This is a genomic window from Duganella sacchari, from assembly GCF_900143065.1.
GTDB classification, from domain to species: Bacteria; Pseudomonadota; Gammaproteobacteria; order Burkholderiales; family Burkholderiaceae_D; genus Rugamonas; species Rugamonas sacchari.
In genome coordinates this window covers 229,020-459,705 of record NZ_FRCX01000002.1, presented here as the reverse complement: position 1 = coordinate 459,705, position 230,686 = coordinate 229,020, and the positions used below count along the sequence as shown (strand labels likewise).

Annotated in this window: 170 protein-coding genes and 5 pseudogenes (2 of these 175 only partly in view); 106 read left to right on the top strand and 69 right to left on the bottom strand. The window is 62.7% G+C overall.

All coding sequences use genetic code 11. The features are described from left to right. From BUA36_RS05835 to BUA36_RS05825, 3 genes are all read left to right on the top strand, one after another. Positions 1-1,533: the 3' portion of a methyl-accepting chemotaxis protein gene (locus BUA36_RS05835; RefSeq protein WP_072782218.1), read on the top strand. It extends 78 nt beyond the left edge of the window; the window shows 1,533 of its 1,611 coding nt (coding positions 79-1,611); the start codon falls outside the window, past its left edge; the stop codon is at positions 1,531-1,533. Positions 1,534-1,627: 94 nt separating this feature from the next. Then, entirely contained in the window at positions 1,628-1,942 is a 315-nt protein-coding gene (locus BUA36_RS05830; RefSeq protein WP_371851419.1) for an ArsR/SmtB family transcription factor, read from the top strand. Next, on the top strand, positions 1,932-2,432 hold the full coding sequence (locus tag BUA36_RS05825; RefSeq protein WP_072782214.1) for an SRPBCC family protein: 501 nt from the start codon (positions 1,932-1,934) through the stop codon (positions 2,430-2,432). The genes BUA36_RS05830 and BUA36_RS05825 overlap by 11 nt, the downstream gene beginning before the upstream one ends. 375 nt (positions 2,433-2,807) lie before the next feature. Here BUA36_RS05825 and BUA36_RS05820 read toward each other — a convergent pair whose 3' ends face one another. Further along, on the bottom strand, positions 2,808-4,367 hold the full coding sequence (locus BUA36_RS05820) for a DUF3300 domain-containing protein (protein WP_072782212.1): 1,560 nt from the start codon (positions 4,365-4,367) through the stop codon (positions 2,808-2,810). 190 nt (positions 4,368-4,557) lie between these two features. Here BUA36_RS05820 and BUA36_RS30655 point away from each other — a divergent pair, with 190 nt between their 5' ends. Next, complete coding sequence (locus BUA36_RS30655) at positions 4,558-4,719, top strand: hypothetical protein (protein WP_167544258.1); 162 nt, start codon at positions 4,558-4,560, stop codon at positions 4,717-4,719. Here the strand turns inward: BUA36_RS30655 and BUA36_RS05815 are convergent. The 4 genes from BUA36_RS05815 to BUA36_RS05800 all read right to left on the bottom strand — a co-directional run bounded on the left by BUA36_RS05815 (position 4,698) and on the right by BUA36_RS05800 (position 13,068). After that, entirely contained in the window at positions 4,698-6,809 is a 2,112-nt protein-coding gene (locus tag BUA36_RS05815) for a TonB-dependent receptor plug domain-containing protein (RefSeq protein WP_229255628.1), read from the bottom strand. The two genes, BUA36_RS30655 and BUA36_RS05815, sit on opposite strands and share 22 nt — an antisense overlap. Positions 6,810-6,856: 47 nt before the next feature. After that, positions 6,857-10,945 (bottom strand): EAL domain-containing protein, encoded by a 4,089-nt coding sequence (locus BUA36_RS05810; protein WP_072782210.1) that lies wholly within the window; start codon positions 10,943-10,945, stop codon positions 6,857-6,859. Then, positions 10,942-12,051: an ABC transporter substrate-binding protein gene (locus BUA36_RS05805; RefSeq protein WP_072782207.1), complete on the bottom strand. Its 1,110-nt coding sequence runs from the start codon at positions 12,049-12,051 to the stop codon at positions 10,942-10,944. The genes BUA36_RS05810 and BUA36_RS05805 overlap by 4 nt, the downstream gene beginning before the upstream one ends. Positions 12,052-12,153: 102 nt before the next feature. Then, entirely contained in the window at positions 12,154-13,068 is a 915-nt protein-coding gene (locus BUA36_RS05800; RefSeq protein ID WP_072782205.1) for an ABC transporter substrate-binding protein, read from the bottom strand. Between the two features lie 109 nt (positions 13,069-13,177). Here BUA36_RS05800 and BUA36_RS05795 point away from each other — a divergent pair, with 109 nt between their 5' ends. Continuing rightward, the gene (locus BUA36_RS05795; protein ID WP_072782203.1) at positions 13,178-14,560 is read left to right on the top strand and encodes an MATE family efflux transporter; all 1,383 of its coding nucleotides are present in this window, start codon (positions 13,178-13,180) and stop codon (positions 14,558-14,560) included. Here the strand turns inward: BUA36_RS05795 and BUA36_RS05790 are convergent. Then, the gene (locus BUA36_RS05790; RefSeq protein ID WP_072782201.1) at positions 14,541-15,443 is read right to left on the bottom strand and encodes a LysR family transcriptional regulator; all 903 of its coding nucleotides are present in this window, start codon (positions 15,441-15,443) and stop codon (positions 14,541-14,543) included. The two genes, BUA36_RS05795 and BUA36_RS05790, sit on opposite strands and share 20 nt — an antisense overlap. Positions 15,444-15,546: 103 nt before the next feature. Here BUA36_RS05790 and BUA36_RS05785 point away from each other — a divergent pair, with 103 nt between their 5' ends. Then, positions 15,547-16,290 carry an SDR family oxidoreductase gene (locus tag BUA36_RS05785; RefSeq protein WP_072782199.1) on the top strand — a complete coding sequence of 248 codons (744 nt, stop codon included), beginning with the start codon at positions 15,547-15,549 and terminating at the stop codon, positions 16,288-16,290. A gap of 3 nt (positions 16,291-16,293) precedes the next feature. On the opposite strand, the gene BUA36_RS05780 is transcribed toward BUA36_RS05785, so the two are convergent. The 4 genes from BUA36_RS05780 to BUA36_RS05765 all read right to left on the bottom strand — a co-directional run bounded on the left by BUA36_RS05780 (position 16,294) and on the right by BUA36_RS05765 (position 24,945). Beyond that, complete coding sequence (locus BUA36_RS05780; RefSeq protein ID WP_072782197.1) at positions 16,294-16,704, bottom strand: type 2 periplasmic-binding domain-containing protein; 411 nt, start codon at positions 16,702-16,704, stop codon at positions 16,294-16,296. Positions 16,705-16,714: 10 nt separating this feature from the next. After that, positions 16,715-17,917: a hypothetical protein gene (locus BUA36_RS05775; protein ID WP_072782195.1), complete on the bottom strand. Its 1,203-nt coding sequence runs from the start codon at positions 17,915-17,917 to the stop codon at positions 16,715-16,717. A 141-nt stretch (positions 17,918-18,058) separates the two neighbouring features. Then, the gene (locus tag BUA36_RS05770) at positions 18,059-21,133 is read right to left on the bottom strand and encodes a ligand-binding sensor domain-containing diguanylate cyclase (RefSeq protein WP_167544257.1); all 3,075 of its coding nucleotides are present in this window, start codon (positions 21,131-21,133) and stop codon (positions 18,059-18,061) included. A gap of 269 nt (positions 21,134-21,402) precedes the next feature. Then, entirely contained in the window at positions 21,403-24,945 is a 3,543-nt protein-coding gene (locus tag BUA36_RS05765) for a CHASE domain-containing protein (protein WP_072782191.1), read from the bottom strand. 122 nt (positions 24,946-25,067) lie between these two features. Between BUA36_RS05765 and BUA36_RS05760 the strand changes: the two genes are divergently transcribed. The 5 genes from BUA36_RS05760 (at position 25,068) to BUA36_RS05740 (ending at position 30,722) form a co-directional block, all read left to right on the top strand. Continuing rightward, a complete protein-coding gene (locus tag BUA36_RS05760; RefSeq protein ID WP_229255618.1) occupies positions 25,068-26,780 on the top strand; it encodes a PAS domain-containing hybrid sensor histidine kinase/response regulator in 1,713 nt (570 codons plus the stop codon). 81 nt (positions 26,781-26,861) lie between these two features. After that, the gene (locus BUA36_RS05755; RefSeq protein ID WP_072782186.1) at positions 26,862-27,269 is read left to right on the top strand and encodes a DUF2141 domain-containing protein; all 408 of its coding nucleotides are present in this window, start codon (positions 26,862-26,864) and stop codon (positions 27,267-27,269) included. Positions 27,270-27,278: 9 nt separating this feature from the next. Then, a complete protein-coding gene (locus BUA36_RS05750) occupies positions 27,279-28,754 on the top strand; it encodes a carotenoid oxygenase family protein (protein WP_229255617.1) in 1,476 nt (491 codons plus the stop codon). 13 nt (positions 28,755-28,767) lie between these two features. Further along, the gene (locus tag BUA36_RS05745; protein ID WP_229255616.1) at positions 28,768-29,937 is read left to right on the top strand and encodes a sensor histidine kinase; all 1,170 of its coding nucleotides are present in this window, start codon (positions 28,768-28,770) and stop codon (positions 29,935-29,937) included. A 20-nt stretch (positions 29,938-29,957) separates the two neighbouring features. Then, complete coding sequence (locus tag BUA36_RS05740; protein WP_229215506.1) at positions 29,958-30,722, top strand: LytR/AlgR family response regulator transcription factor; 765 nt, start codon at positions 29,958-29,960, stop codon at positions 30,720-30,722. Between the two features lie 6 nt (positions 30,723-30,728). Here the strand turns inward: BUA36_RS05740 and purT are convergent, their stop codons facing one another. Beyond that, on the bottom strand, positions 30,729-31,940 hold the full coding sequence (purT, locus tag BUA36_RS05735) for a formate-dependent phosphoribosylglycinamide formyltransferase (protein ID WP_072782179.1): 1,212 nt from the start codon (positions 31,938-31,940) through the stop codon (positions 30,729-30,731). 15 nt (positions 31,941-31,955) lie between these two features. Next, positions 31,956-32,714: a DUF481 domain-containing protein gene (locus BUA36_RS05730; RefSeq protein WP_371851418.1), complete on the bottom strand. Its 759-nt coding sequence runs from the start codon at positions 32,712-32,714 to the stop codon at positions 31,956-31,958. A gap of 160 nt (positions 32,715-32,874) precedes the next feature. Between BUA36_RS05730 and BUA36_RS05725 the strand changes: the two genes are divergently transcribed. Then, on the top strand, positions 32,875-33,216 hold the full coding sequence (locus BUA36_RS05725) for a DUF4124 domain-containing protein (RefSeq protein WP_167544256.1): 342 nt from the start codon (positions 32,875-32,877) through the stop codon (positions 33,214-33,216). Here the strand turns inward: BUA36_RS05725 and BUA36_RS05720 are convergent. Then, complete coding sequence (locus BUA36_RS05720; protein ID WP_072782175.1) at positions 33,203-34,111, bottom strand: LysR family transcriptional regulator; 909 nt, start codon at positions 34,109-34,111, stop codon at positions 33,203-33,205. The genes BUA36_RS05725 and BUA36_RS05720 overlap by 14 nt on opposite strands. Before the next feature lie 96 nt (positions 34,112-34,207). Here BUA36_RS05720 and BUA36_RS05715 point away from each other — a divergent pair, with 96 nt between their 5' ends. Continuing rightward, positions 34,208-35,152 carry an NAD(P)H-binding protein gene (locus BUA36_RS05715; RefSeq protein WP_072782174.1) on the top strand — a complete coding sequence of 315 codons (945 nt, stop codon included), beginning with the start codon at positions 34,208-34,210 and terminating at the stop codon, positions 35,150-35,152. Here the strand turns inward: BUA36_RS05715 and BUA36_RS05710 are convergent. The 8 genes from BUA36_RS05710 to BUA36_RS05675 form a co-directional block, all read right to left on the bottom strand. Continuing rightward, positions 35,149-35,433, bottom strand: a complete 285-nt coding sequence (locus BUA36_RS05710) for a DUF3325 domain-containing protein (protein ID WP_072782173.1) — start codon at positions 35,431-35,433, stop codon at positions 35,149-35,151. The genes BUA36_RS05715 and BUA36_RS05710 overlap by 4 nt on opposite strands. Further along, complete coding sequence (locus BUA36_RS05705) at positions 35,430-37,019, bottom strand: PepSY-associated TM helix domain-containing protein (RefSeq protein ID WP_072782172.1); 1,590 nt, start codon at positions 37,017-37,019, stop codon at positions 35,430-35,432. The genes BUA36_RS05710 and BUA36_RS05705 overlap by 4 nt, the downstream gene beginning before the upstream one ends. Next, positions 37,016-37,264 carry a DUF3649 domain-containing protein gene (locus BUA36_RS05700; protein WP_072782171.1) on the bottom strand — a complete coding sequence of 83 codons (249 nt, stop codon included), beginning with the start codon at positions 37,262-37,264 and terminating at the stop codon, positions 37,016-37,018. The genes BUA36_RS05705 and BUA36_RS05700 overlap by 4 nt, the downstream gene beginning before the upstream one ends. Positions 37,265-37,280: 16 nt before the next feature. Continuing rightward, positions 37,281-39,725 (bottom strand): TonB-dependent siderophore receptor, encoded by a 2,445-nt coding sequence (locus BUA36_RS05695; RefSeq protein ID WP_072782170.1) that lies wholly within the window; start codon positions 39,723-39,725, stop codon positions 37,281-37,283. Between the two features lie 93 nt (positions 39,726-39,818). Continuing rightward, complete coding sequence (locus tag BUA36_RS05690) at positions 39,819-40,769, bottom strand: FecR domain-containing protein (RefSeq protein WP_208861856.1); 951 nt, start codon at positions 40,767-40,769, stop codon at positions 39,819-39,821. Continuing rightward, positions 40,766-41,275, bottom strand: a complete 510-nt coding sequence (locus tag BUA36_RS05685; protein WP_072782168.1) for a sigma-70 family RNA polymerase sigma factor — start codon at positions 41,273-41,275, stop codon at positions 40,766-40,768. The genes BUA36_RS05690 and BUA36_RS05685 overlap by 4 nt, the downstream gene beginning before the upstream one ends. A 62-nt stretch (positions 41,276-41,337) precedes the next feature. Then, the gene (locus tag BUA36_RS31520) at positions 41,338-42,138 is read right to left on the bottom strand and encodes a beta/gamma crystallin-related protein (protein ID WP_072782167.1); all 801 of its coding nucleotides are present in this window, start codon (positions 42,136-42,138) and stop codon (positions 41,338-41,340) included. Positions 42,139-42,211: 73 nt separating this feature from the next. Beyond that, positions 42,212-42,670, bottom strand: a complete 459-nt coding sequence (locus BUA36_RS05675) for an Lrp/AsnC family transcriptional regulator (RefSeq protein ID WP_072782165.1) — start codon at positions 42,668-42,670, stop codon at positions 42,212-42,214. 127 nt (positions 42,671-42,797) lie between these two features. Between BUA36_RS05675 and BUA36_RS05670 the strand changes: the two genes are divergently transcribed. Then, entirely contained in the window at positions 42,798-43,079 is a 282-nt protein-coding gene (locus tag BUA36_RS05670; protein WP_072782163.1) for a hypothetical protein, read from the top strand. On the opposite strand, the gene BUA36_RS05665 is transcribed toward BUA36_RS05670, so the two are convergent. Next, on the bottom strand, positions 43,064-44,362 hold the full coding sequence (locus tag BUA36_RS05665; protein WP_072782160.1) for an NCS2 family permease: 1,299 nt from the start codon (positions 44,360-44,362) through the stop codon (positions 43,064-43,066). The genes BUA36_RS05670 and BUA36_RS05665 overlap by 16 nt on opposite strands. A 126-nt stretch (positions 44,363-44,488) precedes the next feature. On the opposite strand from BUA36_RS05665, the gene BUA36_RS05660 reads away from it, so the two are divergent. From BUA36_RS05660 to BUA36_RS05650, 3 genes are read left to right on the top strand one after another with little or no spacing between them, the layout of a single operon-like run. Further along, positions 44,489-44,842 carry an STAS domain-containing protein gene (locus BUA36_RS05660; protein WP_072782158.1) on the top strand — a complete coding sequence of 118 codons (354 nt, stop codon included), beginning with the start codon at positions 44,489-44,491 and terminating at the stop codon, positions 44,840-44,842. Continuing rightward, a complete protein-coding gene (locus tag BUA36_RS05655; RefSeq protein WP_072782155.1) occupies positions 44,839-45,804 on the top strand; it encodes an MBL fold metallo-hydrolase in 966 nt (321 codons plus the stop codon). Before BUA36_RS05660 ends, BUA36_RS05655 begins: the two co-directional genes overlap by 4 nt. Before the next feature lie 6 nt (positions 45,805-45,810). Then, the gene (locus BUA36_RS05650) at positions 45,811-47,949 is read left to right on the top strand and encodes a SpoIIE family protein phosphatase (protein WP_072782153.1); all 2,139 of its coding nucleotides are present in this window, start codon (positions 45,811-45,813) and stop codon (positions 47,947-47,949) included. On the opposite strand, the gene BUA36_RS05645 is transcribed toward BUA36_RS05650, so the two are convergent. Next, the gene (locus BUA36_RS05645) at positions 47,946-48,539 is read right to left on the bottom strand and encodes an OmpA family protein (protein ID WP_072782150.1); all 594 of its coding nucleotides are present in this window, start codon (positions 48,537-48,539) and stop codon (positions 47,946-47,948) included. The genes BUA36_RS05650 and BUA36_RS05645 overlap by 4 nt on opposite strands. A 3-nt stretch (positions 48,540-48,542) precedes the next feature. Beyond that, positions 48,543-48,983, bottom strand: coding sequence for a FecR family protein (locus tag BUA36_RS05640; RefSeq protein ID WP_229255614.1), 441 nt, complete (start codon positions 48,981-48,983; stop codon positions 48,543-48,545). 40 nt (positions 48,984-49,023) lie between these two features. Between BUA36_RS05640 and BUA36_RS05635 the strand changes: the two genes are divergently transcribed. Continuing rightward, the gene (locus BUA36_RS05635; RefSeq protein WP_072782147.1) at positions 49,024-49,443 is read left to right on the top strand and encodes an ATP-binding protein; all 420 of its coding nucleotides are present in this window, start codon (positions 49,024-49,026) and stop codon (positions 49,441-49,443) included. 33 nt (positions 49,444-49,476) lie between these two features. Further along, positions 49,477-50,115 (top strand): FABP family protein, encoded by a 639-nt coding sequence (locus BUA36_RS05630; protein ID WP_072782145.1) that lies wholly within the window; start codon positions 49,477-49,479, stop codon positions 50,113-50,115. On the opposite strand, the gene BUA36_RS05625 is transcribed toward BUA36_RS05630, so the two are convergent. Further along, on the bottom strand, positions 50,112-52,805 hold the full coding sequence (locus tag BUA36_RS05625) for a diguanylate cyclase domain-containing protein (protein WP_072782143.1): 2,694 nt from the start codon (positions 52,803-52,805) through the stop codon (positions 50,112-50,114). The genes BUA36_RS05630 and BUA36_RS05625 overlap by 4 nt on opposite strands. A gap of 269 nt (positions 52,806-53,074) precedes the next feature. On the opposite strand from BUA36_RS05625, the gene BUA36_RS05620 reads away from it, so the two are divergent. Beyond that, positions 53,075-53,314: a hypothetical protein gene (locus BUA36_RS05620; RefSeq protein ID WP_139260357.1), complete on the top strand. Its 240-nt coding sequence runs from the start codon at positions 53,075-53,077 to the stop codon at positions 53,312-53,314. After that, the gene (locus BUA36_RS05615) at positions 53,315-54,514 is read left to right on the top strand and encodes a glycosyltransferase (RefSeq protein WP_072782138.1); all 1,200 of its coding nucleotides are present in this window, start codon (positions 53,315-53,317) and stop codon (positions 54,512-54,514) included. It begins immediately after the preceding gene. Here BUA36_RS05615 and BUA36_RS31515 read toward each other — a convergent pair. After that, entirely contained in the window at positions 54,435-56,084 is a 1,650-nt protein-coding gene (locus BUA36_RS31515; RefSeq protein ID WP_072782136.1) for a methyl-accepting chemotaxis protein, read from the bottom strand. The two genes, BUA36_RS05615 and BUA36_RS31515, sit on opposite strands and share 80 nt — an antisense overlap. Before the next feature lie 199 nt (positions 56,085-56,283). Here BUA36_RS31515 and BUA36_RS30650 point away from each other — a divergent pair, with 199 nt between their 5' ends. After that, a complete protein-coding gene (locus BUA36_RS30650) occupies positions 56,284-56,448 on the top strand; it encodes a hypothetical protein (protein ID WP_167544255.1) in 165 nt (54 codons plus the stop codon). A gap of 146 nt (positions 56,449-56,594) precedes the next feature. Here the strand turns inward: BUA36_RS30650 and BUA36_RS05605 are convergent, their stop codons facing one another. Next, positions 56,595-57,215 (bottom strand): LysE family translocator, encoded by a 621-nt coding sequence (locus tag BUA36_RS05605; protein WP_072782133.1) that lies wholly within the window; start codon positions 57,213-57,215, stop codon positions 56,595-56,597. 86 nt (positions 57,216-57,301) lie between these two features. Here BUA36_RS05605 and BUA36_RS05600 point away from each other — a divergent pair, with 86 nt between their 5' ends. The 4 genes from BUA36_RS05600 to BUA36_RS05585 all read left to right on the top strand — a co-directional run bounded on the left by BUA36_RS05600 (position 57,302) and on the right by BUA36_RS05585 (position 61,117). Beyond that, entirely contained in the window at positions 57,302-58,264 is a 963-nt protein-coding gene (locus BUA36_RS05600) for a helix-turn-helix transcriptional regulator (RefSeq protein WP_072782131.1), read from the top strand. A gap of 31 nt (positions 58,265-58,295) precedes the next feature. After that, on the top strand, positions 58,296-59,072 hold the full coding sequence (locus tag BUA36_RS05595) for a DNA/RNA non-specific endonuclease (protein WP_072782128.1): 777 nt from the start codon (positions 58,296-58,298) through the stop codon (positions 59,070-59,072). Continuing rightward, positions 59,069-59,317, top strand: coding sequence for a hypothetical protein (locus tag BUA36_RS05590; RefSeq protein WP_072782126.1), 249 nt, complete (start codon positions 59,069-59,071; stop codon positions 59,315-59,317). The genes BUA36_RS05595 and BUA36_RS05590 overlap by 4 nt, the downstream gene beginning before the upstream one ends. Positions 59,318-59,404: 87 nt before the next feature. Next, positions 59,405-61,117, top strand: coding sequence for a DUF4214 domain-containing protein (locus BUA36_RS05585; protein ID WP_072782124.1), 1,713 nt, complete (start codon positions 59,405-59,407; stop codon positions 61,115-61,117). On the opposite strand, the gene BUA36_RS05580 is transcribed toward BUA36_RS05585, so the two are convergent. Next, on the bottom strand, positions 61,118-62,113 hold the full coding sequence (locus BUA36_RS05580) for a sensor domain-containing diguanylate cyclase (protein ID WP_229215455.1): 996 nt from the start codon (positions 62,111-62,113) through the stop codon (positions 61,118-61,120). 17 nt (positions 62,114-62,130) lie between these two features. Next, on the bottom strand, positions 62,131-62,895 hold the full coding sequence (locus tag BUA36_RS05575; RefSeq protein WP_072782122.1) for a sensor histidine kinase: 765 nt from the start codon (positions 62,893-62,895) through the stop codon (positions 62,131-62,133). A gap of 160 nt (positions 62,896-63,055) precedes the next feature. Here BUA36_RS05575 and queE point away from each other — a divergent pair, with 160 nt between their 5' ends. The 5 genes from queE to BUA36_RS05550 all read left to right on the top strand — a co-directional run bounded on the left by queE (position 63,056) and on the right by BUA36_RS05550 (position 66,554). Further along, complete coding sequence (queE, locus tag BUA36_RS05570; RefSeq protein WP_072782120.1) at positions 63,056-63,691, top strand: 7-carboxy-7-deazaguanine synthase; 636 nt, start codon at positions 63,056-63,058, stop codon at positions 63,689-63,691. Further along, the gene (gene queD / locus BUA36_RS05565; RefSeq protein WP_072782118.1) at positions 63,692-64,141 is read left to right on the top strand and encodes a 6-carboxytetrahydropterin synthase QueD; all 450 of its coding nucleotides are present in this window, start codon (positions 63,692-63,694) and stop codon (positions 64,139-64,141) included. Then, positions 64,131-64,616, top strand: coding sequence for a tRNA adenosine(34) deaminase TadA (gene tadA / locus BUA36_RS05560; RefSeq protein ID WP_072782116.1), 486 nt, complete (start codon positions 64,131-64,133; stop codon positions 64,614-64,616). The genes queD and tadA overlap by 11 nt, the downstream gene beginning before the upstream one ends. Before the next feature lie 65 nt (positions 64,617-64,681). After that, entirely contained in the window at positions 64,682-65,623 is a 942-nt protein-coding gene (locus BUA36_RS05555) for an alpha/beta fold hydrolase (protein WP_072782583.1), read from the top strand. A gap of 10 nt (positions 65,624-65,633) precedes the next feature. Continuing rightward, positions 65,634-66,554, top strand: a complete 921-nt coding sequence (locus BUA36_RS05550) for an LD-carboxypeptidase (protein WP_072782114.1) — start codon at positions 65,634-65,636, stop codon at positions 66,552-66,554. Here the strand turns inward: BUA36_RS05550 and BUA36_RS05545 are convergent, their stop codons facing one another. Further along, complete coding sequence (locus BUA36_RS05545) at positions 66,555-67,040, bottom strand: hypothetical protein (RefSeq protein WP_072782112.1); 486 nt, start codon at positions 67,038-67,040, stop codon at positions 66,555-66,557. A gap of 522 nt (positions 67,041-67,562) precedes the next feature. Further along, entirely contained in the window at positions 67,563-68,114 is a 552-nt protein-coding gene (locus BUA36_RS29900; RefSeq protein ID WP_229255613.1) for a PEP-CTERM sorting domain-containing protein, read from the bottom strand. Between the two features lie 208 nt (positions 68,115-68,322). Here BUA36_RS29900 and BUA36_RS05535 point away from each other — a divergent pair, with 208 nt between their 5' ends. The 4 genes from BUA36_RS05535 to BUA36_RS31125 all read left to right on the top strand — a co-directional run bounded on the left by BUA36_RS05535 (position 68,323) and on the right by BUA36_RS31125 (position 72,836). Then, positions 68,323-69,924, top strand: coding sequence for an ABC-F family ATPase (locus BUA36_RS05535; RefSeq protein WP_072782109.1), 1,602 nt, complete (start codon positions 68,323-68,325; stop codon positions 69,922-69,924). A 6-nt stretch (positions 69,925-69,930) separates the two neighbouring features. Then, the gene (gene nadA / locus BUA36_RS05530; RefSeq protein ID WP_072782107.1) at positions 69,931-71,085 is read left to right on the top strand and encodes a quinolinate synthase NadA; all 1,155 of its coding nucleotides are present in this window, start codon (positions 69,931-69,933) and stop codon (positions 71,083-71,085) included. Further along, on the top strand, positions 71,082-71,948 hold the full coding sequence (gene nadC / locus BUA36_RS05525; protein ID WP_072782105.1) for a carboxylating nicotinate-nucleotide diphosphorylase: 867 nt from the start codon (positions 71,082-71,084) through the stop codon (positions 71,946-71,948). Before nadA ends, nadC begins: the two co-directional genes overlap by 4 nt. Positions 71,949-72,053: 105 nt before the next feature. Continuing rightward, positions 72,054-72,836, top strand: coding sequence for a PEP-CTERM sorting domain-containing protein (locus tag BUA36_RS31125; protein ID WP_229255612.1), 783 nt, complete (start codon positions 72,054-72,056; stop codon positions 72,834-72,836). On the opposite strand, the gene BUA36_RS05515 is transcribed toward BUA36_RS31125, so the two are convergent. Continuing rightward, positions 72,833-73,369, bottom strand: coding sequence for a GNAT family N-acetyltransferase (locus BUA36_RS05515; protein ID WP_072782103.1), 537 nt, complete (start codon positions 73,367-73,369; stop codon positions 72,833-72,835). The two genes, BUA36_RS31125 and BUA36_RS05515, sit on opposite strands and share 4 nt — an antisense overlap. Beyond that, on the bottom strand, positions 73,369-74,982 hold the full coding sequence (gene nadB / locus BUA36_RS05510) for an L-aspartate oxidase (RefSeq protein WP_072782100.1): 1,614 nt from the start codon (positions 74,980-74,982) through the stop codon (positions 73,369-73,371). The genes BUA36_RS05515 and nadB overlap by 1 nt, the downstream gene beginning before the upstream one ends. Before the next feature lie 194 nt (positions 74,983-75,176). Here nadB and BUA36_RS31120 point away from each other — a divergent pair, with 194 nt between their 5' ends. Then, positions 75,177-77,093, top strand: a complete 1,917-nt coding sequence (locus tag BUA36_RS31120; protein WP_072782582.1) for a TIGR03013 family XrtA/PEP-CTERM system glycosyltransferase — start codon at positions 75,177-75,179, stop codon at positions 77,091-77,093. Then, positions 77,093-78,160: an SDR family oxidoreductase gene (locus BUA36_RS05500; RefSeq protein ID WP_072782098.1), complete on the top strand. Its 1,068-nt coding sequence runs from the start codon at positions 77,093-77,095 to the stop codon at positions 78,158-78,160. The genes BUA36_RS31120 and BUA36_RS05500 overlap by 1 nt, the downstream gene beginning before the upstream one ends. Here the strand turns inward: BUA36_RS05500 and BUA36_RS05495 are convergent. The 10 genes from BUA36_RS05495 to BUA36_RS05450 all read right to left on the bottom strand — a co-directional run bounded on the left by BUA36_RS05495 (position 78,154) and on the right by BUA36_RS05450 (position 87,057). Then, entirely contained in the window at positions 78,154-79,056 is a 903-nt protein-coding gene (locus tag BUA36_RS05495; protein ID WP_072782096.1) for a LysR family transcriptional regulator, read from the bottom strand. The genes BUA36_RS05500 and BUA36_RS05495 overlap by 7 nt on opposite strands. A 9-nt stretch (positions 79,057-79,065) precedes the next feature. After that, complete coding sequence (locus tag BUA36_RS05490) at positions 79,066-79,488, bottom strand: hypothetical protein (RefSeq protein WP_072782093.1); 423 nt, start codon at positions 79,486-79,488, stop codon at positions 79,066-79,068. Positions 79,489-79,857: 369 nt separating this feature from the next. Further along, positions 79,858-80,280, bottom strand: coding sequence for an Hpt domain-containing protein (locus BUA36_RS05485; protein ID WP_229255611.1), 423 nt, complete (start codon positions 80,278-80,280; stop codon positions 79,858-79,860). 34 nt (positions 80,281-80,314) lie between these two features. Beyond that, a complete protein-coding gene (locus BUA36_RS05480) occupies positions 80,315-81,187 on the bottom strand; it encodes a proteasome-type protease (RefSeq protein WP_072782088.1) in 873 nt (290 codons plus the stop codon). Positions 81,188-81,227: 40 nt separating this feature from the next. Then, positions 81,228-82,031, bottom strand: a complete 804-nt coding sequence (locus BUA36_RS05475) for a transglutaminase family protein (RefSeq protein WP_072782086.1) — start codon at positions 82,029-82,031, stop codon at positions 81,228-81,230. Positions 82,032-82,046: 15 nt separating this feature from the next. Beyond that, entirely contained in the window at positions 82,047-82,994 is a 948-nt protein-coding gene (locus BUA36_RS05470) for an alpha-E domain-containing protein (protein ID WP_072782083.1), read from the bottom strand. Positions 82,995-83,005: 11 nt separating this feature from the next. Then, complete coding sequence (locus BUA36_RS05465) at positions 83,006-84,436, bottom strand: circularly permuted type 2 ATP-grasp protein (protein WP_072782580.1); 1,431 nt, start codon at positions 84,434-84,436, stop codon at positions 83,006-83,008. A 76-nt stretch (positions 84,437-84,512) separates the two neighbouring features. Continuing rightward, the gene (locus tag BUA36_RS05460) at positions 84,513-85,238 is read right to left on the bottom strand and encodes a substrate-binding periplasmic protein (protein ID WP_072782081.1); all 726 of its coding nucleotides are present in this window, start codon (positions 85,236-85,238) and stop codon (positions 84,513-84,515) included. Between the two features lie 65 nt (positions 85,239-85,303). Then, the gene (locus BUA36_RS05455; RefSeq protein ID WP_072782079.1) at positions 85,304-86,371 is read right to left on the bottom strand and encodes an ABC transporter substrate-binding protein; all 1,068 of its coding nucleotides are present in this window, start codon (positions 86,369-86,371) and stop codon (positions 85,304-85,306) included. 110 nt (positions 86,372-86,481) lie between these two features. Beyond that, a complete protein-coding gene (locus BUA36_RS05450) occupies positions 86,482-87,057 on the bottom strand; it encodes a PRC-barrel domain-containing protein (RefSeq protein WP_072782077.1) in 576 nt (191 codons plus the stop codon). 186 nt (positions 87,058-87,243) lie between these two features. On the opposite strand from BUA36_RS05450, the gene BUA36_RS05445 reads away from it, so the two are divergent. Beyond that, complete coding sequence (locus BUA36_RS05445) at positions 87,244-88,080, top strand: ferritin-like domain-containing protein (protein ID WP_072782075.1); 837 nt, start codon at positions 87,244-87,246, stop codon at positions 88,078-88,080. Here the strand turns inward: BUA36_RS05445 and BUA36_RS05440 are convergent. The 7 genes from BUA36_RS05440 to BUA36_RS05410 all read right to left on the bottom strand — a co-directional run bounded on the left by BUA36_RS05440 (position 88,038) and on the right by BUA36_RS05410 (position 95,040). Then, complete coding sequence (locus BUA36_RS05440; RefSeq protein ID WP_072782073.1) at positions 88,038-89,561, bottom strand: PepSY-associated TM helix domain-containing protein; 1,524 nt, start codon at positions 89,559-89,561, stop codon at positions 88,038-88,040. The two genes, BUA36_RS05445 and BUA36_RS05440, sit on opposite strands and share 43 nt — an antisense overlap. Before the next feature lie 8 nt (positions 89,562-89,569). Next, positions 89,570-89,845: a hypothetical protein gene (locus tag BUA36_RS05435; protein WP_072782071.1), complete on the bottom strand. Its 276-nt coding sequence runs from the start codon at positions 89,843-89,845 to the stop codon at positions 89,570-89,572. Further along, positions 89,842-90,117 carry a hypothetical protein gene (locus tag BUA36_RS05430; protein ID WP_072782069.1) on the bottom strand — a complete coding sequence of 92 codons (276 nt, stop codon included), beginning with the start codon at positions 90,115-90,117 and terminating at the stop codon, positions 89,842-89,844. Before BUA36_RS05430 ends, BUA36_RS05435 begins: the two co-directional genes overlap by 4 nt. A 2-nt stretch (positions 90,118-90,119) precedes the next feature. Continuing rightward, the gene (locus BUA36_RS05425) at positions 90,120-91,025 is read right to left on the bottom strand and encodes an alpha/beta hydrolase (RefSeq protein WP_072782067.1); all 906 of its coding nucleotides are present in this window, start codon (positions 91,023-91,025) and stop codon (positions 90,120-90,122) included. Beyond that, a complete protein-coding gene (locus tag BUA36_RS05420) occupies positions 91,025-93,439 on the bottom strand; it encodes a TonB-dependent receptor (RefSeq protein ID WP_072782065.1) in 2,415 nt (804 codons plus the stop codon). The genes BUA36_RS05425 and BUA36_RS05420 overlap by 1 nt, the downstream gene beginning before the upstream one ends. A gap of 90 nt (positions 93,440-93,529) precedes the next feature. After that, a complete protein-coding gene (locus BUA36_RS05415; RefSeq protein ID WP_072782063.1) occupies positions 93,530-94,522 on the bottom strand; it encodes a FecR family protein in 993 nt (330 codons plus the stop codon). Further along, a complete protein-coding gene (locus BUA36_RS05410) occupies positions 94,513-95,040 on the bottom strand; it encodes a sigma-70 family RNA polymerase sigma factor (RefSeq protein ID WP_072782061.1) in 528 nt (175 codons plus the stop codon). Before BUA36_RS05410 ends, BUA36_RS05415 begins: the two co-directional genes overlap by 10 nt. A 140-nt stretch (positions 95,041-95,180) precedes the next feature. On the opposite strand from BUA36_RS05410, the gene BUA36_RS05405 reads away from it, so the two are divergent. Further along, positions 95,181-96,836, top strand: coding sequence for a hypothetical protein (locus tag BUA36_RS05405; protein WP_072782059.1), 1,656 nt, complete (start codon positions 95,181-95,183; stop codon positions 96,834-96,836). Here the strand turns inward: BUA36_RS05405 and BUA36_RS05400 are convergent. Continuing rightward, a complete protein-coding gene (locus BUA36_RS05400) occupies positions 96,823-99,195 on the bottom strand; it encodes an acyl-CoA dehydrogenase (protein WP_072782057.1) in 2,373 nt (790 codons plus the stop codon). The genes BUA36_RS05405 and BUA36_RS05400 overlap by 14 nt on opposite strands. A gap of 219 nt (positions 99,196-99,414) precedes the next feature. Here BUA36_RS05400 and BUA36_RS05395 point away from each other — a divergent pair, with 219 nt between their 5' ends. The 18 genes from BUA36_RS05395 to BUA36_RS05310 all read left to right on the top strand — a co-directional run bounded on the left by BUA36_RS05395 (position 99,415) and on the right by BUA36_RS05310 (position 132,246). Beyond that, on the top strand, positions 99,415-100,140 hold the full coding sequence (locus BUA36_RS05395; RefSeq protein WP_072782055.1) for an autoinducer binding domain-containing protein: 726 nt from the start codon (positions 99,415-99,417) through the stop codon (positions 100,138-100,140). A 96-nt stretch (positions 100,141-100,236) separates the two neighbouring features. Continuing rightward, complete coding sequence (locus tag BUA36_RS05390; protein WP_084560003.1) at positions 100,237-100,866, top strand: acyl-homoserine-lactone synthase; 630 nt, start codon at positions 100,237-100,239, stop codon at positions 100,864-100,866. A gap of 58 nt (positions 100,867-100,924) precedes the next feature. Beyond that, positions 100,925-101,707: a class I fructose-bisphosphate aldolase gene (locus tag BUA36_RS05385; RefSeq protein ID WP_072782050.1), complete on the top strand. Its 783-nt coding sequence runs from the start codon at positions 100,925-100,927 to the stop codon at positions 101,705-101,707. Between the two features lie 10 nt (positions 101,708-101,717). Beyond that, positions 101,718-103,355: a class I adenylate-forming enzyme family protein gene (locus tag BUA36_RS05380; protein WP_167544254.1), complete on the top strand. Its 1,638-nt coding sequence runs from the start codon at positions 101,718-101,720 to the stop codon at positions 103,353-103,355. A 38-nt stretch (positions 103,356-103,393) separates the two neighbouring features. After that, on the top strand, positions 103,394-103,858 hold the full coding sequence (locus BUA36_RS05375) for an OsmC family protein (RefSeq protein WP_072782046.1): 465 nt from the start codon (positions 103,394-103,396) through the stop codon (positions 103,856-103,858). An 8-nt stretch (positions 103,859-103,866) separates the two neighbouring features. Continuing rightward, entirely contained in the window at positions 103,867-108,039 is a 4,173-nt protein-coding gene (locus BUA36_RS05370) for a beta-ketoacyl synthase N-terminal-like domain-containing protein (protein WP_072782044.1), read from the top strand. Then, positions 108,029-116,824, top strand: coding sequence for a non-ribosomal peptide synthetase (locus tag BUA36_RS05365; protein ID WP_072782042.1), 8,796 nt, complete (start codon positions 108,029-108,031; stop codon positions 116,822-116,824). The genes BUA36_RS05370 and BUA36_RS05365 overlap by 11 nt, the downstream gene beginning before the upstream one ends. Before the next feature lie 60 nt (positions 116,825-116,884). Beyond that, on the top strand, positions 116,885-123,106 hold the full coding sequence (locus tag BUA36_RS05360) for an alpha/beta fold hydrolase (RefSeq protein WP_072782040.1): 6,222 nt from the start codon (positions 116,885-116,887) through the stop codon (positions 123,104-123,106). Next, complete coding sequence (locus tag BUA36_RS05355) at positions 123,099-124,739, top strand: 4-hydroxyphenylacetate 3-hydroxylase N-terminal domain-containing protein (protein ID WP_072782039.1); 1,641 nt, start codon at positions 123,099-123,101, stop codon at positions 124,737-124,739. Before BUA36_RS05360 ends, BUA36_RS05355 begins: the two co-directional genes overlap by 8 nt. Continuing rightward, positions 124,729-126,066 carry an MATE family efflux transporter gene (locus BUA36_RS05350; protein WP_072782038.1) on the top strand — a complete coding sequence of 446 codons (1,338 nt, stop codon included), beginning with the start codon at positions 124,729-124,731 and terminating at the stop codon, positions 126,064-126,066. Before BUA36_RS05355 ends, BUA36_RS05350 begins: the two co-directional genes overlap by 11 nt. Before the next feature lie 56 nt (positions 126,067-126,122). Further along, positions 126,123-126,566 carry a GyrI-like domain-containing protein gene (locus tag BUA36_RS05345; protein ID WP_072782037.1) on the top strand — a complete coding sequence of 148 codons (444 nt, stop codon included), beginning with the start codon at positions 126,123-126,125 and terminating at the stop codon, positions 126,564-126,566. Positions 126,567-126,607: 41 nt separating this feature from the next. After that, positions 126,608-127,255, top strand: coding sequence for a DUF6434 domain-containing protein (locus BUA36_RS05340; RefSeq protein ID WP_072782036.1), 648 nt, complete (start codon positions 126,608-126,610; stop codon positions 127,253-127,255). Between the two features lie 110 nt (positions 127,256-127,365). Continuing rightward, positions 127,366-128,106, top strand: a complete 741-nt coding sequence (locus BUA36_RS05335) for a 4'-phosphopantetheinyl transferase family protein (protein ID WP_084560002.1) — start codon at positions 127,366-127,368, stop codon at positions 128,104-128,106. A gap of 1 nt (position 128,107) precedes the next feature. After that, entirely contained in the window at positions 128,108-128,917 is an 810-nt protein-coding gene (locus BUA36_RS05330; protein ID WP_072782034.1) for a thioesterase II family protein, read from the top strand. After that, positions 128,914-129,756 (top strand): ACP S-malonyltransferase, encoded by an 843-nt coding sequence (gene fabD / locus BUA36_RS05325; protein ID WP_072782033.1) that lies wholly within the window; start codon positions 128,914-128,916, stop codon positions 129,754-129,756. The genes BUA36_RS05330 and fabD overlap by 4 nt, the downstream gene beginning before the upstream one ends. Positions 129,757-129,809: 53 nt before the next feature. Continuing rightward, on the top strand, positions 129,810-130,469 hold the full coding sequence (locus tag BUA36_RS05320) for an iron-containing redox enzyme family protein (RefSeq protein WP_072782031.1): 660 nt from the start codon (positions 129,810-129,812) through the stop codon (positions 130,467-130,469). Further along, a complete protein-coding gene (locus BUA36_RS05315) occupies positions 130,466-130,909 on the top strand; it encodes a cupin domain-containing protein (RefSeq protein WP_072782029.1) in 444 nt (147 codons plus the stop codon). Before BUA36_RS05320 ends, BUA36_RS05315 begins: the two co-directional genes overlap by 4 nt. Before the next feature lie 20 nt (positions 130,910-130,929). Then, positions 130,930-132,246 carry a 3-dehydroquinate synthase II domain-containing protein gene (locus BUA36_RS05310; protein ID WP_167544253.1) on the top strand — a complete coding sequence of 439 codons (1,317 nt, stop codon included), beginning with the start codon at positions 130,930-130,932 and terminating at the stop codon, positions 132,244-132,246. Between the two features lie 84 nt (positions 132,247-132,330). On the opposite strand, the gene BUA36_RS05305 is transcribed toward BUA36_RS05310, so the two are convergent. Further along, positions 132,331-132,639 carry a hypothetical protein gene (locus tag BUA36_RS05305; protein WP_072782024.1) on the bottom strand — a complete coding sequence of 103 codons (309 nt, stop codon included), beginning with the start codon at positions 132,637-132,639 and terminating at the stop codon, positions 132,331-132,333. Between the two features lie 205 nt (positions 132,640-132,844). On the opposite strand from BUA36_RS05305, the gene BUA36_RS05300 reads away from it, so the two are divergent. Continuing rightward, positions 132,845-133,666, top strand: coding sequence for a PLP-dependent cysteine synthase family protein (locus BUA36_RS05300; protein WP_229255610.1), 822 nt, complete (start codon positions 132,845-132,847; stop codon positions 133,664-133,666). 5 nt (positions 133,667-133,671) lie between these two features. On the opposite strand, the gene BUA36_RS05295 is transcribed toward BUA36_RS05300, so the two are convergent. After that, positions 133,672-133,917, bottom strand: coding sequence for a hypothetical protein (locus tag BUA36_RS05295; protein WP_072782021.1), 246 nt, complete (start codon positions 133,915-133,917; stop codon positions 133,672-133,674). Positions 133,918-134,161: 244 nt separating this feature from the next. Here BUA36_RS05295 and BUA36_RS05290 point away from each other — a divergent pair, with 244 nt between their 5' ends. Then, on the top strand, positions 134,162-135,559 hold the full coding sequence (locus BUA36_RS05290) for a hypothetical protein (protein ID WP_072782019.1): 1,398 nt from the start codon (positions 134,162-134,164) through the stop codon (positions 135,557-135,559). Positions 135,560-135,563: 4 nt separating this feature from the next. On the opposite strand, the gene BUA36_RS05285 is transcribed toward BUA36_RS05290, so the two are convergent. Genes BUA36_RS05285 through BUA36_RS05265 form a run of 5 tightly spaced genes read right to left on the bottom strand, consistent with a single transcriptional unit; the run spans position 135,564 to position 141,309 of the window. Next, a complete protein-coding gene (locus BUA36_RS05285) occupies positions 135,564-136,592 on the bottom strand; it encodes an ABC transporter substrate-binding protein (protein WP_072782017.1) in 1,029 nt (342 codons plus the stop codon). Next, the gene (locus tag BUA36_RS05280) at positions 136,589-138,430 is read right to left on the bottom strand and encodes an SLC13 family permease (protein ID WP_072782015.1); all 1,842 of its coding nucleotides are present in this window, start codon (positions 138,428-138,430) and stop codon (positions 136,589-136,591) included. Before BUA36_RS05280 ends, BUA36_RS05285 begins: the two co-directional genes overlap by 4 nt. Beyond that, entirely contained in the window at positions 138,427-139,719 is a 1,293-nt protein-coding gene (locus tag BUA36_RS05275) for a TAXI family TRAP transporter solute-binding subunit (RefSeq protein WP_072782012.1), read from the bottom strand. The genes BUA36_RS05280 and BUA36_RS05275 overlap by 4 nt, the downstream gene beginning before the upstream one ends. 17 nt (positions 139,720-139,736) lie before the next feature. Beyond that, the gene (locus BUA36_RS05270) at positions 139,737-140,549 is read right to left on the bottom strand and encodes a substrate-binding domain-containing protein (RefSeq protein ID WP_139260356.1); all 813 of its coding nucleotides are present in this window, start codon (positions 140,547-140,549) and stop codon (positions 139,737-139,739) included. Continuing rightward, entirely contained in the window at positions 140,542-141,309 is a 768-nt protein-coding gene (locus BUA36_RS05265) for a substrate-binding domain-containing protein (protein WP_072782007.1), read from the bottom strand. The genes BUA36_RS05270 and BUA36_RS05265 overlap by 8 nt, the downstream gene beginning before the upstream one ends. Positions 141,310-141,991: 682 nt before the next feature. On the opposite strand from BUA36_RS05265, the gene BUA36_RS05260 reads away from it, so the two are divergent. From BUA36_RS05260 to BUA36_RS05215, 12 genes and pseudogenes are all read left to right on the top strand, one after another. Next, positions 141,992-143,365, top strand: a complete 1,374-nt coding sequence (locus tag BUA36_RS05260) for an MFS transporter (RefSeq protein ID WP_084560000.1) — start codon at positions 141,992-141,994, stop codon at positions 143,363-143,365. Between the two features lie 64 nt (positions 143,366-143,429). Next, positions 143,430-159,434, top strand: a complete 16,005-nt coding sequence (locus BUA36_RS05255) for a non-ribosomal peptide synthetase (RefSeq protein ID WP_072781998.1) — start codon at positions 143,430-143,432, stop codon at positions 159,432-159,434. After that, a complete protein-coding gene (locus BUA36_RS05250) occupies positions 159,431-162,046 on the top strand; it encodes a condensation domain-containing protein (RefSeq protein ID WP_072781996.1) in 2,616 nt (871 codons plus the stop codon). The genes BUA36_RS05255 and BUA36_RS05250 overlap by 4 nt, the downstream gene beginning before the upstream one ends. Next, a pseudogene (locus BUA36_RS31680) lies at positions 162,043-166,818 on the top strand (amino acid adenylation domain-containing protein); the annotation flags it as partial. The gene BUA36_RS05250 and the pseudogene BUA36_RS31680, both read left to right, overlap by 4 nt. 15 nt (positions 166,819-166,833) lie before the next feature. Next, a pseudogene (locus BUA36_RS31675) lies at positions 166,834-168,351 on the top strand (non-ribosomal peptide synthetase); the annotation flags it as partial. 96 nt (positions 168,352-168,447) lie between these two features. Further along, positions 168,448-170,286: a thioesterase domain-containing protein gene (locus BUA36_RS31670; RefSeq protein ID WP_443093065.1), complete on the top strand. Its 1,839-nt coding sequence runs from the start codon at positions 168,448-168,450 to the stop codon at positions 170,284-170,286. Positions 170,287-170,302: 16 nt separating this feature from the next. Next, positions 170,303-171,253, top strand: a complete 951-nt coding sequence (locus BUA36_RS05240; RefSeq protein ID WP_072782576.1) for a TauD/TfdA family dioxygenase — start codon at positions 170,303-170,305, stop codon at positions 171,251-171,253. 28 nt (positions 171,254-171,281) lie between these two features. Then, the gene (locus BUA36_RS05235; protein WP_072781991.1) at positions 171,282-172,199 is read left to right on the top strand and encodes a TauD/TfdA family dioxygenase; all 918 of its coding nucleotides are present in this window, start codon (positions 171,282-171,284) and stop codon (positions 172,197-172,199) included. Positions 172,200-172,256: 57 nt separating this feature from the next. After that, on the top strand, positions 172,257-173,408 hold the full coding sequence (locus tag BUA36_RS05230) for a hypothetical protein (protein ID WP_139260355.1): 1,152 nt from the start codon (positions 172,257-172,259) through the stop codon (positions 173,406-173,408). Between the two features lie 2 nt (positions 173,409-173,410). Continuing rightward, positions 173,411-174,811: an alpha/beta hydrolase family protein gene (locus BUA36_RS05225; protein WP_139260354.1), complete on the top strand. Its 1,401-nt coding sequence runs from the start codon at positions 173,411-173,413 to the stop codon at positions 174,809-174,811. 5 nt (positions 174,812-174,816) lie between these two features. Further along, positions 174,817-175,809, top strand: a complete 993-nt coding sequence (locus BUA36_RS05220) for an isopenicillin N synthase family dioxygenase (RefSeq protein ID WP_139260353.1) — start codon at positions 174,817-174,819, stop codon at positions 175,807-175,809. 14 nt (positions 175,810-175,823) lie between these two features. Further along, a complete protein-coding gene (locus BUA36_RS05215) occupies positions 175,824-176,564 on the top strand; it encodes an SDR family NAD(P)-dependent oxidoreductase (protein ID WP_072781981.1) in 741 nt (246 codons plus the stop codon). Between the two features lie 31 nt (positions 176,565-176,595). Here BUA36_RS05215 and BUA36_RS05210 read toward each other — a convergent pair whose 3' ends face one another. The 4 genes from BUA36_RS05210 to BUA36_RS05195 all read right to left on the bottom strand — a co-directional run bounded on the left by BUA36_RS05210 (position 176,596) and on the right by BUA36_RS05195 (position 184,690). Then, the gene (locus BUA36_RS05210; protein WP_072781979.1) at positions 176,596-179,490 is read right to left on the bottom strand and encodes a patatin-like phospholipase family protein; all 2,895 of its coding nucleotides are present in this window, start codon (positions 179,488-179,490) and stop codon (positions 176,596-176,598) included. Positions 179,491-179,654: 164 nt separating this feature from the next. After that, positions 179,655-180,230 (bottom strand): cohesin domain-containing protein, encoded by a 576-nt coding sequence (locus BUA36_RS05205; RefSeq protein ID WP_229255609.1) that lies wholly within the window; start codon positions 180,228-180,230, stop codon positions 179,655-179,657. Between the two features lie 79 nt (positions 180,231-180,309). Next, positions 180,310-183,222: a M12 family metallo-peptidase gene (locus BUA36_RS05200; protein ID WP_072781974.1), complete on the bottom strand. Its 2,913-nt coding sequence runs from the start codon at positions 183,220-183,222 to the stop codon at positions 180,310-180,312. A gap of 283 nt (positions 183,223-183,505) precedes the next feature. Beyond that, entirely contained in the window at positions 183,506-184,690 is a 1,185-nt protein-coding gene (locus BUA36_RS05195; protein ID WP_072781972.1) for an FAD-dependent oxidoreductase, read from the bottom strand. Between the two features lie 98 nt (positions 184,691-184,788). Here BUA36_RS05195 and BUA36_RS05190 point away from each other — a divergent pair, with 98 nt between their 5' ends. From BUA36_RS05190 to BUA36_RS05175, 3 genes are all read left to right on the top strand, one after another. Then, a complete protein-coding gene (locus BUA36_RS05190; protein WP_072781970.1) occupies positions 184,789-185,574 on the top strand; it encodes an AraC family transcriptional regulator in 786 nt (261 codons plus the stop codon). Positions 185,575-185,745: 171 nt separating this feature from the next. Then, positions 185,746-186,054, top strand: coding sequence for a sensor histidine kinase (locus tag BUA36_RS05185; protein ID WP_072781968.1), 309 nt, complete (start codon positions 185,746-185,748; stop codon positions 186,052-186,054). 158 nt (positions 186,055-186,212) lie between these two features. Further along, a protein-coding gene (locus BUA36_RS05175) for an IS3 family transposase (protein ID WP_139260352.1) occupies positions 186,213-187,300 on the top strand; the annotation gives its coding sequence in 2 pieces (ribosomal slippage) (positions 186,213-186,474 and positions 186,474-187,300; 1,089 coding nt in all). A gap of 87 nt (positions 187,301-187,387) precedes the next feature. On the opposite strand, the gene BUA36_RS05170 is transcribed toward BUA36_RS05175, so the two are convergent. After that, positions 187,388-188,956 (bottom strand): hypothetical protein, encoded by a 1,569-nt coding sequence (locus BUA36_RS05170; protein ID WP_072781960.1) that lies wholly within the window; start codon positions 188,954-188,956, stop codon positions 187,388-187,390. 788 nt (positions 188,957-189,744) lie between these two features. On the opposite strand from BUA36_RS05170, the pseudogene BUA36_RS31115 reads away from it, so the two are divergent. Further along, positions 189,745-190,071: pseudogene (locus tag BUA36_RS31115) on the top strand (IS21 family transposase); the annotation flags it as partial. A 404-nt stretch (positions 190,072-190,475) separates the two neighbouring features. Here BUA36_RS31115 and BUA36_RS31110 read toward each other — a convergent pair. Then, positions 190,476-190,682 (bottom strand): annotated as a pseudogene (locus tag BUA36_RS31110) (IS66 family transposase); the annotation flags it as partial. A gap of 157 nt (positions 190,683-190,839) precedes the next feature. Between BUA36_RS31110 and BUA36_RS05160 the strand changes: the two are divergent. The 6 genes and pseudogenes from BUA36_RS05160 to BUA36_RS30905 all read left to right on the top strand — a co-directional run bounded on the left by BUA36_RS05160 (position 190,840) and on the right by BUA36_RS30905 (position 200,075). Then, a complete protein-coding gene (locus BUA36_RS05160) occupies positions 190,840-192,309 on the top strand; it encodes an aminotransferase-like domain-containing protein (protein WP_072781954.1) in 1,470 nt (489 codons plus the stop codon). Positions 192,310-192,372: 63 nt separating this feature from the next. Next, positions 192,373-194,793, top strand: a complete 2,421-nt coding sequence (locus tag BUA36_RS05155) for a PAS domain-containing hybrid sensor histidine kinase/response regulator (RefSeq protein WP_072781952.1) — start codon at positions 192,373-192,375, stop codon at positions 194,791-194,793. Positions 194,794-194,807: 14 nt separating this feature from the next. Continuing rightward, positions 194,808-196,004, top strand: coding sequence for a response regulator (locus tag BUA36_RS05150; protein ID WP_072781950.1), 1,197 nt, complete (start codon positions 194,808-194,810; stop codon positions 196,002-196,004). 46 nt (positions 196,005-196,050) lie between these two features. After that, positions 196,051-197,186, top strand: a pseudogene (locus BUA36_RS05145) (EAL domain-containing response regulator). Between the two features lie 450 nt (positions 197,187-197,636). Continuing rightward, a complete protein-coding gene (locus BUA36_RS05140) occupies positions 197,637-198,863 on the top strand; it encodes a cyclic di-GMP phosphodiesterase (protein ID WP_072781948.1) in 1,227 nt (408 codons plus the stop codon). Positions 198,864-199,583: 720 nt separating this feature from the next. Further along, positions 199,584-200,075 (top strand): hypothetical protein, encoded by a 492-nt coding sequence (locus BUA36_RS30905; protein WP_208861854.1) that lies wholly within the window; start codon positions 199,584-199,586, stop codon positions 200,073-200,075. On the opposite strand, the gene BUA36_RS05130 is transcribed toward BUA36_RS30905, so the two are convergent. The 3 genes from BUA36_RS05130 to BUA36_RS05120 are packed head-to-tail and all read right to left on the bottom strand — an operon-like array spanning position 200,029 to position 202,397. Then, positions 200,029-201,294, bottom strand: a complete 1,266-nt coding sequence (locus BUA36_RS05130) for an MFS transporter (protein ID WP_072781945.1) — start codon at positions 201,292-201,294, stop codon at positions 200,029-200,031. The two genes, BUA36_RS30905 and BUA36_RS05130, sit on opposite strands and share 47 nt — an antisense overlap. Then, positions 201,291-202,034 carry an MBL fold metallo-hydrolase gene (locus tag BUA36_RS05125; protein ID WP_020704750.1) on the bottom strand — a complete coding sequence of 248 codons (744 nt, stop codon included), beginning with the start codon at positions 202,032-202,034 and terminating at the stop codon, positions 201,291-201,293. The genes BUA36_RS05130 and BUA36_RS05125 overlap by 4 nt, the downstream gene beginning before the upstream one ends. A 9-nt stretch (positions 202,035-202,043) precedes the next feature. Next, positions 202,044-202,397: a DsrE/DsrF/TusD sulfur relay family protein gene (locus tag BUA36_RS05120; RefSeq protein WP_072781943.1), complete on the bottom strand. Its 354-nt coding sequence runs from the start codon at positions 202,395-202,397 to the stop codon at positions 202,044-202,046. A 115-nt stretch (positions 202,398-202,512) separates the two neighbouring features. Here BUA36_RS05120 and BUA36_RS05115 point away from each other — a divergent pair, with 115 nt between their 5' ends. Further along, on the top strand, positions 202,513-203,172 hold the full coding sequence (locus BUA36_RS05115; protein ID WP_229255608.1) for an ArsR/SmtB family transcription factor: 660 nt from the start codon (positions 202,513-202,515) through the stop codon (positions 203,170-203,172). Positions 203,173-203,219: 47 nt separating this feature from the next. Here BUA36_RS05115 and BUA36_RS05110 read toward each other — a convergent pair whose 3' ends face one another. Further along, a complete protein-coding gene (locus BUA36_RS05110) occupies positions 203,220-204,188 on the bottom strand; it encodes a DNA-binding protein (RefSeq protein WP_020704753.1) in 969 nt (322 codons plus the stop codon). 139 nt (positions 204,189-204,327) lie between these two features. Here BUA36_RS05110 and BUA36_RS05105 point away from each other — a divergent pair, with 139 nt between their 5' ends. From BUA36_RS05105 to BUA36_RS05030, 16 genes are all read left to right on the top strand, one after another. Then, positions 204,328-205,395, top strand: a complete 1,068-nt coding sequence (locus tag BUA36_RS05105; RefSeq protein ID WP_229255607.1) for a tyrosine-type recombinase/integrase — start codon at positions 204,328-204,330, stop codon at positions 205,393-205,395. A 67-nt stretch (positions 205,396-205,462) separates the two neighbouring features. Further along, complete coding sequence (locus BUA36_RS05100; RefSeq protein ID WP_072781941.1) at positions 205,463-206,137, top strand: heavy metal response regulator transcription factor; 675 nt, start codon at positions 205,463-205,465, stop codon at positions 206,135-206,137. Beyond that, positions 206,115-207,539 (top strand): heavy metal sensor histidine kinase, encoded by a 1,425-nt coding sequence (locus tag BUA36_RS05095; RefSeq protein ID WP_229255606.1) that lies wholly within the window; start codon positions 206,115-206,117, stop codon positions 207,537-207,539. Before BUA36_RS05100 ends, BUA36_RS05095 begins: the two co-directional genes overlap by 23 nt. Positions 207,540-207,689: 150 nt before the next feature. Further along, positions 207,690-209,099, top strand: a complete 1,410-nt coding sequence (locus BUA36_RS05090) for a TolC family protein (protein ID WP_036623098.1) — start codon at positions 207,690-207,692, stop codon at positions 209,097-209,099. Further along, a complete protein-coding gene (locus BUA36_RS05085; protein WP_072781939.1) occupies positions 209,096-210,136 on the top strand; it encodes an efflux RND transporter periplasmic adaptor subunit in 1,041 nt (346 codons plus the stop codon). Before BUA36_RS05090 ends, BUA36_RS05085 begins: the two co-directional genes overlap by 4 nt. Continuing rightward, positions 210,133-213,249, top strand: coding sequence for an efflux RND transporter permease subunit (locus tag BUA36_RS05080; RefSeq protein WP_072781937.1), 3,117 nt, complete (start codon positions 210,133-210,135; stop codon positions 213,247-213,249). The genes BUA36_RS05085 and BUA36_RS05080 overlap by 4 nt, the downstream gene beginning before the upstream one ends. Before the next feature lie 96 nt (positions 213,250-213,345). Then, a complete protein-coding gene (locus tag BUA36_RS05075; RefSeq protein ID WP_072781935.1) occupies positions 213,346-214,566 on the top strand; it encodes an MFS transporter in 1,221 nt (406 codons plus the stop codon). 41 nt (positions 214,567-214,607) lie between these two features. After that, positions 214,608-214,916, top strand: coding sequence for a DUF190 domain-containing protein (locus BUA36_RS05070; RefSeq protein ID WP_267875101.1), 309 nt, complete (start codon positions 214,608-214,610; stop codon positions 214,914-214,916). A gap of 355 nt (positions 214,917-215,271) precedes the next feature. Next, the gene (locus BUA36_RS05065) at positions 215,272-215,607 is read left to right on the top strand and encodes a PepSY domain-containing protein (RefSeq protein ID WP_020704762.1); all 336 of its coding nucleotides are present in this window, start codon (positions 215,272-215,274) and stop codon (positions 215,605-215,607) included. A gap of 57 nt (positions 215,608-215,664) precedes the next feature. Next, a complete protein-coding gene (locus tag BUA36_RS05060; protein ID WP_072782566.1) occupies positions 215,665-216,261 on the top strand; it encodes an undecaprenyl-diphosphatase in 597 nt (198 codons plus the stop codon). Between the two features lie 69 nt (positions 216,262-216,330). Then, positions 216,331-217,113: a COG4705 family protein gene (locus BUA36_RS05055; RefSeq protein WP_020704764.1), complete on the top strand. Its 783-nt coding sequence runs from the start codon at positions 216,331-216,333 to the stop codon at positions 217,111-217,113. 28 nt (positions 217,114-217,141) lie between these two features. After that, positions 217,142-217,594 (top strand): hypothetical protein, encoded by a 453-nt coding sequence (locus BUA36_RS05050; RefSeq protein ID WP_020704765.1) that lies wholly within the window; start codon positions 217,142-217,144, stop codon positions 217,592-217,594. A 15-nt stretch (positions 217,595-217,609) separates the two neighbouring features. After that, positions 217,610-218,368: a COG4705 family protein gene (locus tag BUA36_RS05045; RefSeq protein ID WP_020704766.1), complete on the top strand. Its 759-nt coding sequence runs from the start codon at positions 217,610-217,612 to the stop codon at positions 218,366-218,368. A gap of 22 nt (positions 218,369-218,390) precedes the next feature. After that, complete coding sequence (locus tag BUA36_RS05040; RefSeq protein ID WP_072781930.1) at positions 218,391-219,056, top strand: response regulator transcription factor; 666 nt, start codon at positions 218,391-218,393, stop codon at positions 219,054-219,056. Next, the gene (locus BUA36_RS05035) at positions 219,032-220,384 is read left to right on the top strand and encodes a sensor histidine kinase (RefSeq protein ID WP_072781928.1); all 1,353 of its coding nucleotides are present in this window, start codon (positions 219,032-219,034) and stop codon (positions 220,382-220,384) included. The genes BUA36_RS05040 and BUA36_RS05035 overlap by 25 nt, the downstream gene beginning before the upstream one ends. A 28-nt stretch (positions 220,385-220,412) precedes the next feature. Further along, on the top strand, positions 220,413-220,847 hold the full coding sequence (locus tag BUA36_RS05030) for an EamA family transporter (protein ID WP_020704769.1): 435 nt from the start codon (positions 220,413-220,415) through the stop codon (positions 220,845-220,847). Positions 220,848-221,091: 244 nt separating this feature from the next. Here BUA36_RS05030 and BUA36_RS05025 read toward each other — a convergent pair whose 3' ends face one another. Further along, the gene (locus tag BUA36_RS05025) at positions 221,092-221,361 is read right to left on the bottom strand and encodes a metal-sensing transcriptional repressor (protein ID WP_026334957.1); all 270 of its coding nucleotides are present in this window, start codon (positions 221,359-221,361) and stop codon (positions 221,092-221,094) included. 69 nt (positions 221,362-221,430) lie between these two features. Here BUA36_RS05025 and BUA36_RS30160 point away from each other — a divergent pair, with 69 nt between their 5' ends. From BUA36_RS30160 to BUA36_RS04985, 8 genes are all read left to right on the top strand, one after another. Then, a complete protein-coding gene (locus BUA36_RS30160; protein WP_139260350.1) occupies positions 221,431-221,835 on the top strand; it encodes a hypothetical protein in 405 nt (134 codons plus the stop codon). An 89-nt stretch (positions 221,836-221,924) separates the two neighbouring features. Next, positions 221,925-223,259, top strand: coding sequence for a TolC family protein (locus tag BUA36_RS05015; protein ID WP_139260349.1), 1,335 nt, complete (start codon positions 221,925-221,927; stop codon positions 223,257-223,259). Next, a complete protein-coding gene (locus tag BUA36_RS05010) occupies positions 223,256-224,425 on the top strand; it encodes an efflux RND transporter periplasmic adaptor subunit (protein ID WP_020704773.1) in 1,170 nt (389 codons plus the stop codon). Before BUA36_RS05015 ends, BUA36_RS05010 begins: the two co-directional genes overlap by 4 nt. After that, positions 224,425-227,658, top strand: coding sequence for a CusA/CzcA family heavy metal efflux RND transporter (locus BUA36_RS05005; protein ID WP_072781925.1), 3,234 nt, complete (start codon positions 224,425-224,427; stop codon positions 227,656-227,658). Before BUA36_RS05010 ends, BUA36_RS05005 begins: the two co-directional genes overlap by 1 nt. A 77-nt stretch (positions 227,659-227,735) precedes the next feature. Further along, complete coding sequence (locus BUA36_RS05000; RefSeq protein ID WP_072781923.1) at positions 227,736-228,818, top strand: DMT family transporter; 1,083 nt, start codon at positions 227,736-227,738, stop codon at positions 228,816-228,818. Positions 228,819-229,049: 231 nt separating this feature from the next. Further along, the gene (locus BUA36_RS04995) at positions 229,050-229,325 is read left to right on the top strand and encodes a metal/formaldehyde-sensitive transcriptional repressor (RefSeq protein WP_072782563.1); all 276 of its coding nucleotides are present in this window, start codon (positions 229,050-229,052) and stop codon (positions 229,323-229,325) included. Positions 229,326-229,333: 8 nt separating this feature from the next. Beyond that, positions 229,334-230,608 carry a CDF family Co(II)/Ni(II) efflux transporter DmeF gene (gene dmeF / locus BUA36_RS04990; protein ID WP_072781921.1) on the top strand — a complete coding sequence of 425 codons (1,275 nt, stop codon included), beginning with the start codon at positions 229,334-229,336 and terminating at the stop codon, positions 230,606-230,608. A gap of 3 nt (positions 230,609-230,611) precedes the next feature. Then, positions 230,612-230,686, top strand: the 5' portion of a protein-coding gene (locus tag BUA36_RS04985) for a DUF1289 domain-containing protein (protein WP_072781919.1). The gene runs 105 nt beyond the window's last position; the window shows 75 of its 180 coding nt (coding positions 1-75); it begins with the start codon at positions 230,612-230,614; the stop codon falls past the right edge of the window.

The following is a 230,686-nucleotide window of genomic DNA, read 5'->3' as shown; positions in this document are numbered from 1 at the left end:
TCGGGCGTGTCGCTGTGGCGGCTGCAGTCGGCCAACGATACGGCGTCCAACCTGGTGCATGAGAAGCTGGCGCGGCAGCAGCTGACGTCCGAGTTGCTGGGCGTGACTGAGCTGAACGGCTTGAGGGCGATGTCGATAGGCCGCAGCGACAGCCTGGAAGTGTCGGACATCTTCCAGGCCCAGCTGACCGCCGGCGAAAAAGTCGCGGCCGAGATGGAACGCAAGCTGGCGGCCATGCCGGCTGCGGGCCAGGAAGTCGAACTGCTGCGCGCGGTGGCGGCCAGGAAGGCGGCTTTCCTGGCCATGCGCGGCGAGATGTTCAAGTTCAAGGACAGTGGCCGGGTGCAGGAAGTGGGCGAGGTGCTGGATAACCAGTGGCCCGGCGTCTTCAAGGCCTACACCGGTGCGCTGGATAAACTGCTGGCGTATCAGACGCAGCAGGCCAAGGCGCTGGCGGAACAGTCGGCCAGCCAGTTCGCGGGCAGCCGTGCCTTGCTGATCGGCCTGGGCGGAGCGACGCTGGTACTGGGCGCGGTGCTGGCCTGGCAGCTGACCCGCAGCATTGTGCGTCCGCTGACCAGAGCGGTGGAACTGGCGGAGCAGGTGGCCGGCGGTGAACTGCATGTGGCGATTGCCCATGGCCGCAGCGACGAGATCGGCCAGCTGTTCGACGCGCTGAGCCACATGACGGGCCGCCTGGCCGACACGGTGGGCCGCGTGCGCGATGGCGCGGTGGCGATCAACTCGGCTTCGCGTGAAATCGCCACGGGCAATATGGACTTGTCGCGCCGTACCGAGCACCAGGCTGGCGCGCTGGAAGAGACGGCGTCGGCGATGGAGGAATTGACTGCCGCCGTGCGCCAGAACAGCGGCAACGCGCGCCAGGCGAATCAGCTGGCGGTGTCGGCGTCCGAGGTGGCGGGCAAGGGTGGCGCCGTGGTATCGCAAGTGGTGCGGACCATGGCCAGCATCAATGATTACGCGCACAAAATCGTGGACATCACCAGCGTCATCGACGGCATCGCGTTCCAGACCAATATTCTGGCTTTGAACGCGGCGGTGGAAGCTGCACGCGCCGGCGAGCAAGGCCGTGGCTTTGCCGTGGTGGCGGGCGAAGTGCGTTCGCTGGCGCAGCGTTCTGCGGATGCGGCGAAGGAAATCAAAAAGCTCATCAACGATTCGGCGGAGCGGGTTGCCAGCGGCAGTGAGCTGGCTGAGACGGCCGGCGCGACGATGGTCGAGATCGTTGCCAGCGTGCAGAAGGTAACGACGATTATTGGCGCCATCAGCGCTGCCAGCGAAGAGCAGGAACACGGCATCGAGCAAGTGAATGCGGCCATCAGCGACATGGATGACGTCACCCAGCAGAACGCGGCGCTGGTGGAGGAAGCCGCCGCTGCGGCCGGCGCCATGCAGGCGCAGGCGCGCGAACTGGCGCAACTGGTCGGATCCTTCAAAATCGACGCAGCGCGGATTCAGCAGCTGCCGGTGCGGGTGGCCTTGCCACCAGCGGAGTTGCGCAAGGCGGCGTGAGCAGGTCGGGGCTTGGCCATAAATAGTTCGCCAAATGGGAAACTATTGTGCTATAGTTCGCCACATGGGAAACTATTCTGCATCGTTAGACGACATGTTCCACGCACTGGCTGACCCGACTCGACGGTCGGTGATTGCGCGGCTGGGCTTGGGGTCCGCTTCCATCAAGGAGCTGGCGGAGCCATTCGGCCTGGGACTGCCGTCTTTCCTGAAGCACATCAAGGTTCTTGAAAGCTGCGGTCTGATTGCATCCGAAAAGACAGGTCGGGTACGAACCTGCAAACTTAACCGCGAGAACCTGGCAGCAGCAGAACAGTGGTTCGAACAGCAGCGCGTGACCTGGCAAAGCCGATATGACAACCTCGATAACCTACTCATTACCCTGAAAGGCGAACAAGATGAAAGCTGATTTGCAATTTGACTTCGTGGTCGATAAAGAAAAGAGCACCATCACCGTCCAGCGCGAGTTTGCCGCCGGGCGGCAGCTGGTGTGGGATTGCTATACGAAGAGCGAGCTGCTGGACCGTTGGTTTGCGCCGAAACCGCTGACCACGAAAACCAAGTCCATGGAGTTCCGCGAAGGCGGTCATTGGCATTACGCGATGGTTGAACCGAATGGCCAGGAATACTGGGGACGTCTGGATTATCAGACCATACAGCCGATTGACCGTTACACGGCGCTGGATGGATTTTCCGATGCCAGCGGAGCGCTGAATCCTGATCTGCCGCGGTCGACCTGGAGTGTCACGTTCTCGGACAAGGCAGACCATACCGTGGTCGAGACAGTGGTTGCCTATGCCTCGCCCGAAGCGATCCAGCAAGTCATTGACATGGGAATGAAGGACGGCATGACGTCAACCCTGGAGCGCCTGGACGAGTTGCTGCTGGCGTTGAATTAAACCGGCGGTGCGGTGGCATGCTTCGCCACCGCTGATATTAGCGTAAGCGTTGCAAGTGGCGGAACATGGTGGCGGCATTGAAGTCGTTCCCGCGCTCGGAGAGAACGGACACGGATACAGCGTGTACACCACTTTGGCAATGGCTTCAGCATTGCTGGCCTGGGCCTGCGATAGCCGCGCAATCACGGCGGCCTTGATGATGGGCAGCGTGACAGCGGCGCCTGCTGGGCGGAGGCGCTGCCGCAAACACAAAGCAATAGCAGAACAAAGGGGTTGATCAGGCGTTGCATCGTGATTGTGAAAAAGAAAATTCTTACTCTATCACTGTTGCCCCGCCGGTAAAGCAGATGCTTTGCTATATTGCCAATCTGCAATTTAACCGTGATGTTCGTGAGGGTGTTTGTTGTCTTCGTGCTTTTCTGGCGCGGGCTTGGCTGGCGCTGGCGGCGCGGAATGCGGCCGCTCGTTGTGCATGGCGAGCATGTCCGGACGCGCTGGATGCGGCTGAGAATGTTCAGGCGGCTTCGCGTCATGGCTCGCAGCGGGAGGATGCGGCTGGTTCGCCTCTACGTGCTGGGCCATTTGTGGCATGTTGTGCTGGGCGGCATTGCTGTGTTGCTGCGGCTCGGCGGCATGTTCGTGGACTGGGTTGACAGCAGGTGGCGGGCTTTTCGGCACCGGCATTTGCTGGGCGACGTGTTGCTGCGGCTGCTGTGGCTGCAGGTGCAGATCATGGCGGGGCAACGGCGGCGCGGCTTGCGCGCTATGCGACGGCGGTGCGGTCCGAACGGCAGGTGGCGCTGCCGGCTGGACCTGCTGAGGTGCGGCCGCCATGCGGACGGGCGGCGGCGGTGCTACTGCTGTCGCATGCGGGCCTGGTTCCATATCGCGATGATTGAAGTGCGGCATGCTCATCGGCCCGGCTGGGCGTGGCGGCGCCTGGTTGATGACGTTGTTGGTAATGCGGTAGTTATTGACGTGATTCACCACGGTGACGGACTTTGATATATACGTGGCGTTGTTGTACACCACGGCTGGGCGATGCCAGCCGCCATCTTGGTCATAATGGCCAGGATGCGGCGCACCCCAGTTGACGCCCCACGCATGCCAGCCGTTGTCGTGATGATGGTCGATGGCGGCGCCGACCAGCACGCCGACACCAAATGAAAGCAGCCCGGTCGTCACCAGGTTTTCACTGCTATAAGCCGGCTGCTGCCGCACCCAGCCCGGATAAACCGCCACCGGTTCGCCATACACGACCGTGGGATTGTATTGCGGCACGTAGACCACATCCGGCTGCGCCGGTTCAATCACGATGGTCTGCGGTGGTGGCGGTATCACTGCCGGACCGGCATAGGCCAACGGCTCCGCCGCAGATGGCGCGTAGTCCGGCGGCGGCGCCTGGCGCACGGTGGTCGATACCCGCAGCTGCGGCGAGTTCTTCAGGTTGCCCGCCTGCTGGGCGCGCAGCCGCATCGCCTGTATGGCGTTCATCACATCATTGGGATCGTTCACATAGGCTTCGCCCAGCGACCTGGTCCATTGGGGATTGCCAGCCATCTGGTTCAGTACGCCAGGGAAGGCGGTCAGCGACTTCACGCTGACGTCCCACGGCTGCGCGGCTTCTGCATTTTGCAGCGCGTCACCTTTCAGGGCCGGATTCTGCGCCAGCCACTGGTTGGCGGCGGTAATTTGTTCGGGGTAGGTGGCGCCCGCCAGCACCTGGGCTACCAGCTTGTCGGGGAACAGCGCAATCGGCGCCACCATCTGCGACAGTTGCTCGGCGGTGGGCGGCGTGTAGGGGGCAGCGGCTGGCGCTGCCGCGATATTCTGTTGCGGCGTGTCCGCAGGCTTGTTGCATCCGGCAATCGTCAGCAGGCTCAGTATCAGGGTCGAGGAAATTGCTGTTCTTAAATTTTGTGGTTGAACGGGCATGATGAGCTTCCTTCTTCGCTAAGTTTGGAAGCAGATTAACAACTCGCCGCTGATAAAGCTGTTACCTGTTGTAACGTGCGCGGGGTCGGCAAAGCCCCATTAGCTGTGCAAAGGCACGGCTATTTTCTGGATGAACCGGTATGGGAGGGGCGCATGATGAAGCGGTCGTAATGGATTGAGTGAGGCCATCATGGAGCCGCCCCGGACACAAACTACCCATCCCAGCAAAGAGGCGGTACGCCGCCTGTTGCAGCAGCGCCGTGATGCACACACGCCGCCGCCCACGCCCGAACGCATACGCGAAGAACTGGGCTGGCGGCTGCTGAAGCACTACAACTTGTACGAAGCCTGAAGCGATACGGTGCGCGGGGCCATCGGCAGGTCGTAAGGCAGCGTCAGGCCGGGCGCCGGGCTGGGCTCGCGCACGTCGGTGTTGAACAGGTTACGTAGCGCCAGCGCGAAGTTCCACTGGTTGCGGCCATTGCGTGTGGCCAGCGTCAGGTCCAGCGTGGTGTAGTCGCTCAGATTGGTGCGGGCGTCGCCGAACGCACGCTTGCGGCCGGCCACCCAGTTGACTTGCGCGCCGGCCTGATAACCGCTGGTGAACGCCCAGTCGGCGCGGCCAAACAGGTGGTTATGCGGCGCGTAGCCGGCATCGGTGTGATTGGTTTCGTCAGTCGAGCGCTGGAAGGCATAGTTGCCCGACAGGCGCAGATCGCGCGTCACCGTCCAGCTGGACTCCAGCTCGATGCCATGGCCCGTCTGGTCGCCGGTGTTTTTGTAGGTCGAACCGGTGCCGGTCATCGCGTTGGGCACGGTGCGGATGATGTCCTTCATCTTGTAGCGGTAGAAGGTCAGGTTCACAGTCGCATCGGTGCGTGCCTGCCAGGCGAAGGACAGCTCGGTGGTGGCGTTCTTCTCGGGCTTGAGGTTGGGATTGCCCAGCACGACCGGGTTGGTGATGCCATAGCTTTCGGCAAATGCTGGCGCGCGGAAGGCACGGCCGTACAGCAGCTTGGCGGTCAGGTCAAAGCTGGCGTCCCACACCAGTGCCAGGCGCGGATTGGTGGTGCCGCCAAAGTCCGAGTAGTGATCGTGCCGCACGCCGGCGGTGAGATTCCAGTCCGGTGCGAAGCTCCATTCATCCTGCAGATACACGTAGTCGATCTTGCGGCGCTGCGGGCGCAGGAACGGCGTGGTGTAAGTGGTTTCAATCACGGCCGGCAGCGGAATCGGCGTGCCGTTGCTGGCGTAATTGAAGTTGCGGAATTCGCGCGTGCGGTACAGGTCGATATCGTCGTGGCCCAGGCCGACACGCAGGTGGTGGTTGCGCACGCCGCTGTAGTCCGCATAGCCGGACAGGCGATAGGTGCGTTCCCATGTCTCGGGCGCGCCGATCATCCCGTTCGGGAATGGGCCGGTGGGGAAGGCCAGGCCGGGCGGCAGCAGGTTGTACCGCGTCGGCATCTCCTGCGAGTACTGCTGGGTGCTCAGGCTCGCGCCCAGTCCCAGGTCGCGCGTCACTTGTGGTTCGGCCCAGCTCAGGCTTGAGGTTACGCGTTCGCTTTGCTGGCGGCCGACCGGATCGAGCGCCGATGAAATGCCCGCGCCGCTGCCCATGTCGTAGCGGCGCTTGTAGCCGAAGCGCGCGCGCCAGGCGCCGTAGATCAGGTCCAGATTGGCGTCGACTGCCTTGTACTCGGTGTTGAGCTGTCCCGGCGCCAGGCTGGCTTTGGTGCCGAATATTTTGTCGTTACGGGTTTGCGCATCGGCCTCGATGGTCTCGCGGATGCCGTCGGTCTGGCCGACGCGCAGATAGGCCGCGACGTCGATGGCGCCCAGCTTGCCGCCATGCTGTACCCAGCCATCGTAGGTCGACAGCGAGCCGGCGCGCACGCCGATCTCGGTGCCGGCCGCCTCGCTCGGCCCTTTGGTGATGATGTTGATGACGCCCGAATAAGCGTCCGAACCATACAGCGCCGAACCGGGGCCGCGAATGATTTCGATACGCGCGATATGCTCAACCGGATAGCCGGCCCAGATATTGCCCTTGTTGCCGATGTAGGCGGTGGTAATCGGCACGCCGTTCTGCAGCATCAGGATCTGCGGCGTATAGGCGCTGACGATGCCGCGCACCACATACAGCGGCGAATAGCTGTTGGGCGTGCGGTTGACGTGGATGCCAGGGACGCTTTCCAGTACCTGGTCGAGATCGGTCGCACCCATTGCGGCGATGTCCGCAGCGGTAATCACGGTGGCCACGGCGGGCGCGCGGCGCAAGGCCTGTAGATTGCCGGTGGCAATGCTGACACTATCGCCCGCGCCGTAGACCAGCGCCAGTTCGTCTTCGTCCGCGACCGGGCTGGCGAAGGCGGCGTTCAGCGCCAAGCTGAGTGCCGCAGACACGCACAGCTTGAGCTGTCGCTGGTGGGCGCTCAACACTTTCAAGATGCAATCTCCCTAGTTGTTTTTTTGATTCTATCCTGAATTCAGCAGCTTGACGATGGAAGTGTTGTAGCCATGTCTATAGTTCTTCTCACAAGTTCAGCAAACTGGTCTGCCGGAATCGCGGGGCTCAGGTGATAACCCTGCATCAGGTCACATTCGCGGCCCGCCAGGAACGCCAGCTGCTCGGCGGTTTCCACACCTTCGGCCACCACTTCAAGGCGCAGGCTGTGCGCCAGCGCGATGATGGCGCTGACGATGGCTGCATCGTCGGCGTCCTGCGGCAGGTCGTACACGAATGAGCGGTCGATCTTGATGATATCGACCGGGAAGCGCTTCAAGTAGGACAGCGAGGAATAGCCGGTGCCGAAATCGTCGATCGACAGGCGCACACCAAGCTCGCGCAGGCGATGCAGCGCGGCCAGCGTGTCCTGCGCATTTTCCATCAGCGTGCTTTCGGTGATCTCCAGTTCCAGCAGGTGCGGCGGCAGGCCGGTGTCCGCCAGCACCGCTTCCACCGACGCAGCGAAGTCTTTTTGCAGCAGCTGGCGCACCGACAGGTTGACCGCCACGCGCAGCTCCGGCAGGCCGTTGCGCATGAACTGGCGCAGTTGCGTGCAGGCGGTACGCAGCACCCAGTCGCCCAACTGGTTGATGATGCCGGTTTCCTCGGCCAGCGGAATGAAGTCCGCCGGCGGTATCATGCCGCGCGTCGGATGGCGCCAGCGCACCAGCGCTTCCATGCCGATAATGCGGCCGCTGCTCAGGCAGGCCTGCGGCTGGTAATAGACTTCCAGCTGGTGCTGCTGTTCCATGGCGCGGCGCAAATCGCTTTCCAGCCGCACGTGCTCGGAGATCGAGTGCTCCATTGACGATTCATAGAACTGGAAGCCGGTGTTGGTGCGCTTGGCGCGGTACATGGCGCTGTCCGCATGCTTGACCAGCGTGGCGACGTCGCCGCCGTCATGCGGGAACATGGCGATGCCGACGCTGGCGGTGACAAAAATCTCGTGGCCGTCGATGGGGAAGGGCACGGACAATGCGCGTACGATGTTGTGTGCGGCGCTGGCGGCCGATGCCGGGCTGTCCAGCTCATTGAGCACCACGGTGAATTCGTCGCCGCCCAGGCGCGCCACGGCATCGGCCGAACGCACGGTCTGGCGCACACGCTGCGCCACGCCTTGCAGCAGGCGGTCGCCGATTGCGTGGCCCAGGTTGTCGTTGACGTATTTGAAGCGGTCCAGGTCCATGAACAGCACCGCTACTTGCTGGCCTGCGCTGCGCGCGTGGTCGATGCTCTTGTCCAGCAGCTCGAAGAACAGCGTGCGGTTGGGCAGGTTGGTCAGCACGTCGTTATAGGCCAGGTGGCGGATGCGCTTCTCCGCGCGGTTGGCTTCGATGATGCGGCGTACGCGTTGCGACAGCACCGCGTAGTGGATCGGCTTGGGAATGTAGTCGCTGGCGCCGGCCGCGAATGCGCGTTCCACCGACGAGTTGTCCTGCAGCGCGGTGATCATCAGCACCGGAATGTCGGCGCCGTTGGGCAGCTCCTGCATGCGCGCGCAGGCGGTGAAGCCGTCCATCACGGGCATCATGGCGTCCATCAGGATGACGTCCGGCTGGAAGCGCGTCAGCATCGCCAGCGCCTGCTGGCCGTCGGAGGCTTCCTCCACGCGGAAGCCGTCGCGTTGCAGTGTGTGGCGCAGGGTGCTGCGAGTGCTGCGGTCGTCGTCCACCACCAGCACCTGCGGGGTGTCGTCGCTCAGATGCAGGTCGTCGCCGTCAGTGCTGTCCAGCTCTGCGCGCAGGAAGGCGGCCAGCGACCGATACTGCTCGTTCAATGGCGCCAGCAGCGGCTCGATGCGCTCCGGCTGGTTGGCGGCAGCGAATTGCTCCGCCTGCAGCGCCAGTTGCGCCAGCGTCTCCGCGCCGAAGTTGCCCGATGATCCCTTGAGTGCGTGGGCGCGGTTGCGGGCGGTGTTCATGTCACCGGCGCGCACTGCCAGCGTCAGTTCTTCCAGGCACACGGGGGTGTCTTCCAGATAGGGCATGACTGCGTGCGGCAGCGACTCGCCCAGCACTTCGCGCAGCTTGTCGAAGACTTCCAGGTCGACCGGTGCATTGCCGGCGGCGCGCGAGGTGTGGCTGGCGGCAGCCGTGGTGTGACTGGCGGCGCTGTGGGTGACGGCGCCCGGATGATCGCCTTGCGGCAGCCATTTCTCCAGCTTGTGGCGCAGTTCGACCAGCGTGATGGGTTTGGCCAGATAGTCGTCCATGCCGGCGGCCAGGCATTTTTCTGCATCGCCGATCTGGGTGTTGGCAGTCATGGCCACCAGCGGCGTGCGGCGGCCCAGCGCCAGTTCGGCCAGGCGGATGTGGGCGGTGGCTTCGTAGCCGTCCATCTCCGGCATGCTGCAATCCATGAGGATCAGGTCGAAGCGCTCGCGCTGGGCGGCACGCACGGCTTCCACGCCATCGGCGGCAAACTCGCACACGCAGCCGTTCATGGCCAGCATGCCGGCTGCCACCATCTGGTTGGTGCGGTTGTCTTCGGCCACCAGCACGCGGAACTGGCGCGCAGGCGCGGTGCGCGGCGCTGCATGCAGCACGGTGGCAGGCAACTCTGGCGCCAGCGGTACGCCGGCGGGCTGGCATGGAATCGCGAAGGTGAACGCGGTGCCGCTGCCGGCCACGCTCTGCACGCCGATCTGGCCGCCCAGCAGTTCCACCAGCTGCTTGCAGATGGCCAGGCCGAGGCCCGTGCCGCCGAAGCGGCGGGTAGTGGTGGGATCCGGCTGCACGAAGGCTTCAAACAGCTGGCGCTGGACGTCGGCGCTCATGCCGATGCCGCTGTCGCGCACTTCGAACGTCAGCATCGGTGCGTCGGCGCCGGACTGCGTGACGTTGATGGTCACTTGTCCGCATTCGGTGAACTTGACGGCATTGCCGGTCAGGTTGATGAGGATCTGGCGGATGCGCAAGGCGTCGCTCAGGATGCGGTCTGGTACGCCGGGAGCGACGGCCCAGCTGACGCCTACGCCTTTCTGCTGCGCCGGCCGGCCGACCAGTTCGACCACTTCCGCCAGCAGCGTCGCCAGGCTGAATTCGGTCTCCTCCAGTTTCAGTTTGCCCGCTTCCATCTTGGAGAAGTCGAGGATGTTGTTAATCAGCGCGATCAGCGTGCGCGACGAATTCCAGGCGACGTCGACAAACTCCTGCTGGCGCTGGGTGAGGCGGGTTTCCTTGAGCATGTCCAGCATGCCGACCACGCCGTTCAGCGGCGTGCGGACTTCATGGCTCACGGTGGCGGCGAATTGCGCCTTCATCTGCGCCATGTTGACGGCGGCGTCGCGCGATTCCTTGAGCTCCGCTTCGCGCTGTTCCAGCACGTTCATCATCTGATTAAAGGCCTGGCCCATTTCGATCAGGTCGCGCGGGCCGGCGGGATCGGCGCGCATGCCGGATTCGCCCTGTTCCGCGCGGCGCATCAGGCGCGACAGCGCGTTGAGGGGATTCAGCATATGGCGCGTCAGCACCCGCGCCAGCACCAGCAGGATCACGGCAAACGACAGCGTCAGGCCCAGATTCCCCAGCAGCAGGGACCAGGTCAGGTTTTGCAGCGTGGCCTTGGACAGCTGCACATGCACATAACCCAGCAACTGCTGCTGGTGTTCCTGCAGTTCAAACGGCGACGCTTCCGACTGGCCACCGTAGACCGGCGCCACAAACACCCAGCCATCGGCCGTCTCGCCCACCATGGCCGCATGCGACGGCGGCATGGCGCTGAATAGCGCCGCATCGAGCCTGGCATTACCTTGTACGCGCGACAGCAGCACCTTGCGGCGCGCATCCATGATCTGCAAACCGGCGACATCGGGAAAGGCCAGGGTGGCGTTGACCACGTCGCGCGCATTCTCGGCGGAGTGGAACAGCAGCGCGAGCGTGCTTTGGCGGGCCAGGTTGTCGGCGATGCGCTGGCCCTGGCCTATGAAGTGGTCGCGCATGCGGGAGTTGGCTTCCCAGGCATTCATCAGCGCGGAAAACACGGCCAGGCCCAGGATCGCGGCCGACACGATGATGGTCAGCTGTTGCTGGAAGCCGGTACGGCGCAGGAATTGTCGGATGGTGTTCATGGCTGTGGGTACACGAAGTCAAAACTGCGCTGTTGCAAGGCACCCAGATTCAGGCCGATATGGCTGGCGGTACGAAGATTGATGGCGGTCTGCAGTTCGCGCAGCGGCACCAGCGGGCGGCGGCGCACGTCGCCGGCGATCACGCCCATGGCGGATGCGGCCAGCGTGCGGCCCAGCTCCACGTTATCGGGCAGCATGGCAAACAGCGCGCCTTTCTTCACGTGCAGCACATTGCTGGAGAACAGCGGCAGGTTGCTGTTCCAGGATTCCTTGAGCACCAGCGGCAGGATGGTGCTTTCTTCGACAGTGGTGCTGTCATGCGGCAGCCAGATGGCGTCGTGGCGGTTGTCGGCGCTGGCGATGAGCTGGCTATACAGTTTGGCTGCGCTGGCCAGATCCGCCGCCACGTAGGCCGACAGTTCGAGGTTCTGCGCCTTCGCCGCCTCGCGCGCCAGCTTGATGAGCCAGTCGGATTTCTGCGGGTTGTAGACTACGATGATGCGGCGCAACTCCGGCAGCAGCAGGCGCAGGCGCGAGAACAGCATGGCCGGATCGGGCGTCATGCTGATGCCCGTGACGTTTTCCGACTCCGACAGCAGCAGCACGCCGCCGGCCAGCACCGAGATCTCGCGGTCAAGGCCAGCCGTGGCGCTGAGACCCTGGCGGCCCAGCGCGATCACCACTTTGGTGCCGCTGCGTTTGAGCGTGTTGTTGAGGTCAGTCGTATCGACATGGGGATCGACCGGGTAGGCGCGCACCCTGAGCTTGATGCGGTCCTCGATGCCCTGGATCATGGCCAGAAAGGCCGAGCGGAACGGCTCTTCCACATTCGGATACACCACGGCGATGCTGCCTTTGCCCAGCGAGGCTTGCAGCTCGGGGCGGCGCAGCTGGTCTTCCAGCTGGGCCAGCGTGACGGGACGCACGTCCGGACGCAGCGGCGCCGCGACGGTGACGATGTCCATGGGTTCAATCAGCATGCCGGTGTCGGCAGCGGCTGTGGCGACCGCGGCGCTGGACTGCAAGGCGCCGCCGCTCGCCTGTAGGGCGCCGGCCGAGCTCAGCAGCACTACGGCGGCAAACAGGGCGTTTATTATCTTTTTCATCACGGCGATCGTTACCGCATCGACAGGCAGACGGCGCCGTTAAGATGCTTTCATAGTATAAGTCGAGTCTTTGCTAAAACGGAAAGAAATTTAGCCACCCGTCTACGGCTGGGGGTAGATGGCGTCGAAGTTCCGTTGTTGGCTTACGACAAGATTCAAGCCCAGGTGGCTGGCGGTGCGCGTGTTGAGGGCGGTACGTACCGCGCGCAGCGGCGTGACCTCGCGCCGGACGGTTTCGCCGTTCTGCATGGACAGCGCCAGCGCGGCCAGATCGCGCCCCAGTTGCTGGTTATTGGGATACATCCCGAACAGCACGCCTTTCTTCACATGCAGCACGCTGCTGGAAAACACCGGCAGGGAACGTGTCCAGGATTCTTTCAACACCAGCGGCAGGATGGTGTTTTCATCCACGGTGACGGCATCCTGCGGCAGCCATAATGCATCGCGGCAGCCGTCGGCGCTGGCCAGCTGGGTTTCGTAGATGCGCGCGGCGCTGGCCAGGTTGGCGGCTTCCAGCGCGGTCAGCTCCAGTCCCTGGGTGCGCGCGGCGTCCTGCGCAATGCGTATCAGCGCGGCGTTGGTCTGCGGGTTATAGACGACAATGACACGGCGGACGCCAGGCAGCAGGCCTTTGAGCGTGGCAAACAGCAGCGCCGGATCGGGCGTCAGACTGATGCCCGTGTAGCGCTCGGCGTCGGTGCTGCCGCCGATGCCGCCAACCACGATGGCCGGCGCGGGTTCCAGCGCACTGGCGGCCCTCAGGCCTTGCCGTCCCAGCGCGATGACGACCCTGGCGGCGTTGCCGCGCAATTCGGCCGCATCGCTGTTGGCGGCCAGCGGCACGGTGTGGGCACGGGCTTTGGATTGCTCTTCTATGCCTTGAATAATCTCCGCAAACACCGCGCGATATGGTTCGCCGATCTCCGGATACAACACGGTCAATGACTGTGCGGCCGCGTTGCTGCTGAGCAGCAGCAGGGTGGACGCGCAGACGAGAAAGCGATGGTTCAATGGCATGTCGAAAGTCTAACGGCTAGCCGGATAGTTTTCTCAAATACTATTAGTGAAAGCGCTTCCACTTGGTATAAAGTAGAGCTAATTGGCAACACTTCTACTGACCGCTCCCATGTCCGCCTCCCCAACACCGGTACGCACGCCACCCATGTTTAACCTTGCGTGGCCATTGCTGGTCGAACTGGGATTGGGGATAGCGGCCAGCGTGATCGGCACCGCGCTGGCTTCGCGCATTTCGGATGAAAATGGCGGCGCGTTTGCGATCGCCAGCCAGGTGTCGGCGACGCTGTTCATTTTGTTCCGGATTATTGGCGCGGGCGTCAGCGTGGTGGTGACGCAGAATCTGGGCGGCGGCCAGCGCGCGGCGGCCGACAAGGTGGCGCGCGCCGTGGTTGGCGCCAGCACCTGGCTGGGCGTTGTCACGGCGCTGATGGCGCTGCTGGGCGCCCACGGCCTGCTGCATTTGCTGAACGCGCCCGTACAAGTGCTGCCGATCGCCGCGCCATTCCTGATGGCGCTGGCGCCCGCGATGCTGCTCGACGCGTGGAATGCGTCCATGGCCAGTGTGATGCGCGCGCATCTGCGGACGCGCGATACACTGGTGGTGCTGGTCATCATGCACATCTCGCATTTGCTGCTGGCGATTCCGCTGATGTACGGCTGGGGGCCGCTGCCTACCATGGGCTTGCCCGGCTATGCACTGGCGCTGGCGGTCAGCCGCGCCATCGGCCTGGTCCTGCACCTGCTGATGTGGCGCGCGCATCTGGGCATTACGCTGTCGCGCGGGGACTGGTGGCAGCTGCCGCGCCGCGAACTGGCGGCGGTGCTGCATATCGGCTTGCCCGGTGCGGCGGAGAACATTGCCTGGCGGCTGGCGTTCATGGTCAGCGTGGCCACGGCGGCGGAACTGGGCGCCAAGGCGCTGGCGACGCAGGCCTATGTGCTGCAACTGATGGGCGGCGTGATGATGTTCAGTATCGCCACCGGCCTGGCGGTGGAAATCGTGGTGGGCTATCTGATTGGCGCCGGCCATTTGCGCGAGGCGCACCGCGTGGTCAAGCGCGCGCTGGCGCGTGGGCTGGTGGTGTGCGTGACGATCGCTGCTGCGGCGGCGCTGATGGGGAACTGGCTGCTGGGCTGGTTCACCCAGGACCACGAAATTCTGGCGGCGGGCGCCACGCTGCTGTGGATTACGGTGCTGCTGGAGCCGGGCCGCACCTTCAATCTGGTGGTAATCAACGCCTTGCGGGCTGCGGGCGACGCGCGCTTCCCGGTGATGGCCGGGGCATTCTCGATGCTGTTCGTACTGGCCGGCGGTAGCTGGCTGCTGGGCGTGGTGCTGGGATGGGGCCTGCCTGGCGTGTGGATCGCTTACGCCGCCGACGAGTGGATACGGGGTCTCATCATGTGGCGGCGCTGGCAGACCCACGCCTGGGTGCCGCATGCACGCACCTCGCGCAAGCGGCTGCGTCCCGCTATTGTGGTGGAAGGCTGAAGCGCTCTGCGATCCAGTCGATGAACACGCGCAGCCGGTTGCTCATGTGGCGGTTGGGCGGATAGACCACATAGAACGGGTAGGGCGGCGACTGCCAGTTTTTGAGTACCGGCACCAGCGCTCCGCTGGCGATATAAGGATCGGCCAGGTAATCAAAGGTCTGGATGATGCCAAGTCCCGCCAGCGCCGCTTCGAAGTGGGCGTTGCTCTCGTTGATGCCGACCGCATGGCGCGCGCGTATCTCCAGCCGTTCGCCGTTTTTCGTGAAGTGTACCGGCAAGGCCCGCCCCGTGCGGGCGGACAGATAGCTGACCACCAGGTGGCCGCTTTCCAGATCATGCGGATGTTTGGGCACGCCGTGCCGCTTGAGGTAGTCGGGCGAGGCGCATGTCACAAACGCCGCCTTGCCGATCTGCCGCGCGACCATTGACTGGTCGGTGATCGCGCCGCCGCGTATCACGCAGTCGACATTATCGCTGATGAGATCCACCGGGCGGTCGCTGACGCCCAGGTCCAGCTGTATGCCCGGATACTTCGCCATGAACTCGGGCAGCGCCGGCACGATGATGCGGGTGGCGACCGAGGAGCCGGTGTCCACCCGCAGATGGCCGCGCGGCGTGCCGTGGGCCGCGCCAAAGCTGGCATCGATATCACGCAGGTCCTTGATGAAGCGCGTCGCCTTGTCGTAGTAGGCGGCGCCGTCGGGCGTGACGGTGACGCGGCGTGTCGTGCGTTGCAGCAGCTTGACGCCCAGATGCGTCTCGAGTGACTGCACCAGCTTGGTCACGGTGGCCTTCGGCATTTGCAGCGAATCCGCAGCCTTGGTGAAGGTGCCGGCTTCCACCACGCGGGCGAAGGTTCGCATTGCCAGTAATTGATCCATTATTGTGCATGTATGGGAATAATGAATTCATTATAGCCATATTTATCAATTAATCGTTACGCCTTAAAGTGTGTTCACTCAACTCACTTTTAAGGAGCAGATCATGAAATTAGCAGGCAAAACAGCGTTGGTTACCGGTGGCACCTCCGGCATTGGTCTGGCGACCGCACAGGAGTTTGCGCGCCAGGGCGCCAAGGTGTTTATCACTGGCCGTCGTCAGGCCGAGCTGGATGCGGCAGTCGAGGCAATTGGCCACGGCGTGGTCGGCATGCGTGCCGACAGTGCCGACCTGGCTGACCTGGATCGCGTATATGCGGAAATTGCCCAGCGCTCCGGCCAGCTCGATGTGCTGTTCGCCAATGCGGGCGGCGGCGATATGCTGCCGCTGGGCGCGATCACGGAAGAGCATTTTGACCGCATCTTCGGCACCAATGTGCGTGGCGTGGTGTTCACGGTGCAGAAGGCTTTGCCGCTGCTGAAAGACGGCGCGTCCATTATCCTGACCGGTTCGACGGTGTCGATCCAGGGCACGGAGAATTTCAGTGTCTACAGCGCCAGCAAGGCAGCGGTGCGTAACTTTGCGCGCTCATGGCTGCTGGATCTGAAAGCACGCCGCATCCGTGTCAACGTGGTGAGTCCCGGACCGATTGCCACGCCAGGCCTGGCAGGGCTGGTGCCGGTGGAGCAGAAAGACGGCCTGTATGGCCATCTGGCGAGCCTGGTGCCGATGGGGCGCCTGGGCGAACCGGCGGAAATCGCGAAAAGCGTCTTGTTCCTCGCCACCGACGACAGCAGCTTCGTGAACGGCATTGAGCTGTTTGTCGACGGCGGCGCGGCGCAGATCTGACGCTTACTGCACGGTGAGGATGACTTTGACCGAGTCATCCACCGCGGACTTCTCGATATAGCCGATGGCGCTGGGGTCCGCCGCCACGGCTTTTTTCACCTCGGCGCTGGAGCCATACTCCTTGGGCGCCGTGGCTTTACCGGTGAACACCAGCTTGGACCAGATGGCCTTGACCTGGGTGGTGTCCTTGTCCAGCACCTTCTTGTAAAACTCGTTGCGCAGCGGGCCGTCGCTGTGTTCGACCGGTGTAAACAGCGTGGATTTACCAAGGAAGAACTGCGCCGCCTGTTCGCTGAACATGCGCGTGGCAGGATTCTTGGGATTCACGATCACCACAATTTCAGCTGCGAACACAGGGGCGGCAGCCAGCCATACGCCAGCCGCCAGCAGCAGCTTGCCGATAGTCTTGTGCATGGCATTCTCCTTAGAAGACAAAATCGATGCCTGCGGCATAAACGTTGACGGTGCTACCGGCAAAGCCAGGTTTGGCGTTGACGAAGTAGCCGCTGCCATCGCGCGTCTTGATACGGTCCATCTGTATCTTGAAGGCGGCCGATTTGTAGAAGTCCCAGCGCAGACCGATGGCGTTGGTCGATTGCAGGCCTGACTTGATGGCGCCATTGACGGCGGCACTCAGCGGCGCCAGCGGGCCGGTGGTCGGCAGCGTCTCGAAGCTGCGGCGGCTGTCCTGCTTGACGTCGCCGTGCATGTAGTAGGGCACGAACTTGCCGTAGCGGTAGCCCAGCATGATGTACCACGAACTGGTGTCCTGCACCAGGCGCGTATCGGTCTTGCGCTTGGCGTATTCGGCCTGGCCGATGATGTTGTTGTAGTCCATGCTGATGCCGGCCGAATTGAACGTGCCCTTGATGTCGGTCAGCGGCAGTTCAGCCACCACATTGTTCAGCCCCAGGCTTTTGGCCGTGTTGACCAGCGTGGTCAGGCTGGCGTTGTCATAGATGCCGAAGGTGGCGCGCGAATGGCCGAGGCGATAGGTGAAAGGACCGTTCTCCAGCGATACCTGGGTCGAGATCACCGGTTTGAATTCGACGTAGTAGTTGCCTGGCGAGCGCACCTTGGTGCGGCCAATCGCGGCCTGCGCAGTCAGCGTGCTGTCGCCAAAACTGTGCTGGTAGATGATGTCGCCGCCGTCCGCATTGTCAGCCGTGACCTGGCGGTACACCTCGTTGGGCGGGCGCAGCATGGTGTTGGCGTAGCCGACGTTGCGTACGTCGGAAATCATGTACACCGGCAGACCAATACGGCCCACGCGGATGGAGAATTCGTCGTTCAGCTTGAACTTGGCGAAGGCCCAGGCCAGCTCGGCGCCGAACTGGTCGTTGTTGCCGTTCTTGCGTACCAGGCCCTGCGCAGTGAAGGAGATGGTATCGCTCAACTTGGCGGTGGCCTGGATGCCGAGGTTGGAATCGACGCCAGCGCGGGCGTCTTTGCCGGCACCGGAGGTCTGGTTGACGCGATTGAATTCGGCCTGGTCGCTGTTGGTCATGGTCAGCGCGCCGGTGCCGAAGCCGCTGACGGTGATGGGAATGCCTTCCTGGGCATGGCTGTTGAAGGCCAATGTGCCGAGAACGGCTAAGGTGGTGATGGCGAGCGCGGGTTGCTTCATCGTGTCTACCCTCCTGATTTGTCGTTGTGGTACTGCTTTTTCAGTATGGGTGTTTTCACGGGAAATGTCACAAATGCGTTGTGTAGTGGCAACGGAATCCGCGATGTGAACGCTACCATGTGATGCAAACGGCAAGCTTACCTAAAGGGCATCCGCGATATTCACTGTGGAATGCGAAGATCCAGCCTGAGCTTGCATGACACAATTTCGTCCCGCATGCTTGGCCCTGTACAGGGCCTGGTCCGCCGCTTCCAGCAGCAGCGCCGGCGTCTGGTCTTCCGAGGGAATAACGGAGGCGACACCGATGCTGACCGTGACGCAGCCGGCCGGCGCATGGGCGTGCGGCAGCTTGAGCGCCTGTAGCGCGGCGCGGATTTTCTCCGCCATGTCCGCTGCCTGGCTGGCGCTGTTCAGCGGTGCGATGAAGGCGAATTCCTCGCCGCCGTAGCGGGCCGCGAGGTCGGTGGCGCGGTGTACGCCTTCATCGAGCACGCGCGCCACTTGGCGCAGGCAGGTATCGCCAGCCTGGTGGCCATAGTTGTCGTTGTAGAGCTTGAAGCAATCGACGTCAATCATGGCCAGCGCAAGCGGTTCGCCGGCACGCTGGGCGCGCCGCCATTCGCGTGCCAGCGCCTCGTCAAAGCTGCGGCGGTTCGCCAGGCCGGTAAGGCCATCCGTGGCGGACAGGGCGGTCAGCTTGCGGTTGGATTCCTGCAGTTCCTGCGTCCGTTTGGCCACCAGCGCTTCCAGCCGCCTGGCGCGCCGTGTCAGTGCCTGCACACGTAAGCGGTACAGCATCACCACGCTCGCCGACAGTAGCAAAACTGTACCGGTACGGAACCACCATGTGCTCCAGAACGGCGGCGTCACAGTGATGGGCAGGACCAGCTCTTCGCTCTGCATGCCTTTGTTGGTGTAGGCGCGCAGGTGGAAGCGGTAGCTGCCGGGATCGAGGTTGGTATAGGTGGCCACGGGCTGGGTGGCGTCTGCGCGCATCCATTGGCCATCAAAACCTTCCATCCAGTAGGCATAGGTGTTGCGCTTGGGCGCCGCGTAATGCAGGTTGGCGAATTCCAGCGTCAGCACGGCGGCGCTCCACGGAATGGTCAGCGCGCGCGGCGCCATTACCGCGCCTTCCAGTATCACGTCCTTGGGGCGCATGCCGTTGCTCAGCGATTTGTCGTATATGCGGATATCGCTGATGGCGGCTTGCGGTACGGTCGGTGTGCGTAGGGGCAGTTCGGGATAGACGGCGGTAATGCCGGTGGTGCCGCCGAAATACAGCTTGCCGTCGCTGGCCCGCGCCGACGAGCCCTGGTACAAGCCATCGGTCAGACCGTCGTCGGCGGAGTAATGGGTGAAGTGGCCGGTGCTGGGGGCCAGCCGCGAGAGTCCGCGTACGGTGCTGACCCATAAGATTCCGGCGGTATCGCTTTCTATCGATTCGATCAGGATGGGGCCGGGATCGCCTGGTCCGGTGTACTGGCGGAACTCCGGTACACCGTCGCTGCCGGGCACCATGCGGTTCAATCCGTGCGTGGTGCCGATCCAGATGGTGCCGTACATGTCTTCGTACAGGCAGGTGATCTTGTCGCTGCTGATACTGCGCGGTTGGCCTGGGTCGTGGCGGAAGTGCCGGAAGCGGCCGTCGCTGCCGTTCATCATATCGAGCCCGGTGCCGCGGAAGAAATCGCCCACCCAGACGCGGCCCTGCGAGTCCTCCAGCACGGCACTGGCCTCGCTGACACTGCGGCTGTGGGGATCGTTGTCGTCATGGACGTAGCGGCGCATGCCGCCAGTGTCCGTTTCGTAGCGTATCAGGCTGGCCCCGGTACCCAGCCAGAGCACCTTGCCGCGGCCGGGCGCCATGGTGTTGACGAAGTTGTCGGCCGGCGTTTCGAAGCGGATTGAAGTAAACCGTTCGCTGCCCGGAGCGAGCCGGTTCAGGCCTTTGGAGGTGCCGACCCACAGCGGGCCGTCGGGCTGGTGGTAAAGGCTGTAGACCGAATTGTGGTTGAGCGAACCCGCTTGGCCGGGGTTCGCTGTGTAGCGCCGTACGATGCGCTTTTGCGCCGGATCGAACAGCACCAGGCCATCATCGACACCGAGCCAGATCTGGCCATCCCGGCCCGCCGCCAGGCTGCGCACGAAATTACTGGACGGGAAGCTATCCGGCGCCACGTCGCGCGGGATGATGCGCTCCAGCCCGTAGTTACCGAGATTGGCACGCGAGACACCGTCGGTGAAGCTGCCTACCCAGAGCGTGCCGTGACGGTCTTCCATCACGGTGTTGACCGCGTTGCTGGGCAGGCTGCGGTTGTCTTCGGCGTGATGGTTGTAGGTCTGGGTTTGCTGCAGATCGCGGGTCCAGCGTATCAGGCCTTCAGTGCGGGTGCTGACCCACACGTTGCCATGGCTGTCGATATTGATGTTGTTGATGCGCCCATGGGGACCTGTGAGCTGCCGGCGGTCGCTCCATGGCGCGCCATGCTGCCACAGCACGAGGCCCAAGTCCGTGCCCATCCACAGCCGGCCATCCTGATCGAAGCGCATGGCGCGGACATCGTTCAACTTGGGATCGGGATTTTGTTCGCTGTCCAGCCGCAGGTGTGCGAATCCTTTTGCACCGGGCGCCAGGTAGCTCAAGCCGCCCGGCCAGGTGGCGGCCCATAAACCGCCGGCCGGGTCCAGGGCAATGGCGTTGACGTCGTTGTAAGCCAGGGCGTCTTTCTGTGCCGGGTCGGCCTGATAGAGCTTGAAGCTGCCGGTGGCGATATCAAAGTGCTGCAGCCCGCCCCAGGTGGCGACCCACAGGCCTTTGGCGCCGTCGCCGATGATGCGGCGGATGATGCGCGTGTTGCGCTGCTTCGAATCGGGATGAAAACGCGTGAAGCTGTTGGCCTCCGGGTCGAAGCGCGCCAGGCCTTCGTCGGTGCCGACCCAGATGCGGCCCTGGCTATCGCTGTGCAGTGCGCTGACACGGCCGCCCGGCAAGCTGGCAGGGTTGGCCGGGTCGTTGGTGTAGCGCGTGGCGCGCCGCCCGTCGTAGCGGAACAAGCCGCCTTCTATGGTGCCAATCCAGATATAGCCCTGGCGGTCCTGAAGCAGCGAGATAATGGACTGGCTGTCCGACCCCAGCGACTCGATCGCTTCAAAGGTCAGCGGCAGTCTGGCCGGTTCGGCTGCGCCGCATGGCGCGAGCAGGGAAGCCAGCAAAATACAGCATAGTGAATATGGCTTCAGTCGCATCGATGTAGAGACATTTGGTGACAATTATGCGCTGGGTTGAATATCAGCGCGCCGCCAGCAAACGTCAATACATATTTTTGCGGTTGTGGTTTAGCTGCAAACGCCGCTGTCAAATCGCTTTGGCGGCAAAGCGGAGGTAGCTGCCGGCGATGCCGTCCATTTCGGTGCGATAGCTTGCACTCATGCTGGCCAGCGCGTTGTTGCCGCTGGCTTCCAGGGCCGACCGGCTGGTATTTTTAGCGTCCCGAGGCAGCGCGTTGGGCGGCTGGGAGATTGCGTGCGATGACGCGCAGCATTTCCTCGACATCGATCGGCTTGGCGATGAAGTCGTTCATGCCGCAGCTGATGCAGTGCTCGCGCTCCGACGCCATGACGCCGGCGGTCATGGCCAGCACCGGGAGATGCAGGCCCAGGTCCTGGCGTATCCGGGTGGTGGCCTCGAAGCCATCCATCTCCGGCATTTGTACGTCCATCAGCACCAGGTCATAGCGGTGTGCGTCAGTGCGCAGGCGTTCGACAGCGTCGCGGCCATTGTCCACCGCCTCGATCACCGCGCCGGCATGCGCCAGCATGCTGGTGGCGACCAGCTGGTTGACCGGATTATCTTCCACCAGCAGGATACGCACCCCATCCAGACGCTGGCCACTGATTTCGGTCTCGGCAACGGGCGCGGCGCCGGCGGGATCGCGCGCGCTGGCCTGCGCCTGTTGCAGCGTTTCCGCCAGCCGTCCGGCCGTGACAGGTTTGAGCAGCACTGCATCGGCTGCCTGCGCGCCGTCGGTGTGCAGTAGCTTACCCTGGCCGAAAGCGCTGATCATTAAAATCACCGGCAGCTTGGCGATGGCGCTGTCGGCCCGGATGGCTTGCATGGTCGCCAGGCCGTTCATGCCGGGCATGTTCCAGTCGACCAGCACCGCGTCGTAGCGAACCTGGGAGCTGTGCAGCATGGCCAGCGCCTGTTCGCCCGTGCCGGCGCTGTCGCAGGTCCAGCCACGCGCGTGGATGGTGCGGCACAGGTAGTCGGCGCTGATGCTGTCATCATCCACCACCAGCAGGTGCTGGACGGTTCCAATCCGTTCATGCGGCGCTTCCGCGCCGAGCTGCAAGGGCACGACCAGCCTGAATTCGCTGCCTGCGCCGCAGGTGCTGCGCACGTCGATGGCGCCCCCCATCAGCGCCGCGATACGGCGCGAGATGGCCAGCCCCAGGCCAGTGCCGCCGAAGCGCCGCGTCATCGAGGCATCGGCCTGGGAGAAGGGCGCGAACAGCTGCGCCAGGCGATCGGCCGGAATGCCGATGCCGCTATCGCGCACGGTGAAACGCAGCGTGGACGGCGCTTCGGCCAGTTCAACCAGTACTGCTACCGCACCCTTTTCAGTGAACTTGATGGCGTTGCCCACCAGGTTAATCAGCACCTGCTGCAAGCGGTGGCCGTCGCCGATCAAGGCTTGCGGCACGCCCGGTTCGACGCCGATGGCCAGCTCCAGATCCTTTTCGCCGGCGTTGACCGTCATGATGGTGGCAATGGCTTCCAGCATGGCCGACAGCTGGAACGGCGCTGGCGCCAGTTCCATGCGTCCCGCTTCGATCTTGGAGAAGTCCAGCACGTCGTTGAGGATGCTGAGCAGCGAATTGCCGGAAGACCGTATCATCTCGACGTATTTAAGCTGCTCCGGTTGCAGCGCGGTGTTGCTCAACAAATGCGTCATGCCCAGCACCGCATTCAGCGGCGTGCGGATTTCGTGGCTCATGTTGGCGACAAATTCGCTCTTCGCGCGGCTGGCCGCTTCCGCCTGATCGCGCGCGGCGATCAGCGAGCTTTCCGATTGGCGTAACGCTCCCGTCATCTGCTGCGCCAATGCTGTGGCGTAGGCCTGCCGCGCCGTCAGCGCGCGCACCACGCCAAAGAACAGCAGGCTGATAATCACGCCGGCCAGCAGGACGATATGGGACTTCTGCCGGTCGATCGAATCCTCAAACGCGGGTTGCGATGCAAAGCGCAGCGTCCACTGGTGGTGGAGCAGCTCCAGCGGCGCGGTGCGCAGGTAGGGGTTGGGATACTGCTGCGGATCGGCGGATTCCGGTTCGCTGGCAAACAGCAGCGCCGCTGGCGTGGTCCGTGCGCCGTCAAAAATCTCCAGCCTGACGGTGCGGTCCGCGGGGCCAAGCAGGTCATGCATCAATTCGTCGGCGCGGATCGGGCTGTAGGCGAATCCCTGGAGTGCCGCCATCCGTTGTTCTGCGCTCGCGTCATCGGACAGCAGGGTGTTCTTGCGGTAGATGGGAAAGTACATGAGGAAGCCGGGCAGGCTGGCTTGCTGGCCGTTCTGCACCAGGGCCACCTTGGCCGTCAGCGCCGGCGTGCCGCTGCGCGCAGCTTGCAGCAGCGCAGCGCGGCGCGCCGGCTCGGACATCATGTCGTAGCCGAAGGCGCGCAGGTTGCGGCCTGCGAATGGCTCCAGGTACATCACGACCACGGAGGCGCCGGGGTCTTCGTCCTGGCCATTGGTCCAGATGCGGAAGTCCTCATAGCCCTGCTGACGCATATCCCTGACGGTTGCGGCACGCTGGTCGGCACGCAGATACAGTCCGTAACCCAGACCCATCACGCCAGGGAAGTTATCGTGCAGGTCCATGCCGGAGACGAAGTCGCGCCACTGGTCGCGCGTCGGTTCCTGCTGGGCCTTGAACAGCGCCTGCGCGCCGCGCAGTCCGGATTCGTAGAGCGTCACGCGGCGGCTGATGCGCTTGGCGATGTCGGCGCATTCGGCGTCGAACTGTTCCTGCGCACGGCGCTCCGTGCTGGCGGCCAGCAAGTGCCATACCGCGACCGTCAGGCCGACGCCGACCAGCAGCGTGGCCCATTGCGCGATGCTGTAGCTGGCTGTGTCATTGCCGATGCGTTGGCGCTCGCTGGCGTCGGCCGACAGCACCATGGCGATCAGGCTGCACAGCATGATGAAAGTCGCCAGTGCGATCAGCGCGTCATTCAGCGTGCCGACCGCAAACGGGCCGCGGCCATGGATGGTGCCCATGACCGCGCTGCCAGCCGCCACCATGCACACCACACTGGCGCCACGCAAGCCATGCCGGTGTGAGGACCAGGCAATCGCCAGCACGAACAAATACGGCATCCAGCCCAGGCCATCGTCATACGAGTAGCGCCGGCCGAACACGCCGGCAGCCAGCAGCAGTAATATCAGTCCAGAAAAGCCGATCTCGATGGCGCCGCGCCAGCTCCAGCGCGGCAGGCGCCGTATGCACCAGACCACAATCGCGGGTCCCACCAGCAGCACGCCGGCGGTATCGCCAACCCACCACGTGAGCGCGATGGTGCCGTAGGCCGCCATTGGCGCCAGGCCGCTGAGTACCAGCGTGGTGCTGCCGATGCCGGCGGCGACCGCGCACATGGCCATGGCGACGACTGCGAATTTGTAGACATTCTGTTGCTGGCCCATGGGGGCCTTGATATCGAAGAAGCGCTTCACCAGCCATACGCCAGACAGGGCTTCCAGCGTATTGCCGCTGGCGATCAGCAGCGAGGCGACCGCAGTGGCGCCGTTAAACGCGACGCCATTGGTGTAGAAGGTGGCCAGGTTGGCGATGAGTGCACCGGCAAACACGCCAGGCCAGGCGCGGTAGCCGATCAGCAGCATCGCAGCAAAGGCAATGCCGGACGGCGGCCAGACCGGCGTCACATTCGTATGCGCAAACGCCAGCATCAGGCTGGCGTGGGCGATAACGGCGTAGCTCATTGTAAGCAGCATCAACGCGCGCATGACAGGTTCCACGAGTGTCAACGATGAACCACTATAGCGTAAATATTGTCATAATGGTTTGGCATTCGTTGCGGCTAAAGGTAATATTTTGCTATCCAGTCTATCGTGAGCCAGCTTTGACCATGCCCTCCAAAGAACTGTTGATAGTCGCTGCATCGCTGGCCTTTGCGGCCTTGGCGGGCCTGCTGTCCCTGGTCAGCAACGCAAGGCAGAAGGCGGAGCGCGATGCGGCCCTGCACCGTACCAGCGAGAGCGAGCGCCGCGCGCGCGTGCTGGCCGATACGCTGCCCTTGTTGATCGCCTATATGGACCGCGATCTGCGCTACCGCTTCGCCAACGCGCATTACCGCACCCAATGGGGGCTGGACCCGCAGGCGATGATCGGCAAGACCGTGATCGAAGTCTTTGGCCCGGCGGCGGAATCCTGGCTGGGTGATTTGAATGCGGCGCTGGCCGGACGTCGCTTGCATTTTGAGCGCGAGTTCCGGAGCGCGGAAGGCGTCAGCCATTTTCTGGTGGACCTGGTGCCGGATGTGGGGCCGGATGGCGTGGTCAATGGATTCTATCTGACCGCCATGAACATCACCGACCGCAAAAACAGCGAACAGCGCGCCGAAGCGGCCAGCCGCGCCAAGAGCGAGTTTGTGGCAAATATGAGTCACGAGATCCGTACGCCGATGAACGCGGTACTGGGCGTGGCATATCTGCTGGAGAATACGCCGCTGAGCCGCGCGCAGCAGGAATACGTCGGCATGATAAGGTCTTCCGGCCAGGTGCTGCTGGGTATCCTGAACGATGTACTGGACTTCTCCAAGATCGAAGCGGGACGCATGGAACTCGCGCCCACCGCATTCCGTCCGCGCGAGGTGCTGGACGCTGTCTCCAGCGTGATGGCGCTGCACGCCAATACGCGCGGCATCAGCCTTGCCATCAATGCGGACGCCGATGTGCCGCCGGTGCTGATCGGCGACGCCATGCGCTTGCAGCAGATTCTGATTAACCTGGTGGGCAACGCCATCAAATTTACCGAGCGCGGTGGGGTCACGGTGCGTGTGGTGGTCGCGGTGGCCGGGCAGGGTGGCATGGTGCGGCTGCGCTTTGCCGTGCGCGATACCGGCATCGGCATGGATATGGAGCAGCAAAGCCGCCTGTTTTCTGCGTTCAGCCAGGCCGACGCCTCGACCACGCGCCGCTTTGGCGGCACCGGGCTGGGACTGGCCATCTGCCGGCGCCTGTCGGAGCTGATGGGCGGTGACATCTCGGTGCACAGCATGCCGGGGGCGGGCAGCGAGTTCATGGTCACCCTGCCGTTTGCGCTGGGCGAGGTGGATGCCAATACGGATCGCGAGCCGCCCCTACCGCAGGCCGCACCTGCGGGCAGTTGGGTGCTGCCGGAAGCACCAACTCCGGTGGCGCCGGCGCCATCACCCGGCGAGAAAACGCCGACCCTGCAGGGTCTCCGGCTGCTGCTGGTGGAGGACCACCCGCTGAACCAGGTGGTGGCGCGCGACATGCTGGAACACGCCGGCGCCAGCGTCGCCCTGGTGGAGAACGGCCAGCTGGCGGTCGACTATCTGCGTGAGCACGCGGCCGACATCGATATGGTGCTGATGGATGTGCAAATGCCAGTGATGGATGGTTTTGAGGCGACCGGGCATATTCGCCATGAGCTTGGCCTGAAACTGCCCGTGCTGGCGATGACGGCAGGGGTGATGCAGTCCGAGCAGGACCAGTGCCTGGCGGCGGGCATGGATGACTTTATCGCCAAGCCGGTCGATATCGAGCAAATGCTGGCCACCATTTCGCGCCATCGTGGCGCACTTCGCGCCGGGTAGGCGCAATTCGTCGCATGCTGGCACGGCGGCGCCGGGCAGTGAATAAAGTGGCATCACACTTCATTCACTCAGGAGCCCAGCATGTCCAAGTTGATACTCGCCGTACTGTTTGCCGCCGCCTTGCCAGCCTATGCCGCCGACCTCACCATCCGCGTGGCCGATGTCGCCAGCAACGACGGCCAGGTCATGGTGGCCGTTTTCGATTCGGCCGACACCTTCCCCACAAAACCCATGCGTGCCGTAGTCGCGCCCGCCCACAACGGCGAGGTACAGCTCACGGTAGCCGATCTGCCGGCCGGTGACTATGCGTTTGCGGTTTTCCACGACGCTAACGGTAACGGCAAACTGGATCGCAATGGGGTCGGCATGCCGACCGAGGACTACGCCTTCAGCAACAATGCGCTGGGCAAGCACGGCGCGCCTGGCTTCGACGCGGCGCGCATTCAAGTACCTGCATACGGCGCCACCTCGACCGTCAACCTGCGCTGATCGGAGACCATGATGACGAACCGCCGCCAATTCCTCAGCTTTGCCGCGCTCGGCCTGGCATCCAGCTCCGCGCTGGCCGACACGCTGACCTACCGTGACTTCCACGCCGCGCTGGAGCAGAATGCCCAGTTGTCGGTGTACGCTGACCATAGCGGCGACCTGTCCGGCGACGCCACGGTGCTGGGCAATCTGCCGAAAGACCTGAATGGCGTCTTCTTCCGCAACGGGCCGGGGCGCTTTGAACTGGGTGGTGAACGCTATCACCACTGGTTCGATGGCGACGGCTTTGCCCAGCGCTGGCAGATCGGCGACGGTAAAGTAAGCCATATCGGCCGCTTCGTCGCCACCCGCAAATTTGAAGAGGAAAGCAAGGCTGGCCAGTTCCTGTACCGCACGTTCGGCACCTGGTACGGCCGCAAGGGCTTCAAGAACAACGATACGCTGAATGCGGCGAACACCAATCTGCTGCCGCTGAACGGCAGTGTGTATGCGCTGTGGGAAGGCGGTTCGGCGACGGAACTGGACCCGCAAACGCTGGCCACGCGCGGCATCAAGACCTGGCGCAGCGATCTGAAAGCCATGCCATTCTCCGCGCATCCTAAGATGGACCCGGACGGCGGCCTGTGGAACTTCGGCACGGCGCCGGGCGCGGACCAGCTGGTGATCTACCGCTTGAGCGCCACCGGCGAAGTGACACGCACCGCCATGCTGCCGATCCCGCAGCTGAACATGGTGCACGATTTCGTGGTCAGCGGCCGTCATCTGATCTTCCTGGTGGCGCCTTACGACATGCATGCCGAACCCGAACGCAGCCTGGCCGACAGCTTTGTATGGGTAGGCGATCAGCGCCCGATGCGCGCCATCGTGGTGTCCAAGGATGCGCTGGCGGTGCGCCAGATCTTCGAACTGCCGGCGCGTTCGGTCTTCCATCTCGGGAATGCCTACGAAGACGGCGCCTGCACCCGCCTGGACGTGGTGCTGCATGAGGGCGACGGCATGCGCAAGTTCGCGCTGCCGATGAGCGGTCAGATGAACATGGTGTCGGATAACCCGAGCAGTGTAGTGCAGATTACGCTGGATTACGCCAGCGGGCAGGCCCGCGAGGCGCGGCTGTTTGGCGTCAGCGAATTTCCGCGCGTTGCGCCGCAAGTGATTTCGTCGCGCCACCGCAAGCTGCTGGTGCTGGGCGCCACCGGCCGTGAACTGATCCTGAACAGCGTGAACCTGATCGATACCGACAGCGGCAAGGTGGATGGCTATGATTTCGGACCGGGATGGCGCGCGGAAGAACACGTGCTGGTGCCACGCCGTGGTGCGCGTTCGGAAACCGACGGCTATGTGGTGGGCGTGGCGCAGGACACGCGCCGGGGTCAAAGTGTGTTGACAGTGTTTGATGCACACAACATCAAGGCGGGTCCGATGGCATTGGCACGGCTGCCATATCGCGCGCCGGTTTGCTTTCATGGTAACTTTCTGGCGGCATGAATAACCTGATCTTATGATGACCACACCGAACTCCGTACCGCCACTGGCGCATCCGCTGGAATTGATACCGTTTTTCCGCCGCTGGCCTGCATCGCAACCGCGCAACCTGCTGTACACCATCATCTGGAGCAGCGGCTTGGGCGTGATGCTGGCGGCACTGGAGGTGGTGCTGGTGCGTGACGGCGTCTCGTACTGGACGCGCCTGGGGCCGATGCTGCTGATGTCGAACCTGATCGGTCTTATGATCCACACGGGTTCTGTGCTCAGCAACCGCCTGCTCAACGGCTGGCCGCGCCGCGCGCGTGGCCTGCCGCGTGTCTTGTTCAGCATGGCGTTGATGGGCGTGAGCGTATTGGTTGGCATTGGCTTCGGCAACCTGCTCTGGAGTGGCGCCGATCCCTTGCTGCTGCTGTCCAACCGGGGCGTGCAGGCGGAGTCGCTGGTGATCGCGGCAGGCGTGGCGCTGCTGCTGTACATGGTGCGTAGTGCCGCCGACCGCCGGGCGGCGCGTGCGGTGGAGGAGGCGCGCCAGAAGGAAGTGCTGGCTTCCAGTGCGCGCATGCTGGCCGAAGCGCGGCTGCGCGCCTTGCAGGCACAGATCGAACCGCACTTCCTGTACAACACCCTGGCCAATGTGGTCAGCCTGATTGGTCCCCAGCCGGCGCAAGCGCAGCACATGCTGGAGCGCTTCATTGATTATCTGCGCGCGACCCTGAGCGCCAGCCGCAGCGAGGAAGCGACGCTGGCCTCCGAGTGCAAGCTGATTGCCGCCTATCTGGATGTGCTGAAGGTGCGGATGGGCGAGCGCCTGCTTTACCGTATTGAGGTCCCGGATGAATTGCGCCAGTTCCGCATCGCGCCCATGCTGCTGCAGCCGGTGGTGGAAAACGCCATCGCCCACGGTCTGGAGCCCAAAGTGGAAGGCGGCGAGGTGGTGCTGAGCGCGCGCGTGGAAGGCGACCATGTCAGCCTGCGCATCAGCGATACCGGCGTCGGCCTGAATGAAGCCGCACCACGCAAGCCGGGCGGCGGCGTCGGCCTGAGCAACCTGCGGGAGCGTTTGCGCAGTTTGTATGGCGCTGCCGCTAAGGTAGAATTATTAGAAAACCAACCCTGCGGCATGACGGTGCGCCTCATGCTGCCTTTGAATGAGAGTCCAACATCGATACCATCCGTGCCCTGATCGCAGACGACGAATCCCATCTGCGTGAATATCTGGAAGGCCAGCTGAAAACCGTCTGGCCTGAACTACGCGTGGTTGCCCGTGCCGCCAATGGCATCGAGGCGCTGAGCATGATTGACGAAGAGGCGCCGGAGGTGGTGTTCCTTGATATCCGCATGCCCGGCATGACCGGCCTGGATGTCGCAGCGAGACTGGTGGACAGCCCGAAGCCGCCGCATATCGTGTTTGTCACGGCGTTTGACCAGTATGCGGTGGAAGCGTTTGAGCATTCGGCGGTGGACTACCTGCTCAAACCTGCCAGCCTGGATCGCCTGGAAAAAGCCGTCGCCAAACTGAAGGCCCGCCTCAAGGCGCCGGAGCCGGCGTTGCCAACGGCGGCCCTGCAGGCTTTGCTGGCGCAGCTGGCTGGCGGCGGGGCGGCGGTTCAGGCATCCGCGCCAGCGCCCGCCGCTGCAAGCGCGCCGCTGCAATGGATACGAGCGTCGCACGGCGAGGAAACCCGCCTGATTCCGATTGAAGAAGTGATCTACTTCCAGAGTAACGACAAGTACACCAGCGTGTTTGTCGCCGATGGCGAGAGCCTGATCCGCACGCCCATCAGCAAGCTGCGCGAGCAGCTCGATGAGCAGCAGTTCTGGCAGATACACCGCAGTGTGATTGTCGCCGCGCGCCATGTGGCGGGCACCAAGCAGGATTTTCGCGGGCGCCTGATGGTGCAGCTGAAAGGCCGCCCGGAGCAGCTCGTCGTGAGCCGTAACTACGTCGATCTGTTCCGGGGGATGTAGCAGGTCTTACTTGACGACGACTGGCTTCACTTTGGATGCGGCCAGTTTGGCGTTGACACGCGCGGTTTCCACATCGTCAGCGGTGGCCAGCGCCACGCCCATGCGGCGGCGGGCAAACGACTCCGGCTTGCCGAACAGGCGGATATCGCTGTTCGGTACGCGCAGCGCGTCAGCCACGCCTTCAAAGGCGATGCCCTGGGCTTCGTGCTGGCCATAAATCACGGCCGAAGCGCCCGGCGCTTTCATGGCGACATTGACTGGCAGGCCCAGAATGGCTTTGGCGTGCAGTTCAAATTCGCTCTGTACCTGCGTCGCCATGGTGACCATGCCGGTGTCATGCGGACGTGGGCTCACTTCCGAGAACCAGACCATGTCGTCCTTGACGAACAGCTCGACGCCGAACAGGCCCAGGCCACCCAGGTCGCCAGTCACCTTGGCGGCGATATCGCGGGCGCGCTCCAGCGCCACCGGGTCCATGCGGCATGGCTGCCACGACTCGACGTAGTCGCCCTGTACCTGCACGTGGCCGATCGGATCGCAGAACTGCGTCACCACCTTGCCATCCGCGCCCAGCGAGCGTACGGTCAACAGCGTGATTTCGTAGTCGAAATCGATAAAGCCTTCCACAATCACGCGGCCCGAATCCACCCGGCTGCCGGCGGCGGCGTAATCCCAGGCTGCCTTGACGTCTGCGGCGGAGTCCACCTTCGACTGGCCTTTGCCCGACGACGACATCACCGGTTTGACCACGCACGGGAAACCCACGGCGGCGGCGCCGGCTTCCAGTTCTTCCAGGCTGCTGGCGAAACGGTAGGGCGACGTGGCCAGACCCAGGGTTTCAGCGGCCAGGCGACGGATGCCTTCACGGTTCATGGTGAGCTGCGCGGCGCGTGCGGTGGGGATGCAGGTGATCTTGCCGGCCAGCTCCAGCTCCGCCAGTTTATCGGTGGCGATGGCTTCGATCTCCGGCACCACCAGATCTGGCTTTTCCTGTGCGATCAGCGCTTCCAGCGCGGCGCCGTCGGTCATGTTGATGACGTGGGCGCGGTGTGCAACCTGGTGGCCAGGCGCATTTGGATAACGGTCTACAGCAATCACTTCCACGCCCAGGCGCTGCAGCGCGATGATGACTTCCTTACCAAGTTCGCCAGAGCCAAGCAGCATGACTTTGGTGGCGGTAGGGGACAGGGGCGTACCGAGAGTGCGTGGAGTGTTCATAAGTGCGATGTCAAGTTAGAAGGAATAAACCAGTGTTACCGAGGTCTGGGTATCGGTGTTCTTTTTATCGGCCGGCACGTTGGTGTCATTGCGGATGTTGAACGCGGCTTTCATCTGCATCGTGCTGTTGATTTTGGTGCGCAGCGCAGTTTCGGCCATCGAGTGGACGTTGGAGGTGCCGCGTTCAACGCTGACGTTCTGGCTGAACTGCGCGCTGTCGCTGAGCTTCCATTTGAGGTTGGCGGCGCCGCGCACGGTCATGCCGCTTTCGGTTTCGCCTTCCGAACGGACGCCGCGGAAGTAGCCAGGACCGATTTCCACGTCCAGCGTGTGATTTTCGGACTGGTAGGTCTGGGTGCCGTAACCGACACCGACGGTCGAGTAGCGGGTGTAGGCGCCGAAGCGGTCGTCCACGTGGGTGGCCAGCGCGAACAGTTTGCCATGGTCGTCATGCAGCAGCTTGTAGCCTGCCTTGGCGGATGCCGAATAGCGCTGCGCGGAACGCTCGCGCACTTTCTGGCCTGCGTCGTTGGTGACCTGCTCGTCTTTGAAGTAACCGGCCAGGATGTATTCGTTGCTCCAGTCAGGGAGCTCCTGTTTGGCGTCGATCTTGCCGGTGACCGAGGTACCGACCGTGTTACCGGAGGTGGAGATCGCACCCAGTTCAGCGGAAGTATTCCAGCCGTGGGCATTAACAGGATCGAGCGAATCGGCTGCGGCGTAGCCGGAAGCCAGCGCAAACGCGGAGAGGATCAGGGGAGATTTCATAGGCATGAGAACGCGATGCCGCGCAACGACAACGCGCTTGTGATACGGAAGAAGGCGTTATTGTACCCGACGTAGAGCGAAAATGCCGCACGCAGCGTGTGCGTCCGTACAGACGCGGGGCGCGGCCGGCCCGATCATGGTGTCACTTGTTAAAGGGGCATCGATCATGAAATTCATTCTATGTGCGGCGCTGGTCGCGATGAGCGGCATGGCGGGTGCCGCAATCAATAAGTGCGTGGACGAGCAGGGCCAGGTGACATTCACCGATATCGCTTGTGCGGAAGGCAGCAAGCAGGCCGAGGCTGAACCGGAACCGGCGACGTCCTCGGTGCCGCCCGTGTTGCCACCCGTGGTCGCGCCTGCGCCGCGTAGCCGCTGGGCAGACCTGCCACGTCCTCTGGCGCGCAAGATGGTCAGTGTCGATGCGGCGACCCTGCAGGCAGCGCATCAAAACCTGCAGCTGCAGGATGAAGTGCACAAGTCGCGCCGTTTGCTCAGCGCCCGTTGACGTAATCGTCCAGGCCTGCCGCCAGCGCGCTGTAGACCGCCGAGCAGGCCGGATTGGCGCGCAGGTTTTCATGCATGGCCAGCCAGGTGTCGAGCGGAATGGTCAGCAGGTCGGGCATTAGGCGTACCAAATGCGGATCGCGTGCGGCCAGCCGTACCTGGCAGATGCCGATGCCGAGTCCCGTACGGATCGAGGCCAGATGGACCAGGTCATTGTCGCTGCGGACGGCGTAGGCGCTGCTCGACAAGTCGCCCAGCAGCGGCTGCAGCTTGCGGGTGAAGGCGTTTTCGCGGTCTATGCCGATCAGCGTATGCTGCGCCAGTTCCTGCCACGTGCGCGGCGTGCCGTGACGCTCCAGATAATCGCGCCGCGCGTGAAACCCCAGATCGATATTGCCGATGCGGCGCGCCACCAGTACATCCTGTTCGGGGCGCTGCATGCGTACCGCGATGTCAGCATCGCGGCGCAGCAGGTTTTCCATTCGGTTCGATACCGCCAGCTCAATGGTGATGCCGGGATGCCTGGCGCGTAGCTGCGCCAGTATCGGCGGCAGCACTTCCACGCTGACCACCTCACTGGCGGTGACGCGCACCGAACCTTTGACCTGCGCGTCTTCACCGCGCCCCAGGCCGGAAGCCGCGCGCAATAATGCCGAGGATGCGGAGGCCAGCGTTTCTGCAAACGGTTGCAGCGCATAGGCGGCATCGGTGGCGATGAAACCGGACTGCGAGCGCGTGAACAGGGACAGGCCCAGTGCCTGTTCCAGGGTGTCGATATGGCGGCCGACGGTCGGTTGCGTCAGACCGAGCGCGCGGGCGGCGCCGGACAGCGAACCTTCCTGTAGCACGGACAGGAAGGAACGGTACAAATCCCAGTTTGGTTGGCTCGATGTCATACAAAATTTTATAGCGGCTATGCGGTTTTGGGTAATTTTCTTTTAGGTCGCGCCCGGGCACACTGTCTCCATCGACATTCACTCAAGGAGAACAACATGGAAGCACTGGTACTGGGCGCAACGGGCGGTGTAGGTGGCGAGGTGGCACGTTTGCTGGCGGCACGCGGCTGGATTGTGAAAGCGCTGCACCGCGCGCCGCAGCAGGTGGCAAAGCCCGGCGACGGCATGCAATGGCTGGCTGGTGACGCCATGAACCGGGACGATGTGGTCAAGGCCGCGCAAGGCGTGCAACTGATCGTCCACGCGGTCAACCCGCCGGGCTACCGCAACTGGGGCGCGCTGGTGCTGCCGATGATCGACAATACCATCGCTGCGGCACGTGCCAGCGGCGCACGTATTCTGTTGCCGGGCACTGTCTACAACTATGGCCCCGATGCGCTGCCGAATATCCGCGAGGACTCGCCCCAGCATCCAGTCACCCGCAAGGGCGCGATCCGGGTTGAGCTGGAGCGCCGTTTGAAGGATGCCGGCGTGCCGGTGCTGATCGTGCGCGCCGGCGATTTCTTCGGGCCGAAAACCGGTAATAGCTGGTTCGCCCAGGGTCTGGTCAAGCCGGGCAAGGAGGTGTCGGCGATCAGCAATCCAGCCGCACCGGGCGTCGGCCATCAGTGGGCGTATCTGCCGGATGTGGCGGAGACCATGGTGCGCCTGGTGGAGCGCAGCGACCAGTTGCCGATGTTCGCCAGCTATCAGATGAACGGCCACTGGGATGCGGACGGCACCCAGATGACGGCGGCGATCGCCCGCGCAGCCGGCAAGCCCGAATTGAAAGCCAGCGCGTTCCCATGGTGGCTGCTGGCGCTGGCATCGCCGTTCGTGCCGGTGTTCCGCGAACTGCGCGAGATGCGCTATCTGTGGCGCCAGCCGGTACGCATGTCGAACGCGCGCCTGCTGGCGGTATTGGGCAGCGAACCGCATACGCCGCTGGACGTGGCGGTTCGCCGTACCTTGCAGGGGCTGGGCTGCGTGACGGCGGCTTAACTGCGCGGCCAGTAGGCCAGCAGCATTGCTGTCAGCAGGGCGCCGATGGTGAGCATGCCGAGCCAGGCAACGAAGCCGGCGCCTGCGCCCCACAGCAACACGCAAGGTGGCATGGCAAGTGCGAGCAGCACCGCGCCGCCGGTGCGCAGCAAGGCGCGCTTGCCAGGTGGCGTGTCCCCGCCGTAGACCTGGCGGTGGTGGCGGTCGATCGCCAGCGAGAGTGCAGTCATGCCGAGCAGGCAAAGGCCCAGCGCGATCAGGATATGTGTCGCATAAGTCATGGCACGGCCTTTCTGACAGCGGCGCTGGCAACAGTCTTGCGCTGGCCTGTACGTATTGCGGCAAAGGCCAGCACGGCGCCCATGCCGATGGCCGTCAATTCAACGGCCGCGCGTTCGAGGTCACGTTGCGCCAGATATGTCAGCAGGTGCTGGCCGGTAGTGGCCAGATTCAGCAAGGGCAATGCAGCACACAGCGCCGCGCCAGCCCACAGCTGTTCGCGCCAGGCCTGGGTCACCGGGCGCAGGGCCGCATGCAGCAGGGCTGCCGCCCAGGCGCCGAAGAATGCCGCCACCTCCCATTCGTGCCGCTCGTCCAGCGCCAGCGGGATCAGGCGGTTGGACCACAGGAAGGCGATGCACGCCAGCGACAAGCCGGCAATGCTGGCCACGTTCAATACGTCGATGAGGCGGTAGACGCGTTGCGTGCTGGCGCCAAATTCGTTCAATGCCCGCTGCCGGCGTTTGACCATGAACAGAATGGCGCCGGTTGCCATCATTGCCGTACCGGCCATGCCCGCCACAAAATAGATCCAGCGGATCACCGCGCCGGCAAAGTGCAAGCGATGCAGTTCGTCGAGCGTGACCATGGTGGCGCGGGCGCCGTTGGATGGGGCGCGGTGCGGCATCTCGGTTTCAAGCAAGGCGCCGCTGACGCCATCAAACTTCATCATGCCGCGCTTGCTGAGCAGGTTGCCTTGCTGGGTATCGGGCGAGGTGGTGCTGTAGACCTGCACCGTCATCGCCGCATCGCCAGGATGGTTGACCACGAGCGCATAGACCGGCGAGTGGAAGGTGGCCTCGGCCAGCCGCACCAACGGTTCCAGTGGCGTCAGCACCCCCGGCTGGCCCGAGGACTTGATCTCGGGGCCGTATTCGCGCGTGTAGGCCTCGTCGCCGGTACGCAGCTGCTGTGCCCACGATATCGCCGGCATATACGTACTCCAGCTGATTGCCAGTCCGCTGTAGACGATCATGAACAGGAAGGGCAGCGTGAGTACACCAGCCAGATTATGTGCGTCCAGCCATGAGCGCTGGCCTTTGGCGGGGCGGAACGTGAAGAAGTCCTGGAAAATGCGCTTGTGCGTGATGACGCCGGAAATCAGCGCCACCAGCATCGCCGCCGACGCCGCACCAACGATCCACAGGCCCGCGGTGCCGGCATGCAGCGCGTGGTGGAATTCGACAAAGTGCATGCCGCCCAGTGTATCGCGGACGGCGCCGGCGTCTTCACGCAGCGCTGCACCGGTGGCGGACGATAGGTGCGCGTCCTCGTACATGCCTTGCGCGTTGAGCCAGAATACCTGGAACTGTTCCTTGCCCGCGCGTGGCCATAGCTCCCACATCTTGCTTTCGGCGGCGTGTTGCTGCAGGTAGCGCAAGCCATGATGGAGCTGGCTGGCGTGGTCCAATGGGCCGGTGAACTGCATCTGCGCTGACTCCTGCGCCTGTTCCGGCCGCATCCAGTCGGAGATGGGATCGACAAACACGCTCAGCGTCCCGGTCAGGAAAATGGCGAAGGCCAGCCAGCATACCCACAGACCTGCCCAGGTATGCAGCCACGCCATGCGTTGTCTCAGTCCGCTCATGACGCACCTCCCACGATGGCGGTCAGCGCCGCACAGCACAGGCTTGCGCCTAGCAGTCCCGCCCAGGCGCGCCGGTTGCTGCGGGCGGCAAACGCCCAGATCACGGCCGGTGCATACAGCGCCAGGCCAAGCAGGGCGCCGCCCAGCATGGCGTCGCTGCCGGGGCCATTGATGGTTGAAAGTAGCGCGCCCGCAGCTGACGCGAAGAGGTAACCGCCAAGTATGGCGGCGGCGATACGGTTCATATGAGTCCTCGGTGGCTTAGCGGAAGCGATAGTTCAGCGACAGCATGACGTTGCGTGGATCGCCATAGAAGCCGCCCGCAGCGGATGAGTAGTACTTCTTGTCGAGCAGGTTGTTGAGGTTCACGGTTGCCGACAGTTCGCGCGTCAGGCGATAGCGCGCCATCAGCGCCAGCAGCACGTAGCTGTGCTGCGTGAAGCGCTCGCCGTGCGGGCCGGCGCTTTCGGTGTAGACCTCGTCCTGCCAGTTGATGCCGCCGCCTACCGTCAGCTTGTTGACATCGTAGCTGGTCCACAGTTTGAAGTTGTTGAGCGGCTGGCCCGTTTGCAGGCGGCTCCCCTGGCTGTCCTCGATACGTGAATGGGCGTAGCCGGCGGTGAGCTGCCAGCCTGGATGGACTTGTCCCGAGACTTCCAGCTCATAGCCTTGCGCCGTTGCGCCTTTGACCGTGTGATAAGCGTAGGTGCCGCCGCCCGCAGGCAACAGCAGCATGTCCTGATCGATTTCCGCCAGATTGTCCTGCTTCATGCGGAATACCGAAACGCTGGTGCTCAGCAGGCCATTGAGGAAGTCACCCTTGACGCCCACTTCCGTGTTGTTGCCTTCGAGCGGCGGCAACAGGCTGTTGTCGCGCTTGCGATAGCTTTGCGGCGAGAAGATGCTGGTGTAGCTGGCGTAGGCCGACCATGCGGGATTCAGCGTGTAGACTGCGCCGGCATACGGCGTCAGCTTGCCATTCTTGCGGAAGCTGTCGGCGACGGTGGGCGCGCCGAATTCCACAGTTTCCGTATCGCGCTGCCAGTTGGTGACGCGCGCGCCCAGTATCAGCGACAGTTCGTCCGTCGGACGCAGGCGCATGGAGCCATAAGCGGCCAGCTGCTTCTCGCGTTCCAGCGAGCTGCCTGTGACCTTGCCGTGGTAGTCCGGCATGGGCGAGTTGCCGTTCCAGGTGTAGAAGTTCGGGATGCTGGCATCGTAGCCCGGCAGTATCCAGGCCGGATAACTCGGGCCTTTGAGCTCCATGCGCGATGCGCTCATGCCAAGCACCAGCTCATGTTTGCGGCCGAAAGCGGTGAACGGGCCGCTGGCAAAGGCGTCAACCGTGAGCTGCTCCGGTTTGGAATCCCACTTGGTGACCCACTGCGACAGGCCGCCGCCGGTTTGCCTGTCCAGATTACCGCGCATGGCGTAACCCTGTACCGCGTCGTACTGGTTGGCTGCGTAGTTGATGGCCAGCTTGGCGCTCCATTCGTTGTCGAAGAAGTGTTCAAGTGTGACGAAGCCGAGGCTTTGCTTGCGTTTGAAGTAAGAGTAGCCGGCCGCGCTGTTGATGGAGCGCGGGAAGTCGGTCAGGCTGCCGTCGCTGTAAAAGCCGGCGAAGCGGCGGCTGGCGCCTTCCAGCTTTTCGTTCTGGTAGATCAGGCCAGCGCTGAGCAGTGTGGATGGCGTGACATCCGCTTCGACCACGCCGTAGAACAGGTCCTTGTCCTGATGAAAGCGGTCGATGAAGGAGTGGTCGTCCTGCTGGGCGACGACGATGCGGCTGCGGACATGCTTGTCTTCACTGAGCGGCGCCGAGATGTCGGCCTGCGCGCGAAAACGGTCCCACGAACCGGCCTGCAGCTCGAAGCCGGCATGGAGCTCGCGCGCAGGGCGCTTGCGCACCAGGTTGACGGCGGCGGCCGGGCTACCGGTGCCGCCCATCAGACCTGCTGCACCGCGCACCACTTCAATCTTCTCGTAGATGTTGGCGTCGAAACCCGAAGGCTCGACCAGCCTGGTGGTGGGGATGCCGTCGAACAGATAGGTGTCGATGGCGAAGCCACGCGAGTACATCTGGTCCGTTTCGCGCGTGGTGGATGAATGATCGAGCGTGATGCCGGTGGTTTGTGCGACCACGTCCTGCAGGGTTTCCAGCCGCTGGTCTTCAATGCGTTGGCGCGTCATGACGCTCATCGCCTGGGGTGTTTCACGTATCGACAGTTCCAGGCCGGTAGCGCCGGTGCTGCGCAAGTTGCCCGGCGCGCCTTCGCCTACTCCCCGTACCTCCACCTGAGCCAGCGTAGCCGGAGCGGCATTCGCGCTCGTTGCTGCGGTAGGGCTGGGGGCGGCGTGCTGTTTTTGCAGGGTCAGCGTGCCGTCGGTCCGCGTGACCAGTATCAGGCCGCTACCCGCCAGCAGGCGTTCCAGCGCCACGCGCGGCGGGTAGTTGCCGGTGAGCGCAGGGCTGCTCAGGCCCGCCGTCAGCGCCGGGTCGAACGACAGCGGGATGCCTGCGCCAACCGCAACGCCGGACAACGTGCGGCCCAGCGGACCTGCGGGCAGTTGATAGGTTTGCGGCGCGGCGACGGGTGCTTCTGCAGCGATGACCGCCGGGCCAGCGGCCAGCGTCATGCTGAGCAGGGCGATGCGGACAGCGCGCGCCAGGCGGCGTTCGGACGAGGTGGAGCGGTGGATCGGCATTACAGCGACTTCCTTTTGGTTGGCAGTTAATTGGTTACTGCCTGTTTGCCAGCCGGGCCGCAAAAAAGTATCAGGACAATGCAAAAATATTTTTTAGCCGCGTGGCGTGAGCGTGATCCAGTAGCCGCGCAGGCGCTGTACGGCGTCGACCGGATAGGTGGAGACCAGCATGTCCAGCGTGCGCTCGGTATCGGTGATGGGAAAGGCGCCGGACACGCGCAGCGATGCCACCGCCGGATCCACCCGGAGCAGGCCTTTACGATAGCGCGACAGCTCCGCCACCAGATCCTCCAGCCGCATCTGGTCGGCCAGCAGCATGCCGGTGGTCCAGGCACTCAGGGCGGGATCGATAGCGCGTGCGGGAGCGATGTGGCGGGCGTTGAAGCGCGTCTGTGTGCCGGCGCCGATGACCTGCACGTTCTGCGCTGCGTGCGCTGGCGTGACGCGGACCGCGCCTTCGAGTACGGCGAGTTCGGTACTGCATGCGTGGCGGCGTACGTTAAAGACGGTGCCCAGCGGCTGCATGAGGCCTTCTGCGGTGCTGACCCGCAGCGGGCGCGCGTCAGGCGTCGATGCGCTGCGGACCAGGATTTCGCCATTGCGCAGGACGATCAGGCGCTCCTCTGCCGTGTAGCGGACGTCGATGGCGCTGGCGGTGTTCAGTGTGACGCTGGTGCCATCCGCCAGCGTGACGAGGCGGCGTTCGCCGGTGGCGGTATGGATTTCGCCCGCCCATGGCTGCGATTCGGCATAGCGCCACGCGGCCCAGCCGGCCGGCACGGTCAGCATCAGGGCGACGATGCGCGTGACCGCCGCACGGCGCGAGCCCGGTGCGCGGCTCAGCACCGGCATCGCCAGTTCCGGCGGCAGCGTTCCCAGTTTGCTCATCAGCTTTTCGGCGCGCTCCCAGGCCAGGGCATGCTGTGGATCGCTGCTGCGCCATTGTTCGCAGGCCGCGTGGTCGGCGCTGGTGGCGCCGTCCTGTAACCGGACCAGCCATTCCGCCGCCTGTTCCAGTGCCTTCGGCGAGACGCGCGCATTCATGCGAAATCCTCCATCGCCAGCAGGCATTGCAGGAAGGCTTGTTTCATATAACGCTTGATGGTGATGACGGACATGCCCAGGCTGGCCGCGATCTCGGCGTAGCCCAGACCATCCAGCTGCGCCATCAGGAAGGCCTGCTTGACCTTGGCGGGCAGGGAGTCCAGCATGGCGTCGATTTCGTGCAGGGTTTCCAGGATCACCATGCGCTGCTCGGGCGAGATGGCAGTTGGTTCGGGCAGCGTCGCCAGCGCTTCAAGGTAGGCGCGTTCCAGCGCCTGGCGCTGATACCAGTTGACCAGTACACCTTTGGCGACGGTGGTCAGGTAGGCGCGCGGCTCGTGCAGCGTTGCCAGGTCGTTTCGACCAAGAATACGGGTGAAAGTGTCTTGTGTGAGGTCCGCCGCGTCATGCGCGTTGCCCAGTTTGACGCATAGCCAGCGCTGCAGCCAGGAGTGGTGCGCACTGTATAGGTCGGTGAAATGGGTGTGGAGTACGGCGGCTGTCATGAATTTGAGAATAAGAACTATTCTCATTCATTCTACATGAGCATAACAGCCGCCGCAACCGCTTACATGCGTGGTTCGCCGGTTTGCGCGTTGACGGCGATATTGGACGCCGGTGGCGTATTCATTTGTACGCGATGCTCAACGCCACGGTAGTTGTACGTCACGTCCCAGTATTCCGGCTTGGGATTGCTGACATTTTCGCAGCGGCGTACGTCGCGCGAGTAGCTGTTGTTCTGGTTGGCGACGTTGTTGCCGACAGCAGCGCCGGCGATAGCGCCGCCGGCCGTGGCCACATCACGTCCGGTGCCGCCGCCCACCTGGTGACCCAGGATGCCGCCAATCAGCGCGCCGGCGATGACGCCGCCCGCGTTGGGGCGCGATGGCTCATTGACTTGCTGGCGTTCGACCCAGCAGCGCTGCTCAGGCGTGCCCACCACGGCGCGCACCGAGGTGACTGGCACCTGGACTACGCGCTCGCTAGGACGGCGTCGCCACTCGTAGCTTGGCTGCGCCAGCGGTGGCGGTGCTTCATTGTCGTAACGGTCGCGTACCTTGACCGGGCGTACCGAGGAAATACGGTTGTTGAGGCCCATGCCGCTCAGCGATTCATAGCTGCCGGGGCGCAGGACCATGCATTGACCGCGGAAGTTGGAATCTTCGCAGACTTCCCAGCGGCCGCGGTCGACGAATACCGAGGAAGCGCGGTCGTTAAATCCGACGCGGCCCAGATCCCGGACCTGGCCGTTGGCGCTGTAAGCACGGCCACGCAGGCCGTCGCCTTCGTAAAAAGTGATTTGTGCAAACGCCTGCGAGGCCAACCCCATGGCTGCGATGGCTGCGGCGATTTTCAACGTCTTGTTCATTGTCTTCTCCTGTGTGGATGAGCCTTGAGCATGTACGTTTTTGAAAGTGGCCTCTGTACGCAGCCGCACATACCTAGGGTTCGACCGACTGTGTGCGCTTCAGGCAGCGCAGCACGAAGGTGGAGCGGCTGTGCTTCAGGCCCGGCAGCTTGTAGAGTTTCTTGCGCAGGAATTCCTCGTAGCCCGCAGTGCCGGCCACGGCGACCTTGATTAGATAGTCATAATCGCCGGTCAGCAGATAGGCTTCCATGACTTCCGGCAGCGTGGCCAGCGCCTCGCCGAACTTTTCAAAAATCTCGTCGTCGTGGCGGTCCAGCGTGACTTCAATGATGACGGTGTCGGGGTAGCCCAGTGCAGTCTGGCTAATCAGCGCGGTGTAGCCTTCGATCATGCCGCCGTCTTCCAGTGCGCGCACGCGGTTCCAGCACGGTGTGGTCGACAGGCCGACCTTCTCGGCCAGCTTGGTGTTACTCAGGCGGCCGTCCTTGCGCAGTTCACGCAGGATGCGGCGATCTAGTTCGTCGATTTCCATGAAAAATCCATGTTTGAGGATGAATATTCCATGTATTTTATACTGGCCAGGAGAATCTGCTGAAATTGGGCAAAATCAGCGTAAATTCAGGAAGCCTATTTTTCGCCTTCCCGGCTATGCTGATAGCATGGATACCACACAAAAAAGCTACCGGTTTTGCATCGAGCCAGATGCGCCCATCGCGACGCTGGAAGCGGCGTTGCAGGTTGTGCGTCGCCTGGAGATTGATTTGCGGGCCTTGCGAACCACCAGTACGCCCTACGGCATGGAGGTGCAAATGCGCCTGGCGGCGCCGGAGGAGGATATTCTGACGTTATGCCGCATGCGCCTGCATAACCTGATCGGCGTGCTGCCGATCAGGGAAATGCCGACGCTGGTGGTGAACAACCTGCGTCAGGCGGCGATGTAGGTGTATTTGATGAGGAAGACGATCGCGATGATCCACACCACCGGCTTGACCTTGCGGGCCTGGCCGGTCAGCAGTTTCAGGCCAGCGTAGGTGATGAAACCGAAGGCGATGCCGTGGGCGATGGAGTAGGTGAACGGGATCACCAGTGCCGTGATCGCGGCCGGTACACTTTCGGTGGTGTCGCTCCAGTCAATGTCGATGAAGTCGCGCAGCATCAGGCAGGCGACAAACAGCAGCGCAGGCGCCGTTGCGTAGGCTGGCACCACGCCTGCTATCGGCGCGAAGAACAGCGCGGCGAGGAACAGTACAGCCACCACGACAGCGGTCAAACCGGTACGGCCACCCGCCTGTACACCTGCGGCGCTTTCCAGATACGCCGTGGTGCTGGAGGTGCCCAGCATGGAACCGGCGACGATGGCGCAGCTGTCGGCCAGCAGTGCCTTGTTCAGGCGTTCCATGCGGCCGCCGACCAGCAGGCCGGCACGGCTGGCCACGCCCATCAGGGTGCCGGTGGCGTCAAACAGTTCGACCAGGAAGAACACCAGCACCACGTTCAGCAGGCCCATATTCAGCGCGCCTTGCAGGTCGAAGTGGAACAGCGTCGGTGAAATCGACGGCGGCAAGGACATGAAGCCGTGGAAGGTATTCCCGCCGAAGAAGAAACTCAGGACCGTCACGCTGACAATGCCGATCAGCAGCGCGCCAGGTACTTGCAGGCGGTCCAGCGTGACGATGAGCAGGAAGCCGAAGACGGCCATGATGGTGTGCGGATTGTGCATATCCCCCACGCGCACCAGCGTTTCAGGATTGGCGACCACCAGGCCCGCACTCTTCATCGCGATCAGTGCGAGGAACAGGCCCAGGCCCACCGTGATTGCCACGCGCAGCGAATGCGGTATGCCATTGATGATTTGCTCACGCACCCTGAACAGGCTGACGATGACGAACAGGCAGCCGGAAATGAACACGGCGCCCAGCGCCGATTGCCACGGCACGCCCATGCCCAGCACCACGGCGTAGGCGAAGTAGGCGTTCAGGCCCATGCCCGGCGCCATGCCGATCGGGTAGTTGGCGTACAGGCCCATGATGATGGTGCCCAGCGCAGCGGCGAGGCAGGTGGCGACGAACACGGCGTCCTTCGGCACGCCGGCGTCGCCCAGAATCGCGGGGTTGACGAAAATGATATAAGCCATCGTCAGGAAAGTCGTCGCCCCGGCGACGACTTCGGTACGGACGTTGCTGCCGTGCTCGGAGAGCCTGAAGAATTGATTAAGTGACGGCATGCGCGCGCTCCTGCTAAACATCGAGGGCGAAGAATATCACGGATGGGCGCCACAGATGGTGGTGTCAAAAGGATAAAAAAATGTGATAATGCAAAAATAGTTGTCCAATTTATTCGGGTCGCCACCATGGAATTACAGCCAACACAAGAGGGCAGAACGGTCGTGCTCAACCCCTCCGGCCGCATCGATCATACGCATGCCGATGCTTTCAAACTGGCGCTCGACCCGCACCTGGCGGACTGCCGCAAAGACGGCGCATCGCTGGTGATCGATTTTTCCAACGTCAGTTATATCAGCAGCATCGGCTTGCGCGCCTTGATGGTGGCGATCAAGCAGGTGAAGGCGCAGGGCGGACGCATGGTGCTGGCGGCCTTGCAGCCGCTGGTGCTGGAAGTGTTCACCATCAGCCGCTTCGATATGCTGTTTGAGATCTTCCCGGATCGCGCGGCGGCGCTGGCCGCTGTAGGCAGCGCCTCATGAAAGCGCGCATCTGGGGCGCGCGTGGTTCGCTGCCTGTTGCGCTGACCCATAAACAAATCCGCACCAAACTGCAGGCGGCGCTGGAGGGCGCTATCGGCCGTGATCTGGATACGGCTGAAAAAATCGCCGGCTATGTGGATGAACTGCCGTTCGAACTGCGCGGCACCTATGGCGGCAATTCCAGCTGCGTGGAAGTGGAGGCCTGGGACACGGACGCCATCCATGAGCACATCATTCTGGACCTGGGTTCCGGCGTGCGTGCGCTGGCAGGCGCCAAACTGGCCAGGTATGGACCGGGCAAGCCGCAGACCTACCACGTGCTGATGTCGCATCTGCACTGGGACCACATCATGGGCTTCCCGTTTTTCACGCCGGCCTACATTCCGGGCAACCGCATCATCATTTATGGCTGCCATGAGGAGCTGGAGACGGCGTTCCGCCGCCAGCAGGAGCCGATCAGTTTTCCCGTGGCCTTCCACCAGCTGGGCGCCACCATCGAGTTTGTACAGATCGAGCCGGGCGTGCCGACGCAGATACGCGATGTGACGGTGACCGCCAAGCTGCAGCTGCATGCCGGCGATTCGTATGGCTATCGGCTGGAGAAAAATGGCAAGGCGCTCATCTACAGCACCGACTCTGAGCACAAGCTGGATAACGCGGCGGAGCGCGTGGCTTTCGTGGATTTCTTCCGCGACGCGGACCTGGTGATCTTTGACGCCATGTACTCGCTGGCCGATTCCATTTCGGTCAAGGCCGACTGGGGCCATTCCAGCAATGTGGTGGGCGTAGAGCTGTGCCAGCTGGCCGGCGTGCGCCAGCTATGCCTGTTCCACCACGAGCCTATTTACGACGACGCGCAGATATCGCGCGTGCTGGCGGAGACGCGCCGCTATGCGGAGATTACCGGCGAAGCGCCGCTGGACATCGTCTCCGCTTACGACGGCATGGAAATCACGCTGTAGCCGCCTATGCTGCGCCAACTGCAAACGCGCGCCTGGGGCGGCATACGCGCCGGGCAGGGCAGGCCGTTGGCGCTGCTGCTGGCATTGGTGCTGGCTTTGCTGCTGGCGCGGGGCGGCGATGGCCCGTTACCTGCGCTGCGTCTGGCCCTGTTCGATAGCTATCAGGTGCAGCTGCCGCGCCAGCGGCTTTCCGGTCCGGTCCAGATCATCAACATCGATGAAGCGGCGCTGAGCGAATATGGCCAGTGGCCTTGGCCGCGCACCTTGTTTACCGAGCTGCTGGCGCATATCGGCGAACAGCACCCACTGGCCATCGGGCTGGATATCCTGATGCCGGAGCCGGACAACACCTCGCCCGAATCACTGGCGGCCCGTCTGCCGGATGGTCCGCTGCGCGGCGAGCTGGCCACGCTGCCGTCGCACGATGCGCTACTGGCGGAGCAGATGCGGCAGCTGCCGGTGGTGCTGGGAACGGCGGGCTTCCTGCATGTGGAGGCAGGCACCAGTGACGCCTTGCGCGTGTGGCCGGTGCGGGTGCATCGTGCTTCGGGCACGGTTGACGGCCACGCCGCTGCGCCATTGCCGGTGATGCGCTTCCCGCAGGCGATGTCCAGTCTACCCATATTGCAGGCGGCGGCGCATGGACAGGGACTGCTGTCGGCCAATCTGGAAAAAGGGATTGTGCGCCGTGCGCCCCTGGTGGGCGCCGTGGGCGAGACGCTGGTGCCATCGCTGTCGATGGAGCTGCTGCGCGTGGCGACCGGTGCGGCCGCCGTCGAGGTGAGCGCCGATGCTGGCGGTGTGCAAAGCGTGTCGGTAGGCGATCTGCGTGTGCCGACGCTGCCGGATGGATCGGTGTGGGTCAACTTCTCGGCGCCAGCCATGGACCGCTACATCTCCGCGCTGGATGTGATGCGCGGCCGCACCGGCACCGATGTACTGGAAAATAAAATCGTTATTGTCGCCATGACGGGGCTGGGCCTGAGCGATTACAAGACCAACGCCCGCGGCGACCTGCTGCCCGGCGTAGACACGCATGCACAGATGATCGAAAGCTTCTTCGATGGCGCCTTTCTGCGTCGTCCGCAGTGGATGCGCTGGGTAGAAATGGCGGCATTCGGCGCATGCAGCCTGCTGACCATCTGGCGCCTGCCTCGCCAGCGGCTGCGCGTTGGCGTGCCGATGGCGGCAGCCCTGCTGCTTGGCCTGTTTGGCACAGGCGCCTTGCTGTTCGCACGTGCCGGCCTGCTGTTTGATGCAGCGACGGTGGCATTGGGCTATGCGGCTGTCTGTCTGAGCCTGTTGACCAGCATGCTGTCCGCAGCGGTACGCGACCGCAAACAGTCGGAGCGTGCCTTGCAGGCGGCGCGCGAGTCCGCAGCCCGCACGGCGGGTGAGCTGAATGCGGCGAGGCGGATTCAGATGGCGTCTTTGCCGCAGGCGGCAAGCGCCTTTCCCGGCGAGCGGCGCTTCGAACTGGATGCCTTGCTGGAGCCGGCGAAAGAAGTGGGCGGCGACCTGTATGACTTCTTCATGCTTGACCAGGACCGCGTGTTCTTCATGGTGGGGGATGTCTCCGGCAAGGGGCTGCCGGCCAGCTTGTTCATGGTGGTCGCCAAAGCCCTGTCACGCAGCATCGCGTTGCGCAGCGAAGCGGATATGGCGGTGATTATGAACGACGCCAACCGGGAGCTGGTGCGCGAAAATCCGGAGATGCTGTTTGTGACCAGTGTCGCCGGCATGCTTGATGCCGCAACGGGCGCCGTCTTCCTGTGCAACGCCGGCCATGATGCGCCGCGCCGCATCACGGCCCAGGGCAAGGTCGAGCTCCTGCGGCCGGCCGATGGTCCGCCGCTGTGCGTGATGGATGATTTTGAATACCCCGTCCAGCAGTACCAGCTGCATCCGGGCGAAAGCCTGTGCCTGACCACCGACGGCATCAGCGAAGCGATGAATGCGGCGGGGGAATTGTACGGCAATGAGCGTTTGAATGGCCTGCTCAGCGGCGTGGTGACGGCTGCGCCAGCTACATTGGTGCAGGCGGTGCGCGATGACGTGCGCCGTCACGTGGACGGCGCCGAAGCATCGGACGACCTGACGCTGCTGGTACTGCGCTGGAACGGTCCAGCGGCCGCCGGGGCCTAACGCACGCGGATTTCCACGCGCCGGTTGCGCGGCTCGTCCACACCGTCGGCGGTGGGCACCAGCAGTTCACGCTCGCCGCGCGCCTGCACTTCAATCTGGTTTTCGGCGATGCCTGCTTCGACCAGGATGCGCTTGACCGTCTGCGCGCGGCGCAAGGACAGGGCGTCGTTGTATTCGCGCTTTGCTACCGTATCGGTGTGGCCGATGACGATAATTTCCGGCGCCGGACGGGCGGCCAGTTGCGACCTGATTTCTGCCAGCTGCGCTGCCGATTCAGGCGTCAGGCTGTCGGTGTCCGTGATGAAGTAGACGATGAACACCGCAGCGCGCTGCGGCAATGCCTCCAGCAGCGCGCCATAGCGGTTCCTGGTGTCTGCGCTGTCGCCTGTGGTAGTGACGGCGCCACGGCTGTCAACTGCGGCAGTCTGATATGGTTTGTCGAGGACAGTGTCCTTGCCGGCCGTGGTGATAATCACGGCGCTGGGCTTGCCGTCCTGGCTGGGCAGCAGCGTGATTTGCTCGGTGGGTCCCCGATGCAGCTGTGAGACAGCCGCCAGCAGGCCCATGGCCCATAGCAGAAGGGCGGCCATCGCTTACTCCCCGTCTTTGACGTCGATGACAAACTCGGTGCCGCGTACACCGAGTATCGAGGTCGGCGTGCGGAACTGCACCGCCCCCGGCGATTGCTTGGACAGCTTGCCGGAGATGACGCCCAGCGTGCCTTTCTTGACGGTGGCATCCAGCGCGCCCTCGTGCGAGGTCGGATCGAAAGCGTACTTCTCCAGCCACACATTGCTGTTCGGACCAACCGCCAGCAGCGTTTCATCGCGTAGCGTGATGCCGACGCTGCCATCGGCGCCGGTGACGACGCGGTCCCTGGCCATCAGCGCGGCGCCGGCTTGGGCCGGGGTCTTTTTTCCTTCGCGTTCGATAGCGGCGACGCCTTTTGCGGTCTTAATCATGCCGGCCGGGAGTTCGGCGGCGTTGGCCAGCAGCGCCATGGAGGCTGCCAGTGTGGCGATTATTCTTTGCACGGTTCTTCTCCTCACATGAGCATTCCGATAATATGCTCGAATGGACGAAAAAGAAACCGGTATTGCGCATCTGCTGCAGTTTCCGGCACGGCTGGATGCGATCCCCGGCGCGATGGCATTTGCTGCCATGGCGCTGACGCAGGCTGGCCTGGCGCCTGGCCTGGTGGCGCGCGCCGAATTGATCCTGGAGGAGCTGCTGCGCAACAGCATCCTGCACGGCTATGGCGGCGACAGTCCGCACGCGGTGTGGGTCGGCGTGCGTGGCCAGGTGTTGTGTTATGAAGACGCGGCGGCGCCGTTCAATCCCCTGACCGAAGGCCCGCCGCCTCCCGACCTGTCGCTGCCGCCGGAAGAACTCATCGCGGGCGGCGTCGGCCTGCTTCTGATACGCCAGCTGGGCAGCGCCGTCAGCTACCGCCATGACGAAGGACGCAACCGCATCGAGATCACCTTACAATAGCGTCCGTAACATCATCAACTACCAGGACCACGCATGACCGAGTTTTCCACCGATATCTATACCGAACCCCATCCGATCGACGTCAATACCCTGAACAACCTTGGGCCGCTGGCGCCCATGGCAGGCATCTGGAAAGGCGAACGCGGTCTGGATATCAAACCCAAGGCCGACGGCGCACGCAAGCAGGCTTACGTTGAGCGCATCGAGCTGTATCCCATTGATCCGGTGACCAATGGGCCGCAGCTGTTCTATGGCCTGCGCTATCTCATCATCGTCAACAAGCCGGATAACGTCAAGACTTACCACGAGCAGGTAGGCTACTGGCTGTGGGAGCCGAAGACCAGGACCGTGATCCAGACGCTCGGCATCCCGCGCGGCCAGATCGCCATGGCTTCCGCCGTGGTGGAGCCGGATGCGAAGGAGTTTGAACTGGTGGCCCGGCTGGAATCCGATACCTACGGCATCCGTTCCAATCCCTTCCTGGAGTACGGCTTTAAAACCACCGAGTACCGCATCAAGGTCACCATCAACGACGACGGTACCTGGGGCTACGAGGAAGACACCGTCATGCTGCTGCGTGGCGAAGAGGAATTCCATCACCGCGACCGTAACATCCTGCATCGCGTGGCCGATCCTGTGCCGAACCCGCTGGCCAGCGGCGTGCCTGCCTAATCGGCGATAGCGTATCCATCGCGGCCATTGCGTTTGGCTGTGTACAGCGCGCTGTCGGCGCGCTCCACCAGTTGTTCCGCCGCCTCTTCGTCACCCTCATGCAGGGCGATGCCGATGCTGGTAGTGACGTGGCGCGGCAGGCCGGCCAGCGAAAATGGCACGCGCATGGATTCCACGATCTTGGCCGCCAGCCGCGCGGCTTCCTCCACGCTGGCTACCTGTTCAAAGACGATGACAAATTCATCCCCGGCCAGGCGCGCAACCGTGTCCGACGCGCGCACGCAGGCCAGCAGCCGCGAGGCGAATTCCTTCAGGACGATATCGCCTGCACCATGGCCGCGTGTGTCGTTGATCTCCTTGAAATGATCGATGTCCAGATAGGCCAGCGCCAGCGGCTTGCGGTTGCGCCGCGCGCGCAGTATCGCCAGTTGCAGTATCTCTTCAAACATCAGGCGGTTGGCGATGCCGGTCAGCGTGTCGATGCGCGCCAGCTGTTTCAGGCGCTCCTCGATTTCCTTCATGCGCGTGGTGTCGTGCGTCAGCGAATAGATGCCGACTACCTGGCCGTCCGCCGCGATCTCTGGAACAAAGGTGGTTTCCAGCGTGTGCAGGCAGTCGCCGATGTTTGCCTTCAGCTCGTAGGTGGCGTTGTGGCCATGGTAGGCGAGGTCCAGGTGCGGTTCGGCGGTGGCGTAATGGTCTTCGCCTATCCCTTCCACGAGGTGGCGGCCGATCAGGGTTTGTGGGTCAATGCCGAACCACTGCTGGAAGGTCGCGTTCAGGAACAGGAACTGGCGTTTGTGGTCCAGGTAGGCAATCAGTACCGGCAGATTGTCAGTCAGTAGCTTGAGCCGTTTTTCGCTGGCGGCCTGCAGCAGCTCCGCGTTCTTGCGTTCCGTGATGTCCAGCGCCATCAGGTAGAAGCCCGTGACACTGCCATCGGCGGCGATGTCCGGCACCAGATCGCCCATCATCTGGCACGGCTTGCCGTTGCGTAGTCCCTCGCGTTCGTAGTGCACGCGCTGGCCGCGCAGGGCGGCTTCGCTCAAGTGGGCGACGCTGTCGGCAAAGGCCTGGCCGGAGACCTCCGCCACCGTCCTGCCCAGCATGGACTGCGGATCAATGCCCATCAGATGCCGGAAGTGTTCATTGGAGAAGCGGTAGCGGCGCTCGCGGTCGATGTAGGCGATAAGGGCGGGCACGCTGTCCGCAATCGTGCGCAGGCGCTTTTCGCTGGCGGCGATCTGCTGCTCGTAGAGCACGCGATCGGTGACGTCGTGCAGGAAAGCGGTGGCGTAGTAGTTGCCGTCATGGCGCAGCGCGCCGACCGACAGCTCGATGGGGATGCCGTGTCCATCCTTGTGCACCGCCATCACACGGATGCGGGCGTCGATCATGGGGCCGGGCACGCCGCGCGAGAAGTTGAGCATACCGGCGCGGTGCGCGTAGCGGCGGTCTTCGGGAATAATCAGGTCGGCGATGTCGCGGCCGATGGCTTCCTTGGCGGTCCAGCCGAAGGTACGTTCGGCGGCGGCATTCCACTTGGTGACGATGCCGGTGTTTTCGCAGCTGACAAAGGCATCGGGCGCGCGCTCCAGCACATTGCTGATGAAGGTCTCGCTGTCGCGGATGACTTTTTGGGCCTCCTCGCGTTCGGCCATCAGCTCATAGAAGGCCGCGCCCAATTCGCCGATTTCGTCACGGCGGCCGCGCGGCAGCACATCGATGCCGGCGCTGCCGGTGCGGATGTCGGCGATGTTACGGTGCAGCCGGCCGAGTGGACGCAGCAGCATCTGTATCGCCAGCCAGGCCATCAGGCCCGCGATGCCGGCAAACAGGGCCGCGGCCAGGACTGCGTGGCGCCGCATCTCGATCATTGGCGCAAAGGCTTCATCGACCGGGAAGCGCGAGCCGAGTATCCAGTCGGTGGAGTGCAGGCGCTTGTACGAGTAGATGCCTTCGCTGCCGGCTTTGTTGGTCGCTTCGGTCCAGCCCTGGAAACCGTCCAGCGCCATTTCCGTGGCGCGGTTATAGCCCGGACGGGCGTTGATGTTTTCCAGCAGCCGCCGGTGGTCGGGGTGCAGCAGCAGCGTGCCGTCCTGCGTCATGATGAAGACAAAGCCTGTCTTGCCAGGCTTTTGCGCGGCGATCTGCCGGATGAAGTCCGAGTTGGCGAGGTCGATGCTGCCGCCCAGGAGCATGACGACCTTGCCATGGCCGTCGCGCACCGGCTGCAGTATCATCACCGACGGCTGGCCGGTGATCTCACTTTTGTAGGGCGGCGTGATGACCGCTTCTCCCTGCGCGAACACCTTTTCCAGGAAGTCGCGGGCGCGTGGCGGCAGCGGCATCAGCGCCGTGGCGTTGTCGCCTTCGGTGTGCAGCAGATCACCATGCTGGTTGAAGATGTGGAGATTGACGAACTCCTTGCGCGCGACCGGGTGGTGCGCCACAAAGTCCTGCATCGCGGCGGGACTGTCACCCGCCGACAGCGGCATGGTGTCGGCCAGGCTGGCCAGCAGTACCTTGCGTGCGGTGAGTTGCGCATCGACTTGCGAAGCGGTGGAGGCGAGGACGGCGTACTGCTGGTCGCCGATGACGCTTTTCATGTCCTGTTCCGCCAGCAGTAGCGCCATTAGCGTGACGGTGGCGGTGGCCGTCAGCACAAGCATCACCACCACTCCGGTCATGCGGAATTTCAGGCTACGCGGTAGCGTTGCAAAAACGGCCATGTTGCGATGGATGGTCTTCGGTGAATTTGAGTATGTCATACCCTGATGGGCAAGGCCAGAGGGTATGTGCTACAGCATCGTCTGAGTCCCATTTACAACAACATCGACATTGACAAGCAAGGTGCGCCGGGACCAAAGTAGCTACGCTCACAAGCGTCTCTTTGCCGGGTCAATCCCTGCCCTTTGTCGCTTCGGATATGATCTACATCTTCGACAAGGAGAGTCGCGTGAATGTATCGAACTGGAAGATTGGCACCCGTCGCAGTGCCGACTTTAGCATTGTGCTGCCGGCCAGCCGCGAACAGGAAATGGACACAGAGCAGATCGACCAGACCGTGGCACAGATGGACACGGTGGTCCAGCAGAATGCGGCACTGGTGGAGCGGCTGAATCAGGCGCACCGGCCGGTCTCAACGCAGCTGGCGTTGCCGCATCGGCGCCAGGGTGTGCTGGCGGGCGGAGGCTGATTGGCGCATCTTCACCTGTGCTGGGAACTGGGCGCCGGACTGGGGCATGCCGGCCGGCTGAAGATGCTGGCGCAGGCCTTGCTCGAACATGGCCATCGCGTCAGCCTCAGTGTGCGTGACCTGAGGCACACGCATGCCTTGCTGGCAGAACTCGAGGTCCCGATACTGCAGGCGCCCGTGTGGCTGCATGACACGGTAGGTCTGCCGCCGCCGGCCAGCCTGGCGGAGATCCTGTTCCGCTGTGGTTATCTGGAAGCGCCGGCCTTGCGTGGCATGGTGGACGGCTGGCGCGCCATGCTGGCACTGCTGGAGCCCGACCTCGTGGTTGCTGACTATGCGCCAACTGCGTTGCTGGCTGCGCGCAGCATGGGCTTGCGCACTGCCGCCATCGGCACCGGTTTCAGCATGCCGCCTGTGGGACGGCCGCTGCCCGCTTTACGCGAGGCGCCGGCAGAACGTCTGGCATCGTCTGAGGCGCGCATGCTGGCCACGGCGAACGCGGTGCTGGCGGAACTGGGGGCTCAACCCTATGCCCACGCGGCAGACGTCTTCCTTGGCGATGCAAATTTGCTGTGTACCTGGCCGGAGCTGGATCATTACCAGCGTGATGGCGCGGACTGGCTGGGGCCGAGCTGCGTGGCCGAAGGTGGCCTGGCGCCATATTGGCCGGATGGCGAAGGACGCAAGGTGTTCGCGTATCTGAAGGCATCGCATGCGGCGCACGCTGCGGTGCTACGGGCGCTGGTGGACGAAGGCTGCCGCGTGCTGGCGTATGTGCCGGAAGTGGCAGCTGGCGGCGTACCGCCCGTCATCAGTGAACGCGTGCTGTATGCAGAGGCGCCGGTGTCGCTGCCGCAGGCTTTGGCGCAAGCGGATCTGTGCGCGTGCCATGCGGGCGAGGGCACGCTGGCACAGTCGCTACTGGCCGGCGTGCCGCTGCTGATGCTGCCGTCGCATACCGAACAATTCCTCGGTGCGCGGCGGGTTGCCATGTCTGGCGCCGGTTACAACGCCGCATTGCTTGCCCCGGATGGGGATTGGCGCGCGGTCCTGCGGCCCTTGCTGAATGAGGCAGGGTATCGTGACGCCGCGCGTGGTTTCGCGGCGCGTCACGCGGGATTCAGCCCGCAGCAGTTGAACGCGCTGCTGGTGGAGCGGATAACGCTTCTACTCGACGGGCGCCACGACGCCCGGCGCTGATCGACGAGATCCGGGCGCTACGGCCTTCGCCATCCAGCTTGAACACGCTGACCGCATCGACCAGGTGCGAGGCCTGCTCCTGCATGGTGACGGCAGCGGCGGATGCCTGTTCCACCAGTGCCGCATTCTGCTGCGTGGTCTGGTCCATCTCGGTGATGGCGCCGTTGATGTGCTCAATACCCGACAGCTGCTCCTGGCTGGCGAAAGCGATTTCGCTCATGATGTCGGTGACGCGGCGTACGCTGGTGACGATTTCCTCCATCGTGGCGCCAGCCTGGTCGACCAGGCGCGCACCAGCATCGACCTGGTCCACTGAATCGCCGATCAGTTGCTTGATCTCCTTGGCGGCAGCGGCCGAGCGCTGGGCGAGGCTGCGCACTTCGCTGGCCACGACCGCGAAGCCGCGCCCTTGTTCGCCGGCGCGTGCTGCTTCCACTGCCGCATTCAGCGCCAGGATATTGGTCTGGAAAGCGATACCGTCGATGACCGCGATGATATCGACAATCTTGCGCGCAGAAGCGTTGATCGACGCCATGGTGTCCACCACCTGCGCAACCACTTGTCCACCTTTGCCGGCCACGCTGGACGCCGACATCGCTAGCTGGTTGGCCTGATTGGCATTGGCAGCGTTCTGTTTGACGGTGGAGGTCAACTCCTCCATCGAGGATGCGGTTTCTTCCAGCGATCCAGCCTGGCGCTCGGTGCGTTCGGACAGATCCAGATTGCCGGCGGCGATTTCGGCCGAGGCGGTGCCGATCGAATCCGTGCCTTTGCGTACTTCGGACACGATGGAAATGAGGCTGGTGTTCATGTCCTTCAGCGCGGCCGACAATTGACCGATTTCGTCGCGGGTGCGGATCTGGATCTCGGAACTCAGGTCGCCATCGGCCACCGTGCGCGCCACGCGCACCGCATAACGGATCGGACGCACGATGGTGCCGGTGACATACCAGCCGGCGAACAGTCCCAGTGCGGCGCCGGCAACGCCAAGCGCAATCATCAGCGCACTCGCGGTGCTGGCGGTTTGTTCAGCGCTGTCGCCCGAGTGCTGCATGAGCTGCACCTGGAAATCAATCAGCTTGTCCAGCGCCGCCACGTACGCCGCTTGCGCCGGGCGGACTTTTTGCAGCAACAGGGCGGTCGCACGGTCCTTGTCGCCGGCCTTGACGGCGGCAATCAGCTGGTCGCGCAGCGGCGAATACACGCCACGCGCATCCTGGAGCTCCTTGAACAACACCAGCGCCTGCGGCTGATGGAGAACGCCGCCCAGCTGCTCCAGCAGACCACGGATGGTCTTGCTGCGCTGTTCAACCGCGGCGTATTCCGCATTGGCTTCCGCCGCGTCGATCAGCAGCAGGTCGCGCAAACCGCGCGACTGCTGCGCCACCTGGTCCTTCACCTGGTTAAGCAGGCTGATTTTCAGGTAGCGGTCATGGTTGGTCAGGTTGATTTCATTGCTGGTCGCGCGCAAGCCCAGGGCACCGACAATGACCACAATGGCCATCAATAGCGTCGTCAGCGAGAAAGCGATGGTGAGGCGGTGGCCGATCTTCAGGTTGGCAATATTCATGACTTGTCTTTAGTTATGTTTTTAAGAGATGGTAGTTACCTGTAGGAACGGAAAGTTTATCGGGGAAATAAATAGCTAGCTAGAAATATTTCTTATTTGCATAGACACTTTCGTGAATAAAGCAACAAGGGCAGGCGTGCGCCGTGGGTGCGGTCATTTCCGTAGCATGGGACAACCCCAACTGCGTAGGAGATCCATCATGCCGAAAGGAGTCAGCCCCAAGCGCGAACGCGAGTACCAGGAGCTTGAACACAAATTCGAGAAGGAAGGGCGCTACAAGGGACGCGAGGAGGAAGTAGCTGCGCGCATCGTGAATAAACAGCGCGCCAAGGCGGGAGAAACCAAGTCCGGCCACAGCAAATGATTCTGATATGCGTCATGAGGGCTTAGACAGCAGTGCTAAACCCGTGTATAATTGCAATCAGTGTTGCACCAAATGAAATAAAAACATTGCCTCTGGTAGGGCTGGATGTTTTGAAAAGGCTGGCGTTCTGTGAACGCCAGCCTTTTTTATTTTCCGGCCTGCGTTGCGCTGAGCACCGCAGTGGCGATCAGCAGTAGCCCCATGACGCGCGCGGCGATGGTGGAGCTTTGCGGATGGCGCGCAAACCAGCCGCTGGCGGCGTAGGCCAGCGCACCATAGACACCCAGTTGCGTGAGCGCGGTGATACCACCCAGTACGCCTGATTGCACCCACAGCGGCCCGGCGCCCGGGCGCAGGAATTGCGGGAAGATGGCCAGCATGAAGATGTAGGCCTTGGGATTCAGCAGGTTGGTGGTTAGCGCGCGCCGGAAGATGACGGCGTCAGCCATGGCTTCCGCTCCGGCCGTCGGATGAAAGATGCTGTCGCTGCGCAGCAGCTGATAGCCCATCCATGCGATGTACGCGGCGCCCGCCAGCAGCATGATCTTGTACAGCGGTGGCCAGCATTGCAGCACCACGGCCACGCCCAGCGCACCCAGGCATAAATGACAGAAACCGCCGGCGATGATCCCGGCCACGGCCGCCATGCCGGAGCGCCGTCCCCCCAGCATGGCGCTGCCCATGACAAACGCCATATCCAGCCCCGGCAGCGCGATCACGCCCAGAACCACGATGAAATACAGCCAGAGATTGGCGGCTTGTGACATGGTTAGACTCCGTAAAGTTGTTGTTTGGAACAGCTTAAGTGGGAATCAGGGCGAATTTGGCCCTATAAACCTGCTATCTTTACGGCATGTACCATCCAACCACACGCGTACTGGCAGTGCTGGAACTGCTGCAAACCCATGGCCGCCTGAGCGGCGCCGACATGGCCGGCCGGCTGGCGGTCGATGGCCGCACGCTGCGGCGCTACATCGCAATGCTGGAGCAGCTCGGCATTCCGATCATGGCTGAGCGTGGCCGGCATGGCGGCTATGCGCTGATGCCCGGTTTTAAACTGCCGCCCATGATGTTCACCGACGATGAAGCGCAAGCTTTGTCGCTGGGCTTGCTGGCGGCGCGGGGGCTGGGGTTGGCGGAAGCCGCGCCAGCGGTGGCCAGCGCCCAGGCCAAGCTGGAGCGCATCATGCCGGATGGTTTGCGCAACCGCGTGAGCGCGATGCATGACACGGTGCGGCTGGACTTGCGCAGCGGGTTGTCCCGCAGTGCACCGCCGCCGGATAACGCCGCGCTGGGCGCGCTGTCGCTGGCTGCCAAGGAAGGACGGCGCGTGCGCCTGCATTACCGCGCCGCCGGCGTGGACAGCGAACGTGATTTTGATACCTATGGCCTGGCTTACTACGGCGGCTATTGGTATGCGGTGGGGTACTGCTATTTGCGGCAAGACATGCGGACGTTCCGGCTGGACCGCGTGACGGCGGTCCGAGCCACGCGCGGACTGGCACAGCGGCCGCCTGGTTTCGACGCGCTCGAGCATCTGCGGGTCGCGGTCGCGACGGTGCCGCGCAAGTTCGCTGCCAGGGTACTGCTGAAGACCACGCTGGACCAGGCGCGACGCGCCTTCATCGATACCATCGGCCTGTTTGAGCAATGCGAACATGGCGTGCTGCTGCATAACCAGTCCGATGAGCTGGAGTGGTTCGCGCGCCAGCTGGCGGCGGCTCCGTTTGAGGTGGAGGTGCTGGAGCCGCCCGCATTGCGCACGGCGCTACGCACGATAGGCGAGCGCTTGTTGCGCATGGCCGCCGTCCGCTAGAATGCGGCGACTTTATCGCAACAAGGAAACTATGTATCTGATTCAGCGTCTGGTGGCCACGGCTGCAATGCTGGCCGCCACCGTGGCCACGGCGGGCCAATGCCCCACTCATTATGTCGATGGCCGTTTGCCGGAAATCCGCAATGCCAAAATGAATGTCGCCACCACCGAGCTATGCTACGGCGTGTTTGGCGTGATGTACTCTGGAATCACGCGCACGCCGCTGTGGTCGGCCGAGCATCTGACGGCGCAAAATATCGATGCGGCAAAGAACCTGTCGCGCGAAAACTCCTTCCACCCCGAGCCGCGCCTGGCGCCCGGTACGCGCGCCGAATTGACCGACTACGCCCGCAGCGGCTACGACCGTGGCCACATGGCGCCGAACGGCGATATGCCAGACCGCGAAACCCAGCACGAAAGCTTTACGCTGGCAAACATGGTGCCGCAGGATGCCGAGAATAACCGCCACATCTGGGCCGGTATCGAAGGCGTGGTGCGCAAGATGGCGCAGAAGGAGGGCGATCTGTACGTGATCACCGGGCCGGCCTTTATCGGCGGCAATCTGCAGAAGGTCGGCAATGTCCTGGTGCCGAGCCATTTGTACAAGCTGGTCTACAGCCCGCGCCAGCGTGCCGGCGCAGCTTTCTTTATCGAAAACCGTAGCGACGCGAGCTACGATATGCTGAGCATTGCACAGCTTGAAGACAAGGTGGGCATCAAGCTGTTGCCGTCGCTGTCGACGGCGCAGAAAGAAGTCATGCTGCGCATGCCGAAGGTGAGACAACGTAAAGACGGGAGCAAGGAATGAGCAAGTTTGTGCCTTATCAAAATGAATCGGACGTGCTGCGCATCGGCGGTCTGAGTATCGAGAACCGCCTGGACCGTGTGACCATCAACGGCGATATCGACCTGACGGCCGACCAGGCCGGCTTGGCGGATGCGCGCGCATTGCAGCAGTTGCTGGCTGGGGTCGTGGCCCGCCTGGAAGGCCAGCCGCTGCCGGCCAAACTGCCGCCTGCTGCCCACACTATCGTCGCAAATCCCTTTGAATAAGTATCGCTGGGGCAACAAGAATGTTATTCTGTGAGGAGGCTCGGCGATGCTGGCCTGCGCCCTTTATTTTATTGAATCGACAATGTCATGAGCTTAACGACCGGTAATAATTCCATTGACTCCCTGGTGTATAGCAGCTGGAAATCCAAAGCTGGACAGCCGGTGTCGCTCACCTACAGTTTCATGACGACGCTGCCTTCCGACGCCAGCGCCGATGACGCCAATGGTTTCGCGCCGATGAGCGCCGAACAGCAGGCTGGCGCGCGTGCGGCCATGGCCAAATGGGCAGCGGTGGCGAATATCAAATTCACCGAGGTGGCGTTTGGCGGCAACATCCAGCTGGGTACCAACGACCAGGGCAAGCAGAGCAGCGGCTATGCGTATCTGCCGAACGGTAGCGATCCGACCTATCTGTTCACGAATAACAAGGACGCCTACAACTTCAGCTTCCAGGACGGCGACTTTGGCATCGCGGTGCTGATCCACGAGCTGGGCCATACGCTGGGTTTCAAGCATCCTGGCAATTACGATTCCACCGGCAGCTCCATTGACGGCCCGTTCCTGCCGGCGGCGCAGGACAATATCGATTACACGCAGATGTCGTATAACGTCGGCGCTGGTTTCAAGCTCAACGGTAACTACGGCATCACGCCGATGCTGTACGACATCCAGGCGATGCAGTATCTGTATGGCGCCAACATGAGCTATCACACCGGCAACGATACCTACAGCTTCGGCACCGATGCGCCATTGCAGTGTATCTGGGATGCGGGCGGCACCGACACGCTGGATTTTTCCGCGTGCACCAATGCCAGCGTCATCAACCTGAACGCGGGCAGCTTCAGTGAAACCGCGCCGGGCTATAACAATATTTCGATTGCCTATAACGTCACCATCGAGCGCGCGCTTGCCGGCAGTGGCGGTTCGACGATTTATGCCAATTCGGCTGGCAACGTGATTACTGGCGGCGTGGGCGCCGACACGATATACGAAGGCGCCGGCAATGACCTGATTACGGGCGTCGGCGGCAACGATACGGTGGTGTTCAGCCATACACTGGCGTCTTATGCCTTGTCGGGTTCGATCAGCAACCTGACTGTGACCGGCGACGGCACCGATACGCTGGTGGGCATCAGCAAGCTGCAATTCAGCGATGCAGCGATCCAGCTGTCCAATTACAGTTCGCTGCTGGCGGGCGGCGTCAATAACGATGTGCTGACTGCCGGCAGCGGCAGCCAGCTGATCTGGGGCGGCGCTGGCATCGACCTGGTCAACTTCGGCGGCAAGCGTGCCGATTTTACGGTGTCGGCCAATGTCGGTGGCGTGACGGTGACCAATGCTGCCGGTACTGCGGATTTCCTGGCCGGCGTGGAACGTGTCCAGTTCAGCGACAACACGGGCCTGGCGCTGGACACCAGCGGGGAAGCGGGGCAGCTGTACCGTTTGTACGGCGCCATGTTTGCCCGTACGCCGGACGACCTGGGCATGGGCTTCTGGCTGTACCGCATGGATCACGGACAGACGCTGCTGTCGATCGCCAGGGGATTTATCAACAGCCCCGAGTTTGTGCGGACCTACGGCGAAAATGCCAGCAACAGTGTGTTTGTCACCAGCCTGTACCACAACGTGCTGCATCGCGAGCCGGATATCGCGGGCTACAATGTCCAGCTGAATGCGCTGACCAACGGCATGTCGCGTGAGCAGCTGCTGGTGAACTTCTCGGAGTCGGCGGAAAACATCGAAGTCATCAGCCATGTGATTCCGGTCGGCGTGTCGTACACGCCGTGGATTCCAGCGTAATCACGGACCATCGGTACCCGGCAGGCTGATACGGTTGCGGCCCATGTGCTTGGCGCGGTACAGCGCCGAATCGGCCGTGGCCACCAGCTGGCTGGGATCGGTCTCCGGCGCCGCCAGCGCCGTGGCTGCGCCGATGCTGACCGTCACCACATGCTGCTGGCTGCCCAGGTTGGGTAGCCGCAGCTGCTCCACGCGGCAGCGGATGCGTTCCGCCACGATCGCCGCGCCTTTCAGCGACTGGTTGGGCAAAATCACCGCAAACTCTTCGCCGCCATAGCGCGCCACCAGGTCGTTGGCGCGCATTTCGCTCGACACGGCCGTGGCGATGCGTTGCAAACACTCGTCGCCGCCCAGGTGGCCGTAGGCGTCGTTGTACTGCTTGAAGTTATCGACATCGACCATCAGCAGCGACAGGGGCTGCTGATGGCGCAAGGCGCGCTGCCATTCGGCGTTGAGGGTGTCGTCGAAGCAGCGGCGATTGGCCAGGCCGGTCAGGCCGTCGCGCGTGGCCAGCTGTTCCAGCGCCACCTGGGCGTGCTTTTCATCGGTGACATCGCGCAGGGTTTCCACCACCGCCACCAGCTTGCCTTCGCTATCGAGAATGGGGCTGGCGTCGGCAGCCAGGTAGCGGCGCCGGCCCAGGCGCGGCATGTCGCACCAGTTTTCGGCGCACAGATTGTTGTCGGCGTCGTTGCGGCGCGCGTGCTGGCGGTAAAGCCGGTGCAGATCGGCGGCGCGGCCCTGGATCACGAGGTCGGCCAGCGTGGGACGCTGCTCGCCATAAAAGCATTTCCAGTGGTCGGCGGTGCCCAGCACCTCCCAGGCTTCGACGCCGGTCAGGCGTTCGCACGCGCGGTTCCAGATAATGATTTTGCCACTGGTGTCGATGACGAAGGTGGGAATGACCAGCAATTCCATGAGTTTGAGCGCGAAGCCATGCTGCTGGTCCGCCTGGGAGAATTCCATCACATGCTGGATTTTCTGGGAGCTGTTCATGGGCGCCGCCTCGCTGGTTATTGGATGGGGATGGACAGGGTGAGCGCGGTGCCCGCGCCGGGTGTGCTGGCAATGTCAACGCGGCCGCCGACCTCGGCGACGCGCTGGGCGATGCCGCGCAATCCAAAGCCGGCACGTGCGCCGAGCTGCGGCAGGCCGACGCCGTTATCGCGCACGGTCAGGTTCAGACAGTGTTCCTGCCGGTACAGGTCGACGCGGACTTCGGATGCCTGCGCATGGCGCACGATATTGCTCAGGGATTCCTGCAGCACGCGGTAGACCACGGTGTCGGTGCGTTCCGCAGGCGGGCCGTCGAAGGCGTCGGGCGTGGCGTCGAGACGGCACGGGATGCCGCTCAGGCGCGAGAACTGGGCGATCTGTTGTTGCAGCGCGCCTTCCAGGCCCGATTCCAGCGCCTCCGGCGTCAAATCGTGGACAATGGCACGCATGGCCCGCGTCGCTTGCTGGATGCGCGATGCCTGCCAGGCCAGCGGCTGCGCCAGCGCGGGGTGCTGCGTCTGCAGCGTGGCGCAGTCCATCGCCAGCGCCAGCAGTTGCTGGCCGAGGTCGTCATGCAGGTCGCAGGCGATGCGGCGCCGTTCGGCGTCGCGCAGCGATTGCTGGCTGGCGCTGAGCTGGCGGATCTGCTGGCGCGCGTGGGTCATCGCCCGCCTCGCCTGCGCGCGTTGCCGCCACCACAGCAGCACGCAGGCGGCGGCTGCCAGCATGCACACGCTGGCGCAGAACAGGTCGATTTCAAGGAGGAGCGGCGCGTATCTCATGGTGTATCTTCCTGGGATGGAGGACAACGTTGGCAAGCGTCCACATCGACCAACATAACTGCTTACCAAGTGCAAGCATTGTGAAATGTCAACTTCTGGCGGTTCTACCCGGAAACTGTGGCGTGGGATATAATTGAGGGTTGTCCTATCAGGAACTATCGTGACTTACAGCATCAAAGAGATTTTCTACACGTTGCAGGGTGAGGGCGCCCACGCCGGCCGTCCGGCCGTGTTCTGCCGCTTTTCCGGCTGCAACCTGTGGACCGGCCGCGAAAGCGACCGTGCCAGCGCCATTTGCCAGTTCTGCGATACCGATTTCGTCGGGACCGATGGCGAAGGCGGCGGCAAGTTCAAGACGCCGGAAGCCCTGGCGGCCACCATCAATGCGCTGTGGCCGGAAAGCTATCCGGCCAGCAAGTACGTGGTATTCACGGGCGGCGAGCCGCTGCTGCAGCTGGACAAGCCGCTCATCGATGCCATGCATGCGGCCGGCTTTACCATTGCGATTGAAACCAACGGCACGTTGCCGGTGCCGGACGGCGTGGACTGGATCTGCGTCAGCCCGAAAATGGGCGCCGAGCTGGTGGTCCGCAAAGGCAGCGAAATCAAGGTCGTGATACCGCAGACCAACCAGGACCTGTCGGTCTACGAACAGCTGGATTTCGAGAACTTTTACGTGCAGGCCATGGACGGCCCGCTGGCCGAGTTCAATACCCGGCTGGCGATCGAGACCTGCAAGCGCAACCCGAAGTGGAAGCTGAGCTTGCAAACCCATAAACTTTTACAGATACCTTAAATGTTAACCATTACCCGCAAGCTGGAATTCGATGCCGGCCACCGCATTCCCGACCACAAGAGCCAGTGCCGCAACCTGCACGGCCACCGCTACACGCTGGAAATCACGCTGACCGGCAACATCATCGATGTCGAAGGCAATTCGGATAACGGCATGATCATGGATTTCTCGGACATCAAGGCGCTGGCCAAGGAGCACTTGGTGGACGTCTGGGACCACGCGTTCATCGTCTATGAAAAGGATGACGCGGTACGCGAGTTCCTGGCCTCGCTGCCGAACCACAAAACCGTGGTGATCGACCGTATTCCGACCGTGGAAAATCTGGCTCACGTGGCTTTTGCGATCCTCAAGGCGGCCTACAAGGACCGCTACGGCACCGGCCTTCACCTGCACAAGCTGGTGCTGCACGAAACCCCGAACTGCTGGGCCGAGATCACCGATGGTGTCTGACAGCGTCTACATGCAGCTGGCGCTGGAACAGGCGCAGCAGGCGTGGGACCTCGGCGAGGTGCCGGTAGGCGCCGTCGTCGTCAAGGACGGCGAGGTGATTGCGGTCGGCTGCAACCAGCCGATCGGCAGACATGATCCCACCGCGCATGCGGAAATCGTCGCGCTGCGCGCTGCAGCCGAGAAGCTGGGCAACTATCGTTTGCCCGGTTGCGAACTGTATGTAACGCTGGAGCCCTGCGTGATGTGTTCGGGCGCGATGATGCATGCGCGCCTGGCCAGGGTGGTGTACGGCGCCGCCGACCCGAAGACGGGCGCCTGTGGCTCGGTGCTCAACCTGTTCGAGCAGGAACAGCTGAACCACCATACCGATATCGTCGGCGGCGTGATGGCCGAGGAATGCGGCGCCATGCTCAAGAATTTCTTTGCCGCGCGCCGTGCGGCACTGGCCGCTGCCAGGCGCGCCACACAAGCGTAAGGCCGGTTTCACCGCGCCAGCAAAAAATGGTATGCTGATTCCCAAGCACGCACAGGGAGATGGTCTTGGCTACGGCGCAAGCAAACGGCATCACGATTGCCTACGAAACCAGCGGTAATCCGCTCGATCCGGCGGTGCTGCTCATCATGGGGCTCGGCATGCAGCTGATCGCCTGGCCTGCGGATCTGGTGGAAGGGCTGGTCGAACAGGGCTACTATGTGATCCGCTTCGACAACCGCGACATCGGCCTGTCCAGCAAATTCCACGAACATAAAAAACCCAATCTGCTGTGGGCCTATCTCAAGTCGCTGGTCGGCTTGAAGCAGCAGCCCGCCTACACACTGGGCGACATGGCCGACGATGCGCTTGGCCTGCTCGATGCGCTGGGCGTCGCCAAGGCGCATGTGGTGGGCGTCTCCATGGGCGGCATGATTGCGCAGATCTTCGCTTCGCGCTTTGCCGCGCGCACGCTGAGCCTGACCTCCATCATGTCCACCAGCGGCAAGCGCGGCTTGCCTGGTCCCACCGCGAGCGCGCGCAATGCGATGATGCGCTCAGTTGACATGGGCGACCGCAAGGCCGTGGTGGAACATATGATGGCGGTGTATCGCCTGATCGGCAGCCCATCCTTTCCCACGCCGGAGCGCGTGTTGCGCGCGAATATAGAGCGGGCGCTGGACCGCGGCACCAATCCCGATGGCGTGGCGCGGCAACTGGTGGCGATTGTCGCTTCCGGCGACCGCACGCCGCTGCTGCGGCGGATACATTGTCCGGCGATGGTGATACACGGCGCGGCCGACCCGCTGGTGCCGGTGGCCTGCGGCGTCGATACGGCGCAGTCGATTCCCGATGCGCGGCTGCATGTCATCGAGGGCATGGGACATGACCTGCCGCCGCAGCTGATCGAGCGCCTGCTTGCCTTGCTCGACCAGCACCTGCGCGGTAATATGACGGCCGAACTTCCTCCGCTGCCGCAGCATCGCGCAGGCAGCGGCACCCATCACTGACAGAGACACTTTGAGCACATCGAACATCGGCATCGCCATCGCGGCGCCCAGCGGCTGTCCGCTTGATATCGCAGCCTACAACCTGGGCGTGCAGCGCCTGGAGCAGCAAGGCTTCCTGGTCCACAATTACTACGACGACGATAAGAAATTCCAGCGCTTCGGCGGCACCGACGAATGGCGCCTGGCGCAGTTGAATGCCGCCGCCGCCGATCCCGCAGTGCAGGTGGTGATCGCGCTGCGCGGCTCGTATGGCATGTCGCGCCTGCTGCCGTCGATCGACTTTCATAAGATGGCGGACAGCGGCAAGCTGTTTGTCGGCTACAGCGACTTTACCGCGTTCCAGATGCCGTTGATGAAGCAGACCGGCCGCATCAGCTTTGGCGGGCCGATGATGTGCGACGACTTCATTCGTCCCGAGCCGGTGGCGTACACGCTGGACCAGTTCTGGAACTGCCTGCGCGGTCCGGTGCACCAGGTGCGCGGCGCGGTGGCCGACGGCGCTGCCGATAATCCGCTGCTGGACGTCAGCGGCAAGCTGTGGGGCGGGAATCTGGCGATGATGGTCAGCCTGCTCGGCACACCGTATTTCCAGGCGCTGGAGCAGGGCATCTGCTTCATCGAGGATGTCAGCGAGCATCCGTATCGCGTAGAGCGCATGGTGCTGCAGCTGTTCTACGCGGGCGCGCTGGAAGGACAGCGCGCGCTGGTGCTGGGCGATTTCTCCGGCTACAAACTGAGCCCGGTGGACAATGGCTATGACTTCGACAGTATGGTGGCGTACCTGCGCCAGCGTTTGCCGATTCCGGTGCTGACCGGCCTGCCGTTTGGCCATATCAAGGAACGCGCCACGCTGCCGTATGGCGGCATGGCGCATCTGGTGTCCAGCGAACGTGGTTTTGATCTGACGATCAGCGATTACCCGACGCTGTAATTACTGCAGGCGGCGCACGCGTGGCGCCTGGCTGGCGCCTTCGATTTCCAGGAAGATCGTGCCGATACCGTTGCGGCTGATCCGGACTTTGGGATTGGTGACTTCGCTGATGGAGGCCGCACTGTCATCGGCGACGCGCCAGATCTGGCCATTGGCCAGCTTGAACAGGGTGCCGGCACTCCAGCCGTCGATGGTGCCGATCAGAGTGCTTTCAATGGTGGTCGGTTCGTCGGACTTGCGCAGCTGGGTGGCGCTCAGGCCGAAGTTCGCTGCCGGATCAGGCTTCGCTGCGGGCGCGCTTGGTGCGACTGGCGTGGCCGCAGCAACGCCGGGGGCGGCCGCCGGGCGGGCGGCCGTTGCGACCGGGATCGCGTCATAGCAGGCGACACGGCCGGCGACGTCGGCAATGCTGCGGCAGCGCAGCAGGTCGGCGTCGGAGGCGAGGGCGGAACCGGATACTGCCAGCAAAAGAAGCAAAGCTTTCATCGAACTCTTTCCAGGTTGCGGGCGCCATCGTGCGGGCGCCTCTTTACTGAATTATATCGATATCGCGCCCTGGCGTCAGCGCTGGTCAGTGCCAGCAGGAACTGGACGATGCCGTAGGCCTCGGCCTCGCTCAGGGCAAGTGCCGACAAGTAATAGTATGTTGCTATTGCATCAAAAGTAACAATTGGATAGAAATCATTACTCCCGTCACCGGGAATGTCGGCGGTAAGGTGAGCGACACCGAGTCGATGAAACTGACCTATGGTGGCAATAAGACCTTTAGCAAAGAAGTTGACGGCGTACCTCGGATTGAATTCTGGACGATGACGTTTCCACCAATCGTTATGATTTTCCGCGCTTCATTTCCATGGATGCGAGCCCGATTCCCGAGGCGGCCACGTATGCCATGCTGCTGGACGGCTTGGCGCTGGTGGGCGTTGCACGTCGCCGTACTCGACATGCTCAAGTAGTGCACAAAAAAGCAGGGCTGCCGAATTGGCAGCCCTGTTGTTAATACCTTGCTTAAGCAGTTTTTTTACGGCGTGCGGCGTACGCCACCAGGCCCAGACCGCCCAGCAGCATGCCGTAGGTGGCTGGTTCTGGAACAGCGCTGATGTCCAGGCTGTAGAAGCGTGGAATTGCCTGGCCCTGACGCGCGGAGTAGAACTCGATCGAGTGCACGCCAGCGACGTTTTTCAGCAGAGTTTGATCAGGACCATAGTTCAGCTGGAAGGAATCCGTATCGATTACTTTGCCGCCCAGGTCTTTGAAGGTCATGACAACCGTGTAGGGATTCAAATCCCAGAATAACTCCTGGCTGCCGCCCAGATCGTAAGGCGTGAAATTCAGTTTGATGCCGTGGTAGTTGAACAGGCCGGCATTGTAGGAAATGGCAGCAGTGCCTTGGCTCAGGTTGTTGATCACGGCAGGACCGCCCAACGACACGATGCCGGTGTAGTTAAAGCCAGCAAAGGTGCCGGTGATCTCGCCAGGAATCAGATCGACTGGAATGGTGGTGGCGCTGGCAGCCATGCTGGCGCCGGCAATCATGATGGCTGCGATGATTTTCTTCATGTAATACTCCTGTTAGTGGGCTGTTGATTAGCATTTGAATAATATCATAAAAAATAATGAATGTTATCCAATTGCTACAGTTTTCTTTTTTTTAGCTCTTTTCAGGAGCCGCCCGGGAATGCACCCAAGAGAGGGAGGGGCGTGTTGTAGTATAATGTCCGGTTTCCGCCTAACGGCATGATTTAATTCAGAAAAGTCCAATTCCACAATGCTATCCACAGCAAATATCACGATGCAATTCGGCGCCAAGCCGTTGTTTGAAAATATCTCCGTCAAGTTCGGCGATGGCAACCGTTATGGCCTGATCGGCGCCAACGGCTGCGGCAAGTCCACCTTCATGAAAATCCTCGGCGGCGATCTGGAACCGTCGGCCGGTAACGTGATGCTGGATGTGAACGAGCGCCTCGGTAAGCTGCGTCAGGATCAGTTTGCTTACGAAGAGATGCGCGTACTGGACGTGGTCATGATGGGCCACACCGAGATGTGGGCAGCGATCTCGGAACGCGACGCGATCTACGCCAACCCGGAAGCCACCGACGACGACTACATGCGCGCCGCTGACCTGGAAGGCAAGGTCTCCGAGTACGACGGCTACACCGCGGAATCGCGCGCGGGCGAACTGCTGCTGGGCGTGGGTATTTCCATCGACCTGCACCAGGGCCCGATGAGCGCCGTCTCGCCAGGCTGGAAGCTGCGCGTGCTGCTGGCACAGGCGCTGTTCTCGAATCCGGACATCCTGCTGCTCGACGAACCAACCAATAACCTGGACATCAACACCATCCGCTGGCTGGAAGATGTGCTCAATGAGCGCAACTCCACCATGATTATCATTTCCCACGATCGCCACTTCCTGAACCAGGTGTGCACCCACGTGGCCGACATGGACTATGGCACGCTGAAGATCTACCCAGGCAATTACGATGACTACATGCTGGCATCGACGCAAGCGCGTAACCAGCAGCTGGCCAACAACGCCAAAGCGAAAGAGAAGGTCGCCGAGCTGCAGGACTTCGTGCGCCGCTTCTCGGCCAACAAGTCCAAGGCCCGTCAGGCGACTTCGCGTGCCAAGATGATCGACAAGATCAAGGTGGAAGACATCAAGCCGTCGTCGCGCGCCTATCCGTTCGTGCGCTTTGAAGGCGAGAAGAAGCTGCACCGCCTGGCCGTGGAAGTGGACAGCATCAGCAAGAAATACGACCGCACGCTGTTCAACAATTTCAGCATCATGGTGGAAGCGGGCGAGCGCATTGCCATCATCGGCGCCAACGGCGCCGGCAAGACCACCATGTTGCGCAGCATCGGCGGCCAGGACATCACGGGCCTGAGCGCCGATCACGGCATGGTCAAGTGGGCGGAGAACGCCAACGTCGGCTACATGCCGCAGGACCCGACCGAAGATTTCGCCAAAGAGATCACGCTGACCGACTGGATGGGCAAGTGGACCAAGGAAGGTGACGACGACCAGGCCGTGCGTTCGATCCTGGGCCGTCTGCTGTTCGGCGGCGACGAGGTGAAGAAATCGGTCACGGTGCTGTCCGGTGGCGAGAAGGGCCGCATGATGTACGGTAAGCTGATGCTGGGCCGTCACAACGTGCTGCTGCTTGATGAACCAACCAACCACATGGACATGGAATCGATCGAGTCGCTCAACATCGCGCTGGATAAATATGCCGGCACGCTGATCTTCGTGTCGCACGACCGTGAATTCGTGTCGTCGCTGGCGAACCGCATCATCGAGATCAAAGAGAATGAAGTCGTCGACTTCCGCGGCAACTATGAAGAGTATCTGACCAGCCAGGGTATCGCTTAAACGATTATGCAAGCTATCGAGATCAAACCCGTCGAGTATGAACATCCACAAGACGGTGCCAGCTGCGTTGCCCACGCGTGGGCGCGCACGCCAGCGCCAACCACTGCGGAACAGCGCGTCGAACTCAAGGAACGCATCAAGCGCCTGCTGAAGGAAAAGCAGGCGGTGCTGGTGTCGCACTATTACGTGGACGCAGATCTGCAGGACCTGGCCGAGGAAACCGGCGGCTGCGTGTCCGACTCGCTGGAGATGGCGCGCTTTGGCCGCGATCATCCGGCCAAGACGCTGATCGTCGCCGGCGTGCGCTTCATGGGCGAAACGGCCAAGATCCTGAGCCCGGAAAAACGCATCCTGATGCCGGACCTGGACGCGACCTGTTCGCTGGACCTGGGCTGCCCGGCCGACGAGTTCACCGCCTACTGCGACGCCCATCCGGACCGCACGGTGGTGGTGTACGCCAACACCAGCGCTGCCGTCAAGGCGCGTGCGGACTGGATGGTGACCTCGTCGATCGGCCTGGACATCGTCAAGCACCTGCATGAGCAGGGCAAGAAGATCCTGTGGGCGCCGGACAAGCATCTGGGTTCCTACATCCAGAAACAGACCGGCGCTGACATGCTGCTGTGGCAGGGCTCCTGCCTGGTGCATGACGAGTTCAAAGGGGTGGAGCTGGAACTGCTGAAGGCGCAATACCCTGAAGCGAAGATCCTGGTGCACCCTGAATCGCCAGCCAATGTGGTGGCGCTGGCCGATGTCGTGGGCTCGACTACGCAGATCATCAACGCCGCCGTGGAGTCGGACTGCGATACCTTCATCGTTGCCACCGACAACGGCATCCTGCACAAGATGCGCGCCGCCGCGCCGGGCAAGCGTTTCATTGAAGCGCCAACCGCCGGCAACAGCGCCACCTGCAAGAGCTGCGCGCACTGCCCGTGGATGGCCATGAACGGCCTGCAGAATCTGGCGGACCTGCTGGAGAATATGGACCAGCCGGAGGTCAGCGCGGCCAACGAAATCTTCGTCGATGCGGAAATCGGCAAGCAGGCCGTGACCTCGATCACGCGCATGCTGGACTTTGCCGCGGCCAAAAAAGCCAAGGTGCAGCCAGGGCCGGATCTGGCGCAAGAAGCTAAACTGTTTTCGGGAATTGGTCCTGCATGAGCACTCTGATTAACAAGTTCGCGCCGTTTGACGACGCGTTGAAGTCGGCGTTTGAAGCCAATCTGCTGGCGGCGCTGCTGGAAGATGTCGGTCCCGGCGACCTGACCGGCTTGCTGGTGCCGGAAGGCGGCCGCGCGCAGGCCCGCGTGATCGTGCGCGAAGATGCGGTGCTGTGCGGCGCGGCGTGGTTTGAAGGCGTCATGAACTGCATGCAGGCTGGTATTGAAATCGACTGGCAGTACGCGGAAGGCGACATGATGAAGGCCGACAGCGTGGTCTGCACCATCGCCGGTCCGGCGCGCGCGCTGCTGACGGCGGAACGCGGTGCGCTAAACTTCATGCAGCTGCTGTCCGGCGTGGCGACGGCGACCCGCAAGTATGTGGACGTGATCGCCGGCACCCGCGCCGCCATCCTGGATACCCGCAAGACGCTGCCGGGCCTGCGCCTGGCGCAGAAGTATGCGGTGCGTGTGGGCGGTGGCCAGAACCAGCGCCTGGCGCTGTATGACGGCATCCTCATCAAGGAGAACCACATCGCGGCGGCGGGCGGCATCACCAATGCGGTGCTGGCGGCCAAGGCGCTGAACAAGGGTGTGTCGATACAGGTGGAAGTGGAATCGCTGGACGAGCTGCGTGAAGCGCTGGATGCGGGCGCGTTGTCCATCCTGCTGGATAACTTCAGCACGGACATAATGCGTGAAGCGGTGGCGGTGAATGCTGGCCGCGCGCTGCTGGAGGCTTCCGGCGGCATCAATTTCGATACCGTGCGCGCGATTGCCGAAACCGGCGTGGACCGTATCTCCATCGGCAGCCTGACCAAGGATATCCGCGCTACCGATTATTCTTTACGCATCATTGGTTAACAAAATTTTATTGTTGACTTCACCCGCGCACGATTGAAAATTGTTAAATTGAGTAATCAATAAAACAATAAAATATGCCCTCTTTTTAATCAAAGTGGGTAATACATGAAATTACAATACGTGGCGGGTGTACTGGGGATGCTGTGCCTGAGCGGTCTGGCGCAGGCGGAAGACTTTGTGAATGGCGGCTTTGAAGATGGCAACACTAACGGCTGGATCACGGGCGGCGGTTACCGTGGCACCGTTCTCAACGACGCGCTGACGCCAGCGCAGCTGTTGCCAGGCGGCAGCCTGCATACCGATAACGGCAGCCGCGGCGCCATCGTCGATGGCAGCTATGTCGATCCACGGCTGGGCAGCCTGATTGGTTCGACCATCTATAGCGGCAAGTACGCCTACCGCGCGGAAGACACCTGGGATGGCGGCAACGCCACCGCCATCAGCCAGCAGGTCAGCAATTACACCGACAATAAAATCGTTTTCGCCTGGAAGGCCGTGCTGGAAAACGGCGGCCACGTCGAGAACGAATCTGCCGTGATGAAGCTGACGCTGACCGACAATACCACTGGTCAATTGCTGGTCAGCCGCAGCTACAATGCCGGCTATACCGGTTCTGGCGTCGACTCGCGCTTCCTGACCGAAAATGGTTTGTTCTACACGCCGCAATGGCAGGTTGAGCAGCTGAACATCGACCAGTCGCTGTCCGGCCACAGCTTCACGCTGTCGCTGCTGGCGGCGGATTGCAACCCGACCGCACATACCGGCTACGTCTATCTGGATGGTTTCGGCGCGGCGCTGCCCGTGCCTGAACCGGAAACCTACGGCATGCTGCTGGCAGGTCTTGGCCTGATGGGCGTGGTTGCCCGCCGCCGTCAGGGCGCCGCTTAAGCCGCGACGGTCTTGCGCATTTTTGCCAGCGGAACTTTGACGTTCCCTGGCAAATCCAGTTCCATGTTCTCGATGATGGTAAAGCCGCAGGCCTGGTAGAGCGGCACGCCGGGCATGGTGGCGGCCAGTTCCAGGGTGTGGAAGCCGCCCGCCAGCGCTGCGTCGGTGCAGTGCTGGAGCAGCAGACGGCCCAGGCCCTGGCGCGCTGCCGACGGATCAACAAAGAAGGCGCGGATGCGGGCTGGTTCCCGCGCCGGATCCAGCAGCGGATCGGCGCCAAGCTTGGTGCGATCGGCGCCAAACAAGGTGGCACGCTTGCTCCAGCCACCGCAGGCCGCCAGCTGGCCGTCCTTCTCAATCACAAAATACGTCTGGTCCGCCACGAGTTGCGTATCGACGCCAAATACGTAACGCGTTACGGCTTGCGCCTGCTCGCTGGTATAAAAACCGGCGCTGAGCGCAATGCCGGAACGCGCGATCAGCGCTTCCATGGCCGGGATGTCGGCTGGCGTGGCGTGACGGACTGCGATCATTATTTGCGTCGCGGCGGCGTCAGGATGGTGGGCAGCGCCTTGGCCAGGGTTTCCGGATAGTCGCGGCTGAAATGCAGGCCGCGGCTTTCCCGGCGCAGCAGGGCGCTGTTGACGATCAGGCTGGCGACATCGACCAGGTTGCGCAGCTCCAGCAAGTCGTGCGTGACGCGGAAGTTCTGGTAGTACTCGTCGATTTCTTCCTTGAGCAGCGCAATGCGGTGCTGCGCGCGTTCCAGGCGCTTGCTGGTGCGGACGATGCCCACGTAGTTCCACATGAAGCGGCGCAGCTCGTCCCAGTTGTGGGAGATGACCACTTCTTCATCGGCATCGCTGACGCGGCTTTCGTCCCAGTCCGGCAGGTAAGGCACTTCGCCTTTTTCCTTGGCGGTGATGTCCATGGCGCAGGCGCGGCCGATGACCACGCATTCCAGCAGCGAGTTGCTGGCCAGTCGGTTGGCGCCATGCAGGCCGGTGCAGGCGGTTTCGCCGACCGCGTACAAGCCCGGCAAATCCGTGCGGCCGTGCATGTCGGTCACCACGCCGCCGCAGGTGTAGTGGGCGGCCGGCACCACGGGGATCGGTTCTTTGGTGATGTCGATGCCCAGTTCCATGCAGCGCGCGTAGATGGTCGGGAAGTGCTCGATCAGGAATTCGGCCGGCTTGTGGCTGATGTCCAGGTGAACGTAGTCCAGGCCGCGCTTCTTGATTTCAAAGTCGATGGCGCGCGCCACCACGTCGCGCGGCGCCAGCTCGGCGCGCTCGTCGTGCGACAGCATGAAGCGCTGGCCGGCAGCGGCGCCGGCTTCCGGCGGCAGCTTGAGCAGGCCGCCTTCGCCACGGATCGCTTCGGTAATCAGGAAGGACTTGGCGTACGGGTGGTACAAACAGGTCGGGTGGAACTGGATGAATTCCATATTGGCCACGCGGCAGCCCGCGCGCCAGGCCATGGCGATGCCGTCGCCGCTGGCGGTGTCCGGGTTGGTGGTGTACAGGTAGACCTTGCCGGCGCCGCCGGTGCACATCACCGTCTGCTCGGCGGCGAAGGTGTGGACCTGGCCGGTCTGCTCGTCCTGCACGTACAGGCCGTAGCACTTGGGCTGGGCGTGGCCTTTTTTGAGCGGGTGCACCTTGTCCGAGGTAATCAGGTCGATGGCGCAGTGGTGTTCGAACAGCGTGATGTTCGGGTGGGCGCGGACTTTTTCTTCCAGCGTGGTTTGCACGGCGTTGCCGGTGGCGTCCGCCGCGTGGATGATGCGCCGCTGGCTGTGGCCGCCCTCGCGCGTGAGGTGGAAGCCCAGTTCGGCCGAGTCGTCGCGCGTGAACGGCACACCCTGGTCGATCAGCCATTCGATCGCTTCGCGGCCGTGCTCGACGATGTAGCGCGTCGCGCTTTCGTCGCACAGGCCGCCGCCGGCGATCAGGGTGTCTTCTATATGCTGGCTGTGGCTGTCGCCGGAATCCAGTACGGCGGCGATGCCGCCTTGCGCCCAGTTGCTGGCGCCATCCTTGAGCGCACGTTTGGAAATAATCGCTACGGTGCGTGTTTCGGCCAGATGCAGGGCGACCGACAGGCCGGCCAATCCGCTGCCGACAATTGCAACATCAAATTTCATGATTACGTGGTGGAAATGCAATAGAGAACCATGACTATAGACCATTTGTCATAGTCGCGTCACAAATAGCCCTTTTGGCGAGGTGGGTTGCGGACGCTCAAGGCCTGAGCTTGAGCATTCCCCATGATGAAAGCTTCGCCTGGGAGGCCACCGTGATCCGCATCTTTCACCATTATGTGTCCAGAATCGCCGTCATGCTGCTATTGCTGGAGCTGTCGATATTGCTGGCAGCGGCAGTGGCCAGTGCGCCTCTGTGGCTGTCCGATGCCAGCCAGCTGTATGGGCCGGCAGTGGTGTTTGCACTGGTGATGGTGTTCAGCATGGGCACACTCGGCATGTACCAGCATGACCAGTCGCGCGAGGATGTCAAAAGTACACTGCTGCGTATCATGCCGTCGTTTGTGCTGGGGTTTTGCCTGATGCGTTTGCTGGCTGGCCTGCTGCCGGGCATACAGTTGGGACGGCTGGGCAGCACGGTGTTCTTGCTGGGCGGCGGCGCGGTGCTGCTGGCGCGGCTGATTGTCTTCACGTCGGCGCAATCGCGCATGCTGGAGCAGCGGCTGATTATCGTGGGGGACGGCGCACTCGCGCTGGAGTGCATGGCGCTGGCGGCAAGCAGCGTCGGCTTCCATCCATTTCGCGTGGTGGGGTTTGTGCCGGTATCCGGCGAGCTGCGCGCGGTGCCGCCGGCGATGCTGCTGCCGGCGGATCTGCCGTTGCTGGCATTGGCGCGGCGCTACGCGGCGGACGAAATCATCGTCACGGTCGGCGACCGGCGCAATGGCGCTTTCCCTGTGCGCCAGTTGCTGGAGTGCGCCCTGGGCGGCGTGCCGGTAACGGATGCCGCCACCTTCTTTGAGCGCGAAGCCTGTCAGATCCGGGTGGATTCGCTGCAGCCCAGTTACCTGATTTTCGGCGGCGGCTTTGACCAGAGCGTCACACGCGCGGCCGTGAAGCGGCTTTTCGATTTGACCGCCAGTGCCGCGATCGGCCTGATCGCGACGCCGGTGATGCTGGCAACGGCGCTGGCGATCAAGATGGACGACGGCGGGCCGGTGTTTTTCCGGCAGGAGCGTGTCGGCCGGGGCAACCGCGTGTTCCACGTGCTGAAATTTCGCAGCATGCGGCCGGATGCGGAGCGCGATGGTCAGCCACGCTGGGCGAGCGAGGGCGATCCGCGTGTGACGCGCGTGGGGCGCTGGATACGTCAGCTGCGCATCGACGAGCTGCCGCAGATGCTGAATGTGTTCAGGGGCGACATGAGTTTTGTCGGTCCGCGGCCGGAGCGCGCCTATTTCGTCAAGCAGTTGCGCCAGCGGATCGCGTACTACAACGTGCGGCACGGGATCAAGCCCGGCATCACTGGCCTGGCGCAGGTGCGCTACCGCTATGGCGCTTCGGTCGAGGACGCGGTGCGCAAGGTAGCGGAGGCGGCCAAGGTCATCGAGAACACCCAGCGCGACCTCAACATCGCCTTGATGAATGAACTGGCGATTATTTTCGACCGGCTCGACATCGATACGGCGGAAGTGTTGCAGGCGGCCGGCAGCAAATGGAATTTCTTGCCGTTTCGTCCTGGGCTGGTGGGCGGGCATTGCATCGGCGTTGATCCCTATTATCTGACCCATAAGGCCGTCATGCTTGGCTATCATCCCGATGTCATCCTGGCGGGCCGGCGCATCAATGACGGCATGGCCAAGTTTGTGGCTGAAAAAACCGTCAAGGAAATGGTCCGCGCCGGCTTTAAGCTGCGTGGTTGCCGCGTCAATGTGCTGGGGCTGACCTTCAAGGAAAACTGTCCGGACCTGCGCAATTCCAAAGTAGCGGACCTGATCCGCGAACTGGAATCCTACGGTTTGCAAGTCCACGTCCACGACCCGGTGGCCGATGCCGACGAAGCCATGCACGAATATGGCATCCGCCTGCGTCACTGGGACGAACTACCGTGCGCCGAAGCCTTGATCAGCGCGGTCGCCCACAAACAGCTGATTGAGCGCCCGCTGGGCCAGATGCTGGACAAGGTGGCGCCCAGCGGCTGCTTCATCGACCTCAAATCCCAGTTTGATGCGCAAGCGTTGCGTCAGGGCGGACTCAGCGTGTGGAGGTTGTGATGAGCGACTACGAAAACGGTACACCCACCACCAGCACTTACCAGATCGTCCGCGAGCAGTTGGGGCAGGCGCAGCATCGTTGGGTTATCACGGGAGTGGCCGGCTTCATCGGTTCCAACCTGCTGCAAGCGCTGCTGGAACTGGGGCAGCACGTGGTCGGCGTCGATAACTTCCTGACCGGCTACCGGCACAATCTGGATCAGGTGCGGGACCTGGTGGGCGACAAGGCATGGCGCCATTTCGAGTTGATCGAAGGTGATATCCGCGATCTTGCCGTTTGCCGCCAGGCCTGTGACCATGCTGATTACGTGCTCCATCAGGCCGCGCTGGGTTCCGTGACGCGCTCGCTGACCAAGCCCTTGCTGTACAACGAAATCAACATCACCGGATATGTGCAGGTGCTTGACGCGGCACGCATGGCAGGGGTCAAGCGTCTGATCTACGCGGCATCCAGCGCGACGTATGGCGATCATCCGGGATTGCCGAAGCAGGAGCAGCACATCGGCGCAGCCTTGTCGCCCTACGCACTGACCAAGCACGTCAACGAACTGTATGCCGGCATGTATGCGCGCTGCTATGGGCTGGAAACGATCGGGCTGCGTTACTTCAACGTATTCGGTCCACGCCAGGATGCACTTGGAGCCTACGCAGCAGTCATACCGCAGTGGGTGCGGGCCATGATAGAGCAGCGTCCGCTGGTCATCAATGGCGATGGAGAAACCAGCCGGGATTTTTGCTACGTCGCCAACGTCGTTCAGGCCAATCTGCTGGCCGCGCTGACCGGCACATCCGGCGCCGTCAATCAGGTGTATAACGTGGCGTTGAACACCCGAACCAGCCTGAACAATCTGTATCTGCTGCTGCACCAGCTGTTGGTGGATCGTTACCCCCATTTGCATGACTATCAGCCAAGCTATGGCCCCTTCCGCGCAGGGGACGTGCAGCATTCGCAGGCGGATATTTCCAAGGCGACGGAGCTACTCGGCTATGCGCCGACGCATGATTTGCGGCGCGGGCTCAGGCAGTTCTTGCACTGGTACGAGCGGCACCTCGCCACCCATCACTGATCCCAGGGCGTGCCGGCCAGTTCCTGCACCAGGAAATCGATCATCACTCGTACCTTGGCGCTCAGGTGGCGGCGGCTGGGGTAGACTGCCAGCACATCCATATCCGGCATCTGATAGTCCGGCATCACACGCTGCAGCCTGCCGGCGCGCAAGTCCTCGCCGACCAGGAAAGTCGGTTGCCAGATGACGCCCAGGCCGCCCAGGGCGGCGGCACGCGCAGTATCGCCGTTGTTGGTGTGCATCGCGCAGCGCACCTTCACCGCATGCGGCTGGCCACTGGCGTCAAGCATCTGCCATTCATCGGCGCTGGCGGCGTAGCTATAGCCTATGCAGGTGTGACGCAGCAGGTCGGACGGAGTTTGCGGCATGCCGTGCTGCTGGATGTAATCCGGCGACGCGCACAGCACGTTGCGCGAGGTCGCCAGCTTGCGCGCCACGTTGGACGCCGAACCGGCGCGCGAGATACGCACCGCCATGTCATAGCCTTCCTCGACGATGTCAACCACGCGGTCTATCAAGGACACATCCAGTTGCACTTCGGGATACAGCCGCATGAACCTGGCCCACAGCGGCGCCAGGTGCAGCACGCCAAAACTCAGCGGTGCATTGATGCGCAACACACCGTGCGGCTGCATGGTGGCGGACGAAACGATTGCTTCCGCCTCGGCGACATCATCAAGAATGGATTTGGCGCGCTCAAACAACGCTTCGCCGCTGGAGGTCAGCGACATCTTACGCGAGCTGCGGTTCAGCAAACGGGTCTGGAGATGGGCTTCCAGGTCGCTGATATAGCGGGTGACATTGGCGGGGGAGGTGTCCAGCGCTTCGGCGGCGCGGGCAAAGCCATCGCGCTTGACGACTTCCACGAACACTTCCAGTGCGCGCAGCCGGTCCATGCCGGGCTCTTAGTGCGCTACATAATTGGCGGTAGCCGCTTCCTTGAGGACGCGGCTGGTGTTCAGCGTTGTCCCGGCGCTGCCAGAACTGGCGACACCGGTTTCGTGCGCCATACCGACCAGGCCGACGGCAGCCTGGGCATCGCCCGCACTGGCAGCACGTTCAAACAGCGCCATGGCTTCCCGGCGTTTGGAGGGATTGGACAGGTAGCGCAGCGCCAGCTCGCGCTGGGCCACTGGCGACCCTTGCTCGGCCCACTCCTGCAGGCGGCGTTCGGCAGCCGGTTGGCCGTTAGGGCCGATTTGCATGGCAGCAGCTTCAATCACCGATGACGATGGAATTGCGTCTTCCTGAGCCTGGCAGGCGATGAGTGCACCGATGAGCACCAGCACCGAAGATACCAATACACCAGACTTGTTGAATAATTCCATAAATTTAACATCCTTGATTAAAGCTTGGCCACCGGTCGCCGACGGGCCACGATGCGCTGCACCATTATACTTGCGCCTGGGCAAATTGTCGATTACGCAATAGCATGCAAAATGCAATCCAAGACGGGGCATTCTACAAAGTCGTCGCAAACCGTGGCGCACCCTCTGACATTTGACAAGCTTGCCGATCCACACTTCAGTTGCTGGCGATATTAGCATGAAGAATTTCTACCGCCCGTTCTCAGATGGCGAATGGGGGTAACAATTGTAACCATTCGTTAATGGCCAAAATAACCATGCGCAGCCTGCTTCTGCTGTGCAATGCAGCAAAAACAGGGCTTCATAAATCGTGAATGATAGGGGCGGGTACTACACGCCCTGAGGCATATTACGTTGCAGCCAGTCATCAGCATTGCGTAATACCAATTGATACTCGGATTCAAGCGCGGTCAGCAAGGTAGGGATGAGCTCGGTATGTTGTTCGGCAATCGCCTTTTCCAATGACAGCGAGGCCGTCACCAGGCGCTTGGCGCCCAGCGTACCGATGGAACCGCGTAGCGTGTGCAGGATTTTGCCCGCATCGGCCAGCCGTTGCTCGCGCAAGGCCGTCGCTGCCAGCTCAATCGGCGCCATGCGGGGAGCGACAGCGTCGCGGACAATTTTCGACACTACAGCCAGCGCCTTATCGTCATTCCCCATATATTTCAACAACATATCGACCGAAAAGATGCTTTCTGCGGAATTGGATGGAATGGCGTCGGTCATGCGGTACTCCGGGGACAGGGTTGTCATTATCCTATCATACGCCTCGGTAGCGCCACCCCAATTACTGTTGCCCGTCGTGAAATTGTTGCGACAAAGTTTGCAACGGTCCATGCGCGCTCGCCGGCGCCGTCCCGCCCGGCGGTGTCACACGCACAGGCTGATTGATAGTGTTGGCTGCATGCAACACATTATCTGCCATGCCGGGCGCCGCATTCCATACCGGCGCGTCCAGCCCCTCAAAAACGCTCTTGAGCTGCTGGCCCCAGGTGTTGCGTATCATCTGGAAGTACGCATTGCGGTCATCAATTGTTACAAAATGGGTCAGCGCCAGCTGATCACTCTCGTACACCAGCAAGTCCAGCGGCAGGCCGACCGACACATTCGAGCGCAGCGTTGAATCCATGGAAATCAGCGCACACTTAGCCGCGTCATCAAGCGAGGTGGCTGGTGTGACCACGCGGTCGATGATCGGTTTGCCATACTTGGCTTCTCCGATCTGGAAATAGGTGTTCTCGTCACGCGCCTCGATGAAGTTGCCGGCCGAATAAATTTGGAACAGCCGGCAGCGCTCGCCCTTGATCTGGCCGCCGAAGATCATGCTGACGTTGAACTCAATCCCGAATTCCGACAGCGCCTGCGCATCGCGCGCATGCACCTGGCGCACGGCCTGGCCTAGGATGCGGGCCGCCTCATACAGATTCGGCGCGGTCCAGATGCTATGGCCGTCGTCGGTTTTGAGCTCCGCCACCAACTGGCGTATCGATTGCGAGATCGACAGATTCCCCGCCGTCATCATCACCATCAGGCGCTCGCCGGGTATTTCAAACACACTCAGCTTGCGGAACGTGCCGACCTGGTCCACACCAGCATTGGTACGCGAATCGGATAAAAATACCAGCCCGGCATTCAGGCGCATGCCCACACAATAAGTCATCGTCGCACAGTTTTAAGATGGTTAATCGAGGTTATCCGGCTCATTGCGGCACGATCTGTACGTCCACACTCAGCGACTCGGTACCGCCGCCGCGCCGCACGCCGCGCACAGGTGCGGCGCCGTCGTAATCACGGCCTATGGCGAGGCGGCAATAGGCATCGGACATCAGGCGCGCATGGGTGACGTCGATGCTGACCCAGCCCGCATACCCCTTGTCATCGGCCCAGGCATCCACCCAGGCATGGCTGGCGGCATGGCCGGTATTGCCAGGATCGATATAGCCGGACACGTAGCGCGCCGGAATCCCGTGCGCGTGACAGCAGGCCAGGAACAAATGGGCATGGTCCTGGCACACCCCCTGACCCAGGGCGAGCGCGTCGCTGGCCGTGGTGGACACCGCCGTCGCACCGCTTTGATACCGGACCGCACCAAAGATGTGCTCCGCCAGCGACATCAGGTCGCGCGTCATCGCCTGGCCGTCCGGCAAGCAGGACGCGGCCAGCTCCTGGATGCCGGGCGTGGCGGCGGTCAGGCGCGTCGGCACGGTAAAGATCAGCGGCGATTGCGTATCCCCGGACGGCACACGCCCGCGCTCGGGCGCCGTGGTTTCCACCACACCCGTGGCCACGATCGACAGCGTCTGATGCGGCGTCTCCATGGTCATCATGTGCGACAGGTTGCCGTAGGCATCGGTATAGGCGTGCAGATGGCCCGGCGCCGACAGCTGCCAGGACAGCACATGCTGCTGCGGTTCAATACGCGGCGTCAGATGTAGCTGCTGGATGGTGTAGGCCAGCGGCAAACTGTAGGTGTAGCGTGTTTCATGCCGGATGGTTAGTTGCATGGAAGGGCCTTTCGCTTATGCCGCCAGCGGCACCAGGAAATCGCGGCTGACGCGGTTGCCCAGTTCGTAAATATCCGCCAGGAAGCGGGTCAGGGTATCGTGCAGGCCCTCGGCCAGGATGTCCTCGATCTTACCGAATTGAAGCTCCGCGCGCAGACGTCCGGCAAAGCGCTCGGTATCGGCCGATACATCATTCCGCACTTCGTGCAGGTTCTGCACCACCTCGTCCATGCACGCCAGCAGCGAGCGCGGCATGTCAGGGCGCAGCATCAGCAGCTCGGCGATGCGGGCCGGCGTGATGACATCGCGGTAGACCTTGCGATAGATTTCGAAGCCGGAAACCGAGCGCAGCATCGCGCCCCAGTAGTAAAAGTCGCGCTGGCTCATGCTTTCGCCGCTCTCCGGCGCGCCGCTGTGGTATTTGACGTCCAGGATGCGCGCCGTGTTGTCGGCACGTTCAAGAAAAGTACCCAGGCGGATGAAATGCACCGCCTCATCGCGCAACATGGTGCCCAGCGTGACGCCGCGCGACAGGTGGGAGCGGTACTTGACCCACTCGAAGAACTTGCTGGGATCGGTTTCCAGCAAATCCGTTTGCAGGCGGCGCTGCATGTCCAGCCAGGTCTGGTTCTGGATCTCCCAGACTTCGGTGGTCAGCGTGCCGCGGACGGCGCGCGCGTTCTCCCGCGCCTGCGTCAGGCAGGCAACAATCGACGACGAGTTACCGGGATCGCGCACCATGAAGTCGATCACCTCGCGCCCCTCGAGCGACTGGTATTGCTGGTCGAACGCATATTGCAGCTCGGAGATGCCGAGCAGGGCACGCCAACCCTGCGCCTGCTCCTGCACCGATTGCGGCAGCATCGAGGTTTGCACGTTCACATCCAGCATGCGGGCGGTATTTTCAGCGCGTTCGGTGTAGCGCGCCATCCAGAACAAATGGTCGGCAGTGCGGCTCAGCATGGCATGTCTCCTTATCGTTCCAGTATCCAGGTGTCCTTGGTGCCGCCGCCTTGCGACGAGTTCACCACCAGCGAACCTTCCTGCAGGGCCACGCGCGTCAGGCCGCCGGGCACCATGGAAATGGTCTTGCCGGACAGCACAAAGGGACGTAAATCGATGTGACGCGGGGCAATGCCGTTTTCCACATATGTCGGGCAGGCGGACAAGGCCAGCGTCGGCTGGGCGATGTAACCGTCCGGCCTGGCGATCAGACGCTGGCGGAAGTCTTCGATCTGCGCCTTGGTCGAGGCGGGGCCGACCAGCATGCCGTAGCCACCGGCGCCATGCACCTCCTTGACCACCAGCTCGGGCAGATGCGCCAGCGTGTACTCCAGCTCTTCTTTCTTGCGGCACTGATACGTCGGCACATTGTTCAATATCGGCGCTTCCGACAGGTAAAACTGGATCATGTCCGGTACATAGGGATAAATCGACTTGTCGTCGGCCACACCGGTGCCGATGGCGTTGGCCAGCGTCACGCGCCCGGCGCGGTAGACCGACAGCAGTCCCGGCACGCCAAGCGAGGAATCCGGCCGGAAGGCCAGCGGATCGAGGAAATCATCGTCGAGACGGCGATAGATGACGTCCACCCGCTTCGGCCCGCGCGTGGTACGCATGAACACCGTGTTATCGCTGACAAACAGGTCCTTGCCTTCCACCAGCTCGACGCCCATCTGCTGCGCCAGGAAGGCGTGCTCAAAATAGGCGGAGTTGTACATGCCCGGCGTCATGACCACCACCGTGGGATCGTTGATGCCCATGGGCGCGACCGAGCGCAGGTTATCCAGCAGCATGTCGGGATAATGGTCGACCGGCGCAATCTTGTTGCGCGCGAATAGCTCCGGGAACAGCCGCATCATCATCTTGCGGTCTTCCAGCATATAAGACACACCGGACGGCACGCGCAGATTGTCTTCCAGCACGTAGAATTCGCCCTGGCCGGCGCGCACGATGTCGACGCCGGCGATATGCGCGTAGATGTCCGACGCCACGTTAATCCCTTGCATCTCTGGCCGGTACTGCGCATTGCGGTAGATCTGCTCGGCCGGAATGATCCCAGCCTTGATGATGTTCTGCTCGTGATAGATATCGTGGATGAACATATTCAGCGCCTTCACGCGCTGCACCAGCCCGGTTTGCAGCTGCTTCCATTCAGGCGCCGGAATAATGCGCGGGATGGTGTCGAAGGGGATCAGCCGTTCGGTGCCGGCGTCGTCGCCATACACGGCAAACGTGATGCCGACGCGGCGGAAGGTCAGATCCGCTTCGGCGCGCTTGCGTTCGATGGTTTCTGCCGACTGGCGTTGCAGCCAGCCGCAGAATTCGCGGTAGTGTTCACGGACGTCGGCGCTGGCTGTGTGTGCCAGGCCGTCAACAGTCATTTCATTGAAGAATTTTTCCATATCGAACATTCCCAGTTGAGCACACATATCCTTCTATCAAGAAGTGTGCCAATGGAAATGCCCGGTTTTGGTGCAATCAGCGCGAATCGGCCAGCGCCTGTCGGCGGTAGCGCTCGATCAGGCCGCTCTCGCGCATCTTTTTCAACACCACCCCGAGCCGGCCTGCCAAATCGGCGTGTTTGCGGTTCAGATAGCAATAGACGGCGCTCCGCTCGATGACCGAGGCTTGCCGTATGCCAAGAGTGCGGAATTCGTCCGACGACAGCAAGGGTTCCACCACCTCGATATTGTCCACATAGAGATCGATGCGCCCCAGCGCCAGTTTACGCAAGCCCAGTTGCGCGCTGCGTACGCTGGTCAGATTGGCGGCGGGAACCACGGCGGCCAGCTTCTTGCCCATGACCATGTAGCCGGCGCGGTATTCAACGTGATAGCGAGTGTCGCGCAGCCCCTCCCAGCCAGCCGCTGGTGTGACGTCGGGCCGATGGACATAGCTGGCGGTGGTCACAAACATGGTGGGCTCCGGCACGCGTACCAGCACCTGCTGCATCTCCTGGTACTCCAGGTTGCGGACCATTTCACCGTCCACATTGCCGGCCAGCGCTTCGGCGGATGCTCGGCTGGCAGGGTAGTTGCGGATTTCCAGCGCAACGCCGAGTTGGCGGAATGCCTCGGTGTAGATCAGGGTCAGCCATTCGGCGGCGTAGCGGTCAGCCTCCGTGACCAGCCCGGCCAGGACAATGCGCTGCGGCGCCGGCGCCGCGTACACCAGGCTGCTTGCGGCAGTGGCCGCTGTGACCATGAGAAAACGCCTGCGCCGCATGGCGGCCCCTGTCTCCAGATGAATTATGGGGCAAGTATAGCAACTTATTGCGTCAGATCGATTTGCCAGAAACCATTGGCTGTTTCCTTCTTGCGCGCCGCCAGCGTCGGCGGCAAGCTCACTTGCAGCGCCGCCAGACGGGCCGGGTCGATGAGTACCGTCGGCGTGCTCTGGCGCAGAATCGGCAGCACATCGGGCTTGGTGTGGCGCTGCAAGATTTTGGCCGCCTGCGTGCCCGCCAGCTGGCCGACCTGTTTGAAGTCCGCTCCGACGTACAGCGCCGCGCCTGGCACGCGGACCATGGCCAGCGTCACCACCGGCACCTTGTTTTCGATGCCAAAATCGCCCAGATCCATAGCGGCCTCGTAGCGATGCAGGCCGTAATAGGTGTCAAGCGGCACGGCAAACATGTCGACGCCGCCCGCATGCAGCTCCTTGAGCGAGGGCGCGATATGGTCGGACTTGTTGACCAGCCGGGCGCTCACTTCCAGCCCCAGCGGCTTGCCTTTCACGGTAGCCGCCGCCACGTTGGCAACGCCATTCTCGTCATCCGTATGCACCATGCCGATCCGGCGTACGGACGGAAACACATCCTTGACCAGCTTGAGGCTGTCGGTCATATCGGTGTACAGCGTGGAGCCCGTGGCGCCTTCGCCCGCGTCCACAAGGGACACGCAGCCCGCATCCTCGGGATTGGCCACCGCCGTGAACACCAGTGGAATATGGGCGTCCGCCATCATCCCGCGCGCATACTTGGTGGCGGGCGTGCCGATGGTCAGCACCAGATCCGGCTTGGCTTCGACAATGCGCGAGGCTTCCTGGCGGATGCGCAGCAGCACGCCGAGCTTGCTCCAGAAGCCGCCGTTCTCGACGTCGAAATCAATCGTGGACTTATGCACGCTGAGGTTTTTGCCATCCACCAGGCCGCTGGCTCGCAGGGACTTGAGGAAGCCGTTGAGCGCATCGCGATAGGGTTCGATGTCGGTTACCTGTAGCACCTCGACCTTGAACACGCGCGTGTCGTCCATGGTTTCAGCGGGCAGCGGTTCAAAAGCGTGGGCGGGCAGCGCTGCGGCGAGCGCGAGGAGGGCTGTAGCGAAGGTTTTTTGCATGGCTGGTCATAGCGCTATCGATGCAGCGATTAAACCAGAGATGCCCGCCAGGCATGCCGTCTATCGCATGCCTTGGCGAGCCAATATGTGCGCCGGTAAAGCCAGCGTAATTAGTAGTTACCGCGGTTACGGGCAGGGTCGTCGCTCAGCGTACCGGAAGAACCGGCGGTGCCGCCGATATTGCCCGTGCCGCCGGTGCCGATACTGCTGCCGTAGCCAGGATCGCTTTGCAGGCTACCGCTGCCGGTGCCCATTACGCTGCCGCTCGCGGTCACGCCGCCCGGCACGTTCTGGCTGGTGCCATAGAAGTTGTGGAGCTGGCTATTGAATTCGGCGCTGGCCATGTCCGGCCAGTTGTCCTTGTCAAAGCCCGGTGCGTTTTTCAGATGGTCTTTCGAGACGTCCAGCAGGAAGCGCTTGTTGGCGGTGTCCAGTTGCAGCGCTTGCCATGGCACGGCAAACAGCTTGTCGCCCATACCCAGCCAGCCGCCGAACGACAGCACAGCGTAGGCCACCTGGCCATTGCGCATGTCCAGCATGATTTCCTTGATATCGCCGAGGTCTTCGTCCTGGCGGTTGTACACATCCTCGCCGATCAGCGTGTCCGCGCCCATCAGACGTGGGCCGGGGCCGGTGTCCTCATCGCTGCGGTAGATGCCATAGGTGTCGCGGTCCAGGTAGCTCATGATAGTGGTCTCCAATTGGTTAATAACGCCCCGCGTCAGTGGACGTGGTGACAGCGCTAATGATGCGTTCCGCGCGATAGTTGAGGTATCGGTGCGCGTGCAGTGTCGGTGTAGGACAGGGACTAGTTCCGCAGGAACCAAGCGCGCAGTGATAAACTATCGCCCTCGCTGATTTGAAAGACCCGTATGGCTGTACCTCAGGAACTGCGCGCCCGCGCACTGCATTGCTTGATCGAAGCCGATCCGGACGCCAAGGTAGCGGCCGTGTATGCGATGGCGGCAGCGGCGCAGGAGGGCGGCTGCACGCCGGATCCAGCCGCCGAACTGGCGTCGTCGGCCGCCATTCCCGGCCGCCCCGACAAGCCGGAACTGGTGCCGCCGCTGAAGGTAGGGCGACGCTCCATGAACACCACCGAAGGCCGCGCCATGCTGATACACGCGCTGGCGCACATCGAGTTCAACGCCATCAACCTGGCGCTGGACGCCATCTGGCGCTTCCCCGGCCTGCCAGCCGCGTACTACACGGACTGGCTGCAGGTCGCCCGGGAAGAGGCTTACCATTTCTCGCTGCTGGACGCGCACCTGCAAAAGCAGGGCTACCGCTACGGCGATTTCAGCGGCCATGGCGCGCTGTGGGAGATGGTGGAGAAAACCTGCGACGATGTCCTGGCCCGCATGGCGCTGGTGCCGCGCACGCTGGAAGCACGCGGCCTGGACGCCAATCCGCCACTGCGCGCCAAGCTGGCCCAGGCCGGCGACCAGGAGGCCGCCGCCATCCTGGACATCATCCTGCGCGACGAGATCGGCCACGTGGAAATCGGCAACCGCTGGTACGGCTACCTGTGCCGCCTGCGCAGCCTGGAACTGATGCCGACCTACTATGAACTGGCACGCCAGTACAATGCGCCGACCCTGCGCGGTCCCTTCAATCTGGAGGCCCGCCGCCAGGCCGGATTCACCGAGAGCGAACTGGAAGCGCTTCAGGCAGGCGCCCAGACGCTGGCCGTCACGCCCGATACCTGACGCCGCCGCGCGGCCAGCGCCAACCGGATAAACACCAGCGCAAAGCACACCGCCGCAATATCGACGCCGTAAGCGTGGCCCGGCAAGCCACGCCACAGCGTAGCGGCAGGGATCAGCAGCGTGGCAAATGCCGCAAACCACAGCAGTTCAGCGCCTGCCCTGGCCGCACCGCGCCAGAACGCCCATCCGCAGCACACCACAAACACCGTGTAGTACAAAGGCATATGCCATTCACCGTGCAGCAGCTTGGCGGCGGCGATAATCACGGAGATGCCGGCCATGCTGCCAACGCAGACACCGACGGTGCCGGCAGACAGCCAGTAGGCGGCCCGTGTTTGCAGCACCGGTTCGCCGCCGCGCTGGTTCTTGCGCCGGGTTTCAATCCACAGCAGATTCCCGGTGTAGAACAGCACTGCGCCGCCCAGTCCCAACGCAAAATAGGCCCAGCGCACCGGCTCACCGCCAAACGTCCCGAAGTGCAGTGAGAAGGCTGCCGATACCGGCTCGGTCCAGCTATTCTGCTTGCCCGGGAAGTAGGACGTGTCCACGATCTGGCCGGTGACTGGGCTTATCAGCAGAAAGCCTTCACGGCGTAGCATGAAGCGGGCATCGTTGCCGCTCACGCGCACCGTGGCGCCCATGGTGCCAGGTGCGCGGTACTGCATCGAAACCGGCTCAAACTCGGGTGCAAAGTCACGCACGCGCGCCAGCAGGTCCTGCGGGGACAGCATGTCGGCCGGCTGTTTGTCCGGCCTGACCGCGTTATTCGGACTGGCAGCCTTCATGATCTGCGCCATATTGCCGTTGTAGACCAGCTTTTCCTGGATATCGTAGATCTTGTCATGCAGTCCAAAGATCATGGCCGTCACCGCAATCACGATATGGAACGGCAAGCTGGCGATACCGATGGCGTTGTGGGCATCAAGCCACATCCGTTTGAGATTTTTTCCCACGCGCAGCGCAAAGAAGTCTTTTACGAGCGATGGCAGCAGAATGATCGTGCCCGACACCAGCGCCACGGCATATGCCAGGCTGACCAGGCCCATGATGAACTCCGTGACCTCCGCATCGCCAGGCAAGCCGCCCGTGCGGTGCAGATGATCGATAAATTGCGCCAGGCCGGAAGGCTTGGCCTGCACGACACGCAGGCTGCCATCTTCGGTGTAGTCCGCCGTCCAAGGCTGGCGGTCGCCGCGTCCCTTGGTCCAGGTGATGCGTGCCGGGATCTGCGCGTCATCGTGCAAATGCAGCGTGAACTCCTTGCGGGCATCGGCACGCGCGGCCAGCGTCTCCTTGATGAGCTGCGGACTGCGGTCCAACGGCGACAACGCCGCACGCGCAGGCGACGCCACCCAGCGTGACAGCGGTTCCTCAAACATCGTCAATGCGCCCGCGTAGAAAGCGATGAACAGCACAAAGCCGCAAACGATGCCGGTCCAGGTATGGACGGATTTATAGATGCGTATGATATCGGTGCGCATGGCGAACCTCAGGAAAGGAATTGGCGACAGGCCGCCAGCGCGGCCGCAGCCAGCACGGTCGCGCCGCCCAGCCAGCGCCAGGCCTGCGCGCCGCTACGGAAGAAAAACACGAAGGACATGATGGCCGCCCACACCGGCGCCGTCACCCACATCGTGGTCTGGAACTTGTTCGGCGCCCCCGGGCCGCCCGGCGTCAACCAGGCAAACAGGCCGCTGAACAGCAGCGACAGCACACATCCCAGCAGTATCGCTGCCAACGATTTGCTGAACCAGTCCTTGCTCATCGCTCGCTCCCCAGCTTGCGCCATGCGGCCAGATACGGCAGCACGGCAAACAGGATCATGGTCAGGGTGAGCACGGCAAACAGCGCCGTCGCAACCTGTGCCTGCGTCAGCCACAGCAGCAGCGAAACGGCCAGTGCCGACCACGCGGCAGGCCGCGCCACACTTGCAGACAGGGCTTCGCTGCGCCACTGCTGGCGTGGTGCAGCCAGATAAAACAGCACCGCAGACAGCAGGTTCAGTGCCACGGCCAAGGCAATCACTCCGCTATGCATGCTTACTCCAGGAAGAATTCCAGCCCGCGCGACAGCGCCGGGAACAGGGCTGAACCATGATTTTCCCGAGGCAGCTCGATGAAGCGCACACGTTCCAGGTTGTAGGCCGAGCGTTGCGTATCCAGCTGCGCGGCCAGGTCCCTGGCCTCATCCACCATGCGTTTCTGCGCCAGCAGCGCGGAACGGTCGGTGGGCTTGGCCGATGCTGGCGCTGGCGACTGCTCCAGCTCTCCCACGGTCAGCAGCACGCGCGCCTTTTGTGCGCGTGCTGCTGACAGACCTTTTACTTCGTTCAGTACATAGCGGTCCGCAAACCAGATCGACGGACTGGCCGCGATATAAGTCTGGAAAGCGGCCGGCCGCGTGAACAAGGCATGCAGCGTCAGCAAGCCGCCGTAAGAATGGCCGAACAAGGCCTGGCGCTGCGGATCAACCGCCACGCCAGCCTGTATCACGGGCTTCAGCTCGTGCTCGATAAAATCAAGGAACAGGTCCGCACCACCTTCGCCTTTGGCCGCCTTGCCATTTGCTGGCGGCGTGTAGTCACGCGCACGGGCCACCGTATCGAAGTCTTCGCCACTCGCGTAGCCGATACCGACCACCACCGGCGCGTGCAGACCAGTCACCTTGCTGCGGCGCGCGACAGTGCGCGCCATCAGCGCCACGCTCGGGAAAGCGGCATTGCCATCCAGGACGTAGATTACTGGATGGCCGCCTGCCGGCGCTGGCGTTTCCGGCACGCTGATGAAGATGCGGTAGCGGTGTCCCGTGCGGGCGGAGGTCAGATCCAGCTGTCTGGCCTGCGGCAGGCTGGCGGGCTGCCAGTCCTGCGCAGGCATGGCGGCGAGAGCGGGCAGCATCGCGCCGGCCAGCAGGACAGCGCCAATGCGAAGAAAGGCGCGCCGCATCAGAAGTCCACCGAGGCGGACAATTTGTACACGCGGCCTGCGCCTTGCGTTACGTAGCCATCGTTGAAGGAGCCAGCCCAGTAGCTCTTGTCTGCGACATTGTCCACGTTGGCGCGCAGTTGCACCAGATGGTCCTGCACGCGCACGCTGTAGCGGGCGCCCAGGTCCAGGCGCGTCCAGCTATCGATTTTCTGCGTATTCAGGCTATTGACCCACTGGCTGCCCGTGTACACCACGCGGGTATTCACGATCAGGCCATTCACGCCTGGAACAGTCCAGTCACCGCCCAGGTTGGCCTTCCATTTTGGCGTGCCGTAGATGGTTTTTCCGGTCAGCGCCACAGTCGAAGCCTTGGTCATCTTGGCGTCAGTATAAGCCGCGCCGCCCAGCAGGCGCAGTTGGCCGCCGATCTCGCCAAAGGTGTTCCACTCGACGCCGCGATTGCGCTGCTGGCCATCGTCGTTATACGTGTTGGAAGCCGTATCCTTGACCATGCTGGGGCGCTCGATCTGGAACACGTTGACGGTATTGCCATACGCGCCCTGGTCCCACTTCACGCCGCCTTCCAGCTGCTTGCTTTTGTACGGCGCAAACACCGTGCCAAAATTCTTGGCCGTGGTATCGGTAACGGTACCGCCCTGGCTCAGGCCTTCGATGTAGTTGGCGTAGAGCGCCACCGATGGCGACCATGGTTTCACGACGATGCCCACGGCAGGCGTCAGCGCGCGCTTGTCGTACAGCGTAGGCGTGCCAGTCAGCGTACGGGTTTTGACTTGCTGCTCGCGTACGCCGAGGATGAGCAGGACCTTGTCATCGGCGAAGGACAATGTGTCGGCCAGTGCGGCGCTGCGCAGCGCGGCGTCGCTGACCTTAGGCGCAGGACCGGGATCAGGTGCCAGCGCCGGGTTGACCGGGTGGTAGATGTTGGAACTGTAGTTGGCGCTGGTGTTGACCGTGGCCCGGCCGGTATCGAATTCGAGCGAGGTGTAGCTGGCCACGATCTGGTGCTTGACAGGTCCTGTGACGAAGCGGCCACGCACACCGATTTCACCCGAGGTGGTATCGGTGGTGCCACGCTGATTGAAAGTATTACCGACATAGTCACCAGCCGCATTGCGTATCGCCGCGCGGGTACCATTAATATAGCCTTCGTAGGTGTAGCTCAGCTGACCCAGCGCCGCGTAGGCAGTGATGGCATCATTGAACTCATAGCTGCCGCGCACCGCAACAGCATCGTTGGATAGTTTGCCGTGGATGCCGCGCAGCAGATTGGTGCCGGTCTTGGGCGGCGCGATCACGCCGGTGGAGGGAAAGGACGCCATCCATGAGCTGCCATTGTCGATATTTTCACGGTTGGTGTAGGCATCCAGCGCGAGGTTCAGCTGCGTGCCGCGATAATCCAGCGCGATGGCCGCCAGTGTGCGTTGCTTTTTCTGATCGTCGACGCCGACTTTGCCGTCGCGGTAGCCGCCGTTGAAACGCACGCCATAGCGGCCGTTTTCACCGAAGCGCTGTCCCGCGTCCAGATGCACACCGAACTGCGAGCTGGAGGTGTAGTCGGTCGTCAGGCGCAGCAGAGGCTTGTCCTCGGCACGCTTGGGAATCAGGTTGATCACGCCACCCACGCCGCCCTGTGGCGACATGCCACCCAGCAGGGCACCCGGACCTTTCAGCACTTCCACGCGCTCGATGAACTCTGTCGGTGCGTGACCGTATGGCGACAGCCCATACAGACCGTTAAAAGCCAGGTCTTCGCCGCCGACTTCAAAGCCGCGAATGCTGAAGTTCTCGTAAATGTGGCCTTCCGACGTGGTGAAGCGTACCGAGGGATCGTTCATCAGCACCGCAGCGACAGTCGACGCCTGCTGGTCTTCAATCAGCGCCGCCGTGTAGCCGGTGGTGTTGAATGGTGTGTCCATGGTGCTGGCGCTGCCCAGGATACCAAGCTGCGTACCGCGTGCGACCTGGCCGCCAGCATAGGCGCGCGGCAGTTCGTCGGCCAGCAGGGTAGAGTTGACCGTCACTGGCGCCAGCGCCTGTTCGCCACGCTGAGGCGCGGCGGGTGCAGCTGCGGCGGCCGGCTTGGCCACCAACACGTAGCCAGCACTGGTGCGCGCAATGGCATAGGGTGTATCGCGCAGCAGGGCGTTGAAGCCTTCTTCCACGCCGTAGCTGCCTTTAAGGCCAGCGCTGCGCAGTCCCTGGATCTTGTCCGCGTCCAGCGCGATGGCGGCGCCGGATTGCTGGGCGAAGCGGTTCAGGGCGTCCGACAGCAGGCCGGCCGGGATGTCATACTGCGCCGCCGCGCTTTGCGCATAGGCGTTGCCAGCGGCGCTTACCGCGATCGCGCCGGCGAATGCCAGGCGCAGGGCGAGGCTCAGGGGAGCCAGTTTGGTACGTGCTTGATGATGCATGGGTTCTTCTTTCCGTTGGTCTGATTTGCGTGCTTACATAGACCATGACGCACCAAAAACGCGAACCGGAACTCGATACTGAAAATATTTTTACTTCGATGGCGCCGCTGGCGCGTCCACCAGCACCACATAAGGCGTGATGGTGCGGATACGCAGTGCCGGAAAGCTGTTGAGCAGCAGGTGCAGGGCGCGATCCGTGTCATCCAGCGGCAGCACCGCGCTGACCCGCATGGCCGCAATCTGGCCTGCGTCGTAACGAATCATGCCGCGATGATGGCGTGCCAGTTGATCCAGCACCTCGGCCAGCGGCCGGTTTTGCACCACCAGCTGATGATCGCGCCAGGCGTCGGCGATGCTGCCCGCATCGACGTGGGCAACCGGTCCCACGCTGTCCGGCGTAATGCGGACCTTTTCGCCGGCCACCACCACGGTGGCCAATGCAGGACGGCCAGCGGCACGAACTTCCGTTTTCGACTCCAGCATCGCCAGCTCAGTGGCGTGTTCGCCGCGTTCAACCGTGAAGCGCGTGCCCAGTGCGCGTATGCTGCCGTCTTCCGTCTGCACGAAGAATGGTCGCGATGGATCGCGTGCCACATCCACCAGTACCTCGCCTTGCAGCAGGCTGACCACGCGTTGGCCCTCGCTCATGTGGATGTTGACTGCGCTGCCGCTACTCAAGGTGAGCTGGCTGCCATCGGCGAGGATGCGCGTCTGCCATTCGCCAGCGCCGGTGCGCGCATCCGCCAGCAGCAGCGACGGCTGTGTCAGAGGCACGCCCAGGCTGAGCGCACCAACCGCAATCGCAAGCGCGAGCGCAGTCACGGTGCGTGCAACCACTCGCTTGCGCGATGCGCGTCCTGCGCTGGTCAGGGCGGCGCGGGCGGGGCGGCCTTCATGAGCGTCGAGTTGTCCGAGCATGGCTTGCATGCGCAGCGCGGCGGCGGCGTGGCGGGGATCTTCCTGTTGCCAGGCTTCGAAACCGGCGCGCGCCTGTTCGCGTTCGGCCTTGTCGTCAACGGTCAGCGAGACGATCCATTCGGCCGCTTGCCTGCTGATGCGGCTTTGCTCCGGACTTACAGGCATGACTGGCCCACAGCCTCGTCGCAGCCAAGCAGCGCCTGCACCAGGTACTTGTGCACCATGCGGGTTGAGACACCCAGACGCTGCGCAATCACGGCGTGCGGTTCGCCGTCGAGGAAATGCATCAGGAAGGCATCGCGCGCGCGGGCGGACAGCTGCTCCAGCGCGTAGGCGATACGCTCCAGCGACTGCACCGCCTGCAGCACTTCCTCCGGCGACGGGAAGCAGGGCGGTTGTTCCGCCAGCAGTCCCAGTTCCGCCAGATAGGCCTGCTCGACCGCCTGACGCCGGCCACGGTCCACCAGCAGCCGCTTGGCGGTGGTGGTCAGAAATGCGCGCGGCTCATCGAGTTGCGGCAGCTTGTCGCCGACGGTAATCAGGCGCAAAAACGTGTCCTGCGCCACATCTGCCGCGTGATGCCCGCAGCCCAGACGCTTGCGCAGCCATCCCAGCAGCCAGGCATGGTGCTCGCCATACAGCGATGCCATGTTCTGTTGCAGTGGATACCTCGCGCTTGTCATTCAGGGCTCAAATGCTAATAAGAATTATTCTCATTCTATCCTGAACTCAGCCAAATACGCAACACTGTGACATTTGGATATCTTTTTACTATGTTCGATAGCGAACAATAGAGATTTTCTCTTGTCGAGGAGTTAATAAAATGAACAAGCTTAAAACGCTGCTGTTTGCCATGCTGGTGAGCGTCAGCCAGCTAGCACTGGCAACACCGGACTGCGATCAGGATATGTCCAGATTAAAGACCCCGGACAAGGTGGAATGCGCGCGCCTGGCATCCATCAAGGCCCAGCAGGCGAAGAAAATGCTGGAGCAGCGCCTGGCCAACTACATCAACAGTATTAACGCGCTGCCCGAGCGCAGCCGCGATCGCGCATTGATGGCCGACCGGGCGCTGGAAGGCAAGAAGGTACTGGAAAATGTCACTACTGCCTCGACGGAGCTGGACAAGGCGTACGAGAAGATCCGCAATGCAGAGCTGCAGTTGAAAGCCACGCCCGGCTATGTCTCGCTCACAGATACCGAGATCGCCAAAGCCAGCCAGCTCGCTCAGCTTGCCAAACAGGCGATCGAGCTTAGCAAGTGCGCGGATCAAGAACTGGAAGACAGCATTGTCAACTTGGCCGACGCGAAAACGCCAGAAGCCAAAAGAGCTGCGCTGATCGCGCTCAGCCAGCGCAACAAGGATGCGGCGGCAAAGAAAGACACTGCGGATCAGGCCAAGGCCGACATGCTGGCCAGCGTCATCAAACTCGCCAAAGCTGAAAAGGCGGCCTATCTGCCCGCCGACAAGGACATGGAGACGCAGCTGGATCAGGTCTGGACCCAGAACTGGAGTGCTGTTGCCGCCGCCAATGACATGATGCTCAAGCTGATGCAACCGGTCGACGGGAAATCCACCACCGCCGGCGTTACTTCACCAGGCAAAAACGAGATGCTGCGCGAGCGCGCATTCCTGACCTTCATGGAAAACCATCCCCTGCTGAATTCGGAAGTCAGCGGTTCTGGTGCGCAGATCAGCAGCACGGGCGGCGAGGGGACGGTCGCCATCAAATATGTGCTGCAATGGGAACGTACCAGCAACCAGCGCCTGGCGGTAACGGTATCGGCGCCGTTCAGCAAGGATGACAAACACAAGGTCGTCAACAACAGCGTCCTGCTGGACAAACTCAGTAATGACACCCGGATCAAGCTCGATTACACAAAAATTGGCGGCGAGGCGACCGCGCCCATGCTGCCTGGTGGCTACCATCTGTGGGGCGGCAGCGGCGAATTGGGCTATCAGGAGTTTTCCTACTACGACAAAAAAACCGCGTTTGCCGACCCCAACAATCCTGTGGCCACCCAGACGCATAACAAGTCCTATACGCTGGCAGCTTACGCGGGCTTTGCACCGAAAGACTGGGACACCTTGTTCTTGCTGCGCTATGCCCACCAGTACAAGCGGGATGGCGCGGACAATACAGTGGTTTGCCCCGCAATGGCCAAGGACGCAAGCTGGGTCGAATGCAACAGCCTGCCCTTGGGCGAACCGGCCGGCAAGAAGTCCAACACCGTCAGTGCCGAGGCGCGCTACCAGTCGAAATTCTTGGCGTTTTCCACCATTCTCAGCTACGACCGCACCAACAAAATACGCTCGCTCGCGATTCCGATTTACCTGCCGTTCAACCTTGGCCTGGGCGCCTATAACAGCAATCAGCCGCAGTTCACCGCTGGTGTGATCGCTGGTTGGCGCAGCGACACCAGAGGCTCCCTGGGCTTCTTCGCCGGCATGCCGTTCTCGCTGGTTACGCCGGAGTGATGGCGGGACTGGCTGGCGCCGACATGCGGCGGCGCTGGTCGGCATCGGCCGCTGCATTCAGGTCCGGCGGGAAGTCGTCGACGTGCACCGACAAGTCGGTATAGCGCGCGAAGTCGGACATGGCGCGGCGTTCTTCCGGCGTCATTACGCCCTGTGCGGCGGCATCGGTGATCCAGCGCTCCATCTCGGGCAGGCTTTGCGGGATGGGCTGCAGCTTGCCCGATTTGACCGCCGGCTTGAGACGGTGCTCGATGCCTTCCACCATCGCCAGCAGGCCGAACGCCAGTTCTCCGCAGGCCACCGGATCGCGCAGGTCATCGGCCAGGAAACTACCCGCCAGCAGCCGTTCGCGGGCGTCGCCGTGGGTTTGCATGGCTTGCGCCACCTGGGCGCCCAATTTGTCCGACGGCGCCTCATACGGCAGACCAAACGGGAATACCAGCAGGCGCGTGAAGGCGGCGGCAAACCGGTTCGGGAAGTTCTGCAGCACGCCATCCAGCGCCAGTTGGGCCTTTTGCAGGGCATCCTGAATCGACCAGTGAACATAGGGCGCGTCGGCTTCCTGCCGGCCTTCGTCTTCATAGCGCTTCAACGTCGCGCTGATCAGATACATCATCGACAGCGCATCGCCGAGGCGTGACGAGATGCGCTCGCGCCGTTTCAGATCGCCGCCAAGGATGAACATGGACATATCCGTCATCAGCGCAAAGCAGGTGGACAGGCGGCTGACGGCGCGGTAATAGCGTGCCATCTCGCCGGGAGCCTTGTCCGGTGCGGACGCCGTGAGTCCGCCCGTCAAGCTGTACCACACAGCGCGCAAGGCGTTCGCGCAGGTAAAGCGCATGTGGCCGAAGAAGGCGGCGTCGAAATCCAGCAGGCCTTTGCACTGGTCGCTCTCGGTAGTGGAGCGCATTTCTTTCAGCACGTGGGGATGGGCGCGTATCGCACCCTGGCCAAAGATGATGAGGCAGCGCGTGAGGATATTCGCGCCTTCCACCGTAATCGCAATCGGGATCTGCTGGTAAGCGCGCGCCAGGAAATTGGACGGTCCCATGCATATGCCTTTTCCGCCCAGGATGTCCATGCCGTCATTGACGACCGCACGGCCGCGCTCCGTCACATGGTATTTGGCGATTGCCGAGATGACAGCAGGCTTTTCTCCCAGATCGACGGCCAGCGCCGACAGCCTGCGCGCTGCATCCATCATGTACAGATTGCCGCCCATGCGGGCCAGCGCTTCCTGCACGCCCTCAAACTTGCCGATCGCCGTATTGAACTGGCGCCGTATCGCACAGTAGGCGCTGGTGCCGCGCACGGCCAGCTTGGCGGTCCCCACGCTGGCGGAGGGCAGCGAAATGGAGCGGCCTGCAGCCAGGCATTCCATCAGCATGCGCCAGCCTTTGCCGATTTGCTGCGGCCCGCCGATGATCCAGTCCATCGGAATGAATACGTCCTTGCCGCTGGTGGGACCGTTCTGGAATACCGCATTCAGCGGCCAGTGACGGCGGCCTATCACCACGCCAGGATGGTTGGCCGGGATCAGCGCGCAGGTGATGCCTGGCGTTGAGCCGACGGGCAGCAGACCATCCGGATCGACCACGCGGAACGCCAGGCCGAGCAGGGTGGCGATCGGTCCCAGCGTGATGTAGCGCTTGTTCCAGCTCACGCGCAAGCCCAGTACCTCGCGGCCTTCGTGGCGGCCCATGCACACCACGCCGGTATCGGGTATCGCTGCGGCGTCCGAGCCCGCATAAGGGCTGGTCAACGCGAAGCAAGGGATCTCTTCGCCCTTGGCCAGGCGCGGCAGGTAGTAGTCCTTCTGCTGGTCGGTGCCGTAATGCAGCAGCAGTTCGGCCGGTCCCAGCGAGTTAGGCACCATGACCTGCACCGCCAGCGCCGAGCAGCGCGTGGACAGTTGCATCACCACCTGCGAATGCATGTAGGCAGAAAACGCTTTGCCGCCATACATCTTGGGAATAATCATGCCAAGGAAGCCTTTGTCGCGCGCAAACTGCCACGCTGCCGCCGGCAGGCCTTGCCACACCTGGGTCGCTTCCCAGTCATCCACCATTTCGCACAACTGGCGCACTTCGTTATCCATGAAAGACTGTTCTTCGACGCTCAGTGCCGGGCGCCGGATCTGCAGGAATTTGTTCCAGTCGGGACGGCCGGAGAACAAATCGGCATCCCACCAGGTGGTGCCAGCTTCCAGCGCATCGCGCTCGGTATCGGACATGGCCGGCAGGATGCGCTTGAACAGCGCGTAAAGATGCGGGGTGATCAGGCTGCGGCGCAAAGGGCCGTAGGTGAGCACGAGAATGATGGCGGCCAGAACCGCTGCGATTATCCATAGGATCATATTGATCTCCTTTTTGTTAATAGGACGATAGCGCGCTTGCTCTGCGGTTACTGTGCGGTTCCGCACGTGTAAGCAGGCACGTTAATGACCCCAGGAAACTCACGAAATTTCACAGTTGAAAAATCACGACACTTGGGTGGTTTACTCTGGCCAAGTAGCAGTTTTGTAATATGCTTATTATATAATTTCACTATTGCTAATATAACAAGGGGCACTGTAATGCGTGGTACAGTCGATAACTGGCAAGTGGAATTGATGGATACGTTGAGCAATGAATCCGATGTGGAACGCGCCTTCGATGCGATTGCCGCTTGCGGCAGGCTGCTGGGCTTTGAATACTGTGCATACGGCATCCGCGCGCCGTATCCGCTGTCCAATCCACCCACCGCGCTGTTCAGCAACTACCCGGCCGATTGGCAGGAATATTACCGTTACGAAAACTATCTGAGCTGCGACCCCACGGTGCAGCACGGGCGGATGTCGCGTGTGCCCATCGTCTGGAACGATACGCTGAGGTCGGCCTCACCGGCATTCTGGAGCGATGCCAAGGCGGCGGGCCTGTGCCACGGCTGGGCGCAGTCCTGCTCCGATGGCGCCGGTTGCGTGGACATGCTGACGCTGGCCCGTTCCCACGAACCCGTCACCGCCACCGAACTCGCGCGCAACGAAGCCAAGTTCCGATGGCTGGTGCAGACCGCCCACCTGTACCTGTCGCCGCTGTTCACCTCCAAGCTGGCCTCGCCCAGCATGGACAAGCTCACCGTGCGCGAAGTGGAAGTGCTGCGCTGGACTGCGGATGGCAAGTCGGCGTCGGAAATCGCCGAGATCTTGTCGCTGGCGACCGATACGGTCAATTTTCACGTCAAGAACGTCGTTCGCAAACTGTGTACCGCCAACAAAACTGCGGCCGTGGCTAAAGCCGCCTTGCTGGGCATGCTGGGCTGAAAGCCTGGCGTTACGTTATTTCGCTACCAATGTTGGTAGTTATGCGATAGGTCAAATTCCGATGTAATGATGCCTCGCTAACAAGCAGGGGGCAGCATGAGAATTACTGTCGGAACCGCCAGCACGCTGGGACCAGAGCGCATGGCCAAGTTGACGCGCTATCGGCACCAGGTGTTCGTTGAGAAACTGGGCTGGGACCTGGACCTGCGCGATGGCCAGGAACTGGACCAGTTCGACCACGACGACACCGTCTACCTGGTGGCGTGGGACGAACAGGACCGGGTTGGCGGCTGCGCCCGTTTGCTGCCCACCACGCGCCCTTATCTGCTGCAGGAAGTCTTTCCCCAACTGCTTAATGGCGCTCCAGCGCCGCGCTCCGACGAGGTGTGGGAGCTGTCCCGCTTTGCCGCCGTCGATCCGGAAGCCGTCAGCACCCCTGCCGCCGGCCAGCTGTCCTCGGCAGCCACGCTGCAACTGCTGGCCGCCGCTGTTGAAAGCGCCGCCGAACGGGGCGCGCGCCGCCTGATTACCGTCTCCCCACCTGGCGTGGAGCGCCTGCTGCGCCGCACGCCATTTCGTATCCGCGCCGCCGGTCCGCGCATGGACGTCGGCACGCACGCCCTGTTCGCGTGCTGGATAGACGCCGCCAACGACCACGACGAGCGCGCCGTGCTGCCCAGGCGTCACCACATGCCGGAGCCGGCGCTGCTTGCGGCCTTGGCCTGATTCCCCCCGCGCGGCATACCGCTGCGTATGAGTCCCGAACAATACAGAGGAGCACATCATGGTTGGAGCAAAACGTAACCGCTGGTCGCGGGTAGTGCATCACCAGACCGGCCAGGGCTTGATTATCCCGGTCGACCACGGCCTGACCTCCGGCCCGATCTCCGGCATGGAAAGCTCGGACAGCCTGGTGCGCTGCCTGTCGCATCCGGCCGTGAGCGCGGTGGTGGCGCACAAAGGCATGCTGGAACGCCTGGCGTTGTCGGGCTGCCTGCTGGGCAAGGGCATGATCCTGCAAATGAACGGCATGATGTCGCTCGCCACCCAGCCCAACCGCAAAGAGCTGCTGGCGACGGTGGACACCGCACTGCGCCTGGGCGCGGATGCGTTGAGCGTTGACCTGGTGTTCGACAGCGTCAACGACGCGCACAACCTGGCGCTGCTGGGTTCCGTGGTCGACCAGGCCGCGCCATACGGCCTGCCAGTGCTGGTGATGGCCAAGTATTTTCACGCAGGCGGCAATACCAGCAGCGAAGTCACCATCGGCGGCATGCGCCGGGTGATCCGCGCGGCATGGGAACTGGGCGCGGACGCGGTCAAGATTCCCCGGCCTGACGCCATCGCCGACATTCCGGTACTGCTCAAAGGCCTGAGCAGCGACATTGACGTGTTCTTTGCCGGCGGCGCGCGCAGCACCGACGAAGAAACGCTGGAGTTGCTGAGCGCGGGCCTGGCCGTCGGCGCCAAAGGCTTGTGCGTGGGCCGCAACGTCTTCCAGAACCCGCATCCGGAACACCTGCTGGGTGCCCTGAGCGCGCGTTACGCCCAGCATGCGGTCGCGTGAGGAGATGGACGTGACTCAGCAAGCTCCTTTGCTCAACGCCCAGCAACGCTACTGGCTCAAGTTGAACCCCAGCCTGGGCGCCGGTAATTTCCTGCATGTGGCTGCGGGCCTGAATCCCGACAATGAGCAGCCGCTGCTCTGGTCGGACCAGCCTTACTACCTGATGGGCGAAGCGTGCCACGCGCCGTTGTCGCTGCGTGCACTGAAGCAGGCGACCGACACGCTGGCCGCCTGGTACGCCGCGCAGGGTATTACGGCCAAAGATCCGGTCGCCGTCTACGGCAGCAATGGCATTCACTATCTGCTGCACTACATGGCGCTGACCGCGCTGGGTGCGATCCCCGTGCTCACCAATGGCAATATGCAGACCGCCATCGCGCTGCAGCACTTCACGCGCGTGGGCGCGGTGGCCGTGGTGGCGGACCACGCGCAGTTCGAGGCGCTGCAAGCACTGGTGCAGGCGGACGACTTCCGCTTCATGGTGGACATGGCGCAGATCCGCGCGCAGGGGGAAGCAGCGCTACCGGCTGGCTACCCGTATCGCCACGATCATCTCGATCCGGTCATGATTACGCACAGCTCCGGCACCACCGGCATCCCCAAGCCGGTGCTGCTCCAGCATGGCAAATGGTTCCACGGCATCCGCCACCTGCTTGGCCTGCCGCCGGCACAGGGCGCGGAGCGTTATCTCTCCAGCCTTCCCGTGTCGCACAACGCGGCAATTGCGTACAGCATGCACGCCATCCTGTGCGGCGCCGCGCTCATGATCGTGTCGCGGCCCGAAGGCGATGCCGTACTGGGATGTATTGAAGAATTTGCGCCATCCACGGTGGTGTCCTTCCCATCGACCTATGTCGGCATGGTGGCCAGTGGACTCGAAGGCCGCAAGCTGGACTCCGTCAACAACTGGATCAACAGTGGCGACGCCGCGCACGAAGCGCATATCCGCCAGCTGGTGAAGCACGGCTATCACTATCGCGGCCAGCAAAAACTGCCAGGTTCGCAGTTCATCGATGGTCTGGGCTCGTCCGAGATGGGACATTCCAGCTTCCGCGTGGTCTACACCGCCGGCGACCAGAACTTCGACCGCTGCGTGGGCCTGCCGCAGGAATGGGTGGAAGCCCGCGTGCTGGCCGACGATGGCAGCGAGATGCCGGTCGGCCAGGTCGGCAAGCTGGGGATCAAATCACCCAGCGTCACCAGCGGCTACTGGAACGACTCGCTGCTGACCCACCGCAGCCAGCTGGCCGGCTACTGGCTGACCGGGGACCTGGTCTATCAGGACAACATGGGCTGCTTCTATCATGTTGACCGTATCACCGATGCCATCCGCACCTCGCAGGGCGTGCTGTATAGCCTGCAGACCGAGGAGCTGATTCTTAAAAATCAGCGCGATGTGCTGGATTGCACCGTGCTGGGCGTCACTGCCGCCGATGGTGTGCAGGATGCGGTGGTGTGGGTCTATCCCCAAGCCGGTGCGCAAGTCGATGCAGATCAACTGCTGGAGCGCATCAATGCCGACCAGATGGCGAAACAGCGTCCGGCATTGGCGCGCGTGGTCATGGCGGGCGAGGGCGATATTCCGGTCGGCGTCACGGGCAAGGTCATGAAGAACGCGTTGCGGCAGCAACTGGCGCAAGCCGCGTAATCAACCATTCAGTCAACTACACAGAAACGGACATCAACATGGCAGCAGAACACGCGTTTGTATGCGAAGGTAAATGGAACGGTACCCTGATGGAAGGCGAAGGCCGCCTGCACGCGGGCGCCATCGAACAGCAAATCAGCGTTCCGGCGGAACTGGGCGGCAAGGGCCGTGGAACGAATCCCGAAGAACTGCTGGTCGCCGCCGCCAACTCCTGCTATCTCATGACGCTGGCCGCGATCCTGCAACTGGAAGGTGTGGCGTATGAAGAACTGCGCAACAGCAGCCGTGGCATCTTCGCCAGCACCCCGACTGGGCCTGTGCTGACCGCGATCGAGCACCAGCCGGTGGTGTATCTGACCGCCGCAGGCCGCGCACTGTTTGGCGGCGCCGTGCAGGGCTGCTTCCTGCAGGCGGAGCGTGGCTGCATGGTGTCCAAGGCCTTGGCCGACAACGTCACGGTCAGCGCCCAGGGCCGTGTCGACGTCATGCTGGCACAGGCTTGAGGTAAGCCATGGTCAAGCTACTGAACTGGTTGGCGCAGGCGGCATCGCCGCGGCGCACCGCCCCCGAGGCAGCGCCGGCAGCACCAGCCGCATTCAGCGGCACGACCACTGTGAGCGAAGTGGCCGGTCCACGCCATGCGTTCCCGTTTGAACAGCGCCTGGAGCGCCTGTTCTTCGATCGCAGCACGGCGTGGAGCGACCGCATCGCGGCGTTTGATGAACCAGTCGCTGGCACGCCACGCCAGCTGCGGTATGGCGAATTGCGCCAGCGCGCATTGGTGCTGGCCGCGCATTTGCGGCAGATGGGCGTGCAGCCAGGCCAGGTCGTGGGCGTATATCTGGAGCGCTGCGCCGATCTGCAGGCTGCCATCATGGGGATATGGGCGCTGGGCGCGGTGTACCTGCCGCTGGACCGCACCTTCCCGCAAGCTTATCTGCAGACGCTGTGCGACATCGCGCGGCCGGTCGCGATGCTGACCACCAGCACTGGCGGGTTCGCTGCCGGCCAGCTTCCCCAACTGGCGCTGGATACGCTGGATTACAGCAGCGGCGCCATCGCAATCGAGGCGCTGCCCGTCATGCCGGCCAGCGCGCCGGCGCTGATCATGTTCACCTCCGGCTCGACCGGCCAGCCCAAAGGCGTGCGCCACAGCCAGCTGCAACTGATCAACCGCCTGTACTGGATGTGGCAGGAATATCCGTTCCGCAGCGGCGATGTGATCGGCCAGCGTTCGCCGATCAACGTGATGCCGTCGATGTGGGAACTGCTGGGCGGGCTGCTGGCCGGCGTGCCGACCGCCATCGCACCGGAAAGTACAGTCCGCGAACCGGGCGCGTTGTTTGGCTGGCTCGGTGCTCGTGAGGTCAGCCACCTGACATTGAACCCGCAACTGATCCAGCTGCTGCTGGACCTGCGCCAGAACGGCGCCCCGCATCCGCAACGCCTGCGGCGCGTGATTAATGGCGGGCCGTTGAGCGCTGCGGTACAACAGCGCTTTCTGCTGGCGTTCCCGCAGACGGAACTCCTGCACGATTTTGGCTGCACCGAAACCAACACCTATTTGCACGATGCGGTAGACCATCCCGGTGCGGCTGTCGTGACCGTGCAGGGCGGCTATCGCCCCATCGCCAATACCACCGTGCGGCTGCTGGACGCGCAGATGCAGCCCGTCGCGCGCGGCGCCGAAGGCGAAGTCTATCTGTCCGGCCCTTGCCTGGCGATGGACTACCTGGGCCAGCCAACACTCACCGCAGAACGCTTTTTGCCAGGAACCGTTGCCGGCTTGCCGGCCGCAGAACGCCTGTTCCGCACGGGCGAGATGGCGCGCATGGCAACCGATGGCACGTTGCGCATGACAGGCCGTTACGATCACCAGGTCAAGATCAACGGCCTGCGCGTGGAACTGGAGCATGTGGAACTGGTGCTCAGCGAACATCCGGCCATTGCGGAAGTGGCGGTGGTGGCGCAGCAGCTGTCGGAACTGCACATACGATTGCTGGCGTTCTGGGTCGCACGCCCCGGCATGGACGCTGACGTCCAGCCGCTGCGCGCCTTTGTCGCCTCGCGCCTGCCTGCACACATGGTCCCGGGCAGTTACACCGAATTGTCCGCGTTGCCGCGCCGCCCGAATGGCAAGATCGACCGCGTCGTCCTGCAGCAGACGCAAGGCGACGTGCCGGCCATGCTGAAATCTGCGGCCAGTGTGCCGCAGGCTACCGAGCCTGTGCTGATCACGGTGGCCGCTGAACTGCTCGGCGTCGCACCTGAAGACATCGACCCGCAACGCGAGTTCGATAGTCTGGGCCTGGATTCGGGCATGCTGATGAGTTTTGCTACCAGCGCTTCGCTGATGACGGGACTCGACGTACAGGTAGCGCGCTGTTTCGACTATCCCAGCATCGCCTTGCTGGCCCGCCATCTGGATCAAACGGGCGCTCCTGCGCCTGCCGCTTCCGAGAGCGCCGCCAGCACCACCGTCAACGCGCAGGATGGCATTGCGATTATCGGCATCAGCCTGCGCGTGCCTGGCGCGCACGACTACCGCAGCTTCTGGAACAATCTGAAGCAGGGTATTGAAAGCGTCGGTCCCGTGCCCGCCGAGCGCTGGGACGGCGAAGCGTATTACGACGCCGATATGTCCGTCCCGGGACGTTCCAATAGCAAGTGGGGCGGCTTCCTGTCCGACATCGACCAGTTCGAGCCGCTGTTCTTCAACCTGGCGCCAAAAGAAGCGGCGCTGATGGACCCGCAGCAGCGTCTGTGCCTGATGGAGTCCTGGCGCGCGCTGGAAGATGCCGGCTACGCGCCCGACAGCCTGCACCAGCAGCAGGTGGGCGTCTTTGTCGGCGCGCGTGAGCCGGACTACGCGGGCCTCGGCGCTCGTCAGGGACAGCCATCGAGCGCAGCGACGCTGCTGGGTAGCGATATGTCGCTGATCGCCGCGCGCATTTCCTACTTCCTCAACCTGAATGGTCCAAGCCTGGTGGTCGATACCGCCTGTTCCTCCTCGATGACAGCCTTGCATCTGGCCTGCCAAAGCCTGCGCAGCGGCGAGTCGGACATGGTGCTGGCAGGCGGCGTTTGTCTGACGCTGGACCCGGAGTTCTACGTCGCCAGCAGCAAACTGGGCATCTTCTCGCCGACCGGCCATTGCCGCGCGTTTGATGCGGCAGCCGATGGCTTCGTGCATGGCGAAGGCGTGGCGTTCACCGTCCTCAAACCACTGCAGGCGGCGCTGCGCGATGGCGACCATGTCTACGCCGTCATCCGTGGCACGGCCCTGAACCAGGACGGCCGTTCCAACGGCATCACCGCACCTAACGGCCTCGCGCAAACCAGCCTGCAAACCGGCTTGTACCGCAGACTGGGCATCGACGCCGGCAGCATCGGCTATGTCGAGGCACACGGCACCGGCACGGCGCTGGGCGACGTGGTTGAGCTGCAGGCGTTGACACGCAGCTTCCAGGCCGACACCACGCAGACTGGTTTCTGCGCCATCGGTTCGGTCAAACCCAACATCGGCCATCTGACCACCGCTGCCGGCATGGCGGGGTTGGTCAAGACCGCACTGTGCCTGCATCACGCGACGCTGGTCCCGTCGATCAACTACCAGACGCCCAATCCAAAAATCGACTTCGATCGCACGCCGTTCTACGTCAACACCGAGGTGCGGCCGTGGGCAGCCGGCACGGATGGCGTACGCCGCGCGGTGATTAATTCGTTCGGCATCGGCGGCACCAATGGCCACTGCGTGCTGGAACAGGCGCCGGCCATGGCTGCGCTCACCGAAACGTCGCGCTGCTATCTGGTGCCGCTCACCGCCCGCACGGAGGCGGCCCTGGGCGACAAGCTGCGCGATTTGCAGCAGTGGCTGCACCAAGGCGGCAGTCAGGCTTCGGCAAGCGCAGTCGCCTACACCCTGAGCTGCGGGCGTAGCCATTTCGACCACGGCGTGCTGCTGGCGTTCCACGACCTGGCCGAGTTGAAGTCCTTGCTGGAAAACGCCAATGCGAACGGCCGCTGGACGCTAAAGCGCCAACCGCCCGTATCCACCACGCTGCGCGAGCAGGGAAACGCGCTATGGCATCAGCTGTCAGCGGGCGCCCGCCGTAGTGACCTGGATACGCTTGCGGCGCTGATCGTGCAGGGCTACTGGCCAGACTGGGCATCCTGGTTCACGCCGCAGCAACGCCACCGCGTCGCGCTACCCGCTTATCCGTTCCAGACAGAACGCTGCTGGCTTGCTGCGCCAGTGGCGCCACGCCTGGCTGTGGCGATACCCGTCGCCCCGGCCGTCCTGCCGGCAGCCGTTCAGGCGATCCAGCCGATGCCTGATATCGCACTACCGTTGGCCGCAGTGCGCGCCATTCTCGGTGCGGAATTGGGGATGGCAGCAGACGACATCGATCCCGACGCTTCGCTGTCCGACTACGGCATGGAGTCCGTCAAAGCCATCAACCTGCGTTTCCAGATCGAAGCCCAGCTTGGCGTTGACCTGGAGGTGCAGGACATCGTCGGTGCAGACAGCGCAGCGAGCCTCGCGCGACTGGTGCAGCAGGCCAGCGCTATCACCGCCGTGGACGACGAAGCGCCGCTGGACGACGTCTCCGAAGAGCAGCTTATCGCTCTGTTCAACCAACTCTCGACCAACCCGGATCGGTCCTACTCTCATGCAAATTGACGATTTCAAGAACCTGACGCTGGCCGACAAGAAGCGCGTACTGGCGCAGATGCAGGCGCAAGCGGCAGAGCAGCGTCACCCAACGCTGGTGCGCGACGACCGTGCGGCAGATCAGCCATTCCCGCTGACCGACCTGCAAGGCGCTTATCTGGCAGCCAAATCCAATCCGGTGCGCCTGGACCGGGCAGGTTGCCACGTCTATCTGGAATTTGACGTTGCCGGTCTTGACACGGCGCGCCTGGAACGGGCTTGGCATGCGGTGGCGGCTGCCCATCCGATGATCCGCGCCGAAGTGATGAGCAACGGGAGCCAGCGGATACACCGCAGCCGCGCCTTGCCGGCATTTGTCTGCGAAGACCATACCAGCGAAGCTGCGGCGGAGCAGGGCGCGCAACGCGTGCGTCAGCAGCTGTCGCACAAGCTGTATCGTGCCGGCGACTGGCCTCTGTACGAAATCCGCATCACGCGCGGCCCGCAAGCCAATAGCCGCGTGCATGTCAGCATGGACTCCTGGATTGTGGACGCCAAAAGTGCAGACCTGATCTACCGCGAGTGGCGCGCTGCCTACGACCAGCCCGAATTGCGGCCCGAAGCGCCCGCGCTCGAATTCCGCGACTTCGTGCACAGCATGGAAGCATTCAAAACCAGCGCAGGCTACGCACGCTGCCTGAATTACTGGCAGGAGCGTCTGCGCGATTGCCCTGACGGCCCGGCACTGCCTTACACCGCCGCCATGCGGCAAGGTCCGGCGCAGGAAAACAACCGTCAACGCCTGTCGTGGCGTTTGCCCGCACCCGCGTACGCGGCATTGCAATCCGCACTGACGGACCGCAAGCTGTCCTCCACCGCTGGCGTGCTGACGTTGTTCTGCGAAGCCCTGCGCGGCTGGAGCGAACAGGCGCGCTTTGGTCTGATACTGACGATGCAGAACCGGCCGCCTATCCATGCCGATCTGGCGCGTGTCGTCGGCCCATTTACGTCCACCGCACTGTTTGACGCAGATGTCGCACCCGGCCAAAGCGTAGCCGAACGCGCCCAGTCATACAGCCAGCAGCTGCTGGCCGCGATGAATCACGGCTATGTCAGCGCCATGGCCGCCTTACGCAGCCTGGGGCCTGACCGTCCCGCGCGCAGCTTCCCCATCGTCTTTACCAGTTTGCTGGGTGCGGCGCAGTCATCGCAAGAACCCAGCTGGAGCCAGTCCGTCGGTTATGGCGTGGCGCAGACCCCGGATACCGCCTTGCATTGCCAGTTGCGCGACATCGACGGCGAACTCGAAGTCACCTTCGACTGCGTGCCATCATGGTTTGCAGACGGCTTCCTGGAACAGTTCCGCAACGGCTTTGACGCCTTGCTGCGCCGTGCCGGTAGCGATACGGCATGCTGGGAATCCGCCAGCGCCACATTGATCGCTGCACCGCAATTGCCGTCGCCCACAGTATCGGCGGCCGTACAGCACAGCGTACCGATGACCACCCTGCAGCGGGGCTACCTGGCCGAGCGCATGCGCCAGCCTGGCAGCGCAGCTGGCTACATCACGCGCAGCTTCGCCTTCGAACGTCTGGACGTGGACGCCATGCAAACCGCCCTGGCGGGACTGCTAAAGGACCACCCGATGCTGTCGGCGGTTGCCGGACAACGGGGCAGCTTCGAATGCGCTGATGCGGTCGCGAGCTATCGCATTCCCGTCACCCCGCTGGGCAACGAAGCGCCAGATCTGGCCGCACAACACGCACAACTGCTGCGTGAGTGCTACGCCGAACGCCAGTGGCCCGCGTTACGCCTGCACATGATGACGCGTGCGGACGGTAGTGGCTACCTGTCCACGGTATTGGACATGATGGCGTTCGACGGCCATTCCTCGTGGCTGTTCTACGACGAATTGTTCCGGCGTTATTCGGGACAGGGCGGTCGTCCGGAGTCGCCACTGTGGAAACCATGGCTGGTGGCGCGCGGCAGCCATACCGATTTGCCGGTGCAGTCGCAATACTGGCGCCAGCGTTTCAGTGCGCTGGCGGCTGGTCCGGTGCTGCCGGCGGCGGACGGCAGTGGCACCGAACGCTGGTCGCATACGATTCAAAACAGTGCGGCGCTGGAGCAGCTGGCGGACCAACACCGCGTCAGTGTGGAAGCACTGCTGCTGGCGGCCATGGCCTCGGTGCTGTCATTTGATCGCGCTCCGATGGCGATTGGCGTGGTGGATTATGGCCTGCGCTATCCGGAATCGACCTACGGTTTTGGCGACGCCACCCGTTTCGCCTGGGCCGAAACCGCGCAACCGCAACACCAGAACGTGCTGGAACTCGCGCGGCAGCTGGAAGCACAATTGCAGCACGACCGTTTCCACGCATTGGCCGATCCATTTGCGGGCTTGCGCAGCGTGCTGGCCGAGGGCGGCGAACTGCGTCAACGCAGCGCCGTGCTAACCAACTGCCTGGATGCCCCTCAGCCGCATTGGCCTGGCATTACCGTGCTGGATGCCGCATCCGATACGCCCGGCGTGGATCTGGACAATCTGGTCCATCGTTCCCCACAAGGTATCGTGCTGTGCTGGACAGTGCGCCGCAGCTGCGACCTGACGCGCCTGTCCGCCAGCTTCGCCGCCTATTGCGCCGCGCTGGATCAACTGACGATAAACGCCGATGCGTTGCAAGCAGCGGTCGCCATGCCGCTCGACAAAGCGGCACAGGGCCGTATCGCACAACTGGCACAATGGAATGCGACGGACCGCGACTATGACCGCCAGGTTTGTGTCCACACCCTGATCGAACGCCAGGCTCAGGCCACGCCGTATGCCGTCGCACTGGTCGGCGACGACCAGGTGCTGACCTATCAAGAACTGGATCGCCGCGCCAATCGTCTGGCTAACTACCTTCAGCAGCAAGGCGTACGCAATGGTGATCTCGTCGCCGTGATGCAATCGCGCTCGCATGAGCTGATCGCAACCCTGCTGGCGATTCTCAAATGCGGCGCAGCCTTTATTCCGCTGAACGTGGAAGATCCGCAGCAGCGCCTGGAACGCGTGCTGGATCAGGCGCAGGCCCGCTTTGTCGTCTCAACGTGTGCCCATTACGGCCGCTTCACCGATAACCGCCGCCGCGTCCTGCTGATCGATGCCGACAGCGCCACCATCGAACAACTGTCGGCCAGCTTTACCCCGGCCCAGCCGGTGCAGGCGGAAGACCGTGCCTACATCATCTTCACCAGTGGCAGCACAGGCACGCCCAAAGGCGTGGTGGTACGCCATCGTCCGGTGATTAACCTGATTGAATGGGCTGCACGCGAATTCGGCTTTAATCCATCTGACCGTGTCCTGTTTGTCAATCCGCTCAGTTTTGACCTGGCGATCTTCGACCTGTTCGGCATGCTGGCTTACGGCGCCAGCATCCGCATCGTCAACGATGCGGACCGCACCAATGCGCTGGCCGTCGCCCAATATCTGCGCGATGAGCCGATCACGTTCTGGAATTCGGCGCCAGCTTACCTGCAAATGGTGCTGCCGTTCCTCAAAGCGAACGCCAACGGCAGCGCGGTCCTGCCGCGCTTGCGCATCGTTTTCCTCAGCGGTGACTGGATTCCGCTGGCGATGCCCGATGCAACGCGCGCACTCGCGCCGCAAGCCCAGATCATCAGCCTGGGCGGCGCCACCGAGGCGACCGTCTGGTCGAATTTCTATCCCGTCGGCGCGCTGGACCCGGCCTGGCGCAGCATCCCTTACGGCCGTCCGATCCAGAATTCCCGTTATTATGTGCTGGATGAACAACTGGCGCCGCTGCCGGTGGGCGAGGCAGGTGACTTGTACATCGGCGGCGAATGTCTCAGTGATGGCTACATCAACGAGCAGGAACTGACTGCGCGTGCCTTCATTCCCGATCCGCTGCATGAAAAAGCGGGCATGCTGATGTATCGCACCGGTGACCGCGCGCGCTTCTTCGCCGATGGGAATATCGAATTCCTGGGCCGGATCGACCAACAGGTCAAGCTGCGTGGCTACCGCGTTGAACTGGGCGAAGTGGAAGCCGCACTGGAAGGCTGCGGCCTGGTACGAGCAGTAGCGGTGGTCCGCAACGACGCGGGCGGTCAGCGCCTGGTCGGTTTTGCCTCCGCCAGCGACAAAGTGGCGGCCGGCGAATTGCGTGATGAGGGCATGTGGCAGCAGCTGAAAGCGCGTCTGCCTGCTTACATGGTGCCGTCGCAGATCATCGTACTGCCAGCGCTGCCGATTACGCCAAACGGCAAGGTAGACCGCAAACGCCTGGGCCAGGATACGTTCGACAGCCTGACCGCCGGCGCTGTCAGTGCGGCGGAAGAGGTGTCGGCCGCCCCCGCATCAGCGGCTGCGCCACAAGACCCGCGCCAACTGGAAGAAAAGCTGGCACAGTGGCTGTGCGCCGGTGTGGTCGAAGTATTCGGTGCAGAGCTGGGCAGTGTATCGCTGGACGACAATCTGGGCTACCTTGGATTCAATTCGCTCCACTACACGCTGCTGGCCGCAAAACTGGCCAACGAGCTTCAGGTCGCGCTGAATCCCGCGCTGTTCTTCCGCTACACCAGCGTCGCCGAGATTCTGGAATATCTGCTGCGTGAGCATGCAGCCCAACTGACGCAGGCCCTGATGCCGGCCGTCGTGGAAGTCATCGCGCCAGCCCCGGTCAGCATCGCACAGGAACCCAAAACCGCAGAACGCGCTGCCGTCGGCGCCATTGCCATCATCGGCATGGCCGGCGTGATGCCGCAGGCCGCGGACCTGCAAGCTTTCTGGTCCAATCTGCAGGACGCGCGTGATTGCAGCACCGTGATCCCGGCAGACCGCTGGGATTGGCGCGCGGTTCACGGCGATCCTCACGGGCCAGGCAACTACACCAATGTCCACCGCGCCGCCTTCATGGACGATGTGGCCTCGTTCGACGCCAGCTTCTTCTCCATCGCCCCGCGTGAAGCGGAACTGATGGACCCGCGCCAGCGCATGCTGCTGGAAGCGGTATGGGCTTGCCTGGAAAATGGCGGCCAACGCCCGGGCGCACTGCGCGGCAGCCAGACCGGCCTGTTTATCGGCGCCACCGGCGACGAATACGCCACGCTGTCCTTGCAACCGGGCCGCGAGATCGACCGTTTCACGCTCTCCGGCGTTTCGCGCACCATCCTGTCCAATCGCATCAGCTATCTGTTTGACTGGCACGGTCCGAGCGAGGTGGTTGACACCGCGTGCTCCAGCTCACTGGTCGCCGTGCACAACGCGGTGCGCGCGCTGCAGAACGGCGACTGCTCGCTGGCGATTGCAGGTGGCGTCAACATCATGATCGACCCTGTTCCGCATGTCTGCCTGAGCAAAATCGGCATGCTGGCAGCTGACGGCCGCTGCAAAACTTTCGACGCCCGTGCGGATGGTTATGCCCGTGGCGAGGGTATCGGTCTGGTTCTGCTCAAGCCACTGGAAGACGCCATCCGCGACGGCGATCCGATACACGCGGTGCTGCGCGGTACGGCCGTCAACCATGGCGGCCGCGCCAGCGCATTGAGCGCGCCAAATCCGGCGGCGCAGGTACAGGTCATCAGCAACGCGATCCGCGCTGCCGGCATCGATAGCGGCCAGCTCGGTTACATGGAAGCCCACGGTACCGGCACCGCGCTGGGCGATCCTATCGAGGTTGAGGCGCTCAAAGAGACTTTTGCCACGCTGCGCCAGCAGGCCGGCCTGGCGCCGGTAACGGCGGGTAGTGTGGCGCTGTCATCGGTCAAGCCCAATGTCGGCCACCTGGAAGCCGCCGCTGGGATAGCGGGCATGCTCAAAGCCGTCATGTGTGTCAAGCATGGCGTGCTGCCTGCGACGCTGCACCTGGAACAGCTCAATCCCAATATCGAGCTGGAAGGCAGCCCGTTCTACATCGTACGCCAGACGGCAGACTGGAAACGGGTGATGGACGCCAGCGGCACGCCAGTGCGCCGCGCGGCCGGCATCAGCTCCTTTGGTTTCGGCGGCGTCAATGCCCACGTCATCATCGAGGAATACCAGCCAGCCGCACCGGCCATCGCCGAAGACAACACGCTGTGGCCAGTGCCCTTGTCCGCGCAAACCGAGGCCCAGCTGCGCGACATGGCGCTGGACCTGGCAGCGTATATCGATCGATCGACTCCAGGCTCGTTGCGTCTGTGCGATGTCGCCTACACCTTGCAGACGGCACGCGACAGCATGCAGGAGCGCCTGCTGCTGGCTGTCTCGTCGCTCGACCAGCTGTCTGCATTGCTGCGCACCTTTGTGAACGGGGCGCCATTGCCTGCTAATGTATGGCGCGGCATGGCCAAAACCGCACCGATGCGGCCAGCCAAAGCAGGCAGCGCGCGCACCGCGCCACCACGTGCGTTTATCGCCAATGACGACATCGAAATCAAAGCGCTGCTCAACGAAGCGGGCCAGCTCTGGAACCAGCACGGCGCAGCTGCCTGGCCCTGGGCCGGCACGGCACCACAGGACGCGCGCCGTATCGCCTTGCCGGGTTATCGATTCGCGCGTACCCACTACTGGTTGCCAGCCATGAGCAGCAGTGCCGCTCCGGTAGCGCAAGCAGCGATCGTCCCGTCCATGAAGGCCGACGGCGTGATCGCGCTGGCGGCTGATGCTGCGGTATTGCGCCAGCACGACATCGGTGGCCAGGGCGTGCTGCCTGCGGCGGCTTATCTGGCGATACTGCGTCAAACTGCACTGGCCACCGCAAATACCACCGACTGGATAGGCTTCGGCGACATCGTGTGGATGCAGCCTTACACCGCGACTGGCGGCGGCAGGCTGAAACTGGAATGGAATACCACCGCCCAGAACCGCATCCGCTGCATTCTGGTCAGCGAGCAGCCAGACCAGCGTATCGAACACTGTAACGCCGAACTGCTGGCGCCAGCGTCGCGCCCTGCGGAGGCCGCACCGCTACACAGCGGCGAGGGCATGCAGCAACTCCCACAGGATGGCTGCTACCGCTTGTTTGAGCAGGGCGGCATGCGTCTCGGTCCGCTGTATCGCACTGTGCGTCATCTGGCCTGGAACGACAGCAGCGCCGTGGCCCAACTAGGCTGCGTAGCGGGCGCGGATGCCGACGCGCGCTGGATGCTGACGCTGGACGGCGCGCTGCAAGCGATGGCGCTGCACCAGCAACTGCTGCGTCCTGGCAGCCCACCTAGCGTGCCTTTCCACATCCGCCGGCTGTATTTGGCGGCAGACTGCCCGCAGCAATCCGTGGTGCACTTGCAGATTTCCGCCACCAGCGCCCGGCTGCCTAAATATGAGGCGCAACTGCTGGACACGGAGGGCAGGGCGATTGGACGCATCGAAGCTTGTGCGGGCAAGGCTATCAATATCGCTGCCGCGCAGCCGATCCAGCCTGCCCACCACTACGTGCCGCACTGGCAGGTTGTTCCTGCTGGCGCGGCGGCTGCTGTATCACAGGTCCTGCTGCTGTCCGATAGCCCGCTGCATCCGGCTGCGCTGCCTGTCGGCTGGTCGTCGGCGCAGCGTCAAAACGGCATCCAGTCAAGCGACGAAAGCGCATGGAGCGCGCTGCTGACCACCGCAGGCACTCCGCCCGCAGTCATTCTGCTCGATTACCGCAACTGGAGCAGCAACGGCGATGGTGCCGGCGGCATCGCACCATCGGCAAATGGAGAACCACTGTACCAGGCCTTCGACGAAGCATTCGCGCTGGCCCGCGCCGCGATGCGCAGCCGCCTGCGCCAGCCATTGACGGTCATCGCCATCACCGGTCCGCAATCCGGCCCACATTCGGCGGCGGTGCAGGCGCTGGGTTCCTTCGGCCGCGCAGTAAGCAGCGAATCTCCCAAAATCCGCTTCTGCGCCGTCGAGCTGCACGAAGCCACAAACTATATGGCCGATAAGGCGGCGATGGCAGCCATGGTGTCCCAGATCCAGGCACGTTCCGCAGGCGCCAATCGCCCGGTCAACTACCGCTACGACGCCCGCAACAGTCAGTTGTCCGCCGCCAGCCTGCAGCCGGTAGCCATCCCCTCCGCCGGCCGGGCCGCGCTGCCGGAAGGTAGCGTGGTGCTGGTCAGCGGCGGTGCAGGTGGTATCGGTCGGCTGGTCGCCAGCTTCCTGCTGGCACGCGGCTGCCGTGTCGCGCTGCTGGGCCGTACAGCGGAAAACGAGGCACGTCAGCAAATGCGCACAGGTGGACTGCCAGATCATGCGAACTGCCGCTATCTGCAAGCCGACGTGGCCGACGCCACCCAGGTGGCGCAAGCCGTGGCGCAGGTTCGGACGGAGTGGGGACCAATCCGCGCGGTGTTCCATGCAGCCGGCTCCCGCGCCGACGGTTTGCTGTTGCGTAAAGACGCAGCGGGCAAGCGTGCGGCACTGGAAGCCAAAGTGAGCGGCGCACTGGTACTGGATCACGCCACCCGCAATGAGCCGCTGGATTACTTCGTCTGTTTCTCGTCACTGGCCGCCTACATGGGACCTGTCGGCCAGACCGACTACGCCTATGCGAACGCTTTCCTCAACAGTTTCAGCCAGGCGCGCAACCAGCAGATGCGGGAAGGACGGCGCAGTGGACTGAGCTACGCGGTTGGCTGGCCATTGTGGCGCGACGGCGGCATGCGTATGGACGACAAGGAACGCGAGTACATCCTCCAGCTGCACGGCATGGAAGAACTGGCCACGGATGCAGCGATGCAGTGCCTGTTCGGCATCCTGGGCGGCACGCACGACAACATCGCGCTGGCCGTCGGCGACAAAGACAAGATCGATCGCGCCCTTCTGGGCAACCCGGCGGACGCCTGAGGCGACGCTTTCATAGAACACCCTGCAGCAGCAGGCATTTTTGATGATCAAGGAGATGGTATGGCAATCGGTGATGCAGGCTTAAACGCCTCGTGGCAGCGGCAGGTGGAGGCCATAGTGCGGCAGGCCATCGCGCTGGAAACCAAGCTGGATGAGCGAACGCTCAGCAACGATACGTCGTTTGAGGAATATGGGATTGAGTCGGTGATGGTGGTCGCCATCACGCGCCGCCTGGAGGAAACCTTCGGCGAGCTGGCCAAGACGCTGTTCTTTGAATTCCAGAGCATAGGCGAACTGGCTGCGTATCTGGCGGAAGAATATCCGCAAGCCGCCACCGCCACGCCTGCGGCAGTCCCCGCACCGGCAGCGACCACACCGGCGGTGGCGCCAGTCGCCGTGAGCGTGGCCGAACCAGTCGTCCATGCCGCGCCGGCATACATCCCACCTGTGATGCCCGCACCGGCGCCGCAAGCCGCCTCCAGCTCCATGCATCGCAGCGACGACATCGCCATCATCGGCATGAGTGGCCGTTTCCCCATGGCCGACACCATGGAGCAGTTCTGGGAAAACCTGACCAATGGCCGCAACTGCATCTCCGAAGTGCCACCGGAGCTGTGGGACTGGCGCGAGATCTGGACCACCGAAAAAGGCGTGGAAGGCAAGTCTTACACGCGCTGGGGCGGTTTCATGAACGATATCGACAAATTCGATCCGCTGTTCTTCAACATCTCCAACCTGGAGGCAAACTCGCTTGATCCGCAAGAACGCCTGTTCCTGCAAACGGTCTACCACACCATCGAAGATGCCGGCTACGCCCGCGAACATCTGTCCGGCCGCAAAATCGGCGTATATGCAGGCGCCATGTGGGGCCAGTACCAGCTGTATGGCGTGGAGACCGCGAACGCCGGCTCCTCGTACAGCTCCATCGCCAATCGCGTTTCCTACTACTTCAACTTCACCGGCCCAAGCATCGGCCTCGATACCATGTGCTCGTCGTCGCTGACCACCGTGCACCTGGCCTGCGAAAGCCTGAAACGTGGTGAAACCGAACTGGCCATCGCCGGTGGCGTCAACATCACCACCCACCCGAACAAATACCTGTTCCTCAGTAAAACCGGCTTCGCCTCGACCGAAGGCCTTTGCCGCAGCTATGGTGACGGTGGCGACGGCTATGTGCCGGGCGACGGCGTCGGCGCGCTGCTGCTCAAGCCATTGGCCGCCGCCGAACGCGATGGCGACCGTATTTACGGCGTGATCCGCGGCAGCGCGATCAACCACGGCGGCAAGGCCAACGCCTACACCGTACCGAATCCGAAACTGCAAGCGACGCTGATCCGCGATGCCCTGCAGGCAGCGAACGTCGATCCGCGCACCATCAGCTATATCGAAGGCCACGGCACGGGCACCGCGCTTGGCGACCCGATCGAGGTACGCGCGCTGACGCAAGCCTTCACTGACCACACCACCGATACCGGCTATTGCGCCTTGGGCTCGGTCAAATCGAACATCGGCCACCTGGAATCGGCCGCTGGCTTTGCCGGCATCGCCAAGGTGCTGCTGCAAATGCGTCACCGCCAGTTGGTGCCGTCGATTCATGCCGACACGCTGAACCCGAATATCGATTTCAGCAAAACGCCGTTTGTGGTGCAGCGCACGCTGTCGCCATGGAATCCGCCGGTCATGCGCGAAAATGGCCGCGACATCCGCGTGCCACGTCGTGCCGGCATCAGCTCCTTCGGTGCGGGCGGCGCCAACGCGCACGTTATCATCGAAGAGTACACCGGCAGCACCGCCACCGCAGTGCGCCAGCCGGAAGCGCGCCAGCTGTTCGTTTTCTCCGCCAAGAACCATGAGCAACTGCACGCAGTGGTGCGCCAGTTCCTCGCTTCGCTGACGCCATCGGCCACGCTGGAAGCCAGTGCCGCTCAGGATGCGGGCGAAGTCCTGGGCAGCATCGCCAACGTGCTCGGTATTTCCGCTCAACTGCTGGACGCGGCCGACCGCTGGTCCGACCTGGCGCTGGATGACAGCGTGGCCGAAGCGCTGGCCCGCCAGCTGAATCAGGGTTACGGCTGCGCGTTGAACGCCACGCAGGTGCGCGAAGCCGCCAGTTTCGGCCAATTGAGTACGCAAGTCTTCGGCGGCGCATCGCTGTCCGCCTCCGGCAACGATGCTGAACGCTTCGAACGCATCGCCTACACGCTGCAAGTCGGCCGTGAGGCGTTGCCGCGCCGCCTGGCGCTGGAAGCGGAGAACTTCGCAGAGCTGCGCGACAAGCTGGGGCGCTTCCTTGGCGGCGACGATGGCATCGATGCTTGCTGGACCAGCCCACGCTCGCAACGCGACCGCGTGCAGGCTGATGGCGAACACGATGCTGAATTCCTGCGCTCCATGGTGGAAGGCCGCCGCTGGAACAAGCTGGGACGCCTGTGGTGCCAGGGCGCCAACGTGCCATGGATGGAGGGCTATCGCGGCCTGGGCATCCGCCGCATCGACCTGCCACTGTATCCGTTTGCCAGGGAACGTTGCTGGGTGCAGACCGCTGCGCAGCCTGTCGCTCCGGCCACGGCCGCTGCGCCTGCAGGTCTGGCCGCTTACCTGAACCCGCAGCGCAGCATCGGTGGCAGCCTGCATTTCGATCTGCCGGCTGCCACCGGCAGCGCCATGACCATATTGGGACAGGCCGCCGACTACTTCCAGGGTGTACACAGCCTGGCCGCAGTGCGCTGGCGCCATGGCGCTGCCGATGATGCGGCAGCCGCGCGCAGCCTTGATATCGGCGCTGGTTCGCCATGGCCGCTGGTGCGCCTGACGGATGCCGAGCAGGCACTGGCCGGCAGCGCCGAGTTGCGTCCGGCCGATGGTGGCAATCAGCCAGTGTCGGCGCCGACCGATGTCGCCGGCTGGCATTCGCGTTGCGACCACGCTTTGATGCCGATGAACTGGCCAGCCGGGCAGGCGGGTAATTGCGCGCTGACCGAAGTCGGATGCGGCGATGGCTTCGCACTGGCGCACTACCGTTTGAGCGGCGCGAGCGGCAAGCCGTGGGCAAGCGCCGCAGCGTTGCTGGATGCGGCAATCGCCGCGGCCGGCGCCGCTGGCATGGTGCAGGACTACGTCGCTGGCGTTGAGTGCCGCGCTGATCGTCTGGCGTTGATCGGCGAGCCTGGTGCAGAAGGTTATCTGTTCATCCGTGCCGGCCAGGCCGGCAGCCTGTCGGTCGATATGCTGGACCGCGAAGGCCGCATCACTGTCAGCGCCCAGGGTGCTGGCATCGATCAGAGCGATCCGCTGTTTGAACGCATGTTCTATCAGCCGCGATGGGTAGACGCCAGCGCGACCGAACTGGCGCCGGCCGCACCAGTTAGCAGCGGCGCCACGCTGCTGGTTTACCCTGCGGCTGCCGCGTTTGTGGCCAGCGCGCTCAAAGAACGCATCAAAGGCCAGGTGCATGAAATTGTCCTGGCGGCGAAAACTGAGGTACTGTCCGAGCGTGCCTGGAGCGTGTCGCCAGACGACGAAATGGCGATCCCCGCCTGCATGCAGCACGTGGGACAGGTGGGCACCGTCTACTTCCTCGGCGGCCTGAATATCGACCAGTGGCATCCGCGTACGTCCAAGGAATTCCGCGCACTGCAAAATGGCTGCGTCAACGTGCTGCTGCGCGTAGTGCAGGCGATTGAATCCGCCAATACGGCCCGTCAGCGCTGGGCATTGCGTGCGGTGACCAATGCGATATTCAACGCAGTAGACGGCGACATCATCCAGCCGTTCACCGCTGGCGTAGCGGGCCTGGCCAAGGCACTGCCTAACGAACTGCCGCATGTCTCCAGCCAGCTGTTCGATCTGGCACTGCCGGAAGGCAGCCAGGAACTCACGCCGGCGCTGCTGGCGGACCTGGACCGCGTCGTCACCGGCGTCGCTGATGGCGTCCAGCTGGCCCTGCGCGCTGGCCGTGCACTGCGCCGCACCTTGCTGCCGGCCGTATTGCCACCCGCAGCTGCGCCACAGCTGAAAAACGATGGCGTCTACCTGATCGTCGGTGGCGCCGGCAACGTGGGCGTGCGTATCAGCCAGTATCTGGCCAGTCACTGCGATGCCAATATCGCCTGGATTGGCCGCCGCGCTGCCGATGAAGACATCGCAGCCAAGCTGGCTAGCATCGATAGCGGCGGCGCACGCGTGCGTTACTACGCCGCCGATGTCAGCGACGACAAGAAGCTGGCGAAGGCCATCGCGCAGGTGGAAAGCGAATTGGGCGCGCTGCGTGGCGTATTCCACTCCGCGATGACGTTCGCCGGTGGCCGTCTGGCGACACTGACTGAAGAAGACTTCAACAACGCGCTGCAAGCCAAGACGGCGGGCTCGCATGCCCTGTACCGGGCATTGCGTGGCAAGGTTGTGGACTTCCTGATGTTCTTCTCGTCAGGCGAATCGTTTGTCGGCAACAAGGGCTGGGGCGCCTACACGGTCGCCTGCAACTTCCAGGACGCCTTTGCGCTGCATCTGCGCCAGGAAACCGAGTGGCCGGTGCATGTGATTAACTGGGGCTTCTGGGAAGGGAATGACCGGGGCGATCCCGAACTGCTGCGCGCCAAAGGCATCTTCCCGCTGAACGCGGAGCAGGGTGGTGAGGCGATCATGCGTCTGGTCGCTTCGGGCCAGGGCCAGGTCATGGCGCTGAATGTCAGCGACGCGGTACTGCAACGCATGGGCGTGCAGCTGCCGGAGCGCCAGGAGAAAACCGATATGGCGGCGTTTGCCGTTACCGCTGCCACGACGGCGGCGGCGCCAACGCCGGTGCGCCAGGCAGCCGAACAGGCCAGCCAGGTCATCGGCCAGATCGCCCAGCAAAGCAAGGTTGGCCATGTCCAGGCGGCGCTGACCGAGGAAGCCGTGGCCCATAGCGTACGCGCCATCGTCGCCGACACGCTGATGATCGAGCGTGAGAAGATCGACCTGGACGCCGATCTGGCGGACTTCGGCGTGGACTCGCTGATCGTCGTGAACCTACACCGGGCGCTGGAAGAACTGGCCGGTACGTTGCCAGCCACGCTGTTCCTGAACTACCAGTCGGTACGCGAGGTGGCGCAATTCCTGATCGCTAACCACGTCGAACAGGCAGTGCGTCTGCTGGGCGGCGGCGTGGCTGCAGGTGAGGGTGCGGAAGCCACGGTGGCAAGCGCACCGGCCAATACATCAGCCAATACAGCGGTCGACGCCACGGCTGCAATCACCACGAAGCCAGCAGCTTCCACCACAGACTACGCCGGCGCCAAGCTGCTGCGCCGCATACCTGGCAACGAGATCGAGCAGTTCCTGTTTGGGTACGGCGACCAATACCGCGATGGCCAGCTTGCCGTCACGGGCGAGGCGCCAGGCAGCGCCCAGAACGCGTCTCCGGACGATTTGCAGCACTGGCTGATTGACGTGCCATCCTGCCCGCAGGTCGAAGTGTTCGTCACCGGCCAGGGCGCGCCGCTGCTGTTCATGCCGGCCGTCGCGCTGACGGTGCCGGTATGGCTGCAGCAGATCCTGTCGCTACGCTCGCAGTACCGCCTGATCGTGATTCACGCGCCGGGCTATGGCTTGAGCAAAGGCATCCGCGCCGCCAACACGGCCGGCGTCTCGCAGGTATTCTCCGAGGTGCTGAGCGTGGTACAGCCTGACCAGCCGGTGCATCTGGTGTCGTCCTGCTTCGGTTCTATCGCGGCGTCCCACCTGGCGCGCTTCCATGCCGATCAAGTGGCCTCACTGACCATGGTGGGCGGCTTCTATGACGGCGCCGACTTGCCGCCAGTGGCGGGCGCCGACCTGTCCATCGACGAAATCATGCAGATGATTCAGGTGGTTTCCGGTTCGCTCAAGCAGGACTTCGACACCGTCGCCGCACAGTGGGACGAAAGCGATCCGCGCCGCCAGGTCACGGAACGCATGGGCGGCCTGCTGATCGGCAGCCAGTGCGCCAACCCGCTGGTGGCCATGCGCTACCTGAACGAGATGATGACGCTGTCCACGCTGGACTGGGTGGGTGAACTGCGCCAGCCGGTGCAATTCCTGTTTGGCGACCTCGATACCGTGATCCGCCCGGTGCACTCGCAGACCATGCATGCTCACCTGGCGGGTTCGGACCTGGTTGAAATCAGCGGTTCCGGCCACTACCCTTTCCTGACCCACAGCGCTGAATTCGACCGCCTGCTGACCGCATTCCTGCACCGCATCGGCGCTGGCGCGGCAGCCATTTCCGATACGCCGACTGTTGAAGGGGGCACCCATGCGTAATCATTCAAATCCATTCACCTCGCTGGACTATCAGCTGGAAATGCGGCTGGACCATGCCCACGGCGCGCTGACCGGCCAGGCCTATCTGGACAGCCTGGACGACAACCGTGAAGTCTGGCTGGATGGCCAGCGTGTCCGCGTGACCGAGCATCAGGCTTACGCCGGCTTGCGTAACGAGATGGCGCGCCTGTACGATCTGCAGCACAGCGACGCGCTGCGCGAGCAGATGACGGTCGCCGTGCCGGATGCCAGCTACCGTATCAGCCACTCATACACGCTGCCGCAGGACGACGCCCAGCTGGACGCCAAATGGGCCAACTCCCATCTGTGGATGCAGAACAGCTGGGGCCAACTGCCGCGCGTGCCGGACTTCATGGCCAATGTGGTAGTGGGCCTGCACGACTATCAGGCCGAACTGGCGAAAGTCGATCCGCAGTTTGGCGCCAACGCGGCGCACTACCATGCGTACTGCGCCCGGCATGACCTGAGCATCACGCATGCCATTGGCGATCCGCAGATCGACCGTTCGTCCGGGCCGGCCGAAAGTGCCGACCTGGCGCTACGCGTCATCAAGGAGACACCGGAAGGTGTGGTGATCCGCGGCGCCAAGCAGCTGGCTACCATGTCGCCGTTTGCGCACGAGGTGCTGATTTATATGTCGCCGACCTTCGCCATGCGCGAGCGTCCCGAATTCGTCATCTGGTGCGCCTTGCCGATGCAGGCGCCAGGCCTGCGCATCATGTGCCGGGAGGCGCTGGCGCGGCCGGAAAACAGCTTCTCCCATCCGTTCGCCAGCCGCTACGACGAGCAGGACGCAATGCTGTTCTTCGACGACGTGTTCGTGCCGCGCAACCGCATCTTCCTGCTGCGCGACAGCAAAACCGCATTCGAGGGCTTCCGTCGCCTCAACGCCTGGTCGCTGTACGTGGGCCAGATCCGCTTCTACCACCGCATGCGGACCACGCTGGCGGTAGCGGCCATGGTCAGCGATTCGATAGGCGTCAGCAGCTTCCGCGAAGTGCAGGGCAAGCTGGGCGAGCTGACCACCTATGTCGAAATGGCCCGCCTGGCGCTGCTCGGCATGCAGCAGGAGCGTAGCCGCACCGCAGGCGGCCTGCTGGCGCCGGGTTCGACGCTGGGGCCGGACACCTTTGCAGCGCAATTCGGCACCCGCGCCAGCGAGATCCTGCGCGAACTGGGCGCCTCCGGCCTGCTGATGCAACCCAGTGAAGCCGACCTGGCGACACCCGAACTGCGCCCGCTGCTGGAGCGCTACATGCGCGGCAAGGACATCGATGTCGACCGGAAATCGCGCCTGTTCCGCATGGCGTGGGACCTGACCTGCGACAGCTACGGCATGCGCCAGGAACTGTATGAACGCTGGAACCGCGGCGACCTGGCGCGCAACCGCATCGCGCTATTCAACCAGTTCGACCGCAGCGAGATCGGCCAGCGCATCCTCGACGAGATTTCGGTGCCAGCACCATTACCGGCCGGCCGCGAGCTGCACGCCGCGCCGATCCAGCTGGACCGGCCGCTGCGCGCCGCCGCCAACGACATCGCGCCCGCGCTCGCAGCGCATATGAATCCCCCATTATCACCAGCCATTGAAGGAAACCAGCATGAGCAATAAGCCGCAGTCCTCCCAGCAGCAGATGCCGCCCGTGTGGGCCATCGTCATCCCGGTGTTTATCGAACTGCTGCTGACGTTTTCGATCTTCTTCTCCGATTCCTACTTCCTGAGCCGCCTGTCGGACCAGGCGGCGGCCAGCGTCGGCACCGTCATCCCGATCTTCATGGTCTTCGTGCTGGTGTTCATGATGATGGCGCAGGGCGCCAGCAACGTCGCCGGCCAGTTCATCGGCGCCGGCAAACCGGAGGAAGTGTCGCGCGTCTACTGCGCGGCCATCGTCATCAACCTGCTGCTGGGCGCCGTGACGGCATTGGTGGTGGGTCAGACCGCACCGCAAATCGCCGCCGGCCTGGGTCTGGAAGGCGCGGAACTGCTGGATGCGGCCAACTTCCTGCACTACATCGCTCCGGCCATGCTGCTCATCAGCGTCAAATACGGCCTGGCCTGCGTGTTTGTCTCGCAGGGCAAAACCATCTGGAATATGTTCGGCGGCCTGCTGGCCATCATCGCCAATATCGGCCTGAATCTGCTGTTCCAGCAGCGCGGCATGGGCATCTACGGCGTGGCGCTGGCCACCATCCTGGCGCAGGCGCTGGTGATCGTGTTCTATCTGGCAGTTATCGTCAGCAGCGGCCTGGCGCGCTATCGCTGGTCCGCCTTCTTGAGCGCACCGGCCGTGCCGCTGCGTACTGTGCTGCGTATCGGCGTACCGTCCGTGGTGCAACCGGTGTCGTCAGAACTGGCCATGCTGGTGATTGCCGCCGCTGCCGTGCGTCTGGGCACGGAGGCGATGGCGGCCCGCGTGTACGTGATGAACCTGGCCACGCTGGCCATCTGCTGGGCGGCGGCGGTTTCGATCGGCAACCAGGTACTGGTGGCGATACTGGCGGGCGCAGGCCAGCCGCAGGCGGCCGACGCCACGCTGCGCAAGAACCTGCGCATTGCCATCGCGGGTAGCCTGATTATCGCGGCCGCGCTGCGCGCTTTCGGTCCACAGCTGATCGGCGTTTTCACGACCGATCCCAAAGTCATCGAGATCAGTCTGGGCCTGTTGACCATTGGCCTGGTGCTGGAAGCGGCGCGCTCGTTCGGCACCCTGACCAGCTTCGCATTGAAGGCGGCCGGCGACGCCAACTTCCCGGCGCTGGTGGGCGTGGGCACCACCTGGCTGGTGGCCGTGCCGCTGGCGCTGTACCTGTGCCTGGCCACGTCGGCCGGCATGGCAGGCTTGTGGATAGGTCTGGCGGTGGATGAAGGCCTGCGTGGCACGATCAACTACCTGCGCTGGAATTCCGGCATCTGGCAGGGGCGCTCGGTAACTGCGTGATCGCCCAGCCTCAAAATGCCTTATTATTCACATTGTTTTTTATGTAAGGAGTAAAAATGACTATGCATTACGACCTGGTGACGATGGAGCCTGTGACCATCGCCGGCATTACCCTGCGCACCGATAACAGCGAAGCGGGCATGCAAAAGATCCAGCAGCACTGGGGCCAGTTCTTCCAGCAGGGCGTCACCGCCAAGGTGGCGCGCGCTGTCGATCCGGCGATCTACGAAGCGTATTTCGACTACGAGAGCGACGCCAACGGCGCCTACACGCTGATGCTGGGTAACCGCGTGCCATCGGGCGAAGACGTGCCGGCCGGCCTGCACCAGGTAACGCTGCCAGCGGCCACCTACGCCAAGTTCACGATCGACGATCCGCGCGCGATCCGCCAGGCCTGGGAACATATCTGGAGCCGCGCAGACCTGCAGCGCACCTACAGCGGCGATTTCGAAGTGATCGGCGAGAAAAGCGCCGACATCTACGTGGCGGTACAACAGTGAACCAGCCGCGCCCGCAACGACAGCCGGCCAGGAAAACCGGCATGCTGAAAGTCCATCCTGACCGTCCCGCGCTTGCCGAGGACATGGCGCCGGATGCACTGGACCGCTATTACTGGTATATGGCGGAACTGGTGGCGTACTGCCGCGAGGCGGGCCTGCCGTCCAGTGGCCAGAAGCATGAGGTGGTCGAGCGGGTGCGCGCGCATCTGGCGGAGCGGCCGCAACCGTCCAGCAAGCCCCGCGCCGCACGCCAGGTCAAGGCGCCGGCGCGCAGCCTGCCGCCGGGCGGGCCGCGCAAGCTGGCGCTCGACCAGCCTGTCGGCCCGGATTACAAGTGCGACGCCGAGACGCGTGCGTTCTTCGAGTCCGAGATCGGTCCGCACTTTCATTTCACCGCCCACTTGCAGCGCTACCGCCGCAATCACGTAGGCGCACCGCTGACTTACGGCGATCTGGCGCGCGAATGGGTGGCGGAATTTGAACGCCGCAAGGACAAGAACTACAAGTCGACCTTGATGCACACGTGGGAGTACAACAACTTCGTGCGCGCCTACCTGGCCGACAAGCCGCGTAATGCGGGCAAGACCATGAAGGATGCGGCGGCGGCGTGGAATGCCGTGCGCCAGTCCTGTGGTCCGCGCGACTACGCCAGCAGCATCGCCCGCGCTTCACCGGAAGTGGAAAGCTGATCCCTGGCGCCGCTGAGGCGGCGCCACACCTGAACTGATTTTTTTCACGGTGCGGCCGCGCCGGGGGAGCACTCATCCCTGCATCTGCCGCCAACAAGGAAAACGCCACGATGCACAGCATGCCGTACGCGCCAGCCCGACGACCGCCAGCAGGTGAACTGCACGCCTGGATGGTGCAGCTTGACGACTGCCTGGCGACCGACGACGACTGCCTGGAAGTGCTCGACCAGTCCGAGCGTGCCCGTGCCGGACGCTTTGCCTTTGCGCCGCTGCGCCGCCGTTATCTGGCGGCGCATGCCGCCTTGCGCGGAATCCTGGGCCACACGCTGGGCCTGGCGCCGGAGCAGGTGGCCTTGAGCAGTGACGCCAACGGCAAGCCGCGCCTGGCCGATGGCATGCCGCCGCTGTCATTCAATCTCTCGCATTCGCATGGCATGGCGGTGGTGGCGCTGGCCCCGCAAGGTGAAATCGGCATCGACATCGAATGCTGCGCGCCGCTGCCCTTGCTGCTGCCGCTGGTGCGGCGCCACTTCAGCGTGCAGGAAAAGCACGCCTTCTGGACGCTGGATGAAAACCAGCGTCTGGCCGGGTTCTACCGCTGGTGGACCGGCAAGGAAGCCTGCCTGAAGGCGCTCGGTGTTGGCCTGAGCAGCCCGCTCGATGGCTTCAGCATTGAATTCCGGCCCGGCTACGCGCTACGCATGCTGGAAGCGCCGGCGCCGATGGCGTCGATGCAGCTGCTGCCGCTGCACTTGCAACAACCTGGCTGGTGCGGCGCGGTCGCACTGGCAGACACACAACCACCGGTGCTGCGCATGCGGCACTGGTCCTGGCATGGATGGAGGATGTGAGATGTTTGAACTGCAAACCCCGGCTGCCCAATCGCCCGTACGGACGGTCCGCCCAAGGTCGCCCTGGATCGGCGCACAAACCCACGCGCCGCAGGCCCGCCTGCGCCTGATCGCGTTTCATCACGCAGGCGGCAATGCCGGTTTTTTTGTGCCGTGGGTGCGCTACTTCCAGGCCATGGACTGGATCGAATTTGTCGCAGTCCAGCTGCCGGGACGCGGTCGCCGCCTCGGCGAAGCGCCATACGACAGCCTTGAACCGCTGATGGCGGCGGTGCAGCAGGGCCTCGAGCCATTGCTGGACCGGCCGTATGTGCTGTTCGGTTTCAGCATGGGCGCGATCCTGGCGTTTGAGCTGGCGTTGCGCCAGCAGCAGGCGCAGCACCGCCGTCCTGCCGCCCTGATCCTGGCTGGACGCGGTGCGCCGCGCACCCAGCCACCGGCGGTGCAGCGTGGCGCCTTTTCGCGCGAAAAAATCCTGCGCGAGCTGGAGCGGCTGGGCGGCACCGACCCCGCATTACTGGCCGACGGGCCGTTCATGGAAGTATTCATGCGTACCTTCCAGGCAGATTTCATGGTGGCCGACGGCCACCACTGCCCACAAGCGCAGACGCTGCAATGCCCGCTGCATGTCTGGGGCGGCGCTGATGATCCCGAGGTGCCGATCGAACGGATCTACCGCTGGGACGCTTTCTCCGGACAGGGATTCGCGGGACGGCTGTTCCCCGGCGATCACTTCTTCCTCAAAAGCGCCCACGCGGCAGCCATGGACAACCTGATGGAAATTCTTGAAAAAGCAAGGAGAGTGCAATGATGACATTGATGTTCCCCGGTCAGGGGGCGCAGCACAAGGGCATGGGCAGCGCGGTATTCAGCCAGTTTCCCGAGCAGATGCGCCAGGCGCAGGAGATCCTTGGCTACGACCTGGCGGCGGTCTGCGCGGAAGGTGGTCCGAAGCTGAACGACACGGCCTATACCCAGCCCGCGCTGTACACGGTATCGGCGCTGATGCATATGGACCTGGTGCGCCGCAGCGGCATCCGGGCCGACTACGTCATCGGCCACAGCCTCGGTGAATACAACGCCATGCTGGCTGCGGGCGTGATCGACTTCGCCACCGGCCTGGCGCTGGTGCAGAAGCGCGGCGAGTTGATGGCGCGCCAGAACGGCAAGGGCGGCATGTTCGCCGTGCTGGACCCGGACCGCGCCGTGCTCGATGGAGTCGCGGCGGAACTGGGCGGCGACTTCTCGATCGCCAATGACAATGCGCCGAACCAGGTGGTGTGCGCGGGCGGGACGGCCGCACTGGAGGCGGCCAGCCGCCAGATCACGGCCCGCCAGGGCGGCAAGGTGGTGCCGCTCAAGGTCAGCGGCGCCTTCCACACCCAGCACATGGCGGCGGCAGCCGACGAGTTCCGCGCCTTCTGCGCCCAGCAAAGCTATCGCAAGCCCGCCATGCCGGTGATGTCCAACCAGTCGGCCCAGCCGCACGACGGCGCGGACTGGCCGGCACGCCTGTCGGCCCACCTGACGCACCCGGTGCGCTGGCGGCAAAGCCTGGCCTACCTGGCCGCCCAGGGGCCGATGCTGTTCCAGGAAGTCGGTCCCGGCGCCGTGCTGACCGGGCTGGCCAAGGCCAATCTGCAGTCCTGATTATTCTTGATTATTCCTGACTATTCCAAGATCCCGACAAGGAGAACAACACCATGTATCAACGCATCACTGAAGAGTATGTGGAACGTCTGCGCAGCCATCCGTTCGTGCAGCGCTGCCGGGACGGCAGCATCACCGACCGTGAGCTGAATATCTTCCTGACCCAGCACGCCAAATACAGCGCCTACTTCACACGCTACCTGTGCGCGCTGATCGCCAATCTGCACGATGCGGGCGATGTCATGCGGCTGGCGGAAAACCTGGCCGAAGAACTGGGCTTCGGCGAAGAGGGAGGCGAGCCGCATGCGCGCATCTTTGCCCGCATGATCGAACAGTTTGGCATCGACCTGCAACAGGCGCCGCTGTTTGACAGCACCCAAAAGCTGATCAGCACCACCTTCCACTACTGCAAACAGCCCGACCCGGCGTATGGCCTGGGCGCGCTGTGCCTGGGTGCGGAAGCCATCGTGCCGGCGCTGTACAGCGACATCATCTCCGGTTTCGAAGCCAATGGCATCGCACCGGAGCGCCTGCATTTTTTCCGCATCCACGTGGAATGCGACGACGACCACGCCGACACCATGCGCGAGATTTTGCAACGTCTGCAGCAGGACAATCCACAGGGCGAAGAACGCATGCTGGAAGGCGCGCAGGCCATGATCGCGGCGCGCCTGGCGTTCTTTGACGGCGTCATGGAAGGAGCGCGCCAATGACCCAGCATTCCTCCCGCGATTTCGGCCGCGTGCCATCGCAGCTGCAGGCCGAGGTGCCGGAGCGCCTGGTGCATGTGGATGTCATGGGCCGCCACGGCGACGATGACGCAGACTTCTCGCGTGACCGCCAGCACGCGGTGCACATCGTCGATCTGCCGTCGAAAGTCATCAGCATGACCATCGGCGGCCTGACGCCGGGCCAGCAGACCCGCCGCCACCGCCACAACTACGAAACCCTGATCTACGTGCTGGAAGGCCAGGGCATGTCGGTCATCGGCGACCGCGAGGTGCGCTGGCAGCGTGGCGATGCGTTCTATGTGCCAGTGTGGGCCTGGCATCAGCACATCAATCTGAGCGAAAGCGAAAGCGCCAGCTACCTGGCTTGCGAAAACGCGCCGCATTTGCAAAACCTGGGCATCGCACTGCGCGAAGAAGCCTGAACATCATGGGAAAGAACGACATGTTAGAGTTAGCCGAAAAAATCGACAGCGCCGCGCCCGTCTACACCGAGGCAGCAGTGCAGCCAGCCGTCGCCGACAGTACGCCGGTGCTGGGCGCGGGCGAAACGCAATGGTGGTTCGACGCGCGCCAGGCCGGCAAGACCATCCTGCCAGCGGTGGAAGCCAGCAACTGCACCCACATCGTGCTGGATCACGGCCAGCACCGCAGCTTCGCCACCCGCAAGCAGAAGGTGGTCTCGGTCGATACCGCGTCGCAGCTCAAGGACCTGGAAGCGGGCGCCTGGGTGCTGACGCGCGATGACGCCGTGCGCCGCAAGGCGGTGGCGGCGGGCCACAAGGCCGGCCTGTTCATCAACGTGGTGGACCTGCAGGCGGAATTCCCTTATTGCATATCGGTCTGCGAACGCGGCGACGATTTCGTGGTCATCGATATCGCGCACGCCACCTACATCCCGTACGAACTGCTGCTGGCCAAAACCGAAGGCAAATCGACCATGATCTTCCGTAACGTGCCGATCAAGGGTCTGGACGGCGTGGTCGATGATGTCAACCAGTCGCTCAACGCGTTTGCCACCATGGAGCACGGCATCGGCGTGGTGATGCGCACCGAGCAGCCGGAAGTCATCGCCAGCCTGACGCAGGGCCTGGCGCGGCGCCAGGACAGCGCGCTGAAACTCGTGAAGGCGCGTGTCGAACAAGTGCAGCATACGGGCCTTGGGCACCGCGTCTGCGTCGATACCACCTCGCTCATGAGCGCGGAAGAGGGCATGATCGTCGGTTCAACCGGCTGGGGCGGACTGTTCGTGTGTTCGGAAACCCACTACCTGCCGCATATGAACCTGCGCGAATTCCGCGTCAACGCCGGCGGTGTGCACTCCTACATCTGGGGACCGGACGACAATGTGATGTATCTGAGCGAGATGCAGGCCGGCGCCGAAGTGCTGTGCGTGGATCTGCATGGCAATTCGCGCGTCATCACGGTGGGCCGCGCCAAGATCGAGCGCCGTCCTTTGCTGAAGATACGCTGCAGCGTGGCGCTCGATGAGGTATCGCCGGAACTGCGCGCGGCAGTGGAAAACGCCAACGCGGCAGCGCGCGACGTCACGCCCGACCACGAAACCACGCCGCTCGAAGATCCGAACCGCATCTACCTCAACACCTTCCTGCAAAACGACTGGCACGTGCGGCTGATGGGCGGTGACGGCAAGATCCGCCACGCCACGCTGGTGCAGCCGGGCGACACGCTGCTGGCGCACGTGGCACTGCCGGGCCGTCATACGGGTCTGAAAGTGGCGGAGCACATCATCGAGAAATAAAACGGGCAACGCGGACAAGGGCGCTTGTCCGCACATTTTTATCGTAACGCGCTGCGTTTTTCCCTCCTGTGTTTTGGCAGCGTGTTACGTTTTTTGACGCCTCAGGGCCGTCAACTCTTCCAGCAGCAAGGCGTTTTCCCGCCGCAGCAACTCCACCGTTTTATGTGCCTTATCCAGCTCGGCGATGAGCCGGCGTGGCGATCCATCGTCCGGAATTTCCTGTGACGCGTTACGGGAAATGACGATGGCCGTCTTCTCTTCGCGCTTGCGGTCGCGGTAGGCTTTTTGTCGTTCGGCACTGCTCATGGCATTGCCGGTGGTGGGGCGTCCGCGGCCGCGCTTGGCGCCGGGCATCGCGAGTTCCAGAGTTTTGTTGTCGGCCGCTTGCTTCATGAGTCCCTTGACTGGTCTGTTCAATTACAGTGACGCGTTACGTTAATACTATCGTACTTATGGAAAGAAGGAAACATCTATATCATTAGTACAAATTTGCATAACGCTAGGAGCCCATGTGGTGTCACAAGTGAAGGATTCCGTTCTGGAGGCAATTGGAAACACTCCTGTCGTTAGATTGTCCCGGGTTTTTCGTCATGCCCACGTGGTTGCCAAGCTGGAGTACATGAATCCGGGCGGCAGTATCAAGGACCGCATGGTGCGGCACATGCTGCAACGCATGCCGCAGGGTACGGAGCGCGTGGTGGAAGGATCGTCCGGCAACACGGGCGCCGCCCTGGCGATGGCCAGCGCCGTGCTCGGCCTCGATTGCGAAGTGACCATCCCCGACACCACCAGCACGGAAAAGGTCAAGCGCATAGAAGCGTATGGCGCGCGCGTCCACCGCTGCGCGACCAGCGCGCCGGCCGAGGATTATGCCAGCGCCGCCAGGCGCATCGCGCAGGAGCAGGAGGCGCATTACCTCGACCAGTACTGTTCCCGCCTTAACAGCGAAGCCCACTACACCGATACCGGACCGGAGCTGTGGCAGCAGCTGGCCGGAGAAATCGACGTGTTCGTGTGTGGCATCGGTTCGGGCGGCACCATCTCCGGGATCGGCCGCTACCTCAAGGAGCGCGATCCCCATATCAAGGTCATTGGCGTCGAACCGCTGCATTCGGCCTATCGCAAACAGGTCACGGACCGGCCGGCGAACGGCAATTTCCAGACGGTGATTGAAGGCCTGGGCAAGTCTCGTCCCTCCGTCAGTTTTGATCCGGCCGTGGTCGATGACGTGGTTCAGGTGCCGGACCAGCAAGCGCTGCTCTGGCTTGAGCGCCTGGCACAGGAAGAGGGCATCCTGGCCGGCGGCTCCAGCGCTTGCGTGGCGGCCGGTATCGCGCAACTGCTGCCGCATTATCCTCAGCAGCGGATTGCCACCGTGTTCCCCGACTCGGGCATGTTCTACCTGTCGAAGTACTTCTAGCCAGGCTACAGCCCGTGTTCCAGCACAATGGTAGCGCCTTCGGTGCCGACGGCGGCATGGGGGCCGCCATCGATGCCGAAGTACACCACACTTAACTGCTTGAGATGGCCCACCGCCGGGTCGCCGCCCATCGATTCATTGGAGATCTCGATGTGGCGGTTATTTCCCTCCACCTTGTCCTGAATCTGTTTGGTGACGTCGGCGTAGTGCCCCGGTATGCCATAACTGGCTGTGATGATTCTGAGTGTCATTGTGGTTTCCTTCCATGGTCGCGCACTTGAAAACCTGGCATTGCCGCGACAGTGCAGCGTCAGGCGTACCGGCGGCTGCCGGTGCAAACCAGATTAGCGTCGGCGCCGCCGCCGTTGCTGACCAATCCTGACCCGCCGCGCGGGCGCCGTCAGCTTGTGTCAGCGAGTGGCACAATCGCCGCCGCAGAATCCAATGGAGCCGGCGCATGCGGCGCCGGACGCCATTTGACCTGGGAGGTGGACCATGAAATTCCTGTTCTGCGTGTTGCTGAGCGTACTGACGCTGGGCAGCGCCCATGCCACGGACGAAGCGGTCTGTCCGGCGCGTGGGGGCAGCCAGCAGTCGGCCCCGATTGACGCCGCGATTGCCCGGCTGGACAACGCGCGGGTTGCCTTGCCGTCGCCCAGCCTGGCCAGCGGCACCTTGAGCTACCTGACGATTTATCCCAACTTTGCCGAGCGGCTGGACCGCATCTGCGTGCTGGGCTACTTTGAATTGCGGCGCGGCGCGCAGGTGCTGTCGCTGCCGTTCACGGTGGACAGCGTGGAGGTGGTCAAACTGCCCAGCCAGAGTGCGCCGGAGCAGACGCAGGCCAATACCCGCATCTTCTTCCGCGTGCCGTCGATTGCCGATTTCGACAACCAGACCGAAGCGCAGCGGTTCTGGCGCTTCTGGGACCGCGACCAGACCCTGCACCTCAAGATTGCCGCGTTTGCCTATGCCGACGAGGTGCGCGGCGAGCCATACTTTGGCCGCGACCTGCCGCTGACGGTGTCCGGCAAAGGCGGCAGCGTGGTGGCGGCGCTGCTGTTTGCCGTGTTCTTTTACCTGCTGGCCGCAGCCGCGATTCCCACTGGCGCGCGCAGCATCAACGCCGATGGCAAGCCCGGGCGCCGCTGGCGTGGCGGCGCGGGCCGGCTGCTGCCGTGGAATATCACCGGCGCCAACGGCCAGGCCAGCCTGTCGCAATTGCAGATGCTGATGTTTACGCTGATCGTCGCCACCCTGCTGTTTTACCAGTGGCTGCGCACGGGACTGCTGCAGGAGCTGTCAACCGATCTGCTGTACCTGATCGGCATATCCACGGCGGGCACGGCGGCCAGCCAGGTCGCCACCAACATCCGCAAGGATCTCGACCCGCTCATCTACCAGTATGTGCAGCAGCTGGGCTGGTTCACCGCGCCCATTGCCGAGATCCAGGGCAAAGGCCGACCCAGCGGGCTGCTGCTCACCAACAAGCGCTTCGACATCTACAAATTCCAGATGCTGGTGTTCACCTTTGTGATTGCCGCCTACGTGATCGCCAGCGGCGCCAATGAACTGGGCAATATCCAGATTTCCGCCACGCTGCTGACGTTGATGGGCATGAGCCAGGGCGCGTATGTGGGTGGCCGGGCGGCGGCCGACCAGCTCTCGCCGCTGCAGGACCAGCTGCGCGGCATGCAGAACCTGCAGCAGCGCTACCGCGACAATGCCGACCCAAATGTGGCGCTGGAATTGCGCCGCCAGTTCCAGCTGGCGGCGGCGCAGGCGGGCGCCACGTTTGGCGTGATCTACAACCGGGTGCTGCCATCGCATATGCTGGACATGCCGGTGGATGCGCTGGCCGCACTGGCACCGTCGGCCCCACCGGCCACCTGACGCGTCAGCGGCGGAACTGGTTGCCGGTACGCGCCGCCGCCTCGTACACCATGGGCAGGGAAAAATGGCGTGCCCGCATCCGCGTACCGTTCATGGTGACAATGAACTGGCTCGAGGCGACGATGGGCAGCGTGGCGGGATCGCGGTGCTCCAGCGCGATCTGCAGCGCGCGCCGGCCGGCCACTTCACCCTGTTCGTAGGGGGAACTGCCGATCGCCAGCATGCCGCCGTCTTCGGTATAAAAGCCGTTGAAGCAAATCACCGGCACGGCGGCATTGGCCTCGGTCCACGCCACCACCTCTGACGCCGGCACCAGCGCGGGATCGGTGGCGGAGCGGCGCAAGGTGCGGTAGCCGCTGACCAGCACCACGTCGTGCTCGGCGGCCAGCGCCTTGACGCCGGCCTGCCATGCGGGCCAGGTATCGACCAGCAGCACCTTGCCCAGCACCAGCGGGTCCCAGCGATAGTGTTGTACCTGGCTGGCATCGCCGTCCACAGTCTCGGACTGGTCGCCCAGGAAGGCGACGCGGATCGGATGCGGCAAGGCCTTGAAATCGGCGGCGCTGCGCAAGGCTTCGCGCATGGCGTCGAGCGGTATGCGTTCCAGCACGCCGGTCACATTGGACGCGTGCACATAGCCATAATCGGCCGCCTCGCGGTTGACGCCGGCGAAAACGATTTTGATGCGCTTGTCGTTGACGAAATAGCGCGCCGCGAATTCCTGCGCATCGTCGTCAATGGCAATCACCACGTCCGGACGCATGGCGGCAATCACGTTGCGGGCGGCGATCCCCGCGCTGGTCTTGAAATCGGCCGAGGGATGGCGCTTGGTGTCCATGTAATACCAGCGTACCTGGTACAGGTATTTGCGGTCGAATACACGGTTGAGGCCGAGGTTGACATCGCGCACCCAGGCATAGTCCGGCGCATAACTATGCAGTACCAGGATGCTGGGCTTGTGGATGTTGTACCAGCCGAACAGCAGCAGTGCGCCGCACATGAACAGGCCCAGCATGAGTTTTTCAGGTTTCATCGTATCCCCAGCATTTTCCAGTATGGGAAGGCGGCGTAGACGGCCAGCAGTCGCGCCAGGTTGAGCACAGCATTGAGCAGCAAAAAGCGGGTGTCGTCGTAAAACGGCTGTTCGCGGTTCATCTGCTGCATGGGCAGGTAATAGCTGCACTGGTAGGGAAACCACCAGATTTCGGAAAACATCAGGATGATGAAGCCCACCAGCCATTCGTTGACGCCGTTGACCTGCGCCAGCGGCATCAGCACGGTGGCCAGGATCACGGCCGTGGCATTGATGGGCGCCGCCAGCCGGATGACATTGATGACCACGAACAGCAGCAGCACAAACCAGCCGAAATGGTCGCGCATATTGATGCCAAGGTTGGGCAGATGGGTGGCCAGCTCACGGTCCAGTCCCAGATGATTGAAGGCTGCGACGATGCCGGTAATCCCGCTCAAATACAGCAGAAAGGTCCAGTCCACCTTTTCCTTGAGTTCCTGCTTGCCCAGCGTGCCGCACAACAGCAGCCCGAACAGCATGGTGAAGCCGAGCCACGGCGCCTGCACCTTGTGCAACGCGCCCGTGACGATGCCGACCACCATGAACACCGTGCCCAGCAGGGCCGCCTTTTCGCGGTTGGTGAGGGGACCCAGCAGATTGCACTGCTCGTCCAGGCGCGCCCGCGGCAGATGCGGCATTTCCACGTTGCGGCAACCGAACGCGGCTGCTGCAGCTTGGGCCAGCAGCAACACGGCGCCCGATACCAGCGCGGCCTGAAGCCAGCCCATCCATTGAAAATGGTCCTGGCCCTGCGGCGACAGCAGGCCGAACACCGCGAAGTTGACCGATTTACTCGTGATGAAAATTGCAGAAAACAGGGTGCCGCCGCCAAAACAGCTGATGGCCAGCCGGGTTGCCGCCGCGCCCGGCTGGCGCAGGCGCAGGTTGTCCACCATGTCGGCATAAAACGGCGCCAGCAGCGCGATGCGGCCGTTGGCCGTGGGAATAATCGGCGTCAGCAGCAAACCGGTGGCGAACAGGCCGGCGTTGTGCCAGCCCTGGTGGTTGGGCAGGCGCCGCAGCAACAGCAGCATGGCGCGGTAACTGAGGCCCGAACTGACCACCACCGTGCCCAGCGCGAGCGTGCTGAGCGCCATCAGGAAACCATCGGAGGCAAAGCCGGACAGGATCACCGGCACCGGCACCAGCCCGGTCAGCAAAGTCGCCATCAATGCAAACAGCGCGGGAATGTAGTCGTCCACCAGATTGCAGATCCACATGGCGACGGTGGCGGAGAAAATGGCCAGGAAGATCACGCCGCCGCGCTCGATGCCCAGCCTGTCGCCGAACGCCAGCACCAGCAGGGGCAGGGTGGTGACCAGCAGCCAGCCCGGTGCGGCGTGGCGCCGGTAGCCGCTGCGCGGTACCGGAGTTTTGGGCGGCCGCGTCACGGTTTCTCCGGCCAGATGGCTGGTCAGCGAGAACAGCAGATCGGTTTGTAGCCGGGGATTGGCCTCGACCAGCGCCTGGATGGCGGCGCGTGGCAGGCACAGCACGGTCACGTCTTCCGCCGCCACCGCGCTGGTCAGGTACGCATGGGCGTTGGACGCAGCCTCTTCGCCGAAGCGGCCGGCGCTGACCGCGCGCCGGCTACCGCGCGGCGATACCAGGATAACCGCGCCCGCCACCAGCAGGTAGCAGCAATCGGCGGCCGAGCCAGCCGCGTAGATGCGCGCGCCGGCCCGGAACTGGCGCCGGCTCACCTGCGCAAGCAGCCGCGCCAGGCTGGGTCGGCTGGCGCGGCCAATCAGGCTGTCGGCGAGCAGGCGGGCGGCATCTTCCTCGTTGAGCGCATTCATACCTCATCTCCCTGGGCCTGGCGCAGGCTGTCGAGCCGCTGGCTGATGGCAGCGATGGCCGGCAGCGCATGGTCATCGCCGGCCGCAAGTGCCCTGATGCTCGCCAGCCGTGCGTGGAATTCGCTGAGCACCTGCGCGCTGAGCGTGCCATGCAGCAGGCGGTCATCGACGGCAGCATCCAGCTCCGTGACCTGCGCCACGCAATCGGGCGAGCCATCGTCCGCCGGTACGGATTTAAACCACTTGACGACGACCAGCCCGGCCGAGAACACCGACATGCTCAGCCCGATTGCCGCCTTCAGCTGGTCCAGCAGCGCGCGTGACAGCAAGGGCTTGTCACGGTCGATGAAGCGGCGCGTGCCTTCCGAGAGTGCCGAGCTGCCGGCCGACAGGATGGCCGCCTCGTCCAGGTGGATCTGCAGGCGCGACTCCAGCGTGGGGCTGTACAGGCTTTCCAGCAGCTTGACGATGGCCTTGGTATCGACATGGCGGTTGGCCACCAGCAGCAGCTTGATGCCCACAGTCTTGATCGGGCGCGGCGGCACCGGCGGCGCTGCGCTATACATGAACGCACCGATCTCGGCATCCGCAGCCCAGGTATGGCGCAGCGCGAAGGCCGAGGCAAACGGCACTTCCAGCAAGTGATAGCCCTGCTGCTTGACCAGATAGTCAACCACATCCGATGGCGCAAACGAGGTAATGACGATCACGTCCGGCAGCCGCTCGCCATGCTGTTCCAGCAGTTTTTCGGTGGCGATGTTGGACTCCACGTAATCGATGTCTTCGCGCAGGCCGGCAAACGTGAGGATCTGGTGCGCCACCAGCCGGGTGCCGCCCTTGCGGCTGTTGAGGTTGACGCGGTGACCGCGCAAATCGGTAATCGACTCAATCCCGGGACGCGCGAGAAAATGCAGCAGCTCCGGCGCCACGGTGGCCACCTGCACCACATCCTGGCTCGGCAGATCCAGTCCGCCCTGGATAAAGGCCAGGTCCAGCTGATTGGCCGCGACCAGCGCCAGCGCTTCCTGCGAGCCGCCGGTGGGCCGCAGCGTCAGCGTGATGCCGCTGTCCACCGCCACTTGCTGCAAGGCGCGCGCGAGAAAATGCCGGTTGCCGGTGAGGTCGCCGCCTGAAATCGTCAGCGCGTAATTGCGTGGCACCAGTTCAAACAGTGACGCGGCAGCCAGGCCGCAGAGTGCTGGCAGGGCGGCCAGGACCAGCCAGCGCGCCGGGCGGCTGTGTTCGCGCCATCGGCGTATCAGCGTTTGCAGTATCAGGGGCAGGGACATGGGTGGACTCTCCAGGGTTAGCAAACTGCGATCAGGCCCAGGCTGGCGACAATCGCCTGGCCAGCGGCGCTGCGGGCAAAGTGGACGAAGGCCTCACGTTCACCGCCGGCCGCGCCGTGCAGCAGCAGGTGAAAGCCCTGGGTGTAGGGATAGCGCCCGGACAGGACCGTGGCCGTGCTGGCGGTCACGCCATCGACCGGCAGCACAGCCGCCAGTTCCTGCCCGCTGCGCGCATGGCCAGCCTGATAAGCAATCGCGCCCGGCTGCGCTGCGACGGCGGCAGCCAGTGCCGCGTCGTCCGGCGCTTCGCGTGCTTCCGGCGCGAACTCACTACCATCCAGCAGCAGCTGTTCGGTCGACTGGCGCGGCGCGGTGTTACGCGGATGGGCATGCACGATCACCGGCAAGTCCGGACCGCCGAGCGTGCGCCAGTTGATGATGTCGCCGGCCAGCAGGCCACGCACTTGCGCCCGCGTGAGGTTGGTCACAGCCAGGTCGGGATGGGCAATGATGCGGATGTCGCTGCGCGCAATCAGATAGTGGCGCGCGCCGGGACCGTCCTCCGCATCGGACAGCACGCGCGCCATGGCCGCGACATCGATGGCGCGGCGGCTGGCCGCGATATAGGCCGGCAGCGAACCGCCGCGTTCAACGATGGCGTCCAGCGCCGGCCGCTCGCGCTGGAATGCGCGCATCAGCGCCTGCAACAGCGGCAGCATGGCATCGGCGCCGCTGACCAGCAGCGCGTGGCGCGCGGGCTGGCGGCGACGGCTGCATGCAGCCAGCGGCAACGCAGCGCCCAGCATGAGGCAGGCCTCGCGCCTATTCACGGGATTCTCCCCTGGCTGGCGCGGTGGCGGTGCGCGCGGCGTGCGCCATGAAGCGGGTCGCGGCCGGCGATGGCGGGCCCAGTGTCACCAGCATCATCGGCGCGTACAGCGGGTACTGCTGCGGCGATGACTCCGCGGCCAGTCCATCGATCCTGAGTGCTTTCACGCGGGCCGGCAGCACCGCCATTTGCGGCATGAAGGTGATGGCGTCAGGGCGGGCCGCCGCCTGCGCCAGACGCGCCGCCGCCCCCAGCACCTGGCTGGAGGCGGTATATGTGTCCTCGCTGCCCAGCACCAGTTGCCGCCAGCTGATGGAGACACCGCCGGCCGGCGGTCCGACCAGCACCTCGATGCGCCGATCCAGTCCGCCAACCGCGTGCCAGTTGGTGGTCCTGCCGGTAAAGATATTGTTGAGCTGGCGCAGCGTGAGCGCCTGGACCGGATTGGAGGGGTGCACCACCGCCAGGATGGCGTCACGGCGGATGATGGTCGCATGCAGCGGCGCCCCCCGCGCCACCGCCGCGCTGACGATGCTCTCCGACGCGGGACCGCTGGCCATGGCAATGTCGGTGGTGCCGTCGATCAGCGCCTTGAAGCCGCGCGCGCTGCCGCAGCCGCCGTTGATGACAACCCGCACATCGTGCAGCTGCATATAGGCTTCGGCGGCCAGTTGCATATACGGCTGCAGCGTGGTGGAACCGGTCAGCTGGAGCGCTGCTGCAGCCTCCGGAAGGGGCGCGCGCGGGAGTGGGGCGTTCATATCGGTCCATTGCTGTTTGTTGTCAATGGATAAATATTAGGCGGGCAAAAGCACCGCATTCTGACGCTATCTGGCAAGCGGCCGGAGAGAGTAATCGGCGTCACGAAACCACTTCACTACCAGTTATTTCCTTTGGGAATTCCAACGAATTGTCACAAAACTGATTTTTATATTTCAGGCATAAGCTGACCTGTAGATCGGCTATATTCGATACCGTTTTAAGCTTATGTATTATTCAAATTTACTTTTAATATTTCGAAAAAAATATTCAAAATAACGAAATGAAATTTTCTCTAAGAAATTATTTAAATTTGATGACATGATATTCAATCTTAAAAATATACGTTCCTATTCGTCATACTACGCTGCATTCCACACAACATAGCAATCCGCAAGCTTCTGCTCTATGAAAACCTGGGTAACTATTTAATAACAATCCGCTCTGGCGGATCTCTATGTAGTATTTTCATGTCGCTGAGAATAAACATGACTATACAACTTCGTGTTATTTGGAAATTCTAATTTACTAAATGTAATTTTAATAATTAACTTGCGATATTCAAAAGGTTTACAATAAAATATTGTGGTCAGCGTTGCATGATTTCAATAATAAAGATTAAAACAAGTCACTTTTTATCCGCACGAATATCGGCATCCTTTTGGCTATCCGCAAAGGCATTCAATGCAAGTACCAATAGAAGACCAGTTTGGTGTTCAGCCTGTCGTCAGACCAGACCGTCCGGCGTCTGTGCGGCTGACGTTCCTGCTGTTGTGGCTAAGCGAATCGGCGTTTGACCTGGGGTCTACCCTGATCAGTTTTGCTATCGGCGTGTGGATCTATTCCCATACCGGCTCGGTGCAGGACTATTCGCTATCGGTGCTGGCCGCCGCCGTGTCCTCGATGCTGATCATGCCGTTCGCGGGCGCGTTCGTGGACCGCTACAACCGGCAATGGGTCGTGGTCTGCTGCGATCTGGTGTCGATCTTCAGCACCGCAGCCATCGTGCTGGCGCTGTCCGTTGGCCAGATCGGCGTTGAAGTGCTGTATCTCTATACGGCGCTGTCGGCTGCGGTGGCCTCGTTACGGCGCTCTGCGGTGCGCGTGGTAATCAGCAGCTTCGTGCCCAAGGACCGGTTCACCCAGGTCAGCGGGCTGAGTGGCGTCTCGCGCGCTGTGGTACAGGTTGCGGCGCCCAACGCGTCGGGCTTTCTGATGGCGCACCTGGGCCTGCAAGCCGTGATGGGCGTGCATCTCAGCCTGCTGACGGGTGGTGCGCTGCTGGCGTTCAGCGCGCTGTCGAGGGTACGCAATGCCATACGCGGCCGCCAGTCCATGAATCCGCAGCACTCATTCCTAGTCAGCGCCAGAACCAGTTTTCAGGGCGCGATCGACTATCTGAAGGACAGCCCCCTGATGCGCAGCCTGCTGCTGTATGGCGCGCTGGTGCAGTGCCTGCTGGTGCTGGCCACGGTGATGCTCACGCCGCTGGTGCTGTCAACTCACTCGACCGACGTGCTGGGCCTGGTCATGTCAGTCGGCGTGGTGGGCGCGCTCGCCGGTTCGCTGCTGGCTGCCACCTCGATCATCAAGCGCCATCTGATGTTGTGGGTACTGATCTGCGATGCAATCCAGTCCGCTGCCATTCTGGTGGCGGGACTGAGCACGTCGCCTGTGATCTGGTGTGTGGCCGCGTTTGCGTGCCTGTTTGGCGGCAGCGCCTCCGTCGCCTGTTCCGGTGCGCTGTGGATGCGCAAGGCGCCGCTGGCGCAGCAGGGCAGCGTGTTTGCAGTGCTGTCGGCGTCCAACCTGCTGGTCATGAGCCTGGTGCTGCTGATCGGCGGTTATCTGGTCGATGCGGTGCTGGAGCCGGCCTTCGCCGCCGGCGGCGCCTGGACCCATTCGGTCGGCAGCTGGTTCGGCACCGGCAAGGGACGCGGCATCGCCTTCCTTTTCTTTGTCGCCGGCGCCTGTGGCTTTTTGTTGAGCGTTGTGGCTTTGGCCAGTCCCAAGTTGCGGCAGCTGGAAAGCCTGGTACCTGAGCGGTCGGACGATTGACCGCGATTGCGGACGGTCCGGCATCGTCCTTAATTGAACCACCAACAAGGAAAGTCTCACGTCTATGAACAGCGAAGCTCTCTACCCACTCAGTTCGCCCCAGCACGCGGTTTGGCTGGATCAGTCCCTGGCGCCAGACCTGCCTTCTTATAACATCGGCATTGTAGTGCAGGTAGATGGTTCACTGGACTTCGACTGTTTCGAGGCAGCCATCGAGCACGTGGTCCAGACCAGCGACGCCTTGCGCATCGTGCTGGAACCGGGTGAAGACGGTTGCCAGCAGCGCTTCGCGGCCGGTATCGGCCCTTCGCTGCAGCGCTTTGATTTCCGTGATGAAGAAGATCCGGAGGCGCACGCGTGGTCGCATATCAAACAGGCATTCAGCAAGCCGTTCGATCTGTACGCTTCGCGGCTGTGGTTCATGCACTGGATGGAAATTGCCCCTGGCCGTGCGCTGTGGCTGGTTTGCTTCCACCACCTGGTATCGGATGGCATGTCGATTTCCCTATTCGGCAGCGCGCTGGTCGAAGCCTATAACCGCCTGCTGCACAAGCAGGCGCCGGAGGCGGCAGTCCCTTCCTACAGCGACTTTGTCACCTGGGATGGCGACTACTTTACTTCGCCCCGCTATGTCAAAGACCGCGAGTTCTGGCTGGAGCGGTTTGCCCAGCTGCCGGAGCCGTTGTTTGAGCCGGGCGTCAGGAAAGGGCGCTCAGACCATCCATTTGGACAAGTCGTGTGGCAGCTGGAGCGCCCGGCCTACACGCGCCTGAATGAAGTCGCCGCCGAACATGGCGGCTCCAGCACGCATTTCCTGATGGCGGTGTTGGCGGCGTACTTTTCGCGCATCTTCAATCGCAGCGGGGAAGTGGTGATCGGCATGCCGGTACACAACCGCACTGGCGCCGCGCAGCGACGCACGGTTGGCATGTTCTCGTCGGTGATTCCGGTCGGCGTGCTGGTTGACCGCGAGCAGCCGTTCTCCCGTACTTTGCAGGATGTTGCCGCTGAATTGAAACGCTGCTATCGGCACCAGCGCTTCCCGCTGACCGAGATCCATCGCCACCTGCTGTCTGGCGTCAGTGACCGCCGTGGCCTGTTCGACATCCAGCTGTCGGTCGAGGGCTTTATGGGCGACCTACAGTTTGAAGGGAACATCCAGACCAAAACCTTCCCGCTGCATAACGGCTACGAGCGGCAGCCGCTCGGCATCTACGTCAGGGATTACGAGCAGGAGAAGCCGGTCCATATCGAATTCAATTTCGACACCGGCTTGCTGACGCTGGAAGAAGTCCGTCAGCACGTCACGCGCATCGAACGATTGACGCTGGCGGCAATCGCGGCGCCGGAAGCCAGTTTGCTTGCACTGCCTGTGATGGACGATGCCGAGCACCAGCTGGTCATTGAGGCCTTCAACAACAAACAGCGCGACTACGGCGCCGAAACAACCGTTCACGCCCTATTCGAACAGCAGGTGAGCCAGACGCCTGACGCAGTCGCGCTGGAATATGAGGGACAGCGGCTCAGCTACGTTGAGCTCAACCGCCAGGCCAACCAGCTGGCGCTTTATCTGCGCGAACTGGGCGTGCAGCCCGATGACCGCGTGGCCTTGTGCTTCGAGCGCGGTATCGGCCTGATCGTCGCGATTGTCGCCACGCTGAAAGCCGGCGGCGCCTACGTCCCGCTCGACCCGGTACTGCCCGATGAACGCCTGGCCCATATGCTGCAGGACAGTGCACCGGCGGCTTTGCTGACCCAGCAGCATCTGCATGACCGTTTCGCCAGCCAGACCAACCTGGTCGTCACCGATGGCGATGCGCCTTGGCGCCAGTATTCCCTCAACGATCTGCCAGCCGATGCGCTCAGCCCGTCGAATCTGGCGTATGTGCTCTACACCTCAGGCTCGACCGGCCTGCCCAAAGGCGTTTGCATGCCGCACCGCGCGCTGGTCAACCTGCTACGCTGGCAGCGTGACGATTTGCCGCTGCCAGCACGCACGCTGCAGTTTGCAGCTCTCGGCTTCGACGTCGCCTTCCAGGAAATCTTCTCCACCCTGTGCAGCGGCGGCACGCTGGTGATGCTGGGCGAATCGCTGCGGCAGGACCTGCCGGCACTGGCCGACTGGCTGGGACGCCAAAACCTGCAACGCCTGTACCTGCCATACATCGCCCTCAACAGCCTGAGCGAGCTCTGGTCGCAGCAAGAACAGCCATTGCCCGCCTTGCAAGACCTGATGACGGCGGGCGAGCAGTTGCGCATCACCCCCGCGATCCGTCGCCTGTTTACGCAGTGCCCGCAGGCGCGCCTGCACAACCATTACGGTCCGACTGAAAGCCACGTGGTAACAGCACACGTGCTGACTGGCGCCCCTGACAGCTGGGAAAATCTGCCGCCAATCGGGACGCCCATCGCCAATTGCCGCCTGTACCTGCTCGACGACAAGCATCAACCGGTACCGGTAGGCGTGGCGGGCGAAATCTATATCGCGGGCGTGCAGGTGGCGCGCGCCTATCTGGGACGACCCGACCTGAGCGAGGAACGCTTTCTTGCCGATCCTTTCGTCAACGGCGAGCGCATGTACAAGACCGGCGACCTGGGCCGCTGGCGCGCGGACGGCGCGATCGACTACCTGGGCCGCAACGACTTCCAGGTCAAGATACGCGGCTTCCGCATCGAGCTGGGCGAAATCGAAATGCAGCTGGCGCGCCTGGACGGTGTGCGCGAAGCGGCTGTGGTGGCGCGCGAAGACCAGCCCGGCGACAAGCGTCTGGTGGCCTACCTCCTTGCCACGGAACGGACGCCCGATCCGGCGCAATTACGCGCAGCACTGGCCGACAAGCTGCCCGAATATATGCTGCCGTCCGCGTTTGTCACACTGGACGCCTGGCCGCTGACGCCCAACGGCAAGCTAAACCGCAAAGCCTTGCCGGCACCGGCGGGCGATGCCTTCGTCCAGCGTGCGTACGAAGCGCCCATTGGCGAGGTCGAAACCACGCTGGCCCAGATCTGGTCGGAGCTGCTGGGCGTCGGCCAGGTTGGCCGTCAGGACGATTTCTTCGAGCTCGGCGGCCACTCGCTGCTGGCCATCCGGCTGGTCGAACAATTGCGCCGGCGCGACTGGTTCATCGATATCCGCGCCCTGTTTGCGCAGCCTGCGCTGTCTGCCTTGGCAGAAGCCATCCGTCAGGGCCAGCAACTGGGGCTGGCCGAAGTCGACGTGCCCGCCAATGCGATTCCATCGCAGTGCACGGCCATCCAGCCCGGCATGCTGCCACTGATTCAGCTGGATGCCGTCCAGATCGACCGCATTGTCCAGGCGACGCCGGGCGGCGCCGCCAACATCCAGGACATTTATCCGTTGGCGCCGCTCCAGGAAGGCATCCTGTTCCACCACCTGTTGCAGACAGACAGCGATACTTACGTGCTGCCGACCTTGCTGCGCTTCGATAGCAAGCAACGTCTCGACTACTTCCTTGCTGCGCTGGACCAGGTCATCGCCCGTCACGACATCCTGCGCACGGCGATTCTTTGGGAAGGTCTGGACGAGCCGGTGCAGGTCGTCTGGCGCGAGGCGCATCTGCACATCGAAAACCTGGCGTTCGATAGCGCACAAGGCGATACGGCAACCCAGCTCCAGGCACATACCGCACTGAGACACGCGCGCATCGACGTCCGCCAGGCCCCGATGCTGCGTGGCTTTGTGGCGCCTGATGCAGACGGCCAGCGCTGGTGGCTACAACTGCTGTACCACCACATTGGACTGGATCACACGGCGCTGGAACTGGCGATTGCCGAGGTGGGCCTGCTGCTGCAAGACCGTGCAGCCGAACTGCCCGCGCCTGTACCGTTCCGCAATTTTGTCGCCCAGGCCCGACTGGGCATCAATACCAGCGAGCATGAAGCCTTCTTCCGCCAGATGCTGGGCGATGTGGACGAGGCGACGACACCGTTCGGACTGGTCGACGTGCAGGGCGATGGATCGCATCTGGCGCACGTCAGGCTGGCGCTGGAATCCGCGCTGGCGCAGCGCCTGCGACGCCTGGCCAAGGCACGTGGCGTCAGCGCGGCAAGCGTGTTCCACCTGGCTTTGGCGCAAGTGCTGGCGGCGAGCACGGGGCGCGATGATGTGGTATTCGGCACGGTGCTGTTTGGCCGCCTGCAGGGTGGCGCTGGCGCCGACCAGGCGATGGGCCTGTTTATCAACACGTTGCCGGTCCGTGTGCGTTTAGGCGAGCAGACGGTGGAGCAGGGATTACGGCAGACGCATGCATCGCTGGTGGCATTGCTGCGGCACGAACATGCGCCGCTGGCCTTGGCGCAGCGTTGCAGCGCATTGCCGACCAACACGCCGCCGTTCTCGGCGCTGCTCAATTATCGCCATAGCCAGATCAAGGGCGGCGGCGCCGAACTACTGGATGGCATCGAGTTCATCGGCGACCGGGACCGCACGAATTACCCGTTTAGTCTGTATGTCGATGATTTCGGTCTGGACTTTGGGCTGACGGTTCAGGTCCACGATAGCGTATCGGCGCAGCGTGTCGCTACATTTATGCTGCAATCGCTGGAGGGACTGGTCGATGCGCTGGAGCGCAATCCGCAGCAGCCATTGGCGCAACTCGAAGCGCTACCAGCGGCAGAACGCCATGAAGTGCTGTACGGCTTCAACGACACGGCGACCGATTATCCGGCAGCGCTGCTGCACGAGCTGGTCGAACAGCAGGTCGCCCGCACGCCGGACGCCATTGCCGTGCGCTTCGAGCAGCATCAGCTCAGTTATGCCGCGTTGAATGCGCAAGCCAATCAGTTGGCCCGTCACCTGCGCCAGCTTGGCGTCGGACCGGACCGTCTGGTCGGCGTGATGCTGGAGCGTAGCGACGCCATGGTCATCGCGCTGCTGGCCGTCGTTAAAGCGGGCGGCGCCTATGTACCGCTGGATCCGGCTTACCCGGATGACCGTCTGGCGCATATGCTGGCCGACAGCGCGCCGGTGGTCGTGCTGACGCAGGCCAGCCTGAGCGCACGCCTGCCAGATCCTGCCCAGGCCCACCTCGCGCTCGATGCCAGCGCGACCACAGCGATGCTGGCCATCTATGACGCCGCCAACCTGGCGCCAACTGAAGCGGAGCTGAAATCGCAGCACCTGGCTTACGTTATCTACACCTCCGGCTCCACCGGCCAGCCGAAAGGCGCGATGAATGAACATCGCGGCATCGTCAACCGCTTGCAGTGGATGCAGCAGACTTACGGGCTCGGCGCGCAGGATGTGGTGCTGCAAAAGACGCCTTTCAGCTTCGATGTCTCGGTGTGGGAGTTCTTCTGGCCGCTCATGAGTGGCGCACAACTGGTGGTGGCGCGTCCAGAAGGCCATAAAGATCCGGCCTACCTGGGTGACATAATCCGCGAAACCGGCGTCACCACGCTGCACTTCGTGCCATCGATGCTGCAAGTATTCCTGAGCCAGCCAGAGGTGGTGGCACAGTGCACCAGCATCCGGCGTGTGATCTGCAGCGGCGAAGCGTTGCCGGCCGCACTGGTGCACGGCGTTCGCAGCCAGCTGCCGCAGGCCGAGCTGCACAATCTGTACGGCCCGACCGAGGCAGCCGTGGACGTCACGGCATGGGCATGCACCGGCGAAGAAACTACGGCAGTGCCGATTGGCCGCCCGATTGCCAACACCCATATCTATATCCTCGACGAATATCAGCGTCCGGTGCCGGTCGGTGTGGCGGGCGAGGTCTACATCGGCGGCGTGCAGGTAGCGCGTGGCTACCTGAACCGCGCGCAGCTGACCCAAGAACGCTTCCTGGCCGATCCCTTTGTCGCTGGCGGGCGCATGTACCGCACCGGCGACCTTGGCCGCTGGCGCGCTGACGGCGCGGTCGACTACCTGGGCCGGAATGATTTCCAGGTCAAGCTGCGCGGTTTCCGCATCGAACTGGGCGAAATCGAGGCGCAACTGGTGCGCCAGCCCGGCGTGCGCGAAGCGGTCGTGATCGCGCGTGCCGACGGCGCCGGGCTGGTCGCCTACGTGGTGCAGGACGGCGCCACCGATGCAGCAGTCCTGCGCGCCGAACTGGGCAGGCATCTGCCGGACTACATGATCCCGGCCGCCTATGTGCAGCTGGACGCGCTGCCGCTCAGCCCGAACGGCAAGCTGGATCGCAAAGCCTTGCCGGCGCCGGATGACGGCGCTTTCACCCGTCTGGCGTACGAAGCGCCGGTCGGTGAGGTCGAACAGGCATTGGCACAGATCTGGAGTGAACTGCTCGGCATCGAGCGCATCAGCCGGCACGAGCAATTCTTTGAACTTGGCGGCCACTCCCTGCTGGCAATCCGCCTGCTGGAACAGCTGCGCCGAAACGGCTGGTCGCTCGACATCCGCGCGCTGTTTGCCCATCCTGGCCTGGCTGGCATGGCAGCGGCGATTCAGGCGGCCAACCAGCTGGCGCAGCCCGCAGTCGAGGTGCCGCCCAACGCCATCCAGCGAGATTCCAAGGCCATCACGCCCGCCATGCTGCCGCTGGTGGATCTCGACGAAACCCAGATTGCCAGTATCGTCGAGGTGACACCAGGCGGCATCGCCAACATCCAGGACATCTACCCGCTGGCGCCGCTGCAAACGGGCATATTGTTCCACCATCTGCTACAGACCGAAGGCAACGCCTACGTTCTGCCAACCCTGCTGAGCTTTGATAGCCAGGAAAGATACGCTGCTTTCGTTGCCGCACTGGATACGGTCATCGCACGCCACGACATCCTGCGCACTGCGGTCCACTGGCAAGGCTTGGCCGAACCGGTGCAGGTGGTGTGGCGGGAAGCGCCATTCAATATTCAGCTGCTGGCATTTGACGGCGACGTCGAAGCCCAACTGCTACAGCATGCCGATCCGCGCCGATTCACACTGGACGTCAACCATGCGCCGATGCTGCACGGCTTTGCCGCCGTTGACGCCCAAGGCCAGCGCTGGCTGCTGCAGCTGCTGTATCACCATCTGGTCATGGACCATACGACGCTGGAAGTCCTTACCCAGGAAATCGCCCTGATCCAGCAGGGACGCGAGTCCGGCCTGCCTGAACCGGTTCCATACCGGAATTTCGTGGCCCAGGCGCGGCTGGGCGCCAGCGAGGCTGAGCACGAGGCATTCTTCCGCAAGATGCTTGGCGACGTCACTGAACCTTGCGCGCCGTTTGGCATCCTGGATGTGCAGGGCGACGGTTCGCAAGTCGCACAAGCGCGCCTCATGTTGCCGAGTGAGCTGGCGACACGCTTGCGCCGCCAGGCGAGCCGGCGCGGCATGAGCGCGGCCAGCCTGTTCCATCTGGCGTGGGCGCAAGTGCTGGCGCAGTGCACGGGAAGCGCGGACGTCGTTTTCGGCACGGTACTGTTCGGGCGTATGCAGGGAGGGGAGGGAGCCGACCGTGCCGTCGGCATGTTCATCAACACCTTGCCGCTGCGCGTTTCGCTTGGTGACAGCGATGTCGAAACCGGCCTGTCGCAAGTACAAACAGCGTTGACGGAACTGCTGCAACATGAGCATGCCGCACTGGCGCTGGCCCAGCGTTGCAGCGGCTTGCCGGCCAGTACGCCGCTGTTCTCGGCGCTGTTGAACTATCGTCACAGCCACACGGCGGAAGTGGACGAGGTTGAAGTGCTGAAAGGCGTGCGCTTCCTTGGCGTGCGCGATCGCACCAATTATCCGTTCGGCCTGTATGTCGACGACCTGGGCGCGGGCTTTGCCTTGACCGCCGAAATCCATGTTTCCGTATCGGCGCAGCGCATTATCGGCTTCATGCAGCGGGTGCTGGAAGGGTTGGCGACAGCACTGGAACAGGCGCCGCACACGCCGATGCACGCCATTGCAGCATTGCCGGACGCCGAGCGTGACCTGGTGCTGCATCGCTTCAATGACACGCAACGCCGATACCACGTTCCAGCCCTCGTGCACCAGGCTTTCGAACAACAGGCGGCACTTCATCCAGAGCGTACAGCGCTGGAACTTGATGGGAAATGGCTGAGCTATCGCCAGTTGAATGAGCAAGCCAACCAGCTGGCCCGCCATTTGCGCAGTGTCGGCGTCGGTCCGGATGCGCGCGTCGCCATCTGTGCAGAACGTAGCATGGCCATGGTCATCGCCATGGTCGCCACGTTGAAAGCCGGCGGCGCCTACGTGCCGCTTGACCCAAGCTACCCGGACGAGCGCCTCGCGCTGACGCTGCGCGACAGCCAGCCGGTGGTATTGCTGACCCAGCAAACCCTGCTCAAGCGTCTCGATAGCGCGCAAGCGGCGGTGCTGCTGCTTGAGGACCAGCAGCCGTGGTCCACGAACGACGTCAGCAACCTGGCGGCGGATGGCATTGGCCTGGAATCCGAGAACCTGGCTTATGTGATCTACACATCCGGCTCCACCGGCGTGCCGAAAGGCGTAGCGATGCCGCACCGCGGTCTGGTCCAGCTGCTGGCCTGGCAACAGGAACAGCTGCCGGAACCGGCGCGCACGCTGCAGTTCGCAGCACTGGGTTTCGACGTCGCGTTCCAGGAAGTTTTCTCGACCCTGTCCGGTGGCGGCACGCTGGTGCTGCTGCGTGAAGCCCTGCGGCAGGATCTGCCTGCGCTGGCTGAATGGCTGGGCGGACAGTCCATCGAGCGCATGTTCCTGCCGTATATCGCCCTGAACCATCTCAGCGAACTGTGGTCTCAGCGGGCGGCGCCGCTGCCGATGCTGCAGGACGTGATCACCGCCGGCGAGCAATTGCGGCTCACACCGGCCATCCGGCGCATGTGCGCCAGCCACACCGGGGTGCGTCTGCACAACCACTACGGTCCGACTGAAACCCACGTGGTCAGCGCGCATGTACTCGAAGGCGATCCCGATGCGTGGGACGATTTGCCGCCGATCGGCGCGCCGATCGCCAACAGCCGGCTGTATCTGCTGGATGCGCACCGCCAGCCAGTACCGCTGGGTGTGGCCGGCGAGATCTATATCGGCGGCGTGCAGGTGGCGCGCGGCTACCTGAACCGGCCAGAGTTGACCGAGGAGCGCTTCCTGGCCGATCCGTTTGTCGGTCAAGGACGCCTGTATAAAACCGGCGACCTTGGGCGCTGGCGTGCGGACGGCACGATGGACTTCCTCGGCCGTAATGACTTCCAGGTCAAGCTGCGCGGCTATCGCATCGAGCTGGGTGAAATCGAAACCCAGCTGGCACGGCTGCCGGGAGTGCGCGAAGCCGCCGTCATTGCGCGCGAAGATCGGCCAGGTGATATCCGCCTGGTGGCGTATGTGGTGGCAGTACCCGATGCGCCGCCTCCGGCGCCGGCGCAGCTGCATGCGCAGCTGGCCGAACGCCTGCCGGACTACATGGTGCCGCTCATCTATATTCCGCTCGACGCGCTGCCGCTGACGCCAAACGGCAAGCTGAACCGCAACGCGCTGCCGGCACCGGAAGGCGCAGGCCATATCCAGCGCGCGTACGTCGCACCGCAGGGCGAGAATGAACAGGTGCTGGCAAGGATCTGGTCCGCATTGCTGGGCGTAGAACAGGTCGGCCGCGAAGACAATTTCTTCGCGCTGGGCGGGCATTCCCTGCTGGCCGTGCGCCTGGTTTCCCAGGTGCGGCAGCAGCTGAATGTGGAGCTGCCGCTGGCAACGCTGTTTGCACATCCGCAACTGGCGGCGTTGGCCGCGCAGGTGGCGCTCGCCAACCGCAGCAGCTTGGCTGCCATCACGCCGGTCGACCGCAGCGCGCCGCTGCCGCTGTCCTACGCCCAGCGGCGCCTGTGGTTTATCGACCGTATGGACGCGCAAGCCAGTGCGGCCTACCACATTCCCGGCGCGTTGCGCCTGCGCGGGCCGCTCGATCAGGCCGCGTTGCAGAGCGCGCTCGACAGCGTGATCGGCCGCCATGAATCGCTGCGTACACGCTTTGTCACGGTCGATGGCCAACCGTGGCAGGTGATCGATGCAGCTCAGCCTTTCCTGCTGGAGCACCTCGATACGACGCTGCCGGCGCTGGACCAGCTGTGCGCCACGCTGGCAGCAGCACCGTTCGACCTGGCGGCAGGGCCGCTGATCCGAGGCCATCTGCTGCGCCTGGCCGATGACGACCATGTGCTGCTGGTGACCATGCATCACATCATCTCCGACGGCTGGTCGCTCAGTGTGCTGATGCGTGAATTCTCCGCCGCCTACCGTGCCTTGCGACTCGGCGAAGAAAACCAGCTGCCACCGTTGGCGATCCAGTACGCGGACTACGCCGCATGGCAGCAGCAATGGCTGCAAGGCTTGCTGATCCAGGACAAGCTGCAAGCCTGCGTCGAACCGCTACGCTGGGCGCCCGCGCTGGTGACACTGCCAACCGACCGTCCTCGGCCAGAACTGCAGGATTATCGCGGCGCCAGCATCGAAGTCAGCCTGGACGCCGGCCTGAGCAAGGCGCTGCGCGACCTCTGCAACCAGCATGACACGACACTCTACATGACCGTGCTGGCCGCCTGGGCCGCCGTGGTAGCGCGCCTGAGCAGCCAGAGCGAAGTCGTGATCGGTACCTCGCATGCCGGACGCAACCGCATCGAGCTGGAGCCGCTGATTGGCTTCTTCGTCAACACGCAAGCGCTCAAGATCGATCTGGACGGTGACCCCAGCGTGGCCGCGCTGCTGGCGCAGGTCCGGCAGACCGCGCTGCGCGCGCAAGAGCTGCACGAAGTGCCGTTCGAGCAGGTGGTGGAAGCGCTGAACCCGACGCGCTCCATGTCCCATCACCCGGTGTTCCAGCTAATGCTGACATGGCATAACACGCCGGACGTGGCGCTTGATCTGGCGGATCTGGCCGTGGAACGCCTGGATAGCTTGCCCGGCAGCGCCTCCTTCGACCTGTCGCTGGACCTGGAAGAGGCGGGTGACCGCATCGTCGGCCAGCTCAACTACGCTACCGCGCTGTTCGATGAAACTACCATCCAGCGCCACTGGGGCTACGTGCAAGCAATGCTGCGGGCGATGGCCGCCGACCAGCGCCAGAGCGTCGAGCAGATCACGCTGCCTGGCGATGCCGAGCGCGCCTTGGTGCTGGACGGCTTCAATGCGACGCAGCGTTCGCACGGCGCACCACAGCTGGTGCATACGCTGTTCGAGCAGCAGGCCGCCACCCAGCCCGATGTACTGGCGCTGATGCAAGATACGCAGCAGCTGAGCTATGGCGCCTTCAACGCCCAGGCCAACCAGCTGGCCCACTATCTGCGCGCGCTGGGTGTGCGTCCCGACGACCGCGTCGCGCTGTACATGGAGCGCAGCATCGACATGATGATCGCCCTGATGGCAACGCTGAAAGCGGGCGGCGCCTATGTGCCGCTGGATCCGGTGTATCCCGAAGAACGGCTGGCGTATATGCTGCAAGACAGCGCACCGTCGGTGGTGCTGACGCAGCCGCATCTGCAACACCGGCTGGCACTCCCGCCCGGCTGCCGCGCCATCGTGATCGACAGCGAGGCGGAGGAACAGGCCGCCTGGGCCACGCTGTCGGCCCGTAATCCGGAGCCTGCCGATGTCCAGCTCAATGCGTCGCATCTGGCCTATGTGATCTACACCTCGGGCTCGACCGGCAAGCCCAAAGGCGTGATGGTCGAGCATCGCCACCTGTGGCATCAGGCGGCGGTCCTGAATGAGCTGTATGGCTTTACGCCGGAAGACCGGGTATTGCAATTCTGCGCGTTGACCTTCGACGTCTCGGTCGAGGAAATCTTCAGCGCCTTGCTGCATGGCTCGACACTGGTCTTGCGCACCGACGCCTGGGTGACGGACCCGCAAGGCTGGTGCCAGCTGTGCGCCGAGCACGCGCTGACCGTCGCCAATCTGCCGCCGCTGTTCTGGCAACGGCTGGCGCTGGAGCCGGAAGTCGCCATTCCCTCCCACCTGCGTCACATCGTGATTGGCGGCGATGGCGCCAGCACTGCGGCGTTTGACGCCTGGTGGCAGCGCCCCGGCCATCGTCCTGCCTTGAGCAACGCCTATGGCGCGACCGAAACCACGATCAACGTCACGGTCGCCCGTTGCGCACCACAATATCAGCCCGGCAATATCGGCCGGCCCGTTACCAATAGCCGTGTCTATGTGCTGGATGCGTACCGCCAGCCAGTGCCGCTGGGCGTGGCTGGCGAGCTGTACATCGGTGGGGTGCAGGTGGCGCGTGGTTATCTGAACCGGCCCGAGCTGACCGAAGAGCGCTTCCTGGCCGATCCGTTTGTGGCACACAGCCGCATGTACAAGACCGGCGACCTGGGCCGCTGGCGCGCGGATGGCACGCTGGAGTTCCTGGGCCGCAACGACTTCCAGGTCAAGCTGCGCGGTTTCCGCGTCGAGCTTGGCGAGATCGAAACCCAGCTGGCGCGCCTGGACGGCGTGCATGAGGCCGTGGTGATCGCGCGCGAAGACCGGCCCGGCGACAAGCGCCTGGTGGCCTATGTGGTGGCCACCCCTGATGCGCCACGTCCCGATCCGGTACAGCTGCGCACGCAACTGGCCGAGCGCCTGCCGGAATACATGGTGCCGCTGGCCTATGTACCGCTGGCGGCGCTGCCGCTGACGCCAAACGGCAAGCTGGACCGCAAAGCACTGCCGGCGCCGGAAAGCGACGCCTACATCCAGCACACGTATGCAGCGCCACAAGGCGAAATCGAGCAGGTGCTGGCGCGGATCTGGTCGGAACTGCTGGGGATCGAGCAAGTGGGACGCCAGGACAACTTCTTCGAGCTGGGCGGCCATTCGCTGCTGGCAGTGCGGCTGATTTCAAAGTTGCGCCAGCAGCTCGATATCGAATTGCCGCTGGCCGCGCTGTTTGCCCATCCGCAGCTGGCGGAACTGGCGACCCAGGTAGCGGTCGCTGGCCAGAATACATTGAGTGACATCGTGCCGGCAGACCGTGGCGCACCGTTGCCCTTGTCATATTCGCAGCAGCGGCTGTGGTACGTCACCCAGATCGATGCGCAAGCCCACGCGGCCTACCACATTCCAGGCGCATTGCGTCTGCGCGGTGCGCTGGACAGGGCGGCGCTGCATGCCGCCGTGTCCGGCATCGTGGAGCGCCACGAAGTCCTGCGTACCCGTTTTGTCGTCACGGGCGGCCAGCCGGGCCAGGTGATCGGCACGTTCCAGGACCTTGCACTTCAATACAGCGACGTAGCCGGCATCGGCGAGGACGAACTGCAAGCCATCTGCCAGCAGGAGGCGGTCGCACCGTTCGACCTGAGCCAGGGGCCGCTGATCCGCGCCCACCTGCTGCGCCTGGCCGATGATGACCACCTGCTGCTGGTGACGATGCACCACATCATCTCGGACGGCTGGTCGTTGAGTGTGCTGGCGAGCGAGTTCTCGTCCCTGTACCGCGCATTCCACACTGGCCAGCCAGTGCCCTTGGCGCCGCTGGCGATCCAGTATGCCGACTATGCCGCATGGCAGCGCGAATGGCTGCAAGGGCCGGTGCTGCGCCAGCAATTGCAATACTGGGTGCAGCAGCTGCAGGATATTCCGGAACTCATCAGCTTGCCAACCGACCATCCGCGTCCGGCAACGCAGGATTATCGCGGCGCCACCTTGCAGGTCGCGCTGGACAAGGAACTCAGCCGCAAACTGCGCGCGCTGAGCCAACGCCACGGCGCCACCTTGTACATGACGGTGCTGGCCGCCTGGGCCGCCGTGCTGGCGAAGCTCAGCGGACAGTCGCAGATAGTGATTGGCAGTTCGGAAGCAGGGCGTAACCGGGCCGAGCTGGAGCCGCTGATCGGCTTTTTCGTCAATGCACAGGCAATCCGCTTCGATCTGGAGGGGCCGCTGAGCGTGAGCGAACTGTTGGCACAGTCCCGGCAGCTGGCCTTGCAGGCGCAAAACCATCGCGATGTGCCATTCGAACAAGTGGTGGAGGCGCTCAATCCAACCCGCTCCATGGCCTACAACCCGGTCTACCAGGTTCGGCTGGCCTGGCAAAACACGCCCGAAGTGCGCGTCGATCTGGACGGACTCACGCTGGAAAGCGTTGGCAATAGCGCCGGCAGCGCGCAGTTCGACCTGTCGCTGGACCTGGAAGATGCGGGTGACAGCATTGTCGGCCAGCTCAATTACGCTACCGCGCTGTTCGAACACGGCACGATACAGCGTCATTGGGACTACCTGCAGACCATGCTCAGCGCCATGGTGGCCGATGACAGCCAGCGTATCGATCAGATCCCGCTGCTGGGCGAGGAGGAGCGCGAACTGCTGCTGCAAGGCTTCAATGCCACGCAGCGCGGTTATCCGACCAAAACCTTGATTCATGCCTTGTTTGAAGAACAGGCCGCCGCACAACCGGACACGCTGGCGGTGTTCTACGAAGGGCAGCAACTGAGCTACGGCGCCCTCAATCAGCGCGCGAATCAGCTGGCGCACCATCTGCGCACCCTCGGCGTACGGCCGGATGACCGGGTGGCCTTATACCTTGAACGCAGCATCGACATGGTGGTCAGCCTGCTGGCGACGCTCAAGGCGGGTGCGGCCTACGTGCCGCTGGACCCGGTCCATCCCGACGAACGCATCGCGCATATGCTGGAGGACAGCGCGCCAGCGGTGGTGCTGACCCAGGTAAAACTGCGCGGCCGCCTGAACCAGCCGCCACCCTGCCCAGTCATCGCGGTGGATGCCACGGCGTGGGAAGCGGCGCCATGGGCGGCAGCGCCAGTCAGCAATCCGCTGGCTTCGGAGGTGCAGCTCAACGCCGCGCACCTGGCCTATGTGATCTACACCTCCGGCTCGACGGGCACGCCGAAGGGCGTCATGGTGGAGCATCGCAATGTGCTGACCTTCCTGCGCGGCCTTGAAGAGCGCATCCACGGGACGGCGCCGGATTGCCGCCGCATCGCCTGGAATTCGTCATTTGGTTTCGATATGGCGGTGAAAGCCTGGGGCCAGCTGGCCATGGGCCGCAGCGTGTTCCTGTTGCCGGAAGAGACGCGGCTCGACGCCAATGCCTTGCTCGGCTACCTGGAACAGCATGGCATCGAGGCCATGGAGTGTACGCCATCCCATTTGCGCATGATGCAAGGGGCCGGATTGGGCCAGCAGCGCGTGCCGTCGCTGCGCAAGCTGCTGCTGGGTGGCGAGGCTATCGACGCGGCAACCTGGCGTACGCTGGCGGCATTCCCGGGCGTTGCGTTCTTCAATATGTACGGTCCCACCGAGTGCAGCGTGGACGCTGCCTGCGGCCCGATCACCGGCGAGGCGCCGCACGTGGGCAGCGTCATGCCGAACGCCAGGATTTACCTGCTGGATGCGCAGCACCAGCCCGTGCCGCTGGGCGCCCCCGGTGAAATCTACATCGGCGGGGCTGGCGTCGCACGTGGCTATCTGCACCGGCCGGAACTGACGGCCGAACGCTTCGTCCGCGATCCGTTCTCTTCTGACAGCGAGGGCCGCATGTACAAGACCGGTGACCTGGGCCGCTGGCGGGCTGACGGCACCATCGAATACCTGGGCCGTAACGACTTCCAGGTCAAGATCCGCGGCTTCCGTATCGAACTGGGCGAGATCGAAGCGCGTCTGGCACGGCTGAGCGGCGTCCGGCAAGCGGTCGTGATCGCGCGTGAAGACAGTCCGGGCGACCAGCGCCTGGTGGCTTACATCGTCCCGGAAGCGGACGCACCGGCGCCAGATCCGGCCAGCCTGCGCAATGACCTGAGCACCCAACTGCCCGACTACATGCTGCCCGCGTCGTACGTGGCATTGCCGGCGTTGCCGCTCACGCTCAACGGCAAGCTGGACCGCAAAGCCTTGCCCGCGCCTGAGGGACAGGGCCTGGTGCAGCGCAGCTACGAGGCGCCCATCGGCGAGGTGGAACAGAAGCTGGCCGCCATCTGGGCCGGTCTGCTGGGCGCCGAGCGCGTGGGGCGGCACGACAACTTCTTCGAACTGGGAGGGCATTCGGCACTGGCCATCCAGCTGATCTACGAGATGAGCGAAAAGCAGCTCCAGGCCGATGTGCAGATGATCTTCAACGCACCGAGTCTGGCGCATTTGGCTAGCTCAACTATTCAACTTGAGGAGGTCGAACTGTGAGTGCAATAGAACTGCTGGACAAGCTGGACGCGGTTGGCATCTCGCTGCGTCTGAACGGGGACAAGCTATCGGTGGTGGGCGACCAGCGCAAGCTGGCGGATAACGAACTGATGGCATCGCTACGTTCACACAAACACAATCTGATCGAGCTGCTGAAACAGCGCGCCAGCGCCGATCCCATGCACTACGTGATTCCGGAAGGAACACAGACGATTACGCCGGACATGCTGCCATTGGTCACGCTGGAACCGGCGCAGATCGACCAGCTGGTGCGCGCCACACCGGGCGGCGCGGCCAACATCCAGGACATCTACCCACTGGCGCCGCTACAGGAAGGCATTCTGTTCCACCACCGCGTGCAGGCAGAAGGCGATATGTATGTGATCCCCACCTTGCTGCGCTTCGACAGCCGCGCGCGGCTGGACGGTTTTGTGGCCGCGCTGAACCAGGTCATCGCGCGCCACGACATTCTGCGTACCGCCGTGCATTGGGAAGGGTTGACCGACCCGGTGCAGGTGGTGTGGCGGCAGGCGCATGTTGAGGTGCAGATGCTGGCGGCCGATCCCCACGCCGGCGACGTATTGAGCCAGTTGCAGGCGTACGCCGATCCCCGGCACCTGCGGCTGGATGTCCGGCGGGCGCCGATGCTGGCGGCGTATGCAATAGCCGATACGTCCACCCAGACCTGGCTGTTGCAGCTGCTGCACCATCATTTGATACTCGATCACACCGCTTCGGCGCTGTTGATCGAAGAAATCGTCCTGATGCTCGAGGGCCGGCCGGCGGCCTTGCCTGCGCCGGTGCCGTTCCGCCGTTTCGTCGCCCAGGCGCGGCAGGGCATGGACCTGACCCGGCATGAAGAATACTTCCGCCGCATGCTGGGCGACGTGGACGAACCCACCGCACCGTTCGGCGTGCTGGACGTGCAGGGGACCGAGGCGCGCATCGGCAAGGCTACGGCACAGCTGACGCCTGCACTGGCAGCACGGCTGCGCGCGCAGGTGAAGATACGCGGTGTCAGCGCGGCCAGCCTGTTCCATCTGGCCTGGGCCAAGGTGCTGTCGCTGTGTACGGGCCGCGAGGACGTCGTGTTTGGCACCGTACTGTTTGGCCGCATGCTTGGTGGCGCTTCCATCGCGCGGGCGATTGGCATGTTCCTCAACACGCTGCCATTGCGCGTGCGGCTGGACACAGATCAGGTCGAGCAGGGTCTCAAGCGCACCCACGGCGCGCTGATCGAACTGCTGCGGCATGAACATGCACCACTGCCTCTGGCTCAGCGCTGCAGCGCGCTGCCAGCCAACACTCCTTTGTTCACCAGCCTGCTGAACTACCGTTACAGCCATGAAGAAGAGGGCGGCGGCGTCATCCTCGAAGGGATTGAACATCTGGGTGGTCATGACCGCACCAACTACCCGTTTGTGCTGCATGTTGATGATTTGGGCGAGAGTTTTACGCTGAGCGTGGAAATTCATGACAGTGTGCCGGCACAGCGTGTGGCCGCGTTCATGCTGCAATCGCTGGAGGGACTGGTCGATGCGCTGGAGCGCAATCCGCAGCAGCCATTGACGCAGCTCCAGGCGCTGCCAGCGGCAGAACGCCAGCAAGTACTGTACGGCTTCAATGAGACGGCCACCGATTATCCGGCGGCGCTGCTGCATGAGCTGGTCGAACAGCAGGTCGCCCGCACGCCGGACGCCATTGCCGTGCGCTTCGAGCAGCATCAGCTCAGTTATGCCGCATTGAATGCACAAGCCAACCAGCTCTTTTTTTGTCCGGTGCCGGTCGGTGTGGCGGGCGAGGTCTACATCGGCGGCGTGCAGGTAGCGCGTGGCTACCTGAACCGGCCTCAGCTGACGCAAGAACGCTTCCTGGCCGATCCCTTTGTCGCTGGCGGGCGCATGTACCGCACGGGAGACCTTGGCCGCTGGCGCGCTGACGGCGCGGTCGACTACCTGGGCCGGAATGATTTCCAGGTCAAACTGCGCGGTTTCCGCATCGAGCTGGGCGAAATCGAGGCGCAACTGGTGCGCCAGCCCGGCGTGCGCGAAGCGGTCGTGATTGCCCGTGCCGACGGCGCCGGCCTGATCGCCTATGTGGTGCAGGACGGTGTCACTGATGCAGCAGTCCTGCGTGCCGAACTGGGCAAGCATCTGCCGGACTACATGATCCCGGCCGCCTATGTGCAGCTGGCCGCGCTGCCGCTCAGCCCGAACGGCAAGCTGGACCGCAAAGCCTTGCCAGCCCCCGACGGCGGCGCCTTCATCCGTCTCGCATATGAGGCGCCGGCCGGTGAGGTCGAACAGGCATTGGCGCAGATCTGGAGCGAACTGCTCGGCATCGAGCGTATCAGCCGCCGCGACCACTTCTTCGAGCTCGGCGGTCACTCCCTGCTGGCGATCCGTTTGCTGGAGCAGTTACGCCAACGCGGCTGGTCGCTCGACATCCGCGCGCTGTTTGCCCATCCCGGCCTGGCGGCCATGGCAGCCGCCATCCAGCTATCGCCAACATCCGGTTCGCATGCCATTGACGTGCCGCGCAACGCTATTCCAGTGGCGTTCGCGGCATCCGCTATCCCAGAAAACGAAGAAACCGAGGAGTTCCGACTATGAACATGGAAGTAGAAAACAGCGCCATGAATGCACAGGGCCTGATCGAGCTGTTTGGTGAAAACCAGGTGGAAGTAAGGGTGGAGCAAGGTGAATTGGTCATCAAGGCGGCGCGTGGCTTCATGACGCCAAATGTGATCGCGTCGCTGAAACTGCACAAGCGCGAACTGCTGGCCTGGGCCGAAGCGCGCCCGGCCGGCACGCAGCAAGCGCCCGCCGTTGCTGTGCAATCGAAGATCACCCCTGACATGCTGCCGCTGGTTCGTCTGACGCAGACGCAAATCGACCGCATCGTCCAGGCGACACCTGGCGGCGTGGCCAATGTCCAGGACATCTATCCGCTGGCGCCGCTGCAGGAAGGCATTTTGTTCCATCACCTGTTGCAGCAGGAGGGCGATGCCTACCTCAACCGACTGTTGATGAGTTTTGATCACCAGGAGCTGCTGGACCGTTTCCTGCGCGCCGTCAACCAGGTGATCGCCCGCCACGACGTGCTGCGTACTGCCATGCACTGGGACGGGCTGGAAGATCCGGTCCAAGTAGTGCTGCGCCAGGCCCAGCTTGAGGTGCAGAAGCTGTCGTTCGACGGTGGCGACGTGCAGGCACAATTGCAGGCCCACGTCGATCCCCGCCATTTCCGCATGGATGTGCGCCGCGCGCCGTTGATCCAGGGCTTTGCTGCGTTTGACCAGGATGGACAACGCTGGCTGCTGCAACTGCTGTACCACCACCTGGTCATGGATCACATCAGCCTGGAGCTGCTGGTGCACGAGGTGGTGATGTTCATGCAGGAGCGCGAAGCGGAGCTGGCGGAACCCGTGCCGTTCCGCAATTTCGTTGCGCAGGCTAGGCTGGGCAACAATAAAACCGAACACGAGAATTTCTTCCGCCGCATGCTTGGCGATGTTGACAGCAGCACCGCGCCATTCGATCTGCTGAATATCCAGGGCAACGGCGCAAACACGGTACAGTCCCGTCACGTGCTGGACACTGCGCTGGCGGATCGTCTACGGCGCGTGGCAACGGCGCACGGCGTCAGCCCAGCCAGCGTGTTCCATCTGGCCTGGGCGCAAGTGCTGGGCGCTTGCACGGGGCGCGACGATGTGGTGTTTGGCACGGTTCTGTTTGGCCGCATGCAGGGCGGGGCGGGAGCTGATCGCGCCATGGGCATGTTCATCAACACGCTGCCGCTGCGGGTGAAGCTGGGCGTGCACAGTGCGCTCCACAGTGTTCGCGAAACCAGCCAGTTACTGGTCGAATTGCTGCATCACGAACAGGCGCCGCTGACGCTGGCGCAGCGTTGCAGCGCCATGACCGGCAGCGCCCCGCTGTTTTCCGCCTTGTTGAACTACCGTTATAGTCGCCCGGTGCAGGCCAGCGAAGGCGAAGTGATCGACGGCATACTCCATATCGAAAGCCGCGACCAGACCAATTATCCGTTCGTGCTGCATGTCGATGACCTGGGCGAGGGGTTCCGCGTCACGACTGAAATCGTCCATTCACTCTCCGCCGAACGTATAGGCGGCTTTGTGCTGCAGGTGCTGGAAGGTCTGGTGGCGGCACTGGAAAGCGCAGCCGACACGCCGATGCAGGCGATTCCCGCGCTGTCGCGCGCTGAACGCGAACAGGTGCTGTACCGCCTTAACGCCACGCGCCGTGAGGACGGTCCCGAAGCGACCGTGCATGCGCTGTTTGAACAGCAGGCTGCACGGACGCCGGAGGCCGTGGCGCTGGAATTCGAGGGACAGCAGCTTGCTTACGCGGAGCTCAACGCCCGCGCCAACCAGCTCGCGCACTATCTGCGCGAACTGGGCGTGCAGCCGGACGACCGCGTGGCGCTGTGCTTTGAGCGCGGCATCGACCTGATCGTTGCCATTGTCGCCACGTTGAAGGCGGGCGGCGCCTACGTCCCGCTCGATCCGGTGCTGCCCGATGAGCGCCTGGCCCACATGCTGCACGACAGCGCACCAGCGGCGCTGCTGACCCAGCAGCATTTGCGCGACCGTTTCGCCGGCCAGGCACATCTGGTGGTCACCGATGGCGACGCGCCCTGGCGCCAGCATCCGGCCGACGATCTGCCGGCCGGCGGGCTCAGCCCGGCAAATCTGGCGTATGTGCTGTACACCTCGGGCTCGACCGGGCTGCCGAAAGGCGTTTGCATGCCACACCGCGCCCTGGTCAATCTGCTGCGCTGGCAGCGTGATGATCTGCCGCTGCCAGCGCGGACATTGCAGTTTGCAGCCCTGGGCTTCGACGTCGCCTTCCAGGAAATCTTCTCGACCCTGTGCAGCGGCGGCACGCTGGTGATGCTCAGCGAATCGCTGCGCCTGGATCTGCCGGCCCTGGCCGATTGGATGCGTGCACAGGATTTACAGCGTTTGTACCTGCCATATATCGCGCTGAACAGCCTGAGCGAACTTTGGTCGCAGCAGGATCAGCCCTTGCCAGCCCTGCAAGACCTGATTACGGCGGGCGAACAATTGCGCATCACGCCGGCCATCCGGCGCCTGTTCGCCCAGTGTCCACAGGCACGCTTGCACAATCACTATGGCCCGACCGAAAGCCATGTGGTGGCTGCGCATGTACTGACCGGGCCGTCCGAAAGCTGGGAAGACCTGCCACCGATTGGTGCGCCGATCGCCAACAGCCGTCTCTACCTGCTCGATGCCAACCGGGAGCCGGTACCGCTGGGCGTGACAGGTGAAATCTATATCGCGGGTGTGCAGGTTGCCCGTGCCTATCTGGGACGACCGGACCTGAGCGAGGAACGCTTCCTGGCCGATCCTTTCGTGGATGGCGAGCGCATGTACAAAAGCGGCGATCTGGGCCGCTGGCGCGCGGACGGCGTGATCGACTACCTGGGCCGCAACGACTTCCAGGTCAAGATACGCGGCTTCCGCATCGAGCTGGGCGAGATTGAAACGCAGCTGGCGCGACTGGACGGCGTGCGCGAGGCGGTGGTCGTGGCGCGCGAAGACCAGCCTGGCGACAAACGTCTGGTGGCTTACCTGCTTGCCGGGGAAGCCACGCCAGAGCCGGCGCAGTTGCGCGCTGCACTGGCCGACAAGCTGCCCGAATACATGCTGCCGTCCGCGTTTGTCACACTGGACGCCTGGCCGCTGACGCCAAACGGCAAGCTGGACCGCAAAGCCTTGCCGGTACCGGATGGCTATGCCTTCGTCCAGCGCGCCTACGAGGCGACCATCGGCGATATCGAGACCACGCTGGCGCAGATCTGGTCGGAACTGCTGGGTATTGAGCAAGTGGGCCGGCACGACAATTTCTTTGAACTGGGCGGCCACTCGCTGCTGGCCGTGCGCCTGGTATCGCGCTTGCGCGAATGCCTGGGTATCGAACTGCCGTTGTCGGTGCTGTTCACGCATCCACGGCTGGCGGATCTGGCACTGGATGTGGCCGAAGCGGGCCAGGATACGCTGAGCACGATCGCCAGGGCAGACCGCTCGGCGCCGCTGCCGCTGTCGCTGGCGCAGCAACGGCTGTGGTTTATCTCGCGCGTCGATGCACGCGCCAGCAAGGCCTACCACGTCCCGGATGCGGTGCGCTTGCGTGGCACGCTCGACAAGGCGGCGCTGCAGGGCGCGCTGGACCGTATCGTCGCGCGGCATGAGGTGCTGCGCACGCGCTTTGTCGGCATCGGCGGCCAGGTGCGGCAGGTCATCGATGAACCGCGCGGCTTTGCGCTGACGCATCAGGATCTCGACGGCGCCAGCGCGCTGGAACTGGACCGTATCAGCAAGGAGGAAGCCAGCCAGTCCTTCGACCTGGCGCTTGGCCCGCTGATCCGTGGCCGTCTGCTGCGATTGGGGGATGATGACCACGTGTTGCTGGTTACTACCCACCACATCATTTCCGATGGCTGGTCGGCCGGGGTGCTGGCACAGGAATTTTCCACCCTGTACCAGGCGCTGCGCAATGGACAGCCGGATCCGATGCCACCGTTGCCGATCCAGTACGCCGATTACGGTGTCTGGCAACGCCAGTGGCTGCAAGGACCGCTGCTGCAACAGCAGTTGCAGCAATGGGTGCAGCAGTTGCAGGGCGCGCCAGCGCTATTGAGCCTGCCGACCGACAGGCCACGTCCGCCGATGCAGGATTATCGCGGCGCCAATGTCGAAATCAACCTCGACGCTGAACTGACCCAGGGCCTGAAAGCGCTGAGCCAGCGCCACGGTACGACCATGTACATGACGCTCGTGGCGGCCTGGGCGGCGGTGTTGAGCCGCCTGAGCGGACAGGAGCAGGTCGTGATCGGCAGCTCGCACGCCGGCCGCAGCCGGGTCGAAGTCGAGCCGCTGATCGGCTTCTTTATCAATACGCAGGCGCTCAAGATCGACCTCTCGGGCCGCCCCAGCGTGCAGTCGCTGCTGGTTCAGGCAAAACAGATGGCGGTACAGGCGCAGAGCCTGCAGGATGTGCCGTTCGAGCGCCTGGTGGAAGCACTCAACCCGCCGCGTTCGCTGTCCCATCATCCGGTGTTCCAGGTCATGCTGTCCTGGCACAACACGCCCAAGGTACAGCTTGAACTGCCGGGGTTGACGGCGGAGACGGTCGGCGGCGCACCGGAATTCGCGCAGTTCGACCTGTCGCTGGAGCTGCGTGAAATCGATGACCGCATCGGCGGCCAGCTCAATTACGCCACGGCCTTGTTCGACGAAGCCACCATCCAGCGCCAATGGACCTATCTGCATGCGATGTTGCGCCAGATGGTCACGGATGATGCCCAACTGGTCGATCAGATCGATCTGCTGAGCCCTGCGGAACGTAGCCTGGTGCTGGACAGCTTCAACCAGAGCGCTATCCCGCCAGCGCAAGCCGGCCTGATTCATGCACTGTTCGAACAGCAGGCTGCGGCCCAGCCCAAAACTACTGCGATTGTGTTTGAGGGGCAGCAACTGAGCTACCGCGAGCTGAACGAACGTGCCAATCAGCTGGCCCATCACTTACGCGAACTGGGCGTGGGGCCGGATGCGCGCGTCGCGATTTGTGCTGAACGTAGCCTGGACATGGTGATTGCCCTGTTCGCCACGCTGAAAGCGGGCGGCGCCTATGTGCCGCTGGACCCGGTCTATCCGGACGAGCGTCTGGCGCACATGCTGCAGGATAGCGCCCCGGTGGCCGTGCTCACGCAAGCGGCGCTGCGTGCGCGGCTGGACCTGCCAGGCGGCAGCGCCTGCCTGGTGCTGGATGCAGCGTCCTGGGAACAATCGGCCTGGGGCAACGGGCCAAGGCACAATCCCGACGCCAGCCAGATCGGCCTGTCGGGCGAACACCTGGCCTACATGATCTATACCTCGGGTTCAACCGGCACGCCCAAAGGCGTGATGGTGGAGCATCGCAACGTGCTGACCTTCCTGCATGGGCTGGAAGCATGCATCCATGGTGTGCAGCCAGATTGCCGCCGCGTGGCGTGGAATTCGTCGTTCGGTTTCGATATGGCGGTCAAGGCCTGGGGCCAGCTGGCCCGGGGGCGGACGGTTTACCTGATCCCGGAAATCACGCGTCTCAGCGGCGAAGCCTTGCTCGGGTTTATCGAGGAACACCGTATCGAGGCGCTGGAGTGCACGCCGTCGCACCTGCGCATGCTGCAGAACGCCGGTTTCCTCAAGGGCCGCGCGCGCACGCTGCGCAAGTTGCTGCTGGGTGGTGAAGCGATCGATACGGTCACGTGGAATGAGCTGGCGGCGGTGGAAGACACGCTGTTCTTCAATATGTACGGTCCGACAGAATGCAGCGTTGACGCCAGTTGCGGTCTGATTGACGGACGTACGCCGAATATCGGCCAGGTCATGCCTGGCGCACGCATCTACCTGCTGGACGAAGCGCGGCAGCCGGTACCGATCGGCGTCGCTGGTGAGCTCCATATCGGCGGCGCTGGTGTGGCGCGCGGCTATCTCAACCGCGAAGAACTCACAGCCGAGCGTTTTGTGGACGATCCGTTCGCCGCCGGCGCCCACGCACGCATGTACAAAACGGGCGATCTGGGCCGTTGGCGTGCCGACGGCAGCATCGAATACCTGGGCCGTAATGATTTCCAGGTCAAGCTGCGCGGTTTCCGCATCGAGCTCGGCGAGATCGAGGCCCAATTGAGCCGCCTGGACGGTGTGCGCGGGGCTGCCGTCATCGCGCGCGAAGACCAGCCTGGCGACAAGCGCCTGGTGGCCTACATCGTTGCGGCGCCGCATGCGGCTGCGCCCGACCCGGCACAACTGCGGGCGCAACTGAGCAGCACGCTGCCCGATTACATGCTGCCGTCCGCCATTGTGACGCTGGAGGCCTTGCCGTTGACGCCCAATGGCAAGCTCGACCGCAAAGCATTGCCGGCGCCCGAAGGGCAGGGCCTGGCGCAGCAGAGTTACGAGGCACCCGAAGGTGAGATCGAGCAGATGATCGCGGCCTTGTGGTCGGAACTGCTGGGTGTCGAGCGCGTTGGCCGCCACGATAACTTCTACGACCTGGGCGGTTATTCGCTGATGGTGTTCGAGGTCATCGAAGGACTGAAGCAGAAGGGCTTCCAGGTGACGCTGCAAGACATCCTGCTGGCGCAGAAACTCAGCGAACTGGCGCAATTGTTGACCGCCCACCATGGCGGCGCCCAGACGTCCGACCAATGGGTCACGATCCGCCGTGGCGGCCAGCGCCAGCCGCTGATCTTTATCCATGAGCCCAGCGGCGAGGTGCTGTCTTATGAACGCCTGGCGCGGCATATCGACGATGAGGTCGGGCTGTATGGCATCCGTGCGGACCGCAGCACGGTAGCGGCCGGCAGCAGCTATGAACAGATCGCCCAGCGCTATGCGCAGATCATCCGCGAAGCGCTGCCAGGCGGGCCTTACCGTTTGGCCGGCTGGTCGGCGGGCGGTGTGTTGGCGTACGAGGTTGCGCGCCAGCTCATGGCGCAGGACCAGACGGTGGAGTTTGTCGGCCTCATCGACAGCTGGCATCGCGGCACGGACCACGGTATCACCCGCGAAATCGACCTCAACGACAAGAAAATGCTGCTGGTGTCTTACATCGAATACCAGGGCTACAAGCTGGGCGATACCGAAGTGGCCAAGCTCATGGCGGCAGCCGACCTGCCGGCGGCACTGGATTGTGCCAAGCAGCACGGCTGGCTGAGCCAGGGTCTGGCGGTGGACGAGTTCGATGCAAGGGTGGAACTTGCGTTCAATCTGCGCGTGGCTGCGCACCACTATGCGGCACAGCCGCTCGCTGTACCGGTGCACCTGTTCACGGCGCAGCCGGACCAGCCGTCCGATCCGGCCAATGGCTGGCGCCAGGTGGCAGGCGCGCGGCTACAGGTCCACCCCATCGGCGGCAACCACTGGAGTCTGATGATGGACCCGGTACGCGCCGGGCACTTGGGCAGCGCCATCGCATCCGTGCTGGCCAGCATCGATGGCACGGCGGCGCGCGCAGAAGCCGCCCACCACCCCGCAGCAGTCGTCATCAGCAGCGGCGACGGGCATGGGACCAAGGTATTTTGCATACCGGGCGCCGGCGCCAACGCCACGTCGTTCCTGGATCTGAGCGCCAGCCTGGCGCACGGCGCCACCTATATCGGCCTCGAGGCGGAAGGCTTGCTGGGCCTGGCCAGCACGGTGCAGGCCGCCGCGCGACATTACGTGGAAGCGATCAGGACCGTACAGCCTGCCGGACCGTACTACCTGGCCGGCCATTCCTTCGGCGGCTGGATCGCGCTGGAAGTGGCGCGGCAACTGATCCAGGCCGCTCAAGTGGTGGCGCCGGTCGTGGTGATCGATAGCGAAGCGCCGCGCGCGCAAGGACACAGGGCGCGCAGCGAAGCGATGGCCGAGTACATCTATCTGGTCGAGCTGGCCGGCGACACCAGCCTCGGCATTTCCGACGGCGATCTGGCACGGCGCGACGAAGCGGGGCAAATCAGGCTGGTGTTCGAACGCATGAAGAAAGCCGGCCTGCTGCCCGTGAAAGCCAGGATCACCGCGCTCCAGACCGTCATTGAAACGTTCTTACGGCAGTGCACGATCGGCTATCTGCATGAACAACCCTTCGGCGGCAGCCTGCTGCTGTTGCTGGCTACGCCGGAGCAGGGCGGCAACGCGGTGGACCTCAGCGCGTGGCGCCGCGCCGAGCCGGGGCTGCGGGTGGTCAAGATCGACGGCAGCGACCATCTGTCGATCCTGAAAGCGCCGTATGCCGGCCTGGCGGCCAAAGAAATTCTCAAGCAGTGGTATCTGGGTTAATCGGGGAATGCACATCATGGACAATATCTGCGACACCGCGCCACTGGAAGTGAGCAGCACCAGCGGCTTCCCTTACCTGATCGAAGCCAGCCCGGAGGCGGACGGCTACGCGTGGTTTGAAGCGTCGGCGCCGGACCTGCTCAGGCTGCTACGCAACACGGGCGCGCTGCTGTTTCGCGGCTTTCCGCTGCACGGCGCAGAGGATTTCAGGCGCGTGGTGGGCGCCATTGCGCCCCAGCTGCGCGGCTATGCGGGCGGCACCTCGCCAAGAAGCCAGGTGGCCGAGGGCGTGTATACCTCGACCGAGTATCCGCAGCATCTGGAGATCCCGCTGCACAACGAGATGTCCTATAGCTGCCAGTGGCCGGAGCTGCTGTTCTTCTTTTGCGCCACGGCGCCGGCCATCGATGGCGAAACGCCGATTGCCGACTCCCGGGCCATCCTGAAGCGCATGCCGCCCGGGATCGTCGAGGAATTCGCACGCCGCCAGCTCATGTATGTGCGCAACTTGGCGTCGGCCGAATCGCGCTACAACTCGTGGACCAAGGCGTTTGAAACCACCGACAAGGCCAGGGTGGAAGCCTATTGCCGCGACATGGACATTGGCTACGCCTGGCAGGCCAATGGCGGTTTGCGGATCCAGGAGATCCGGCCGGCCTTGCAGACCCACCCGGTCACTGGTGAACGCGTCTGGTTCAACCAGGTTCATCTCTGGCATGCCTCCAACACCCCTATGGCCAGCAGCGTCACCGCGCACATTGAAGCCGGACTACCGATGGCGGCGTATTACGGCGACGGCGGCAGGATCAGCAATGACACCCTGGCGGCGGTACGGCAAGTGCTGCAGGCCGAAAAAAGACTGTTCCGCTGGCAGCAGGGCGACCTGCTGATGGTGGACAACGTATTGGCAGCGCATGGCCGCATGCCGTTTGACGGACCACGCAAGATCCTGGTGGCGATGTCTTGAAGCGATCAACTTTACACGAAGGGAAATCATGAATATCTCAGGTACGCAAGGCGAGTCGCTCTCGCAATGGATTCAACGCCACCGCAGCGATATCGATGCGGCGCTGTGGTCAGACGGCTATGTGCTGTTCCGTGGCTTTGAGGTGGGCGGGCTGGAAGGGTTCGAAAACAGCGCCGCAGTGGCATGCGACATGCTGTACAAGCATTACGGCGATCTGCCGCTGGCGAGCGCCAGCGACAATGTGTATTTCGCCACGCCATATCCCAAGCACCTGGAAATCCAGTTCCACAACGAGGCCTCGCACACCCACACCTGGCCGTCGCGCCAGCTGTTTTACTGCCTGGAGCCGGCCCCGGAAGGCGGCGAGTGGACCTTGTCGGACGGCCGCAAGGTGCTGGCCGCACTGCCGCCGGAGATGCTTAGCGAGTTCCGCGCCAAGGGCCTGGTCTACCGCCGGCGCTTTATTCGCGGCCTGGATGCCTCATGGCAGCAGTTCTTCAAGGTGGATACGCTGGAACAGCTGCGTGACAAGATCGCTCCCACCGGTCACGAGATCGATGCGCCGTCCGAAAACGATGTGACCGTTTCGTTCCGCACCCACGCCGTGCTGCAGGTGCCGGAACGCGGCACCGAGGCCTGGTTCAACCAGATCCTGCTGCACCATCCGGCCGCCTTGCCGCAGGAAGTCGATGCGCTGCTGTGCAAGCATTTTTCGCGCGATAAATTCCCCCGCACGGTGTTCTTTGGCGACGGCAGCGAGATTCCGGCCGAATGGGTCAAGACTATCGATAGCGTACTGAACCAGTGCTCGACCCGCATTCCGACCCAGGCCAATGACGTGCTGCTGGTGAATAACCTGCTGCTGGCGCACGGCCGCAGGCCGTATTCCGGTAACCGCCAGATCCGCGTCGCGCTCGGCGATATGCGCGCCCATGCGACGGCCTGAACGCGCATCGCTTCCACCCAATTGATGGAGAACAGGATGATAGAACGGCAGCATGTTGTGAACGAATTTTTCCCGGAAGCCGACGCCATGCGCGAGGCTTACGATCTCAAGGTCAAGGATCCCTATAAACAGACCGTGAGCTGGCAGTACTTCTGCGCGCCGCAGATGTACACCTATCTGCGCACGGTGCCGCAACAGATGTTTCCCGAGCCGCTGTTCGGCCGCTTCATGCAGCACATGAAGCAGTGGTGCATCGACCACCTGGGGCTGGTGCCGATGGGCGTGCCCAATCTGCACCTGATGATTAACGGCTGCACGCTGGGACTGCACAGCGATTTCCACAACGGCACCTGGGGCTTTGTCTATTCGCTTACGCGCTGGCAAAGCCGCAAATTTTCCGGCGGCGAGACGCTGATCATGCGTGATGGCGTGCCCAGCTACAAAAAGCACCATGTGCAGGGCGAGTCGCTGTACGAGCTGGTACCGGCGCAGTTCAACCAGCTGCTGCTGTTTGACGACCGCATCGTGCACGGCACCCAGACCATCGAGGGCAGCATGGACCCGATCGAGGGGCGGATTGCGCTGGTGGGCCATCTGCGGCCGACTTCACCGATCGTCAAGGGCGCGCTCGATCCGGCGGGTGCGCGCAAGGTGATCCTGGACTTCCATCGCCAGCTGGCGGAGCAGATCACGGCATACAAGGAGGTGCAGGGCACGCTGACGTTCCGGCTGGCCATCGCCGCATCCGGCGAGGTGGAATCGGTGACCATCCTGACCAATAATCTGGTGACGCCGGCCACCGGCTACGCGCCATCGGCGGAGGTGGAGCAGGTCAGAAACCTCATCCAGCGCGCTGCGGCGGCACTGCGCTTCCCGGCTGCCAACGGAAAATCAACCGTGACGGCGCCGGTGCTGGTGCCGCTGCCCGATCTCAAGGCCATCGAGATCGTGGTGCCGCATGCCAACCGTCCCGCCCGGCTGCAGGAGGTGCTCAAAGCCCAGCTCAAGGACATCGAGGCGCAGGGTTTCCAGATCGAGCATGCGGGCGACGAGTTTGCGGTGCGCGAGCCGCTGGCCGGCAGCATCAGGATCGAATCCAACCGGATCGCGGCAACCTTCGATCCGCCGATGTGGGTGCCGTCGCAGCGCGATCATTTCCAGGTGAACTTGAAGGAAAGCCTGGGCATGCTGGCAAGGATAGGCGGGTGAGCGTGATCGACTTTCTCCTGGTCGGCGGCACCGTGCTGTTTTCGCTGGCATCGCTGGTGTCGCGGCGATCGCGCGCGCCGCGCGCCATCGGCATGCTGTCGCTGCTGGCTGCGGGCTGCCTGCTGCAGGTGCTGCTGGAGGGCTGGTACTGGCAGTTCACGCCGGTCTACCTGCTCATCCTGCTCGGCTTGCTGCGCGCCGTGCTGCAGGACGGGCCACGGTGGCGCATGGTTGCCGCGCGTACCGGACAGGCGGGCGCCGTCTGTGCGCTGGGCATGAGCTGGGTGTTCCTGCCGGTACCAGACCTGCCGGCGCCAAGCGGGCCGTACGCCGTTGGCACCGAGGTATTCCGCTGGGTCGATGCGACACGCCCGGAACCGGCCACCGATGCGCCGCAGGACAGGCGCAACATCATCGTCCAGGCCTGGTATCCGGCGCCGCGCGGCGCCGTCGGGGAACATGCGGTCTACCTGGACGGGCTCGGGCATTTGCCGCGGTTTGTGTCGGGCGTGCCGAGCATGGTCATGACGCGATACGACCGCATCAATACGCATGGCTTGCTGGCGGCGCCGCTGTCGGACGACCGCGCCAAATGGCCGGTGGTGCTGTTTTCGCCGGGCTACGGCGCCTCACGATCGTTCTACACCAGTCTGCTGAGCGACCTGGCCAGCCGGGGCTTTGTGGTGCTGGCGATCGATCATCCGTTTGAGGCGGCAGTGACGACGCTGGCCGATGGCTATATCGCCACGCCGGTCGAGCGCTTCGCCGCCAATGACCCGTACCGGCTGGCCTATATGAGCGAGCATCTGGACATCCGTACGGCGGACATGGACGCCGTGCTCGACCAGTTGGCCCGCAAGGAGCGCTGGGGCGCGCTGTCCGGCCGCATGGACCTTGACCGTATCGCCGCGATCGGCCATTCCTTTGGCGGCGCGACGGCGGTGGCTGTGATGGCCAGGGATAGTCGGGTCAAGGCGGCGGCGAACATCGACGGCACCCTGTACGGGACGCTGGCCGAGCGCCACCTGGGGCGGCCTTTCCTGCTGGTCGAAAGCGACCATGGCGAGACCGGCCATTCGGAGATGTACCAGCGCGGCAACCAGCGCCTGATCGCCAACCTGCGGGACCAGGGCTTCCGCTACCAGATCGCCCGCGCCAACCACTACAGCTTTACCGACGCGCCCCTGATGTTCTCGCCGCCGGCGCGCTGGCTGCTGGCGCAGCTGGTGGGCGGGTCGCGCGGCCCGACGGAGACGCTGCACGCCACCAACGACATCGTGGCGGCTTTTCTGCAGGGGCCATTGACGGGCAGGCCGGCAGATATCGAGCGCGCAGCCAGGCGCTACCAGAACATCCAGGGCGGGCCGGTCCAGGGCAACGCCATGACTTTAACGAGGAGGTAAGTGCTGTGACTATTCATTCCTTCCCAGTATTCAATTATGAAGACATGGTGAACGGCGCCATCACGCCCGACCATGTGTTTGACACCTTGCGCAAGCACGGCTACTTCTACCTCACGCGGCTGGAACAGGTGGTGCCGCCACGGCTGTTCAAGTCGCTGCACGAGAAAGCGCGCCATTTCTTTGCCTCGCCGCTGGAGCAGAAGATGGCGTACTACATCGGCGCCTCGCCCAACCACCGCGGCTATGTGCCGGTCACGGAAAAGGGCGCCTACAGCGACGAAAAGATCCGCGCCTACGAAGCCTTCGACATCGGCTATGACAGTGCCGAGGCGCCCGGGCGCGGATTCAAGCTCATCGGTCCGAACCGCTATCCAGGCCATGTCGATGGCATGGATGCGGCGCTGCAGGCGTATTACAACGCCAACCTGCGCATCGGCACCGAGCTGCTGCGGCTGATCGCGCGCGCGTCGCAGCTGGAAGACAGCCATTTCGACCGCTACATCACGCGCCCGGCCTCGCAGCTGCGCCTGATCCACTACCTGGAAAACGATGTGCTGGTGGGCCAGGACGACGCCAGCATGGGCGCCCATACCGACTACGAGGTGTTCACCATCATGCACCAGTCGGCGCCGGGCCTGCTGGCCTTCGACCAGGTCGGCCGCAGCTGGAAGAATATGCCGGTGTTCAAGAACACGCTGCTGGTGCTGGCAGGCGACATGCTGGAGTTCATGTCGGGCGGCCACATCAAGTCCCTGCTGCACCGGGTGGTGTCAACCGGGGAAGAGCGCTACAGCTTCCCGTTCTTCATGAACCTGGATTTCGACACCGAGCTGACCGTGCTGCCGGCGTGGGGCCGCAGCGACAAGAGCGTGGTGGTCGGCCACCATCTGCTGGGTCAGCTGTACCGCGACTTCCCCTACATCAAGGAGCGCGTCGACAGCGGCCAGTGGGTGCTGGATTTTGCGATCCCGAGCCATAACGAATACGAACAAATCTAATCCAGGAGGCAGCGATGCAAGGACTCAGCAACAAGAACGTGGTGGTGACAGGGGGCGCCAGCGGTATCGGCAAGGCAAGCGCCCAGCGCTTTGCCGAAGAGGGCGCCAAGGTCATCATTATCGACAGGAACGGCAAGGCGATCGACCAGACCATGACCGAGCTGCCTACGCTGGTGGCAGGGCTGGTGGCCGATGTGTCGGACCCGGATGCCGTGGCGCAGGCTTTCACGGCGATCGACCGCCATTTCCAGTCAATTGATGTGCTGATCAATAACGCCGGCATCAGCATTCGCCATGCCGGCATCCGCAGCATCGAACCGGCGCAATGGCGGCAGGTGATAGACACCAACCTGAATGGCATCTTCTACGTGGCCAGGGAAACGCTGGCGCGCATGCAGCAGGGCGTGATCCTGAATATGTCGTCGGTCAACGGGCTGGCGGCGTTTCCGCACTATGCCGACTACAACGCCTCCAAGGCGGCGGTGCTGGCGCTGACCCGGACCATGGCGGTCGAACTGGCGCCGGCGATCCGCGTCAACGCGCTGTGCCCGGGCGCGGTCATGACGCCGATGCAGCAGGCCGAATATACCGAGGAGATGTTTGCGGCGGTGAACGCGAATATCCCGCTGGGCCGCCATGCCGACCCGGCGGAAATCGCCGCTTTCTTCGCCTTCCTGGCGTCGGATGAGGCCCGGTTCATCACCGGCCACCATTACGTGATCGACGGCGGCGAGATCGCCAGGGCCTCGGCATAAATTAGCGTTACGCGTAACGCTAATTTACAAGTTACGGCAAGGCGGCTGTGACCGGAGCGTCGGGCGTGAACTCTTTCAGACAAGCGGACAAATCCACCTTGTTCGCCTGCTGCTCCAGCGCCAGGCGGGCGCTTTCGGACAGATACCAGCCGAGCGGAACCAGGTTGACGCTGCTTTCCTGATCCAGCGTGCACGGCTGGAGCTTGTTGGGATCTTTTTTATCGCTGTACCAAAGGGCGCTACCGGCCGGCTGACGGCCATGTGCGCCCACGCCGGAGACATGCAGCAAGGTGGCGGGCGGCCCGAATGCATCGGCATAGAAGGTCTGGCCCGGTGTTTTCAGCGGCTGCATCAACGCATTATCCCGGTCCTGGTGCGCCGGCGCTTCGTTTTTCAGACAGTCAGCCAGCGGCGCCAGCCGGCGTTTTTTTTCGCAATCGGCCACCGGCTGGCCATTGCGGATCAGGATCAGGCGGATCGGATTTGTTTTATAGCGCTCGCGGATGGTGGGCATCAGGTCCGCCAGCGCGGTTACGCCGCTATTGTCGTAGTAACCGCCGTCGGCCAGATGGCGAAAATCCTTCTTCCCAGGACCTTTTGCAACCGCCAGTGGGTTGATAAACGGGAAGCGCGCTGCGGCATGGGCTGCCGTCACCAGGCGCGGTTCGCCGTCCAGTTCCTCGATGATGTCGTTATTGGTGGGTATTTCGTACGGTTCCAGCTTGACGGTCGAAAAGGTGTTGCGGTTGCCCGTTTCGACGGCGGTGCTGTTCAGCATGAGTTCCGGCTCGCCGGGCCAGGCTGGGCTCAGTGGCTGCGCCATGGTGCGAAACGCCGCGATCCAGACGCGCTCAAAGGGCAGGGCGCGGCTGAGGTAAGCGCAGCCTGGCACATCGCACAGGCTGGTCGGGACGATACGCGCCAGCACATCCTCCATCATGAACGCTTCCAGCATGGGCGATAGCGGGTCCATCGTTGCAAAGCCTGTCTTGATGCACTCACTGACCGGCCTATCTTGCTGGCGCAGGCAGGCGCGGTAGGCTGCCGCCCCCAGGGCGCCGCCGGAGACACCGCTAACCACCAACAGCCGCTTGGCCACCTCCTGCTTCGGCGCCTCGTGCAGCTTGGCCAGCATCAGTGCAGTCCAGTAGGCACTGCGGATGCCGCCCCCCTCGGCGGCCACCACGTACAAGACCTTGGACGTGTCTTCCCGCTGGTGTAACTTGGTGGTCAGCAGGTCTCGCTTCACCTTCGCCGTCAGCATGGAAGCTGGCTCGCTATGGTGTTCTGCAAAACGTAGCCCGCCAAATAGCAATACCACCAGCAACAGGGTATAGCCAAGGAACAGCAGGCCGCCGCTGGCCGTCGGGCTGCTGAGCGTTTTCCGATGCGTATGTGTGAGCAACCACCATACCGCCGCCAGCAACCCGATGATGACGCCGCCCACCAGTGCCGGATATTCCTTGACTGAGTCCGATGCAGCGCCATGGGCTAGCAAGGAGAACTGGTGGTTGTTGGTCAGGTTGTACAGGCCCAGCACGCCTATCAGTATGAGCAGGAACAGGCCCCAAGGCACCGAGGTGCGCTGTTCGATCAGCGACAGTACCCCGGCCACGCCCAGCCACCAGGTCAGGCTCAGGCAGAGTTCCGCAAATGCTTGCGGCTGCAAGCCCGGCATCAGGCGCAACAGCAACAGCAGCGACAGCGCCACCAGCGGCAGCGCGGTCGGCGACAGCAGATCGGCCAACGGCTGGAAAACTGCGGGCACGCCACGTGGCAACCGCGACCGCTCCTCCAGCAGGTGGCCAATGCCCATCGCGTTGTAGTAGCTGGCCAGATTATCCTTGTGCAAGGACTGACGTATTTTGACGAACAACCAGCACAGCAGCACCACCAGCGCCACAAAAAAACTGAGCCAGCCGAGCACGTTGACGTTGTCCAGGCCCCGCATGCGCAACGACGCCAGTGCGTCGCCGGTGACGTAGCCAAGCAGAATCACCATCATCAACGCCGGCAGCAGGGCGAGGAAGCGTGCCCATTGCTGCGCGAAATAGCCCACCGAAGACGACACGGCGCCTGTGGTGAATTGCGGCAGGCTGATACGCTCGACCATGCACACCAGCCGCGTCCACAGGAAACAGGAGTAGGCGAACATGGCGCCTGCCAGCGCGTTGAGCACGATCACCGTCACCCGCACCGGCCACTTGATGTCACCGTCGACCATCGACAGCACCACATCGCGGCATTGGTCCATCACCAGCGTAAAGCCCGCAAACAGCGCCAGCGCGCCCAGCACGTAACGGCTGCGGCCAACGACGCCCATATAACCATGCCATTTTTCGCGGCGCAGCTGTACTACCGCGTCGCTGCAATGGAAGCCCAGCCACCAGGCCAGCATGTAGTACAGCGCGGGCAGTAGCGTGGCAAACAAAAACGGGAACTTGAGCTTATTAAACACGTCGGCATGCGCGCCGAAGTAATGCGGCACGGGGTAGCCCAGCTTGCTGAAGCCGGACAGATTCTCGGCCAGGTCGTCCAGGACCAGGAGCAACAGCAAGTACGGCGTTATCCGCCACAGTGCCCTTAGCAGCCAATTCCCCGGCGTAAAACGGATATGCAGGGCCGACGTGGCGCCATAGATGAGCAAGCTGTACAGGGGAATAAAGCAGAAGGTGTCGAGCAGCAGGTAATACGTGGGGCCGTTGTGGAAGACCGGCAGGAAATCCCAATAGATGATGGCCTGGCGGATGCCGCCCGCATTATCGGTATTGCTGGCCCAGCCCATGAAGTCTTCGATACCGTAACCGGCCGGCAGGCGCAAGGCTTGCTGCATGGAAAACAGCCACAGCGCGACGATTGTGGTCAGGCTCGCGATCCATGCCTTGCGGGTGGTGGCGAACGTGTGAATCCGGTTGCTGAACGACATGAGCAGTTTCCCAAAGAAGGTTGGCGATGCTGATGTTTGTAGGCCTAGTCCTACAAACAACTACTTTACGCTGTCTTTTTGAAAACTATCTCTCGAATTGTCACTTCAATAATTTTTAAAGCCAGAGACGCCGCCTGATGCAAGCGCCTCTGGCTGCCACTTCGCTAGCTGACCTGACGGCGGCGCAGCGCCGCCAGACCGATCAGGCCCACGCCCATCATCAGATAGGTTTGCGGTTCCGGCACGGCGCTGGTCACCAGCGTTTTTGTACCCAGTTGCGGCGTGATGTCGCCGTTGAGCGAGTTCACAAACGCCACATCGGCAAAGCTCAGCGTGCTGGTGCCGGCGCCGATGACATCGAAACGCAGATGCGCCAGTATGCCGCCGCCATTGGCGCCCGGCACCGGACCAAACCGGGTGCCGTACACATAGAACACCTGGCCCGGCGTACCGGACAGATCAGCCACGCCAAAGTCGGTGGCGCCGCCAGCCGCCCCCAGGAAGGCGCCTTCGCTGGCGCTGGACGCCCGCAGGTAGGCCGGATTGAACAGCAGCGAGAAATTGTAGCCATACAGGTCGCTGACACCGGAAATGGTGATGTCCAGATCGATGGTTGAACCGACCACGCCGCTCGACGGGGTGGCCACAATGCTCAGCACCGGATCGGCGGCGTAGGCCGACGGTGCGGCAAAGGCGGAAGCCAGCAGCGCGGCACCGGCCGCGTATTTCAGTTTATTCATACTCAACATGGTTATTCCTCAAGCTAGGATTCGGGATCGGCACCGCCACGGCATGGCGGCGCCGTTCAGGTGCTGCGGCTTAGATGTGGCAGCCGCCCGCAATGCGTTGCGACACCTGCGTCAGGTCGCGCGCGTCGATCACGCCATCCTGGTACAGGTCGGCACGCGCATCGTAGCCAGCCTGGCCGCTGCGTTTGCCCAGCGCGCCCTTGATGATGGCGTAGTCGTCGCAGCCGAGGCTGCCGTCACCATTGACGTCGCCCACCAGGCGGATCGTGAAGTTGGCATTGGAGACGTCGAAGAAGACGTTGCCTACCGCTTCCACCTTGATGCGCGCGGTAGTGCTGGCCACCAGTGGCAGCGTGACTGCCTTGCTGCCATTGTTGGCGGTGCTTTCCGCCAGCGTGTACGGATAGGTGTTGCCGCCGTCGACGGACAGGCTGATCTTGACGTTGGCAGTGCTGACCGGGGCAGCATTGGTGTTGGCCACGTTCCAGGTCACGGTCTGGGTCGAGCCCGCATCGAGCGACACCGCAGTGTTGGGCGAAGTGACCAGGAAGGGGCCGGCGCCCGCAGCCAGTACCAGACGGGTGCTGGCATTGCCGACACCACCACGGCCGTCACGCGCGGTCAGGCGGAAGTTCAGCGCCGCCGGATTGGCGTTGGCGCTGAAGCCCACATAGTCCGCCGTTGGCAGGTACTCCGAGAAGCACTCGATCTGGGCCGGGGTTGGCGTCGCCGAAGCGGCCGGGCAGGCACCGGTTTCAGCGTTGGTGTTGTTGGCCAGGATCTGCGCCAGGTCCGGGAACACGCGGGTCGGATTGGTGCTGACGTGGTTTTCACCCGGCGAACCATACTTGATGGTGTCGTCGGCGCTGACCACGGCGCGCACGCCAAACTGACGGAACAGCGGACCGTTGGTCTTGGTATTGCTGACCAGACCGGTACCTGCGCCGGCAGCGCGGTCGTTCTGTTCCCACAGATAGGTCAGCGTATCGCCTTCCGCATCCACGGCGCTGCCGGTCAGCGCGAACGGCGTACGCACCGGGATGACGTAGCTGGCGGCAACCGTCACCACGGGCGAGGTATTGCCCGTGAACGATAGCGCGCCGCGGCGGGTAGTCGGGCCACCGGCCGTGATTTCCCCGACATAGCCGGTGCAAGCACCACTGCAATCGGTGAGCTGCAGCGGCGCTACATTGGTGCCGAGCAGCGTGCCGCTGAAGGTGAAGGTCGCGGCATTGTTGCTCAGCGTGCTCACGGTGACGACGCCACCCGCAGGCCAGCCGCTGATGCCTTCAATCGCCGCCTTGAGGCCGGAGGTGGTGAAGTTGCTGCCGTTGATGATGGCGACCGACTTGTTGCCCTTGTAGCTCAGCTTGAACTGCTGGCCGCTGCCAAAGTTGGACAGCACCAGGTTCTGCACTTCGTTCAGATTGGTTTCGGCGCCTGCAGTGTAGGCGACGATTTCATCGAAGCTGCGCTGCGACCAATAGGCGTCGCTGTGGGTTTGCAGGTTGTCGCTGCCGCAAATGCCGGCATAGGCCATGATCGAGGAACCGCTGCCCGGTTCCACCGACGTACCCGCGTTGCGGTTGCTGCCCGAGCAACTGCCGACCACGCCGTTGAAGGTGTGGTTGCCGGCAAACTGGTGGCCCATTTCATGCGCCACGTAGTCAACTGCGTAAAAGTCGCCGACCGGGGTTGGAATGCCGGTGCAACCCTGCGCCTTGCCACTACCGCCCACCACGCCCAGACTGGCGATGCCGCCGCCGTCAAGGCCCAGCGCGATGTGGCCGATGTCAAAGTTGCCAGCGCCTGCCAGCAGGCCGGCGACTACGCGGTTGCGGGTCAGCGTCGCGCTGCCGCAGCTCGACACCTGGGAAGCGGTAAAGCACGCGGCGCCGCCGCAAGGACCGTTAGTGCCGGTCATTTGCGCGGCGGTGTCGAGGTTCAGCGCGTCGGTATTGTTGATCAGCACCAGGCGGATCGCGGTCTCGTCTTCATAGACCTGGGTCACGCGGTTGATCAGGCTGACCTTGGCAGCGGTGACGTTGGCCGAGCCGCCGAAGTAGGTAGCGTAGGACGGATCGGTGACCAGCGCCAGGCGGTAGGTACGCAGCTGGTTGCCGGACGCCGGTGCGGCCGCAACCTGGTCGTCCACCACGTGGTAGGCCACGGTGCTGGTGCTGCGGCCGTCGCTGGCGCTGACCTCGAAGGCGCCGGTATTGCGCGATGGGTCGGCCACCAGCGTGGTGTTGATCACGCCTTCGCTGTCGGCGTTGACCACCAGGCTCTGGCGGTTGCCACTGTCGCCTTCAGCACTGACCGAGACGGTGACGGCCGCCCCCGGCGTGAAGCCGGCACCGCGCACTTCGACCGCTTCGTCAGCGTGGTAGAAGCCTTTCGACAGCGCGACCTGGGCATCGGTCAATGGTGCCTCGCGCAGCGCGCCGTGCACGTTCGGCAAATCGCGGCTGTGATAGCTGTTGTAGACACTGTCGTCGAGCACCGCTTGCGGATCGACATACCAGGCGCCTTTGGGCGTACGCACCGAAGCGTGCAGGCCGAGCGGGGTGATGTCCATGCGCAGGCTGGCGTTAGGATCGTCGATGCCCTTGCCGGCATAGGTCTTGATTTCCGGGTGCCTGGCGGCCAGGCCAGCTTCCATGATCGGCGAATCGACGATGGCAAAACGCTGGTAGCCGCCATCCGGATGCGGCAGCGAAATGATCAGCGGCGTGATGGCGGCGTCGGCGCTACGCTCCAGTGGTGCGCTTCTGGCAAAGCCCTGCAAACCGGAGCGGTTCAGCTTGGCGGCGTGGAATTTGCGTGGACCGGAGGCGAGGGCGGTAGCCGCCTTGGTGCTCCTGCCGTCGCCGACGTCCTGCCAGAAGTCGCCCGTAGGCAGGGTCTGGACGGTAAGGTCTGGCGCGCTCACGGCGGCGGAGCCGGGGATGGCCCAGCCTGCAGCCATGAAGGCAAATAACATGCGTCCAGCGGTAGAGCGCAAAGTGGTCCCGGTCTTTTTGAGGCGGGGTGTCGACGGGTGGTCTGATCGTTTCATGCCTGCATTACCCTTTCGTCTGGTGGTTAGTCGAAAATCGGTCGTCCCTTCGTGGCGCAACAGTGATGCCCAATGGAAACATGCATTCCTTATCAATAAGGCATGCAAAAGTTTCAATTTTAGTATTACTGAATTAGCTAAATGTCACAATACGTATTAGAAATTTTGTTGTCGATTGTGCACAACTCGCCGAAAGTCGCTCCGCCCGTCAACACTCCGCCGGTGCGCCATACAGTTGAACGCCGCTGCATGCGGACGAGCGCAACGCAGCGCCAGCCTGCTCGCACATGCCTTGTTCATAGAAGCGGATCGCCTGGTCAAGCGTGCCGGCCGTTGCCGAAGCCAGTTGGCGCACCAACAGCTCGGCGTCCTGCAAGGCTGTATTGCAGCCCAGGCCGCTGGCAGGACTCATCACGTGTGCAGCGTCGCCGAGCAAGGTAATCCGGCTGGCCGGCCAGGCGCCAGGCGAGGGCGCTTGCCGCACCGGCAGCATGGCGCGCAGGCCGGCAGGCGTCTCGTCGAACAAGGCTTTCAAGCCTGGCGACCACCCGCGCGTGACGGCGCTGATGCGATGCAGGAGTTGCGTATCGTTGGCAGGCAAGGGGGTATCCCCGGCCAAACCAAAACGCGCGCGCAGGCCGATGATGGCCCAGTACAGATAATCGGGGACCGCGCGCAAGCCAAATGTATCGAGCAGAGGCGAGGGCGCGAACTGCATCGCGTCCACCACCACCGCCAGATTGGCGTCGAATATCACCGAGGTACCTTCCCGCAGGAGTGGCGCGATCTGCGTCGGCATCCCTTTCTCCAGCGGCATTTTTCCGTAAATGCACACCGCGCCGGTGTCCAGCCCCCGTACCTGCGGGAAGCGCAGCGCCGCAACACGGGAATTACTGCCATCCGCGCCGACCAGCAAGCTGCTGCGGCAGTGGCTGCCATCCGCAAAGCCAGCCATCACTTCGTCGCCATGCTGGTTCAATTCATGCAGCGCTTTATTGAAGTGAACCCGGTCCTCAATGCCGCACATGAGCACTTCGCGCAGCATCTGGCGGTCCGCTTTGAGTTCCTGCTCCTTGCCAGCGTCGGCATCATCGCGCCAGGCATCGATCCAGCGCGTATCCACCCCCAGTTGCGCATCAAGTGCTTGCGTGCGCGGCAAATCATCGGCGCAGCTGGCCTTGAACAGCGCGAACTGCCGGGGCGATAGACAGTGTTGCAGCGCCCGCTGGCCATCAGCGTTGATACGGAGGCGGTAGCCCTGCGGGCGGCTGTCGAGCGCAGCATCGCGCTCAAATACATCGCATGCAATCCCGTGTTTCTTCAATCCCTGCGCCAGGCACAATCCGCCCAGGCCAGCGCCGATGATGGCGACATGAAATGCTGTATTGCTCATGAATGACAAATCCTATCTCGTGGAAACGCTGTTCAGTATTCGACAAGAAAGGCTACAAGTGATAACGTTGTTTGGTCTAAAAATAATGAATTTGAGCCATGCCGCAAGATCAGAGCGAACAACGTGACGGCCCGGAACTGATCGTCCAATGGGGCGACACCCGCGCTGACACCGAATTCCAGCTCGGCACAAGGAATTACCCCAGCCATCGCCATTACCGCGGCCAGATCTTCTGCATCGAGAGCGGACTGATGCAGGTCCGTACGGCGTCCGGCACCTGGCTGCTGCCGCCGCGGCGGGCCGGCTGGATACCGCCAGGCGAGGAACATCAGGTCAGTATCAGCGGCGCCATGAGCGGCTGGAGCATCTTGCTGACACCGGCGGCCAGCGCGCGCCTGCCGTCCCATCCCACGGTGATCGGCGTCACTGAGATCATGCGTGCGCTGGTGCGGCAAGCGGTGACATGGGGCACGCAACAGTCGCTGACGCCGCCTCAGCAACGTGTCATGGCGGTCCTGCTGGACGAATTGCAGCAACAGCCTCAAATGACATTGCATATACCGATGCCGCAAGACCGCCGCCTGTTGCGCGTCACCAGCGCGCTGGCGGCGGCGCCGGGAGATGGCCGCAGCCTGGCCCAATGGGCGGCGTGGGCCGGGCTGTCCACGCGCACCATGAGCCGCTTGTTCCAGAGCGAAACTGGCGGCAGTTTTGGGCAGTGGCGGGAACAGTTCCAGCTGGCGGTCGCGCTGGAACTGCTGGCACAGGGGAAGTCCGTCAATGCCGTATCGGACACGCTGGGGTACGCCACTACCAGCAACTTCATCGCCATGTTCAAACGCCATTTCGGTATGCCGCCAGGGCGTTATTTCCGCAGCGAATAAGCGATGGATAATACTAGGCCACTTTAGCGAGGGGCGGGCGATCAGCGAAAACGCTGACGGAGTGCTAGGATTCGCTCACACTTTGCTTCCAGAAGTAGGCGGTTCCGCCTGGGGCCGCGGCTTGAAAGTGCCGGCATCAAGCTGCGCTGGGAGGTCGAGCATGTGCCGGAGATGGAATGGATCGATCCGCGCAATGCCTTGCACATCCTGCGCATCTTGCAGGAAGCGTTCGCCAATATCGTCAAGCATGCGGCGGCGACGGAAATCCGTGTTGCCACCTGCGTCGAGGCCGACTTTGTACTGGTCGTCATCACCGACAACGGCGTGGGATTTTCAGTCGATCAAGGATTGGAAAAGGAGGGTAAAGGGCTGCGCAACCAACTGCGCCGGGCAGCGTCCATCGGCGCCATGATCCAGCTGGAGTCCGGCAAATCCGGGACCCGCCTGGTACTCAGTTTGCCTATCGTGAAAAAGCCCTGATTGCGGGCAATGCAGTCGAACCCAAACCCCGTTTAAACCAGCGCGCTTACCTAAAGTTGGAGACACACCGATACTTCGCGCTTCATATGGTAATCCCCCCCAGCAAATGATCGCGTTTAAAAGTAGAATTTTTCAAACTCAGATTTTGAAAGTTCTGCATGAAGACGTCCCGTTTTACCGATAGCCAGATCATTGCCATCCTCAAGCAAGCCGAAGGAGGCGCGCCAGTCCCGGAGCTGTGCCGAGAGCATGGCATCAGCAACGCCACGTTCTACAAATGGCGCTCCAAGTTCGGCGGCATGGATGCCTCGCTCATGGCCCGTATGAAGGAGTTGGAAGAGGAAAATCGTCGCCTGAAAAAGATGTATGCCGAGGAGCGCCTGAAGGCTGAGATCGTCGCGGAGGCACTGGCAAAAAAGTGGTGAAGCCATCTCGTCGATGTGAGATGGCGCGGCGCTACGTGGCCGCAGGCCGCTTGAGCGTCAAGGTCGCGTGCCGGGCCTTTGGCATCAGCCAAACTTGCTACCGCTACGAAGCCAAGCTGAATGCGGAGAACGAGGTTATAGCCGACTGGCTGGTGCGACTGACAACCAATCAGCGTAACTGGGGCTTCGGCCTGTGTTTTCTATACCTGCGCAACGTGAAGTCATTTGGCTGGAACCACAAACGTGTCTACCGGATTTACCGCGAGCTCGAACTGAACCTGCGAATCAAGCCGCGTCATCGCCTGGTGCGGGAGAAACCGCTGCCACTGGCCGTGCCCACACAGGCCAACCAGACTTGGTCGATGGACTTCATGCATGACCAGCTGGCCGATGGCCGCAGTATCCGTTTGTTCAATGTGATCGACGACTACAATCGCAAAGGACTCGGTATAGAGGTGGACTTCTCGCTGCCAGCTGAGCGGGTAATCCGATCGCTCGATAGGATCATTGAATGGCGGGGAAAACCACTGGTGATTCGTTGCGATAACGGCCCTGAGTACATCAGCGCAGTGACCATGTCCTGGGCTGCCAGGCGCGGTATCCGCATCGACTTCATACAGCCGGGGCAGCCGCAGCAGAACGCTTACGTTGAACGCTACAACCGCACCGTGCGCTATGACTGGCTGGCTCACCACCTATTTGAAACACTGGACGACATCCAGGATTTTGCAACCCGCTGGCTGTGGACTTACAATCACGATCGGCCCAACATGGCACTTGATGGCATAACACCAAAACAGAAGCTTGCCTTGGCCGCTTAACCTCTACTTTTAGCGCGCTCTAAATTTAGCGCGCTCTAAAAATGGGGGATTACCGTGGTATGCCTGCTTGCTGGGGCTAGCGCAGGTTTAGGGTTCGTCCTTGAACAGGATGACTGAGCGCCGGCGGGTTAAATTGGCGGCCAGTGTGTCTTCGGGCGGGGCTTCGTCGACGTGGGTGCGGTCGCTGCTGCTTACGCCGCAATACGACTTGGGAAAGGCGCCGCCTGGGATATCGTCGTCGATTAGCCGCAAGATGTCGAATGTTGCCGGCGGGTGTGGCGGCATGCTGGCGCTGCGGGCACGGTGGACGGGAGCGGAGATGGTGGTGGGGGGCGGCGGTAGGCTGGCACTGCGCGGGCGGGTGGGGACTGCGGGGTGCGTGGTGGTGAGCGTCGATGTCGAGGCTTGCGTGTGCTGCGCTTGCCGGCGGTTGATCGCTTGTTGGTCGAGTTCCTTGATGACGTTGTAGCATCCCCAGCATGCGCGCTTGGCGCCGCCCAGCAATAGCTTTCCCGAGCCGATCAGCCATGCGGCGCGCACGACTCTGAGTTCGGCGTGGACGATGGACAGTTCGCCGGCCCAAGTGTGTTCGGCGATCAAGGACATGCTGGCGGCAATGCCGTCGCCGTTCCTTAGCGCCTTTAGGAAATGATACAGATTGGCGAGTTCGCCTTGGTTGGTGCGGTCGATGGTGCGCTCCACCACGTTCTTGTACCATGGCGATTGCTCGATGACGCCGGCCAGAACGTCGTCGCGGTCCTTGGCGAGCTTCTGTTCCGCCGTCTGATTTTCCTGATTGAATATGTCGAGTACTTCTTGCAGAGGAAGTTGGCCGCGCTCGATGCGCCGGTCTCTACTCGTTTGCCTGACCTGTATCGCTTCTTCATGCTTGCTTTGCAGCTTGGCGTGACTGTCTTCGCGCTGCTCGTCGGCACTGAACAGACTTTGAATGCGGGCGATGGCGCGCGTCAGGGGCCGCTCATGGTCGGGATCGGCGTCCGGCTGACGCCGGACCCACTTGAGCATCTTCAAATAGCTTGCGCGGTCTATGGCTCCCGCGTTGGAAGCGATGTACATGCCGCGGTCGTCAAACCCGATCTGTACTTCCGCGTGCTTGTTGGCGGCCGCTTGTTCCGCTTCGACAGAGGAACTGGCGTTTGTTGAACGACCTTGCTGTTTGGGGTTGGACGGCTTGCCCGACTGTGCAGCCTGGCCGTTGCCTTCCTGCTCGAGATACTCCAACATGCATTGGCTTAAGGAAGAGAGCAGCTGCAGCTTGGCCGAGTCAAGCGAAATATTGCAGTTCAGTCTGACGCTGCCAAAGTTGGCCTGGGTTTGTTTGCCTTCGACCAGCGTGCCGCTGTAGACCGTTAATTCCGGCTCGGCGAACGTGACCCGATAGCGTAGGCAGCGGGTGGTTTGAATCTTCGCCTTGACAATTTGGTCTTTCGGTACCGGCCGAATCTGCTGGCGAGGAACGATTTCTTGCTGGGCTGATGCGCTGCCCAGCTTGATACGCATGGGCGGCGCATGCCTGTTCGCGCTGGACTCGTTTTGGCGCTGGCCCGAGCTGCTCGTCGACTCGTCAGATTCGGATTTCTGCTTGGTTTGCTCGTTCTTTTTTCCCTGATTCTTGATTCTGGTCTTCGGTGGCATCGTGGCGTATCCGTGGGTCGTATTTTGATTGTCTACAACTGACGGCTTACTGTAGCACCCGGGGGGCGACGGAAAACTGTCGAATTGTCACAGCGCTCGACTCGGCTGGATGGCGCGGCCGGGGCGCTGCTGTGTGCTACGTGCCATGCCGTCTATAGACGTGACTTGGTAATTCGACTTGTGGTGCATTGGCCCGGCGTGGTGCTGGTCAGGCGGATGTCGGCTGCCGTGGCCTTGCCCGCTGACTGGCTGGCGGGAGAGCAGGGCGAGGACCCGGGCGGGGCCGGTGCATGCCGGTTGAAACGGCGCTTTTCCTGTCGGCGTGTTTTCAAACGCAGGTCGCTACAATTAGCCGCCACCGCCTGCGCCAATTTTCCGCTCTTGGTTATGTTTTGTGGTTCTGCGGTGGCTGCGTTCTAAGACAATAGGTGTGCTAAAACGATTTTCTCGTCAATGGGCGCAGCAGAGACATGCCATGGAATGTATTGATAATCTGCTTAAAGCTCCAAGGTCTGCAACTGGGCGGCTTCCGCCTGGGCGTGACAAATCGTGAACTTTGCAAGCAGGTAAGATGCTATCTTGACCATGCATGCAGCAGCTGGCAGAAGCCGGCGTTTGCGATGTGACTTGGATACGACTTTAGCTTTGTGTAAAGGCACTGCGAAGTTCCTCAGTTGCTTGAGTGTTGAGTTGCACTGAAAACTGACCCACTTTCCCCACGAATTTGCATCTGAATCTGACCCACGTTGGTAGCACAATTCCACCTGTCTTATCGGCAGGAGATCGGAGTGATCGACGTGGCATTGCTAGGAATAATTCGACGCTGGCACCTTCGTGACCAGATCCCTATACGAGAGATAGCCAGACGGCTCGACATCTGACGTAACACCGTCCGACGCTACCTGCGATCGGAAACGACTGAGCCTTCCTATGCGGAGCGGCGATCATCTAGTGGCTTGGATAAGTACTCGGTGCAGCTATCAGGCTGGCTCAAAGCCGAGACCACAAAGCCGCGTAAGCAACGGCGCAATTTGAAACAGCTCCATCTGGATCTAAAAGAGCTAGGTTATGAAGGATCATATGATCGCGTTGCCGCGTTCGCCAGGCAATGGAAGGCGGGTCAGTTGGAGTGGGTCAATTCCGCGAGCAAACGAACAGGTTTAGACGCTGCGCTAAGTGCGTGATAATCGAGTGGGAAAGGCGCGGCGTACGAATCTTTACGTTGAAGCGCTTACTGTAACTCCCCGACTTAAAGATTAGTACGTCCGTTCAGGCTAGGACGGTTTCGTTTTCATAGGGTCGGGATCCCACAGCCCGGTTACATCGTATAAACTTTTCTGTCGATTGTTGAAAACGAGGTTGACCACGAGGTACGGCGAAAATTCATACGAGGAACGGGGTGTAAAATTTCGACGCAATGATTTAGACAAAGGTCGGATGTGATCAGGGTAACGTCAAGCTGGAAGCGCTCCAATATAAAGTTGATGACGTCTCCGAGACCGACACAATCGTCTTCGCCGTGTGCTTGTGGATGAATGCCTTTGCGGTCGGGCATCTGGGCAAACCAAAGCGACGGCCGCGTTGAGTCGCCGCGGGGCCTGTTGTCGCATACATAGGTCCATAGACGGGCCGTGCTAGTTTTGCCATTGCCGGGTCGCAGCACCGGAATCAGTATACCGTCGGCATGCATTTTCGACGCTGCTAGCAGATGGCGGAGGAAAGCATCGTTCGAGCAATTGTGTCAGGGGCGGGCTTAACTATCACACGCATCTGCGCGCTTGTCGGGTCAATGTCAAGTTAGCTTGCATTTCAACGGGATACCCGTAGACTGTAGCAGCGCACCTCTATCCAGCCGGCAATCGGTGAGGCATGGTGCCGACACCATGCCTACCCAATCATCCACCGCCCCTTCGAAATTCGAAGCATTAGCGCAGGAACTCCAGCAGCAGATCGCTGTGGGGGTACTACGCCCGGGGGACCGCTTGCCCTCCGTTCGCCAGACCTGCGCCGCGCGGCGGATGAGTCCGAGCACGGTGTTCCAGGCTTACTACCTGCTCGAGTCCCGCGGCCTGGTGCGCGCGGTACCCCGGTCAGGCTACTTTGTCGCCGCGCGCGCCAGCGGCTTGCTACTCGCCGAGCCGCGAACCTCCGCCCCGCAGCCGGGTGTTCAAACCGTGCAGGTCAATGACTTGATCTGCACCATCCTCGGCGTTGCCCGTGCGCGCGACGTGGTGCCATTCGGCTCGGCATTCGTGAACCCGGCGCTGTTTCCACTGGACCGATTGCGGCGCTCGCTGATATCGAGCACACGACGACTTGAACCCTGGAACATGGTCGATGACCTACCACCGGGTAACTTGTCGCTCAGGCGCGAGATCGCCAAGCGCTATTTGCTGCACGGGATGGCAGTGGACGCCGACGAGGTGGTGCTGACCAACGGCGCGATGGAAGCCTTGCATCTGTGTCTGAGCGCGCTGACGCGGCCGGGCGATGCGGTGGTGGTCGAATCCCCAACCTTCTATATCGCGCTGCAGGCCCTCCAGCATCTGGGCCTGCATGCAATCGAGGTGCCAACCCACGCTCGCGAGGGCATCGACCTCGACCGCCTGGCGCAAGTCATCGAGCTGTATCGCCCGAAGGCGTGCTGGCTGACGACGACTTTCCAGAATCCGCTCGGCAGCCTGATGCCCGACGCGAAAAAGCGCGACCTGGTCGAGCTGCTGGCGCGCCACAACCTGCCGCTGATCGAAGACGACGTCTATTCAGAGCTTTATGAGGGCAAGGTAGCGCCGCTGCCCGCCAAGGCGTTCGACCGCTCCGGCTTGGTGCTGCACTGCGCGTCCTTTTCGAAGTGCCTGGCGCCAGGCTATCGCGTCGGCTGGACCGTGCCCGGCCGGTGGGTGCACAATGTCCAGCGGCTCAAGGTGATGACCAGCCTGTCGGGATCGATCCCTGTGCAGGCTGCGCTGGCCGGCTACCTGCAGGAAGGCGGCTACGACCGCCATCTGCGAAGTCTGCGCCTGTCGTTGCAGGCCCAACGCGCCGCCCTGTTCGACGCCGTCACCCGCAACTTCCCCGAGGGAACGCAGGCCGTGTGCCCCGCCGGCGGATACTTCTTGTGGGTCGAATTGCCCGTCGGGGTCGACGCGATGGCGCTGTTCCGCGCAGCGCTGGAGCAGGGCATCAGCATAGCGCCGGGCCCCATGTTCTCCGCGCGCGGCGAGTTCCAGCACCACATTCGGCTGACCTGTGGCCAGAGCTGGGACGCGACGCTCGAACGCGCCATCCGCACGCTGGCGCGGCTGGTGGACGACGCGATGCGCGCCTATGCCGGCCGGCATCCGGCGATCTGATCCGGTCACCCAGGCCCGCAACTGCTCACCTACACAGCACAGTTTGCCGGGCAAACTGTCTGCATGGAAAAACTAACCACAGATCGGGCTATCCCTTACGGCGCGGCGTCGCCGCTCCCGCTCGCGGCCGCCGGCGTGCCGCCTTCCGCCGAGCGCACGCTGCACGATGTGCTGGATCGCCTGGGGCCATCCGTCTTCGCCGGCCTGCTCGACGTCGACGGGGTTCTGCGCTACGCCAACCATGCCGCGCTGCGGAGCATCGGCTGCACGCCGGAACAGGTACTCGGCCAGCGCTTCGACAAGACTCCGTGGTGGCAGGGCTGCAAGTCGTCGCGGCGGAAAGTGCAAAAGGCGCTTGCAAGGGCGTCGCGCGGCGAGGTCGTGCGCTTTGACGTGCGCGTCGCCACCAGCGACGGTGACACGGTCGCCATGGACTTCTCGCTGCTACCGCTGCATGGCCCTGACGGACGCGTGCAGTGGCTGATCCCGTCCGCCTGCGACGTCAGTGAGCGGGAGCGGGCGCAGCGCCAACTGCTGCTCACCCGCCACGCCGTCGAACAGGCCAACGATGCGCTATTCCTGGTGGGGCCCGACGGCGCCTTTCACGATGCCAACGCGGCCGCCTGTCGGCTGCTGGGACTGGACCGCCGGCAGTTGCTGCGGAGGCGTATCACCGACCTCGACACCCAGATCGAACCGATGCGATGGCCTCAGCACTGGCAGCAGTTGTGCGAACGCGGTTCGCTGCGCTTCGAGAGCGGCGTGCGCGACAGCAATGGTCAGGAAATCCCGGTCGATGTCTCCGTCAGCCTGATCAGCAGCGGCGGCGAGACGTTCGCCCATGTCTGCATGGACGATCTGCGTGAGCGCCGCACCGCTCAGGCCAAATCGCAATTTTTGGCGACCATGAGCCATGAAATCCGCACGCCGATGAATGGCGTGATCTGCATGATCGATCTGCTGGCGCGCTCCGCACTGAAACCCCATCAACTGGCCATGGCGGATCTAATACGCGATTCGGCCTCTTCGCTGCTGGGCATCATCGACGACATTCTCGACTTCTCCAAGATAGAAGCGGGACGCCTCGATACCGAGAACGAGCCCATCGCGGTTGCCGACGTGGTCGAGACAGTTTGCGCCATGCTCAGCTGTTTGGCGAAAAAACAAGGGGTGGAGCTGACCCTATTCACCGACCCGGCGATTCCCCGTCTGGTGCTGGGCGACCAGTTGCGTCTGCGGCAAGTGCTGATCAACCTGATCAATAACGCCATCAAATTTTCCGCTGGCGCCGGCAACGCGGGCCACGTCGCGGTGCGGGCGATGCTGGTGGCGAGTGAGCCGGGCAGGGCGACTGTCGAGTTCCAGGTGGTGGACAACGGCATAGGCATGACGCAAGACACGATTTCCCGCTTGTTCGTGGCCTTTAGCCAGGCCGATAGCTCCACCACCCGACGCTTCGGCGGTACCGGACTAGGCCTGGCCATCAGCCATCGTCTGGTGGAGTTGATGGGCGGCGCCATCACGGTGTACAGCGCGCCGGGCAAGGGGGCCACCTTTTCCGTGCGGCTGCCATTCGCGTTGAGCCCGAACCAAGAGACCGGTCGCGATCCTCAGGACATGGACGCCGACCGCATGTCGGTGGACGCCAATGTACTGGAGCCTCGACAGGCGCCGTCGCGCGAACAGGCGCGCCGTGAGGGCCGCCTGATTCTGGTGGCCGAGGACAACCACCTGAATCAGATGGTGATCGAACAACAACTCACCCTGCTCGGTTTTGCCGCCGACCTGACGGCTAACGGCGAGCAAGCGCTGGCCCGCTGGCGCAGTGGCGATTACGCGTTACTGCTCACCGACCTGAACATGCCAGCGATGGACGGTTACCAGCTTACCGCCGCCATCCGTACCGCGGAATCTCCCGAGCGGCCTATCCCCATCGTCGCGCTGACGGCCAATGCACTGAAAGGCGAACGCGAGCGCTGCAAAGCTGCGGGCATGAACGACTACCTGAGCAAGCCCGCCTCCCTTGCCGCGCTACAGAACATGCTGGAGAGTTGGCTGCCCAAGGCGCCCGGAGAAATGGCGGACCCAGCCGCCATGGTGGCCGGTCGTGACGCGGGACCTGATATGGCTGTTCCGGTGGACGTTAACGTATTGCGCAAAATGGTGGGGACGGACAGCAGGGTGGTCATGGATTTCCTGCGCCATTTCCGCGCCAGTGCGGCGAACATCGCCGGCGAGATCGGCGATGCCCGCGCCAAGGGCGACCTGGGCAAGGCCGCCGCCGTCGCCCACAACCTGAAGTCGTCGGCGCGCAGCGTCGGTGCTGTCAAACTGGCCGACCATTGCGAGGATATCGAACGGGCAGGCATCGCCAATGCGATGGGCGATCTGGCCAAGGCATGGAGCTTTTTCCAGCCCGAAATGGCGCTGGTGGACCTCTATCTGGCCGGCATTTTGTCAGCCAGCGACGAACCACAAACCTGACAGGGTTCAAAATCATGCACAACATCAATCCTAGCATCCTGGTCGCCTCCGACAACGCCTGCGACGCCGATATGGTGAGGCGGCTGCTGGCGAAGGACTTCAGCCGGATCAACACTTCCACCGTCGAGGAAAAGTCCGCGGCTGACTTCGAGCAGCATCTGCCGGACGTCCTAGTGCTGGCTTTCAAGTCGCTGGCGCAGGCCGAGCGGTTTTACTTGGGCCTTTACCGCCACTGTGCCAGATTGAGCCTGCAACCGCACCGCACCATCATCCTGTGCGGAAAGGACGAGGTGCATCGGGTCGCAAAGTTGTGCCTGCAGCAGCATTTTGATGACTACGTGCTGTTCTGGCCCATGAACCACGACGCGCCGCGCCTGACCATGGCGATTCACCTGGCGTATCGCGAGCTGAGCAAATTTAACAACGACGGTCCTACTCTGGCGGAATTCGCCTCCCAGGCGAGGCGGCTGAGCGAGCTTGAGGGTCTGCTGCAGCAGTACATGGCGGCCGGCTTAAATCAAGTCAGCGTCACGCAGCAGGCGGTCGAGCATGCCGAGCGTGAGATCAATGCCGTGGTGGACGGCTGGTCCCGGCAACTGAGTCAGGCGGCAAATACCCATGCTGTGCCGATCGACGCGGTGGAAACCATGGAGCGCGAACTGGCGCGCTTCAGAGAGGAGGACATCGCCGCGCGCTTCGACAGCGTGCGCGACTCCGTGCAACCGATAGGCCAATGGGCAAAAAGCCTTACCCGCCAATTCGCCGCGCCGCTGGAGTCCGCGCGGGCTCTCTCGGCCATGGCGGAAAAGGTTAAGCCGGTGGTGTTGGTGGTCGATGACGACGACTTCCAGCACAAGATCATCGCCACCATCTTGGGCAACCAGCGTTACCGGCTGATTTCCGTCGCCAGTGGCGCCGAAGCATTGAGCAGGGTGCGCACGGACAGGCCCGACCTCATCCTGATGGACGTGATGATGCCGGAAATGGATGGGCTGGAGACGTTGAAACGCATACGCTTCATACCGCAGCTGGCCAAAGTGCCCGTCATGATGATGTCGGCCAAGAGCGAGGGGGCGGTGGTGGTGCAGTGCCTCAAGTCCGGGGCGGCGGACTTTGCCGTCAAACCGTTTGAGCGCGATCGGCTGCATTCCAAGGTTGCGCGCCTGTCGACCGGCCTGGAGGCGAAAGCGTCGGCTGTCCACGGCAGTTGAGGGTTACCACAGGATCAACGCCGAACGCCTTAACGGGAGTAAGACCATGGACCGGACCAACTGCAAAATTCTTGTGCTGGACGATGACGCTTTCACGCGCATACTTCACGCGACCATGCTGGCCAACCTCGGCTTTCAGCAGGTGGCGACCTGCGCCAGCGGACCTGAAGCCTTGGGCACGCTGCATGACGCCCGCACCGCGCCGCTGGTGATTCTTATCGATCTCAACATGCCTGGCATGGATGGCGTGGAGTTCGTGCGCCATTTGGTAACGCATGGATACACAGGCAGCCTGGTGTTGGTTAGCGGGGAGGACGGGCGCATCCTGAAGTCGGCCCATGCGCTGGCCGTGGCGCACCGGCTGGACGTGCTTGGCAGTTTCAGCAAACCGGTTTCACCGCTCCTGCTCGGCGCGGCCCTGAATAAGGCGCAGTCCTGCGACGCCACGGCGCCGGGGGCAGTCCGCAAGAGCTACGGCGCGGTCGAATTGCAGTTCGGCATTCAACACGGCGAACTGATCAATCATTACCAGCCCAAGCTCTCTCTCTCCAGCGGTCAGATCACTGGCGTTGAAACTCTGGTTCGCTGGCGGTCCCCAATGGACGGGCTGATATACCCGGACCAATTCATCCCCGAAGTGGAATCTTACGGCCTGATTGACGCCTTGACGCGTGCCGTGCTGGTGCAGGCTTTCAGCGACGCCGCAACCTGGCAAGCGGCGGGCTTGGACCTGAGCGTCGCCATCAATGTCTCCATGGCCAACCTGACGGCATTGGATTTTCCCGATTTTGTATCTGAGCAGGCCGGCTTGAAGGGACTGCAACCCGAGTCCATCGTACTGGAGGTGACGGAAAGCCAGTTGATGAGAGACTTGCGCGCGCCGCTCGAAATTCTGACTCGCCTGCGATTGAGGCGGTTCCGCTTGTCCATCGACGATTTCGGCACGGGTCACTCGTCGCTGGCGCAATTGCGTGATCTGCCTTTCGACGAACTGAAGATAGACCGCAGCTTTGTCTTGGACTGGCCAAGCAGCTGGGAATGGCAACGGTAGCTGAAGGCGTTGAAGACAGCGACGACGCTGATTTTCTGAGGTCGACCGGCTGCGATCTGGCGCAAGGCTACTTGATTGCCAAGCCGATGGCGGCGTCCCAAGTGCAGGCGTGGGTACGCGCATACCAGTAGTCTGAACGAATTTTGCGTCAGTTTCACAAAGAGGATTGCTGTCAATTTGCACAAAATAGTGTCCACAGACTCTACGAGTGTCTAAATTATTGCGTTGAGGCGTTAGCGCTCCAGCTTAGGCGAAGAGTGCGATGAACCAAATTTGACATAATATAAATTATGCGAAGATTCTGTCTGGCATTTCATCAATTACTTTTGCACAGCTCATAATTATCGTAACGAGTTACAACAAATATCTTTGTCTCCGCCATAGATTCTTGCATGGTCCGTTGCGGCACTTGCCGCGTTGTATCCTTGAGGCCGGTCTGTTACCATCATCATTAAAGTATTTATCTCAAGGCAATGGGACATTGCCAACTTTGTTTGCCCGACCCAGCCACCGTCGCCATGCAAACCAAGCAACAGAGCTCCGCCACCCCGAGCTTGTCGTTTAGAAAAATCAACTTAGCTATGCTGAAGAAAATTTCTGTCGACCACGCACGTGCGGGCATGTATGTACACGAACTGTGCGGCTCGTGGTTCGACAATCCATTTTGGAATCCGACTTTCCCCTTACGTAACAGTACGGATGTCAACAAGCTTCAGGCCAGCGGCGTACGCGAACTGTGGATCGATACCAGCAAGGGCTGCGACGTCGAGTCCCCAGTCCAGGACGAAGACGAGGCCAACGCGGCCGCGCCGGTCCAGGACCCCGTGCCCTCGCCGCCCGCCTTTGCGTTCGTGCCCCAGGCTCCGGCCAGCATGCAGGATGAAGTGGCCCGCGCCACCAAAATTCTCAAGAAGACCCGCGACGCGGTCGGCGTGATGTTTGAGGACGCGCGCATGGGCCGCATGGCCAGCGCCCAGGCCGCCATGCCGTTGGTGGAGGAAATCGCCTCGTCCGTGATGCGCAATTCCGGCGCCCTGGTGAGCCTGGTGCGCCTCAAGCAGGCCGACGATTACACCTATATGCATTCTGTTGCCGTGTGCGCCATGATGATTGCGCTGGCCCGGCAACTGGAACTCAGCGATGAGGAAGTGCGCGACTATGGTCTGGCCGGCCTGCTGCACGATATCGGCAAGATGGCGATTCCGGCCGCCATCCTGAACAAGCCAGGCCGCCTGACAGATGAGGAATTCTTGACGGTCAAGCGCCACCCGAGCGCCGGCTATGACATGCTCAAGACTGTGGAAGGCATGCCGGAGATCGTGCTGGATGTCTGCCTGCATCACCACGAACGCATGGACGGCATGGGCTATCCCGACCAACTGGCAACGCAGACACTGAGCCAGGCCGCGCGCGTCGGCGCCATCTGCGATGTATATGACGCGATCACCTCCAACCGGCCGTACAAGCAAGGCTGGAGCCCGACCGAGTCCTTGCGCAAGATGGCCGCCTGGGCCAAGGAAGGCCACTTCGACGAAAAACTGTTTGCCGCCTTCGTCAAGTGCATCGGCATTTATCCGGTCGGCACCCTGGTACGCCTCAAATCCAACCGGCTCGGCGTGGTGATCGACAACAGCAAGTCGCTGCTCAAACCAACGGTGCGCGTGTTCTTTTCGATTACGTCCATGGCTTATCAGGCGCCGACCACGATCGACCTGAGCCGTCCCGGCACCATGGAGGCGATTGCCGCCTCGGAAGAAGCGCACACCTGGAAAATCCGCAATCTGGACAGCTACTGGATGGCTGAGTAGCTTTTTCGCCCCTTCATGCATGCAAGCCCTGCTCCGGCGCCAGCCGCACAGCACGCCGCTGACGCCCCGCAGCAGCGATTTGGATAATTTCCACAAGTCAACGTCAACTACTTTTTATCATGTTGTAGCAATGCCGAACGTGACTAATGGAGACAATCTGACCCAGCCCTAACTCCTAAGATTCTATATACGAATTGCGCATGTGCTTATGCGCTGTATGGACATGGGAGAAAGACATGGCATTGCGAAATGTAAGCGTCGCCAAACGGTTGGGCATCGGGTTTGGCCTGGTTTCGGTGCTGCTGAGGGTCAGCCGGGATAAGGCCAGAAATAGCACATAAGCGCAAAAGTAATGATGTTCCCGATTTATATGCGCGGTTCACATATAGGCCACTCAAACTTTACTTTTGTGCGGCCGACGGTTCAAGCGACTACTAGTAAGTCATCAATTCGAGGGCGGCCGGGATTCGTGTAAAAATACCCAGAAACCAGTGTAGGCCTTTGTTTTTTAGAGTATTTTTAAATCCAATTTTAGTGGCGACATCTATTCGCTTTGACTTTGACGACGCACCACCTCTTCAAGAGCAATTCGCTCTTGGGTCCAGATCGTTTTTTCTTGCGCTAACTGGTCCGTGATGCCCTGTAGTCGCCGCACCTCCTTGTTGGCTATTTCTACCCGACCCCTCGAAAAGGTAAAAGTTCTCATAACGCATTGATTTTGTGGGCAACATTACTATCGGCCTGGCTTGGACTGTGTTCGCGTTCAGTCAATTTTTGAATCAGCCCCAGCCGTTCCTGATCTGCCTTTTCCGTCTTTGCCTCTGCGCTGGCCAGTTGCTGAGCAAGCATTTCTGCCTGCTTTTGCGCGGCTGCCGACATCATTTTAGTCTCGGTCAACGCCTGGTGTGCCGTCTCCAGCTGCCGGTCCAGTTCAACACGCGCTGCCGATATGCGACCGCCGAGTCCATGCAACAGCGCAAGGAAGTGGCCGACGCGGAATCGGCACGGGCCGATGACGACCTGCGCGCCGCGCAGGCACTGGTAAAAGCCGGCCGGGAAGCCGAATTGCGCGTGGCTCAGGCACGCGCCAGCGCCGCTGCCGCAAGCGCTTCAGTTCAATCCGCCGCCGCCGATGTCACCGAGGCGCTCCAACGCTTGACCGTGGCTAACGGCGCATTCGGACTGCAACGACCACACCCGACAGGAACGTGATTGCTGCGACTAACCATACCGCGCTGGCCACGCCGTACAGGTCGGCCACAACGCCCGCCAATAACGCGCCGATGGCATAGCCGAGATCGCGCCAGAAACGGTAAACACCGACGGTCGAAGCACGCCAGACCGGGTTGACAACGTCGCCGATAGCCGCCAGTAGCGTCGGATAGACCAGGGCAGTCCCGACTCCCAGCAGGATTGCGCCCGTCGCATACCATGCGAACGAGGTCCGGAGCGCGATAATGGCGATGCCAGCTGCCTGCACCCACATCCCCGCCACGATCAATCCCTTGCGGCCGATCCGATCCGACAGCGCGCCGGTGAAGAGTTGGCACACTCCCCATACGGTCGGGTAGATCGCAGCAAGCGTGCCGATTTGGCTTAGGGTCATGCCAGCGCCGGCAAACACAAAGGGAAACAATCCCCACGCCATGCCGTCGTTGAGGTTATTCACAAGTCCCGCCTGACTAATCGAATGCAAGTTGGGGTCGCGTACGCTGGTCTGCCAGAAGATCGCGCGTTGCGACGGCACGATGGGCGCTCCGTGTGTCGAGTCCATTGCGGCTTCCAGTTGTGCGTGGCCGCGCGTCTCGCGCACGACCAAAACCGATAGCAGTAGGCCGATCATTGCAAACGCCGCGCCAAGGTAGAACGGCTGCGGCCGCAAGCCATAATTGGCGGCAATCCAGCCGGTCGCCAGCGCCGTTGCGCCGACGGCGAAATATCCTGCGAATTCATTGATGCCCATCGCCGTACCCCGATTTTTTGGACCGGCGAGATCGATCTTCATGATTACCGTGGTCGACCAGGTCAGCCCTTGGCTCACACCAAGAAAGACGTTGGCCAGCAAGATCCAGCTCCAGGACGGCACCCACATCAGCAAAAAGGGAACGGGCGTGGCAATCAGCCAGCCAATCACCAGCACTACCTTGCGTCCATAGGCGTCGGAAAAGCGGCCGGCAAAATAGTTAGTGATGGCCTTGGCAACGCCGAAGACGATGATGAACGCGAGGATCGCCGTGTGGGCGACCAGCTTGAATTCCTGTTCCGCAATGGCGGGCAAGATGCTGCGCTCCATCCCGACCATGGCGCCGACAAATGCGTTGACGACTACAAGCAAGCTGAATTGGCGCCAGTTCGCGCGCAGTCCGAGTCTTAGGCCAATGGCGGCGGCCGGGGAATGCGCCGCCGATGGTATCGCCGGTTCCATGCTCATGCAAACTCAACTTGGCCGAGATTGGCGGCGACAAGCCGTTCCATCTCGGCGGGACGCGGTAGGATCGTGGCCGTCAGGGTTGTTATGAATGCGTCCTTCCCCAGGGATAGCAAAGCGTTCCAGTGCTTTTCGAAGCCGATCGTTGACGACGGCTTTCCCGAGATGTCTGCGCCGCATGCGCTTCCAGCTTGGTGTCCTGGAAAAACTTCCAGCTCATCCGGCAAGTTCAGCAGCCGATCATGCAGACTATGCCAGAGCTTGGCCGCCATTTCTTGTTCGCGTCCCGCGAGGTCCGGACGGCCGACCGCACCGACGAACAATGTGTCACCGGTCAGGACGAACCATGGCGCTTCCGCGCGGCGGCGGTCCGAGACCAGCAGGCAGATGCTATCTTCCGTGTGGCCCGGGGTATGCAGGACCTGGATGCGCGTATTACCCGCATCAATTACCTGTTTGTCGTTCACCGGGGTGAACGGGAAGGCGGTCTTGCCGATATTGCTTTCGTGTAGCGAGTAAGTCGCGCCGCTTAGTTCGGCGAGCGTTCGGCCGCCGGACAGGTGGTCGGCGTGGATATGTGAATCGAACACATAGGCGATTTCAACGTTCAGCTTGCGTGCCTGATCCATATACCAAGCTTCGTCGCCGGCCAGCACGTCGAGCGCGATCCCCTTGCCTTGCCCGCCGCAACCGAAGAAGTACGAAATCGAGGCGTCGTCATTTGTTCGTTGTTTGAAAAACATTACAACCTCCTAGAATACGAAAACTTTGTCCGCCCATTCGGACCAATCCGCCAGTTGCTCGAGGGTGCCGCGATGTGCGCCCTCGATCAGTTCGTCGTCCTGCAGCGCGCGTGCATCCATGCAGCCAGCGCAGACGCCGATGTTGTGTAGGCCGGTGGCGCCAACCTGCCCCAGTGTGGTTTGCAGGTTGGGCTGCCCTTCCTGCACCTTCTGACCGCTTTTAGCGGTGCCGACCGCGTCGCCCATCAGATAGACGCGCACCATGTTGTGTTCACGCTTGGCAAGTGCTGCGGCCAGCCGCAAGCCGTTGTTTGTGAGCGCGTTGCCGTATGGCGCGGCGTTCAGAATGAACAGTGCCTGCATTGGAATTTGCCTCATGAAGTGAAAGAACCAACAATCTAACGATCATTGGAATATAATAGATCTTTGCCATTCGTGCAAGACTAAATTGCCGGTGGCCTTGACCTTGGACTACGAAATGCTGACACTCCTGCCTATGACGACGAATAGAACCATCAAGGACGCCCTGTACGAGCAAGTAGCGCGCATCGCTAAGGCCTCGGCCAGCCCGAAACGGCTGGAGTTGATCGAATTGCTAGGGCAGTCCCCAAAGACTGTTGAGGCATTGGCGTTGGAAGCTGGCATAAGTGCCAAGCTGGTCAGTGCGCATCTGAAGGAATTGAAGTCCGCGCGCCTTGTTGAAGCTGAACGGCAGGGGAAGTACATCATCTACCGGCTGGCCAGCGCCGAGGTGGGCAAGCTATGGGTGACGCTTCGGCTTCTGGCTGAGGACCGGTTGTTTGAATTGCAGGATGCTCTGCGCCAGCTCTCTGCTGCCACCCATGAGTGGGTCGGCAATAGTCGCGAAGAACTGCTGAACAAGGCGAAATCCGGCGAAGTGATCGTGATCGACGTGCGGCCGGGCGAAGAATACGCGGTTGGCCACGTGCCGTTTGCACGCTCGATGCCACTGGCCGAACTGAGGAACCGTCTGGCCGAATTGCCAAAGGACCGGCCCGTGATCGCTTATTGTCGCGGTCCGTTCTGCTTGATGTCGTCCGATGCAGTCAGGCTGCTGCGCGATCAAGGCATCGACGCGCTACAGATGCGCGAGGGCATTGTTGAGTGGAATAGTTGACGCTGTGCGCGCCATTCAGGTTGCGATGATTTAGAAGGTACCGAGCTTTACGTTTTACGCCCGCGTGCCTTTGGTACGGATACCATCGCCTTCGCTTTCAACAAAACGTTCTCGCTCTCCAGCTCGGTCAAGCGCGCCTCCAGCCGCACATTCGCTTGCTGGGCGTGGTCCAGGCGCTCCTCGGCCATTTCCATCTCAAACTGCCTGCTACTCGCCATCTCGCGCGCAGCAGTCAGCGCAGCCGTCGCTTCGTACAGCTTCCGGGCCTGCTCTCTGGCTGCATCAAGCTGTTCGGCCAGGGTATGCTCCAGATGGACCTTCTCGCTACGCAGCACGGCCAGCGCCTCGCGGCTGTCCTGGAGATAGGTGCGCAGCGTGGCCGCCTCCTGCTCAGTACGGGCAATGCGCGCCTCATATGCGCTCTTGTCTTCCTGGCGCTGGGTCGCGCTCGCATCCTGGAAGTGCTCGAACTGGCGCCGGGCCTGAGCAAGCTGCTCCGCGAGCTCCCTGACCTCCGCCGCGCGATCGGCCAGGCGTTGAGCCTGGCCGTCTTTTTCGGATTCTAGGGTGGCGATCGCCACGGCGTCTTTTTGCCGTGCGGCCTGATCGCGCGCCAGCGTTGCCTTCACGTTGGCCAGTTCGCCCGCAAGCGCTTCGCGCTCGGCGCCAAGCTGGCGCCATTCGGCGTGCAGCGCCTCTACCGCCCGCGCGGCTTCTTGCTCCGCATGATTATGTTCGGCGCGCAGATGCTCGATCTGGGCTTTCGCACCCTCCTGCACACGCTGGTACACCGCTTGGACCGCCTCCAGCAGATCGGCCGGCAAGCCGGCGCCGGCCGCCGCGACCTCGCCCTCGTGTTGCGCCTTCCATTGCTTGAGCATGGGGGCGATGGTGCTTTTGCTGCCGGTGCCGCCCATGGCCTCGCGTACGGTGTCGACGGTGGGGTTCTTGCCGGCAGCTGCAAGCTGGGCGGCGGCCTTGGCGACGTGAGAGTACAGGACACCGGCTCTGGCCATGATCGTTCCTTGAATTAAGTAATGTGCTACGTAATACGTAATAATACATTAAATTACATTTCAAAGCTGATCGGGAAAATACGCATATTAAGGCTCGATAGTCTACTTTATCGCAGGCCATGCCGGGCTGCGGCGTGCTATGCTCACCGTAATCCCGTTACGAGCGCGCATTTCGCGCGACGCCACCATGGCCAACACTCCGACCGTACCTGACGCCACCGACATGCCCAATACTGGGTCGGCGCCGGCTATCTGTACCGCCGTTACGCCGCAGGATGACCACGAGCTGGCCGCGCGGCACCGCGCATTCCTGGCAGCTGCCACGTCCGACAACACGCGCCAGGCGTACCGGTCGGCGATCAAGCACTATCTGGACTGGGGCGGCGTGCTGCCGGCCGACGAGGCGGCCGTCATCCGCTACCTGGTGCGGTACGCCGACGCACTCAATCCGCGCACCTTGGCGCTGCGCCTGACGGCGCTCTCGCAATGGCATGTCCATCAGGGCTTCGCCGATCCGGCGGCCACCCCGACCGTGCGCAAGATCCTGGCCGGGATCGCGCGCACCCACGGGCGGCCGAAGAAGAAGGCCAAGGCGCTGCCGATCGAGGATCTGGAACTGATCGTGGCGACCCTGGCCGCCCGGAGCACGCTGAAGGCGGCGCGCGACAACGCGCTACTGCAAGTGGGCTTTTTCGGGGGATTCCGGCGCAGCGAGCTGGTGGGCATTGAGGTCGACCACATTGCCTGGGACGCACAAGGGATCACGATCACGCTGCCGCGCTCGAAGACGGACCAGACCGGCGAGGGCGTGGCCAAGGCGATCCCCTACAGCGCCGGGCCGTGCTGCCCGGCGACGGCGTTGCAGACCTGGCTGGACGCCGCCGGCGTGACCAGCGGCCCGGTCTTCCGGTCGATCAGCAAGTGGGGTGTGATGGGCGGCGATGGATTGAATCCGGCCAGCGTGAACACCATCCTGGCCGGCGCTGCGCAGCTGGCCAAGCTCGGCTACGTGCCGGAACTGTCGAGCCACAGCCTGCGGCGCGGCATGGCAACCAGCGCCCACCGTGCGGGCGCGGACTTCCGCGACATCAAGCGCCAAGGCGCGTGGCGCCACGACGGCACCGTGCAGGGCTACATCGAGGAGGCCGGGTTGTTCGAGGAGAACGCTGCCGGCAGTTTGCTGCGCTCGCGGGTCAAACTGGCCTGAATATGCATAGCGCACGATTTTTTCCGAATTCTGTGCGCCCCCCTGCTAGACATAACAAAGGTTGGAAATGAAAATACTAATTGTTGAAGACGAGCCCAAGACCGCCGCCTTCATCAAGCGAGGTTTTGTCGAGGAAGGTTTCTCCGCTGATCTCGCGGCGAATGGGCCGGACGGGCTTCATCTCGCGCTGACGGGCGTCTATGACCTGATCGTACTTGATGTCATGCTGCCTATGCAGGACGGCTGGTCGGTGCTAACACAGATCAAGGAGCGCCTGCCGCGCCAGCCTGTGATTCTGCTCTCGGCCCTCGATGCGATTTCTCATCGCGTCAAGGGCCTGGATTTGGGCGCCGATGACTACCTGGTCAAGCCGTTTGCGTTTTCCGAATTGCTTGCCCGTGTGCGCAACGCCTTGCGTCGCGCACCGGCGCAGCAACCGGACGTCTTGCGTCTGGCCGATCTCGACATGGACCTGGCTCGGCACAAGGCATCACGGGCGGGAAAGCCGCTTGACCTCGCTCCACAGGAATACCGACTGCTCGAATACCTGCTTCGTCACCCCGGCGAAGTGTTGACCCGGACGCGGCTGGCCGAACAGATATGGGACATCAATTTCGACGGCGACAGTAACGTGGTCGATGTCGCTGTACGCCGACTGCGGCGCAAGGTAGACGATCCCAGCGACCGGAAACTGATTCACACTCTGCGGGGCGTCGGCTATGTCATCGAAGAACGACTTTAAACCGATGGCCCTGATCGGGGAGCGCGGCTCGATCGCCTTTCGCCTCACCGTCTGGTACGCGCTCCTTAGCGTGGTGTTGATCGCGTCGGCCGGCAGCATCCTGTACTTGGTTCTGGCGGATCGCCTGCGCCAGGAAGATGACCAATGGCTGGCTGGGAGAATCGCCGAAGTGCGCGGCATCCTGTTGTTACATTCCCGCGACTTCGCCGCGCTCCAGGAAGAGGTCCATCGCGAGGCAGCTATGCTTCCCGGCTCTTACCTGCGCGTCGTTGATGCCCAGGGCGTCGACGTGGTCGAGGCGCCGCCCCCTCATGCTGCCGAGGACGGACGCCCATTCGCCGATCCCCGTTTCCGCGCGGGTGGCGACGAACAGGGCATGGACTGGGCTTCAGGTTCCGGGGAAACGTACCGCCTCATGTACGCTCGCGTCGGCATCGACGGTGGATTTACGGTGCAGGCGGCAATGAACCGGACAAGTGAAGAGGAAGTGCTCGCGGCGTACCGGCGCATCCTATGGCTCGCTCTTTCCGCTTCGCTTGCCATCGCCGTCATTGCGGGCTACCTGATCGCGCGGCGCGGACTGCAGCCAGTGTCCCGGCTGGCTGCGATCATCGCGGAACTGAGCGCGGCACACTTGCATCGTCGCGTGGCGGACGACGACTGGCCTAGGGAATTGCGACCGCTCGCCGCCAATTTCGACCAGCTTCTCGTGCGCTTAGATGAGTCGTTCGCCCGAATTTCTCGGTTTTCCGCCGATATCGCGCACGAATTGCGCACCCCTTTGCACATTCTTCAGGGCGAAGCGGAAATGGCCCTTTCCAAGGACCGCTCGAACGAGCAATATCGCGACTGCATCGCATCGGCTACGGAGGAGTACGAGCGCCTGACACGGATGGTGGACGCCTTGTTGTTCCTGGCCCGAACGGAGCAACCCGACTCGCTGCCTAACAAGCAAACACTGGACCTTGAGCAAGAGATCGCCGCCGTGTGCGCTTTTTACCAGGCGCTCGCGGACGAACAGGACACCACGCTGATCGCCGGTGGGGTGGGAACGGTGTTGGCCGATTCCGCCTTGTTGCGGCGCGCGTTGGGCAATCTGATCATCAATGCACTACGCCACACTCCCAGCGGCGGGTCCATTGTTGTCGATGTGGCGAAAACCCCCGATCATGGGGTTGACATCGTCGTCAGCGACACCGGAGAGGGCATTGCGCCCGAGGACTTGCCCCACGTTTTCGATCGGTTTTATCGTGCCGACAGCGCACGCTTGAGGCAGGGAACAGGCACGGGACTCGGCCTCGCCATCGTCAGGTCCATATTGCTGCTTCATGGCGGATCGGTTTCTCTCGATAGCGAACTTGGCTGCGGCACCGCCGCGACACTGAGGTTCCCGGCCTCGTAACGACCATGTGAATCGGGCACTTCAAGATGACCGAATGGTCAGCTTCCGGTCATGTCGCGGTATCACTACCTTCGCTATCCTGTTGTGCTTTGGGCATCGGTCACTCACGACCGGTTGCCGACATTCTGGCACTGCGCAGAACGGGAGAACATGAAACAGCTATTGATGCTGCTGGCGGCACTGCTTGCCGGGTGCGCCAGCTATACACCCAAACCGCTTGACCCTGCTGTGCAGGGGAGCGCATTCGGCGCCAGGAGCCTCGATGCTCCGGAGCTCAAGCAATTCGTCGAGCGCAGCTACGGGCACGAACTATCGTCCTGGCCCCCGAAAGCGTGGGACAGGTCGATGCTCACCCTGGCAGCATTGCACTTTCACCCTGACCTCGATACCGCGCGAGCGCGCAGCCAGCTTGCGCAGGCGGGTGTGGTCACAGCCGGCGCGCGCCCCAATCCCACCTTGGGGGTATCGCTGCAGCACAATGCAGACGCCTCCGTAGATCAGTCACCGTGGACGTACGGGCTGGGCATTGACCTGCCGATCGAAACCGCCGGCAAACGTACTTACCGCAGCGAACGGGCACGGCATCTTGCGTTGGCCGCTCGGTTTCGGGAGAACGAGGCACTTTGGCAGGTGATCAGCGGCGTGCGCACCAGCCTTCTCGCCGCCTACCCGACTGATGTGCTGATACGGCGCCAGCACGGCCTGCAGGCGGAAATTACGCATCTGCTGGAGCGCCGCTTCGCCGCGGGATATCTTTCGCAACCCGAACTTACCCAGGCGAGGATTACTCTGAACCAGATCACGCTGACCTTGGCTGCGAACCAAAAACAGCGCGCAGAAAACATGGCACGGCTCGCCGCAGCCGTCGGCGTGCCGGTCAAGGCACTAGAAACGGCCGCGATATCGTTTGAGAGTTTTGAGCAAGTTGTACCAGTTTCCGCCTTGCCCTCGGACGCAATGCAGCGCGAGGCGATGCGCAGCCGGCCCGATATCCTTGCCAGCCTGGCCGAGTACGAAGCGAGCCAATCCGCACTGCAACTGGAGGTCGCCAAGCAATATCCTGATATTTCAATCGGGCCGGGCTATAGCTGGGATGCCGGCGCCGTGAAATGGTCGCTCGGGCTATCCCTTACCTTGCCTCTCCTGAACCGCAACGAGGGTCCAATTGCCGAAGCCGAGGCACACCGCAAGGAAGCGGCAGGCGTGTTTTTGGCCACCCAGACGAAGGCCATTGCGGAAGTGGAGCTGGCGTTGGCGGGGTACGGCCACGCAGTGCGTCTGTTCCACATTGCAGATGCTTTGCTGCGCGACCAGAACAAAGCGGAACGTGCCGCCGCGGCTTCCTTCAAGGCAGGAGAATCGGACAGACTTGCGTGGCTGAGTTCTCGCTATGAGACTGTGACTGCTGAATTGGCGCGATTAAGCGCTTTGTCGCAAGTGCAACTGACCTTGGGACAATTGGAGGATGCCTTGCGCCGCCCGCTTGGCGGCAATGTACTCCCAGCGGCGGTTGAACAGGCCGTTACACCAAAACCATTCAACAACCGGGAACAACCGTGAAAAAGAAATACATCTTGCTGGCGGCCGGCGCGATCGTTGCCGGTCTGGCTGCGTGGGGATTCATCGAGGGGCGCAAGGAACTTGCCTTGGAACAGGAGCGGGAGCGGCCGGTCAAAGTACCGTCGCGTGTTGTCGTCCAGGACGGCGGCACAGCAGTGTTGTTCGATGCGGCGACGCAGAAGCGCGCCGACATCGCCGTGGCGCCCCTTGAAGAGACGACGCGACGCGGGGAAGTCGAGGCGCTCGCCACGGTCCTGCCGCCGCAGGAACTCATCGATCTGCGTGGGGCATACGTCGCGGTCAAGACCCAGGCAGAGAAGGCACATGCCACCCTGCAGGCCTCGCGGCGCGAATACGATCGTCTCAAAGCCCTTCACGGCGACGAGCAAAATGTCTCGGCCAAGGTTTTGGATGCCGCAGAAGCAACGTGGCGCGGCGACGATGCGGTAGCCCGGAGCGCCGACGCAGCGATGGATGCCGCGGCGCGAAACGCACGACAGAAATGGGGCAATGTTCTCGCTTTCGCTATTGTGGGTGACGCCCCACTGTTTCGACGGTTGTCGGAACAGCGTGACGTATTGCTGCGGGTGGCGGCGCCATCTGGCACGAACATGACTAAGGGCCCCGCCGCAACGCGGGTGAGCGCCAATGACGGGACATTCAAAAATGCTACCCTGGTGTCGGCATCTTCTCAAGCAGATCCCCGCATGCAGGGCGCCGCTTTTTTCTACATCGCGCCGGCCGATGGCCTGCTGCCAGGTACGACGCTGACGGCTTATCTGGCGACGGGGGCCGAACAAACCGGCGCACTCATACCGGCTGGGGCTGTGGTCTGGTGGCAAGGCAAGGCGTGGCTGTATGTGCAAAGCGCGCCAGGGCATTTCGTGCGACGTGAACTGCCGGCGGCCATACCCGTCGAACAAGGCTGGTTCGCGCCGGGAGCGCTCAAGGGCACGCAGCTGGTCGTACGCGGTGCTCAAACCCTGCTCTCGGAGGAACTGCGTTCGCAGATTCAAGTCGGCGAGGAAGGCAAATGACAACAGCTTCCCGCACTGGACTGCTCGCCGCCATTGTTGGCTTCTCCCTGCGTTACAAGGGTGTCGTGATCGCCCTGGCCGTCTTGCTGGCCGCCTATGGTTTTTATGCGTTCAGCGGCGCCAAATACGACGTGTTCCCGGAGTTTGCTCCGCCCCAAGTCACCATCCAGACCGAGGCGCCGGGTCTGGCTCCAGAACAAGTTGAAGTGCTGGTGACTCAGCCCATCGAGAACGCCGTCAACGGCGTAGTGGGAGTCGATGCCTTGCGCTCGCAGTCCATCCAGGGACTGTCGGTCGTTACCGTGACCTTCGACCCCAAGAGCGACATCTACCGTGATCGCCAGAACCTTGGCGAACGTCTGGCTGCATTGTCTACCCAGTTGCCGCGCGGCGTGCAGGCACCGGCAATGTCGCCGCTTACCTCGTCCACCAGCATCGTGATGGCCATCGGGCTGACGTCGGAGAAGCGCTCGTTGATGGACATGCGAACGCTGGCCGACTGGACGCTCAAACCGCGCCTGCTTGCCGTCCATGGGGTAGCCACGGTGGCGGTGTTCGGCGGCGAGGCGAAGGAATTTCAGATACAGATCCGGCCCGAGCGGCTTATCAAATACGGACTGGCGCTGAACGATATCCATGACGTGGCGCGCCGTGCCACCGGGGTGCGCGGCGCCGGGTTTATCGACAACGCCAACCAGCGCATCACGCTGCAAACCCATGCGCAATCGCTGAGCATCGAGCAGCTCGCCCGGACCGTCGTGCGGCAGCAGGACGGTGCCAACCTGACGCTGGCCGACGTAGCGGACGTCCGCGCGGCCCCCGAGCCGCCCATCGGCGCTGCCGCGGTGGCAGGTACGATTGGAATCCAATTACTCATTTCCGAGCAGTACGGCGCCAACACCGTGGCGATTACCGAGGCGGTCGAGCGCGCGCTGGCCGAATTGCGTCCGAGCCTGAAAGACCAGCAGGTCGTGCTGCACGACGACCTGTTCCGGTCAGCGAATTTCATCGCCATCGCAACCCAAAACGTGCGCTCGTCGTTACTGTTCGGTGCTGTCCTGGTGGTGGCGGTCGTGGCGCTGTTTCTGTTCAACTGGCGTACCTCCGCCATCGCCCTGACCGCCATTCCGTTGTCGCTCCTGGCTGCCGTGACCGTCATGGAGCAGCGTGGCCTCAGTCTCAATACGATGACTCTGGGCGGGCTGGCCATCTCCATCGGGCTGCTGGTCGACGATGCCATCATCGTGGTCGAAAATATCTATCGACGGCTGCGCGAAAATCGACATCGCCCAGTACCCCACATGTCAGTTCAAGTCGTGCTCGATGCGGTGTTGGAGGTGCGCAGCGCTGTGGTCTATGCGACCTTTGCCATTGCCCTGGTCTTCCTCCCTGTGCTTTCCATGCCCGGCGTAGCGGGACGCTTGTTTGCTCCCCTTGCAGTCTCATATCTGTTGGCGACACTCGCATCGCTGGTGGTGGCAATCACGGTCACGCCAGCGCTGTGCGTGGCGCTCCTGCCCCGGAGCGCGCTGCCTGAACACGATCCGCCGCTGGCCCGGCGGATGAAGGAAAAATACGGCCAGCTGATCGGCGGGGTCGAACATCACTATCGCCTGATCGTGGTAACGGTGGCGCTGCTCACGTTAGCCGGTCTGGCCGCGCTGCCATTTTTTGGCGGCGGCTTCCTGCCGGAGCTCAAGGAAGGACACTACATTCTGCACATGTCGGCGGTACCTGGAACCTCCCTGACTGAGTCGTTGCGCATCGGCCGTCAAGTCTCAGCTGAGCTGTTGAAGTTGCCCGTCGTGCGCAGCGTCGCCCAGCGAGCCGGCCGCGCGGAAAAGGCTGACGATACCTGGGGCACCCACTACAGCGAATTCAATGTTGACCTGAAGCCGCTCTCAAGCGAACAGGCCGAATTCGCTCAGGCCGACATCCGGAAGGTTCTGTCGCGCATTCCCGGCGTCAGCTTCGCGGTCAAGACCTTCCTCACCGAGCGAGTCGAAGAAACGCTCTCCGGCTATACCGCGGCGGTTGTGCTCAACATCTACGGCAACGAACTTGATACCCTGGACACCGATGCCCGCCGCGTTGCCCAAACGCTGGGACAGGTGTCCGGGGCGACCGAGGTACAGCTCCAATCGCCGCCGGGTTCTCCTGAACTCGGCATCCGCCTGCGCCCTGACGCGCTGGTGCGCTGGGGCTTCGACGCCGTGGATGTGCTCGATGCCGTCGAGACCGCCTTTCAGGGATCGGTGGTCGGCCAAGTTTACGACGGTAACCGGGTATTCAATGTGAGCGTCATCCTGTCGGCCGCGAAGCGCAGCAGCATCGCCAATGTGCGGGCGCTGCCCCTGCGCAATGCCGCAGGGGTGTACGTGCAACTCGATCAGTTGGCCGACGTCTACATGACCTCCGGCCGATACGTTGTTCTGCATAGCGGCGCCCGCCGCGTACAGACCATCACGTGCAACGTTGCCGGTCGTGATGTGACTTCCTTCGTCGCCGAAGCAAAACAGCGTCTGGCTGCGCAAGTGCCACTTACACGGGGCAGTTACCTGGAGTTCGGCGGTGCTGCGGCGGCCCAGGCGGCATCGGTGCGCGACTTGATCGTCCACTCCGCTATCGCCGCGCTGGCCATTGGGCTGCTGCTTTGGATTGTATTGCGACGGGCCCGCAACCTGGCTCTGGTCTTGCTCAATTTGCCTTTCGCCCTCGTCGGCGGGGTGCTGGCCGTCTTTGCTACCGGTGGCGCGATCTCTCTTGGTTCCATGGTTGGATTCGTCACCCTGTTCGGTATCACTTTGCGCAATTCGATCATGCTGCTGTCGCACTACGAACACCTCGTTGACGTGGAAGGGATGACGTGGGGACCGGAGGCCGCCGCACGCGGCGCTATCGAGCGCCTGACGCCAATCCTGATGACGGCGCTTGCCACCGCCCTCGGTCTGCTGCCGCTAGCGATCGGTAGCGGCGATCCAGGGCGCGAAATCGAGGGGCCGATGGCGATGGTGATCCTGGGAGGACTGTTCACGTCCACCGCACTCAATCTGCTGGTGATGCCTAGCCTTGCATTGCGGTACGGTAGATTTTCCGCAATAGAAGAGCTATGAAAGCGTTTCGTACGCCGTCACGCTTCCGGGAGCCTGTTCCACCCAAATGAAAAAACAAACGCATTGCCAGAAATCATTCTAAAAATTGGAAAAACGATGAACGTAAGAATGAAGGGTGAAATTTTGCGGCAGATCCCGCTCAGTATCTGGATGCTAGGCTTCGTGAGCATGCTGATGGATATTTCCTCGGAAATGGTCCATAGCCTGCTCCCCCTATTTTTGGTCGGCACGCTCGGGGCCAGCGCCCTCGTCGTTGGTTTGATTGAAGGTGTTGCCGAGTCCACCGCCCTTATCGTCAAAGTGTTCTCAGGAGCATTGAGCGACTATCTCGGCAAGCGCAAAGGCTTGGCATTGTTCGGTTATGCGCTTGGCGCGCTGACAAAGCCACTTTTTGCGATGGCAAATACGTCCGGCTTTGTACTGACGGCACGCCTATTGGACCGGGTCGGGAAAGGAGTGCGAGGAGCACCCCGTGACGCGTTGGTCGCTGATATCGCTCCACCGCACCTGCGCGGCGCGGCTTTTGGCCTACGCCAGTCTCTCGATACGGTGGGTGCATTCCTCGGTCCACTGATCGCGGTCGGCTTGATGCTCCTGTGGGCTAACGACTTCAGGAAAGTTTTTTGGATAGCGGTGATTCCCGGCGTGCTGGCCGTTGCGCTGCTTCTGTTCGGCGTGCGCGAACCAGAGCAGCACCAAAATGGCAAACGAACAAATCCTATTCGTCGAGAAAATTTAGTACGCCTTAGCGCCCCGTATTGGTGGGTGGTTGGGATTGGCGCGGTATTCACATTGGCCCGTTTCAGCGAAGCGTTTCTTGTCTTGCGCGCTCAGCAGAGCGGCATCCCGGTTGCGTTGGTGCCGCTCGTGATGGTAGCGATGAATTTGATTTATGCCGCCTCGGCGTATCCATTTGGAAAGCTGTCCGACCGGATGAGCCATACGAAGTTGTTGGCGCTCGGGCTTGCCGTTTTGGCGGCCGCCGATCTGATTCTGGCCGCAAACGATCATTGGGCGGTGGTATTAGCCGGCGTCGTACTGTGGGGCGTTCACATGGGGATTACACAGGGACTCCTGGCAACGATGGTGGCCGATACAGCACCAGCCGATCTGCGCGGCACGGCCTATGGCGTGTTCAACTTGATGAGCGGCGTTGCCATGCTGATAGCGAGCGTCGTGGCGGGCCTGCTATGGGATTGGTTTGGGGCGTCGTCGACGTTCTATGCGGGTGCCGTTTTTTGCGTGTTGGCCCTGGTTGGACTCGCCAAGTATCGTTCTGGCGCGATCCATAACCGCACTACCTCTCCCTCGAAGTAATAAACCGACGCAAGCCAAAATGATGCGATCACAGTTATCAACTGACATTTTTTACGGAGCAAAACCGCAAACACGCTGACATGCCTATCGGAGAGTGGCTGCTGCAAGAGGCGAAAAAACTAGGCGTAGGCGGCGCCACGCTGCTGGGGTGCGACGAAGGTTTTGGACGCGATCGTAAGCTCCATTCTTCTCACTTTATCGAACTGGCCGATCAACCGATCGAGGTGACGATGGCGTTGAGCAATCTTGATGCTAAGTCGTTATTGCTGCTATTGCGGCAGGAGCAGATCAATGTGTTTTACGTCAAGACGCCAATCGAATTTGGCATGACCGCTGACATTGATGGCTGACGAGCATAGAGGCGCAGCAACGTCGTTTCGGCCGGGCTTGTATCCCCCAGTGCTATTTCATTCGTCTTGCGTACTATGGATTGGTCCTGCTGGCCATTCTGTCCAAGAACCGGCGCCCGCCGCCGGAAAGGTAGAACTTCGTCGCCTTAAAATCCCAACTGGCCATCTCGCCCAGCAACGAGGCTTGTCATCAGGGAATGCTCAACGACTTGGGGGCGGTCCAGAAAGCGGAAAATACAGCACGCTAAGCCGTTGCCCGGCATCCCAAGGCTGAAGGCCCCGGCTCAGTACCAGCTAAGTCTGCCTGCGTACCTTCTCCACTGTGCAAATCCCTGCACTCCTCTGGAGAAGCATCATGTCCCGCTACACAAAACTTTCCCTTCTGGCCGTCGCCATCGCTGCAACCGGGGCGGTCGCCTACGCCGCCAATGGCGGCATGGAAAACGACGCCCTGGCAATCAGCAAGGCCAAGATTCCCCTCACACAGGCGGTCACAGTCGCCGAGCAGCACGCCAACGGCAAGGCGTCACGTGCCGAGTACGAGAACTCGAAGCAGGGTTGGGTCTATGACGTGGAGGTCGTCAGTGGGGCCAAGGTCTTCGATGTCCGGGTCGATGCCGACAAGGGCACGGTCATCTCGTCTGCCGAGGACAAGGCGGATCACGATGACGACCACGACAAGCGGGACTGACACCCCCGCAATTTGGCTGGATCGATTCCATTGGAGGCGATCCGGCCCGGAGACCTCATGGAATCACTCAACCAAACATTGTTTTTATGGCTCAACGCACCGGAGCACCCCAGTGCTTTTGCGCTGACGCTGGCCATCTTCTTTGCCGAGCAACTCATCTGGGCGGTTCCACTCCTGATCGGCATCGGATGGCTTCGCGGCAGCGACGCCACCCGGAAGACGATGCTCATTGCTACCGCATCGGGATTGCTGGGCTTGCTCATCAATCAGATCATCGGCCTAGCTTGGTTGCATCCCCGGCCGTTTATGATCGGCCTGAGTCACCCCCTCATCCCTCATGTTGCCGACTCTTCTTTCCCGAGCGATCACCTGACGCTGTGGTGGGCGCTTGCCTTCAGCCTTTCGTTACAACGAGGCCAACGAATCGCAGGCGTGGCTTTGGCATTGTTGGGCGTCCCCGTCGCCTGGGCGCGCATCTACCTTGGAGTGCACTTCCCATTCGACATGGTCGGAGCCATCGCCGTCGCTGCGCTCTGTGCCTGGCTGACGTTGCGTGAAGCACGCTGGTATCTGGAGCCGAGTTACCAACTCGCCACCGGCATTCATCGCCGGTTTTTCGGCGGGTTGATCGCGCTCGGATGGGTTCGCGAGTGAGCCTATGGCCGGGCTAAGTCAGCCTATTCAAACTGCTGGCAAACCATTTCACTTCGGCAGGAGAACACTATGAACAAATTGCCCACGAGCAGCACCACAAGCTGGCTCAATAAAGTCCCAGAAGTCGCGCTGTCATTCTGGATCATCAAGATCATGTCCACTACGGTGGGCGAGACAGGAGCCGATTTCCTGGCGGTCAACGCAGGTTTGGGCCAAGGCGTGACTCGAACCGTCATGGCGGCTCTGTTGGCAGCCGCTTTGTTCATGCAATTGCGTACCCGCCGCTATACCCCTTGGACTTACTGGCTGACGGTGGTGCTGGTCAGCGTGGTCGGCACCCAGATCACCGATCTGCTGACCGATGGCCTTGGCGTCAGCCTGTACATCAGCACCTCGGCGTTCGCCGTTGTGCTCGCCGCGATCTTTTTTGTCTGGCATCGGGTGGAACGCACCTTGTCCATCCACGACATCGTGACGCGAAACCGGGAGCTGTTCTATTGGGCCGCCATCCTTTGCACGTTTGCGCTGGGCACTGCTGCGGGCGATCTGGCGACCGAGGCATTGGGCCTGGGCTTTACCTGGGGTGCGGTGGCATTCGGTGCACTGATCGGCATCACCTACGCGGCCTGGCGCATGGGAGGTAACGCCGTTCTGACCTTCTGGATTGCCTACATCTTGACCCGCCCCTTCGGGGCCGCACTCGGCGACTTGCTGACACAGGCTAAGACTTATGGTGGCCTTGGCATGGGTGCCATGTGGACAAGCGCGTTGTTCCTCACGGTGATCGTCATACTGGTGGCCGTCGCGCAGATCGGCATGAATGGACGCCGCTCTGCCCAGCTCGCCGAATAACCTCGTCCCTCAACACAAGGAGAAAAACATGTTTATGAAATCCTCAATCGTTCGCCCTGTCGCCACCGTTTCGGCGGCCGTCCTATTGGCCCTGGCGGCCGGTTGTTCCAAACCAGCCGAGCAAGGCGGCGCAAGCGCAACGTCGGCCACAACGGCCCAGAGTGCTGCGCTAACGCCGGGAAGAGCAGCCTCCAAACTCGGCGATCTGTCAACCTTCCGCAGCATCGCCACCGATATCGCCGTCATCGTTGACAAGGGCGACCTGGCTGCTGCCAAGGCCCGTATTAAGGATTTGGAAGTCTCTTGGGACTCGGCCGAGGCCGGACTCAAACCACGCGCGGCAGACGACTGGCATGTGCTTGACAAATCCATCGACAAAGCATTGGCTGCTCTACGCGCCGATACGCCAAGCCAAGCCGACTGCAAGGCGGCGATGGGTGTCCTACTAAAAACCTTTGACACGCTCGAAGGCAAAGGCTGACCTGTGAGCGTCCCCATGAAAATATCCACCGAACACACTCTGGCCAAGGTGCCCGAAGTCACGCTGGGCTTCTGGCTCATTAAGATTGCCGCCACGACACTCGGCGAAACCGGCGGCGATGCCGTCTCGATGTCCATGAACCTGGGCTACCTGATAGGCACGGGCATCTTCGGGGTGATCTTCTTAGCTGCCGTAGTCGCGCAGGTTAAGGCCAAGGGCTTCCACCCGTTTTTGTACTGGACCACCATCATCGCCACCACCACGGTTGGTACGACGCTGGCCGATTTTGCTGACCGTTCGCTCGGAATCGGGTACGCTGGCGGTTCGAGCTTGCTGCTTGCATTGTTGCTCGGCTCGCTTCTCGTCTGGCACCGGACCCTCGGCTCGGTATCAGTGAGTACCGTCAGCTCGCCCAAGGCGGAAGCCTTCTACTGGTTGACAATTATGTTCTCCCAGACACTGGGCACGGCGCTGGGTGACTGGACTGCAGACACAGCGGGGCTGGGTTACACCGGCGCGGCCGTTGTGTTCATCGGGTTGCTCACGCTAGTCGTGGCGGCCTATTACTGGACGATAGTGTCCCGCACGCTGTTGTTCTGGGCGGCGTTCATCCTGACCCGCCCGCTTGGCGCCGTGGTCGGGGACTTTCTGGACAAGCCACTGAGCGCAGGCGGTCTGGCGCTGAATCGCTATTCGGCCTCGGCCGCACTGCTGGCCTTCATGCTGACCGCGATCCTGCTATTTAGGCAGCGGGCAGCCAGGACGGCGCATTGAATAGCGATTGAAAGGAGGAGGAATGCGGGTATTGCTAGTCGAAGACGATCCCATGATCGGTGACGCGATTCAAGGCGCACTGAAAGATGGGTCTTATGCCGCCGATTGGGTGAAGGACGGGTCAACCGCCCTCGCAACGCTGAGCTGTCAACACTACGACCTGGTGCTCCTCGACCTGGGTCTGCCTGGCAAGGATGGGCTAGAGGTGCTCACCAGCATCCGTGCCAAGGACAACCCGATTCCACTGCTCATCATCACGGCGCGCGATGGCCTGGATGATCGCCTGCGCGGCCTGGATGGCGGGGCAGACGACTACGTATCCAAGCCCTTTCAAATGGCAGAGCTGCTAGCCCGTATGCGCGCTGTGCTGCGGCGCAAGGGCGGCACCGCAACGCCCGTACTCAGCAACGGTGTGGTGACGCTCGACCCGGCCACCAAAGTGGCCTGCGTCGATGGTGACGTCGAAGTGCAAATGTCGAACCGCGAGTTCTCGCTGCTGCAAGCCCTGTTGGTTCGGCCCGGGGCGATCCTCTCGCGCAGCGATCTGGAGGATCGCATTTACGGCTGGGGAGATGAGGTCGAAAGCAATGCCGTCGAATATCTGATCCACGCGCTGCGGCGCAAGCTCGGCAGCGCAGTCATCAAGAACATCAGGGGGCTCGGATGGATGGTCTCAAAAAACGATTGAACGAATCGATTCAGCTCAAGCTGTCCTTCACGCTGTCGTTGGCTATCCTCGTGGTGGCCATTGTCGCAGGTGTTTTCTCATTTCTGTCTGCTTTCGATGAGGCCCATGAACTACAGGATGACGTACTGCGCCAGGTGGCGCAGCTCATGGATCGACAGCGCCTCTCACCGGCCCCACTGACCACCAATACCCATCTCAAGGATGTCGATGAAGAATCGCGCGTGATTGTCCAGCGCTTGGACGAGACCAACCCCTCTCAGGTCGACGTGGATGCCGGAGGGCCGCTTTCGCTCCCAACAACCTTAGCGGATGGACTACATACGCTGGAGATCAGCGGCGAGACATTCCGCGTGCTTGTTAAGACCCTGGATGCAGGTGGACGCATTGCCGTGGCTCAGGAGTCCGGCTTCCGCAATGAAATCGCCCGCGATGGGGCGCTGCGCACCGTGATGCCTTTCCTGATACTCGTTCCGGTTCTGCTGTTGATCGTCGCCGACCTAGTGCGCAAAATGTTCCAGCCCATTGCGGCGCTTTCCAAGGAAATCGACCAGCGGGCTGAGCAGGAATTGCACCCCATCGAAGGCCGCCACCTTCCGGTCGAGGTGCGCCCATTCGCCATGGCGATCAATCGGCTGCTCGAACGTGTCGGACAGTCTATGGATTCTCAACGCCGCTTTGTGGCTGATGCCGCGCACGAGCTGCGCTCGCCGTTGACCGCCATATCGCTGCAAGCAGAGCGGCTGGCAAATGCGGAAATGTCCAGCTTGGCACGCGAGCGGCTGATGGTCTTGCGCCAAGGGATTGAGCGCGGCCGAAGCCTGCTGGATCAACTCTTGACTTTGGCCAAGGCACAGTCGGCGACCGAACTGCCGAAATCGCCGGTATCCGTTCAGGGCATCTACCGGCGCGTAGTGGAAGACCTCATGCCGCTGGCCGAAGTGAAGCACATCGACATCGGCTTCGAAGGCGCCCACGACGTCGAAGTATGGGCCAGTGAGATGGACATGATAGCCGTGGTTAAGAACCTCGTCGATAACGCCATCCGCTATACGCCAGAGGGGGGGCGGATCGATCTTTCCGTGGGCGTAGCGGATGGGAAGGCCGAGTTGCGCATCCAAGACAACGGGCCAGGCATTCCATTGGCCGAAAGGCACCGGGTTTTTGACCCCTTCTACCGCACAATGGGTAGCGAGCAAATTGGCTCGGGCCTGGGGCTGTCCATTGTCCAAACGATTACCAATCGCATCGGTGCTGAAATTCGCCTCGCCTTCGCAGACGAATCTCAGCAAATCGGCTTAAATGTTACCGTTATCGTTCCCATGAGGTAACAGAGTGAGAAACGTGAGGAGGGGTGAAATGGTTACTTCAGTTGGTTGGTTCTATTGGGCTTTACTATCCGCTATCTTTGCGGCCCTGACGGCCATTTTTGCCAAGGTGGGCATCCAGGGGGTTGATTCCGATCTGGCCACCTTGATCCGAACGGCAATCATCATGGTCGTCCTGTCGGCGTTCGTCGCCTACACGGGAAAATGGGCCAACCCTTTCGAACTATCACTCAAGACATGGCTTTTCCTTGGGTTGTCCGGCTTGGCAACAGGGGTATCGTGGGTATGCTACTTCCGTGCGCTCAAGATCGGCGATGCATCTAAGGTTGCGCCAGTCGATAAACTCAGTCTTGTTCTCGTGGCGGTGTTTGCTTTCACCTTTCTGGGCGAGCGCCCGTCACTTCGCGAGTGGTCCGGCATTGCGATGGTCGCCGGAGGGGTTCTGTTGTTGGCGTTCAAGCGATAACTGCAATCCTCGGGGCCGCCGTGGCGACGTTGTCGCGGGTCTGATTGAGACCGAGATCGGGCCGGACAGGCCGGCTGCCAGCTGTTGCGGGAGGCACAACAAGATGCCGAGCTCTTGGAAACAAACTACAAGTGTGCCGGCAAGACCTCGTCAATAAATCAATAACTTACAGCAGGATTTCGGTATTTTTACACGAATCCCGGCCGCCCCTCGAGTTGGCCCTCTCTGCCTCTAAATTAGGTAGCTAAAGATATTTGGTGATGGCTTGGAATTCTTCGAGGACCTGCTGGCGGGTGGTGTTGTCTGGGCCGATCGTATGCATCAGGCATTCGCCGATATGGTCGTGAATCAGCGCCTTCTTGGCGGAATTGATGGCACTTTCTACAGCCTGCAGCTGCTGCACGATGTCCAGGCACGCGCGCTGCTCTTCCAGCATGGTGACGATGCTGGCTAGATGCCCGTTGGCTCTTTTCAGTCGTTTGATGATCGCCGGATGCGAAGTATGAGTTGACATTATATCCTCCTAGGGGGATATAATAACCGATCCAAACGCAACTATAAGCCCCGCCAGCACTCTCCCGATATGAAGAAGGCGCTCCTCATTCTCTTGGTGATGTTACTTCCGTGGCAAGCGATTGCTGTTGCGGAGCGTAATCTCGTCCACGTAATGAGCAGCGGCAGCGCGCACGGTTTGGAATTCGTCGCCAAGCATATGGCGGAGCACGACGCCCATGTCCTGCATCACCACGATGACGATGACGATGAAAGTGACGACGGGGTCAATTCCAGTTCCCACGAAGACAATTCGCAGAAATCGGCGCAGCATCTGGCCGACTACGAGCACGGCTGCACCCTGCATATTTTGATTCCGGCATGCAATAAGCTGCCTCTTGCGGATACCCCAAGCACACCGCCGCGCTTCGCGATTGATACGTTCTCTGATCGAACAACCATTCCTCTGCTTCGGCCTCCTCGTCCCCCCGCCTAAACTGCGGGTTCGTTCGTCATGCGTGACCGCCTGATGGTCACGTCACGGCCCGCCGTACTGCATCCAGTTCAATCCAGTAGAGGCTTTTCATGCATAAAATTTCTATACGTCCGCGCGCTTGGTCGTGTGGCGTTCTGGTGGATGTTCGCGTCCGCCCGACACAGCAATCCAATTTCGCATCACGATCAGGCGCACTCCGTGGTGCGCTACTTTGCCTGTTCCTTGGCGCAAGCTATTTGCCGAGTCACGCCGCCGAGACACCGTCTTTCTCAGTACTCCTGGTTCAAGCCCAGGCTAACGCGCCCCAGTTGCTCGAACAAGCGGCCAACCTTCGGGCCGCTACTGCGGACGCGCGCCAAGCTAGCGCCTGGATTAATCCGACGCTAAGCGTCACTGCCGAGAACCTTGGTGCGCCCAAGTCCGGGGGCGTCAGCCAGCGCCAGGATACCTACGCCATCACACAGGTGTTCGAGATCGGCGGCAAGCGGTCCGCCCGCATTGATGCCGAACAGCGCAAATCGGCTGCCGCCGTCGCCCGCGAGCGGCTAGCGCGTATGACCTTCGCCAACGAACTGGCGGTCGTCTACGCCACCGCCGAGGCTATGCAACAACGCCAGGAAGTCGCCGACGCCGAACTGGTCAGGGCACAGGACGATCTGCGCGCCGCGCAGGCGCTGGTGAACGCCGGCCGGGAAGCGGAGTTGCGCACGGCGCAGGCCCGCGCCAGCGTAGCAGCCGCTCAGGCAGCGGTGCAATCGGCCTCGGCCGATGCCACCGAGGCGCTGGAGCGCCTGTCGGCACTGGTCGGAGCAACCGAATCGTTCACGCACATCGATCATCCATTTTTGTCCGTCGCGGCCGCCGTTCGTCCATCCGACGGTTGGACGGCAGCCGACGCACCGGCACTGGCGAGCGCCACGGCTGAACGCGATGCGGTTGCTGCGCAGGTACGGGTGGAGGAAAAGCGCTGGATCCCGGATATTGGTGTAAGCATCGGGGTGCGCAAATTCGGCTGGAGCAGCGAGAACGCGGCCACCGTCGGCTTGTCCGCCAGCATTCCGTTGTTCGACCGCAATCAGAGCGGCATCACCGCCGCCAGGGAGCGCGCCAACGGTGCGGCCATGCGGGTAGAGGCGGCCCGACTGGAAGCTGTAGCCCTGCATCGGTCCGCACTGGCACAAGTGCTGGCGTCCGGAAAACGCCTGCAAGCCGCTGAACAGGGAGAGCACGCGGCGTCCGATGCCTACCGGCTTGGCCGCGTCGGCTACGACGCCGGAAAGACCTCGCTGGTTGAACTGCTGGCGATCCGCCGCGCACAGTCCGAAGCGAAAGCGCTCACCATCGAGGCCCGTCTGGCCCGTGTCCGCGCGATCGCCACCCTCTCAATGGCCGAAGGCCGTATCGCATTTGGAGAAGCACCATGATGGAACATGAACGCCGCACCATGAATTGGCCGTTGGCCGCAGCAATGGTCGCCGTCGCTGCGGCACTGGGATTTGGCGCAGCGCACTGGCTTGACGCCAGGAAGGTGCCAGCGGCGGCACCTGCAACGCCGGCACCCGCGCAGGCAGATAGTGGCGTCCCGGAGATCAAGATCCCGGCGCAGTACTTGGCGATTGCTAAGATCGCGGTGGAATCGGTCACCAACGGCGGCATGAAGGCCGAAATTTTGGCCGCCGGCACGGTCACCGCTCCGCCCAACAGCGAAGCGGTGGTCGTGGCGCGCGCTTCCGGCAATATTTCCCGTCTCAAGCGCCAGCTTGGTGATACCGTACGGGCCGGCGAGGCTCTCGCCCAGGTAGACAGCATGGAGGCGACCACGATGGCCGCCGACAGAAGCGTGACTCATGCCAAAGCTGAGCTCGCGCGCAAGGCCTATGCGCGAGAGCTCAGCCTGTTTCAGCTGGGGGTGACGCCTCGTCAGGAGATGGAGGCAGCGCAATCGGCGCTGGCGGTCGCGGAAAGTGAAGCGCAGCGCGCCTCCTCGGTGGCGCGTGCCGCTCAAGTATCGGGTGACGGTAGATCCGTGGCGGTGGTGAGCCCCATCAACGGAAAAATCACCGCGCAGACGGGGACGCTCGGTGGCTTTGTCCAGCCACAGACGGAGCTGTTCCGGGTGGCAGGCGCCGGCCAGGCGCAGGTGGAGGCGGCCGTGTCAGCGTCCGACATCGGCCGCATTGCCGCAGGCGACAACGCCACGATCTTGGCGCCGGGTGGCACATCAGTGGCCGCCATAGTGCGGTCGGTGACCCCGACCGTCAGCGGTAGCACTCGGGCGGCCACCGTGGTGCTGACCCCGGTCTCGCCGGCCAGCCGTCTGGTGGTTGGCGAAGGCGTTCAGGTACGCCTCCATGTCAAGGATGGTGCCATCGGCATCGTGGTGCCGGAGGATGCGGTACAAAACATCGATGGCCGCGACGTGCTGTTTGTGCGAACCAAGGACGGTTTCCGTGCTCAGCCAGTGCTAGTCGGGTTACGCAGCGGAGGGGCGGCGCAGATCGTATCCGGCATCAACGCCGGCGAACAGGTCGCCACCCGCAATGCCTTCCTGGTCAAGGCCGACATGATCAAAAGCGCCAAGGAAGAATGATGATCGATACCATACTGACCGGTTCGGTCCGCGCTCGCTGGATGATCCTCTTCTTGACGCTCGTTGTCGCGCTGGCGGGCGCCTGGCAACTGAACCTGCTGCCCATCGATGTGACCCCCGACATCACCAACAAGCAGGTCCAGATCAATACCGTGGTGCCGACCTTGAGCCCGATCGAGATCGAAAAGCGGGTGACGTTTCCGATCGAGACCGCGCTGGCTGGCCTGAACGGCGTGGAAAGCGTGCGCTCGTTCTCGCGCAACGGCTTTAGCCAGGTCACGGCGGTTTTCAAGGAAAGCGCCGACCTGTATTTCATGCGGCAGCAGGTATCGGAACGCCTGGCGCGCGCCAAGGCGGACCTGCCTGAAGGTGCAACGCCGCAGATGGGGCCAGTGTCCACCGGCTTGGGAGAGGTGTTCCACTACAGCGTCGAATACATCCATCCGGGTGGCAAGGACGCACCGCGCCAAGACGGCAAGCCAGGCTGGCAGAGCGACGGCAGCTTTCTGACCGAACAGGGAGAACACCTCGCCGATGAGGTTGCCCAGTTAGCTTATCTGCGCACGGTGCAAGACTGGATCGTGCGCCCGCAACTGCGCACCACGCCTGGCTTGGCCGACGTCGACTCGCTGGGCGGCTACGTGAAGCAATACGTCGTCGAGCCCGATTCGGCCAAACTGGCGGCCCAGGGCATCTCGTTCGCCGAGCTTGCCCGTACCGTCGAGGACGCGAACGTCTCGGTGGGCGCAAACTACATCCGCCGCTCGGGCGAATCCTACCTGGTGCGGGCCGACGGACGCATCCGCAGCCAGGATGAGATCGCCCGTGCCGTCGTGGCCACGCGTAATGGTGTACCCATCACCGTGGCGCAGGTAGCCAATGTCACTGTCGGTGGGGAATTGCGCACCGGCGCGGCCAGCCGCAACGGTTACGAAACGGTGGTCGGCAGCGCCTTGATGCTAGTCGGCGCCAATAGCCGCACCGTGGCGCACGCGGTCGGCGAGAAGCTCAAGGACGTCGCCAAGACGTTACCGAACGGCGTCACGATCGTGCCGACACTGGACCGCTCTCAGCTCGTGGTGGCGACGATCTCCACCGTCGCCAAGAATCTGTCCGAGGGCGCGCTGCTAGTCATCGTCATCCTGTTTGCGCTGCTGGGCAACTGGCGTGCCGCCATGATCGCGGCAGTGGTCATTCCGCTGTCCCTGCTCATGAGCGCGATCGGCATGAACGCGCTCGGCATTTCCGGCAATCTGATGAGCCTGGGCGCGCTTGACTTCGGTTTAATCATCGACGGCGCCGTCATCATCGTCGAAAACACGCTGCGCAGACTGGCCGAGAGACAGCATCACGAAGGCCGGACCCTGGAGCTCAAGGAACGGCTGGAAGAAGTGGTGGCTTCGTCACGTGAGATGCTGCGCCCGACCATTTACGGCCAGTTGGTCATCCTCCTGGTGTTCCTGCCTTGCCTGACGTTCAAGGGTGTCGAAGGCAAGATGTTCTCGCCGATGGTCATCACGCTGATGTTAGCACTGGGCTCGGCGTTCGTGCTGTCGCTGACGTTTGTGCCGGCGTTGATCGCGGTACTGATGAAGGGGCGATTCTCGGAGAAGGAAGTGCGGGTGATTGCCGCCACGAAAAGTCGTTACGAGCCCTGGCTGCGGCGTGCTGTCGCTCGTCCGCTGCCGTTCGTCGGCGCAGGCATAGGCGTGCTGGTGATGGCTGCGGTAGCGTTCACCTTCGTCGGACGGGAATTCATGCCGACCCTGGACGAGCAAAACCTCAACCTGTCGTCGGTGCGCATCCCGTCAACGTCAATCGACCAGTCCGTGGCGATCGACCTGCCGCTGGAACGCGCGGTCATGACGCTGCCGGAAGTCAAGATGGTCTACTCCAAGGCGGGTACGGCCAGCTTGGCTGCTGACCCGATGCCACCGAACGCATCGGACAACTACATCATCCTCAAACCCAAGGGCGAGTGGCCTGCGGGCGTGACTACCAAGGAACAGGTAATCGAACGCATCCGCGCCAAGACCGCCTCGCTGGTCGGCAACAACTACGATGTCACCCAGCCCATCGAAATGCGCTTCAACGAGTTGATCGGCGGCGTGCGCAGCGACGTCGCGGTCAAGATCTTCGGCGACGACCTGGACCAGCTGGCCGCCAGCGCTAGGAGCATAGCGGCGGTGCTGCGAAAGACGCCGGGTGCGGCCGACGTGCGGGTAGCGCAAACGGAAGGTTTCCCGACCTTCGATATCGCTTTCGATCGAGCGGCAATCGCCCGCTACGGGCTGAGCGTCAAGGAAGTGGCCGATACGGTCTCAACCGCGCTGGCCGGACGTCCCGCCGGGCAGATCTTCGATGGCGACCGCCGTTTTGACATTGTGGTGCGCTTGCCGCGCGAGCTGCGCAACAACCTCGACGAGCTGGGCGCATTGCCAGTGATGCTGCCTGCCACTGGCGAACAGGTGCGCGCTTCGGTACCGCTACGCCAGTTGGCGCAGTTCCGCTTCACCCAGGGGTTGAATGAAGTGAGCCGCGACAACGGCAAACGCCGCATCTATGTGGAAGCGAACGTTGTCGGCCGCGACCTTGGCGGCTATGTCGACGACGCTCAAGCCAGGCTCGCCAAGGAAGTCAGGCTGCCGCCGGGATCGTGGATCGAATGGGGTGGACAGTTCCAAAACCTGCGCGCGGCCACAGAGCGCCTGTCTATCATCGTGCCAATCTGCTTTGTGCTGATCTCTGCCGCGCTGTATATGGCGATCGGCAGCGCGATGCTGACCGCTACCGTGCTGACGGCGGTGCCGCTCGCGCTGGCCGGCGGCGTGTTCGCGCTGGTACTGCGCGGCATACCGTTCTCGATCTCGGCCGCAGTCGGTTTCATCGCTGTGTCCGGCGTGGCGGTGTTGAACGGCTTGGTGCTCATTTCGGCCATCAATAAGCGTCTGGCGGAGGGTATCGATGCGGCGACAGCGGTGATCGACGGCGCGATGGAACGCTTGCGTCCTGTGCTGATGACGGCGTTGGTGGCGTCATTGGGCTTCGTGCCGATGGCGATCGCCACCGGTACCGGTGCCGAGGTGCAAAAGCCGCTTGCAACGGTCGTCATTGGCGGCCTGATCACCTCGACCATCCTGACGCTGTTCGTATTGCCAGCCATCACCGGCATGGTGCTGCGCCGCCGGGCCAAGGTCGCAACTCAGCATATCCGTCAGGTAGCGGCGGTGTAGTCGTTTCCGATGCCTATGCCGATGCCCGGCTCGCGGGCATCGGCCCTTTCAATTTTAGGAGTAAGATCAAGATCACAATGAATACAGAATCGAACCAGCACCCCGGCTTGCACAAGGGCGTCGTCTATGCGCTGCTTGCCGCCGCCTTGTTCGGCGTCAGTACGCCGTTCGCTAAATCACTCGTGGGTCAGGTGGCTCCCGTGACGCTCGCCGGCATGCTGTACATGGGGAGCGGTCTTGGCCTGCTGGTGTTCTACCTGCTGCGCGCACTGGTGCAGCGTAGCGAGCAAGGTGATACAGCGCGGTTGACCCGCAAGGATTTGCAATGGTTGGGTGGTGCCATCGCGGCGGGCGGCGTGGCGGGCCCGGTGCTGCTGATGTTCGGCCTGACTATGACGCCAGCTTCCTCCGCCTCCCTCCTGCTGAACATGGAAGGCGTGCTGACGTCAATGCTGGCTTGGTTCGTGTTTAAGGAGAATTTTGATCGTCGCATTTTCATCGGCATGCTGCTGATTGTCGTTGCCGGAGTCTTGCTATCGTGGGAGCAGGTTCCGACCATCGGCGTGCCATGGGGTGCGTTGGCCATCATCGGAGCGTGCCTCTGCTGGGGCATCGACAATAATCTGACGCGCAAGGTCTCGGCCAGCGACGCGGTGCAGATCGCCTGTGTAAAAGGCCTGGTGGCCGGTTCAGTCAATCTAGCGATCGCCTTCGCACTGGGTTATAGCCTGCCGACGGTCTCGATCGCGGCGGCGGCCGGCATCGTCGGTCTGTGTGGGTATGGCCTGAGCTTGGTGATGTTCGTGCTGGCGCTGCGCCATCTGGGCACGGCGCGCACCGGCGCCTATTTTTCGGCCGCGCCGTTCGTTGGCGCGGTCGTTTCGCTACTGATGCTGCGAGAGCAGCCGGGCCTGATATTTTGGGGCTCCGCCGCGCTGATGGGCGCCGGCATCTGGCTGCACCTGACCGAGTCGCACGAGCACGAACATGAGCATGAGGTCTTGGACCATACGCACGCGCATAGCCACGACGCCCATCACCAACACGACCACGACTTCGATTGGGATGGTAGCGAGCCGCATGTGCATCCGCATCTGCATGAACCGATCCGGCACGCGCATAAGCACTACCCTGATATCCACCACCGTCACGCGCACTAACAGCCAGGGGGAACTCGGACAGCGGCCAACTTCCAACGTTGGAAACGTCGCCTGGGCCGCCGCCCAGGGACAGTTTTTAGTTCTGATGGCTACCAGAACGAATTAAACTTCGCCTCGACAAGCTGATCGAATTGATGACATCGCCGCCAAATGCGCGGCGTGCATAGCACATTGGCCAGCAGTTTGTCTCCACAGCATATAATATACCCCCCCATACTATATTTATTCATCATGAGCCATACCATACGAGACAAGCAAAAGCTGCTCAACCGTGTGCGCCGCATTCGAGGACAGGTCGATGCCATTGAACGGGCGCTGGTCGACGAGAGTGATTGCCTCGCTCTGCTGCAGCAAATCACCAGCTGCCGGGGGGCGATGAACGGCCTGCTCGGTGTGGTACTCGAAGATCACATCCGCACCCACCTTGTCGATGTCGACCATGCAGGCGACGACAAGGACGACGGCAAGGAACAGTTGATCGAAATCGTCCGCAGCTATTTCAAATGAGACCCTATATGAACGAACTATACGAAGCCCCTTTTTCCGCCGGCCATGATCACGTGTTTCTGGGCGCGGGCCACGAAAGCAACGAACGCAAGACCTGGGCGGTCATATTCATTTGCGCCCTGATGATGATTGCCGAGATAGCCGGCGGCAGCCTATTCGGATCGCTGGCCTTGGTGGCCGATGGCCTGCACATGTCCACCCATGCCGGCGCGATGCTGATTGCTGCATTGGCCTATACCTATGCACGCAAGCACGCCAACGACAGACGCTTTGTCTTCGGTACCGGAAAACTAGGCGACCTGGCCGGATTCTCCAGTGCGATCATTCTCGCCATGATCGCGCTGCTGATTGGCTACGAGGCCGTCGTTCGCCTGATGGCGCCGGTGTCGATCCGGTTCGATGAAGCCATTCCGATTGCGGTACTGGGTTTGGGGGTCAACGTCGTCAGCGCCTGGCTGCTTAGTGGCGGCGACCACCACGGTCATACCCACGGGCATGAGCATGAGCATGAGCATGGTGAGCAAGCTCATGATGAGCATGATGACGAAATTCGGCATGTCCACACGGCCGAGGGCGTCTACACGCTGTCGATCTTCGAGGACGGCGTGCCTCCAGTGTTTCGGGTACTTGCCAATGCCGGCGCCGAACCGCTGTCGCATCAGGTACTCGCCACGACGGTACGCCCAGATGGTGCGCGCCAGCAATTCCAGTTCGTCCAAAAAGCGGGGTTCTGGGAGTCGGTATCAGACATCCCCGAACCCCACGGATTCGATGTGATCCTGGCGCTGCCGGGCGGCGAGCACGAAGTGCACTTCGAGGAGCATGCACATGGTCACGATGATCACGGCGGCGACGCCCACGACTACAACATGCGCGCTGCCTATGTCCACGTTATCGCCGACGCCGCAGTCTCGGTCCTGGTGATCATCGGCCTGCTGCTGGCCAAGTCGTTTGGCTGGCTGTGGATGGATCCGCTCGCAGGCATCGTGGGCGCCTTGGTCATCGCAAACTGGTCGTACGGACTGCTGCGCGACACCGGGAGGATCTTGGTCGACGTCAGCTCCGACGATTCCATGGCCAACAAGGTGCGCGGTGTGATCGAAGGTGCTGGCGACAAACTGCTGGATCTTCACGTGTGGCGCCTGGGCCCAGGCCATTTTGGCGCGGTGGTTTCCGTGGCCACCAGTGAGCAGCGTGGGCCAGCGTTCTATCATTGCCGACTGCAGCACCAGAAGGGGCTTTCGCACATCACTGTTGAAGTGCATTCTCCATTAGCGGCTTGACGTATGAGCGTAAAGTCTCCCTGCATCGAGTTGTGCAAATTCGACGGAAAAACTGGCGCGTGCATCGGGTGCTGGCGC

Bases quoted from the DNA above. Each gene is read 5' to 3' on its own strand.
- BUA36_RS05260 (WP_084560000.1), top strand. From the start codon at position 141,992: ATGCAAGTACCAATAGAAGACCAGTTTGGTGTTCAGCCTGTCGTCAGA.
- BUA36_RS05360 (WP_072782040.1), top strand. From the start codon at position 116,885: ATGGCAATCGGTGATGCAGGCTTAAACGCCTCGTGGCAGCGGCAGGTG.
- BUA36_RS05825 (WP_072782214.1), top strand. From the start codon at position 1,932: ATGAAAGCTGATTTGCAATTTGACTTCGTGGTCGATAAAGAAAAGAGC.
- BUA36_RS05415 (WP_072782063.1), bottom strand. From the start codon at position 94,522: ATGCCTGTAAGTCCGGAGCAAAGCCGCATCAGCAGGCAAGCGGCCGAA.
- BUA36_RS05695 (WP_072782170.1), bottom strand. From the start codon at position 39,725: ATGCCGATCCACCGCTCCACCTCGTCCGAACGCCGCCTGGCGCGCGCT.
- BUA36_RS05660 (WP_072782158.1), top strand. From the start codon at position 44,489: ATGGAATTACAGCCAACACAAGAGGGCAGAACGGTCGTGCTCAACCCC.
- BUA36_RS05495 (WP_072782096.1), bottom strand. From the start codon at position 79,056: ATGGACCGGCTGCGCGCACTGGAAGTGTTCGTGGAAGTCGTCAAGCGC.
- BUA36_RS05130 (WP_072781945.1), bottom strand. From the start codon at position 201,294: ATGAGCATGGAACCGGCGATACCATCGGCGGCGCATTCCCCGGCCGCC.
- BUA36_RS05580 (WP_229215455.1), bottom strand. From the start codon at position 62,113: ATGAACAGCTCCCAGAAAATCCAGCATGTGATGGAATTCTCCCAGGCG.
- BUA36_RS05410 (WP_072782061.1), bottom strand. From the start codon at position 95,040: ATGACAAGCGCGAGGTATCCACTGCAACAGAACATGGCATCGCTGTAT.
- BUA36_RS05255 (WP_072781998.1), top strand. From the start codon at position 143,430: ATGAACAGCGAAGCTCTCTACCCACTCAGTTCGCCCCAGCACGCGGTT.
- BUA36_RS05215 (WP_072781981.1), top strand. From the start codon at position 175,824: ATGCAAGGACTCAGCAACAAGAACGTGGTGGTGACAGGGGGCGCCAGC.
- BUA36_RS05275 (WP_072782012.1), bottom strand. From the start codon at position 139,719: ATGTCCCTGCCCCTGATACTGCAAACGCTGATACGCCGATGGCGCGAA.
- BUA36_RS05710 (WP_072782173.1), bottom strand. From the start codon at position 35,433: ATGACTTATGCGACACATATCCTGATCGCGCTGGGCCTTTGCCTGCTC.
- BUA36_RS05190 (WP_072781970.1), top strand. From the start codon at position 184,789: ATGCCGCAAGATCAGAGCGAACAACGTGACGGCCCGGAACTGATCGTC.
- BUA36_RS05100 (WP_072781941.1), top strand. From the start codon at position 205,463: ATGAAAATACTAATTGTTGAAGACGAGCCCAAGACCGCCGCCTTCATC.
- BUA36_RS05760 (WP_229255618.1), top strand. From the start codon at position 25,068: ATGCCCTCCAAAGAACTGTTGATAGTCGCTGCATCGCTGGCCTTTGCG.
- BUA36_RS05385 (WP_072782050.1), top strand. From the start codon at position 100,925: ATGGTTGGAGCAAAACGTAACCGCTGGTCGCGGGTAGTGCATCACCAG.
- BUA36_RS05240 (WP_072782576.1), top strand. From the start codon at position 170,303: ATGGACAATATCTGCGACACCGCGCCACTGGAAGTGAGCAGCACCAGC.
- BUA36_RS05105 (WP_229255607.1), top strand. From the start codon at position 204,328: ATGCTCACCGTAATCCCGTTACGAGCGCGCATTTCGCGCGACGCCACC.
- BUA36_RS05685 (WP_072782168.1), bottom strand. From the start codon at position 41,275: ATGACAGCCGCCGTACTCCACACCCATTTCACCGACCTATACAGTGCG.
- BUA36_RS05795 (WP_072782203.1), top strand. From the start codon at position 13,178: ATGTCCGCCTCCCCAACACCGGTACGCACGCCACCCATGTTTAACCTT.
- BUA36_RS29900 (WP_229255613.1), bottom strand. From the start codon at position 68,114: ATGAAGAAAATCATCGCAGCCATCATGATTGCCGGCGCCAGCATGGCT.
- BUA36_RS05290 (WP_072782019.1), top strand. From the start codon at position 134,162: ATGAAATTCCTGTTCTGCGTGTTGCTGAGCGTACTGACGCTGGGCAGC.
- BUA36_RS05515 (WP_072782103.1), bottom strand. From the start codon at position 73,369: ATGATCGCAGTCCGTCACGCCACGCCAGCCGACATCCCGGCCATGGAA.
- BUA36_RS05370 (WP_072782044.1), top strand. From the start codon at position 103,867: ATGGTCAAGCTACTGAACTGGTTGGCGCAGGCGGCATCGCCGCGGCGC.
- BUA36_RS05030 (WP_020704769.1), top strand. From the start codon at position 220,413: ATGGTTACTTCAGTTGGTTGGTTCTATTGGGCTTTACTATCCGCTATC.
- nadA (WP_072782107.1), top strand. From the start codon at position 69,931: ATGCAAGCTATCGAGATCAAACCCGTCGAGTATGAACATCCACAAGAC.
- BUA36_RS05235 (WP_072781991.1), top strand. From the start codon at position 171,282: ATGAATATCTCAGGTACGCAAGGCGAGTCGCTCTCGCAATGGATTCAA.
- BUA36_RS05155 (WP_072781952.1), top strand. From the start codon at position 192,373: ATGGAAAAACTAACCACAGATCGGGCTATCCCTTACGGCGCGGCGTCG.
- BUA36_RS30160 (WP_139260350.1), top strand. From the start codon at position 221,431: ATGAAGAAGGCGCTCCTCATTCTCTTGGTGATGTTACTTCCGTGGCAA.
- BUA36_RS05600 (WP_072782131.1), top strand. From the start codon at position 57,302: ATGTACCATCCAACCACACGCGTACTGGCAGTGCTGGAACTGCTGCAA.
- BUA36_RS05115 (WP_229255608.1), top strand. From the start codon at position 202,513: ATGCTGACACTCCTGCCTATGACGACGAATAGAACCATCAAGGACGCC.
- BUA36_RS05295 (WP_072782021.1), bottom strand. From the start codon at position 133,917: ATGACACTCAGAATCATCACAGCCAGTTATGGCATACCGGGGCACTAC.
- BUA36_RS05445 (WP_072782075.1), top strand. From the start codon at position 87,244: ATGGCTGTACCTCAGGAACTGCGCGCCCGCGCACTGCATTGCTTGATC.
- BUA36_RS05200 (WP_072781974.1), bottom strand. From the start codon at position 183,222: ATGTTATTTGCCTTCATGGCTGCAGGCTGGGCCATCCCCGGCTCCGCC.
- BUA36_RS05395 (WP_072782055.1), top strand. From the start codon at position 99,415: ATGCGTGGTACAGTCGATAACTGGCAAGTGGAATTGATGGATACGTTG.
- BUA36_RS05185 (WP_072781968.1), top strand. From the start codon at position 185,746: ATGGAATGGATCGATCCGCGCAATGCCTTGCACATCCTGCGCATCTTG.
- BUA36_RS05690 (WP_208861856.1), bottom strand. From the start codon at position 40,769: ATGAATGCGCGCGTCTCGCCGAAGGCACTGGAACAGGCGGCGGAATGG.
- BUA36_RS04995 (WP_072782563.1), top strand. From the start codon at position 229,050: ATGAGCCATACCATACGAGACAAGCAAAAGCTGCTCAACCGTGTGCGC.
- BUA36_RS05705 (WP_072782172.1), bottom strand. From the start codon at position 37,019: ATGAGCGGACTGAGACAACGCATGGCGTGGCTGCATACCTGGGCAGGT.
- BUA36_RS05590 (WP_072782126.1), top strand. From the start codon at position 59,069: ATGAGCAAGTTTGTGCCTTATCAAAATGAATCGGACGTGCTGCGCATC.
- BUA36_RS05645 (WP_072782150.1), bottom strand. From the start codon at position 48,539: ATGGCCGCCCTTCTGCTATGGGCCATGGGCCTGCTGGCGGCTGTCTCA.
- BUA36_RS05605 (WP_072782133.1), bottom strand. From the start codon at position 57,215: ATGTCACAAGCCGCCAATCTCTGGCTGTATTTCATCGTGGTTCTGGGC.
- BUA36_RS05625 (WP_072782143.1), bottom strand. From the start codon at position 52,805: ATGACCGGAGTGGTGGTGATGCTTGTGCTGACGGCCACCGCCACCGTC.
- BUA36_RS05630 (WP_072782145.1), top strand. From the start codon at position 49,477: ATGACCGAGTTTTCCACCGATATCTATACCGAACCCCATCCGATCGAC.
- BUA36_RS05780 (WP_072782197.1), bottom strand. From the start codon at position 16,704: ATGCACAAGACTATCGGCAAGCTGCTGCTGGCGGCTGGCGTATGGCTG.
- BUA36_RS05595 (WP_072782128.1), top strand. From the start codon at position 58,296: ATGTATCTGATTCAGCGTCTGGTGGCCACGGCTGCAATGCTGGCCGCC.
- BUA36_RS05285 (WP_072782017.1), bottom strand. From the start codon at position 136,592: ATGAAACCTGAAAAACTCATGCTGGGCCTGTTCATGTGCGGCGCACTG.
- BUA36_RS05670 (WP_072782163.1), top strand. From the start codon at position 42,798: ATGGATACCACACAAAAAAGCTACCGGTTTTGCATCGAGCCAGATGCG.
- BUA36_RS05435 (WP_072782071.1), bottom strand. From the start codon at position 89,845: ATGAGCAAGGACTGGTTCAGCAAATCGTTGGCAGCGATACTGCTGGGA.
- BUA36_RS05040 (WP_072781930.1), top strand. From the start codon at position 218,391: ATGCGGGTATTGCTAGTCGAAGACGATCCCATGATCGGTGACGCGATT.
- BUA36_RS05210 (WP_072781979.1), bottom strand. From the start codon at position 179,490: ATGTCGTTCAGCAACCGGATTCACACGTTCGCCACCACCCGCAAGGCA.
- BUA36_RS30650 (WP_167544255.1), top strand. From the start codon at position 56,284: ATGCCGAAAGGAGTCAGCCCCAAGCGCGAACGCGAGTACCAGGAGCTT.
- BUA36_RS05470 (WP_072782083.1), bottom strand. From the start codon at position 82,994: ATGCTGAGCCGCACTGCCGACCATTTGTTCTGGATGGCGCGCTACACC.
- BUA36_RS05745 (WP_229255616.1), top strand. From the start codon at position 28,768: ATGATGACCACACCGAACTCCGTACCGCCACTGGCGCATCCGCTGGAA.
- BUA36_RS05675 (WP_072782165.1), bottom strand. From the start codon at position 42,670: ATGGAAATCGACGAACTAGATCGCCGCATCCTGCGTGAACTGCGCAAG.
- BUA36_RS31125 (WP_229255612.1), top strand. From the start codon at position 72,054: ATGAAATTACAATACGTGGCGGGTGTACTGGGGATGCTGTGCCTGAGC.
- BUA36_RS31120 (WP_072782582.1), top strand. From the start codon at position 75,177: ATGCTGCTATTGCTGGAGCTGTCGATATTGCTGGCAGCGGCAGTGGCC.
- BUA36_RS05375 (WP_072782046.1), top strand. From the start codon at position 103,394: ATGGCAGCAGAACACGCGTTTGTATGCGAAGGTAAATGGAACGGTACC.
- BUA36_RS05800 (WP_072782205.1), bottom strand. From the start codon at position 13,068: ATGCCATTGAACCATCGCTTTCTCGTCTGCGCGTCCACCCTGCTGCTG.
- BUA36_RS05810 (WP_072782210.1), bottom strand. From the start codon at position 10,945: ATGAACACCATCCGACAATTCCTGCGCCGTACCGGCTTCCAGCAACAG.
- BUA36_RS05750 (WP_229255617.1), top strand. From the start codon at position 27,279: ATGATGACGAACCGCCGCCAATTCCTCAGCTTTGCCGCGCTCGGCCTG.
- BUA36_RS05065 (WP_020704762.1), top strand. From the start codon at position 215,272: ATGTCCCGCTACACAAAACTTTCCCTTCTGGCCGTCGCCATCGCTGCA.
- BUA36_RS05365 (WP_072782042.1), top strand. From the start codon at position 108,029: ATGCAAATTGACGATTTCAAGAACCTGACGCTGGCCGACAAGAAGCGC.
- BUA36_RS05700 (WP_072782171.1), bottom strand. From the start codon at position 37,264: ATGAACCGTATCGCCGCCGCCATACTTGGCGGTTACCTCTTCGCGTCA.
- BUA36_RS05310 (WP_167544253.1), top strand. From the start codon at position 130,930: ATGTTAGAGTTAGCCGAAAAAATCGACAGCGCCGCGCCCGTCTACACC.
- BUA36_RS05080 (WP_072781937.1), top strand. From the start codon at position 210,133: ATGACAACAGCTTCCCGCACTGGACTGCTCGCCGCCATTGTTGGCTTC.
- dmeF (WP_072781921.1), top strand. From the start codon at position 229,334: ATGAACGAACTATACGAAGCCCCTTTTTCCGCCGGCCATGATCACGTG.
- BUA36_RS05160 (WP_072781954.1), top strand. From the start codon at position 190,840: ATGCCTACCCAATCATCCACCGCCCCTTCGAAATTCGAAGCATTAGCG.
- BUA36_RS05150 (WP_072781950.1), top strand. From the start codon at position 194,808: ATGCACAACATCAATCCTAGCATCCTGGTCGCCTCCGACAACGCCTGC.
- BUA36_RS05420 (WP_072782065.1), bottom strand. From the start codon at position 93,439: ATGCATCATCAAGCACGTACCAAACTGGCTCCCCTGAGCCTCGCCCTG.
- BUA36_RS05060 (WP_072782566.1), top strand. From the start codon at position 215,665: ATGGAATCACTCAACCAAACATTGTTTTTATGGCTCAACGCACCGGAG.
- BUA36_RS05650 (WP_072782153.1), top strand. From the start codon at position 45,811: ATGCTGCGCCAACTGCAAACGCGCGCCTGGGGCGGCATACGCGCCGGG.
- BUA36_RS05450 (WP_072782077.1), bottom strand. From the start codon at position 87,057: ATGAGCTACCTGGACCGCGACACCTATGGCATCTACCGCAGCGATGAG.
- BUA36_RS05715 (WP_072782174.1), top strand. From the start codon at position 34,208: ATGGAAGCACTGGTACTGGGCGCAACGGGCGGTGTAGGTGGCGAGGTG.
- BUA36_RS05430 (WP_072782069.1), bottom strand. From the start codon at position 90,117: ATGCATAGCGGAGTGATTGCCTTGGCCGTGGCACTGAACCTGCTGTCT.
- BUA36_RS05545 (WP_072782112.1), bottom strand. From the start codon at position 67,040: ATGAAAGCTTTGCTTCTTTTGCTGGCAGTATCCGGTTCCGCCCTCGCC.
- BUA36_RS05075 (WP_072781935.1), top strand. From the start codon at position 213,346: ATGAACGTAAGAATGAAGGGTGAAATTTTGCGGCAGATCCCGCTCAGT.
- BUA36_RS05425 (WP_072782067.1), bottom strand. From the start codon at position 91,025: ATGCGGCGCGCCTTTCTTCGCATTGGCGCTGTCCTGCTGGCCGGCGCG.
- BUA36_RS05035 (WP_072781928.1), top strand. From the start codon at position 219,032: ATGGATGGTCTCAAAAAACGATTGAACGAATCGATTCAGCTCAAGCTG.
- BUA36_RS05025 (WP_026334957.1), bottom strand. From the start codon at position 221,361: ATGTCAACTCATACTTCGCATCCGGCGATCATCAAACGACTGAAAAGA.
- BUA36_RS05765 (WP_072782191.1), bottom strand. From the start codon at position 24,945: ATGCGCGCGTTGATGCTGCTTACAATGAGCTACGCCGTTATCGCCCAC.
- BUA36_RS05460 (WP_072782081.1), bottom strand. From the start codon at position 85,238: ATGGTCACAGCGGCCACTGCCGCAAGCAGCCTGGTGTACGCGGCGCCG.
- BUA36_RS05585 (WP_072782124.1), top strand. From the start codon at position 59,405: ATGAGCTTAACGACCGGTAATAATTCCATTGACTCCCTGGTGTATAGC.
- BUA36_RS05110 (WP_020704753.1), bottom strand. From the start codon at position 204,188: ATGGCCAGAGCCGGTGTCCTGTACTCTCACGTCGCCAAGGCCGCCGCC.
- nadB (WP_072782100.1), bottom strand. From the start codon at position 74,982: ATGAAATTTGATGTTGCAATTGTCGGCAGCGGATTGGCCGGCCTGTCG.
- BUA36_RS05090 (WP_036623098.1), top strand. From the start codon at position 207,690: ATGAAACAGCTATTGATGCTGCTGGCGGCACTGCTTGCCGGGTGCGCC.
- BUA36_RS05405 (WP_072782059.1), top strand. From the start codon at position 95,181: ATGAACAAGCTTAAAACGCTGCTGTTTGCCATGCTGGTGAGCGTCAGC.
- BUA36_RS05355 (WP_072782039.1), top strand. From the start codon at position 123,099: ATGCGTAATCATTCAAATCCATTCACCTCGCTGGACTATCAGCTGGAA.
- BUA36_RS05490 (WP_072782093.1), bottom strand. From the start codon at position 79,488: ATGGAATTATTCAACAAGTCTGGTGTATTGGTATCTTCGGTGCTGGTG.
- BUA36_RS05000 (WP_072781923.1), top strand. From the start codon at position 227,736: ATGAATACAGAATCGAACCAGCACCCCGGCTTGCACAAGGGCGTCGTC.
- BUA36_RS05655 (WP_072782155.1), top strand. From the start codon at position 44,839: ATGAAAGCGCGCATCTGGGGCGCGCGTGGTTCGCTGCCTGTTGCGCTG.
- BUA36_RS05455 (WP_072782079.1), bottom strand. From the start codon at position 86,371: ATGCAAAAAACCTTCGCTACAGCCCTCCTCGCGCTCGCCGCAGCGCTG.
- BUA36_RS30655 (WP_167544258.1), top strand. From the start codon at position 4,558: ATGGAGCCGCCCCGGACACAAACTACCCATCCCAGCAAAGAGGCGGTA.
- BUA36_RS05500 (WP_072782098.1), top strand. From the start codon at position 77,093: ATGAGCGACTACGAAAACGGTACACCCACCACCAGCACTTACCAGATC.
- BUA36_RS05775 (WP_072782195.1), bottom strand. From the start codon at position 17,917: ATGAAGCAACCCGCGCTCGCCATCACCACCTTAGCCGTTCTCGGCACA.
- tadA (WP_072782116.1), top strand. From the start codon at position 64,131: ATGGTGTCTGACAGCGTCTACATGCAGCTGGCGCTGGAACAGGCGCAG.
- BUA36_RS31520 (WP_072782167.1), bottom strand. From the start codon at position 42,138: ATGAACAAGACGTTGAAAATCGCCGCAGCCATCGCAGCCATGGGGTTG.
- BUA36_RS05170 (WP_072781960.1), bottom strand. From the start codon at position 188,956: ATGCCACCGAAGACCAGAATCAAGAATCAGGGAAAAAAGAACGAGCAA.
- BUA36_RS05465 (WP_072782580.1), bottom strand. From the start codon at position 84,436: ATGGAAAAATTCTTCAATGAAATGACTGTTGACGGCCTGGCACACACA.
- BUA36_RS05045 (WP_020704766.1), top strand. From the start codon at position 217,610: ATGAAAATATCCACCGAACACACTCTGGCCAAGGTGCCCGAAGTCACG.
- BUA36_RS05005 (WP_072781925.1), top strand. From the start codon at position 224,425: ATGATCGATACCATACTGACCGGTTCGGTCCGCGCTCGCTGGATGATC.
- BUA36_RS05720 (WP_072782175.1), bottom strand. From the start codon at position 34,111: ATGACATCGAGCCAACCAAACTGGGATTTGTACCGTTCCTTCCTGTCC.
- BUA36_RS31670 (WP_443093065.1), top strand. From the start codon at position 168,448: ATGATCGCGGCCTTGTGGTCGGAACTGCTGGGTGTCGAGCGCGTTGGC.
- BUA36_RS05790 (WP_072782201.1), bottom strand. From the start codon at position 15,443: ATGGATCAATTACTGGCAATGCGAACCTTCGCCCGCGTGGTGGAAGCC.
- BUA36_RS05400 (WP_072782057.1), bottom strand. From the start codon at position 99,195: ATGATCCTATGGATAATCGCAGCGGTTCTGGCCGCCATCATTCTCGTG.
- BUA36_RS05830 (WP_371851419.1), top strand. From the start codon at position 1,628: ATGTTCCACGCACTGGCTGACCCGACTCGACGGTCGGTGATTGCGCGG.
- BUA36_RS05480 (WP_072782088.1), bottom strand. From the start codon at position 81,187: ATGACTTATTGTGTGGGCATGCGCCTGAATGCCGGGCTGGTATTTTTA.
- BUA36_RS05205 (WP_229255609.1), bottom strand. From the start codon at position 180,230: ATGAATAAACTGAAATACGCGGCCGGTGCCGCGCTGCTGGCTTCCGCC.
- BUA36_RS05575 (WP_072782122.1), bottom strand. From the start codon at position 62,895: ATGAGATACGCGCCGCTCCTCCTTGAAATCGACCTGTTCTGCGCCAGC.
- BUA36_RS05340 (WP_072782036.1), top strand. From the start codon at position 126,608: ATGCTGAAAGTCCATCCTGACCGTCCCGCGCTTGCCGAGGACATGGCG.
- BUA36_RS05120 (WP_072781943.1), bottom strand. From the start codon at position 202,397: ATGCAGGCACTGTTCATTCTGAACGCCGCGCCATACGGCAACGCGCTC.
- BUA36_RS05330 (WP_072782034.1), top strand. From the start codon at position 128,108: ATGTTTGAACTGCAAACCCCGGCTGCCCAATCGCCCGTACGGACGGTC.
- BUA36_RS05195 (WP_072781972.1), bottom strand. From the start codon at position 184,690: ATGAGCAATACAGCATTTCATGTCGCCATCATCGGCGCTGGCCTGGGC.
- BUA36_RS05635 (WP_072782147.1), top strand. From the start codon at position 49,024: ATGGACGAAAAAGAAACCGGTATTGCGCATCTGCTGCAGTTTCCGGCA.
- BUA36_RS31515 (WP_072782136.1), bottom strand. From the start codon at position 56,084: ATGAATATTGCCAACCTGAAGATCGGCCACCGCCTCACCATCGCTTTC.
- BUA36_RS05440 (WP_072782073.1), bottom strand. From the start codon at position 89,561: ATGCGCACCGATATCATACGCATCTATAAATCCGTCCATACCTGGACC.
- nadC (WP_072782105.1), top strand. From the start codon at position 71,082: ATGAGCACTCTGATTAACAAGTTCGCGCCGTTTGACGACGCGTTGAAG.
- BUA36_RS05475 (WP_072782086.1), bottom strand. From the start codon at position 82,031: ATGCAACTAACCATCCGGCATGAAACACGCTACACCTACAGTTTGCCG.
- BUA36_RS05390 (WP_084560003.1), top strand. From the start codon at position 100,237: ATGAGAATTACTGTCGGAACCGCCAGCACGCTGGGACCAGAGCGCATG.
- BUA36_RS05785 (WP_072782199.1), top strand. From the start codon at position 15,547: ATGAAATTAGCAGGCAAAACAGCGTTGGTTACCGGTGGCACCTCCGGC.
- BUA36_RS05015 (WP_139260349.1), top strand. From the start codon at position 221,925: ATGCATAAAATTTCTATACGTCCGCGCGCTTGGTCGTGTGGCGTTCTG.
- queD (WP_072782118.1), top strand. From the start codon at position 63,692: ATGTTAACCATTACCCGCAAGCTGGAATTCGATGCCGGCCACCGCATT.
- BUA36_RS05140 (WP_072781948.1), top strand. From the start codon at position 197,637: ATGCTGAAGAAAATTTCTGTCGACCACGCACGTGCGGGCATGTATGTA.
- BUA36_RS05050 (WP_020704765.1), top strand. From the start codon at position 217,142: ATGTTTATGAAATCCTCAATCGTTCGCCCTGTCGCCACCGTTTCGGCG.
- BUA36_RS05485 (WP_229255611.1), bottom strand. From the start codon at position 80,280: ATGACAACCCTGTCCCCGGAGTACCGCATGACCGACGCCATTCCATCC.
- BUA36_RS05535 (WP_072782109.1), top strand. From the start codon at position 68,323: ATGCTATCCACAGCAAATATCACGATGCAATTCGGCGCCAAGCCGTTG.
- BUA36_RS05305 (WP_072782024.1), bottom strand. From the start codon at position 132,639: ATGAAGCAAGCGGCCGACAACAAAACTCTGGAACTCGCGATGCCCGGC.
- BUA36_RS05010 (WP_020704773.1), top strand. From the start codon at position 223,256: ATGATGGAACATGAACGCCGCACCATGAATTGGCCGTTGGCCGCAGCA.
- purT (WP_072782179.1), bottom strand. From the start codon at position 31,940: ATGAACACTCCACGCACTCTCGGTACGCCCCTGTCCCCTACCGCCACC.
- BUA36_RS05315 (WP_072782029.1), top strand. From the start codon at position 130,466: ATGACCCAGCATTCCTCCCGCGATTTCGGCCGCGTGCCATCGCAGCTG.
- BUA36_RS05055 (WP_020704764.1), top strand. From the start codon at position 216,331: ATGAACAAATTGCCCACGAGCAGCACCACAAGCTGGCTCAATAAAGTC.
- BUA36_RS05820 (WP_072782212.1), bottom strand. From the start codon at position 4,367: ATGCCCGTTCAACCACAAAATTTAAGAACAGCAATTTCCTCGACCCTG.
- BUA36_RS05125 (WP_020704750.1), bottom strand. From the start codon at position 202,034: ATGTTTTTCAAACAACGAACAAATGACGACGCCTCGATTTCGTACTTC.
- BUA36_RS05345 (WP_072782037.1), top strand. From the start codon at position 126,123: ATGACTATGCATTACGACCTGGTGACGATGGAGCCTGTGACCATCGCC.
- BUA36_RS05335 (WP_084560002.1), top strand. From the start codon at position 127,366: ATGCACAGCATGCCGTACGCGCCAGCCCGACGACCGCCAGCAGGTGAA.
- BUA36_RS05095 (WP_229255606.1), top strand. From the start codon at position 206,115: ATGTCATCGAAGAACGACTTTAAACCGATGGCCCTGATCGGGGAGCGC.
- BUA36_RS05665 (WP_072782160.1), bottom strand. From the start codon at position 44,362: ATGCCGTCACTTAATCAATTCTTCAGGCTCTCCGAGCACGGCAGCAAC.
- BUA36_RS05725 (WP_167544256.1), top strand. From the start codon at position 32,875: ATGAAATTCATTCTATGTGCGGCGCTGGTCGCGATGAGCGGCATGGCG.
- BUA36_RS05755 (WP_072782186.1), top strand. From the start codon at position 26,862: ATGTCCAAGTTGATACTCGCCGTACTGTTTGCCGCCGCCTTGCCAGCC.
- BUA36_RS05265 (WP_072782007.1), bottom strand. From the start codon at position 141,309: ATGAACGCCCCACTCCCGCGCGCGCCCCTTCCGGAGGCTGCAGCAGCG.
- BUA36_RS05320 (WP_072782031.1), top strand. From the start codon at position 129,810: ATGTATCAACGCATCACTGAAGAGTATGTGGAACGTCTGCGCAGCCAT.
- BUA36_RS05350 (WP_072782038.1), top strand. From the start codon at position 124,729: ATGAGCAATAAGCCGCAGTCCTCCCAGCAGCAGATGCCGCCCGTGTGG.
- fabD (WP_072782033.1), top strand. From the start codon at position 128,914: ATGATGACATTGATGTTCCCCGGTCAGGGGGCGCAGCACAAGGGCATG.
- BUA36_RS05280 (WP_072782015.1), bottom strand. From the start codon at position 138,430: ATGAATGCGCTCAACGAGGAAGATGCCGCCCGCCTGCTCGCCGACAGC.
- BUA36_RS05805 (WP_072782207.1), bottom strand. From the start codon at position 12,051: ATGAAAAAGATAATAAACGCCCTGTTTGCCGCCGTAGTGCTGCTGAGC.
- BUA36_RS05730 (WP_371851418.1), bottom strand. From the start codon at position 32,714: ATGCCTATGAAATCTCCCCTGATCCTCTCCGCGTTTGCGCTGGCTTCC.